A 226827-nucleotide genomic window follows, 5' to 3' on the forward strand; every position below is an offset into this window, starting at 1 on the left:
GGAAACCACAACCAAAGTGGCCAGCATCGTGATGAACCGATACACAGAATATTGCAGGATTAGCATCAGTTAGAAACCTCTGGCGCGAAAAAGAATTCATCCATGCGGTGGATGCCGAAATGCGCGCCCGGGTCCCATGCCCAAAGCCCCACATTGGGTACATTTTTCAACCTGTCAGACACGACCACGGGCTGCGGTGCCTCGGCCAGAATACCGATGGCGTATTTTTCGTCGGCGTGAATTTTCAGCATTTCTTCCCAGATCGCTACACGTTCTGCCTGATTGTCGGATTTTTCCCATTCCAGCGCCAAATGCATCAATCGGGCAGGTTTTGGCATATCCACAGGTTCGCCAGCTTCGCCGTTGGTCTGGTAAAACTGTCCCCATTTTGGCCATGCGAAAAAGTCCTGCGCCCGCGGGGCCAGATATTCAGGCGAAGTGTTGGCCGTCGGGATGCCATTGTCCCAGCCGAACCAAACCGCTGCCATCGTCTGGCCTGAAAACACATGCTGGCGCAAAATATCGCGGTCCAGCGGACGCATCACCAGTTCAATCCCGATGTCGCGCCATGTGTCTGCAATGATCTGCAAGGCGTTTTCAACCTCTTGGCGTTCACCAGCAGTTTCCACCAGAACCCGCATCGGCCGCCCGTCCACCAGAATGCGAATTCCATCGCCCCGCCGTATGGTGAACCCCATGTCATCCAGTATTTTATTGGCCAGATCAGGGTCATATTGGGCGTAGTTTTTCAGATTATCCTCGTTGAAAAACGGGCTGGCGGGCAGTGCCGTCATATTGCCCTCAGAGGCCAGTCCGAAATAAAGCGCGCGGTTGATCATGCGGCGATCAATGCCAAGGGATAAGGCGCGGCGGAATTGCACATCGCGCAGGATTTTCTGCCAGACGGGATCAGCGTGGTTCAGGTTCGGATAAATCGCGATCTGGCTGGCAGTGCCGTTGGGCCACAGATGAACAGTATACCCACCGCCCTCGGACTCCCCTTTTTTCAGCACGGCCACATCGTTAAAATCAAGCCCGCGCGCCTGTAAATCCACCTCTCCGGCGTTGGTTTTTGCAGCCACCAAGCCAGAGCCGACAATGCTCATCTCAACTGTATCAATATAGGGCAGTTGCACCCCGTGTGTGTCAATCCGGTGGTAATAGGCGTTGCGCACAAACAGGCTGCGGCTTTCCATGCCAGTGTCTGCGGGCACCCAAGGCTGCAAAGTCGGCAGGCTGGCATTGTCGAATTTATACATATTATCGCGCTTGTTGTGCAGCGCGGCCCAACTGCGAACCTTCTTTTTGGCCACGGCTTTGGCCAGCTTTTCGGGGTCTGCGTATTTTTCGTGGTACTGCTTCAGGTAGTGCGCGGGACGATAGATGAACGGCGGGCTGGCCTGCGCCAAAAGCGGCAAAAAACCCGGATTCGGCTTGGACCAACGGAAAATCACCGTGGTTTCATTCGGGAATAAAACGCGGGGGTATTCCCCATCCACCTTTAAGAATGACGGCGGACCGCTAGGGGATAGTTCCGCGTTATTGGCCACGTCATTCCACCAATAGCGGAAATCTTCGGACGTAAACGGCGCACCATCTGACCAGCGATGGCCCGGGCGCAGTTTAAACACAAAAATCCGCCCCTCGGCCACTTTGACGGATTTCAGGATATCGGGCACCAGATTGTATTTCCGATCATAGCCCACCAGCCGCGCATAGCCGTAGACCACCATCTGCCGCACATCTTTAGAGCGGGTGATCATGGTGCGCAGGGTGCCGCCCTGCTGTCCAAATTCGCGGCCTTTTTCGGCCAGATCCACCACCAGCGGCACCATTGGCATCCGCTTTTCAATCGGGTCCAATGTGCCCTTGGTGACGTCTGATTGCCAATACGGGGTTTCCACCATCTTTAACGGATCGGCAGTTGCACAAAGCGGCAACAGGGTAAGCAGTACAGCAGATATCAGCGTACGCAGGATCGGTTTCATAGGTTCACCCGCACCAAATGGCCCGGTTCGGATTCCACCAAAGGCGGCAGGGTGGTTCCGTGCATGGCATAAGCCTCGGGCCATGTGTGGGGATCACCGGCCCCCATAGCGACGGCTTGCAGGTTGATCTTTTGGGTCACGTCAGCCTCAAGACAGGCGGCAATCAGCGCCTTGGTGTAAGGGTGTTTGGGGGCGGTAAACAGCACATCAGGCGCGGCCTGTTCGACGATCTGCCCTTGGCGCATCACCGCAACTTCATCCGCGATACGGGCCACAACCGCCAGATCGTGGCTGATGAACAAATAGCTTAGCCCGAAATCGTCGCGAATGTCTTCGAGCAGGTCCAGAACCTGCATTTGCACCGAAAGATCAAGCGCACTGGTGGGTTCGTCACAGACCAGCAGGCTGGGGTTCAGCGCCAAGGCCCGCGCGATGGACAGCCGTTGCCGTTGCCCGCCCGAAAACGCATGGGGAAAACGGCGCAGCATGTTTTTATCCAGCCCGACCTTTTCCAACAGTTCCGCCGCCCGTTCCTTGCGTTGTTTGCGGGTGCCGATGCCGTGGATCACCAAGGGTTCGGTCAGGATATCGACAATCTGCATACGCGGCGAAAGAGAGCTGAACGGGTCTTGAAACACCATCTGCGCCTCGCGCTGAAAGGCGCGTTTTCCGTCAGCAGACAGTGTAGCCACATCCACGGGCAGTGAATCGGCACTGGCCCAATAGCGGATCGCCCCGCCCGCATCCGCAGCAGTTGCGCCCAGCGCGATATTGGCCACGGTGGATTTCCCTGACCCGCTTTCCCCAACGATCGCAAAGGTTTTGCCCCGCTCGACGGTGATATTCACATTGCGCACAGCGGCAATTTCTTCGGTCTTGCCAAAGAATGACCCCGCGCGGGACACAAAGGTTTTATTAATCGCTTCAAGCTGCAAAATCGGGTCCGTCACCGGGCGCGCCTGTGACGGCTGTGCACTGCGCGGCACCGCAGGGGCGGCCGCCAGCAGCTTTTTCGTATAACCATGGGCTGGTGCGCCGATCACAATGTCGGTCGGCCCGCTTTCCATCACACGGCCCTTGCGCAGCACGCAGACCTGATCGGCAATATTGGCCACAACCCCCAGATCATGGGTCACAAAAATCACCGCCATTCCGGTTTCTTCTTGCAGGCCTTTGATCAATTCCAACACCTGCGCCTGTGTGGTCACATCCAGTGCTGTGGTCGGTTCATCGGCAATCAGCAGTTCGGGCTTGGCAATCATCGCCATTGCAATCATGGCCCGCTGCCGCATCCCGCCGGACAGTTCAAACGGATAGGCATTAAAGGCGCGTTCCGGGTCCAGAAACCCGACACGGCGGAATTTTTCGATCACTTCAAGGCGCGCGCTGGCCTTGGAGTGGCCGCGATGCAGGGTCAAAACCTCGGCCACTTGATGACCGATTTTATGCAGTGGCGACAGGCTGTGCATAGGTTCCTGAAAGATCATAGCAATCTGATCACCGCGCACATCGCGCAGGTTTTTCTCGCACATTTTCAGCAAATCTACAGGCTCGTCACCCTGCGTTTCCCCCAAAGGCGAAAACAGCGCCGCACCGGAATGGATCACCGCGCCTTTGGGCAGCACCCGCAAGATCGAGCGGCACATAATCGTCTTGCCAGAGCCGCTTTCCCCCACCAGCGCCAATGTCTCACCCCGATTAATCGAGAAGTTCACGCCGCTGATAATCGGGGGATTGTTTCCAAACCCGATCGACAGGTCACGGACCTGTAAAAGCGGTGTTGTTTCGGCGTTCATTCTGATGTCCCGTCTGACCAAGGCTTTTCCCAAAGCCGCAGGGCCAATTAACGCACAGATGCGTTAAAAAACAAGGACTCGTGATGATTACAGCCGCAAATCGGCCAAAGATTTCGGCAAAATGTGCTTTAGGTCGTAGATGACGCTGGGTGAAGCACAGAGCCCCCCGATGGCCGCAGGATCACTTTTGGCGAAAACATCATGGGCCACGGCCAGAACCACTGCGTCGTAGTGGCCTTGTTCAGGGGTCTCAACCAGATCAATCCCGTAGATCGCCTTGGCTTGCACAGGGTCAGCCCAAGGGTCATGAACCTCTACACTCACGCCGTAATCGCGCAATTCTGCGATCACATCCACCACACGAGTGTTGCGCAGGTCGGGGCAGTTTTCCTTGAACGTCAGTCCCATCACCAGAATTTTAGCGCCCTGTATCGCCACCCCTTTGCGGATCATCGCCTTGATCAGTTCTGACGCCACAACCTTGCCCATCGCATCATTGATCCGCCGCCCCGCAAGGATCACCTCGGGATTATAGCCCACGGCTTGGGCTTTATGGGTCAGGTAATAGGGGTCCACACCAATGCAATGCCCCCCGACCAGACCAGGCTTGAACGGCAGAAAGTTCCACTTGGTGCCAGCGGCGGCAAGCACATCAGCGGTATCAATGCCAAGGCGGTGAAAGATCATCGCCAGTTCGTTCACCAACGCAATGTTCAGATCCCGCTGGGTGTTTTCGATGACCTTCGCCGCCTCTGCCACCGCGATTGAGGGCGCCTTATGGGTGCCCGCCGTCACAATGGTTGAATACAGACTATCAACAAAATCCGCCGCGGCGGGCGTGCTGCCGGATGTAACCTTAACGATACCGGGCAAGCGGCGCTGCATATCGCCGGGGTTGATCCGTTCAGGGCTGTATCCAACAAAGAAATCCGTGTTGAAGGTCAGGGCCGATGCGGCCTCAATTACGGGAACGCAGTCTTCTTCAGTGGCGCCCGGGTAAACCGTGCTTTCAAAGATCACCACATCGCCCTTGTTCAGAAGATGCCCCACCGTGGCGCTGGCCGACAGAAGTGGCCCCAGATCGGGGCGTTTATGGGCATCTACCGGCGTGGGCACCGTCACCACATAAACGTTGCAGTCGCGGATTTCGTCGATGCTTTCGGTAAAACCCAGATGGGGCACTTGTGCCAACTCATCTTTTGAAACCTCGCGCGTGGTGTCATTGCCTGCGCGCAGGGCTGCAATCCGCTTGCTGTTCAGATCATAACCGATGGTTGGGAATATCTTGCCAAATTCCACAGCCAGCGGCAGCCCTACATAGCCAAGCCCAATCACGGCAATTTTGGCGGATTTCAGATCAATCATAGCAAGGGTTCCTTCTGGTGCATCAGACAGAGTAATAGTCCCGATACCAATCCACAAAGGCCCGCACGCCATCGTGAACATTTGTTTCGGGGGCATAACCCACCAACTGTTTCAACAGCTCGCAATCGGCCCATGTCGCGGGCACGTCGCCGGGTTGCATATCCATATAATTCCGTGCAATTTTCTTGCCGATGGCGGCTTCGATTTCCTCAACAAAATCAAGCAAGCGAACCTTATCGGAATTACCGATGTTGATCACCCGAAACGGGGCCGCGGGCGACAGGCTGTCATTGTGCAGCGGGGTCCAGTCTGCACGCGCATCCACGCGGGGGGGCGGTGCATCCACCAACAGGGAAATAGCACGCACCAGATCCACCACATAGGTGAAATCCCGCTCCATATCGCCGTGATTGAACACATCAATCGGATCGCCGTTCAGGCCAGCCTTAACGAATTTGAACAGCGCCATATCAGGCCGCCCCCAAGGGCCATAGACCGTGAAAAAGCGAAACATGGTTGTCGGCATTTTCCACAGATGGGCATAGGAATGGGCCATATTTTCATTGGCCTTTTTCGTCGCCGCATAGAGCGTCATCTGCGTATCGGTCTTTTCCACCTCGGTGAAGGGCATCACCTCATTCGCGCCGTAAACGCTAGAGGTCGAGGCCATCAGCAAGTGATCCACCGCCAGTTCCCGCGCCAGTTCCATGATGTTGAACGTGCCCACCACATTGGTTTCGATATAGGCACGCGGATTTTCGATCGAATAGCGCACCCCGGCCTGTGCGGCCAGATGCACTATCACATCCGGCGCGAAATCCATCACAGGTTTTTGCAAGGCGTCAAATTCGCGGATGTCCACCTCAAGCGTTGAAAACCCTTCGTTTTGGGACAGCATGGCATGGCGGCGGCGCTTTAGATTGACGTCATAATAATCCGTCATCCCGTCCACACCCAGAACCTGCCAGCCCTCTGACAGCATCCGCTGCGCCAAATGAAAGCCAATAAACCCTGCGCTGCCTGTGATCAGAATTTTCCGCATGCTTTATCCCTTACATTAAAACTTCCCCATTCTTAGCGGCCGTTGCCCTATGCCGCAATCGGTCTAATTCGCTTGAACCAAGCCCTGTTTCCGCTAAAACCAGCGTTTATACGGCGGCAAAGTTCTAAAACCAAAGGCTATAAAATGCAGTTAACAATGATCGGCACGGGCTATGTTGGCCTTGTTTCTGGGGTATGTTTTTCCGATTTCGGCCATGATGTAATCTGCGTTGACAAGCTGCCCGCCAAGATCGAGGCACTGGAAAATGGCATCGTCCCTATTTTCGAACCCGGCCTTGATGACCTTATGGCCCGCAATGTGGCGGCTGGGCGGCTGGGCTTTACGCTGGATTTTGCATCTGCCGTGGCCAAGGCAGACGCTGTGTTTATCGGTGTCGGCACCCCTACACGGCGCGGCGATGGTCATGCGGACTTGACCTATGTCTTTGATGCAGCACGGGAAATTGCCCATGCGATGCACGGCTATACAGTTGTTGTAACCAAATCCACCGTCCCTGTTGGCACCAACCGCAAGATCGAACAGATCATCCGTGAAGAAAACCCGAATGCGGAATTTGATGTGGCCTCCAACCCTGAATTCTTGCGCGAAGGTGCCGCGATTGAGGATTTCATGCGCCCCGATCGTGTTGTCGTCGGCGTTGAAACCGACAAAGCCCGCGATGTAATGGCCCGCATTTACCGGCCGCTGGCCCTGCGTGAAGCCCCGATCGTCTATACCGATCTGGAATCCGCCGAGATGATCAAATACGCCGCAAACGCCTTTCTGGCGACCAAGATCACCTTTATCAATGAAATCGCCGCCCTGTGTGAAAAGGTCGGCGCAGATATTAAATCCGTGTCCAAGGGCATGGGTATGGACAATCGCATCGGGTCCAAGTTCCTGAACGCGGGGCCGGGCTATGGCGGGTCTTGCTTCCCCAAAGACACTAAGGCACTGGCCCGCATCGGGCAGGATTATGCCAGCCCGATCCAAATCGTCGAGGCGGTCATCGACATCAACGAATCCACCAAACGGCGTATGATCGACAAGGTGATGGAACTATGTGACGATAAAGTTAACGGCAAGAAAATCGCAGTACTTGGCGTGACCTTCAAACCCAACACAGACGACATGCGCGACAGCCCGTCCCTGACCATCGTTCCTGCCCTTGTGGGCGCGGGCGCAAACATCCATGTGGTTGATCCGCAAGGGTTTAAAGAAGGCAACGACCTGCTGCCCGGTGTCACTTGGGTGGATGATCCCTATACCGCGATCCAAGACGCTGAAGCGGTGATCCTGCTGACCGAGTGGAACGAATTCCGCGCGTTGGACCTGCCCCGTGTGGTTCAGGCCATGAAAGACCCGCGCATGGCGGACCTGCGCAATGTCTATGATCCCAAGGATGCGGCAGAGGCGGGTCTGAAATACGTGAGCGTCGGGCGCTAAAGCAGTCTTGCGCAAAGATTTTACCTGTCACAGGGTCGCAACACGCTTGTTACAGTCCCTCCCTAAGGGGCTGAACGGATAAATCTGCGAACAAGGCGGTCATATGACGGGCAACCCCCCCAACCAAGGCACCCCGAGCGAGGTTTTTGCCGTATTCCTAAAGCTCGGATTAACCTCTTTTGGTGGCCCGATCGCCCACCTTGGATATTTCCGCGACGAACTGGTCAGCCGCCGCCGCTGGCTGGACGATGCAGCCTACGCCGATCTGGTGGCGCTGTGCCAGTTCTTGCCCGGCCCTGCATCCAGTCAGGTGGGCTTTGCACTGGGGTTCATGCGCGCGGGGTGGTTGGGCGCTTTGGCGGCTTTCACCGCCTTCACACTGCCATCCGCCCTTATTCTGATCGTCTTTGCGCTGACCGCCACCTCTCTGTCTGGCCCTGTGGGACATGGCCTGCTGCACGGTCTGAAAATCGTCGCAATCGCCATTGTCGCCCAAGCGGTCTGGGGTATGGCACGGTCCCTTTGCCCTGATAAACAACGGGCCAGCATTGCCTTCGGCGCTGTCGCAATCCTTGCCGCTGCGCCCGGCGCCTTTGGCATGATCAGCGCAATTCTGTTCGGCGCGCTGGGGGGATTGGTTTTATGTCAAAGCCCCAAAACCAGCCCTGTGGCGGGGCACATCACCCTGAACATATCGCGCAAAACGGCAGGATTTTGCCTTACCTTTTTTGCGGGCCTCATGGTCTTGCTGCCCCTGATCGCTTTACAAAATCAAGGGCTTGCCGTTTTTGACAGCTTTTACCGCGCAGGGGCCTTGGTGTTTGGTGGCGGCCATGTGGTGTTGCCGTTATTGCAGGCCGAGGTCGTGCAATCCGGCTGGATCTCTCCCGACCAATTCATCGCAGGCTACGGCGCAACCCAAGCTGTGCCCGGCCCGCTGTTCACCTTTGCCGCCTATTTGGGCGCGACCATAGACGGCATCACAGGGGCCACCATCGCACTTCTGGCGGTGTTTTTACCGGGGTTCCTGATCCTGATCGGCGTCTTGCCATTCTGGGATCAGTTCCGCGCAACCCCGTCAGCCCAAGCCCTGATGCAGGGCGCAAACGCCGCGGTGGTCGGCATTTTGGGCGTGGCATTATACAACCCCGTCTTTACCAGCGCGGTTATCGGCCTGCCGGATTTCGCCTTGGCGCTAGGGTGTTTTGTCTTATTGGTGACATGGAAAGCCCCGCCGTGGACCGTGGTTCTGATCGCGGCTTTAGGCGGTATCTGCCTAGGCGTGCTGGGCTGACCAACACGCCGAAGCCTTATGTTTTGTAGAAATAATACCGATCCGGCGCGATGTGTTCGGGGCCTTGGACCGCTTCAAAACCGACCAAGGGCTGGCCTGAAATCAGCATCCCGCCCGGTGCCATCACTTTGGCAATCAGCGGGCTAAACCGCGCGGCTTCTTCGACGTCTTTTTCTTTTACGCCAAAGCCGAAATCGTAATGGGCAATCACAATCCGCGCACCAATATCGGCCAAACGGGCCAAACCGTCCTCGGCCTCGCCCTGTAAAAAATCCTGTTCAGGCGGCACACAGGACGGGTGGCATTGCAGCACACGGTCCATCACCCAGATGCGCCGATCCGCCATGGTTTCGCGCATGTGATCATAGGTGCGCCCGTTGCCAAGCCCCATATCCAGCCCGTCCCCTTGCAATCCTTCAACAAGCCCAGCGGCCCAGTTCAACCCGTCCCGCTGGGCGGTGAAACGCCGCAACATACTGTCTAATCTGCTCATCTTATTTCCTTTTTCCCATGTCCTCTGCGGACCAAAGATCCACCGGACCCGCCGCAAATCGTGTCAGCAATTCTTCTGAAAACGCCCAAATATTGCCGTCATGGGCTTTGTGATGTGTCAGATAACCATAAGGTTCCGCGTTATCCGCCTTGCCCAAACGGCGATCCACCAGTTGATCAACCATGCGCTGGACAATCGCCCCGCGATCCCCAAGCGAGCGACCGCCCCGCCAGTTGATCGGATCCACATGGGTGTTGATCTGCTCCATCCGCCGACGGGACCATTTGCTGCTGCGCGGTCCATAGGTGGAAAACCCTTTATAACCAATCTCTTGCAGCTTGAACTTATGGGCGTTGCCAAAGCGGTTCCATGGCGGCACAAACATCGGCACGAACTGGTCTGCAAAGGCGGTTTTAAGGGTCTCATACCCCTCAACCAGCTCCGCCTTTACCACGTCGCCATCCCGATCAGCGGCATATTCACATTTCTTAACCCCCGCAGGTGTGTGATCCTTATGAGCATAGCCGTGGGTCACAGGGATCAGGCGCGGATTCTGTGCCACAAAGGGTGGTAAATCGGGCTGTAATTTCGACGGAATCACCGCCAAAAACACATCTACACCCACCCGATTTGCCAGTGCCAGTAGCTGTTCCAGTTCGGGGGTTACGTTAAAGGCATCATCATCGCGCCACCAGAACGGCAGGCGCATATCTGCTTCGCGCCACAGGGCAAATTCGGCATCCAGAGGCGCCCAAATATCTGTCATATGTCACGTTCCTTTAGGGAATTTTCGACAATTTCAACCGTCTGCGCCGCACCGTCGAACTGGGACGGATCAGACTGTTTCGGTCGCATTCCATCTAGCCCGCGCAAGGCGCTGATCAAGCGTTCCGCATTAGCCTGCGCAGCGGGGACAACTGCAAAACCTGTTTGCTTGGCAAGACTCTCCGCACGCAGGGTCTGTTCCACCTCACCGCCTGCATCAAACGGCACAAACACCGCAGGGGTCGCCGATTGCAACAGGTCCATCGCGGTGTTGTAGCCACACATACAAACCGCGGCTTTGGCACCTGACAACATCTGACGAAAGTCGGGCCGTGTGGGTTCTATGCGCAGATTATCCGATGTCACAAGTGTCTTTAAGGTCTTGATATCCCGTTCTTTATCCGCGCCCCCGACCAGTAACCGCCACTGATTATCAGGGTCTAATGCCGCCGCTTGCACTGCCGCCTGAAACAGTGGCATGCCAACAGCACCACCGCCTGCCGTGACCAAAACCTCCCCCAGACCCAGCCCGTCCGGATGCGCGCCCGCCGCAGGCGGCGTCACAAATCCGGTGTAGTACAGCTTGTCGCGCAGAGGTTCACTTACAGGCCAACTGGCCGCGAGGGGTGTGACCGCTTCCGCCGAATGCACCAGAACACCGTCATAATAAGCTGCGATAACCGCCTCTGTTTCCAGCGCTTTTTGCGGTTTGGACGGCGGGGCCAAAATATCGCGGACAGAGCTGAACACCAAAGGCGGGTGCGGCAGGTCTCGGGCTGCATTCAACAGGGCCAGAAACTCACCCTTCAAAATACGCCGCCCGAAAGGGTAGAGTTCCGTTATCACCACATCAGGGGTGATCTGTTTTAACAGGCCAAGCAGCGTGGACTTGCGGTCCGAAAGATAGGTTTCATCCGCTTTTACGCCGCTTTCCGTCAGGAGGGTCGTAAAGTTCACACCATCCGATTTCACCGCAGGAAGCTGGTGTAACGTCACGCCTTCATAGGATAAATTCCCCACAGGCACGCCGCCAGACACCACATGGGCGTCATGCCCCGCCCCAGAAAACGCCCGCGCCAAGGTCAGGGCACGGCTTAGGTGGCCCGTGCCCAAAAGATGCGTCACACAAATCATCACCCGCATGGTTTAACGCGCCACCAATCGCACGGGATCGCCCAAAAGGGTCAGTTTCCCTTTGTCCAACTCCATCACATAAAGCCGGTTGCGTTTAACCTGAAACGGCGCCGCGCCGTCGAAATTCCAACCCGTCGCCTGCGCCAGCAAGACCCGCATAATACCGATGTGACAGACAGCAATAGTGTCTTGGTTTAACGTTTCCAGCCAAGGCTGCAGCCGCGCAGAAACCTCGCGCGGGCTTTCGCCATTTGGCGGGCGATAGTCCCAGCCCCAATCCTCTATATCGCGAAAACCAGAATTTTGGTCGGCTTTCAGATCCAGACCCTTTTTGCCCTCCCAATCACCCCAATCCATTTCGATCAAAGCCGCTGCGGTGGCCGGTTCGCGCCCTGAAATCAGCCGCGCGGTTTGCACGGCCCGTTTCAAAGGGCTGGCCACCAGATCAGCCGTCTGCCAGTCATCAGGCAAGGTTAACGCCGCCAAATCCGCCGCGGCTTGGTCTTCAAGCGCGATGTCTGTGCGGCCTTGAATTTGCCCAGCGCGATTCCACGGTGTGTGGCCATGGCGAATAATTGCCAGTTTTATCATAAAGATGCCTCATTGAATTGAAGTGCATTTTCCAGTGTTTGTTCCGCTGCCCCGCGCAGGTGGTTTTGGGCATAGCTGCGCACATCTTTGGCCACAGATCCACGCGCAATTGCGTTGTCGATTGCGGTGGCAAAGCTGGCGGCGTCGTTTGGCGGGGTTAAGAAACCTTGCGGGCCGACCACATCGCGCAGGCCGATGCGGTTTTCGGCAACTACGGTTAATCCCGCTGCCTGAGCCTCGATAAAGACCATTCCAAAAGCTTCGTTCACGCCGGGCCAAACAAAGACATCTGCGCCTGCCATTTCGGTGGCAACACCATTCGCATCTAACCCGCCGACAAAGGTTACTTGTGATTTGAACGGGGCGAAAAGGGCGCGGATTTCAGCGTCCGCAACGCCAGCACCAACGATGCGCAACGACCAGCCAGCCGTCTGCACCAGCGTAAGTGCAGACGCCAGATTTTGATAAGACGCCAGCTTGTCACCTGTCCGAAACATCCCCACCGCCAGAAGGGTCTTACCGTCATTGCGCACCCCAAGGGGTGGCAGATCAACGCGATCCAGAAACGGGGGCAGATGCACCAGCTTTTGATCCGCTGGGCGGGCATTTTCCAGTTCTGGCAGATCGCGCCCTGTAAAATAGAAGATCACCGCAGCCCGATCGCTGGCCCCATCCGCAAGCTGCGCAAATCGGGACCACGGTCCGGTTAGGCGCTTTGGCGAACGGCTCGATTCAATCAAATGATAAGGAATCCCCAGCGCGGAACAGACCTTTGGCCCGATCAAATCCGGCGCTTTATAATAATTGTGATAGGTAACCCAAGCATCCCAGCGCGCGCCACTGGTGATCAGCCGTGCCGCCTCGGTTTCGGCCTGAGCCATCAAATCCGCCTGCACCTGTGCGTCCCCCGCCCCGTCGCGACTGCGAAATTCAGACACGAGTTCGACGTTACCCACAGACCCCAGCGCGTTCATCAAGCCCCGTGCAATCGTGCGGTCCCCGCTGGGAGTGGCGTGGTGTGGCGATTTCAACGGCGCATAAAACGCGATGTGTCGGGTCATGAAACCAGCGATTTCAGCCGTGCCGAGAGTTCGGAAATACCTGCATCCACGCCAAAATCCGAGACCAGACGAACAAACGCCGCATTGGCAAAGGCCGCACGCTGCACGGGGTTCTTCGCAAGGTCCATAATCGCAAAAGTCATGGTTTCAGGTCGATCATCCACCAGCAACCCATGCACGCCAGAGGTGATGAATTCAGGGATCGCGGATACCGGCGTTGACAGGATTGGCAGCTTTTGTGACGCCGCCTCCATCAGCACGTTGGGCAGCCCGTCACGGTCACCATCCTCTGCCACACGCGACGGCAGCACGAACAAATCGTTGCTGCGCATGGCGGCAACCACTTCGGGCTGGTCACAGGCGCCGCGCCATGTGATGCGGTCGTTGACGTCCAAAGATTTCGCCAGCGCAGTCAATTCGTCCTTTAGCCCGCCACCGCCAATATGGGTCCAGTGCCATTGCAGATCATCGGGCAGCAGGGACAGCGCCCGGATCAGCCGGTCAAAGCCCTTCTTTTCCACCAGTCGCCCGACGGACAGCATTTTGAACACGCCATCGTCGGGGCGGGTTTCAGGGGGCGCAGGAAAACGATCCAGATCAAGCCCGTGGTAAAGCAGTGAAACACGGGTCGGTGGGTCGGCCAAATCTTGTAGGTGCTGCGCGCCAAAACCAGTGCAGGTCACACCAAAGGCAGCACCCGTGCCGTCATTGGCCAGTTTTTCGCGGATTTCCCAATCGGGGGAGGTCCAGATGTCTTTGGCATGGGCAGAAAACGACCAATCCACGCCACGGATCAAGGCCGCGTAGCGGGCCACAGAGGACGGCGTGTGTAAAAAATGCGCATACAGGCCCTTGGTGACAGCGGGCAATTCTGCCGCAAGAACACAGGCTTGGCCAAAGCGGCGAATGCGGTTTCGGGTCAGGTCACGGCGCAGGTCTTGCATCCAGACCTGATGGGCCTGTTTGAACCCCGGCATTTTACGCGCCTTGGCCCAGCCGCGCACAACACGGGCCATTTCAAGGTGCAGATATTCCGGCAAATAGCGCACCCGCGCCTGAGTTTGGTCGTGCAGCGGGTGGCGTTTTTTATCGGTGGGAAAGCGTAAAGACCAGATGTCAAAGCGGTGCCCTGCCCGTTCCAGCGCCACCAGTTCTTGGGCGATAAAGGTCTCTGACAAACGAGGCCAGCCTTTGACGATGACGGCTAATTCCGGCTCTGAATCTGTCATTCCGCAGCCTGTACTTCCTCGGACTCAAGCAGTTCTTTGACGCGGGCGACAATGTGATCCAACCCTTCCAGAAGGTCTGGATATTCGCCGGTAGAGGGCAGGTTTTGATGGGGCAAGGCGCGGATGGCTTTCACCATAACATCCGTTCCCGTACCATCGCGATCAGGGTCCAGCATCCGCACCAGCCCCAATTGTTCCGCCCGTGCTGCGCGGATATATTGTTCCAACCGCGGCTTTTTGCGCGGCATGATGATGGCGCGTTTGTCGAACGACAGGATTTCACAAAACGTATTATAGCCGCCCATTGCGATCACCCCGACCGCATTGTCGATCAGGTTTTCCATCTTGCTGTCAAACCCGAGCGAGATCACCCGACCCTTCAGTTTGGCCACGCGATCCTCAAACTGCACGCGGGTGTCGCCTGACAGAAACGGCCCGTAGATGATGTTGGCTTTGGGCGAAAGATCGGGGTCGGATTCATAGGCACGCAGAACCTGATCCACCAGTTTCGCGCCATCCCCGCCACCGCCCGGAGTGACCAGAATATAAGGGTCTACATCCAGTTCCGGACCGTGATCCCATGTTTCGCGGCGCAGGTAGCCAGTGTAGTGAATCCGCTGGTCTACCGCATCAGGATAGGTCAGCCCTTGCAGTGGTTTATAGATCGACTCCAGCCCGTAAACCCATATGTCATCATAAAATTCAGACATCGCGGCCACTGCGCCTTTGCGATCCCATTCTGCCTCTAGCACTTCGCTTTCGTCCAGAACATCACGCAGACCAAGCACCAGTTTGGCGGATGTATTCTTGCGCAACCAGCGCAGTGTATCCATCAATTCGCCGCGAAACCCGTTAGGTTCTTTATCGACAATCACCAGATCCGGTTCAAACCGTTCCGCAGCGGCGCGGATCAGGCCAGCCCGCAACGAAGTTGTCTCGTCAATATCAAGCCCCAAAGCCTCGGATGCATAAGACCCGTCGGTCAATTTGGTCACACCGGGCAGGCGGATATGGTCCACGCGATCCGGAAAGGTAAACCGCCCCGCAACCGGCGATCCAGTCAGGATCAGCGCCGAAAGATTCGGATCAATCGAGGTCAAAGCCGCCGCAATCGTGCGCGATCTGCGCAAGTGACCCAAACCGAATGTATCATGGCTATACAGCAAAACGCGCGGCGCACGCTGACTAAACCGCATCTTCAGCGACCCATCAGAACTCATATAATACCGACCTTTGTGTTTTTGTGCTGCATGTGGCCCCTGAATTATAGCCTGCGGAATCACATTTACGCCCCTTTTGCTGTTTTCGCCATATTTTTCAACCCGTACCGGATCAGCGCGGTTTTCAGTTGCACGATTATCAGCCACCCCAAAGCAGGCTGGTGGCAAACCTGTCCGTTAAATAGACGCCCAGCACGGAAAAAACAGGGATGAAGCGGGCCAGTCACATTGTCTTGACGACCTGTTACTTTAGATAGACCTTATAGCCGTTGATAATCGCCACGATTTTCGATCCTTTCATTGGCGCTGGAATGCCCTTTCAAGGTAAAACCCGTTTTCAAAAAGGGTCACATATGACCGTTCTGCGTTTTCTTCGTCTGTGCCTGTTTTCCCTGCTGATGGCCTGTCTTGCCAGCTTTGCGCAGGCCCAATCGACCGTGGGTTCGGTTACGGGTTCAACGTCAAGCGCGCCCAAAAACCCGATGGATGAGATCATAAAATCCGCAACCGATTCCGGCATGCAGGTGATTGTGATCAACCCCAACAGCCCTGAACAACAGACCGTTTCTACCCCCGAAGACCGCTTTCAAGGGTCTTTGCTGATGAAAACCCAAGAGCGCGCCTTTGCCTTTCGCACCACCTTGCGCAATCGCGTGGCCCGCGCCCCCGAGGCCTTGGAAGAAATCATATTCATTCTGAACGGACAAAGCCCGACAGGGCATTTTTCGATCTATTTCTTCATTCTACTGACAACCATGGCCAGCTTGCTGTTGTCTGAACTTATTGTACGCGAAACTTTTGGTAAGCGCATGGTCGGGCCGTGGTTTATCGGCCTACAGGTGGAAAATCCCATAGGCTATACGGATAAACTGCCGATCCTGTTGCTGCGCACCTTGATCGCCATGGTCGGACTGGCCCTTGTGGTGTTGATTTCCTACGGCATCGGCATCGCGATTTTTGGTGAATCCGAAGACGGCACCGTGCGCCTGACGGTGGCCTATATTTACCTAACCTATGTGGTGACCCGTTCTGTGGTGTTCTTGTGGCGGATGATCCTGTCCCCCTATCTGGAACAATACCGCATCCCGCAGTTTTCCGACAAAGACGCCCGCAAGCTGTTTTACTGGCTTTTGAACGTGGCCACAATTTCCGCAATTGTGGTTAACTTTTGTGGCTGGATGCAGGAACTGGGACTGAGTTATGACATCCACGCGCTGCTAACCTCTTTCCTGACCCTGCTGGTGGTGTTTTTGAATGTGGCCATGGTGCTGGTAAACCGCAAAGCGGTGTCGCTGGCCATTTTGAACGGCGAACGCTTTGAAGATGCTTCTTTGCCCACACGGCTTGCATCCCAAGCCTGGCCGCCGCTGGTGATCGCCTATTTCTTTATCGCATGGACCGAAATGACCTATCGCCTGATCGAGGCGCAGCCCCTTGGCTTGCCCCTGATTACCGGCTTTTATCTGGTTCTGCTGACCATTCTGGTGGTTTACGGCATCGTTGGCTATCTGATCGAACGGTTCTTCCACCGTCAGCGTTTGCTGGAACAATGGCGCGCCAAAGCAGCCGAGGAGAGCCGCAGCGGGTCATCGGGCGCTGCTGATATTGAAATGGAACAGGTCGAGGCAGACACGACCGAGGATGAAGACGAATTCTCGCCCTTCCTGCACACCCATAAAATGCGCACCTACGAGGATCTGTCCCGCCGCGTTGCCAATATTCTGGCCGTTGTGGCTGCGTTCTGGGCAATTTCGCGGATCTGGCGCATCGACATCGAAATGATGTCCACCACCAATCTGGACCGCAGCTATGACATCATCACGATCCTGTTCATCGGCTATGTGATCTACCATTTTGTCCGTATCTGGATCGACCAGAAAATCGCCGAAGAGGGTGGCGATCTGGTCGAGGTTGCCCCCGGCGATGAAGGCGGCGCGGGCGGGGCGTCTCGCCTTGCCACGCTGCTGCCTTTGTTTCGCAACTTTCTGCTGGCAGTAATTTTTGTAGCCTTTGCGCTGATTGTGCTGACCAATATCGGCATCAACGTATCCGCATTATTCGCGGGTGCTGGTGTTGTCGGTCTGGCCATCGGCTTTGGGGCGCAGGCCTTGGTTCGGGATATATTTTCAGGTGCGTTCTTTCTGTTTGATGACGCCTTTCGCAAGGGCGAATATATCGACATTGGTACGGTCAAAGGCACAGTCGAAAAAATCTCTGTGCGCTCGTTTCAATTGCGCCACCACCTTGGCCCGCTGCACACGGTGCCCTTTGGCGAAATCCAGCATCTGACCAACTTTTCGCGCGACTGGGTGATGATGAAACTGAAACTGCGCGTGACCTATGACACGGATGTGGAAAAGGTGCGTAAACTGGTGAAAAACCTTGGCCTCGAACTGCTCGAAGACGAGGTGGTGGGCCAGCAATTCCTGCAACCTTTGAAATCCCAAGGGGTGATCGAAATGCAGGATAGCGCCATGATTATCCGTGTGAAATTCATGACCAAACCGGGCGATCAATGGGTGCTGCGCAAACGGGTTTATCAGGAAATCCGCGATCTGTTTGAACGGGAAGGCATCCGCTTTGCCCATAAAGAGGTGACGGTACGTCTGGCCGATGTGAACCCCGAAGACCTGACCCAGAAACAAAAAGAGGCCATCGGTGCTGCCGCCCTTGCCGCTGTGGATGAGGACGAAATGCTCGGCGCGCCCGAAGACGATAAAGACGAGGATCGCTAACCCATTCAGCATCCCGCACCCCCACAAAAACACAACGGAGGAAACCATGTCTCGTATCAACAAAACCGCAATCGGTGACATCGAAATTATCGCCCTGACAGATGGCGCGACCCAGTTCGGCACAGAGCTGTTCCCGGGAACCGAAGAAACGGTCATTCAGGATATACTGGCCGCTGCCAAAACCGAAACCATCGACACCAACTTCAACGCCTTTATCGTTAAATCCGGCAGTGACACCATGCTGGTCGATGCAGGCCCGCGCGATCTGTTCGGCCCCACTTGCGGCTTTCTAAAAGACGCTATGGAAGAAGTTGGCATCTACGCGGATGACATCACACATCTGTATTTCACCCACCTGCACCCCGATCACGTGGCAGGGGCTTTGACCCCGGATGGCCAAGCGGTTTTCGCCAAGGCCCAGATGTTTATTTCCGAAGCCGACTACAGCTTTTGGAACACCCAGACCTTTACCGATGACACCCTGCTTCAATGGCAAAAGATAGCGAAAACCACCCTTGCCGCCTATGCAGGGCGCACCGAACAGGTGAAAGGCGGCGATACGTTGATCAAAGAGGTCACCACCCTGAACCTGCCCGGCCATACCCCCGGCCATATGGGGTTCCGTGTGGACAGCGGCGCTGACAGTTTTGCCCATGTAGGGGATATTGCCCATTCCCAAGTGCTGCAATTTGCCGATCCTGAAATCGGTATAGCCTTTGACATTGATATGGACATGGCCCGCACCACCCGCAAACGCACCCTTGATATGGTAACAGCAGACAAAATGACCATTTCAGGCGGACATATGCTGCGGCCCAATATCGGCAGGCTCGAACGGGCTGGCACAGGCTATATCTTTAAAGAGGATCACTAAATTGACCAATATGACTGACAAATCCGTAATCATCACAGGGGCCAGCCGGGGCATTGGTGCCGCCGCCGCCCGTAAATTTGGCGCGCTCGGGGCCAAGGTTCTGCTCTGCGCCCGCTCGGTCACGGAAATCGACACAATCGCGGCTGAAATCAACGCAGCAGGGGGCACGGCCCTTGCGCTGGCCACCGATGTAGCCCAGTTCGATCAGGTTCAAGCTGCCATTGATCTGGCACAGGCCGAATTTGGCGGCGTCGATATTCTGATCAACAACGCAGGCGCTTTGGACCCTGTAGAGCGGCTGGAACACGCCACTGTTTCGGCATGGGACACCATCATTGATGTGAACGTAAAAGGCGTATTTTACGGCATCCGCGCCGCTCTGCCACTGATGAAAGCCGCAGGCGGTGGCACCATCATCACCATCGGGTCAGGGGCAGCTACAGGCGCACTTGAAGGCTGGTCCCACTATTGTTCATCCAAAGCCGCAGTGCATCACCTGAACGCCTGCCTGCACGGCGAAGAGGGTGCAAACGGCGTCCGTGCTTTGGTTCTGTCTCCGGGTACTGTGGCCACGGAAATGCAGCGGGTGATTAAAAAATCAGGCGTCAATCCGGTCAGCACCCTGGACTGGGAAGATCATATTCCGCCTGAATGGGTTGCTGAAACGCTGGTCTGGATGGCTGGCGCAGACAGCGACGCGCACCTTGGCCAAGTGGTTGCCCTTCGTGATGAAGCCATCCGCAAACAGGTGGGCCTGATTTGATCTCCGTCACCCAGGCACAGGGGCGTTGGCACGTAACCCTGAACCGGCCGGACAAGGCAAACGCCTTGTCCCCTGCCATGTTGCAAGATCTGGCAGGGGCCGCCAAAGCCGCCCATGCAGACCCTGAATTGCGCAGTTTTATCCTGACAGGCGCTGGGGATAGGGTGTTTTGCGCCGGTGCGGATGTGGATGGCGGCGAGGACATGTATGACTTCACCCGCAGCCCCTTGTGGGAACAGGCCTCGGGGGCCATCGCGGCCCTGCCCTGCCTGACCATCGCAGCCCTGAACGGCACTTTGGCGGGGGGCGGATTTGCCCCTGCGCTGGCCTGTGATTTGCGGATTTGCACACCCGGCGCGAAATTCTTTTACCCTGTGTTAAAGCGGGGCTTCCTGCCTCAACCTGCCGATGTACGCCGCATGGCGGCCCTGATCGGAACCGCGCAGGCCAAACTGATCCTGATGGGCGGCCAAAAGATCGACGCCGCCGAGGCTTTACGCATCGGTTTGGTGGACCGCGTACTGCCCGCCGCAGAATTCGACGGGTTTCTGGACAGCCTGACCACAGATGCCGCCGCCGCTAAACCCCAAAGCATCGCGGCGATCAAACGGCTGTTTGACGATTTGAACGCCGATGAACTGGCCGAGTGTTACGCCGCGGCCTATTTCGATGAGCCACAGGCGATCGCACGTATTACACGGCGTCCAAAGGCAGGGCCGTCGTCTCTTTGACCTGTTCCATCACGAAACTGGCCGACATATCCGACACCCGCACCTTGGCGATAAACCGTTTATAAAAACTGTCGTAATCGGCCATATCGCCCACCTGTACATGCAACAGATAATCCAGATCACCGGTCATGCGATAAGCACCGGTGATCTGGGGCATCTCGCGCACGGCCCGCGCAAAATCGGCCATCCAGTCAGCATCGTGATTGTCGGTACGCACCTGAATAAACACTGACAGTTTCAGCCCCAGCTTGATTGGGTCCAACAACACCACGCGCCCCTTGATCCAGCCCTCATCCTCCATCATCTTGATCCGCCGCCAACAGGCATTGCGCGACAAGTTGACTTGCGCGCTAAGACTGTCCAACGGCTGGTCGGCATCTTTTTGCAGGATTTCAAGAATTCGGATATTTATGGGATCAAGTTTCATGCCTGAAACCTTATGGGCAATTTTATCCCACAACAAGCCGCTGCAACGCCACAGCCATAGTCAAGCCCGCTGGTTTCTTCTAGACACTGACACACACAAGTTCAGGCAGTCCAATGGCAGATAATTCCGCAGAACCGCATCACGATGCACTGGTGATTGGCGCAGGCCCTGCGGGGCTGATGGCCGCAGAAATGCTGGCCGATGCGGGGCATTCTGTGCTGCTGACCGATGCGAAACCCTCGGTCGGGCGCAAGTTTCTGATGGCGGGAAAGTCAGGTCTGAACCTGACCAAAGACGAACCTGACGCGACGTTCCTGAGCGCCTTTGGCACCGCCGCCGCGCATCTGGCCCCTGCCCTTACCGCCTTTGGCCCGACGCAGGTGCAGGCTTGGGCCAACGATCTGGGCCAAAGCGTTTTCACAGGGTCATCGGGGCGGGTATTTCCAAAGGTGATGAAAGCCTCGCCCCTGTTGCGCGCATGGTTGGCGCGGCTGAACGGCAAAGGCGTGATCCTGCAAACCCGTTGGCGTTGGACGGGATGGCAAGGTAACCGCTTCGAATTTGAAACGCCGGACGGGCCGCAATCCGTCACGCCCAAAGCGGTGGTTCTGGCGCTAGGCGGGGCCAGTTGGGCGCGGCTTGGGTCTGACGGGGCTTGGACAGGATTGCTGGAACAGCGCGGCGCAAAGCTGGTGCCTTTTGCGCCCTCAAACATGGGGATCACTGTGGATTGGTCGCCCCATATGGAACCGCATTTTGGCAGCCCATTGAAAAACATCGCAATATCCTGTGGCGATAAAACCAACACTGGGGAATGTGTTCTATCGCGCAACGGGCTGGAAGGATCGCTGGTCTATCAGTTTTCAAGCGCATTTCGCGCAGGCGCACCGCTGATGATCGACCTGCTGCCCGATCAAACCGCAGCGCAGATCAGCGCCAAAATCACCCGACAAAACAGCAAACTATCCCTGCCAAACCTGCTGCGTAAAACACTGAGGTTGGATACTGCCAAAACCGCCCTGTTTATGGAATACGCCCGCCAAACCCCGCGTGCGAACCTTGCCGAGCGCCTGAAAGCCCTGCCTGTACCCTACAGTGGAACCGCCCCGCTGGACGGCGCAATCTCTGTCGCGGGCGGGCTGAACTGGCAATCACTCACACCCGATTATGCCTTGCGGATCGCCCCGCAGGTATTCTGCGCAGGTGAAATGCTGGACTGGGAGGCCCCGACAGGCGGCTATCTGATTACCGGATGTCTGGCCACGGGACGCGCCGCAGGGCTTGCAGCGGCGCGTAAGCTGTCAGAAACCTAGGCCGGATTGCGGATCGCATCCGCCCGTTTATAGGCTTCCCGCCCGATCAAACGCTTAACGTAAGCCCGCAGACGATCACTTTCCAACGGAAAGCCCGCGCTGCGCATCCAGCCCAAACAATGGGCCAGCAGGATGTCAGGAACCGTTATCCGATCCCCCATCAAAAACTCATCATCCCCAAGCCGTTCTTCAAGCGCTTTGATCGACCGTTCCATTTCCCATTTCAGCACATCCTTGATCGCAGGCACGCGGCGGTCTTCGGGATTGATGAAACTGTTGCGCGCGGCGGTCCACAGGGCACCGTCGATTTCGTCACAGATGAAGTGGGTAAAACTGTCTTGATGTGCCCGCTCGATGGTGCCCGCAGCATAGGTCAGTGATCCGTGTTTATCCGCCAGAAACTGAAGGATCGCCACAGAATCAATAATCGCATCTTCTCCGACCTTCAGGCTGGGAATTTTACCCGTAGGGTTCAGCGCCGCCGCGGTTTCGCCCTTGGGTGGATCGGGGATGATGTCATAGTCCAGCCCCAGTTCTTCCAGCGCCCAAAGCACCCGAAAAGCGCGGGTTTTCGGCGACCCTACCAAAGTGTACATGTCTCTCTCCCTCAGACTTTTTAATATCTTTTTAAGATCGTTTTAACATGGCAATGCGGATAAACGCCCGTTCCACCAAAGCCATTTCCGGAGCTTTTTTAGCCGAGCGCAGGGCCAGATCGGTGTTCATCAACTCTGTCAGGGCCTTTTCCAGATGGGCCGCGCCCAGCCGTTGGGCCTGACGTACCAGCCGATCCTTGCGCGGGCCAAACACAGGCGGGCGGGCGCGGGACAGGGCCGCATCCGGCCCTTGGGGATGGGTCGCGGCGGCGTGTAGGCTGCGAAAATGGCGGGTCGCAGCGATACACAACGCGGTGGGGTTGATCCCCTGCCCTGCCAGCCGCTTCAGGGTTGGCACCACCTCGCCCGCGCGTCCTTCGGCAATGGCGTGGGCGGCGTCATCCAGATTGGCATCTGATGTTGCAGGCATACAGGCATCAATGTCGTCACCCGAAATCGGCGTGTCGTCGCGGAATTTATAAAGACCCAGCTTTTCAATGGTTTGTGACAACTCGCCCGGATCAAGTGTGCGGGCCAGCGTCAGCAGATCATCCATGTTTGATTTGCTCAGCGCAGGCAGGTTTGCCTCGGCTGCCATACGTTCGATATCGGCCCGTGCGGGGGGATCATCGTAAATCCCGATTGCCACAGATTTCCCGTCACCTTCAAACGCTTTGCGCAGTTTGGAACGGGCATTCAGGCTGCCTGCGGTCACAACCAGCGTGGCATCGCCTTTGGACCATTCACGCAGGGCGGTGGTCATAACATCTGCCAGCCCGTCGCCCGCACCTTCGACAAAAACCACCCGTGGACCGGGGAAGAAGCCCTGCGCCTTTAGCCCGTCCAGCACCAAAGCGGGTTCTTTGCGCAAATCCGCGCCGTTCAACCGTTCCAGCCGCATTTCTTCTTCGGCTTTGGGGCCGACCAGTGCTTTGATCAATTGCTGGCGCTTTAGTGAAACGCGCATGGCATCCATGCCATACAGCAGCACTGCCGCGCGGCCCGCATCGGGTTTCGCGATAAACGCCGAGGCCTGAGCGCCTGCCAGTTTCATCCCGCCCAGCCGTTTGAACTGATGGCGATCCGTTGGGCTATCTGGTTGGCCAGTGCCTTGGACAGGCGCACGTTGGCATCCCGTTCCGCCACGCTGGACGGATAGGTTTCCGACGTAGACCCGAAAGCGGTGATATTGCGCACGCTGTCTTCGAAAACGATAGCCTGCGTGTCTTTGCGCCGCACGGTAAATGCGGCTGTGCCGATCAGGTTGGTTCGGGTTGTCCCCTCATCCTCTGTCACGGCCAGACCGCTTTCGGTGATGGTCAACTTGAATGTCAGCACATAGGGCGCGGCGGGTTCGGCGCGGCCAAGGCGGTCTTCAAGCTGCTGGCGCAATTCAAACCCGTTACGGCCCTTGACCAGATCAATGGCGATCTGGCCTTGCAGGTCGGACGCGGTAGAACCTTGTTTATAGACGGGTTCAAACCCGCAGGCCGCCACGCCACCCGACAGGGCCAGCGCCAATACTGTTCGTCTGTTATACAACAACATTCACAATCCGCCCCGGGACAACAATCAGCTTTTTCGGTGTGGCACCGTCCAGCAATTTGATCACAGTCTCGTTGGACAGAACCAGTTTTTCAACCTCTTCTTTTGGCATGGATTTGGGAACGGTGATTTCATCCCGCCGTTTGCCGTTGATCTGGATCGGCAGGGTCACTTCATCATCCACCAGCATGGCAGCGTCCGCTTTGGGCCAATCGGCCTGTGCTACCAGACCGACGCCACCCAAAAACGCCCACAGTTCTTCGGCCAAATGGGGGGTCATTGGCTGCATCAGCTGCGCCATGGTTTTCAAAACGCTGGTGCGCGTGGCTTTATCCGCTTTGGATTTGGCCAGTGTATTGGTCAATTCATACAGTTTGGCCACGGATTTGTTAAAGGCAAAGCCCTCAATCCCTTTGGTCACTTCATCAATGGCACGGTGGCGGGCCTTTTCCAGCGCAAGGTTTTCTGCCGCGCAATCCGCGCTGTCTTCAACGCTGTCCAACTCGTCCGCCAAACGCCAGACCCGTTGCAGGTGTTTCCACGCAGCCTCGGCGCCCGATGCTGTCCATTCCACATCCCGTTCAGGTGGGCTGTCAGACATCACAAACCAACGGGCGGTATCCGCGCCGTATTGATCAATAATATCTTCGGGATCGACCACGTTCTTCTTGGATTTGGACATCTTGATCGACGGCCCGACCGTCACGGCACGCCCGTCCTGCGTTTCATAACCGCCTTTGACGGGTTTGATATCATCAGGGTTCAGCCATTTGCCATCAGGGTCTTTATAGGTTTCGTGACAGACCATGCCTTGGGTGAACAGTGCGTCGAACGGTTCAATGGCGGACTCTGGCATATGACCTGTCAGGTTCATCGCCCGCGCAAAGAAGCGGGCATACAGCAGGTGCAAAATCGCGTGTTCCACGCCGCCGATATATTGATCCACATTCATCCAATAGGACAGATCCGCATCCACAGTGGGTGTTTCAGCACGCGGTGCCGTGAAACGGGCGAAATACCATGAGGAATCCACAAAGGTATCCATCGTGTCGGTTTCGCGCTTTGCCGGTGCGCCACATTCGGGGCAAGGCACATCGCGCCATGTGGGATGCCAGTTCAGCGGGTTGCCGGGCCGATCAAAGCTGGCATCTTTGGGCAGTTCAACGGGCAGGTTTTCCTTCTTTTCAGGCACCACACCACATTTTTCACAATGCACGACGGGAATCGGACAGCCCCAGAACCGTTGACGCGACGCGCCCCAGTCCCGCAGACGATAGTTTGTTGTGCCTGTGCCCCAGCCTGCTTTTTCCGCAAAGGCGATGGTTGCGTCGATGGCTTCCTGTCCCGTGGCCACATCCAAGCCCGCAAAATGGTCAACCCATTTCACTTTTTCGGTCTTGGTCGGCACAAAAGCCTCGTTTGCAACGGGGGTGTCATTATCCAGCGCAAAGAAAGTGTCGATTACTGGCAGGTCATACTTGCGGCAGAAATCCAGATCGCGCTGGTCATGGGCCGGACAGCCGAAAATCGCGCCTGTGCCGTAATCCATCAGAATGAAGTTGGCGATCCAGACGGGCAGTTCACGATCCGCATAAAGCGGGTGTTTGACGCGGATGCCTGTGTCCATGCCCAGTTTCGGCGCGGTTTCAATCGCCTCTTCTGTGGTGCCACCCTTGCGGCACTCTGCCACAAACGCCGCTGTGTCGGGGTTTTCGGCTTCCAATTGTTTGGCAATCGGGTGATCTGGTGAAATCCCCACAAAGGACGCGCCGTTCAGCGTGTCGGGGCGGGTGGTGTAGACCTCGATCCGCTCGCCGCCATCCACGCGGTCAAAGGCAAATTCCAGCCCGCGGGATTTGCCGATCCAGTTTTGCTGCATCAGGCGCACTTTGTCAGGCCAGCCGTCAAGCCGATCAATCGCGCTTAACAAATCCTCAGAAAAGGCGCTGATCTTAAAAAACCACTGGGTCAGTTCCTTGCGCTCTACCAACGCACCCGAACGCCAGCCGCGACCCGCTTCAACCTGTTCATTGGCCAGAACGGTCATATCCACAGGATCCCAGTTCACCACCGCTTTTTTGCGATAGGCCAGACCTTTATCCATCATGTCGATAAACATCGCCTGCTGCTGGCCGTAGTATTCAGGATCACAGGTCGCCAGTTCGCGGGACCAGTCAATGGACAGCCCCATGGGCTTCATCTGGGCCCGCATGTCGGCGATATTCTGATAGGTCCACTCGCCCGGATGCACACCTTTTTCCATCGCGGCATTTTCCGCAGGCAGGCCAAAGGCATCCCAGCCCATCGGGTGCAGCACGTTGAATCCGTTCACCGCCTTATAGCGCGCCACCACATCGCCCATGGTATAGTTGCGCACATGGCCCATATGGATGCGCCCTGACGGGTAGGGGAACATTTCCAGCACGTAATACTTCTCGCGGGATTCGTCGCGCTCGGCCTTAAAGACCAGGGCATCATCCCAAGCCTTTTGCCACTTCGGTTCCACAACGCGGGCATTATAACGAGACATGTTTTCTTCCTTACACAGCAAAACGCCGGACCATCAGCCCGGCGTCAATATCATCAACAGGCGGTCTTACCCGCGTTATAGGTTTTTATCGCGCACACGCAACTGACGTGCGCGGGTCAAAATAGCATCTTCGATCCGGCGCACGGTTTCCGCACTTGCCGTGCCACTGCGGGTCTGGATCGACAATTTCAACGAACGCGCATCAAGGGCAGGGTCCTGCACCAATACAGTGGCGCGGTACTGCTGGCTGCTGCCGGGTGCACGGCCCCAGCCCATCACCAACACACCTGTAAAGGGGTCGGCCGATTCTACAGGCAAGAAACTCAGCGTTTCCAGCGAGGCATTCCAGAGGTATTTGTTCACACGCACGTTGGTATTCTGATCCGGTGCGCGCAGAGCATCAAATAGCGATACATCGCCTGTGCGCCCTTCACCCAAGGCACGCGCCCGTGATCCTGTCAGTGGATCCTGCTTGGCGGCCTCGGCTTGCGCTGTTCCCCCTGTGGGCAACGCGACAGGGCGATTCAGAAAGCCCCCGCTGCTGCGACCGGAATTTCCAAATCCACCACATCCAACAAGTGCCGCACAAATCACTGCGAACAACCCTGTTTTTACGCTTAAATACATCATGCTCTACGCCCCAAGCTTTACAGCTGTTTCTTTCATGTACCGTTACTTGGTTTGACGAACAAGTTCTTATTGCCCCCGTCCTTTAAGGTGCGGCCTGATATTTGCCCAAAAAACGACTGTGGCATCATTGCACCAACTTTCGGCTTATCAATCAGACCACAATACATCTCCTTGATATTCGAGGGCTGTAGAGTGAAAAGCATACACACTCTTTCCGGATACCTCGGATAGAGGTGCACCTTTTAACCTAACGAGGGAAAACTATGAAAAAAGTTCTCTTTGCAACCACAGCACTCATCGCGACAGCCGGCATGGCCGCTGCTGACGTAAATGTTTCCGGTTCTGGCCGTTTCGGCATTGTCTACAACAACCAATCTAACTTCGGCGTTAAAAACACAAACGCTAAAACTAAGATTGAAAAACGTATGTCCATCAACCTTGATGGTTCCGGTTCCACAGACGGTGGCCTGGACTTCGGTGGTCGCATTCGTCTGCGTTCCGATGAAGGCGACGCTGCTGGCGCGACTTCTTCTGCCAACATCTGGATGGGCAACGACATGTTCCGCATCACAGTTGGTAACACTGACGGTGCTATGATCAACCGTATCGGTTACTTCCAAGGTTCCGTAGGCCTGACAGGTCTGCACTGGGCTAACCTTTCTTCCAACATCGGTTCCGTTGCACGTTTCGCAATCAACACATTCAGCTCCCGCGCAAATGCCGGCGACGTTGTTCGTCTTGACTTCAACGTAGGTGGCTTTGGCGTTTCCTTGTCCACAGACACAACTGGCGCATTCAACGCTGCTGGCACTGGTTCTGAAGATGCGATCGCCGTATCTTACAACTTCGGTGACTGGAACGTTGCAGCTGGTTACGCAACAAACGTTCTGAACGTAAACTCTCCTGCAGTTGAAGTTGACATGTTCTCCATCTCCGCAGCTGGCAACATCGGCGACTTCGGCGTTGGCATCCAGTTCTCCGATCTGGAACTGGTTGGTAACAAAGTTACTCTGAACGGTTCATACAACTTCGGCGAAACAACTGTAACTGCGTTTGTTGCTAAAACAAGCGAAGACACTGTTGGTTCTGCTGGTATCGGCGCAGCCGGTTCCGAATCTGAGTACGGCATTGGCTTCACCCACTCCCTGGGCGGCGCTACTTTGGCTGGCGGTATTTCCCGCAACTATGCTGAAAACACAATGGCTGACCTTGGTGTTCGCTTCAACTTCTAAGCTTTCTTAGAAGTCGGTTAAGGAAGAGCAGACCTTCGGGTCTGCTCTTTTTTTTGTCCGATACCGATCTGAAATCCAGTTATCCTGACCGCCAATTTTCGAATTCTAAAACTGATTTTTTGCGTCCATGTTTTTTCATTTTTGCCTAACAAAAAAGCACCTCACAGAAGTGTGAATGAGGCAGGGCTGAAATCCCGACAAAAATACAAATTCGGTGTTTTCCCCCTGAAAGTAGTAGGTTACGTGTTTGCCAAGCTACTGGGCTTACTCACCCGCAGGCGCCTGCGTCTGTCCTTTCACTAACTAAACGAGAAGCAAAATGAAAAAAGTTCTCCTTGTGACAACAGCACTTGTCGCCACTGCATCTGCCGCGGCAGCTGACGTATCCCTGTCCGGTTCCGGCCGGTTCGGTATCGTTTATAACAACCAAAAAGCTTTCGGTGTTTCCGGCACAAACGCCAAAACAAAAATCGAAAAACGCATGACTATCAACATTGATGGTTCCGGCTCCACAGACGGTGGTCTGGACTTCGGTGGTCGCATTCGTTTGCGTTCCGATGAAGGCGATGTTGCTGGCGCGACCTCTTCTGCCAACATCTGGATGGGCAACGACATGTTCCGCATCACAGTTGGTAACACTGACGGTGCGCTTGTGAACCGTATTGCTTATTTTGACGGTTCCGTTGGCCTGACTGGTCTGCACGATGCAGACAACTCTTTCAACATCGGTACATCCCAGTTCGTTCTGAACACATACTCTTCCCGCGGCAACGCAGGTGACGTTGTGCGTCTTGACTTCAACGTTGGTGGCTTTGGCGTATCCTTGTCCACAGACACAACCGGTGCATTCAATGCTTCCGGCGCAACTGGTTCCGAAGACTCAATCGCTGCATCTTATAACTTCGGCGACTGGACTGTTGCTGGTGGTTACGCGAAAAACGCCAACAACTCTGCGGCTTCCGCAGGCGAGCAAGACCTGTGGTCTGCGTCCATCTCCGGTCAAATCGCTGATTTCGGTGTGAACGTGAACTACTCCGATCTGGAAACTGTTGGGACCAAAGCTGTTCTGTCCGGTTCTTACACATTCGACGCCACAACTGTGACTGCGTTTGTTGCAAAAACATCTGAAGACACACTGGGTTCTGCTGGTATCGGCGCTGCCGGTTCTGAAACAGAATACGGCCTGGGCTTCACTCACAACCTGGGTGGCGCAACACTGGCTGGCGGTATCTCCCGCGATTACACAGAAAACACCATGGCTGACCTTGGTGTACGCTTCTCCTTCTAAGTTAGGTTAGAAGGTGCACGGGAAAGGGCAGGTCTTCGGATCTGCCCTTTCTTTTTGGGGTTGCCGAATTTGCCCCGTACAGGCATTCATTTGCCATGTCCCTATCAGATATCACATCCCGCATTCACGCCGCTGAAACCGCTGCCAACCGGCCGGTGGGCAGCACCCGTTTGATCGCTGTCTCAAAAGTGCAGCCCAATCAACGGGTTCACGAAGTCCTGCAAACGGGCCACCGCCTGTTTGGCGAAAACAAGGTGCAGGAAGCGCAGGGCAAATGGCCCGAGTTTCGTGCCGAATTTGGCCCTGTAGATGTACATCTGATCGGCCCGCTGCAAACCAACAAGGTGAAAGCCGCCGTCGAACTGTTCGATGCGATCCACGCCATTGACCGCGAAAAACTGGCCCGCAAAATTGCTTCGGAACTTCAGGCACAGGGCAAATCGCCAGAGCTGTTCATTCAGGTCAACACCGGCGAAGAACCCCAAAAAGCCGGTGTTATCCCAGCCGAGGCTGACGCCTTTATCGCCGATTGCCGCGCAATGGACCTGCCAATTACCGGCCTGATGGTGATTCCCCCCGTTGACGAAGAACCCAGCCTGCATTTCGCCCTGTTGCGCAAAATCGCGAAGCGCAACGGGTTGTCAGGCCTATCTATGGGGATGAGCAGCGATTTTGAGCGGGCTGTTGCCCTAGGCGCAACCCATGTGCGGGTTGGCTCGGCTATTTTCGGGGAACGCAGTTACGACGAACCCGTTTAGCGGATAATCAGCCGTGAACGGGGCGTCCACCCTGCCAGAATCGCTACCAGATCATCCTCGGCAAAGGCAATGCAGCCTTCGGTTGGATGCCGCGGCTTGCGCCATTTATGCAGGAAAATCGCACTGCCTTTGCCCGCCACACTGTCGGGCCAGTTATAATCGACAATGGCAAAAATATCGTACAGCGGATCGGCGCGGCGCAGGCGTTCATGGCTGTACCGATGCCCCCGTGCGGTGATTCCCTGATTGTAATCAGGATCGCGCGGATCATCCGACCAGATGTCACACAGACCAATCGGCCAACAGTCTAATGCGGGGGCGTCAAAGCCGATGCGGTCACTGCGATAGCCAACGCCGCCCAGCCGATAGGTGCCAAGCGGTGTGATCCCGTCGCCCTCTCCCTGCTTCACTCCGATGCCGCCACGCCCGATGGTGCAGGCATAACGGCGGCCCTGAAACCGCGCGCCCCAACGGGTGACAACCAGATCATCAAACTGCGCAATCATAACAAATGCCCGCTCTTTTTGGCTTTGGTATCAAGGTAATCGGTGTTTTGCGCCGTGCGCCCCACCTGCAAGGGAACCCGTTCCGCCACGGCAATTCCCGCTTCTTCCATCCGTGCCACTTTGGCTGGATTATTGGTCATCAAACGGGTGGATTTAAACCCCAGTCCCAGCAGGATTTCCGCGCCCAGACGAAAGTCTCGTTCGTCATCTTCAAAGCCCAGACGGTGATTGGCCTCGACTGTGTCAAACCCTTGATCTTGCAGCGAATAAGCCCGCATCTTATTGGCCAGCCCGATGCCGCGACCCTCTTGGTTCAGGTACAGTAAAACGCCTTCACCCTCGGCCCCGATCTGCGCAAGGGCTGCCTGCAATTGCGGGCCACAGTCGCATTTCAGCGACCCGATAAGATCCCCCGTAAAACAGGCCGAATGCAGCCGTGAAAGCACCGGTTTATCCCGCGCAGGCTTGCCCACTTCGATGGCATAATGCTCCTCGCCGCCATCCCGTTTGCGGTAGACATGGACTTTTGAATGTTGCGACACAGCCAAAGGCACCCGCGCGTTTGAAATCTGGTCCAGCGGCATGCGCAGGGCGTCATTCGCCTCCATTTCGGCCACATCCAGCATCAACAACCCGTCCTGCGGCCCGTCTATCGTCCCCAAAAGCGCACCCGGCAACAGACCCGCGCCCTTGCACAGCCGGATCACATTGCGATCCGCCAAAGAAGATCCTTCGCGCAAATAACGGAACGGGCCTTTCATCGGCACCTGCAAATCCAACGAGGGGTCGGCCATGGCATGGACCCAAGTGGCAGGCGCATCAAGCGGCACAACGATCCGCACCAGATCGCCGTCATAGGCAGGGGCCATCAGGGTTTCCGCCCGACGATTGGTGATTGCAATATGCAAGGCCCCGCCAGCTTCACGCATCTGCGCCAGTCGTTCAGAACTGAGGGTTTCGACGGCCGCCACAGCCCAAAATGCCGCCCCGTCCTGCAAAACCACAGGCACACCCATGCGTAAATCCGCCCGCGCACGCGCAATTTTTTCGGCCAATGTTACGGAAAACGTCATGGCGATCCTGCTTCTTGAAACATTTTATCCGCTTTCTATATCCCCCATGAACCGGAAGTGAAACAATTTAGCGAATTTTGACACGTCCCTGTGATGCGGATTGATAACCCGACCCAAAGAGCGCATTTTCAGTTTGAGAGTAGGAGACAGCCCATGAGCAACGTGAAAAAAATCCTGATGGTAGATGACGACGACGATCTGCGCGAAGCGTTGGCCGATCAACTTGTCCTGACCGAAGATTTCGATGTGTTCGAGGCCGAAGACGGTGCATCTGGGTTGGAAAAAGCCAAAGAGGCTTTGTACGATCTGGTTCTGCTGGACGTGGGCTTGCCCGATATGGATGGCCGTGAATTATGCCGTTTAATGCGCAAACAAGGGGTGAAATGCCCGATTGTGATGCTGACAGGCCATGATACGGACGCCGATACCATTCTGGGTCTGGACGCTGGCGCCAATGATTACGTGTCCAAACCGTTCAAATTCCCCGTTCTGCTGGCCCGTATTCGCGCCCAGTTGCGCCAGCACGAACAGTCCGAAGATGCGGTATTCAATCTTGGGCCTTATACGTTCAAACCCGCCTCTAAGATGTTGATAGACGAGGCAGATAAGAAAGTCCGCCTGACCGAAAAAGAGACAAATATCCTTAAATTTCTTTACCGCGCCCAAGACGGGGTCGTGGCCAGAGAAGTTCTTTTGCACGAGGTTTGGGGATATAATGCCGGTGTGACGACCCATACGCTGGAAACCCATATCTATCGTCTGCGTCAAAAAATCGAACCCGATCCAAGCAATGCACGGCTTTTGGTGACGGAATCAGGTGGGTATCGCCTGAACGCATAACAAAAGACTAAACTCGGAGTTTTTCATAGTTTCTCCCTGGACTGGCCCGCCACTTTGGCGGGTCTTTTTTTACCCATAGCAATGCTCTAAGGTGAAGAAAATTCATCAAAGGTCGAGCCTATGCCCATCAAAGTCTGCACTTGGAATATCAACTCTGTTCGGCTGCGCGAACCTATTGTTTTAAAGCTGTTGCAGGATGAACAACCAGACGTTCTGTGCCTGCAGGAATGCAAAAGCCCAGTGGATTTGATTCCAACCGAAAACTTCGCCGCACTGGGCTATACCCATATGGTTGCACGCGGGCAAAAGGGCTATAACGGGGTTGCGATCCTGTCAAAACGCCCGATCACAGACGCAGGGCACCGTGATTTCTGCGAAAAAGGCGATGCCCGTCACGTGGCAGCAAAGCTGGATAACGGCATGACAATCCACAACTTTTACGTTCCAGCGGGCGGGGATGTTGCCGATCGGGAAGTGAATGAAAAATTCGGTCATAAAATGGATTTCCTGACTGAAATGCGCGACTGGTTTCACGCCGAAGCACCACAGAAATCTGCGATGGTCGGGGATTTGAACATTGCCCCCCGTGAAGATGACGTTTGGGATCACAAAAAGCTGCTCAAAGTCGTATCGCACACCCCGATTGAGGTGGACCAACTGGCTGAAACCCAAGCGGCTGGCAAATGGGTGGATATCACCCGCCAAGACATCCCCGAGGGCCTACTTTATACGTGGTGGTCTTACCGTGCGCGGGACTGGGACACCGCCGACAAGGGCCGCCGTCTGGATCACATCTGGGCCACCCCAGATATTTCCGCCAGCGCCCATTCCAGCCGCGTTTTCCGTGATGCGCGCGGATGGGAAAAACCCAGCGATCACGCGCCCTTATTTGCTACATTTGATTTGGACTAACCACACACGAGGCTATTTTGAACCTTATCACAAAACGGGCATTTCTATTGGGGTCCGGCGCAATTGTCGGGGCCTATCTGGGGGCGAAATACGGTCCTAAAAATCCGGTTCTGGATGGCACAACCTCGCTGCAACCCAGCGGCGCGGCAGGAACGTTGAATGACGCCAGCGGCCTGTCACAAACGCCGATCCACAAACATATCATCGTGAAACAAGACCCTGAAAAGGGTCTTGTTGATATCCTGCGGGACGAATTGCGCGCCGCCAAGGCCGAGGGCCGCCCTGTATCCCTTAGTGCGGCACGTCATTCCATGGGCGGGCAGTCGATACCGCGTGACGGCCATGCGATCACGCTGGATACAGATTTCTTTGAACCAGATACGGCAAACGCCACCTATCGCTGCTCTGCGGGTCTGCGCTGGGACAGTGCGATCCGCCAGATGGATGCCATCGGCTTTGGCCCTAAGGTCATGCAATCCAACAATGATTTCGGCATCGCCAGCACATTTTGCGTCAATGCCCACGGCTGGCCCGTCCCCTATTCCGCCATGGGGTCCACCACGCGCAGTTTCAAAATGCTGTTGCAGGATGGCGATTTGATCACTTGCTCACGGGATGAAAACGCTGACCTGTTTAACCTGACCATGGGGGGCTACGGGTTGACGGGTTTGATCACCGAGATGGAGGTCGAAATGACCGCGAATGCGCGGTTGTCGCCGACTTTTGAAAAAATGGCAGGGCCTGATTTCGGGGTAAAGTTTATGGCGGCGCTGAAAGACCCTAAAGTACAGATGGGCTATGGCCGTTTGAACGTTGATAAAGCAGCGTTTTTCGACAAAGCCTTGATGATCACCTATCGCCCGACGCAGGATCAAAGCGATCTGCCAGCCGCCAGCACTTCGGGGTTCGTTTCGAAGTTAGCAAGACACTTGTTCCGTGCGCAATTGGGAGCCGAGGGCGTGAAACGCCGCCGCTGGTGGGTGGAAACCGACCTTCAGGCCAAACTGACTGCGGGGGATGTGACTCGCAACAGTCTGATCAATGAACCCGTAGTGACGCTGGACGACAAAGACCCGACCCGCACCGATATATTGCACGAATATTTCATTGAACCCGAACGTTTCGCCGAATGGGTTGCCCTGTGTAAGCGTGTGATTCCAGCCTCTTATCAAGAGCTGTTAAACATCACCCTGCGCTATGTGGCCCCTGATAACGAGGCCGTTCTAAGTTATGCGCCCGTGGACCGGATCGCCTGTGTCATGCTGTTTTCCCAAGAAATGACCCTGCGCGGCGAAGCCGATATGCAGCGCATGACACAAGCCTTAATCGCGGGAACAGCCGAATTGGGTGGGACATATTACCTGCCATATCGCCTGCACGCGACACAGGCGCAATTTGAACAATCTTATCCCAGTGCTGGTGAATTTGTGGCGGCAAAGCGGGAAATAGACCCTGATTTACGGTTTAGAAACGGGTTGTGGGATACATACATGGCGGGGCTTTGATATGACCATTTTACGCTACATCTGCTTTGGCTATTTCGTCTCGCTCGCCTTTGCGGCGGCGCTGAATTACATTCCCGGGCTAACCGATGATCAAGGACGGTCCTTCGGGATTTTCGCGCTCGATATTTTTGACGACAGTTTGCACGCGGTGTCTGCCCTTTGGGCGCTGATTGCGGGGCTGGTGTCCCACCGTGCCTCGCGGGTGTTTTTGATCTATTTCGGGGCTGCCTATTTTGGCGATGGCTTGCTGGGATTGATCACTGGTTCGGGGTATCTGGACTTTGGCATCTTTAACAACGGCATCGTCGATTACCCGTTTGTTTTCAAAATCCTGAACAACCTGCCACATCTGTTCCTTGGTGGCTTTGCAGTGGTTTCCGTCTGGCTATGGGATAAACGCTGATGCGTGTCTTCGGGCGGCTTTTGGGGCGGTGGTTGTTACGGGCGGTACTGGCGGTTGTTGTGCTGGCACTGCTGTTGCTGGCTCCGGTGGGGTATAATGAACTCGCCTGTCGCGCTGATATGACCGATGAAAAATACGCCGCATTAATAGACCCTGCGGAGCACCGTGCAGAGGCAGCCAGCTACCTGACCTATCCCGAATGGCACATCGTTTTTGCTTATGATGATTACGCACAGATTTTGCAAAGCGGCGATCCGCAAGATTTCGGGTATTTTAAAGCAATTACAGGGTTCTGGACTGCGATGTGCAGCTTGACGCAAACCGCAGATGCACACGGCGGCGCGCCTGAAACCAAAACGATGGACTATGTAATCGGCGTCAGCTTCACCGCTGAACTGCTGGCCAAAGCGGCTTATGAAGAAACCATAGGGCGCATCACAACCTGGCTGCGCGGGCCAGATCCTGTGGCCAGCGATACTGCCTCGGCCCGAATGGCGCGGGATTATGCGGAATTTTTGCATCAAATCCCGTGGTATAAATATGATTTCCCCAAAGATGTTGCCGCGTTAAAAGCCATCGGTCCGCTAACTTTCCGTGACCGCGAACGGCAATTCGCTTTGGGATTGGAATTCGGCGCAAAAACCGCCTACGCCAAAGCAATCGCCCAAGCGGTAGAGGCGTCTGGACAGGCAAAACTAACCATCCGCAGCGTGGTCAAAGGTGTAGACACGGATGCGCTGCATAAAATCCCCGAAGTAATCGTCATCCGCGCCACCCCCGATGGTATCGAGATTGAAACGCCCCGCTACGCCGCCTTCACCGCCATTTTGAAAACGATTGCTGATCAAAACGGTGAAATTATCGAAATCGCGGGCAATGACGAAATTATGGTCACACTCACAGGCAGCAAACGGCCAGACCCTGTGCAAGACGCCGATGTACTGGCCAGACTGGATCGTCAAGGCTATGGTGATCACCGCTGGCTGGTGAATGTACAACTGGCCGACCTGTCCAATTTGATCCGTGCGCTAAAGGGGCCTGATGCTTCGCTGGAACATATTTTCGATTATTAGCCTGATCGGCGCGGCTTGGGTCGGCCTGTCTGCTGCGGTGATGTATTTTACCGACGCAGCACCGGGTGCTTTGGTGCTGTTTCCACCAAAACAATTTCTGCAAAACCTGCCTGACACCGCCGCGATCACCGCGTCAACGCAGTACTCCATCACCCTTAGCAGCCTTGACCCGCATCTGACCCAACGCCTGTATCACGCGGGCGCATGGCTGGTGCTGCCTGCGGGCCTGACGGGCTGCCTGACACCGCCAAAGCCGTTAACTGCCCGTTAATCCCGCGCCTGCCACGCGGCTAGACCTTGTCCCAAAGCCGCTGTTCGCCTACATCACAAACAACCCAAGTCTAAACCAAGAGAGACATATGTTGGAACTAAACGGCGCTGACGCCTCCGCCCCTGCCGGTGATCTGATCAAAGACGGCTCTGAAATGACCTTTATGCAGGACGTCATAGAGGCATCACAAGACACCCCCGTGATCGTCGATTTCTGGGCACCTTGGTGTGGCCCCTGCAAAACCATGGGCCCCGCATTAGAAGACGCGGTCACGCAGGCCGGTGGTCGTGTGAAAATGATCAAAATCAACGTGGATCAAAACCAAAATCTGGCAGGCCAGTTGCGGGTGCAATCCATCCCGACGGTTTTTGCGTTTTTTGAAGGCAAACCTGTGGACGCCTTTCAAGGCGCCGTTCCGCCAAGCGAAATACAAGCCTTTGTGACCAAAATCGCCGATCTGGGCGGTGAGGAAGACAACGGCTTGGACGATGCCGTGGCTGCTGCACAGGAAATGCTGGACCAAGGCGAGATCGACGATGCGGCCCAAACCTTTGCTGCAATTCTGGGCGAGGCCCCCGCCCATCCGGCTGCTTTTGCAGGGCTGGTGAAATGTCATCTGTTGCTGGGTGAAACAGAAGTTGCGCTGGAATTGCTGGAAAACGTGCCTGCTGAAATTGCGAATGACACGGGTATTCTGGCCGTTAAAGCGCAGGCTGATCTGGCTGCAAATGCGGTGGATGCCGGTGAAACCGCTGAACTGCGGGCCAAGCTGGATGCGGATGAAAACGACCATCAGGCGCGGCTTGATCTGGCCATGGCTTTGCTCGGTGCTGGCGAAACCGGGGCTGCCATTGACGCGCTGCTGGAAATTTTCCGCCGTGACCGCGAATGGAACGACGGCGCGGCCAAAACGCAACTGTTCAAAGTCTTTGACAGCCTTGGGCCGATGGATCCGATTGCCCAAACCGGACGGCGCAAACTGTCGTCGATGATCTTTGCCTAATTCCAATCGGGGGCTATGTCAGAGCTATGTTTAACCTTACTGAATTGCCCCCGAAACTGCCGATCTTTCCGCTGGACGGCGTGCTGTTGTTGCCCCGCACCCGTCTGCCGTTGAATGTGTTTGAACCCCGTTATCTGGCCATGCTGGATGATGTCCTAAAGTCCAGTCATCGGATGATCGGCATGGTTCAGCCCCGTGAAACCCCCAAAGGCACCTCGGAAACCGCGCTGCAACAGATTGGCTGCGCGGGGCGCGTTACTTCTTTTTCCGAAACCGAGGACGGGCGCTATTTGATCACCCTGTCAGGCATCAGCCGGTTTCGTCTGCGCGATCGGGATGACGGGTTTTGCCCCTACATCAGTGCCAATGTGGACTGGTCCAGTTTTACCGCCGATAAAGGGGTTCACGAATTGGACCACGCCTTTGATCGCCCGAAGTTCCTGAAAACCCTGTCGCGGTTTTTCAAGGCGGCCTCTTTGTCCACCGATTGGGACAGTTTAAAAGATGCCGACGAAGAATTGCTGATCAATTCACTGTCCATGTTATGCCCGTTTGAGTCCGCCGAAAAACAAGCCCTGCTTGAAGCGCCAAATCTGGCAAACCGCCGCGAGACCCTAACGACTTTGATGGAATTTGCACTGGCAGGCGACCCCAAAGAGGACCCCATCCAATGAGCGACAGGCCCCAAACCGATCCGAAAATGCTGGAAGCCCTGATCTGCCCTGTCACGCATACGGGGTTGAAATATGACGCCGAGGCGCAAGAGCTGGTGTCGAAAAAAGCACGGCTGGCCTTTCCTATTCGCAACGGGATTCCAGTGATGCTGGTGGATGAGGCCCGTACACTGGAATAGCGCCTGCTAAATCGCGCGGCCTTGCATCAATCGGGGCAATTCCCCCGTCAGGCCGGCCGCCTGACGGATCAGGCTGCGGCGGGCAGATGGCACTGCGTTCACTGCCCCCAGCCCCAGATCCCGCAAGCTGCGTAGCAGCGGATTGTCATTTGAAAACAGCTTGTTAATTCCATCGGTCGCCACCGCAAGGCTGGCGGTGTCAAACCGTCGCCACTGCTGGTAGGGCTGCAAGGCCATCGGGCTGCCGATATCCTGACCGCGACGTGCTGCATCAGCCAGAACCTGTGCCAGCGCGGCCACATCGCGCAGCCCCAGATTCAGCCCCTGCCCCGCCAACGGGTGAATGCCATGGGCCGCATCGCCCACCAGCGCCACACGATCCGCCACAAAGGCCTGCGCCAGTGACAGGCCCAGCGGGTATTTGAACCTTGCGCCAGCCAGTTTGATCTCGCCGAGAAACGACCCGAAACAGGGCCGCAAACAGGCCAGATAATCGGCGTCATCCATGGCTTGGATCGCATCCGCGCGGCCCGTGCTTTCGGTCCAGACAATCGAGCTGCGGTTTTGTGGCAGCGGTAAAATCGCCAACGGGCCTGCGGGCAGGAACAATTGGTGTGCGCAGCCGTTGTGGGGCAGTTCATGTTCCACCGCACAGACCAGCGAGGCCTGTTCATATTGCCAGCCTGTGCGCCGAATACCGCTGCGCTGCGCCACGCCGCTTTGCCGCCCGTCACTGCCGATCAGTAGTAAAGCCCGCAGGGTCTTTCCGTTGTCGAGCGTCACCGTCACACCGCTGGCATCCGCCTTGTGATCCAGCACAGTCTGCCCTGATAGATGGGTGATTACATCGCTCTGCGCCACTTTATCCAGCAGGGCGCGGCGCAGATACCGATCCTCGATCATATGCCCCATCGGGCCTTCTTCGATTTCTGTGTGGTCAAAATGGATATGATAGGGCGAGGCCCCTTCGCTGGGCCGCCCGTCAGACACTTTGATGTCCAGAATTGGCTGGCTGAACCCGCTGATTTCAGCCCACAGCCCAAGTGCCGCCAGCATCCTCTGCGAGGTCAACGCCAGCGCATAACCGCGCCCGTCGAAATCCGCATCGGTTCGATCCGACTCGGGCAGGCTGTCAATGATCGTGCAGGAAAATCCCGCCTGCGCCAGTGCCAAAGCCAAAGCAGAGCCGTTCAGCCCGCCGCCCGCAATCAGAATATCTGTGTCCAGTGTCATGGTCCAAATATGGTGGCTTATACAGGATTGTCCATCGGTCATTCCGCCGCTAGGGTCTGGCGTAAATTGAAGGAGAGACCAGATGTCAGACGCATGGCTTACCGCAACCGCTTCGGATTTGGGGCGCGGCATCAACAAGGGCGAAATCGACCCTGTGGCACTGACAGAAACTTATCTGGACGCCGCCGAATCCCATGAATTCGGCCCGCGCATTTTTACCCATGTCACCCGCGACCGCGCTATGATTGAGGCAACCGCCGCCAAAGCCCGCGCCGATGCAGGGCTGCGCAACAGTCTGCTGGACGGGGTGCCTATTTCATGGAAGGATCTGGTGGATACCGCTGGCATCGAAACCGTGTCAGGCAGTGATCTGCTAAAGGGTCGCGTACCTGTGGCGGATGCCAAATGCCTGCAAAACGCCACCCATGCGGGGCTGGTTTGTCTGGGCAAAACCCACCTGTCGGAACTGGCGTTTTCGGGGCTGGGCTATAACCCCGTCACCCAAACGCCGCCCTGCGTGAACAACCACGACGCAGTGCCGGGCGGGTCTTCGTCCGGAGCGGCGACATCGGTGGCCTTTCATCTGGCAGCGGCAGGAATCGGGTCTGATACGGGCGGATCGGTGCGTATTCCAGCCGCTTGGAATGATCTGGTCGGCTTGAAAACCACATCTACGCTGGTGTCGCTGGCAGGCGTTGTGCCACTGGCCGAAAGCTTTGACACCATCGGCCCACTGTGCCGGTCTGTTGAAGATGCCGCCCAGCTTTTGGGGGCGCTGACAGGAAACGCCGCGATTCCCGATCTGACCAATGCCACGCTGGCGGGGCGTCATTTTGCCATCTGCAAAACCTCGGCCCTAGAAGATTTGGACGACAGTGTTGCCAAAGGGTTTGAAACCGCTGTGGCCAAACTGTCCGCTGGCGGGGCGAAGATCACAGAAATCGAGATCCCTTTCCTGCCTGAACTTCTGTCTTTGTCCCCTGTCTTATTCTCGGTCGAGGCATATGCCCAATGGCAAACAGAAATAGAAGCCAATCCCGATGTGATGTTCCCCGAAATTTTGGAACGCTTTCGCGGCGGTAAAAATTTCAGCGGCGTTGAGTATGTCACTGCGCAGAAACGGATGATGCAATTGCGACAGGACTATCTGGCTGTCGCCGCGCCTTATGATGCGATTCTGCTGCCCAGTTCGCCGATATTGCCGCCGAATCTGGAGCGTTTGAAAACCGACAGCGCCTATTATCAACGGTCCAACCTGCTGACTTTGCGCAATACACGGATCGGGAATTTGCTGGGGCTGTGTGGCCTGACCCTGCCCACAGATATTCCTAGCGCGGGGCTTATGGCCATGGCCGCACCCTTTGCAGAACGCAAGTTACTGCGGGTCGGGGCCGCTATGGAAGCTGCGCTAAACGCCTGAAACCGCTGATTTTCTTTAAGCGTTTTCAGGGCAGCCCTAATTCTGGGCAAAAAAGCCACATATGCTCCGTCATAACCAAAAGAGGTTTGGCGCTGTCAGATTTATTGTCTAATGTAGCCCAAAAGGGGCGCTTAGACCCCATACCCTGAGGCAGATATGCAATTTCCAGAGCGGTTTTCGAACCTGCCAGAATACGCTTTCCCGCGTTTGCGCGCGCTGTTGGACCATCATCCAGCAGGTGGAGACGTGTTACATATGTCCATTGGCGAACCCAAACACGCCTTTCCCGCTTTCGTGGCCGAGGAAATCGCGAGTCATGCCCATGAGTTCGCGAAATACCCGCCAAATGACGGGGCGCCCGAATTGCTGCAAGCGATTGCCAGTTGGATCACCAACCGTTTTGGCGTGCCGATTGATCCGGCCACGCAGGTTTTATCCCTGAACGGCACCCGCGAAGGGTTGTTCAACGCCTGTGTCGCCACCTGCCCTGAAACCAAAAACGGCAAACAGCCCTATGTGCTGATGCCAAACCCGTTCTATCAGGTCTACGCCATCGCCGCTGCCGCTGTCGGGGCCAAACCTGTATTTGTGAACGCCACGGCTGAAACAGGGTTTCTTCCTGATTTTTCCACCGTACCAGACGCGGTTCTGGATGATACGGCCATTGTCTATCTGTGTTCGCCGTCCAACCCGCAAGGGGCTGTGGCCAGCGCCGATTATTGGCGTGATCTTCTGGCTTTGGCTGAAAAACACGATTTCCGCATCTTCGCAGATGAATGCTATTCCGAAATTTACCGTGGCGAGGCCCCCACAGGCGCATTGGAAACAGCCCATAAAATTGGCGCTGATCCAGAACGTGTGGTGATTTTCCATTCCCTGTCAAAGCGATCAAACCTGCCGGGCCTGCGATCCGGTTTTGCCGCAGGCGGGCCAAAAACCATCGCCGCGTTGAAACAATTGCGCAATTACGCAGGGGCGCCTTTGCCCTTGCCGATCCAGCGGGCTGCAACCCGTGTTTGGGCAGATGAAGATCACGTGATCGAAAACCGTGCGCTGTATGGTGCAAAATTCGAACTGGCCGACGACGTGTTTCGCGGCATCAACGGCTATGTGCCCCCACAGGCCGGATTTTTCCTGTGGCTGCCTGTGGAAGATGGCGCAGCGGCTGCATTGAAACTTTGGAAAGCCTCAGGTGTGCGGGTTTTACCCGGCGCATTCTTGGGCAGAGACGTAGACGGCGCCAATCCGGGCCACGGGTATATCCGTGTGGCCATGGTCGCGCCTATTGACGAAATGACCCGTGGATTGCACGAAATCCGCCGTCATTTGTACTGAGAGGTAGGGAAATGGCATATCAGACGCGGACGCGTGATCCATTGTTGGAAACCCATATGCAAGAGGCAATCCGGAAACGGGGCACCGAACTGGTCGGCCTCGCCATGGTCGCCTTTTCAATCCTGCTGGGTGCCATGCTATGGACCTATACGCCCGAAGATCCAAGCTGGCTGTCTGCCACATCTGCCCCTGCGCAGAATATTCTGGGTACGTTCGGCGCGTCGATTTCCTCCCGTCTGATCCTGACAATCGGCTGGGCATCCTGGTGTCTGCCTGTGCTGTTCTTTGTCTGGGGCTCGCGCTTTGTCTTGCACCAAGGCGATACCCGCCTGTTAAGCCGCGCCATCAGCATCCCGGTTTTTGTTGCCTTCACTGCGGTCTTTTTGGCCACCCATGTTCCCCTTGAAAGCTGGGACCACGGCTTTGGTCTGGGCGGCTTGTCTGGCGATGCGGCTTTGGGAATTCTGATGGATCTGGTGCCGATGCATCTGACGATCCGTTTGATTGTACTGTCTTTGGTTCTGGGATTTATCTTCCTGTGTACCGCGCTGTTTTCTCTTGGGTTTTCCAAACTGGAACTGTCCTATATCCGCCATTATTCCATGGTTGCGATCATCCTGACCTATGCCTCTATCGTGTCTTTGCTGGGCTTTGCGGTTCAGGGCGGCGCGCGCGGCGCAGTGGCCGCAAAGGCTGGAATAGACTCTCGTCGGGCCACCCGTAAAGAGGCCGCAGCCCTGCAAGTTGCCCGTGAGGTGCCAACAAAATCCGCAGTCACACCAGTGGAAGCGCCTGTGGAAAAGGTAAAGGCGGGTAAGTCTTTGACTTTGCCAAAACTAAAGTTGCCGACCTTTCGCAAACCAGCACCTGAACCCGATGAAGACCTGATTGATCTGACCGAAGATGACACCCATGTGCATGACGAAGACCGCGTGCGCAACCGGATCAACGATGCGATCAAATCCAAAGTTCTGCGCGCCCGTACTTTGCGTGTTTCGGATCATTATCAAGAGCCTGTTGTCACCGAAAACATCTTCCGCGACTCTGCAGATGACGGGCAACCTGTTGCGCCGCCGCTGGGGGGCGCGTCCCGTCATTACGAAGACGAACCGGCAGAACCCGTGGTCAGCTTTCAATCCCAGCGCGCCCGCGCTGCGGCACCGATCACCCCAGTGGCCCCCATCGCCCCTGTGGCCCCTGCCCCGACTGAACCCAAACATGTGGTGCAGCCCCGCGCGCCGCGTCAGGCTGAAAAGCAAAGCAAACGCGCACAGGCCGAGGCCCAGCCAAGCCTGTTTAAAGGCCCCGAGACCGCCTATGAAACCCCGCCCTTGGATTTGCTGGCGCATCCGTCAAGCATCGTGCGGCATCATCTGTCGGACGAGGCTTTGGAAGAGAACGCGCGGATGCTGGAAAGCGTTCTGGATGACTACGGCGTCAAAGGCGATATCGTATCGGTGCGCCCAGGCCCTGTTGTGACCATGTATGAATTGGAACCCGCACCCGGTTTGAAAGCCAGCCGTGTGATCGGTCTGGCCGACGATATTGCACGCTCTATGTCTGCGCTATCGGCCCGCGTGTCTACGGTTCCGGGCAAATCAGTCATCGGCATCGAGCTGCCCAATGAAAACCGCGAAACCGTGTTGCTGCGTGAATTGCTATCCTCCAGTGATTACGGCGACGGGGAACAAAACCTGCCGCTGGCGCTGGGTAAAGATATCGGCGGCAAGTCGATGATCGCCAACCTTGCCAAGATGCCCCACCTGCTGATCGCAGGGACCACGGGGTCTGGTAAATCAGTGGCGATCAACACCATGATCCTTAGCCTGCTGTACAAACTTTCGCCCGACGAATGCCGGATGATCATGATCGACCCCAAGATGCTGGAACTTAGCGTCTATGACGGTATTCCGCACCTGCTGTCCCCGGTTGTGACCGACCCGAAGAAGGCCGTTGTTGCGCTGAAATGGGTCGTGGGCGAAATGGAAGAACGCTATCGCAAGATGTCTAAAATGGGCGTGCGCAACATCGGCGGCTATAATGCCCGTGTGGACGCTGCCCTGAAAAAAGGCGAGGATTTCACCCGCACGGTTCAGACCGGATTTGACGATGATACGGGCGAACCGGTGTTTGAAACCGAAACATTCACACCCGAAAAAATGCCGTTTATCGTGGTGATTGTGGATGAAATGGCCGACCTGATGATGGTTGCCGGCAAAGAGATCGAGGCCTGCATCCAACGTCTGGCACAAATGGCGCGGGCTTCGGGGATTCACCTGATTATGGCCACGCAGCGCCCGTCGGTGGACGTGATCACCGGTACGATTAAGGCCAACTTCCCAACACGGATTTCGTTTCAGGTGACGTCGAAAATCGACAGCCGCACGATCCTTGGGGAAATGGGTGCGGAACAACTTTTGGGCATGGGCGACATGCTGTACATGGCGGGGGGTGGTAAAATCACCCGCGTCCACGCACCGTTTGCCAGCGATGAAGAGGTGGAAGAGGTGGTCAACCATCTGAAAGCTTACGGTGCGCCGGAATATGTGTCTGGTGTGGTCGAAGGCCCTTCTGATGACAAGGAAAGCGACATCGACATGGTGCTGGGCCTTGGCGGCAACACCACGGGCGAAGACGCGCTGTACGATCAGGCGGTGGCCATTGTGGTTAAGGATCGCAAGTGTTCCACCAGCTATATCCAGCGCAAATTGTCCATCGGCTATAACAAAGCCGCCAAACTGGTGGAACAGATGGAAGACCAAAGCGTGGTCAGCCAAGCCAACCATGTGGGCAAGCGGGAAATTCTGGTGCCAGAACAGCATTAACACCCTGAAAAGGCGGGTTTCCGCCTTTCAGTTTATCTTCACAAATCTTTGTGGCGCGGCGGGCTTTCTATGGCCCAAGGCCCAACCTATATTGAGCCTATGAAACGCAGAACCCTTCTTGGCGCATTGGCCGCCCTTAGCATTGCTTCGCCTGTGATGGCGCAGACAAAGCCGTTGTCCTTGGACCAGCTGTCCAGCTATCTGAACAGCCTGACCAACGCCGAAGGCGCGTTCACGCAGGTGAACCCCGACGGCACCCTGTCCAAAGGGACGTTCTATTTGAAACGGCCAGGGCGGATGCGGTTTGAATACGAACCTCCCAATGACGCGCTGGTTGTGGCAGGCCAAGGCACGCTGGCGATCTTTGACAAGAAATCCAACGCCGGACCACAGCAATACCCGCTGCACCGCACGCCGCTGCATATCATCCTGAAAGACACGGTGAACCTGAACACCAGTGGAATGGTTGTGGCCCATGAACATGACGGCACCGCCACCACCATCACGGCGCAAGACCCCGAACACCCGACCTATGGCAATGTAAAACTGGTGTTTACAGATAACCCCACCGAACTGCGCCAGTGGATCGTCACCGATGAAAGCGGTCAGAAAACCACCGTGGTTTTAGGAAAACTGGTCAAAGACAAACGCTTGCAGGCCCGCCTGTTCGACGTGGCCAAGATCATCAAAGAAGGCGATATCAAGCGCTAACGGGGCCTACCCCCGCCTGACCTGCCGCGCCTGTTAACGGCGGCAGGTTTCCAGTTGCGCAGAATACAGGATCGCGCGCGCCTGCACTTTGGCGGCCACATTCATCAACCACTGCTGACTGCGATAGCTGCCCCGATTATACCCCGTATGCCCTTGATGATACGCCAGATATTGGTTGTAGGCATCGGTCTTTGCCACGCCGGTCCGTTTCTGGGTCTCGGTCATGTACCAGCCCATAAAATCCACTGAATCATCGAAATTATGCCGCTTGGCCCGAGAATTTCCGGTGGCGCGTTTGTACCAATCCCATGTGCCATCAATCGCCTGCGAGAACCCGTAGGCTGACGACCGCCGACCCATTGGAATGACCCCCAAGGTAAACTGCCGCGGGGTTTTGGCATGAGAAACAAAATGGCTCTCGTGATAAATCGTTGCCATGATCACTTCGCGTGGAACGCCGTATTTGCGCTCTACGTTATTAAGATCACGGGCCCAATGCCGCTTTTCTTTCAGAATCGAACAGGCGTTGTCCAGGTTTCTGGGGGGATCGGATCGACCGCCCGAGCAGGCGGCAAGGATCAAGACCGCAATAAGGATCGTGCTGTATTTCATATCTGCCTCGATGCCGGTCTTTTGCCGGATTTTCAGTGATCCTACACCAAAGCAGATGTGAAAAAAAGGGTTTGGATGCGTCCGTTACAGCAAAAACGCCAGCGTAAGCGGAATTGTGGCCACAGACAAAAGCGTCGAAACAACCACCAGCCCTGCCACCTCGCCCGAGTCAGCGCCGTATTTTTCCGCCAGCAGGTAGGATGTGACGGCCACGGGCGTGGAAACCTGCAACACCAGAACCGCCAAAGCGATTGGCGACAGTTCGAAAAACCGCCCCACACCGTAAGCGATTCCGACACAGACGACCACTTTCACCACCGCCAGAACCACACCGCGCAGAATGTTTTCAGGGGTCAGTCGCGCCAGCGCCACCCCGAGGGTGATCAGCATCAGGGGAATGGCCATCTGCCCGACCAAAGTCAGCGTATTGGTTAACCAAATCGGCGTGCTCCAGCCTTGCAACATGAATAAACCGCCAAGCAGGGTCGCGCCGACCATCGGCTCTTTGATCACCTTAAGCGGAGACCCGCCGCCCGACACCAACCAGATGCCAAAGGTGAAGGAATAGATCCCCATAAGCGCGAAAACCACGACCGCATAGCCCATCCCCACTTCGCCAAAGGCAAACAAGGCCAGTGGCAGACCTAGATTGCCAGTGTTGCCGAAAATCAACGGTGCAAGGTAGGTTTGCACGTCCAGTTTTGCGACTTTGACCAGCACAAAGAACACTATCGTAACAAGCAGATAGGCCGAACATGTGGCCCAAATTGTATCAAATAATGTGGTGCGGTCGATCTGGGTTTTCATCAAGGATACAAAGATCAAAGCGGGCACGCCGATGGTCATTGAAAGCCGTGTTACGAACTGAACGCGGTACTCGTATCCAAGCCGAACCCAGATCACGCCGATCAGCGCCAAAATGAATACCGGGGCCACGACTTGTAAAACTGTTATTAAAACTGCCACCAACTGTTTCCCTAAAATTCCTTGCATTCAATCCCTCAATATCGGACAGAATGTCAATGGAATCGTAAGATTCTTGTTACGCGGGTTGTGGGGAATCAGAGGTAACCATGTTTCAGGCGCAAGCTAAATTTACTATCGGACAAGTGGTCCGCCATCGCAAACACCCTTTTCGGGGGGTGATTTTTGACGTTGATGCAATGTTCTCGAATACCGATGAATGGTGGGAGAGCATTCCAGAGGACACACGTCCGAAAAAAGAACAACCGTTCTACCACTTACTGGCGGAAAACGATTCTTCCTATTATGTGGCTTACGTTTCCGAGCAAAATCTGGAAACAGACCCAACAGGCGCACCCGTGGATCATCCCGAAGTGATCGCCATGTTCGGAGAGTTGAACGACGGCCAGTACCGGCTTGATGTTCAAATGAACTAAGGTCATCGGGCTGCGGCCCGTGCCGGTTCAAAACTGTTTCAAAACACAATGTCCTGTCAGGCTGCCGCGCAGCTTGGCCGGAGTATTGCGTTGCTTTCACAGGGCCGCGAAAGCAACACCAAGGGTTTGGAACCGCGCGTTAATACCCCAACGCACAGCCGTCTTTACGCGGATCGGACCCGCCTTCCAGAACGCCTGTTTCATGGTTAATCACGATGCCTTGCGCGCCGCCGATTGCCACATCGGGAACAATAATCTGGTGACCCATTGTCAGCAGATCATTGTGAACATTCGGCCCGTAGCCCCGTTCCAGTTGCAGTTTCCCATCAGCGGCAAAGCTGCGCGGCGCGTCGATGGCCTCTTGTACGGGCATATCGAAATCCACCATATTTGATACCAACCGAGCGTGGCCCGTAGACTGATACTGCCCGCCCATCACCCCGAACGGCATGATTACGCGGCCCTTTTTGCGCAGCATCGCGGGGATGATTGTGTGCATCGGACGCTTGCCGCCGCCTGCCTCATTCGGGTGGCCTTCTTCCAGCGAGAATCCCGCGCCGCGGTTCTGAAAATTGATCCCGAATTTGTCGGACGCCAGACCAGAGCCAAAGGAATGGAAGATCGAATAAATCAGCGACACCGCCATGCGATCCCGATCCACCACGGTTAGATAAACCGTTTCTTTATGCACACTTTCGCTGATGGTCGTGGCTGAAGGCATCGCCTTATGCGGATCAATCAAACCAGCCAGCCGCGCCGCAGTTTCAGCAGATAACATATAGTCCAGACGGGACATGTAATCAGGGTCAGACATGAACCGGTTGCGCGTGTCATAGGCCAGTTTTGTGGCCTCTGCTTCGATATGAACCCGCTGTGAACTGCGCGCGCCATAAGCCGCCACATCAAAATGGGACAGGATATTCGCCAGCAAAATTGCCGTGGCACCTTGCCCGTTGGGGCGGTGTTCGATCAGTTCTACATCTTTATAAGTGCCAGTAATCGGATCGGTATAATCACACGCTGTGTTGGCAAAATCATCCAGCGTATGAACCCCGCCCAGCGCATTCAGTGAAGACACCATATCCTCGGCCACTTCGCCTTCATAAAACCCGCGACGGCCTTCCAGTGCCACACGTTCCAGCACATCCGCTTGTTTTGGCGCACGGAACATCTGGCCCGGTGTCGGGGCCGCCCCGTCCAAAAGGTAGAAATCCCGCGCAGCCCCTTGCAGTGCATCCGTGGCACGCGCCCAGTCAAAACAAGTGCGCGGCGCCATGGGAATCCCTGCGCGGGCATAATGGATCGCCGGCGCAAGCGAGGCTTTCAGCCCGATTTTCCCTAAATCACCCGACAAGCGGCAAAACGCATCAATTGCACCCGGCACCGTCACAGAAGACACATCGCGGACCGGCATTTCCGAATGCCCCGCCGCCCGCAACTGTGCTGCATCAAGGGCTGCTGGTGCACGCCCTGACCCGTTCAGCCCGACCACATCCTCACTGTCCCCGGCTTTCACCAAAACAAAGCAATCGCCGCCAATCCCTGTCATTTGGGGTTCGCACAATCCCAACAGAACGCCTGCCGCAATGGCCGCATCCACAGCATTTCCGCCGCTTTCCAGTATTTGCACCGCCACTTTCGCCGCCAAAGGCGAAGACGTGGCACACATTCCGTTCGTGGCAAAAACCGGAGAGCGGCCGGGCAGATGAAAATCGCGCATGTCAGAGAGTTCCTTTTTTGTTTGGCACAAAGAACTACAGCCAAGCGGAAAGGGCAAACTTAAAATACAAAATCAGCGTAAGGGGGAGGGAAGTTAGAGCCCCGACGCGGCACCCAAGGGTGGGGGCTGTTATGGATACCGCGTCAGAGGCAAGCAATGTTTCAGCTATGAAAAAGTTTATGGCGCCCGATCTGGGCGAAGAAAGGGAAGGAATGCGGCAATATTAAGATTGTGTGACTTTTTTCATGAATTCCGCAAACAAGGCCAAGAACATCCAAAAACTTTCCCCTTCCCACACCCAACGTCAGACAGAAAAAAGCCCCGTCAGATAAACCATTACACGGTTTTCCGATCGGGGCTGTTACTCGTTACTCACATTACGCGTAGGCTTTGTATGCCCCTCCAAGGCGACGATTCTGTGCTCCAAATGGGGCGATTTGGCGGTGATTTAGCGCCCCATTTTCGGCGACGAATTAACTTGCCATTCACACATTGGCGGACCAAACTAATTTTATGAACATGCATACAGTAACAAACCTTCCGCCTTCTCGCGCCGCGCAGGATGTTATTCATTTTCACCGAACCGAGCTCGGGCCGATCATGTCGCTTTACGGGCGTATGGTGGCCGCAGGGGAATGGCGCGATTACGGGATTTCCGCCCTGAAAGACGTGGCTGTGTTCTGCGTTTTTCGCCGCACTGCAGAACATGCGCTGTACCGAATTGAAAAACGACCCAAACTGGCCAGCAAACAAGGCATGTATGCGATCATCGGTATGGATGGCCGTGTTTTGAAACGGGGGCAGGATTTAAAGGCGGTCTTGCGTGTGCTGGAACGCAAATTGATCCGCTCGGTCGATTAAACCCGCGCTTGTTTGCTGACGGATTTACCTTCAGCCGCCTGAATTCTGTCGACAACGTCATCGAGTTTTTCAATGCTCACCGCCATATGATGGCCGTTTGCATGCACAATTGTTTCCGCATCCAGCATCATCGCCACATGCCCAGCCCAAAACACCAAATCACCACGTTGCAGCTTGGAACCCTCTGGAATCCCGTTAAAAAACGCCGCCTGCTGATCGCTGTCGCGGGGGCACTGCTGCCCCGCAGCCCGCAGCGCGGCGTGGATCAGGCCGGAACAATCAATACCATAGTTGCTGTCCCCGCCCCACAAATAAGGCACATCCAAAAAACGCAGGGCGGTTTTGGCTGTATCGGTTTCCAAGGTGTCGATGGGCGCAAGCTGCTGCTCTGACACAAAACCCTGCGCGGTCTGCCAAAACCCGTCGGCAGGCTTGGAACAGGCTATAAAACTGTCAAAAGGCAGGGTCATTGCAGGCACGGTTTTGATCGACCGCTTAGGATAGATATGCGCGCCAAAGCTGGTCACGCGGTGGGTCGGTTCGGGCAATTCCGCCAATTCTGCGGCCAGAACATAGCCCACATATCCGCTGTGTTCCGCAAACCCAAAGGCATAGCCGTTGCAGGTTTCCAGCACTGTAAAGCCATCGCCATAGATCAACTGACGGTCCAACGCTCCGCTTGGTGCCACTAAAACATTTGCCACAGGTACAGAAATCCGCAGCGAAACGCCGTCGGTAAACGCCACATCCTGCACCTGCCCTTGCAAACTGCTATGGGCCACCCGCCCGTTGCCCCGCCAAAGCCGCCGATCGGTCATTTTGCAGCGCGGCCCTCGATGACTTCCAGCATGGCGCGGGCCGATTGGCAGGCACCGCCCAGCGAACGACCCGGTTTCGGGCTTGGCGTCCAGCCATAGATGTCCAGATGCACAAAGCGGTCTTTATGTTCCACAAACCGCCGTAAAAACAGCGCAGCAGTAATGGAACCGCCAAACCCGCCTTTGGGTGCATTGTCCAGATCGGCCACATCAGGCTCGATCATCGGCTCGTACGGGTCCCAAAACGGCATCCGCCACAGAGGATCGGCCACCGCCGTGCCAGCCGCGCTGATGTCACCTGCCAGCCCGTCATTATCCGTATAAAACGGCATCAAATCCGGCCCAAGCGCCACCCGCGCCGCGCCGGTCAGCGTGGCTTTACAGATCAGCAGATCAGGCTCTTCTTCATCCGCAAGGGTCAGCGCATCAGCCAGAACCAACCGCCCCTCGGCATCAGTATTGTTGATCTCAACCGTCAATCCCTTACGCGAGGTTAGAATATCTTGCGGGCGATACGCCCCCGCCGAGATCGAATTTTCAACCGCAGGCACCAGCACCCGCAGCCGCACCTTTAGCCCCAGCGTCATAATCATCTGTGCCAGCCCCAAAACCGTGGCAGACCCGCCCATGTCTTTCTTCATCAACCCCATGGAAGAGGCTGGCTTGATGTTCAGCCCGCCCGTATCAAAACAGACGCCTTTCCCCACAAGGGTAATTTTCGGATCAGACTCATTACCCCAAATCATATCCAACAAACGCGGCGCCTGATCGGATGCGCGGCCAACCGCATGGATCATCGGCAGGTTTTGCGCCAACAGATCATCGCCGCGAATCACAGCCGTTTTTGCGCCAAAAGCCAGTGCCAGCTTCACAAACGCCGCCTCCAACCCGTCTGGCCCCATGTCAGACGCGGGAATATTGATCAGATCACGGGTCAGATAATCCCCTGCCGCAATCGCTTCTAGACGTGCCGCATTCACACCGACAGGGGCCACAAGTTGCGCTTTGGGCGCGGGTTTTTCCTTGTATCGGTCAAACACATAGCCGCCCAACAACCACCCCAATGCCGCCTGTTCTAAGGCCGGCCCGTTCAGACCTGATGCAATTGTATAAACCCCTTCTGGCAGTTGCGCCGCCGCAGTTGCCATAAACAACCGATCCCGCTGGCGCTGCGGCTCTGTCCCCCAGCCCACCAACACGCGGGCAATTCCGTCAGGTCCGGGAACCGTCAAAACCTGCCCCAATTTTCCAGCGAACCCGTTGGCCTTGGCCCAAGCCGCGGTCTGCGCAGGGGCATGTTTCAGGAAATGGTCAAAAGACCCTGCCTCTATCACATCAATCGGGATTGCGGATTCAGTGGCGGCGGCGAAATGGGGTGTCATGATGGCTCCTGCAGATTCCCGCGCAGCCTACACCCAATCCCCGCCGCTTTGAAATGGCTTAATCATCCCAAATCCATCCCGCCCCCCTGCCTTCTTAAGAGCCTAAATACCTCAGCGCGGAGCGCTTTTAATCTTCGGGCAGGGGATTGCTGGGCAAGGGGCTGGTTGGGGCCGCGCCGGACAAAATCGTCACATCGCGGCGTGGGAAGGGGATTTCAATGTTGTTTTCGGCCAGCACATCCCACAGCGCCAGAAACACATCGCCGCGCACATTGGTCAGGCCCGCCGTGCTGTCCCGAATCCAGAACCGCAGGGTAAAATCAATCGAACTGTCGCCGAAATTCACAATATGGCAGACAGGTTTGGGAATACCCACCACCCGCGACACCGATAATGGCGCGTCTGACGCAAGGCGTTTCACCTCATGGGGGTTGCTATCATAAGACACGCCGAAATTGATTTCCAACCGCACCAGATCAGAGGAATGGGACCAGTTGATCACCTGACTGGTGATAAAATCCTCGTTCGGAATCAAATACTCACGACCGTCGCGGGTCAGAACACTGGCATAACGCGCGCCCAGTTGAGTGATCCAGCCAAAGGTGCCATCAAGGGAAATCACATCACCGGGTTTGATCGACTTATCCAGCAGGATAATTACCCCTGACACCAGATTGGACACGATTTTTTGCAAGCCGAACCCGATGCCCAAACCAATCGCCCCTGACAACAGCGCCAGATTGCCAATGTCAAAACCGATCACCCGCAGCCCGATCATAAAGGCGATGGTGTATAGGGTCAGTTGCAGGGCCTTGTTCAGCAAAACACGGATCGAGGGCGACATATCCTCAACCGTATTGATCCGCTTGGATCCTGCTTTGGACAGGAAACTGGCCACCACAAACAGGGTCGCCAAAGACACCACCGCAATCAGAACGGTCAACAGGGACACCCGCGTCCCGCCCATATCCAATGCCACTGTATCCAGCGCATTGGCTGCTGTTTCGCGCAGGCCAAACAGCGTCAACACCACAAAGATACCCGCCGCCCAGCGCACCAACTGTCGCACGGGCCGCGAGCGGATCAGCCGCGTGGTCACAACCACAATCAGCCACCACAGCGCCAGCGTCGCGGCAAGAGCCACAAAGTAAGACCGACTGGGCCATGTGGCTTCGCGCATGACAAAGACCGTGGCCCAGGACAGCACCACAAACAGCAGCAGCCACAGCCGCTGGTTCAGAACGGCGCAAATCCGCAGGAACCATTTGGGCAAGCCATGCGATCCGCCCAGAAATTCACGCACACGGGGGCGATAAAACCGGTACAACCCGTAAGACACGGCAATCAGCACAAGGATGATGCCAACCTGATAGGCGCTCCAGGGTTGGGTCACCCGATTACTGAACCGCGTGAACATATCTATAAACACGGCCGATTGTTCTGCCACGGTGGGCAGCGCCTTGACAGTTTCGGTTATGGCAGCCACTGGTTCTGTGACGGTTTCATCGGCCAAAGAGATATTCCCTTACAGTTTACAATTCCTTGCAGGATAACCGTTTTTCGGATTTTTATAAAAGAAATTGATAAACTTTTCTTTACCGATACTGCCGCCGACAAAAACCATTGCACTCAAATTGCCGAAACGGGTCCGCATAAAGGAGTCACCATGTTTCCCCTTCTTCGCTTTCTTATTCTGTTCACCCTGCTGGCCCCTACTGTCACCGCACAAGAGGTAGGGCAAACCATGCGGCAGTGGTGGGTGGAATGTGACAGGCTTGGCTTTTGTGTGTCAGACATCAACGGCTTCACCGCTGATTACGAACCCCTTACGGTTCGCCTGCAACGCAGCGAAGAACCAAACAGCCCGGTTCTGATTTTGCTGACCCCTGAAACCCTGATCACCAGCGGCGATGCGGTGATCTTTGATTTTCTGGATGGCTCGGAACCGATTTTGCGCAAAACCGATACGGCTTTGTACAATACCATCACGCTAAGCGAACCCGTAGACAGCCCTTTGCTGGCCGCCCTTATGGCAGGCAGCACGCTGGACATCACCATCGGTTTTCAAGGCACGCGGGGGGCGCAAACCTTCAAAGTCTCGCTCGACGGGGCGATTGATACGCTGACCATTATGGATGTGGCGCAACAAAGGTTAGGGCGCGTGGATGCCATTGTCGCCCGTGGCGCTGCGCCCGCCGACAGCCCGTCAGACATATACCCCAGCCTTGGCGCGGAAACCGGCGGCGAGGATATGGGCGCTGACGAAGGGGGGGAAATCATCCAAGACAGCGGTGATGGCCACATGGAGGAGGGGCCGAACGGGTCTTATCTGGACTTGATCTATAGCCAGGACGAACTGCCCCCCGAAGTGGTGCGCTATGCCGCCGAGGACGCCGATTGCGGTGATCTGACCGCGCCACTGAACGAAATGGGCGCTGTGGTGCACAGGGATCAGACCGCGCGGATCACTTATCTGGTTCCCTGTGTTATCGGACAGGTCAATGTGGCCTATTACGTGGTGACCCATGATCCCGCCAAAGGGTCGGACTACGCCTTACAACGCTTTGAATTGCCCCCAGCCCAGAATAAACCCGATCGCGTGACGATCCTTAATCCCCAATGGCAGGCGGATCAGAACCAGCTGATTGCCACACGATTTGGCGACGTCAACCTGAACTGCGGCGCCTATGAGATCCACAATTGGATCGTCGCGGAACAGCGCTTTGAACTGGTGTCCTACCAGCATAAGAAAAACTGCGACGGGCCGCAGATGATGCCAAGCGACTTTCCGATGGAATGGAGCATCGGAGAAATGGGTGATTAAAGCCTAACCACACCCCGATCCTCTCCCGAACCTCGCTGGGCCCCTTGCGCACAGTTCGCCAGAGACAGCACTCCGCCCTTGCTCGGACGGGCGGATCGGTCTATTTCAACGGATTATGAAACACAGATTCACAATGGATGACCGCTCCCGCCTGCCGTGGCGTTTCCACGGGCAGGTCGTTTTGCGTATTCAGGGGCTATCTGCGTAATTCCATACGCTTGCCAACTCCAATAGCCAATCTACATAGCGGGAGGTTCAAATGTCCGCACCAAAAACACTCTATGATAAAATCTGGGATGCCCACGTCGCCCATGAAGCCGAAGACGGCACATGCTTGCTGTATATCGACCGTCATCTGGTCCATGAAGTGACCTCACCCCAAGCCTTTGAAGGCTTGCGGATGACCGGACGCAAAGTACGCGCACCGGAAAAAACCATTGCCGTGCCGGATCACAACGTCCCCACCACGCTGGACCGCGCCAATGCGGCCACCATGACCGAAGACAGCCGCATTCAGGTCGAGGCTTTAGACACAAACGCCAAAGAATTCGGCCTGCATTACTATCCTGTGTCCGACGTGCGCCAAGGCATCGTACATATCGTTGGCCCCGAACAGGGCTGGACCCTGCCCGGCATGACCGTTGTCTGCGGTGACAGCCACACCGCCACACACGGTGCTTTCGGGTCACTGGCCCACGGCATCGGCACATCCGAAGTTGAACATGTTCTGGCCACGCAAACGCTGATCCAGAAGAAATCGAAAAACATGAAGGTGGAAATCACCGGATCGTTGAAACCGGGTGTGACCGCCAAAGACATCACCATGTCTGTGATTGGTGTGACCGGTACGGCGGGCGGCACCGGCTATGTGATCGAATATTGCGGCCAAGCGATCCGCGAACTGTCTATGGAGGGTCGCATGACCGTCTGTAACATGGCCATTGAGGGCGGCGCCCGCGCTGGCCTGATCGCACCGGATGAAAAGACCTTTGAATATTGCAAAGGCCGCCCCCACGCCCCGAAAGGCACAAATTGGGAAATGGCTTTGACCGCATGGAAAGAATTGTACACCGACGAGGATGCGCATTTCGACAAGGTCATCACCATCAAAGGCGAAGACATCGCGCCAAGCGTCACTTGGGGCACCTCCCCCGAAGACGTTCTGCCGATCACAGCCACCATCCCGAACCCCGAGGATTTCACCGGCGGCAAAGTAGACGCCGTGCGCCGTGCGCTGGCCTATATGGGCCTGACACCGGGCAGCAAACTGTCGGATGTTGAAATCGACACTGTGTTCATCGGGTCCTGCACCAACGGGCGCATCGAAGACCTGCGCGCCGCGGCTGCGGTTCTGAAGGGCAAAAAGGTCAAAGACGGCATGCGGGCTATGGTTGTGCCCGGCTCCGGTCTGGTGCGCGCCCAAGCCGAAGAAGAAGGCCTTGCGCAAATCTTCATCGACGCAGGTTTTGAATGGCGTATGGCAGGGTGTTCCATGTGTCTGGCGATGAACCCCGACCAATTGGCCGAGGGCGAACGCTGTGCATCCACGTCCAACCGCAACTTTGAAGGTCGTCAGGGCTTCAAGGGCCGCACCCACCTGTTGTCCCCCGCCATGGCCGCCGCTGCTGCCGTGACAGGGAAACTGACAGACATCCGCGACTTCGCGTAAGGAGAGATCACAATGGAAAAATTTCAAAACGTATCGGGCGTCGCTGCCCCTATGCCATTGGTCAATATCGACACCGATATGATCATCCCCAAGCAGTTCCTGAAAACCATCAAACGCACCGGCCTTGGGGCCAACCTGTTTGACGAAATGCGCTTTAACCGCGATGGCTCCGAGGTGACGGATTTTGTGCTGAACAAACCCGCCTACCGCGAAGCGCAAATCATCGTGGCAGGTGACAATTTCGGCTGCGGGTCTTCACGCGAACACGCCCCTTGGGCGCTAGGCGATTTCGGGGTTAAGGTTGTAATCTCTACGTCATTTGCAGACATTTTTTATAATAACTGCTTTAAAAATGGCATCCTTCCCGTGGTCCTTCCCAAAGAAGCCGTCGATGTTTTGATGGAAGATGCGGAACGTGGGTCAAATGCACGGATCACCATCGACCTAGAGAATCAGACCGTGTCTGCGACTGATGGAACCGAGTATTCGTTTGAAGTTGATGAGTTCAAGAAACATTGCCTTATCAATGGCTTGGATGACATTGGCCTGACCCTGCAAAAGGCCGCGTCCATCGACAGTTTCGAGTCAGATTACGCCGCCAAAGCCCCTTGGGTCTAATCGGTCCGACTACAAGATATAGATATGGCCACGGTAAAATGTGGCCATATTGTGGTGGTGCAATTCTACACCAGGTACGGCCTGAAAACCGCTGTTTCCCAACAATTTAATGCTCTTGCGCTTGATCAATTTTTTGAATTGGGCTTCATTAAGGCATAAATAAGGCTTCGACCTTAATACAAAAAGTCCGGCACGAACTGGACGAGAGGATGAGAGCAGTGATAACGAGGCTTGCAGGCGCATCTGTGAGGGCCGCTTTAGTTGCAGCAATGATTGTATTGCCTGTGATTGTGCTACCCGAACTATCCCCGAATTCCGCAGATCTGGCGATTCTGGCGGCGGCAATTGCCGCAGCTTTCGTGATCTTCGAATATGGATTCACCACACCCAGTTTAATCGAATTCCGCTTTGCGGCGCCTTATAACAGGTTCCGCTTTGCCATCCTGGCCTTGCTGCTGACCGGCATCGCCTTTGCCTTTAGCGAACCCGTCAGTTCCACAGGCACCAGCCTTGCAGTGTCGGATTTCGCCCTAAAAAGCGCGGCATTTTGGGATTTCAGTGGCAGTCCCCTGACCTTTTTCGAAGGCCTGACCCAGAATATGGGCAGCGTCAGCCAAACCCTGATCACCAATGCCGCAGCCCTCGCGCTCAGCCTGACGGCCATCGCGCTATTGGTGTCCAGTTGTGTCATCTGGGCCTTTTCATGGCCGCTACACGCAGAGAATTTCAATCTCTGGGTTAACATGCCGAACTTTGATGTGGCCGTTGATGAACAGACCCAGCAAACCCTGCGCCAGTCGGGTTTGGTCTCGCTGGTGATCGGCTTCACCCTACCCTACCTTATCCCCCAAGCGGCCTATGCCTTTGTCGGCCCGTTGGAACCCATCAACAGTGGCAACAGCCTGTTGTTGCTGTGGATGATCGTGATCTGGTGCTTTGTTCCTGCTGCGTCTGTGCTACGGGCGGTGGCGCTGTATAAAGTGGCAAATCTGATGTCGGCCCGCAGTCTTGACGTGGCTGAACCCGAAGACTCCTGATGCGTATTCTGCTGGCCGCAATTCTTTGCCTGGCCAGTTTCGCCGCGACGGCTGATCCCGTCTTTCGCGTGGCCAGTTTCAACGCCGCGTTGACCCGCAAGGGGCCGGGGTTGCTGTTGCGGGATATTCTGAACGGCAAAGACAAACAGATCGCCGCCGTTGCCGCCATAATCCAGACCCTGCGCCCCGATATCCTGCTGATAAACGAGCTGGATCACGATTTTGAAAACCGTGCCTTGCGTGCCTTTCTGGATGTTTTGGCCACAGACACAGACGGGCGCGACGGGCTGCGTTATCCCTATTTCTACGCACCTCCGCAAAACACAGGCGTACAAAGCGGGCAGGATCTGAACGGCGACGGGCGGTTGGGCGGGCCTGCGGATGCCTATGGGTTTGGCTATTTTCGCGGCCAATATGCCATGGCGCTGGTGTCGCGCTTTCCAATCAAAACGGATCAGGCCCGCGATTTTTCCGAATTGTTGTGGAAACAAATCCCCAACGCAGAAATGCCCAAAGCCGCCGATGGCAGCGCCTTTCCCAGTTATGACGCGCTGCATGTGATGCGCCTGTCGTCCAAGGCCCATTGGGACGTGCCTGTCAGCTTGCCCGACGGGCGCGAGCTGCATCTGCTGACCTCGCACCCGACACCGCCGGTGTTTGACGGGCCAGAAGATATGAACGGCAAACGCAATCGGGCCGAAATCCTGTTCTGGGACAGCTACATCCGCGACGCGCTGCTGCCTGAATCCGCAGAATTTGTGTTGCTGGGCGATCTGAACGCCGATCCAGTGGATGGTGAAGGCAGCCACGCAGCCATTAACACGCTGTTAAGCAGCGGATACCTAACAGACCCTAAACAGGCCTCTGGCGGGGCTGTGGCGGCCAGCGCGGCGCAACAGGGTGCTAATCTGGATCACACCGGCCCTGCGGCAACCGACACTGCCGACTGGCGCGACGATCCTGCACCGGGAAATCTGCGGGTAGACTATGTGTTGCCCGCAAAAACGCTGACTGTGATCGGTGGGGGTGTGTTCTGGCCCACCCCCGAAGAACCCGGCTTTGACTGGATCGGATCAGACGGTCGCGCCAGTTCCGATCATCGACTGGTCTGGGTCGATCTGGAATGACACCGCCCGTTGCAAGGCAATATGCACGGGCGTTTCCCTGAAATCGGGCAAAACCGCGCGAAAGGCGCTGCCATCCATCTGATGGGGCTTGTTCCAAAGATAGCGCATTTGCAAAAAGCAGCGGCCCATTTTCCAGAAAGGTGCGATCAGAAAAATCGGCAACCAGTTCATTTGCTCTGCCCGAACCCCCAGAATATCGGCCATCTGCTGCCCGCTTAGGGTATACCCTTCATAGTTCAGACTGGTGTAGCGCGGCAGGGTTTTACGAGTCTCGGCCAGCGCGACAAAGGCACGGCAATAATCCGGCAGAAAAGCCCACGCGTGGGGAATATGACGCTTGCCCGGATAGGAAAACCGCCCCTTGGCAAGACTCTTGACGATGATCTTGTCAAACCAGTTTCCGCTTGCTTCAGTGTCTATAAAATCACCAGCGCGCAACAAAATGACCCGCACCCCGCTGTTTTCAAACGCCTGTTCCATCGTGATGCGGATTTGCCCCATGGGATTGGTCGCGCCAAAGGGTGTGTCGCTGCGCCAGACCGCAGGGGCATCTTTACCGTAGACATAAACATTGCCCGGTATAAGCACCGTTGCTCCCGTTGCACGCGCCGCCTTGATGACTTTTTGGGTCAGCGCAGGCACATCTGTTTCCCACTTGTCATAGGTCGGGTTCCAGCCGTGAACGATTATATCCACCCCCTGTGCGGCCTGTTCCAGATCGTCCCGTGAACGGTCAAACCTGCGCACCTCCCAGCCAGCCGCATCAAAAGCCGTCGCCATATTGCGCCCGAACCGTCCTGTGGCGCCAAGGATTAAAACACTCTGTTCCATTGTCTTTCCTTTCAAGATTTCTTGTGTCTGGCCCAAAGGTATCTATGCTGGATATGAATGAAAATTGGCCGATTTAGTATTACGACTATTCACAGATGAATGGATTGATATGCAAAACTTCGACTGGACCCTGATCCAAAGTTTCCTGTCCGTGGCGCAAACAGGGTCTTATTCTGCGGCTGCGCGGGCATCGGGGCGCAGCCAACCCACTATCGGACGCCATATTGACCAGTTACAAACCCAACTGGGCGCGACCTTGTTTCAGCGGATTACGGGGGGCTATGCCCTGACCCAAACGGGCACCGCGCTGATGGACCATGCGCAAACCATGCAGAAAGCCGCCGCGCAAATGTCGATGATCACAGCGGGTCGGGCCGCAGACATTCGCGGCACCGTGCGCATCACGGCATCCGAAATTGTCGCGACTTATATTCTGCCGGAACTGATCGCCGATCTGCTGGCCCAAGAACCCGAATTGCAGATCGAACTGGTCGCCACCAACAGCACTGAAAACCTGCTGCTGCGCGAAGCGGACATCGCGCTGCGTATGGTGGAACCGAACCAGCTGGACCTGATCACCCGCAAACTGGGTGCAATTCCCGTGGGTCTTTATGCGGCGCAAAGCTATCTGGATCGCGCAGGCACGCCGCAGGGATTTGGCGATCTTTCCCGCCACACATTGCTGGGCTATGACAAGTCAGACCTGATGATCCGTGGCATGGCCGCTTTTGGTATCACGATGCAGCGTACGGATTTTGCCTTTCGGGTCGATGATCAGGTCACCTATCTGGAAGCCGTCCGTGCGGGTGTCGGGCTGGGGGCGTCCCAGCAGCGGCAGGCGGAAATCTATGGGCTGGTGCGGGTCTTGCCCGATCTGGAAATCCCGCCGCTGCCGGTCTGGCTGACAGCCCACAGCGCCTTGCGCACCTCGGCGCGGGTGCGGCGGGTGTTTGATTTTCTATCCGAAACCCTGCCAAAGCGCCTGTAGATTCTGTGTGTTTCACACCCCCAAATCAATCGCAACCTTGACCCTTTTGAACCCGCGCAATAGTGAAGTGCGTGAATTATTACGAAAAGGACGCGGCCCCATGAACACCCCCTCTTTGTTGATCTTGCCCGGCGACGGTATCGGCCAAGAAGTTATGACCGAAGTACAGCGCGTTATCGGCTGGCTTGGTGATAAACGCGATGTGCAATTCGACGTGTCCGAGGACGTGGTCGGCGGCGCAGCCTATGACGCCCACGGCACCCCGTTGACCGATGCGACAATGGCCAAGGCCCAAGAAGTAGATGCAGTTCTGCTGGGCGCTGTTGGCGGCCCGAAATACGACGATCTGGATTTTTCGGTAAAACCCGAACGGGGCCTGCTGCGCCTGCGCAAGGAAATGGACCTGTTCGCCAACCTGCGCCCTGCACAATGCTTTGACGCGCTGGCAGATTTTTCCTCGCTCAAGCGGGAAATCGTGTCTGGTCTGGACATTATGATCGTGCGCGAACTGACGTCGGGGTCCTACTTTGGCGAACCGCGCGGCATCTTTGAAGAAGACGGCCAGCGCGTGGGCATCAACACCCAACGCTATACCGAGGCGGAAATCGACCGCGTGGCCCGCGCCGCATTCGAACTGGCGCGTAAGCGGAACAACAAAGTCTGTTCCATGGAAAAAGCCAACGTGATGGAAAGCGGCATCCTGTGGCGTGAAGTTGTCACCGCCGTGCACAAAGCCGATTACGCCGATGTGGAACTTTCCCACATGTACGCCGACAACGGCGCGATGCAATTGGTGCGCGCGCCCAAGCAATTCGACGTGATCGTCACCGACAATCTGTTCGGCGATATCCTGTCCGATTGTGCGGCGATGTTGACCGGCTCGCTGGGCATGTTGCCCTCTGCATCGCTGGGTGCGCCGATGGAAAACGGCCGTCCAAAGGCGATGTACGAACCGGTACATGGTTCTGCGCCTGACATTATGGGCCAAAGCAAGGCCAACCCTTGTGCCTGTATCCTGTCACTGGCCATGGCCCTGCGCTATTCCTTTGATCAAGGCGAAGAGGCCACACGTCTGGAAAAAGCCGTTGAAACCGTTCTGGCAAAAGGCATCCGCACCGGCGATCTGATGCAGGCGGACGGCGGCAAAGCGGTCAGCACATCCGAAATGACCGACGCGATCATCGCGGAACTGCAAGAGACCCTGTAAACACACCCTTGCGCGGGCCGGTGTAACCCGCCCGCGCAGATCCCCCAAACGCGCCGCTGCTTTGGGGTTTTACTCTGCCGTTTTATTGGTCAATGATGTCAGGGACTGATCCTAGCATATAGAATTTCTGAAATGGCACTGCGCGGCATCCTCCTTGCCCTTCTGGCATTTGCAATTTTTGCCACCCATGATGTGATCATCAAGTTTCTGGGCGGCACGTTTTCCCCGTTCCAGCTGATCTTTTTCTCATCTTTGATGTCCTTTCCGCTGGCCACCTTCATGCTGATGCGCGACCCGACCGAGGGCAACCTGCGCCCCGTAAACCCGTGGTGGGTGATTTCCCGCACCATCGGCACCACAGTGGGCACGCTCTGTGCGTTTTATGCTTTTACAGTTCTGCCCCTGTCACAGGTCTATTCCCTGCTGTTTGCCATGCCGCTGATCATCACCGTGCTGTCCGTTCCGATCCTTGGGGAAAAGGTCGGCCTTCACCGCTGGGCCGCTGTGGTCTTTGGTCTGGCAGGTGTATTGATCGTGTTGCGCCCCGGATCGGCGGATCTGGAACTGGGGCATCTGGCGGCGCTGACCTCGGCCATGTGCTCGTCTTACGGGTCTGTTGTGGTGCGCCGTATCGGGCGGCAAGAGCGATCTGTGGTGCTGATGCTTTACCCGCTGGCAGCGAATTTTATCCTGATGGGGCTGGCGCTGCCCTTTGTCTATCAGCCCATGACCATTGAACAACTGGGCCTGATCGGGCTGATCGCCATCTTCGCCTTTAGCGCGGGCTTGTTCCTGATTGCCGCCTATAAAGCCAGCGAGGCCGCAGTGGTCGCACCGATGCAATATTCACAGATCCTCTGGGCCACGGTGTTTGGCTATGTGCTGTTCGGCGAGACGATGGATATGCCCACCATGATCGGGGCCACGCTGATTATTGCCAGTGGTATTTATATTGTGTTGCGCGAAAGTCGGGGGCGGTCCCAAAACACACCCGTTCTGCGCACCCGCCAACGTAGCAACACACCAGGGGCTATGCGGGTCGCACCGTTTTTGCGCCGTGGCACACAGCCAGTCAGCCAGCCAGAAAGCGGTTCTTGATCCGTTGGGCAATCTGGTCGCGCACCGCGCGGTAGCGGTTCAACTTGGCATCCCGACTGTCCCCAAAGCCGCTGGGGTCCATGGTCTGCCAATATTCAACCTCTAGCGAATAGTAACGGGTGTATTCCAAAGCACGGCGCTGTGCGGCGGGGGACAGGGCCACGATCAGGTCATAGCTGTCCAGATCATCGCCCCATTCCATCAGGTCATCAAAGGATCGCGTGCGGTGGCGTGAAAGTTCCACCCCCAATTCGCGGCAGACCGTAATGGCAAAGCCGTCGATTTCCATATCGCCTTTGACGCCTGCGGATTGCACAAAAATCGACGTCCCCACGCTTTGCTTCAACAATCCTTCGGCCATAGGCGAGCGGATTGAATTGTGGTCACAACAAAACAGGACCGAAGTGGGGAGTGTCGTAAGCGCCATATCCGGGTCAGCCGCGCATGTGCAGGACACAAATTAGGGTAAACAAGCGCCTTGCGGTGGGCATGTCCGTCAGGATTTTACCTTCCAGCCGATCCATCAACTGACGCGAGCCTTCGTCGTGAATGCCGCGCCGCCCCATATCAATCGCCTCTATCTGAGCGGGGGGGAGTTTTTTCACCGCCTCAAAATAGCTTTCGCAAATCTGGAAATAGTCTTTGATCACCTGCTTTAGCGGCGACACAGACAGGTGAAATTCCGATGCGGGTGATCCGTCCTCGGTGCGGACATCACAGACCACACGGCGGTCTTTGATCGACAGGAACAACTGATAAGGACCATCCGGCAAAGGTTTGTCTGCCCGTGGGATCAGACCGAAAACATTCTCTTCCATCAGATCGAACAGGGCCACTTTACGTTCGCGCTCTACCTCGGCGGTGGGGGCGGGCAGGCCGCTGTCGTCCAGTTCAATGTGGATCAGTTTAGACAGTTCAGCCATTGTCGTCCTCGTTCAATTGATCCAGCCGTGCGCGCACTGACAGACCGTGGGCTTGCAGGCTTTCGGAACGCGCCAGCGTTTCCGCCGCAGGGCCGATGGCGCGCAAGGCAGCCGGTGTCATTTGTGCCAGCGTTGTCCGCTTCATGAAATCGAGAACCGAAAGACCGCTGGAAAACCGTGCCGAGCGTGCTGTGGGCAACACATGGTTCGGCCCCCCGACATAATCACCGATTGCCTCGGGCGTCCATGCCCCGATGAAAATTGCACCCGCATGGCGGATTTTGCGGCTGTAATCCTGTGCATCCGCCACACAAAGTTCCAGATGTTCCGGCGCAATCCGATCCGACAGGGCCGCCGCTTGATCCAGATCAGAGGTGACAATCACCGCGCCGTAATCCAACCAGCTTTTCGCCGCGATTTTACGCCGTTCCAGCGTTTCCAGTGCCTTTTCCACCGATTGCGTCACCGCACGGCCAAAATCCGCATCATCGGTGATCAGGATCGACTGTGCGCTTTCGTCATGTTCCGCCTGTGACAGCAGATCCATCGCGATCCAGTCGGGGTTGTTGTCCTTATCGGCAATCACCAGAATTTCGGACGGCCCCGCGATCATATCAATGCCCACAGTGCCAAAAACCCGCCGCTTGGCCGCTGCCACAAAGGCATTCCCCGGCCCGGTGATTTTATCCACCTTTGCAATGGTTTGCGTGCCATAGGCCATCGCGCCCACCGCCTGCGCCCCGCCAATGCGATAGACCGTTTCAACCCCCGCCAGACGCGCCGCCAGCAGCACCAGCGGGTTCACCACACCGTTCGGGGTCGGTGCACAAATCACCAGATTATCCACCCCCGCAACCGCCGCTGGAATTGCATTCATCAAGACACTGGACGGATAGCTTGCCAACCCGCCCGGAACATACAGTCCAGCGGCCTCAACCGCGTTCCACCGCCATCCAAGATGCGCGCCGCTGTCATCCTGCCACCACGCATCTTGGGGCAGTTGTTTTTCGTGATAGGCGCGGATGCGGGCGGCTGCCAGTTCCAACGCCGCACGTTCTGCTGCGGGAACAGTTTCAATCGCCGCGTCAATTTCTGCTTTGGAAAACGCCAGCGTTTCTGGCGTCAAATCCAGCTTGTCGAACTTTGCCGTCAGTTCAATCACCGCCGCATCGCCGCGGGCCTGCACATCAGCCAGAATATCGGCTACGACCGCATCCACCTGCACGTCAGAGTCACGTTTCAGATGCAGCAGATTGTCAAAATCGGCGGTAAAGGTCGGGGATGTAGTGTCTAAAAACAGTGGCATGGGCAAATTCTCCTGCCGCGCTCATACCCTTATGGGCGCAAAGGCTCAAGACGGATGCGTCGGGGCTTTACCCGAAGGGGCCACATAGGGGCGCGTCACGTCTTTGAGCGTCACATCAACACATTCCACATCCAGCGCAATCGCCCCGTCCCCTGCAAGGGTCAGAACCAGCGTGCCAGCCCCGTCTTCGCCCGCATCAAAACTGATGGACAGCAGGGAAATCACCTGATCCTTATCAGCCAGATCCAAGCCGGATGTGCGCACCTTCAGCACGCTATCTACCACCAGAACCGCCTGAACCCGTTCATATTCGCGCTTGGCTGTGCTGGCCGCATCGGCATCTTCCCAGCGGAACCGGTTCGCCAGCAGGCCAAAGCGCCGCTGATCGGGGTGCCATTTCATTTCGGACACAGGCAGAACCGCATCCTGCAACATGGCCGACACAGCCACCAGATCGGCACTGTCCTCGGCTTTTAGGCGCAGGGGCTTTTCCGCGCCGTCTTCAAATTTGGCATCCTGCGTCATCAGGCTTTGATCCGTTCGATTTTCGCACCAATGGCGCTGAACTTGCGCACCACTTTTTCATAACCGCGATCCAAATGATACACACGGCTGACAACGGTTTCCCCTTCCGCCGCCAAACCTGCCAGAATCATCGAAACCGAAGCGCGCAAATCCGTCGCCATCACAGGCGCCCCTTTCAGGCGGTCCACACCTTTGACCGTGGCCACACCGCCGTGGACTTCGATATCCGCGCCCATGCGCATCAACTCGGGCGCGTGCATGAAGCGGTTTTCGAAAATGGTTTCTTCCAACACAGATGTCCCCTCAGCCGTGCATAACAGCGCCATCATCTGCGCTTGCAAATCGGTCGGGAAGCCGGGGAAAATTTCGGTTTTGACGTTCACCGCTTTAACCCGCGCGCCATTATTCTTAACCAGCAGTCCCTTGTCCGTTTCAGTGACGGAAATATCCGCCTCTTCCAACTTGTCACAAAACGCTTCCAACAAATCGCGCCGACCACCCAGCAATTCGACCTCTCCGCCGGCAATGGCGGGGGCCAACATATAGGTGCCCAGTTCGATCCGGTCGGTCACAACGGGGTGCGTTGCGCCGTGCAGACGATCCACGCCCTGAATTTCGATTCGACTGGTGCCTTCTCCGTCAATCTGCGCGCCCATTTTGCGCAGGCAGCGGGCCAGATCGACGATCTCGGGTTCTTTGGCGGCGTTTTCAATCACCGTCGTGCCTTTGGCCAAAGTGGCCGCCATCAGAATATTTTCCGTCGCCCCGACCGAGGCAAACCGCAGGGGAATCACCGCGCCTTTAAGCCCGCCATTGGTCTTGGCGTGCAAATATCCCTCTTTCAATTCGATCTGCGCGCCCATCAATTCCAGCGCATGAATGTGAATATCCATCGGCCGCGCGCCAATGGCACAGCCCCCCGGCAGGGATACAACCGCATGGCCCAACCGCGCCAGCATCGGCCCCAGCACAAGGTTCGAGGCCCGCATTTTGCGCACGATGTCATAATGCGCTACGTGATTTGTGATCTCTTTGGTGCCGAGCGCCTGAACCGTGCCTTCCTGCAAACCAGCGACTTCCGTCCCCAGCGAAGCAAGCAATTCCGCCATCGTCTTAATATCCGACAGGCGCGGCGCATTGGTCAGTGTCAGCGGTTCGTCCGACAACAAAGTCGCTGGCATCAAGGCCAGACAGGCATTTTTCGCCCCTGCAATGGGAATCTGCCCGTTTACCGGACCGTTGCCCGTTACAATAATGCTGTCCATAATACGCTGCCCTTTGCGCTGCTATTTTTTGTCTGGTTCCGCGTCCGACTTGCGCGCACGGCTTTGTTCCTTACGCCGTTGCAGGTTGCCACGCAATTGTTTGCGCAACCGTTCTGCCCGCTCTGCGGCGGCGCGTTCTTTGGGGGAAAGCGGTTCCCCGTCGTCTGTCTGTGTCTTGCCCATGCCCACTCTGTACAACAGACAAACAAACCCGTCTAGTTTGCGCTTGCGTTCGTGTGATATTCCGCTAAAACCCCGCAAATCACAGCAGGCTGCTGTAGCTCAGAGGTAGAGCACTCCCTTGGTAAGGGAGAGGTCGAGAGTTCGATTCTCTCCAGCAGCACCACCACCCTACAATTGTTAGAAATCCGTGGATTCGGGTTCAAAGGCGGCGGCTTCGAAGGCTACGGTCATTTTGTAGGTGTCTTCGGTTTCCTCGATATCTACCTTTGCGCCCAGTTGAATCGCGAAAGCAGAAATCAGTTTTGCGCCAAGGCCGGTGCTTTCCACATCCCGTGTTGGACCAATGGAGTTTACCATTTCAAGGCGGCACATTTTATTTTCAGCGTCGGTTTTGAAGCTGAGAGAAATCCAAGGCTTTTCAACCCCAAGTGTTCCAACGTATTTCATCGCGTTGGTGGCAGCTTCGGCGACCAAAAGCGACATTGGGACGGCCTGATCGGGGTAAAGCATCACGTTATCCACATCCAGCTTCAGGCTGATCTCACGCTCGGTCTCTGACCCGATATGAACTGTTTTTTCAATAACTTCGCGGACTAGCTCACCCACATTGACCTGACCGGCAGTGCCTGTTTGATACAGGTCACGATGGATGGTTGCCAGACTTAGAACGCGGTCCTGAATGCGGCGCAGCATCAACTTGGTTTCAGCGTGTTTGGCCGAACGGATCTGCATATTCAGAATTGATGAAATCAACTGTAGGTTATTTTTAACCCTGTGATGGACCTCTTTCGTCAGCACAGACTGATGACGCATGGCGTCTTCCATCTTGGCCTCTTCGCGCAGGATAGAATCCGCCATGGACAGAAAGGAATCCTGAATAGTTTGCAGTTCCGTGGGCATGTCCGCCGACAGGCTTTCCGTCACAGCCGTGCGATCCTGTCCGAATTGCAACATCTGCTTGCCAATCGACTGGATTTGCCGCGTTATCAGGCGGTGAATGGCAAATAGTGCCACGCCCAGACTGAACAGCCACATCAGAATCGGGAAAATAGAGGTGGTCAAAAGCCGGAGAAACCGTTGCGAAAGTCCAGCGTCCGAGGCCCAGATACCCAGCACAAAAATCTGCCCGTTTTCCACCGGTACAGCGGTGTAAGTACGCGACACCCCGTTTTCGCTGCGCCCTGCAAACACACGAGAGCTGTAAGGTGACAGCCACTTTATCGTGAACCCCATGGGCAGGGCCTGACGGGAAATTTCCGCATCATTTTGCGAGGACAGGATCTCGCCATTCCGGTTTAAAGCCAGAATATCGAAAAACAGCCCGCTGGCGATGGTATCGTCTTCAATACCAAGGGGTTGGTGGGGGATGGTGATGGAAATAAAACCCGAAAGCGTGTCCCGGCTGTAAAACGGTTGCAGCACAAAAACCGCCGATCCACCGTTTACTTGCAGGCTGCGCTTGGTGATGACAGCGGGTTTGCCTGCGGCCGCGATTTCGGTGATGTCGGGAAAGGCGATGGCGCGTTTTGATTGATCGTCAGACGCACAGGTGTGTTCGCCCGAGAGTAAAATCACATCGGCAAAACTGTAGCGGTCATTGGTGCGCACCAGCTTTGACAAAGCCCGCGAGCAGCGGAGAGTGTCATCCACATTATCGGACAACATTGCCGCAAATCCCCGCGCGGCCCCAAAGGCGCTTTGGATGATCAACCGCTCTTTCAGAGCCGCCTGTTCAGTAAGCGCCAGCAAAGCCATTTCTTCGTTTTGGCGGCCTTTGGTGGTAACAGTGTTGGTCTGCACCAGCGCAATTAACCCGATTGGCAACAACGCCAAAGACATCATCAAAATCAGACGAACCCGCAGGCTTTGATACCATTTCGGCTTGTTTTCGGGTTCAAAGCTCACCGCTGAACGGGGCCAGCATTGGTGATCACCGCCATGGTGGCAGAATCTGTCAGCTCCATCGGGTCTCCTTCGGCCAGTTGCAACAATTCGGACAGACGTTCGCGGCCACGGTTAACACGGCTTTTCACAGTCCCAACAGCAACGCCTGTCATATTGGCGGTTTCTTCATAGGTAAAACCCGATGCACCCACCAGCACCAACGCCTCGCGTTGTTCATCGGGCAGGGTTTCGAAGGCCTTTTTGAAATCACCCAACTGCATGCGCCCGTCATGATCGGGTTTGACAGACAGGGTTTCGGTGAACACCCCGTCCACATCCGCCACTTCGCGATTGGTTTTGCGCAGGCTTGAATAATAGGTGTTGCGCAGAATGGTAAACAACCACGCCCGCATCTTGGTGCCCGCTTCAAATTTGTCGATATTTGTCCAGGCTTTGACAACAGCGTCCTGCACCATATCGTCTGCTGTCGCTGAATTGCGCGTCAAACTCAAGGCAAACGCCCTCAGTGCCGGAAGATGATCAACCAGCTCGGATCTTGGATCTGTGGACATTATTTTGTGTCCTTGCTACCAGCGTCTTGTGCCTTGAGTACTGCCAGAAGATCCTTGAATCTGTCCGGAAGCTCCTCTTTGGCCAAATCCGAGTATATCATTTTCAGATTTTGATCTATCAAGGTGGCGACCCGCTCTTTTTCTTTTTCGTTGCTCTTGTCCATATGGCCCATAGCTTCAGTTACTCAAAAATATTATCACATTACGGAACCAAACGCGCAAGCAATGCGTTTGGTTCCATAGAATAACAAAAAAAGGCTAAAAAAATGTCGACCACGCACTCGAACGAAGATTTTTCTGATCAGATAGCCCGCGAACTGCCGTTTTTACGCCGCTATGCCCGTGCGCTGACCGGAGCACAGAACAGCGGTGATAAATATGCAGTCGCGACCCTAGAGGCGATTTTGCAGGATCGGTCGATCTTTGATGACACGCTTTCGGTGAAAGGCGGCTTGTTCAAATGCTTTCATGCGATCTGGTCCAGCACGGGTGCGCCGATAACGCAGGATGATGCCGGGGACTTGGGTCACGCCTATAAACACCTCGCCGCCCTTGGGGCCAACACACGCGAGGCATTGCTTTTGTCCACGGTTGAAGATTTCTCAATTCAGGAAATCGCGCTGATCATGGAAATTTCCCGCGATGACGTGCGCCATTTGGTCAGCACCGCGCGCAAGGATATGGAAAACAGCATTTCCGGCCGGATCATGATCATCGAGGACGAGCCGATCATCGCCGCCGACATCAGCGCGATTGTCACCGATTTGGGCCACACGGTCACAGGCATCGCCCGCACCCGCAGTTCTGCTGTGCAAATCGGCAACAGCACAAAACCTGATTTGATTCTGGCCGACATCCAACTGGCCGATAATTCATCTGGCATTGATGCGGTTAACGATCTGCTCAAAGACTTGGGCGATACACCGGTTATTTTCATCACCGCTTTCCCCGAACGCCTGCTGACAGGCGAACGCCCCGAACCCGCGTTCCTGATCGCCAAACCCTATAAAGAAGAACAAATCCAGTCGGCCGTAAGCCAAGCGATGTTCTTTGCGTCAACAGCCTCGCTTAAAGGGTAATAAGTTCAACCGGACATGAAAAAGCCGCCCCGCTGTTATCGCAGCGGGGCGGCTTTTCTTTTTTTGTGGCAAGCTTATTTCGCGGAAATCGCTGTTAGCATCCACACGGCTTGTTCGTGAAACGCGGAACGGGCCGTTGCTAGGTCTTCGGTCACAACGTCACCGTGTTTTCCTGCCAAACGTACCAACGCGTGCATCCGGTGGGCGACGGCCTCATGGTCTTTCGCCAGATCCGCCACCATATCCCCGGCAGAAGGTTGGTCATCCAGATCCGCAATCACCGAATCCGCCAGAATTCCCGCCATTTTCGACGGCGCCATTTGCCCCAACGCGCGAATACGCTCGGCCAGAACATCGGCCGCTTCGAACAGGTTCTGGTATTGCTCCTCGGTCAGCTTGTGCAGCGAAAAGAACAGCGGACCTTCCACATTCCAGTGATAGGCGTGGGTCTTGAACATCAAGCGATAGGTATCCGCCAGCACATCGCGCAAGCCTTGCGCCAAACCATCGGGGTTTTGCACCCCGGATTTCACATCATGTTCAGACGGAACTACATTCAAAGGAGAGGTCATAAAATAATCCTTTCGTTAGTTAAAACGGCCCCGGCACAAAGTACCAAGGCCGCTTTTTCAGGGGGGAGGGTTGGTGACAGGCCGCTTAGCGCGAGGCGCCGCGTACAGCCCGAACAACCAGTGTCAGCACAAACAAGGCGACAAAGATAAAGAACAACAGTTGTGCTATCCCGACAGAGGCAGAGGCTATGCCGCCAAACCCGAAAATCGCCGCAACGATTGCCACAACAAAGAAAATTACAGCCCAATACAACATAACACTTCCTTCCGTTCTAAATGTCTTGCGCCAGAGTCGACGCTCTCATGCAGAACCAACACGCAGGTCGCCGGAAAAGTTCCAAAATAATTTTTACGCCCGGTTTGGAACCAATCCGCAGAAGGCGCGTTAGTCAGGTACAAACGCAACGAATAACCAAAGGAGTTCCGACATGGCACGCACAGCAACAAATGGATCAGCAAAAGAGACCACCGTTGCAGATCTGAGCGATCAGATCGAAACCCTGCGCAAGGATTTAAGTGATCTGACAGGCACCATCAGCGATTTGGGCAAATCCAAACGCGCCAATCTGACAGATGCCGCCGCCCATAAGATCGAAGCTGCCCGTGAAAAAAGCATCCATGCCGCCGAGGCCGTGACCTCCCGCGCCAAAGATGCCCATGAACACGCAAACGACTTTGTCAAAGCGCAGCCGGCAACGGCCCTTGGCATTGCTGCGGGTCTTGGCTTTCTGGTCGGCATGATGAACGCGCGCCGCTGATATGCTGACGCATCTAAAACACGCCACTGCACGGGCGGCCCGCAAGGCGGGCATCCTGTGTGGAGGCGTGATCTGTATCCTTGTGGGTGCGGGTTTCTTGACGGTCAGCCTGTGGATTTACCTGTCCACCGCCTATGATACGGCCTTTGCCGCATCGGTCTTGGGCTGTGGGTATATGGGCATCGGCCTGTTGGTGATCGGCCTTATCGGCTTTGGCGGCAAAGACCCCGAGCCCCCCCGCGCGCATGCTGCAACTGCGCCCCCAGCGGATGGCCCCGCCATGATGCAGGCCTTTCTATATGGAATGCAGGCAGGGTCGGACACGCAGAAACCCAAACCCCAATAGCCCCTATCAATCGCCTGTCCCCCCGTCGGGGCAGGGCATACCAGCCGCCCCCCAAATCAGAATATCCTGCATGTGTTCCTCTAGGGAATAAGGCGCAGGCTCGCGGTTGCCGCCAGGCGTCCAAGCCCAGTGCAAGATCACATCATGACCCAGATGATCCGCAATTTCCTGATAACTGCGCCCGCCGTTCAACTCTGGATCGCGCAATTGCGCGCAGATCACAGGGGCGGACTGGCCGAACCAATTTGCCTCAACCGGGGCCAAACGCCAATCGTCATCTACCGCAGGCGGGGTGTGGGGTACATCGGAAGTAGACCCTAAATGACAGGTGGAACAGACCAGCGTTTCCGCCCCGATCCGGCTGTCACCCGCAAGAATATTCATCCCGTGCGGGCGGGTTTTCCCATAACTTGGACCAGACCACATCGGCCGATCACTTGGCCCCACATGACAGTTGGAACAGCGCGGATGCGAGACCACTTCGAACATGCGACCCCAAGCCTCAAGACCCTCTTCCTGTGAGATAGAGCCTAATTCTGGTTGCTGAGCAACATTTTCCTCGGCGCGGATCGGACTGGATAAAGTCAGTACCGCAGCCAGACCCAAAAGACCCTTTTTCAAAATCAGGTTCATACAAAATCCACAAATTTGTTAAACGGCATTTCGCGCAACCGCGTGCCTGTTGCATCAAAAATCGCTGCCGCCAAAGCGGGCGCGGCAGGGGGTACAGGGGGCTCACCGATGCCGCGAATATGGGTGCCGTTTTCCAAAGCCCGCACCTCAATCCTCGGGCATTGGTACATGCGCATCGCCTCGTATTCATGATAATTCGACTGCTCGATTCCGCCATCACCAATGGTGATTTCGCAGTTCATCGCATGACCCAGCCCAAAGACCACGCCGCCTTTCACCAGATTGTCAAAGTTCACCGGATCAATCACCCGCCCCACATCGGTGGCCACCCAGACGTTATCAATTTTGATCCCATCAGGGGTGTTGGTCACCTCAACCACCTCGGCCACGGGGGTGCCAAAGGACATGCAAAACGCCACGCCGCGCCCGCGGTTCGGTCCCAAATCACTGCCCCAGTTTGACATTTCAGCCACGGTTTCCAGCACTTTGCGCGATACATCATGGCTGCACAGGGCAAGACGTTGTTCCATCGGATCGCCGCCTGCGGCGTGGATCAACTCGTTCAGAAAACCCTCTTGGAAAAACGCATTTTGCGACGCCCCGACCGAGCGCCAAGAGCTGACAGGTGCCATATTTTTTGCGCGGTGCGCCGTAATCCGATAGTTCGCAATGGCATAAGGCTGATCCCAAAGCGCCTGCGAAATGGAGGAATCAGGACCGGGCATGAAAATCCCCTGCCGATCGCCCATCTGCGAGTCCATAACCGAAGGTGCGCTAACCGCCAAATCCAAAGCTTTCACTTGCCCGTTTTCAACCGCCCCCGCCATCCGCGCAATCGCAGCGGGACGCAGGTAATCATGGGCGAAATCCTGTTCTCGGGTAAAGGTCAACTTAACCGGCGTGCCCTTCACCGCCAGGGCCAGTTCAGTGCAGCGCCGCGCCACCTCGTCTTCAAGGCGATGACCGAAACTGCCGCCCATCATCATGGCGTGCACATGCACCTGATCCGCATCAACCCCCGCAATTTTCGCCACATTATTCTGGGTAAACCGCGGTACTTGCGTGCCTGTCCAAACATCCACCCGCTCGTCGCCAACCAGCACAACCGCGTTGATCGGTTCCAGTGGCGCATGGGCCAGATAAGGCGCGCGGTATTCGGCCCGCAACGGCGCATCCCCTAGCGCGGTTTCAACATCTCCGTCATCGCGGCCCTGACTGTCAGGATCGGTGTCAAAAGCATTGGACAATTCTGCCCAATGATCCGCCATTTCAGGTGCAAAAACCGCTGGTCCCCAATCACACTCAATCGCCGCCACCGCCTGAAATGCCCGCCATGTGTTATCGGCAATCACCCCGACACCCCCCGTCACAGGCACGATCTTTTGCACCCCGCGCATGGCTTTTGCGGCACTGGCATCATAGCCGTTGATCGCCCCACCCTGCCGTGGGTTCAACACAATCGCTGCATGCAGCATTCCGTCGATTTTGGTGTCTATACCATAGGTTAGCGTGCCCGTAGATTTGGCCACCGTATCGACCCTTAGCATGGGTTTTCCGATCAAACGCCACTGATCGGGCTTGCGCAATTCAACCTGCGTTACAGGGTCTATTTTCCCTGCAATTTCAGCCAGTTCAGTATAGGGGATCGCCGTTCCATCCGGCAAAATCACTGCCCCGCCAAGAGTCTTAAGATCCGCAACTGCCAGACCCGTTTTCTGCGCCGCCGCTGCCTTTAAGGTTTCCCGCGCGACAGCCCCAGCAATGCGCAGTTTTTCATAACCGTCGGCCACCGTGCTGGACCCGCCCGTCACCTGCATGCCCATGATTTTCATCACCGCGCCCATTGTGCCGCGCACCGCCGTGGCCATTGCCCCTTGGTCAGTCGACGGAAAGGGCACCGCCTCATCTGCCAAGGCGGTATTCCAATAGGCCGCACTGGGCACGCCCGGATCAACCGTGATCTGGTCCAGTTCCACATCCAGTTCTTCTGCGATCATCGCCGCCTGAACCGAATAGGCGCCCTGACCTTTATCGGCACGCGGTGTGATCAGCGTGATCCCGTTCGCGTCGATTTTCACATAGGGTGTCAGGGCCGCCTCGCCATCCGCCAGATCATCCAGAAGCGGGTTTTCCAAAGGTTTTTTATACAGATAAAACCCGAAGGCCACGCCGCCCACCATAGCCACCGATCCCGCCAGAAAAGCACGCCGTCCAATTGTTCGCAAACGTCCCATTCTTATGCTCCGTTCAATTTGGCGGCGGCGGTTTTTACCGCCTCGCGGATACGGGGATAGGTGCCACAGCGACACAGATTGGCGGACATGGCGTTGTCAATATCGTCGTCTGTCGGTTCGCTGTTCATATCCAGAAATGACGCTGCCGCCATGATCTGACCCGACTGGCAATAGCCACATTGCGCCACTTGATGTTCTATCCAAGCGGCCTGAACCGCGTGCAAACTGTCGGGTGTTCCAAGACCCTCAATGGTGGTCACATCTCCCTCGACCTCTCCGACCTGCACCGAACAGGATCGCACTGCCATCCCGTCAATATGCACAGTACAGGCCCCACATTGCGCAATACCGCAGCCGTATTTCGGCCCCGTTATGCCCAGTTCATCGCGCAAGACCCACAGCAGCGGCATCTCTGGCTCAACATCTACCGAATGCTCGGTTCCATTCACGGTCAGTTTCAACGTGATATCCTTTGCGGTTTGGATTTAACCGAATATAGGGCGTCCACACCGTATTGTTACTTGCAAACCGCGCCATTTTACTAACAAACTGTGCCAAATAGACTCTGCACCGTTCCAGAGCCCAAACCGCGCCTCTATAAAATGATGATGAACAAACGAACCCGCTATCACGTTGCACAGGACATGCAGACCATGTGTGCCCTGCTGAAAATCGAGCCGAAGAACGTGCTGCGCCGTGCAGGTCTGCCGCCCGATTACTTTGACCACGATGATCGCGGCCTGCTGCCCCACCAGATTTTTGCGCTGTGGGATGCCGCCACCGATGAATATAAAAAGCCCGATCTTGCGGTATTTCTGGGCAAATCCCTGGCCCATGGGATTTTCGGGTCGGTGGTTCTGGCCTTTACCTGTTCCCAATCGGTGCAGGCGGGGCTGAACCGCATCGCCATTTTTAAACCACTGATCGGGCCGATCCAACTGGCCATCAGCACCGATGAAACCCGCCTGACCCTGACGATCAAATCTACCGAACCCGATCTGGACCTGCCGGTTGTTTTGGGTGCCATGGATCTGGTGTTTTTTGTCGAGCTGATTCGCACAACCACGGCGGAACATGTGGTGCCACTTTCTGCCAGCCTGCCGCTGCTGCCACCGGACGCCAAAGAAATCGAACAACATCTGGGCATCCGCATCACACGGGGGGAAACCGTGTCTCTGACCATTTCGCGCGATGATGCCGAACGCCGTCTTGTGACTGAAAACCCCAACCTGTGGGCCTATTTCGAAACTGATCTCCAACGCAAACTAGAGGCCCAAACCGGCAAAACCCCGACCTGCGACCGCCTACGCGATGCGCTGTATGAAATGCTGCCAAGCGGGCAATCCTCGGTCGAAGCCGCCTGCCAGAAACTGTATCTGTCCAAACGATCCCTGCAACGGCATCTTCAGGCCGAGGGCAGCAGCTTCCAGATCGTCCTCGACGCCACCCGTTCGGAATTATCCATGCATTACCTGCGGATGGACAATATCAGCATCGAAGAAATTTCCTACCTGTTGGCATTTCGCGACCCCAACAGCTTTTACCGCGCCTTCCACAACTGGACGGGAATGACCCCCGCACAGGCACGCCATTTCGCGGTCTAATTAGCCGTATAAAAGGCTTTAAAACGCTTTGAACGTCAGGATGGTATGGGTGCGCTCAATCCCGACAATATCCAGAATATAATCGTTGATGAACCGCCCCGTGTCTTCACCCTCGGGGATGTACAGCTTTAGCAGCAAGTCCCAATCGCCACTGGTGGAATGCAGCTCGGCATAGTTTTCACGCAGGGCAATTTCATCCGCAACAGCATAGGTCGAGCCGGGTTTGCACCGGATTTGGATAAAAACAGTGTTCATGACATGGCCCTTTTGCTGACTCGCATTCCGCTGGAATCTCCCCTGAAACAGAGGCGGCGTCAATGACACGGTTTTCATTTTGCCAGAACCATGCTCAAACTTCCCAAACTGGAGAGTATTATGATCGACTGGAACGACGCTTTCGCGAATGGCGCTTATATCGACAACGCCGCAAGCTATATCGAAAAATGGACAAACAGCGCTGCGGCCTTTCGCAAAGCCCATAAAAACGCGGCGCTTGACCAAACCTATGGCCCCGCCCCGCGCAACTGGTTCGACCTGTTCCACCCTGAAGGCACCCCGAAAGGCCCCCCGAAAGGCACAGTGATCTTTGTACACGGCGGCTATTGGCTGCAATTCGACAAAAGCTACTGGTCCCATCTGGCCGCAGGACCACTGGCGCAGGGCTGGTCGGTCGCCTTCCCCAGTTACACTTTGGCACCGGATGTGCGGATTTCCAAAATCACCACAGAAATCGCCGCCGCCGTCAGCGCAATTGCAGCCCGAACCACCGGCCCCTTGCGCCTGACAGGCCATTCCGCAGGCGGCCATCTGGTGTCTCGGATGAATTGCATCGACAGCGGCCTGCCCCCCGAAGTCACCAACCGCATCGACCACACAGTGTCTATTTCAGGCGTCCACGACCTGCGCCCGCTGGTCCACACCGATATGAACACCTCCCTGCAACTGGATAGCGAAGAGGCCAGCGCCGAAAGCCCCGCCCTGAACACCGCAAGACCCGACACCTCCGTCACCTTCTGGGTCGGCGCGGGCGAGCGGCCTGAATTCCTGCGCCAGAACCGGATCATCGCTGAAACATGGTCCCGCGCAGGCATCAAGGCCTCTGACGTTTACGCCCCGAAACAACACCATTTTTCCGTCATCGAAGCCCTGACAGACCCTCAATCTCCCCTCACCAAAGAGCTGCTGAAATAACAAAACAAAGTGCCCCCAAACTCCATTTTCTTCAAATATCCACGGGGGAGCCCGCATGGCGGGCGGGGGCGGCAGGCCCCTTATTTACAACGCCCATATGTAACAAATAGTGATTTGAACAGCGCCCCCGAATCCCGTATTAAGTTCATTGCCCGCAGGTCATATTCCTGACCCTGCGCAAGCGATCTTTCTTATCTGAGAGTTTGCCATGAACATTCGCGTTCAGTCCACTTTGGCGACGTTGTTTGCCGCTCTGACATTCGCCACAACAGCATCTGCGGGGGATCCCGCTGTCGGTCTGTGGAGAACGCAACCGGATCGTAAGAACCTGACCTCCCACATCGAAGTGCGCCAATGCGGCGCCAATCTTTGCGGCAAAGTGGTCAAAGCCTTTGATCCCTCCGGCAATGAAGTGAAAACCAAAAACGTCGGCAAAGAGCTGTTTTGGGGGGTCGAGCCGAAAGGCAATGGCGTCTATGAAAACGGCACTGTGGTTGTGCCGCTTTTGAACGTCAAAGCCAAAGCTGGCATGGTTCTGAAAGGCAGTTCATTGCATGTTTCCGGCTGCAAAGGCCGTGTGTGCGACGGGCAGGTTTGGTCGCGGATTTAGAATTGAGTTTCACCGAAGCGTCCCGCTGACCACTCTGGGAGGGGAAAGGTCCATGTGGAGGATCACGGTGGAAGGCCTTTAAGGCCACCCAGCAGGGGAGACTGACGGGATGGCCCAAAACCATCCCGTCAACTCTGTTTAGGGCCTAAATTACGGGGTAATCATGATTTTGCCGTCTTTGATTTGTGTTGCCGCAGCCAAGCCACTAACAACATCGCGCAGGGGCAGATAGGTGGCCACATCGGTGGACCAGCGACCATCGGCAAAACGGGTCTGAACCTCTTTCGCCAGTTCCGCCATCAGATTGCCGTTCTCTTGCATCCAACGGGTCAGCCAAAAGCCTTCAATCACTTTGGACTGGAAAATCAACTGGCCCATTTGGGTCATAGGAAACAGTTCGGGGTTCAGCTTGCCATAAGTCACCCAACGGGCGTTGTTTGGCATGGCCACAAACACCCGCTCTGACACAGAATCCGTAACCGCATCCAGAAACACGCGCGGCTTTAGGGCACGGCTGGCGGCGGCAAAAGCCGCGTCAAAATCAGGGGCCGTGACATCCAGAACCTCGGTCGCGCCCAGCGCGCGCAGGGCATCGGCACTGTCCATGCGCCGCACCAGACAGATGGTTTTTAGACCCTTATCCCGCGCCAAACCGATCATCAGCTTGCCCAATTGGCTGGCCGCTGCGGAAATTACAAAGGCGTCCCCGTGTTTTTGCGCGATGTCCACCATGGCAATTGCGGTCAGCGGGTTCACGATTTGCGCCGCGCCGTCCTCGTCTTTAACGGCGGGGTGCAGCGGAATGCACATGGCGGCTTGCGTCACGCAAAATTCCGACCACGCGCCAGATCCGGCCGCCACAAAGGCGACCCGTTTGCCGACCAGACCTTCGGCACCTGCCCCAGCCGCCACAACATCGCCGCAGCCTTCAAAGCCTGCCGCCGCCCCTTTGACACAGGGTTGGCCGTATTCGCCTTTGATGAAATGCAAATCCGATGGATTGACCGAGGCCATGCGCAGTTTGATTAGAACCTGACCTGCCGCGGGGTTGGGCATCGGCAAAAAACCATCCTCAATATACGCACGCGCATCGTCAATGGCCGGGCCTTCGGATCGGCCGGAATAGCCCTCTAGCTTTTGAATGACGGAAAACGTTTGCTCTGGCAGGTCGCTCATGGGGTGCTCCTAAATGTGACGCCGCGTCCAAGCGGCAATTTGCTTGGCATCACAATAGCCCACCGCGTAAGCTGTCAACAACCACGCTACGGCACCCAAGGGAGAGACAAACTTATGCTTAACGAACTTTTCGGCCTTTCAGGCAAAACAGCCCTTATCACTGGCGGCGGATCGGGCATTGGCGCGATGATGGCACAGGGCTTTGCCCATGCCGGCGCACGCGTGATCATCTGTTCGCGCAAATTGCACCAAGTCGAAGAAATGGCCGCCACCATCAACGGCACCAACCCCGCCGGCAGCGTCGAGGCTTTTTCCGGCGATGTTTCCTCTGAAGAGGGTATCAACGCCATCGTGGCCGAGGTCACATCGCGCACCGACAAGCTGAATATTCTGGTGAATAATGCGGGCATCAGTTGGGGCGCACCCTTGGGTCAGTTCCCCCATTCCGCTTGGGAAAAGGTGATGAATGTGAATGTGGCGGGGCTGTTTCATCTGACCCAACAATTACTGCCATTGCTGATTGAAACCGCCAGCGACGATGATCCGGCCCGCGTGTTGAACCTTGGGTCTGTTATGGGCAAACATCCGATGGCGGACGGAGCTTACAGCTATTCCGCGTCGAAATCTGCGGTGCATCACCTGACAGCAATTCTGGGCAAAGAGTTGGCGGGCCAACGGGTCACAATCAATGCTTTGGCACCAGGGCCGTTCCAATCCAAAATGACCGCTTTTGCCACCGCCAAGGAAGAGCAAGCCAAAGCCGTTGGTGGTGATGTTCCCCTTGGGCGGATCGGGAAGCCATCCGATATTCAGGGCGCATCGCTATTTTTATGCTCGCCCGCAGGGGCCTATGTGACGGGTGCGATCCTGCCCTTGGATGGCGGCGTTCATCTGATGACAGGGCCGAACCTGTTCGGCTCCGCAATGTCCTGACCAACGAAAAAGCACCTGCCGTGTTTTAAAGCGTGGCGGGTGCCTGATCATGTCTTTGTAAGTTTATCACAGAAAACAGACTGCGAATTTTGGCGTTTCGGCACTGTCGGCAGACAGCCCCCTAGCCATAAAATGCGAGCATCAATGCGAGTAGAACAAAGCCAGCTATCAACCCCATCACGAATACACTTGCGAATAACACTGCCATAACAACCCCTACTAACAGTTACCAATTCTACTGGTGGTTTATTTTACACTCTACCCAGCTTCAAAGCCCATCCTCGGGCCAATTTTGAGAGCCTTAGTGTTAGACCGCAAGGGTTAAATCCACGTTATCTTCGCCAGAATCCGCTTTTCTCTACGTCAACAAAACAAGTTCAATTTGAATAATTCATTCCTAAATAGAGTCGACCAAAGCGGCTCCACCCTTGATGGTTAAAGCCCCTGCGAATCATCACGTGCCTAAAACCTGACTTATCGCAGTTTGACGCTGAAACCTTCGCCCGTTCCATGTACCGAGTCTTTGGGAATGATCACTACAGAGTCGGTCCCTTGGGGAATAACCACACCGCTTAAAGATCGCGTGAAAGGTTGTTCTTCTACATGCGGGTGGGTGAGAATGCGGTAGCCAAGTTCGGTTCCATCCGGCAGGTAAACACCCCAACCATCCGCATAGTGATCCCATCCCGTATCGGCGTGACGAAGGGTGACTGAAAAGGTCCAAGTCTGGCCCGATTTCTGGGCCTGTACCTGCTCCACCACCGCAGTGTCCGCAGCGCTCGACACAGCTGAAAAGCAAAGCACTGGAAGGACCGTTCGGGCAAGATGCAAAATCTGTTTCATCCCCGCACCCTAAAGTCTTAACAACCGCGCACCAAGGGTCTTGGTGCGCGGTTCACGAAATCGGGAAGTTCTGTCAGAAAAGGAAATTGGACTCTGACAGGTCATCCAATGTGACATCGGGCATGACGATTCTGTCACCGCCAACCCCGCCGTCAAAAGCGTAGAGGTCGATCACCGTAGCCCAGCCTTTATCTTCGGCGTATTCCAGCAATTTCGTGTAATTGATACGGAAAGCCGACAGGTCGATCTTATCCGTTCCAGCATCGAAGTCGTGGATATAATCCTTGCCGCTTTGCCCCTTAAAGACAAACACATCTGTGACCCCATCGTCGGTGAAATTGCCACCCCACAGATTGTCATTTCCCGCGCCGCCGTCGATCGTATCTGATCCTGCACCGCCGACCAGTTTATCAACACCTGCGCCGCCATAGATCTGGTCATCGCCAACACCGCCGTGGACATAATCCCTGCCATCGCCGCCGTAAAACCGGTCGTTGCCTTCGCCGTCAATAGTCTTGTCGTTGCCGTCGCCTCCATAGATCACATCATCGCCTTTGGCCCCTTGAATGCGGTCATCACCTTCGTCACCATAAAGCCGGTCTGCACCCACCCCGCCATTCAACCGGTCATTGCCCGCGCCGCCATAGATCAGGTCTGCCCCAGTCCCGCCGCGCAACACGTCATCTTCGCCTTCGCGGCTGACAAGGGTTGGTTCCCGCAGAAAGAACGGGGCGTCGGTTTCGCGGATTTCAAATGGATCGCCAGAACGGGGGTCTACGGCACCGTCATTGTTGCCGGTTCTTTCCGCCTCGGCCATGAATTGCACATAGGCCGCCCCGCCATCCCAATCGGCATGGACCTGATAGATCGCGCCTTTGGCGCCTGTTGTGCCATCCAGATCATGATCGCCGGAATTCAGCCCGAAGTACAGGTTGCCATCCCCATCCATAAAGACCGCGCCGAATGCGCCTCTGGGCATGCCATCTTTGAAATCCGCGCCAAACAGCGTGCGGTTGATTTCAAGGCTTTCAAACGTCGGATTCCCGCCTTTGTCCAAGTCTGAAAGATCAATCCGCATGATCTGACCGTTGCCGCCGTTTTTCTTGGGCGTCACAATCGCGTAAAATACGTTTTCATCGCTGCTATAGGTAATATCGTAGATCGGGCCGGAAAACAGGTCGTGAGGTACAAAATACCGTGTGACCACAGGGTTGCCGAAGGCGTCGAAATTATCCACGTCAATCTTGGAAATCGCATTCAAGCGGTGGTCAAAAGCCCATAAATTGCCGCTATCGTCAAAGTCACCGACAAAATAGGCCGCCCCTGTGGTCCCCAGCGTATAGGCGTTGCCCTTGGCGTCGAACATGACCAGATCCCCGACCGCAACGGCCCTGCCCAAATGATCCACACCCACGCCTTTGGCATGGCCATAGATCAGGTCGTCCTGTTGGTTATAACCGATGGCATTGATGCTGAACCCTGCCGCATCCCCAATATCACTGTAGGTATTGGTGGCCGTGTCAAAAGCCTTCAGATGGCCGCTGATCACCTGATATAAAAGCGCCTGTCCGGGCGCGAAGGCGGACACATCTACCGCCCTACCGTTAATCTCGACAGACTTTTCATAATAAAGCACCGGCCCATCCGTCAGAATTTCAGGACCATCCGGTGTGCCAGAGGCAATCTCGCGAAAGGTAATGACGCCGGATGCGCCAGAGCCGACCACATCGACACTATGGGCAGAATACAACCCCGAGGATGTTTCAAAACTGCCCACAACCGTCCCGTTCCAAAGCACCTCTACCGCGGCGGCAGAGCTGCCTTTTTCTATGTTTGCAGCCAGATCGAATGATATTTGATAGCTGACGCCTTTTTCCGTGCTCAGGCTTTGGGACATGGAGGATTTGCCATCCGCCACCAGAATGTCCCAGTTCCCGCTGGCGCCAAACTGGGAAAAGCTGGTGGCCACCGCATCGTCAATAGAGGCTGCCAAAAGGTTCTTGCGCGATCCGTCACCGTAGACCACGTCATCGCCCTTGCCCGCGTTAATAGTATCCGCGCCTTCGCCGCCTTCGGCATAGTCGTCACCGTCTTCAAGGTTCAGTATGTCTTTGCCCCGCCCCCCGTAAACCTGATCGTTGCCCGTGCCGCCGTTGATCAGATCATTGCCTGCGTTTCCCGACAAACGGTCATTGCCGCCATTGCCCAGCACCACATCATTGCCGCCGCCCGCAGTGATCACATCATCATAGTTGCGTTCAATAACCCCGTCCCAATTGATCCGCGACGGATCATAGACCCAGACGCCGTCTACAAAAGACCATTCATCCCCCAGCAGATCACCCGCAACCAGATCATTGCCGTCTTCGGTGATCAGGACATCGTCACCTACGCCGCCATTCACCGTATCCACAAAATCCGTACCTTCGATGGTGTCATTCTTGCGCGTACCATTGGTTACGACACCATCTTCGCCATCTGCCCGAGCGGGGCCAAAATTTTTCATAGCAGAGTCCCTTTGCTGACCTTAGTTCAGCGCTGGGATACGACTCAAAGATGAATCCAAAGGTAAAACCCGAATTCCAAATACCGCGCATTTGAGACATGTTTTCACGGTATTTTGTTCGATAACGTCGCGAATTGTCGGCAAATGGGTGCCACAGGCCCGCCGCAAGGCCGCGCCCCCTTCCCCTTGGTCCAAATCCCCGTTATGAGGCCTCGTCCCGTAAGGGATTTCGTCCAAATCATCCCGCAAGGGATTTGACCAAACAAACTCTAGGAGAACCTACATGGGCTACCGTGTTGTTGTCGTAGGCGCCACTGGTAATGTGGGCCGCGAAATGCTGAATATTCTGGCTGAACGCCAGTTCCCAATCGACGAAATTGCAGCGCTTGCATCGCGCAAAAGCAAGGGAACGGAAGTTGGCTATGGCGACAAGACACTGAAGACCGGGGATTTGGACACCTTCGACTTCACGGGTTGGGACATGGCCCTGTTCGCTGTCGGCTCTGAGGCGACGAAACAATACGCCCCCATCGCGGCCAAAGCAGGCTGTGTGGTGATCGACAACTCGTCGCTGTACCGCTATGATGCGGAAGTGCCGTTGATCGTGCCGGAATGTAACCCGGATGCGATCATGGAATATTCCAAAAAGAACATTATCGCCAACCCCAACTGTTCCACTGCACAGATGGTTGTTGCGCTGAAACCCCTGCATGACCGCGCGAAAATCAAGCGGGTTGTGGTGAGCACCTATCAATCCGTTTCCGGCGCTGGCAAGCAGGGCATGGATGAATTGTGGCGTCAGACCAAAGGCATGTATGTCCCGGGCCAAGAACTGCCCGCTGGCATCTTTACCAAAGACATCGCCTTTAACGTGATCCCCCATATCGACGTGTTCATGGAAGACGGGTCCACCAAAGAAGAGTGGAAAATGGTCGCCGAGACCAAAAAGATCGTCGACAAGTCGATCAAGGTCACCGCAACCTGTGTGCGCGTACCTGTGATGGTCGGCCATGCCGAAGCCATCAACATCGAATTTGAAGATTTCCTTGATGAAGAAGAAGCCCGCGAAATCCTGCGCGAAGCACCGGGCATCATGGTTGTGGATAAACGGGAAAACGGCGGCTATGTTACGCCGCGCGAATGTGTGGGCGAATACGCCACCTATATTTCGCGCATCCGCCAGGACAGCACCATCGAAAACGGCATCAACCTGTGGTGCGTGTCTGACAACCTGCGTAAGGGGGCTGCCCTGAACGCGGTACAGATCGCAGAACTGCTGGGCCGTCGGGTTCTGAAAAAGGGCTAACCCGCCCTTTCACCGACACTGTTAAAGAAACCCCCGCACCAATCTGGCGCGGGGGTTTTTCAATTCTTCGGGGCCCTAATATCGCGGGCCGGTCGGGTTAATTCTTTTTGCTGCGAATGTCTTCTAGTAAATAGGTCATGAAATCTTTGATGGATTGCAGGCTCAACTCGGCCGATTTGAAGTGATGCTCCAAGTGGGACACATCGTCATGCTGCTGGGATTCAACGCGGCGCTCCACCTCTCCCTTTAACTCCGCCAGCGTGGCTTCGGTTTCGGCAACCAGCTTGCTAAGGTTCTCTGTGGAAATCAGTTTGATGTTTTTCATCGTAAACTCCTGTCTTACAACATTGCCGTCAGACCCAGCGCGAGGCCCGGTATGATAAAGAACACGCCCAATATATAGGCCAGCGCCGCCAGCTTGTTTTCAGCCGCCGTGGCACCTAGCCATTCTGCCGCGCGCACCGGCAGAAACCGCAGGAACGGCAGGCCGTAAATCACCAGCACCCCCAGCACATTATAAGCCAGATGGATAAAGGCGATCTGCAAGGCCGCATTGGCATTGCCAGACACCGCCGTAGCCGCCAGCAGCGCGGTGATACAGGTGCCGATATTCGCCCCCAGCGTGAAGGGATAGATCTGGCGCAGCCCGAACGACCCAGAGCCCGCCAGCGGCACCATCAGCGACGTTGTGGTGGACGAGGACTGCACCAGAACCGTCACCACAGTACCCGACATAATCCCCGAAACCGGCCCGCGCCCAATCGCCGTGTGCATGATTTGCTTGGCCCGCCCGACCATCAACTGTTTCAGCAGCTTGCCAACATAAGCAATCGCCAGAAAGATCAGCGCAATGCCGAACAGGATCAGGAACACGCCGCCTGTCACATCGCCGAAATTGCCGATGAACATATGTTTGGACGCATCCACCACCGGCGCTGTTGCGGCTTTGACAAAGTTCAGCCCGCTCATCGACGCCTCGCCCGAGCCGACAAAAAGCCCCGCAAGTGCGCTGCCGGTTTTTTGTAGCAGACCAAAGGCCATTTCCAGCGGCAGGAAAATCACCACAGACATCAGGTTGAAAAAGTCATGCACCGTGGCGGCCGCAAATGCGCGGCGGAATTCGTCTTTGGCCCGCACATGGCCCAGTGACACAATTGTATTGGTAATAGAGGTGCCGATGTTGGCCCCCATCACCATAGGCACCGCAACTTCTACCGGCAGACCGCCCGCAACCAACCCCACAATGATCGAAGTCACCGTGGATGAGGACTGGATCAGAGCCGTTGCCACCGTCCCGACCACCAGCCCCGCAAAGGGGTTTGTGGCAAAAGCGAACAGCTCTTTGGCTTGGCCGCCCGCCGCCGCTTTAAAGCCGCCGCCGATCATGCCGACAGCGCAAATCAATAAATAGACCAACGCGGCAACGGCCACCCATTGCAACACCGAGCCCCCGTTTTTTGCGTCATCCTCGACGCTAATATTTTCATTCGAATAGGTCAAAATAGCCTCCGTAAACCACAATTTGGTTGCACAGATCGCTAAGCGGTATTTGTAACGGGCTGATATAAATGAGGTGAAATTATTTCTGGGTCAAACACGCGGGGAAAACGACCCAAAATCGCGAATCAAAGCTTCGAGAAAACCACCTGTAACCCCTTTGTTACAAGGGCGATCACGGCTTATTTGGAACAAAAACATGGCCTTCTAAAATAGTTTGGCAAGTTGAAAAAATATGTTGTTTTGCAAGGCATTTAACCCTAATTCCAGCCAATCGGAAGCGACAAGAATTAACGGATTGCTCTCCGACTTATCTCAGGAAAAACCAAAATGAACGTTTATCGTTTCACAGCTTTCGCAGCCGTGGCTGCGTCCGTTCTCGCTATGCCAATTTCAGGCGTACAAGCCGCAGCTCGCGACAAAATTACATTGGTAGTGCCTAAAGGTCTGTGCGCGAATGCGATCCAGCAAATGGCGACCGAATCCGTTAACAAACCGGCGTTCACCGTCTATGCAGCCCCACGCGTTCACAATGCGAAAAAGCTGAGCTGTGACCAACCCGGCCCCGAAGTCACCGTTGCCGCTTCTTCTTCCTCCAATATGGAAGTCGCACGTAAATCTGCGCTGAAAGCCTGTAACGATGCACGTGGTAAAAATGGCGCTTGTTTCGTCGTTGGCACACTGCGCAACTAATCCAGCGCAGCTGTTAAATTTCAAAGCCCGCCTGCTCCCACAGGCGGGCTTTTTTGTGGGTCGGGCGCCGGTTTTCCAAAATATTTTAGCCCTGCGCCAAGAACCGCCGACCCGCACCCGTCACAGACTGTGCATGGGTTGAGTTTCACCGCCCAGCGCCTAATCTGTGATCCAACGACTTCGAAAGACTGGAATTGAACATGAAACCGCTTTTGGCCGCCCTTCTTGCCACCACCGCCCTGCCGGCATTTGCAGAAACCTTTACCCTAGACACCAAAGTCACCGAGGCTTTGATCACAGGACAAGGCGGTGTGGTGACCTATGCCGCCCCGCTAAGCCTGACGCCGGGTTTGCATACATTGGTCGCGACCCTGCCTTTTGACGGCTATTCCAACGCGGTGCTGGATGTGCGGTTTGGCGAAGCCACAGGGGTGCGGGTTGTGTCACAAGCCGCGACCACCAGCCATGCCACACCGATCCGTCATCTGGCCTCGGCCAAGCTGCAAGCCGCGCAGGATGCACTGGATGCAACCCTTGCTGCCCAACGCGCCTTTGAGCAAAGTTATGAAACCAAACAAGCTGCCATTGCCGCCGCTGAATTGCAGGTAGAACTGGCCCATAGCACCGCCAAAGCCGGCTTTGGCAAACAAACCGAATCCTTGCAGGCAGATCAGGTCGCATCCGTTGCGGCAGCGTTGGCTGAAATCACCCGCAGCGCCCAGCAGACCATCGCCCAAACCCGCACCGAATTGGCCGCGATGGACCCAAAGCGCAAGGATCTGCGCGAGGATGTGGCCCATGCAGCAGAGGTGGTCAAAGCGCTGGAACCTGCTTCATTTGAACAGGTCCAGCAGATCACCACCCAGATCGAAGTCGCGCAGGCGCAGGATGTGACGGTGGAATTCGACAATCTGCAAGCCGCCTATTGGCAGCCAAGCTATTCTGCCGATCTGACCCAAACAGGCGCCACCGGCACGTTGCAATTGCACCGCACCGCCGTTGTGTCCCTGTCCCGCGAAGGGGAAAAGCCGCTGCATGACTGGACTGATGTGGCCATCACCCTGTCGACTGCCAACCTGCAAGATCGCACCAACACCAATATTCCCTATCCCCAGCTGAAACGGCTGGAGGATGAAGTCGCAATGCGCAAAAACGCCTCTGCGCGCAGCGATTACGGCAGCTCTGTTACCATGCGCGTGGCCGAACCCATGCCCGCCCCGATGGTCGAAGTTGCCGACCAGAACACTGGCCCGAATTTCGCTGGCCAGACCCTGTTGTTTGACCTTGGCGGCGGGCACAGCATTGACTGGACCACCGACTCTACCACGTTCAATATTGATACGCTGACCTTCCCCGTTGACCTTTATGCCATGGCCAATGCCGCGCAGGACACCAATGCGTTTCTGTACACCGACCTGAAAAACAACACGGGCGGTATCTTGTTGGAAGGACAGGTAAAACTGACGCGGGATGGCACCACCATCGGCACCACATATTTGCCGCGGCTTAGCCCGAACCAGACCGAACCCATCGGTCTTGGCCCGCTGTATGGCATCCGCCTGCAACGGGATACGCTGAACGTCGCGCAAGGGGACAGCGGGTTTATCACCTCAAAGTCCGAAGTGGAGCAATCTTATAATACCACGCTGTTTTCCGCGCTGGATTATGACATGCCGGTTCAGCTGCTGGACGTGATCCCCACATCCGAGGATGACGATCTGATCGTACGCCTGCAAGCCCGCCCCAGCCCTGACGAAACCAACCGCAAAGGTCAACGCGGCGTGCTGGTCTGGAACCTAGATCTGGCGGCAGGCACCACCCAAGAGGTTACATTCGGCTATCAGATGAAATGGCCTTCGGGCAAAATCCCCGTGCCGAACTGATCACCCCTTAGAACATAAAAATGGCGGCCTCTGGATGCAGGGACCGCCATTTATTTAAACAATTTTATATGAATTTCCGCCTGATCCTCGTTCGGATCAAGCTGGGATCACACGTCGATGAACTGGTTTTGAACCGGATCAAACTGCGACATCCGCCCAGTTTTAATATCCACCGAAACCCCGTGAAGCGCCAGATCCTCGGCCTCTACACGTTCGCGCACGAAGGGGAAGGTCATCAGGTTTTCCAACGAAACCATCACGCTTTGACGTTCCAGTTCTTTGATCTGGGCCGCCTCGTCGCTGGACACAGCAACGGCGCGTTCATAGCCCGGACGCAGAATATCCATCCAGCGCCCCACAAAACTGGTGTCTTCTTCCATTTCCGGCGCCTGACCCGAACACATGGCATGGCACCCTGCCACGCCGCCACATTGGGTATGCCCCATCACCACCAAATTCACCACACGCAGTGTGTTCACCGCAAATTCGATGGTCGCAGAGGTGCCGTGGTAATCCCTATCCGGTTCATACGGGGGCACCAGATTGGCGATGTTGCGATGAATGAAAAACTCGCCCGTGTCCGCCCCAAACAGCGACGTGGCATTCACACGGCTATCACAACACGAAATGATCATGGCGCGCGGGTGTTGGCCCTCGTCAGCCAGCTTCATATACCACGCTTTGTTTTCGGTATAAGTTGTAGCGTGCCAGCCTTGATATCTTTTGACGAGAGAGCTGGGTAAGGGTTTGGCAAAATGCATCGCACGTAACTCCAGAAGTTTGAGCACCTTTTCCTAAACTTTCTGGAAAATTACAACCTCTTCAATTTTAACAGGTAAGAATTTGGAAACCCGGGAACCTTAGGTTCAAAACGGGGACATCAAATTGAAAGTGGGTTGGTTATGACTTTTATCTTCCAGAAAAAACAAAAAATCTCGACTCTGCGCTTGCGTGAAGACCCTGTGCTGGAAACCACGGCACTGAACACCTTAAAGACGACTTTGGGTCAGGGGCAAAGCCGCGACATCGTTGAACGGGCGGCCTGTGAAGTGTCTGACAGGCTGTGTCGACTGGATTCGGCCCTGTCCAACGGCGATCTGGCACGGGCTGCGAAAATTGCAGGCGGGTTGATCGGGATCAGCGAACAAATCGGTCTACGCTCTTTTGCGGTTGTGGCACGGGATCTGGTGGGCGCCATCCACGCGAATGATTATGTGGCCATTGCCGCCATCAGCAGACGTTTGATCCGCCAGGGGGACGCGAACCTGTTTCATGCCATCGACTATGTCAGCAACCAGTCGTGAAGCGGCTCTGCTTGAAACGTTACCCTTTCACCCTTTGCTGTATCGACACTGCCGTTAACCTAAAGGCTACCAGCCGAATCTTAACAAACCGTAAGCAAGGGGCCGCTTAAACCTGCGCCCCGCCTGCATAAAGTGCCTCTGCGGGGGCGATGCGGCCCGTTTCCAGCCCGGCGAAATTATACTGTGTGGGGCACAGACGTTTCATCACGCTGGGATGGTTCGGATCCGCCACACCCAGACGCACCAAAAGCGCGGCCATGGCGCATTCTGACGCCCGTGTGGCCCCGTCCTGCACCTTAAGCGCCACGCCTAGCCCCCGTTCGGGCAGGATAGCGATAAAGACACCCTCGGCACCGGTTTTTACCACAGTGCGCCCGTCCATTGCCTGCATCAACTCGGTGCAGGCCCGCCCGCTGCCAGCCACCAGATCGGGATGGGCCTTCATCGCTGCAACCAAATCCGTTGCCGCCTGTGCCCGCACAGCCCCAAGTCGCGACGGATCTGCCATCCGCGCCATAGACGTGGCCAACCCGCGCAGGGTGCAGGCGTGATTTGGGGCGGAACAGCCGTCGATCCCATAGCCGGGAGAAGTCTCTCCGGTCATTTCCTCAAAGGCAGTCAAAATCGCCTGTTGCACCGGATGGTCAGGGTCCACATATTCCGCATCACCGCCCAAGTGCTTGTTCAGGGTCAAAAATCCGCTGTGTTTGCCTGAACAATTATTGTGCCTGCGATCATGTTTCTGGCCAAAGCGGATCAGCTCTTCCTGCTCTTCCTTGCCACGGGGGAATTGCGGCCCGCAGCGCAAATCGGTTTCGCCCAGACCCAGATCGCCCAGCCAAGTGGTCACACGATCCGTATGGATATGCGCCCCCTCATGGGACGCACAGGCCAGCGCCAGTTGTTCCGAATTCAGCCCGAACCGCGCGGCAGCACCGCTTTCCAGCAATGGCAGGGCTTGCAGCATCTTGCAGGACGACCGGGGATAGGTCACGCCATCAATCGCACCCCAGCTGGCAATCACATCCCCCGCCGAGTCGCAAACCACTGCGCGACCACGGTGAACGCTCTCTAGGATCGACCCACGCCACACTTCCGCCACATTTATCCAAGAATTCATCTTAATGCTCCATTTTCCGCCGAAACCTGCGACGTTTTAGCCAGCCTACTGGTCAAATAACTGCCATTTCGGTTAGGTAAAGGCCACAAGAAAACCACATTTTTTCCGTAGAAAAGGGCCATCGCAATGATGAGACAACACCCGATACTTGTTTCAGCACTAACTAGAGCGCGGAGGCTGAGATCCAAAATGATCCGTTCAATGGCATATACTTGTGGGTTTATGGCTGTATGTCTGGCAGCAGCCAGCGTTGCCTACGCACAGGAATCCACCAACCGTGTGGATGCAAAGACCGATTGGTCCGTGTTTGTTGAAGATCAACCCACCAAAGAGTGCTGGGTTGTCTCCAAGCCGACCAAAGTTGTGAACACGCGCGGCGGCAAGGTTGTATCGGCGCGCCGTGGTGACATTCTGCTATGGGTGACCTATCGCCCGTCCAATGGCATCAACGGTCAGGTTTCCTTTTCCGGTGGCTACCCGTTTGACCCCGATCAGCCAGTGAATATGCTGGTGGGCGACGCCAATTTTGACCTGTTTGTAGACGGCGAATTCGCTTGGCCGGCAACAGCAAACGATGACCAGAAAATCCGCGAAGCTTTGAAGCGTGGTTCTTCGGCCATCATGACCGCAAAATCAAAGCGCGGCACCCAAACCAAAGACACTTTTTCGCTGAACGGATTCACGGCTGCCTTGGCAGAAGCTGAAAAACGCTGCGGATAAAAATCGGTACACTGCGTTGAATACGGCCTGAATCACGGGCTGTTTATCTATTTCAACACTACGGGTCTACCAAAAGTACGAAACATGCTATATCAGCCCTCAATCCCTGCGATTGGGGGTTTTTTCAATGAGAGTCTCAAAATGTCCGCATCCGCACCAGCCGCTCCGATCACCCAAGACGTCCTGACGATCCCGCGCAAGCAGGATGGTGACGCCTTGCCAAACCTGATCGGTATGACACGCGACCAGCTGACAGAGGCGCTGACGAATGTTGGCATCGCTGAAAAACAGGTCAAAATGCGCCACGGCCAAATCTGGCAGTGGCTATACGTTAAAGGCGTGAAATCCTTTGACCATATGACCAACCTGTCCAAAGACATCCGCAACAAACTGGCGGAGAACTTTGTAATTCTGCGCCCTGAAATCGTGACCAAACAGGTCTCGACCGATGGCACCCGCAAATACCTGCTGCGCATCCAAGGTGGCCACGAGGTCGAAGCCGTCTACATCCCTGAAACTGATCGCGGCACCCTGTGTATTTCTTCGCAAGTGGGCTGCACGCTGACCTGTTCCTTTTGCCATACGGGCACACAAAAACTGGTGCGCAATCTAACGGTTGCGGAAATCGTCGGCCAAATTCTGGTAGCCCGTGACGATCTGGAAGAATGGGACATCGCGCCGGGGGAAAAGCGGCTGGTGTCCAACATCGTGCTGATGGGCATGGGCGAACCGCTGTACAACACTGACAATGTGCGCGATGCGATGAAAATCGCCATGGATGACAGCGGTATCGCCCTGTCACGCCGCCGCATCACCCTGTCCACATCGGGGATCGTGCCGGAAATCTACCGCGTCGGCGAAGAAATCGGCTGCATGCTGGCAATTTCATTTCACGCCACCACAGATGACGTGCGCGACACGCTGGTGCCCATCAACCGCAAACACAAAATCGCCGAGCTGTTGCAGGCCTGTCGCGACTACCCGCGCCTGTCCAATGCGGAACGCATCACCTTTGAATATGTCATGTTGAAAGACGTCAACGACAGCGACGAAGACGCCCGCCGTTTGGTCAAATTGATCGAAGGCATCCCAGCCAAGATTAACCTGATCCCCTTCAATCCATGGCCGGGCGCCCCTTATGAACGGTCTTCAAACAACCGCATCCATAAATTCGCCGATATCGTAAACGAAGCAGGCTACTCCAGCCCCATTCGCAGACCCCGCGGCGAAGACATCATGGCCGCCTGTGGCCAGTTGAAAAGCGCAACCGAACGGGCGCGCAAATCACGGGCACAAATGGAACGCGGCATAGAAGGGCTGTAACATGCGTTTTGGTATTCTTATTTTGGCGGCTGCATTTGCGTTAAGTTCTTGTTCTTCTTCAAAATTCAAACGGTACAACGGGCCACAAGTCACCCAAATTCTGGTGGATAAATCCGACCGGAAAATGTGGTTGTTGCACGGATCACGGTCCTTGGCAGAGTTCGACTTTGATCTGGGTTTTGCCCCAAGGGGCCACAAGGAATTTGAAGGCGACGGAAAGACCCCTGAAGGGGTTTACTTCATCGACCGTCGCAATCCCAACAGCGCTTATCACCTGTCCATCGGTATTTCCTACCCCAACGACGCAGACCGCGCGCGGGCGGCTGAAATGGGGAAATCACCGGGCGGGGATATTTTCATCCACGGCGGGCCGACCTTACTGGGGGACCGAAACAAGGCGGATTGGACGGCGGGTTGTATTTCTGTAACCAATAAGGAAATGGAACAGATTTACGCGATGGTGCAAGACGGCACCCCGATCTACATCAAGGAATAGCCCAAGCCCCAGAAACACAAAACGCGCCAAAGGGCGCGTTTTTTCTTTATCCAGCGAAAGCCCCGGCTCGATTAAGAGCCGAGAACCTCAACCCACCAGATCTTGCCGTTGCTTTCCTGATGCCAGCTTAGCCCCAGATTGCGGGCTTGCGGATGCAAGATGCCAGCCCGTGTCACCGGATCACGCATCCAGGCTTCCAATGTTTCGATATCATTCTCGAAAGTCTCGGAAATATTCTCGGCCAGCATTTTGCCAGCATAGCCTGTGCGTTCAACCCGCTGGATCGGGTTCGACCCGTCTGATCCGAAATGCCAGGGGCGGTTCTGGCGGGAAATATCCCGAGCATGGGTTTTCGCCGCGGCGGTCAGTTCAGACGACAACCCAACCGGATTAAGCCCCTGTGCCTGACGCACAGCATTTACCGCATCAAGGTGGCGGTATTGGATTTTTGAAACATCTCCGGCCGAGATCCGGAAAACTTGACGCTGATTCGGGTCAACCTCGGTACAAGCGGAAACAACGAACAACAGCGACAAAATAGCGATAGCAACGCGAAACATGGCAGTATTCCCCAAAATTCAAGGCTCTAATAAAGAGTCAAACCCTGCCTTACTGCGGTTTTAAAGGATATTCAAATGCACATTGGCAAGTTTATACCAGTTCTGTGTGGTTTGAATTGAATCTGTGCTCTCAAAACACTAATTTGGCCCCATAACGCAAAAGAACGGAATTTTTCAAATGTCAGATCACCTCAAATTTACCCGCCGAGCATTTTCTGGCTCTGTTCTTGCATCAGCCACCCTGGGCAGCAGCGCCATCGCGCAGCAAACCAATGATCCGGTGCTGTATCAGCAGTTGAAAAAGGAAAACCTGTCGAACCCTGAAACCGGTGCGGTAAAGCGGAACATCTCTGGCTTTACGGTGAAAGACTGGCGCCCCTATTTTTCCACCACCCGCAACGGGGTGATTCTGGTAGATACCCTAAGCCGCGCCTTGCATTTCTGGTCCGAAGACCTGTCGATTTACAAACTTTACCCCACCTCTGTGCCTGAAACACCCGAATTGACCCGCACAGGGCGCACTTCCGTCACCCGCAAGCGGGTTGGTCCCGATTGGCGCCCGACCCCGAACATGTTGAAACGGAATCCCGACTGGCCGAAATACATTCCGCCCGGTCCTGAAAACCCGCTCGGAACCCACGCCATGTATCTGGGATGGAAGTATTATCGCATCCATGGTACACAGGACACACGCAAAATCGGACGCCGTTCTTCCAACGGATGCATCGGTTTATTCAACGAACACATCGAAGAACTGTTCGGCCTATCCAAGGTCGGAACGCAAGTGTTGCTAATTTGACGACATTTGCATTTCGCGTGCCTAGAATTGGCCATGTTCCAGTTGCAATGCCCAATTTTTGCTGATTAAACCAGATCACGAGGTACAGTCTTGGGTGCGTGTCGTGGGGTCATACTACCTTCTCCCCATAAGCGATGCGCAGAACTTTGGAGAAATATTATGAAAAAAATCGCACTGGCAGTAGCCATGTCCGTAGCAGCCTCAGCTGCTTTCGCTGGTAACGTAGAACCAGTAGTTGCACCAGTTGTTGAAGTTGTTGAAGAAACATCTTCTTCTTCCTCTTCCGGCGCTCTGCTGCCAATCCTGGCACTGCTGGTTGTTGGCGCAGCTGTAGCTGCTTCCGACTAAGCAATTCAAATCTGGCAGCTATAGGCCGCCAGTGAGAATTCAAAAGGGATAGGTTTCGGCCTATCCCTTTTTTCGTGCCTGATTGCGAAAGGCGCGACTGGATACGGATACAGAATTCCCCGACGGGTCTTTGGCGTTGGCAAACACATAGCCATCACCCCGATGAATCGCGCCAAATGCGGGATGGGCGGCGACAAAACCTGCCACATCGGCCACATCAAACACCAGTTTCACCAGAACCTGCCCCATCTTTTGCGAACGCGCCGCCGGATGCAGGTTAATTCCCGCCCCACCGTCTGGATGGTTCATTTCCACAATCCGGTCTTTGGGATCATGCAGGGCTTCATAGCCGAAGTGTTCAGAATAAAAGGCCACCATCGCATCGATATCTTTGGCATAGATCACCACCCGCCCCAGAACGGCGGTCATGCCTCCGTACCTTCGGCGTTTAACAAAGCCTGAAGCCCGACGCGGTAATTCGGGTATTTCAACACGACCCCCAAATCCCGTTTGATCCGGTCATTGCGAACCCGCTTGCTTTCCGCGTAAAAACTGCGGGCCATAGGGGTCATATCTGCGTCTTCATAGGCGACAGCTTCTGGCACCGGCACCCCCAACAATTCGGCGGCATAGCCGATCACATCCTCGGGCGGGGCGGCTTCGTCGTCGCATAGATTAAAGATCGCACCCGCATCAGGGCGCGCAATACTGGCTGCCAGAACCTGCGCAATGTCTTCGACGTGAATGCGGGAAAACAGTTGGTTTTCCTTGATAATACGCCGCGCCGTACCAGCCCGCACTTTGGCAAAAGGCCCCCGTCCCGGCCCATAGATCCCTGCAAGGCGGAAAATATGCAGCGGCAAGCCCATAGCCTGCCACTCAGCCTCGGCATTGACCCGCAGGCGACCACGGCGGGTGGATGGGGTTAACGGTGTGGTCTCATCCACCCAGCCGCCCTGATGGTCGCCGTACACCCCTGTGGTGGACAGATACCCGACCCAGTCGAACGACCGCGCCGCGATTTCAGGTTTCAGCCCACGTAAAACCGGATCACCATCGCCGTCCGGACCAGCAGAAATCAGCAAATGGGTTGCCGCATCCAAATATGCCGTCATATCCGTGCCGGGCCAGATCACTGTGTCCACCCCCGCTTGGGAGCGTTCACCGGATCGCGTGGTGCCGATCACCCGCCACCCCTGCGGCATCAAAACTTCGGCCAGTGCCTGCGCCGAATACCCGTGACCAAAACTTAACAAAACACCTGACATTACACACTCCTAAGCGCGGGTTTCAGCCCGCCAATTCCCCGCACGCCCAACGGGCCGCATCCGCTACCGCTGGATCATCATCTGCGCAAAGACCCTGAACGATGGGCCGCAGGGATAAATCATCTGAATTCCCAATGGCATAACAGACGTTGCGCACAAAACGGTTGCGCCCAATCCGCTTGACCGGCGACCCTGAAAACAGGGCACGAAATGCGGGGTCATCCAGAACAGCCAGTTCCGCCAGACGGGGCGCGCGCAGATCTTCGCGCGCATGGTATTTCACCTCTGCCGCGCGGCTGGCGAATTTGTTCCACGGACACACCGCCAGACAATCATCACAGCCATAAATGCGGTTGCCCAGCCCTTTGCGCAGCGCTTCATCCACTGGGCCGTGATGTTCGATGGTCAGATAGGAAATGCACCGCCGCGCATCTAATTGATAAGGCGCGGGAAAAGCCTGCGTCGGGCAAATATCAAGACACTTGCGACAGGTGCCACAGTGGTCGACCTCGGCATTTGAAGGGTCCAGATCCAGCGTGGTAAAAATCGACCCCAGAAAGAACCAACTGCCCAGATTCCGCGACACCACATTGGTGTGTTTGCCCTGCCAGCCCAAGCCCGCAGCCTGCGCCAGCGGTTTTTCCATCACGGGGGCGGTATCAACAAACACTTTGATTTCAGCCCCGTCGGCCTGTTCAATCAACCAGCGCCCGACCCGTTTCAGCCGCTTTTTCAGCACATCATGATAGTCTTTATTCTGCGCATAGACACTGATTGCTGCGCGATCCCGCTGGTCCAGCACGTCCAGCGGATCATGGTCGGGCCCATAATTTTCGGCCAGCATCACCACCGATTTCGCCTCTGGCCACAGGACAGCAGGCGCGCCGCGCCAGTGCATGCGTTCGGCCATCCAACCCATCTGACCATGGCGCCCCGCATCGACAAATTCAGCCAAACGCGCCGCTGTGTGGGGGGCCGCATCGGGGCGGCAGACGCCAAAATCGGTAAAACCTTCGGCCAGCGCTTTTTCGCGCAATCGCTCGCTCAGCGGTGCCGACACTAAAAATCCAGATCGGAATAATGGGGCGGTTGCGGGAATCCGGGCAATTGATCCGCCAGCAAAGATCGGAAAGCCGGGCGCGATTTGATCTTGGAATACCATTCCTTAACCAACTCGTTACGATTCCAATCCACGTCGGAAATGTAATCAAGGCAAGACAATTGCGCCGCTGCGGAAAAATCAGCCAGCGACATCCGATCCCCCGCCAGCCAGCGCCGACGATCCAGCAGCCAGCCCATATAATCAATATGGAACTTGATCTTGGCAGAGCCGGTTTTCACGTTCTTACTGTCAGGATAGCCGCGCCCCATGACCTTTTTGCTGACCCGTTCACCCAGCAGGTTCAGCGTGACTTCGCGATAGAATTTATCATCAAACCAAGCATTTAGACGGCGAACTTCAGCCCGCCTCTCTGCGCCTTGGGGCATCAAAGGCGGCTCTGGGCGTTTCTCTTCCAGATATTCACAAATGGCGGTGCTATCGGACAGGATGATCTTATCCGTACGCAAAACAGGCACTTGCCCGCCGGGGTTCATTCGCAGGAAATCGGCCCGCTCCTCCCAATAGCGTTCCTCGACGAGTTCCACTTCGAACTTCTTTTCTGCCATGACCAGACGGACTTTGCGGCAAAACGGGGAGAGGGGATAGTGATAGAGCTTGTACATAACTGCCAGACGTCAGAGTTGGGGGTGGGTCTATTTGAACCTAAGCGTAACAATTTTCAACCGCCCTTGAAACAATCAGCCCGACCATCGGCGTCAATTGTTTGGGCACCGGCCATTATTTGCCGCGTTCGTTTTTTCAAAAAAGAGGTCGGGTTGCTGGCAGAGCGCTTTTTCGGTGATGGCAGCACCGCTGCGATACGTGCAGCCTGTAAAAGTGATAATTTATCCGGTTCCACTTTGAAATAATGCCGCCCCGCCGCGGCCACGCCAAAGACACCTTCGTCCATTTCAGCGATGTTCAAATACACCTCGACAATGCGCTGCTTGGGCCAGATCAATTCGATCAACAAGGTGAACCACGCCTCCATCCCTTTGCGAACCCACGTGCGTCCCTGCCACAAAAACACGTTTTTCGCCACTTGCTGGCTGATCGTGCTGCCCCCGCGCAGGCGTTCATCATCGGCAAAAGCGGCTTTTATGCCTTCTATGTCAAAGCCGAAATGGGTGCAGAAATTGGCATCCTCTGCCGCCACAAATGCGGGCGCGACAAAAGGGGAGAACTCTTCGATCGGGGTCCAATCGCGGTTCACTTCGCCCAGACGCATCCGTTCGGCAACAAAATAATAGGTCAGATAGGGATTCGCGAACCGCAGCAGGACCACCATCAGAACGCTCAGAACCACCGCTGCGGCACTGATCAAAAACAGTTTTTTCAACACCCAGCGAATCCAGTAGCGCCACGCGCCACTGAATGTATCGGCTGCCTTGCCGACCTTCCCCTTGCTGCGCGGGGTTTTCAGCTTTTTGCGCAACTTTGCGGCGTCATCTTCGGCCATTCAAATTCCCTCTGGCCGCAGTTTCCGCCAAGGCATCGCCCAAATCAACAGCTACAAATGAAAAGAAGGCCGAAACTGCGGCCTTCTTTTTGAGTATGGGCTGGGGTTCAGCCCAGATCAGGCAGATTTTACGCCATCTTCTTCGCTTAATGGCGCAGGCATCCGGTTCAGCATCTCTTTCGGGCAAACCTGCACGAAATGCGCCAGTTCTTCGTCCCAACGCCGCAAAATATCGGCGGCTTTGGCGGAGCGGGTTTCTGCCAGATGCTCTTTCAGCAGGTCTTCAAGCTGGCTCACCCAATGATCCACAGTAACAGGCGCTGTCACCAAGGTTTCGCGGTTGATCAGATAATCCAACTGACCCTCTGGGTCATAGATATAGGCCATCCCGCCTGTCATCCCCGCCCCGAAGTTCGCACCAACTGACCCAAGGATCACGGCAACACCGCCAGTCATATATTCACAACCGTTGGTGCCGCAGCCCTCAATCACCACACTGGCACCCGAGTTGCGCACCGCAAACCGTTCTCCCGCACGGCCATTGGCAAACAGCCGCCCCGCAGTGGCACCGTATAGAACCGTGTTGCCGATAATGGTGTTTTCCGCCGCGACAATCGGTGAACCTAGCGGTGGACGCACAACAATCGTGCCCCCCGACAGACCCTTACCAACATAATCGTTGGCATCGCCCGACACTTCCAGCTTCAACCCCGGTGCCGCAAAGGCACCCAGTGACTGCCCCGCGCTGCCGGTCAATTTCACTGTCAAATGATCCGCTTGCAGGCTGTTATTCATCCCGAAACGTTTCACAATATGCGAAGACACCCGCGTGCCGATGGTCCGATGGGTGTTTTGCACCGCATAAGACAGCTGCATCTTTTCACCGTCTTTAAAGAACGGCTGCGCATCTTTCACAATCGACGCATCCAGCGTGTCAGGCACAACCTGACGGGGCTTGTCGCGGTTGTAAACGATGGTATGGGCGTTATCGATGCTGATCAGCAGCGGGTTCAGGTCAAGATCGTCCAGATGGGCGGACCCACGGGACACCTGCGCCAGCATATCGGCGCGACCGATCACCTCGTCCAAGGACCGCATGCCAAGTGATGCCAGAATCTCGCGCACTTCCTGCGCGTAGAAAGTGATCAGATTCACCACCTTATCGGCAGTTCCAGTGAACTTCTTGCGCAGGTCTTCGTCCTGAACACAAACCCCGACAGGGCAGGTATTGCTTTGGCACTGACGCACCATGATACAGCCCATAGCGATCAGTGCAGCCGTGCCGATGCCGTATTCTTCGGCCCCGAGCATCGCCGCGATCACAATGTCACGCCCTGTGCGCAAACCACCGTCGGTGCGCAGGGTCACACGTTCGCGCAGCTTGTTCATCGACAGAACCTGATGCGCCTCGCTTAGACCCATTTCCCACGGCAAACCCGCATATTTGATCGACGTCGCAGGAGAGGCCCCCGTGCCGCCGTTATGCCCTGAAATCAGGATCACATCGGCTTTGGCCTTGGCCACACCTGCCGCAATTGTCCCGACACCGCTGCTAGCAACCAGTTTCACGGTCACTTTAGCAATCGGGTTGATCTGCTTGAGATCATAGATCAATTGCGCCAGATCTTCGATCGAATAGATGTCATGGTGGGGCGGTGGGGAAATCAGCGTGACCCCTTGTGTTGAATGGCGCAAACGCGCGATCAGTTCCGTCACTTTGATGCCGGGCAACTGGCCACCTTCACCGGGTTTTGCACCCTGTGCGACCTTGATTTCCAGCTCTTCACATTGGTTCAGATATTCCGCAGTCACCCCGAAACGGCCTGACGCCACCTGTTTGATCTTGGCCGACGGGTTATCGCCGTTGGGTTCAGGCACAAAATGCGCCGGATCTTCGCCGCCTTCACCACTGTCGGATTTTGCACCGATGCGGTTCATGGCCACGTTCAGGGTTTTATGCGCCTCTGGCGACAGCGCGCCAAGGGACATGCCGGGAGTCACAAACCGCTTGCGGATGGATGTGATACTTTCCACCTCATCCACTGAAATCGGCTTAGCGGTAGAGTTGAAATCCAGCAAATCCCGCAGATGAATCGGCGGATTTGACTGCATTTTGCGGGAATACTGCTTCCACAGATCAAAGCTCGCCCGATCACAGGCCGCTTGTAGCATGTGCATGCTTTGCGCTTCCCAAGCGTGTTTTTCACCGCTGCGGCGCTCTTTGTAAAAGCCGCCGATGGGCAGAACATCCTGTTCACCCAGCCAGCCACGGGCGTGGACTTCGCGGATTTTCTTTTGAATGCCGAACAGGCCAATGCCCGAAATACGGCTGTGCATGCCTGGAAAGAATTCCGCAACCATAGCACGCGACAGGCCCACAGCTTCAAAGTTCAGACCACCGCGATAGCTGGAAATCACCGAGATCCCCATCTTCGCCATGATTTTAAGCAATCCCTGATTGATCGCCTCGCGGTAGCGTTCCATCGCCACATCAAGGGTGCAATCCAGCAGGCCGCGATCAATCCGGTCCGCCAGACTGTCTTGGGCCAGATAGGCGTTCACTGTGGTTGCGCCACAGCCCACCAGAACCGCAAAATAATGCGGGTCCATACATTCAGCCGACCGCACGTTGATCGAGCAAAAGGTCCGCAATCCCGCAGCCGTCAACCATGCATGCACGGCCGAGGTCGCCAGAATCATCGGAACCGGAATACGATCCGCATCCTGATGGCGATCAGTCAGAACCAGATGGCCCGCACCGGATCGAACGGCTTCTTCTGCTTCGGATCGCACACGGTGGATCGCATCGCGCAGGCCGTTGGGGTTGCTGCGTTCAAAGGTACAGTCGATCGCCGTCACATTCGCGCCCAGCATTTCCACCAAAGCTTCGAATTTGGCGTTGCTGACGAAGGGGCTTTCCTTCACCAGAATTTCCGTCTGCTCGTTGCTTTCATCCAGCACGTTGCCAAGGTTGCCGAACCGCGTTTTCAGGCTCATCACGCGGAATTCGCGCAAGGAATCGATCGGCGGGTTGGTCACCTGACTAAAGTTCTGGCGGAAAAAATGGCTCAGCGGGCGGTATTTATCGGACAAAACCGCGCTTGGTGTGTCATCCCCCATGGATGCGATGGATTCCTTACCGTCTTCGGCCATGGGATGCAAAATCACCTCAAGATCTTCGACGCTGAACCCTGCCGCGATCTGGCGTTTGCGCAAGTCAGACCCGCTGTACAGCGCCCGTTCCTTGATGGATTTGGTCGCCTCTTCCAGATCGGTGATAGAACCAACCCATTTGTTGAAAGGTTGGGCTGCTGCCAGTGAATCCTTCAGTTCAGCGTCATGCCAAACCTTGTTTTCCTGCATATCCACGCCCAGCATTTGCCCAGGGCCAAGCGCGCCTTTACGCACAATGATGGATTCATCCACGGGAACCATGCCCGCTTCAGAACCTGCAATCACCAGACCGTCATTTGTGATCACATAGCGCATAGGCCGCAATCCGTTGCGATCCAGTCCCGCCACAACCCAGCGCCCGTCGGTCATCGCCAGCGCCGCTGGGCCGTCCCACGGCTCCATCACCGAGTTGCAATAGGCGTACATGTCTTTCCACGCATCAGGCATTTCGTGGCTCAGATTGCTCCAGCTTTCGGGCACCAACATGGTTTTGGCCATCGGGGCAGAGCGCCCCGCACGGACCATTACCTCGAACACGGAATCAAGCGCGGCTGAATCCGAAGATCCGCCTGCGATGATCGGTTTGATGTCTTCAGCATGTTCGCCAAAGTTCTTGGATGCCATGCGAATTTCATGGGATTTCATCCAGTTGACGTTGCCTTTTAACGTGTTGATCTCACCGTTATGGGCCAACATACGGAACGGCTGTGCCAGCCACCACTGCGGGAAAGTGTTGGTCGAATACCGCTGGTGATAGATCGCAAAGGCACTTTCAAACCGTTCGTCTTGCAAATCGGGGTAGAACACTGCAACCTGTTCGGCCAGCATCATGCCTTTGTAAATCACAGAGCGGCAGGACAGGCTACAGATGTAGAAATCCCGCACGGCAGCTTTGGCCACAGCTTTTTCGATGCGGCGGCGGATCACGTACAGTTCCCGCTCGAACTGTTCTTCATCCACGCCTTTGTTGTTGGAAATCAGGATTTGTTCGATTTCAGGCCGCGTTGCGTTGGCTTTTTCCCCCAGACAGGCCACATCCACCGGCACATGGCGCCAGCCGTAGATGTAATAGCCCATCTTCAGGACTTCGCTTTCAACAATTGTACGGCAGGTTTCCTGCGCGCCAAAATCAGTGCGCGGCAAAAACACCTGCCCCACAGCCATCAGTTGATCCATGTTCGGTTCATGGCCTGTGCGGCGGATCTGGTCATAGAAAAACGGTTTCGGGATTTGCACATGGATGCCCGCGCCATCGCCGGTTTTACCATCCGCATCCACAGCGCCGCGGTGCCAGATCGCCTGCAACGCGGTGATCCCTGCAACAACCACGCGGCGGTTCGGCTTCCCGTCAACCGCCACAACCAAACCAACCCCGCAGGACGAGTGTTCATCGTCTTCGCGGTACAAACCCTTTTCGGCCATCATGGCCCGTTTTGCTTCTTCTTCGGCTACCCATTTTGCATCATACTGAGTCATGGTGGCTTTTCCTTTCAAAACCCCGAACTGTGTCAGGGCTGGATCGTATATCGTATTATTCGGATGCCAGCGGGTTTGACCGCGGCGTTCCAGTTTTACTCGGCAGCAATCACTGTTTTGGCGTTCAAATCCGACAGGATGCTTTGCGCCGCATCACGCCCGTCTGCGATGGCCCAAACGACCAAAGACGCCCCGCGCACAATGTCGCCTGCTGCATAAACACCGCTTAACGCTGTGCGTTTGCTAACGAAATCAGCCTTGACCGTACCCCAGCGGGTGACTTCCAATTCGGGCGTATCCCAAAGAGTCGGCAGGTCTTCAGGCTCAAACCCCAACGCCTTGATCACCAGATCGGCAGGCTCCAGATAATCGGCACCCGGAATTTCTTCGGGGGCTTGGCGGCCTGTAACATCAGGTGCGCCAAGGCGCATTTGTTGCACGTAGACGCCAGAAACAGTGTCTTCCCCTGCAAACCCTTTGGGGGCAGAGAGCCAGACAAACTCTACGCCTTCTTCTTCGGCATTCGCGGTCTCACGCAGGGAACCCGGCATGTTTTCACGGTCCCGACGGTACAGACATTTGACCGATGTGGCGCCCTGACGGATAGCTGTGCGGACACAGTCCATCGCGGTATCCCCGCCCCCGATGACAACTACATTCTTTCCCTCAGCCCACAATTCTCCGCTGTCAATTTCAGCGACTGTATCGCCAAAGTTTTCGCGGTTAGAGGCCGTAAGATAGTCTATAGCCTTAACAATTCCGTTCAGCCCGGCACCCGGCCCGCCCAGATCGCGGGACTTATAGACGCCCGTGCCGATCAGGATTGCATCATGGGTTTTCTGCAACTCGGCAAAGGAAATATCCTCACCTACATTGCAGTTTAACTTAAAGGTCACGCCGCCCTCGGCCAGTTGGGCATTGCGGCGTTGCACAATCTCTTTTTCCAGTTTGAAACCGGGGATGCCATAGGTCATCAACCCGCCAGAACGATCGTAGCGGTCGTAAATGGTCACCTGAACACCCGCACGGCGCAGCACATCTGCCGCCGCCAGCCCAGCTGGCCCCGCGCCGATGATGCCCACAGATTCAGTCCGTTCAGCATGAGGCTTGATCGGCTTCACCCAGCCGTTTTCCCAAGCCGTATCAGTGATGTATTTTTCCACCGATCCGATGGTGACCGTTCCGTGACCCGATTGCTCGATCACGCAATTTCCTTCGCACAGGCGGTCTTGCGGGCAGATACGGCCACAGATTTCAGGGAACTGGTTGGTCGCCTGACTGATTTCATAAGCTTCCTGCAAACGCCCCTCGGCGGTCAGTTTTAGCCAATCTGGTATATTATTGTGCAGCGGGCAGTGATCCTGACAGAAGGGCACGCCACATTGGGAACAGCGGCTTGACTGTTCAGCCGCTTTATCCGCAGCATACTGGCGATAGATCTCATCGAAATCCGAAGTCCGCAGGTTCGGCACACGCTTTTCGGGCATATCCCGTCCAACGGTTACAAATTTTAACATCTTTTGTTCGGCCATGGTCATACACCTGCAGTAACTACTCTTCAGAGCCTGCTTTCTAACCAATAAAATCGCACAGGCAAAGGGAAAATGTGAATATAGGTAAAACGCACTGACCTAATATCCGCACTTTCAGCACGTCGGGTAATTTCTCGCCCTAATTTGCGCCCAATAGGTCAGTATATATTACCTAAACTGTAATTTCACATTCCACACAACCGCGCCTACTGTCGCCCCAAAACGAATCACAAAGGCCGCGACATGCCCCTGCTTCACCTTCTTATCCTCGCGATTATCCAAGGCATAACCGAGTTTTTGCCCGTTTCCAGCTCGGGTCATCTGATCCTGTTGCCCAAATTGATGGGCGTCGCGGATCAGGGGCAGTTAATAGATGTCTCGGTCCACATCGGCACCCTTGGCGCGGTGATCCTGTTCTTCTGGGCTGATGCAAAATCCGCCTTCACAGGTCTGGCGCATCTGGTGGTCGGGCAGTTCAAAACACCCTCGGCGCGATTGGCCTTGCTGCTGATTATCGCAACCATTCCAGCGGTGCTGGTGGGGCTGGTGCTGAAACTGACCGGCCTGTCAGACATGATGCGCAATATTACCGTTATTGGCTGGACCATGCTGATCTTTGGGATCGTGCTGTATATCGCCGATCAAAAAGGCGCAGAGGTTAAGACACAATCAGATTGGTCCATGGGTGATGCGATTCAACTGGGGCTGTGGCAGGCTATCGCCTTGATCCCCGGCACATCGCGGTCCGGCATCGCGATCACTGGCGCACGCGCTATGGGGTATACCCGCCAAGACGGCACCAAAATTGCCATGTTGATGTCAATTCCCGTAATCATATCTTCGGCAATCTTGCTGGGCGTGGAAGCGGTATCCGAAGCAAATGCCGCTGGCCTGCGCGACGGCGCAATCGCCGCCGTCTTCAGCTTTCTTACGGCCCTGCTGGCCCTGTCGCTGATGATGCGCCTGTTGCGCAGCGTCAGCTTCACACCCTATGTGATATACCGCATCGCATTGGGCGTTATCCTGCTGGCAATCGCCTACAGTTAAAACCTGCTACGGTTAAAATTCGCTGCTGGTGGGCGCACCGCGCATGTGGCGCGCGCTTTCGGTCAATTCCGCATATTGGCCCGACGGGCGATAGCGATACAGGTATTGATCCACAACCGATGCCAAAGACGTGGCGGAAATCCCCAGATCAGCCAGTGTTTTCGCCCCGTCCGATACAACATTATCATGCCGCAGTTGTTTTACCTGATCCGCAGTTAAGATAGTGTTGGTAAAGATCCCCAGCGAAAGCGCCTGCGCCATATCCAGAGTTTTCCCCAGAATAGTACCTGCGAAAAACGGCTTGTTCACCACCAACCGACGCCGGCGGATAATCCCCAGAAGCCGTTTCACGAAACTGTTCAGGCTGCCCACCTCTGGCCCGCCAAGTTCATAGATCCCGCCTGCAGCCTGACCCAGAACCCCCTTACAAGCCGCCTGCGCCACATCATCTACATAGACGGGCTGGAACCGTGTATTGCCGCCAAACAATGGCAGCACGGGGGTAAATTGCGCCATCTGCGCAAAGCGGTTGAAGAACTGGTCTTCATTGCCGAAAATAACCGAAGGACGCAGAATCATCGCTGTGGGGAAAGCCGCCAAAACCGCTGCCTCGCCTTCGCCTTTGCTGCGCGCCGAATCACTGTCTGCATCCACATCCGCGCCCAAAGCGGAAATATGCACCAACCGCGCCACGCCAGCCGCAGCACAGGCCTGCGCAATCCGCGCCGCGCCGTCCACATTCAACGCCTCAAACGTCTGTTTGCCCTGCTCTTGCAGCGTAGACACACAGTTCACCACAGCATCAGACCCTGCCACAGCCGCGGCAACCGATGAGTCGTTGCGAATATTGGCTAAAATTGGTTCGACCTGCCCGACAACCCCGTAAGGACGCACAAAAACCGCCTCATTCGGACGCCGTACAGCCACCTGCACACGCCACCCCTCTTTCGCCATCCGCCGCGCGATATAACGACCGACGAATCCTGATCCACCAAAAATGGTGACGACTTTGGGCGATTGAGACATTTTTTTGCTCCGTAAAACATGCGTTTGCCCTGAAATAATGCGATGTTGCCCCACTCACAAGCACAATTCCTGCATTTAGATGTGAAACAGCCGTTGACACCCCCCCAACCCATCTTTAAATCGCCTCCTTACGTAATCTGTTGCCCAGATGGCGGAATTGGTAGACGCGCCAGCTTCAGGTGCTGGTGTCTGTATGGACGTGGAGGTTCGAGTCCTCTTCTGGGCACCATTACATCCCAACACCCCCCTAAAATCAAAGCATTAGGCGATATCGCGCGATGCGGTGTTCCGTTTAGAAATCTACCGCGCCCAAGGCCATGGCGGCAGCAGCCTTAACAGGGTCAACGACTCTGATTCCCAAGGCGTTTTGTAATTGTTCGCGGCGGGGGGAAAATCCGGCGCAGCCCAGAATCAAAGCGGTGGCGCCCATCTCGCGCAGCTCTTTGCCGCGCGACAGGGTTTGTTGGTATGCAGCATCGCAACTGCCAGCGTCTTCGGCTGATACGTTGTCCAGCGGCAACTCCCCTGCCAGTCGCGACTCGACCCCCATTTGACGGATGCGCAGGCGGTGGCGCGCTACGGACGCCGGTCCAAGCGCGATGATGCCGAACATGTCTGCTTGGGCCATGGCGGTCAGGATGCCCGCCTCCTGGATGCCGAACACGGGTTGGGATACCAATGTGCGGCACAGATCAACTCCGGGGTCGGAAAAACACGCCACCACAAAGGCCGAGGCATCGGGGCGGGCTTTCACCAGCTCTGCCACATTCAACGCGGCTTGGGCAGCGTGTTCCATTGTAGCGATTGTGGCGGGGCCGTGGCGGATATCGACGGTTTCAAAAACAGGGCCATTCGGGATTTGTAACGGGGCCACGGCTTTGGCGATTTCGGCAGTCACAGCGCCAGATGAATTGGGGTTTATCACCACAATCGGGCCCACTGCGGCGGGGTTTGGTCCTGTCATATCTTTGCTCCGAAATTCACCGTCACGTCCCGTTCCTTGACCAGATGACCCGCACCGCGCAAGTCCATCGGAGCGCGGGCGACGAACCTGCCTTGCCCCTTTTGGGCGTGTAACTGGCCCTTGTGTACGATCACAGCGCCACGGTTCAAAACCGTTTCAGGAACGCCGGTCAACTCCATGCCTTCGAACGGGGTGTAATCCATGTTGTCATGCTGGTCTGCAAGCGTGATCTTGCGGGTGGTTTCAGGGTCCCAAATGGCGATATCCGCATCCAGCCCGACCGCGATACTGCCCTTTTGGGTCATACCAAAAGTACGCGCGGCATTGCTGGCAGACAGGCCGACAAACTGCTGCAAACTGATGCGGCCTTTTACGACGCCTTCGGAAAACAGATAGGGCAGACGCGCGCCGATGCCGGGCATGCCGTTGCTGATTTTTGGATAGGCCACATCGCGGCCATTCAGGAATTTCCCTGTATCATCATAGCGATACGGCGCATGATCGGAACTGACGGATGTAAACGTACCCGATTGAACATGCCGCCACAGCGCATCCTGCGTGGCCGTATCGCGCAACGGTGGGGAACAAATATACTTTGCCCCCTCCATCCCCGGACGATCCAGATCATCCCGCGTCAGCGCCAGATATTGCGGGCAGGTTTCCGCAAACAGACGTGTGCCTGCCAGAATTTCCCGCTGCACAATGGCCGCCCCGCCTGCGGTGGACACATGCACGATGAACAGCGGCGCATCCACCAGTTTGGCCAGTGAAATGGCGCGGTTGATCGCCTCTTCCTCGGCCAGTTCGGGGCGGGAAATCGCGTGGTATTTGGGCGCAGTCAGCCCCGCATTAGCCAGCCGTTTGTTCATCCATTTGATCATGTCGTTGTTTTCGGCATGCACCATAGTGATGGCCCCATGCGCACGGGCCACGGTCAGGATATCCAGCATCCCGCCATCACCGATATTCATCATATCATAGGTCATAAACACCTTGAATGACGTAATCCCCCGCGCAAAGGCCCGTGGCAGTTGGTCGTTCAGAACCTCGGGGGTGGGGTCGGATATAATCAGGTGGTAGCTGTAATCCAGAACCGACTCTGCGGCGCGGGCGTCATAGGTGGAAATCACTTCGTCAATGGATTGACCACGGTGCTGCGCGGCAAAGGGAATGAACGAAGAATTCCCACCGAAAGCCGCAGAAATTGACCCGCTCAGATAGCCATCCGCCCCCATAACACCCGAGGAGCTTTCTTGGGCAATATGGGCGTGGGCTTCGATCCCGCCGGGCAAAACCAGCCTCCCGCCCGCGTCGATGCGCTGTGCCCCGCCTGCCAGCCGTTCGGCAATGGCGGTAATGCGGCCATCCGTGATGCCGATGTCTGCTTTGACGGTGTCGCTGGTTGTCACAACGGTGCCATCGTGAATAACTGTGTCAAACTGCATCGGGGTGTCCTTGTGTTTGGTCAGATAGGGCGCGGCCAGCGGATCAGGGCTGTTTCAGGTCTCGGGCGTCTTGGTAAGCGTACCATTTTGTCATCCAGCCCGCCACGCTGCGCGAAAATGGTTTGAACGGCACGCGGGCAAAGGGCAAATCGTCAAACGCGGTATCCGCATCCTTTTGCTGCAATATTTTGCGCGCCAGTTTCATGCCGAAATACAGGCTGCGCGTGACGCCAGACCCACAATAGCCCCCCGCCAGCCAGACCCCGTCTTCAAATCCGATATGGGGGCTGTGATCGGTGGTATAAGCCACATCGCCCGACCAGATATGGCTAAAGGCGACGCTTTCCAACTGGGGAAACACCCGATTAACAGAGGCGCTAAAGGCGCGGTGCTGGGTCGCAAGATCGCCGCCCGGTTTGCCGATCCGCCCGCCAAAGATGAACCTTTTGCCATCAGGGGTGGGACGGAACCACATGAATATGCGCCCCGATTCCCCCAGCGTGCGCCCTTTGGGGGACAGGCTGGCCATCACTTCGGCAGGCAGGGGTTCTGTGGCCACAGCGGCGGTGCGGATTTGCACAACACGGCGGTGCATGGCGGGGGTGCGGCCATCGGAATAGGCGTTGGTGGCCACGACCACTTCTTTGGCGTGGATATTGCCTTTGGGCGTTTCGAGTTCGGTACCGCTCACGTTCTGGCGCAGACCCGTGACAGGGCAATCTGTGACGATCTGAACGCCAGCGGCGATGGCCAGACGCGCCAGCGACAAGACCAGTTTGCGCGGATGAATGCCGCCATCCCGGTGATAAACCGCGCCGCCTTTATAAAAGTCGCTGCCAATTTCAGACCGTTGTTCAACCTGTGACACCATGTGATAGGGCAGCCCCAGATTGGTGTTCAACCACTGACATTCCCGCGCGGTACTTTCGTAATCCGCCGCCGTGCGTGCGCCGCGAAACCGTCCTGACATTTGCAAATCACAGTCGATGTTTTCCTGCTTCACAAAATCCTCAAAGTAATCCAGCGCCAACAGTCCTTCGCGCAGGATACCCAGTGTTTTTTCTTCGCCGTAGCGGGCCATCAGCCCTGCCGATCCCAGTTTGTGAAAGCTGGGGCCAGCCATACCGCCGTTGCGCGAGGAACAGCCCGCGCCGATCCCGCCTGCGTCAAACACAACCACCTGACGCCCCGCACGGGCAAGGTGCAGCGCCACCGACAGCCCCGTATACCCCGCCCCGATGACCGCAATATCCGTTCGTTTGGGCAGGGCAGCCTGTTCGGGTTCAAATGTCGGGATGGTTTCCCAATAAACTTGGTTCGAGGGCATGAAATCAGTCTCTTAAGGTCCAGTTGTCCCGCAGCCGTGCAGTGGGGAAACGTTCTTCTAATCCCAGTTCGCTGATCCGTTCAATGCTGGCATCAAACAGACTGCGCATGACGGGGATGCCGTCAGGGGCCAGCGCAACACCGCGCAGAATTTCGGCGCGGTTGGCGTAAGAATTAACCAGCTCGCGCAGGTCTTCGACAGCGGTTTTTTCAGAAATATCAACCCGCAGGTCCAGCGCGTCAATGCCGTGTTCGCCTGTGACCCGCACAGCGGCCGATCGCAGCGGGCCCTGGATTTCGCCGCCTGCATCACGGCCCGCTTCGAGCGCGCGCATCAGCCGTTCGCCAAGGGGCAGTTCGGGGTCTTTGACAAAAGCATCCGCCATGCTGCGGGTGACCTGATCGTTGGCCAGAATATTGCCCAGCGCTAGGCAATCCAGATCGCTGCTATGGGTGTAAATCGAATACATCCGCCGCCCGTGATACGCCGAGGCGCGGCCCTTGGCATCCAGCGCCCCAATCTGGCGCCATTCAATATCGGCAGAGGAGTTGCACACCGCCGAAACCGTATCCTGCGCGGTCTTACCCTCGGCCAACAGGGCAATGCCCAGATCGCCCAAGCGGCTGTCGGTGCGGTGTTGGGACAGCATCGCACCCTTGCCATGGGCCAGCCTGACACAACGCGCCCCCACGGCCAGATCAGAAGTGGTGATCGCGGCCCCAAAGGCGCCAGTGCGGGCACAGCGCCCAATAATCGAAAAAGTCACGGAAGGTCTCCAGTCGGGGTCAGCTAATGTCAGTTGCAGGAAGCGGGACGCCACGGTCCTCTTGGCCAAAGCGCTGCCACATGGCGTCGGTTGCTGCTTGTGCTTCCAGAACGGCGGCACGTTCGTCTATGGTGGTTAACTTGCGGTCCCGCATCAGGAATTTGCCATCAACCATCGTGTCGGTGACGGTTCCGGGGTGGCCGTAATGCACAAGGTTTGACACCGCCGAAACCCGTGGGGACAGCGCAGGGCTGAGCAGGTCAAACATGGCGAGATCGGCTTTCATTCCCACGGCGATACTGCCGATCCCTGAATGATCCAGCGCGCGCGCAGCGTTCAGTGTAGCATAGTTGAACACCTGTTGCGGTGTCGGGCTGACGGATCGTTGATAGGCCCCGCGGTGCAGGGTAAGACCCATTTTCATCGCGTGGAACATGTCTTCGGTCATATTATCGGTGCCCAGAACGATCTTGACCTTGTGATCGAGGATCGCTTTCATCGGCAGCGGATGTGGCCCCTTGGCCGACATGGACGACGGGCAATGGGCCAGCCATGTGCCGGTTTCCGCCAGTCGCGCTACATCGCTTTCGTTACAAAAGGTCCAATGCACCGCCAGCAGATCATCCCCAAGAAAGTTATTCCGGTCCAGATATTCGGTCGAGGTGCAACCGTGCAGGCTTTCGACCTGTTCCTTTTCGCTGATGATCTGGCTTAGATGCACCGTGCGGCGCAGACCATGCTGGCGGGCCAGATCAGTTAGCTGGCCCAGCATCCACGGGCTGCAATTATCTGGCGCATGGGCGGCGATCATCACACGGACACGGTCGTTTTCACTGCCATGAAAGCGGTCGATCAGGTCGCGGGTTCGGGTCAGGAAGGTTTCGCCAAAGTCGCGGTCAAAACGGTATTTGCCACTGCCGACCTCGGTGGTGACCGCATCAGCGCAGCTTTCGGCCAGCCACAGACGCATACCCGTTTCAATCATCGCAGGGGCATAATCCGCCACATGGCGCAGGGGGTCGACCATGGTAGTGGTGCCAGAGCGGATCGCCTCGGCGCAGGCAAGGCGGGCGATGGCGGCACGTTCTTTGGGTTCTAGCAGATAGGATGCTGGCACCATGTATTGATAGACTAGGTTGCCCTCAATGTCTTCGACTGTGCCGCGCAGCACCAGCAGAACCGCATGGGTGTGGGAATTTATCAGCCCCGGTGACACCAGCTTATCCGCCATGTCAATCGGTTCAAACCCATCAAAGTCGGTTCCCGACAGGGTTTCTGGCAGGGCAACGATTTTATCACCGTCGATTGCGATATGGCCAGCGCGGACCTCTGGCAGACCTGTTTCATGGGAAAAATAGCGGGTGTTTTTCAGCAGCTTGCGGGTCATGATCTGCGAAGGGCTCCGATAGCGGTGGCGACTAGGGTGATGACAACCAGCACGGTGGCAACGGCGGCGATGGTGGGATCGATGTTGTCTTGGATGCCCTCCCAGATCATTTTTGGCAGGGTGCTGACGCGCCGCACCGTGATGAACAACACGCCGACGATTTCATCAAAGCTGACGATAAAGGCAAAGATAAACCCTGTGGCGATACCGGGTTTGGCGGCGGGAACCACAACCGCCCAAACGGTTTGCAACACAGACGCCCCAAGGCTGCGGGCCGCGCGGGGGATGTTGCGATCCAGATTGGTCAGCGCGGCAAAGACCGAAATTGAAACATAGGGCAGCGCCAGCAGCGTATGGGCCAAAATCACCCCGAAATGCGTATCAATCAGACCCAACACCACCCAAAAGCGGTAAAAGCCCAAAGATTGCACCACTGGGGGCACCAGAATAGGCGTGATCAACACCCAGCGGGCAACGGATGACGCCCGATCCGACAGGAACCAGCAGCCGATGGCAAAGGCCGTGCCCAGAACCGTGGCACAGGTGGCCACAACCACACCGACCCAAACACTGGTCCATGTGGCGCCCAGCCATTTGGCATCGGTGAAATAATTCACGTAATGCTGGGTGGACAGCCCGTCTTTGGGCAGGCCGATATAGCTGGTATCGGTGAAGGAAATCGGGATCACCACCAGCAAAGGCAGGACCAGAAAGGCGATGATCAACCACGCACCTGTCTGAAAAAAGATTTGAAACGCGGAACGGGGCATTATTTACGCTCCAACAGGGCAGCACGCAGATTGACGAAGCGCGCGGCGATTAACAGGACAAGGGCAGTGGCGACCAACAAGCCGACCGATAGGGCAGACCCCAGCCCCCAGTTCAGGAACTCCTGAATTTGATAGGTGATGTATTCGGAAATCATCAACACGCGACCACCGCCCAGCAAGGCAGGCGTCACAAAGAACCCCAGCGACAGCACAAACACCAACAACGCGCCAGACATCACACCGGGCAGGGTTTGCGGGAAATAAACCTGCCGAAACGCGGTCCATTCACCCGCCCCCAGACTGCGGGCCGCCTGAACATAAGCCCCTGAAATACCGCGCATATTGGTCAGCATCGGAAGAATGGCAAAGGGCAGCATGACGTGGATCATCGCGATCAGCACGCCCAGTTCATTATGCATCAAACGCAGGGGCGAATCTATCACACCTGCCCCGCGCAATGCGTCATTCACGATCCCAGACCGGCCCAGCAAAACGATCCAGCTGAACGAGCGGATCAAAACCGAAACCCAAAACGGCAGGATCACCAGAACCACCATCAATGGGGTCAGGCGGGATGCGTAATTGCTGATGGCATAGGCCACAATATAGCCAAGGGTCAGACAGCCGATTGTGGTAATGGCAGCGACCCGAAAGGTGATGACAAAACTGGTTTTCACCGCACTTGAATTGGCCATAGCCACAAAATTATCGACGCCGGTTTGCGGCTCGGTAAAGGCGATCTTCCAGATGCCCAGAACGGGCACAATATAAAAGACCACCATGATCGCCAGAGCTGGAACAACCAGCATCCAATAGCTGACCTTTTCGTTGATACGTGGCATTGCGGCTCCCGAATAATCAAAAGGCGGGCCAGCATGGTGCAGGCCCGCCGTGGGTAGAATTAGTTGATCAAAGCATCAACATAGAGTTCTTCTGCGGCGATCTGGTTTTTGGCGTACCATTCATCGTTATACAGAATTTGGGTTGCCAGATTTTCAGGGCTGGACGGGTTCCAAGGGGCCAGTTCGGCCGGAACAAGGGCCGCCGCCGCAGGGTTGATCGGACCCGATCCGATCATTTCCAGCCATTTCACCTGCAGTTCGGGTTTTTGACCATGGGCAATGAATTTCATAGTCTCTTCGGTGCCTGCCGGATTGTTTTTCGGAACAACCCAGATGCCAGGGGCGATCACGCCGCCGTTAAAGCTGACGTTGAACGACTCTGCGTCCATTTGATCTTTCAGCAGATGGGCGCGGGTGGACCAGATGTTGCCGATGGCAACCTCTTCCTGCAAGAACAGGTTCTGGCTGTCACTGCCGGACCCCCAAACGATGATATTCTCGCGCAGTTCGCGGAATTTGGCGATTGCAGCTTTGATGCCGTCTTCGGTGCTCAGGGCGTCATAAACTTCGGCCAGCGGAACGCCGCGGGCTTGTGTGGCGCTTTCCAGCTGACCACGAACCGATTTGCGGAAGGTGCGCATGCCGGGGAAATCTTTGACGTTCCAGACATCTTCCCAAGATTGGGGCACATTTCCGCCCAACATTTTGGGGTTGGTTGCCAGAACATAGGAATAAACATAGTTGCCCACCCCGTTGTTATAGGCGGTGCCTTCCAGAACCTTGGCTTTATCGACGATGGAATAGTCGATGGGCTGGGTCATGCCCTGTTGTTCCAGAATGATCGCCGACCCTGCGCCACTGTCACACAGGTCCCAAACAACCGCGCCGCTTTCGACCATCGCGCGGATTTTCCCTGCGGACGGGCCAGAGCCGTCCACAATCACCGGAATGCCTGTTTCAGCCGTGTAAGTATCGCACAGAACCTCTTGCAGCACATCTTTGGCTGTGCCGCCCCAGTTCACGACGATGATCTCTTTTGCCTGTGCTGTCGCCTTGGATCCAAGCGCTGGCAGAACGCCCAAAGCGCCCATGGCCATAACAAAACCGCGCCGTGTCAGGCGGCCTTGTTTGTACCGTTCCACTGCAATTTCAGCAATGTCGCGTTTGGCTTCAAAATCTGTAGTATCAGTCATGATATATCTCCTTGTTGGTTGATGAGAGAGAGGATCTTCGCCCTCTTATTCGGGGGAAAGGATGACCGGTGCGTCCGGCTCCCAGCCGATACTGACGGCCAATCCTGCGACGGGGGTAATATCTGTTTTCCATGTGGGGCGGGACACCAGCATCTCGCCCAATGTAGGGTGGGTGACGATCACCTGACAGCGTTCACCCAGATAACTGACCTGCTTCACCGTGGCGGGCAGGAATTCCTGATCGGGCGCCCCAATGCGCAGCCGTTCAGGGCGTAAGGCCACTTTTATGCCCGACCCAGCCGAAGCGGGGGTTTCGGAAGTAATGTCAAAACTAACGTCTTTGGCGGCACAATGCAGCGTGTTGCCTGTCTGGCCATTCACGGTCAGGTCGATGAAATTCGACTTGCCCAGAAAATCCGCCACAAATGTATTGCGCGGGCTGTTATACAGCGTGTTCGGGTCGCCCTCTTGCTGGATACCGCCGTCTTTCAGAATGACAATCCGGTCCGACATGGACAGGGCTTCATCCTGATCGTGGGTCACGTAAATAAAGGTCACGCCAAGCTGTTGATGCAGGGCTTTCAATTCCCACTGCAAATCGGCCCGCAGTTTTTTATCGAGCGCAGACAGCGGTTCGTCCAGCAACAGAACCTGCGGGTTGAACGACATGGCCCGCGCCAGTGCGATCCGCTGCTGTTGCCCACCGGAAAGCTGCGAGGGCATGCGATCCGCAAACGCCCCCATCTGCACCATTTCCAAGGATTCGTTGACGCGCTTTTTGATATCATTCGCAGAATGCTTGCGGATTTTCAGGGGAAAACCGACGTTTTCACGCACTGTCATAGTGGGAAACAAGGCGTAGCCCTGGAACACCATGCCAAAATTACGATGCTCTGGCGGGTGGCGGGTAATATCCTCGGATCGCAATGTCAGGCTGCCAGTGTCCAGCCGGATAAATCCCGCAATCGCACTAAGCAGCGTGGTTTTACCGGACCCTGACGGGCCAAGCAAAGTCAGGAACTCACCTTCGGCAACATCAAGGTTCACTTGGTTCAACGCCCGTACGTCGCCATAGCTTTTGATTGCATTTTTAATCGAGAGGATAGGGTGACTCATCAGAAACAGGTGTCCATCTAGGAGAGGATGAAGACCGGATTTCTGGCCTCATTTCACATTTAAGGGAACATGAATGACCGCAATAATGAAATAAAAAAGACACCCTTATGTATATCTTGAGGTTATAGGCAAAACCCTAACTCTCGGCAGGTGGGCCATCGTTCTTCAGAAAGTCTGCCAGATACTTTTGGAACTGTATGGTCAGGTTGGATGTGGGGAACAACTTCGATGTAATGCCGTGCATTTTAAGCGGCAAAGACGGGTGCGTCGGGCGAATCGCAATGGTATCGGCCTGTGGTCCCATCAGGGCGAAACTATCTACCAACGCCACCCCCAGACCGTTGCGCACCATCTCCAAAGCGGTGGCTGTATGGCGGACTTCGCAAAAGAACTGACGCTCTAGACCATGTTCGGAAAAGACATTGTCGATGGCCTGCCCAAGCGGTGTGTTCGCCGCATAAGAGATGTGTTTGACGTGGTTCAGATCGGTGACGGAAATACGGTCCATCAGCGCCAATTCATGATCGGCGGGGCAGACACACATAAGCCGCCCTTCCCCCACTTCCCGAACATTTACCGCAGAATGCCGTGGTAAAGTGATGGAAAGCCCTAAATCCGCCCGCCCGCTGCCCAGCCGCCGGGTGATTTCATCGACGCTGCCAAGTTCAATCGACAACTGCAATTTCGGGCGTCTTTTGATGAAATGCCCCAGCACACGGGGCAGGATGCTGTGGCCGATCGACGGGGTGGCAACGATGCTAAGCCGGCCAATGGTTCCGCCGCGCAGCTCGTCTATGATATTGTCGATCCGCTTTTGCTGCATGAAAAGGTGCTGGGCTTCCTGCGCAATATGGATCGCTTCTTTGGTCGGGACCAGACGGCCATGTTTGCGCTTGAACAGAGCGAATCCCACGGTGTCTTCGGTGTGACGGATCATGTTGCTGACAGCCGGTTGACTGACGGCCAGCAACTCTGCGGCGCGGGCGGTTGTGCCCACTTCGATCACAGTGGACAAGACTTCTAGCTGGCGCGCGCTGATCATGACTATAAGTTCCGATTATTCTTGGGGGTCATTATTTTATTTCACACTGATGCGGTGGAAGTCTAGCAAAGATACCAAAGCAGGTCTCAGGAGGATTGTATGAGTAGAAAAGAGGTTTTTGCGGTCGCGCAAATGGGGCCGGTACATCTGGCGGACACGCGGGCGCAGGTTGTGGCCCGTCTGATCGAGATGTTGAAAGAAGCGCATGGGCGCGGTGCCAAATGGGTGACCTTCCCCGAACTGGCGCTGACCACCTTTTTTCCGCGCTACATTTACGACACCCCAGAAGACTACGATGTGTTCTTCGAAGAGGGCCTGCCCTCCCCCGCCATGGTGCCGCTGTTTGATCTGGCGAAAACGTTGGGGGTCGGATTTTACCTTGGCTATGCTGAAAAGATCACCGAAAACGGCGTGGTGCGACGGTTCAACACCTCGGTTCTGGTGGGTCCGGACGGGGCGATTTTAGGGAAATACCGTAAAATCCACCTGCCGGGCACCAAAGACCCGATTGGCGATCTGGAATTTGAACATCTGGAAAAACGTTATTTCGAAGTGGGCGATCTGGGCTTTCCAACGTTCGCAACACCGTCAGGCCGGTTCGGGATGTGCATCTGTAATGACAGACGCTGGCCGGAAACCTTTCGCGTGATGGCCCTGCGCGGGGCCGAGGTTTTCATGCTGGGCTACAACACCCCCACCCGCAACATTCACCACCCCGAAGCCGCCCATCTGCGGGAATTCCACAACCGCCTAAGCCTTGAAGCCGCCGCGTATCAGAACGGCGCTTGGGTTATGGCCGCAGCCAAAGGCGGGTCCGAAGACGGGTTCGCCATGATCGGCGGCTCTGCCATTGTCGCCCCAACAGGTGAGGTGGTTGCCCGTGCGATTTCCGAAGACGACGAAGTGATTTCCCACAATTGCGACCTTGATTTGGGCGCTTACATCCGCCGCTCTGTGTTTGATTTTGCACGGCACAGACGGATTGAACATTACGGGCCGATCACGGAACAAACAGGTGTGGAGATTCCAGAATGACCTTTTCACTGGCAGGACGCGACCCTGAAACCGGCGATATCGGCTTTGCGGTCACCACGTCATCTGTCTGCGTTGGCGCGCGCGTTGGCGCAGTGACGCAAGGCTGCGTTGTATTTTCCCAAGCCCGCACCGACCCGCGCCTGCACCAAGTAGGCCTGCGCACATGGGACGCCACCAACGACGCGGAAAAGGCCCTTGCCGCGATGAAAGACGCAGCAACCGCAGTCCATTGGCGTCAGTTGGGCGTGTTCCCTGCAACAGGGCCAGCTTTGCACCACACGGGCGCATCCTGCATGGATGTGGCGGGCGGATTGGCAGGCGCAGACTGCCTAGCGCTGGGGAATTTTCTGGGCTCTGAACAGGTTTTACCGTCGATGGTTCATGGCTTTGAAACCGCAACAGGTGATCTTGCCTCCCGACTGATGGCAGGTCTGCTGGCCGGAGAAGCCGCAGGCAGCGAGCGTGATCCCCTGCAATCTGCGTCAATCGTGGTTCTGGGCGCTGAAAACCTGAAAGACGTGGACCTGCGGATAGACGCCTCTGCCCAGCCATTGCAAGATTTGCAGGCCATGCTGGTGGCCTGGCTGCCAAAAGCCGCCGCCTACCGCGTCCGCGCGCTGGACCCTGATGCGGCTGTATCCTCCAGCGGGATTGAACACACCTAGCCAATGGATCCGCGCTGGCCCTGAAATGATAATCCAGCGCGGCATTCCTAATAAGGGCCGTTGGTCCTTGGCTTGAATACCGCCGTTTCATCCAGAGACGCCCTTTTGGTGGGCTGCTTTTGGCCGATGGTCAGGTCAGGAAACGACCGTTGGCATTGTCGCTTCTGGAATAATCCTCTAACACTCCCCCCTGAACGCAGCATTGAAATTCAGGACGCATTTTGGCTATTTTTTTAATTGGCGGCTCTAACTCGTTGTTTAGCGATGGATGGGTCAACTACCTAAAGGGTCACATCGACTCTGAAATTCAAAACCTCTCTATTGGTGCGTCGACCTCGCTTGTGGCGATCTTTCGGTTCTTGTCCGAGGACGGCCCCGCCGCAGGGGATACTGTTATCTGGGAATACGCTCTGAATGAGGTAACCCACGAAACCAAAGGCTATCCAACAGAAACACTGCTGCGCAATCTGGAACGCCTGCTGCGGTTGTGCCGAGAACGCGGCTGCAAATTTGCCCCCGTAATCATGTGCCCAAAGGTGCAGGAACTGGCCGAGGTTAGAAGTGAATATTTCACACTGATACACCAGCTCTTTGACAGCTATGGCATTGAATATTTTGATGTTTCGTCAGAATACAGGGCATTGCACAATATTGAAAACATGCCTGCTGACCACTATTCCGACCGCGCGCATTACAATAAAGAAAACGTGGATTTGATGGAATTTTGCGCGGCTGGTTGTGGTCGTATCGTAAAAACTGCGCGGGTTCCCAAAGACATCCCCCCGCTGCGCACAGCCCAGACCACAATGCGCGTTGTGAACGATTTTTGCGATGAAACTTTTGGCAACAGACTTTTGCAGCTACCCGTTGCGACCTTACCCGTTGAGTTCAAAGCGGGGATTGCCGGTAAGCTGATTGGTGCCATTACACTGTGCTTCCCCGATGAAGACAGCGGCGTCTTGATGCGGGTAAAAAACCCCGATCAAGACAATCAACGGCTTAGATTTTCAACAATGCGGCGGCCTGATGTCAACAAGCCGATGGTGAAGGCCATTTGCCTTGAAAACATCCGCCACGGCGACTGGCAGGTCAGCGTGAACAGCGAGATCAACATGACCGCCGCCGAACGCCCCGGCTATTATTATGCAGAACCAGCCTTAAAGGCGAAGTTGAAAAATCCCAAAAAAGCCCCGAACACCAAAATCGCGGGATTGGTTGTCGAGGTGCCGATCGAATCGGTGGCTTAATCATGGGCTTCAGCACACCCCGTTAGGGCCACCTGATTTATCCACCCGTTTTATCAGACGGGTGGGTCCGGTGAATTTCGCCCATATCCAACAGGGGCGATGCGTCCAGATCAGAGGCGTTCAGCAGGCCCGCAACCCGTTCCAGCGCGGCGACGATCATGGCTTGCTCCCAGTCCTCTAGCGCCTCGAACTCTTTGACGTATTTCTGTTGCAGCGGGTCGGGCGCGCCTTCAACCGCTTTGCGGCCTTCCTCGGTCAGTACAATATTGGTCTGGCGCCGGTCTACGTCGGATCGTTGACGCTCAATCATCGACTTGGCCACCATGCGATCCAGCAAAGTCGAGATCGTGGCCGGACTAACCCCCATCTGCACTGAAATCTGCTTTGGCGTGACACTGCCCTGCCCCAAAACGATCTGTAGCAATCGGATTTGCACCGGCGTGAGCCCTGCAGTTTGGGCCAGTGTGCGGCCATAAAGCTCTGTGGCGCGCAAAATGCGGCGCAGGGCGATGAGGGAGGTGTCCGTTCTATCCACGCGCGCTCCTACGTCAGATACAGGCGCGAAACGTAACGGTTTGAAAACGGCTCTGCAAGGCAATCGACGCCAATATATAGTTAGCATAACTAATTTAGAGGCTGACTAAATGATCAAAAAATGGGAATTTTTACCGTATAAATCACCTAACTTACTGATTTTACAAACTATAATCACATAATAATTTAATTACCGAAGCTAATTGATTTCTCACATAAACTTCGTATATCTAACAACTTGAATGAAGCAGTAACCGAGGTACCCCGTCGTGGTCGATATCCATCAGATCAAGTCCCGTCGCAAAGACGTCCAGTTTCGCAAACCAGAGGCCGAAGACGGTGCCTCTATCTGGGAACTGATCGGTGCGTGCAAACCGCTCGACGAGAATTCCATGTATTGCAACCTGATCCAGTGCGATCATTTCCGCGATACCTGCATTCTGGCCGAATTGGACGGCGCACCTGTGGGGTGGATTTCCGGCTATGTCCTGCCCAGCGATGCAGAGTCCTTCTTTGTGTGGCAGGTCGCCGTGTCTGAAAAGGCGCGTGGGCTGGGGCTGGCAAAACGGATGCTGGAACAACTGCTGAAACGGGACGAATGCCAGGGTGTAACGCGGATGCAAACCACCATCACCAAAGACAATGATGCAAGTTGGGCGCTGTTCCGCAGCTTTGCCGATGCCCAAGACGCCGAACTGGACCATGAGGCCCATTTCGAGAGCGACACGCATTTTCAGGGCGAGCATGACACCGAACATATGGTGACTATCAGCTTGCCTGACTCCAGCGCTTTGGACGCCGCAGCCTAAATAGCCGCGCCCACGCTGGAATAAACCAGACCAAAAGGAAAATGATATGACGACTGATCTTTCAGCCGACACGACCATCTTTGAACGCCGCGAATCTCAGGTTCGCAGCTATTGCCGCTCTTTTGATGCGGTGTTTACACGGGCTACAGGTTCAACCCTGCAAGATGCAAAAGGCAACAGCTATACGGATTTTCTGTCCGGCTGTTCCTCGTTGAATTATGGTCATAACGACCCTGATATGAAGGCCGCGCTGATGGCGCATATTGCCGACGATGGCATTGCCCATGCGCTGGATATGTACACAGGTCCCAAGGCTGCGTTCCTTGAAACCTTTGAACGTCTGGTGCTGGCCCCGCGCGGCATGGACCATAAAATCATGATGACAGGCCCAACGGGGGCCAACGCGGTGGAAGCTGCGATCAAACTGGCACGTAAAGTAACAGGCCGCACCAATGTGATCGCCTTTACCAACGGCTTTCACGGCATGACTCTGGGCGCGCTGTCGCTGACTGGCAATGCAGGTAAACGCAATGGCGCGGGCGTGCCGCTGAACGGCGTGACCCATCTGCCGTTTGAAGGATCGCTTGGCAAAGACGTAGACACATTGGCGATGATCGAGACCCTACTAGACAATGACAGCAGCGGCATCGACGCCCCTGCGGCCTTTATCCTTGAACTGGTACAGGGCGAGGGTGGCTTGAACGCCGCTTCCCCTGCATGGGTCGAAGGCATCGCGCGGCTGGCGAAAAAGCACGGCGCAAAGCTGATTGTAGATGACATTCAGGCGGGCATCGGCCGCTCTGGCAGTTTCTTCAGCTTTGATGACATGGACGTGGAACCCGACATGATCACCATGGCGAAATCCCTGTCGGGCTTTGGCCTGCCGTTCGCGCTGACCCTGATCCGTCCCGAACTGGACGTGTGGAAACCTGCCGAGCATAATGGCACCTTCCGTGGCAACACCCATGCCTTTATCACCGCCAAAGTTGCATTGGAAAAATTCTGGGCCGATGACGGGTTTAAAACCGAAATCGCGGAAAAAGCCGCTGTGCTGAACGAACAATTGCAGCGCATTGCTGATATGGTTTCAGGCGCAAAGCTGAAAGGCCGTGGCATGATGCAGGGCGTTGACGTGGTCAGCGGTGATCTGGCCGCCGCAATCTGCGCCGAGGCATTCACCCGTGGCCTGATCATCGAAACATCGGGCGCCAAGGACGAGGTGGTCAAAGTTCTGGCCCCCCTGACCACGCCTATGGACCAATTCAAATCCGGACTACAGACCCTTGTAGACGCCGCCCGCGTCTGTCTTCAATCCGGAACCGAAACAAAATTTGCAGCGGAGTAAATCCAAATGATCGTACGCGACATTCAAGACCTGAAAAACACCGACAAAGACGTCAAAGATGCACAGTGGACTTCTGTGCGTCTGTTGCTGGCAGATGATAACATGGGATTTTCGTTCCATATCACCAACTTGGAAGCGGGTTCGGAACACACGTTCCACTATAAGAACCACTTTGAAAGTGTCTATTGCATGTCTGGCAAAGGCTCGATCACCGATCTGGCCACAGGCGAAACCCACGCGATCCGCCCGGGCGTGATGTATGCGCTCGACAAGCACGACAAACACACCCTGCGCGCCGAAGAAGAGCTGGTGATGGCATGCTGCTTTAACCCGCCCGTAACCGGCACCGAGGTTCACCGCGAAGACGGGTCTTACGCCCCAGCGGATTAACACGCGCCACGGGTGCCACACAGCCTGTTGCAAAGGGTCGCGCAATCAGCGCGGCCTTTTAGCGGGCAAAACACCAAATCAAAAAGGCGTTCCCGATGACAAGGGGGCGAAGTCTATGACACACCAAACCCATACCGTTGAAAAAATCGGCGGCACATCCATGTCCCGCTCTGCCGAACTGTTGAACTCTTTGTTTTTGCGGGACGGCAAAGACCCTTATAACCGGATTTTTGTTGTCTCGGCCTATGCTGGCATCACCAATCTGCTGTTAGAGCATAAGAAAACCGGCGATCCTGGTGTCTATGCGCGGTTTGCAAATGCCAGCACCGATCTGGGTTGGTCTGACGCTTTGAACAGTGTGTCTGACGCCATGACCACAGCTCACCGCAAAGTTCTGGACTCCAGCGGCGATCTGCGCGAGGCGGATGACTTTGTGCGCGACCGTATTGAGGGCGCACGATCCTGCCTGATCGACCTGCAACGCCTGTGTTCCTATGGCCATTTCCGGCTGAGCCAGCACATGGGGATCATCCGCGAATTGCTGTCGGGCTTGGGCGAAAGCCATTCTGCCTTTGTGACCACATTGCTGCTGCGCCGTGCAGGCGTAAACGCACGATTTGTGGATCTGGGCGGTTGGCGCGATGAACGGGTGCTGACACTGGAAGAGCGCATTTCAGAAGGCATGCGCGATGTGGATGTCACCACTGAACTGCCCATCGTCACCGGCTATGCACAATGTTCCGAAGGTTTGATGTCGCTTTATGATCGCGGCTATTCCGAAGTCACCTTCAGCCGTATCGCCGCACAAACAGGCGCAGCCGAAGCGATTATCCACAAGGAATTCCATCTGTCCTCGGCGGATCCGAAACGGGTCGGGCTGGAAAATGTGCGCAAGCTGGGTCACACCAACTATGACGTGGCCGATCAACTGTCGAATATGGGGATGGAGGCGATCCACCCCTCGGCGGCAAAGACCCTGCGCCAGTCGTCCATTCCGCTGCGGGTGACGAATGCGTTTGAACCGGCTGATCCTGGTACGTTGATTGATGATTCCACATCGCAAACTCCGCGGGTGGAAATCGTCACCGCTCTGGATGTGTTCGCCCTAGAGGTTTTCGAGCAGGATATGGTTGGGGTCAAAGGCTATGACGCCACCATCCTGCAAGCCCTGACACGGCACCGCGTCAGTATCGTTGCCAAATCATCCAATGCCAATGCGATCACCCATTACGTGGATTCATCCCTGAAACACGTCAAACGGGTCGAAAACGATCTGGTGGCCGAATACCCCACCGCCGCAATTACCGCGCGCGCCCTGTCTGTTGTGGCCGCCATTGGCCGCGATCTTGGCGGGCTTAGCGCCTTGGGCCGTGGGCTGGCGGCACTGGATGCAGCAGGCATCACCCCTGTGGCCGTGCAACAAGGCCCGCGCAACGTGGACATTCAATTTGTCACCACCCGCGAAGACGCGGATGCCGCCGTCAAGGTTCTGCACGAAAGCCTGATCGAACAGGACAGCGTGGCAAAAACCAAAACCAGCAGTGATGCCAAGTCATCAGAACCCCGACTGGTGGCCTAATCCCAAACACCGCAGCGTTTTTCAGGCGCTGCGGCCTTGGCCTGTTGAATAACACAGTTGGCCCGCAAAAAAGCCCCACTCTGCCGCAGGTTCAAGTTAGCGCTTGATCTCTGCAACGATCATTTCCCATTATGGCCAAAGCTTTCGTTCTGGAATGGCTGAAATAGTGTTCAAATGGCAGAATAAATATGATTGAAAAACTGGTCTTTCACATCGGCGATCCGAAAAACGGATCAAGTTCCATTCAAAGTGTCTTAGCCGAAAGATTATGGACCTGTGAAAGCCGTACGCTGGCACCGCCCCCCCAAAAAAACGCCGTGTCTTTGGCCAATTCCCTGAAAGCAGACAGCACAGAACAGCTTCGCGCGAATTTATTTGGCGAGGTGGCACAATGGGCCGCCCAATCAGACGCAAATTACGGGGTAATTTCATCAGAGTTCTTTTCCCGAATGGACCCGTCAAAGCTGCAAAAGGCGCTAAAGGAATATCTGCCCGACCACGTCGAAACCGCGCGGACTATCGTTTATGTCCGTCCCTACGCCGAACGGTTTGTGTCCACCTATGCCCAAAGGGTGAAAGCCGGTGCTTTTAACGAGGGGCTGCCGCAACTTTTGCAGCTGATGAAAAAAGGTAAAACCTTGAAATATTACCCGCTGTTTTCCGAATGGCGGGCAGTGTTTGGTGATAATTTCACCCTGCGCCCGTTTCTGCGCAGCGCCATGAAAAACGAAGACGTTGTGGCAGATTTTTTCCATCACGTTCTGGAAGGCGCGCCTTTCACCCTGCAAAAGCCCGAACTGGCCAATCAGGCGCTTTACGTCAAAGAACTGGCGGGGATGCGGGCGTTTCAATCGGTTCTGATCAAACAGGACATCCCGCGCAACCTGCGGGCTGTAGTGGGGGGGATCATCGGTCGCGCCATCGCGCAAAGACCGGACCGCAGCGGCACCAAACTGGCGTTGGACAGGGCAACAGCCCAGGATTTGGCAGACAGCTTTGCCAAAGACGCCGCCAAGATTGACGCTGCATTTTTTGACGACCCCTTGTTTCAACCGGCCTTGGATGCAGCCGTTGAAAACGCCTTAGCTGATCCGCAATCCACCCAGCCCAAAGACCACTTTCCCCCCGACACCATCAAAGAAATCCGCGCCTTGGCGCAGCAGGTTTCTGCGCAGATCAAGGAAAACCCGAAGATGTGGCGCACCACCAGTAAGATGATGCGAGGCACAATCGACCAGGAAACCTTTGCCGCAGAGCAGGACGCCAGCCCCCCCACAGACAAAACCGCCGCAGACTATGCCGCAGAGGTGGCCCGCCTGATCGCATAGTCTTTAGGTCATCTGACAAAGACACCTAAGCACGCAAGGGACCACCTGTCCCCTGCGCGCTTAGGCAAAATCAAATCCGCTTAGCGCCCCAGCCCAAGGGATTTCAGATAGGCCACAGACGGCAGGATGCCCGTCTTGTCGCGCAGTTCCAAAATCAGCCGCGGGTTGCTGGTGAATTCGCCCAGCGCACGGAACACGGCAGCCCAGCGGATGGTTCCTTCGCCAATCGCCCAGTGACGATCCGCATAGCCGTCAGCATCTTGCAGGTGGATATGTTCCAACTGGTTGGCCGCGCGGCGTACATAGTAATCCACAGGCGGCGCGCCATTGGTGCCATGGGCGTAATGGGCGTGACCTGTATCAATCGACACTGCCATGGCGGAGGAATTGAAACTTGTCGCCAATGCACAGCGGATATCGGGGTCCATGTCTTCGATGTTTTCGATCACCATGGTGACGCCGCAATCCTCGGCCCGTTTTACCACATCATCCATCGTGTCATGGCAGTTTTCCAACAGACGGTCATAGTCCATCCGCTTCGGGCCATTGTCCAGATTGTTATAGCTCCATGTGGAATAGGGGCTGTGGATCACCATCTGGGTCGCACCCAGATATTCAGCTACTTCAATGCCTTGCAGGTGTTTACGCTTGTTCATTTCGCGCATTTCCGTGTCAGGACTGGCGATATTCAACCCCCAGAACGGGCCATGAATGCCCAGCCGCCCTGTGTAGCCCGTCAACAGGCTGCGGGTTTTATCGGCCACCGATTTCCAATCGCCATTCAGCAGATCGCAATCGAAAAAATCCTGCACCTCAAGATCGCGGTTTTCTTCGAGGATAAAATCCTGAAGGGTTTCCAGTGTGGCGGTCGTCATTGCTGCGCCCAAAAGCGGGAGATCAGTCATTGTCTTTTCCTTGGTTGTAGAGGGAGTGGAACGGGTTACTGTGCGGCCTCGGCCGGAACAGGGTTTTGGCTTAATTCGGTAAGCAACTGGCGCAGTTCATCGGTGCCGTGGACTACATGATCAGCCCCAGCACGGCGCAATGTTCCAGCGTGATCCGCGCGGTGATCGGACGGGCCTACAAAACCGATAGACAAAACCCCCGCCGCACGGGCACAACCGATGCCGTGGATATTGTCATCCACAAACACCGCTCGATCCGCCGAAACGCCCATCTGCGCCAGACAATGTAGCGCCAGATCGGGGGCGGGTTTGGCCTTAATCACATGATCGGCGCTGTAAATATGCGGTCCGAACAAGGCTGCCAGAGGGGTGCGGCCAAGGCTTGCCTCCAGCCGCAGCAAGCTACTGTTTGATGCAACGCAGATTTTTGTAGTAAGGTTTTTCAACAGCGGTTCGATCCCCGCAACGGGCTGCACGCCTTTGGCGAAAAGTGCCCCAAGACGTTGATCCGCATCGGCCAGAACAGCGTCAACCGCCAGACCAAGCGCCTTGATCAAGGCACCGGTCTGCACCCGACCAGACCCTGAAAACATTTCTTCTGCCGTCTGCTGGGTCATCGGATGACCCGCCGCTGAAATCGCCTCTGCCAAAGCTTGCGCGCCTAGGGGTTCACTGTCGATCAACACGCCGTCGCAGTCAAAGATCACCAGATCAATACGTGTCATGCCGCCACCTGCCCTGCCTGAAGTTCTTGGGCCAGTTTCGGGTTGTCACTGGTCATAAAACCCGGTCCACGGGATAGCCAACGGGTGATTAAATCTTGGTCGTTCACCGTCCAGACACATAGCTGTTCCAACGGCAACAACTGCGTGATGCGATCATACTCGGCTTCAAACAATTCATGCTGCACCGAAACAAAGCTAACCAAATCACGCACCGTTTCAAAGAACGCCTCAATACCACCCTGCCGGTCTACCCAGACCCTGTTAACAGAAACCATAAGATCAAATTCAGGCGCTGCCGCTTTAAGTTTGCGCAAAACATTCACGTCGAAACTGTGCAAGGTTGTGCGGGATGCCAGCCCCTTTTCGCGCAGCAGCTCAACGGTTTTTTCAATCATTTCAGGATCGTAAAGCCCGTTTTCATCCGCCTTGAATTCCGGCAGCAGTTGCAACCCTGACACGGGGGCAAGGATGTCCAGAACCTCTGACAATACAGGCACGCCTTCGTCTATCTCCCCATCGGGGCCGATCAAACGTACATCATGGCGGCTGGTATCATTCAATACGCACGCGGGGCCTGTGCCTGTTGTGGTGCGGTCGAGCGTGGCGTCGTGGATCACCAGCAATTCACCATTCGCGCCCAGATGCAGGTCAAATTCCACCGCGCCCACATTTAGATCCCGCGTATTGCGAAACCCCTGAAGTGAATTTTCAGCCCAGAGATTTCGCGCCCCCCGATGGGCGATTATTTTAGTCATATCAGTTGTCCTAGTTTAACGGATTGTCGGGTCTAACTTGTCGCGCAGCCAGTCCCCGACCAGCGAAATCGACAGGGTTGTCATCATGATTACAAAGGCAGGGGCCAGCATGATCCATGGCGCACGGGTCAGATATTCACGGCCAAACCCCACCATATTCCCCAATGAACTTTCAGGCGGTTGCACCCCAAGCCCCAGAAACGACAGCCCGCTTTCCATCAGGATGATTTCGGGAAAGGTCAGCGTCATAGACACGATCAGGGTTGAGGCCACATTGGGCAGGATATGGCGCAGATAAACCCGTGACGGTTTCGCCCCCAGCTGCACCACAGCCGAGGCATAGCCCTGCGCACCTGCTGAAATCGCCAACCCGCGTGAAATACGCGCGTAGCGTTCCCAGCCGTAAAACCCCATCAACCCGACCAGCAGAGTCAGCGAAGACCCGAAAAACGCCAACACCGCCAAGGACAGGATCAGAAACGGCAGCGCCGCCTGAAAATCTGCCAGCACAAGGATCAGATGTTCCAGCGTGCCGCGAAACTGCGCCGCCAGAAACCCAAGCGTGGTGCCAAACACCGCCGACAAAAGCGTCGCGCCAAAGGCGATCACCAGCGACACGCGGATCGACTGGATCAGGCGGGACAGCACATCGCGGCCCAACTCGTCCGTGCCCAGCAGATGGCCTTGGGTCAGTGGGCCGGACAGGCGGGCAGACAGGTCCATCTGGGTGATCTCATAGGGGCGGATCACATCGGCAAACAGCGCCGTCAGCGCCATTAAAGCCAGCCATGCCAGCCCGAAGGTCACCAAAAGCGGCGCTTTAAACCTGATCCGGCTGATAAACCGCGGCGCCATTTGGGTATTGGTTGCTTGAACAGTCATAATCTTTCCTTAATGGGCAGCAGCTTTGGACCGCAGGCGTGGGTCCAGCAGGCCATAGGCAAAATCAACGCATAGATTGGCCACCACCATGGCCGTTGCGATCACCAGCAGCAGGCATTGCACCACCGCCAGATCGCGGTTCGACACAGACACAATCAACAGCCGCCCGATGCCGGGCCATGAAAAGATACTTTCCACCACAACCGCCCCTGCAATAAGCGATCCGACCATAAAGCCAACGATGGTCACAATCGGAACCGAGGCATTGGGCAGCGCATGTTTCCACACCACATCGCGCCAGCTAAGACCCTTGGCCATGGCAGTGCGGATATAGGGCTGGCCTAGAACCTCGATCATGGCGGAACGGGAAAACCGCGCCAGAATACCAATGCCACCCACAGACATAGTGGCAATCGGCAGGATCGCGTGACGCCAACTGTCTTGGCCTCCCGATGGCAACCAGCCCAACGTCACCGCAAAGACCAACACCAGCAGCAGCCCCATCACAAAGGACGGAATGGTAAAGCCGAAAATCGACAGCATAATCACCCCGCGATCCGCAATGGACTGGCGGTGTAGCGCGGCAAAAACCCCCGCAGGAATGCCAATACCAAGCTGGATCAACAGCGTTGGAACTGTCAGCGCCAGCGTGGCGGGAATACGTTCCAGCACCAGATTGATCGCGGATGACCGATCCCGCATAGAAATCCCAAAATCCAGTTGCGCGATGGATTTTAGATAGGCGAAATACTGTTTCCAGATCGGGTCATCCAAACCCCATTCAGCGCGAAAAGCCGCCACACTATCGGTAGGCGCATCCGGCCCCAGCATGATTGATGCAGGGTCGCCCGAAAGGCGCAGCACAATAAAGGCGAATGTCATCACCAGCACAATCGTCAGCGCCGCGCGGAACAGGCGGGTAACAAGGAAACTTAACATAGGCTGGCCTTTTTGGTCTTAACGATCGGCGTCATGCGGCCAATCCTTTTGAAACAGAGGACAAATGACAGGCAGAACTGCGCCCCGCAGCGACGGGTTCCAACAGGGGAACCGCGCTTGCACAGGCCGCCACAGCAGACCCGCAGCGAGGATGAAAGGCACAGCCTGTTGGGCGCAGCGCCGGATTTGGCGGCTCCCCTTTTAGCAGGATACGTCCCTCTAGCGCCTTGCCTGGCACGGGAACCGAAGACACCAGCGCTTGGCTATAGGGATGCTGGGGGCTGGCGAAAATCTGATCGGAGCTGGCCTCTTCGACGATCCGTCCCAGATACATCACCGCCACGCGGTCACAGATATTGCGCACCACTTTCAGATCATGGCTGATGAACACCATGGCAATGCCGTGGCTGTCTTGAAGATCACGCAGCAGGTTCACCACTTGGGCCTGAATGGATACATCCAGCGCCGACACAGGTTCATCACAGACCAGCAATCGGGGCGATGTGGCAAGCGCACGTGCGATCACCACCCGCTGACGCTGCCCGCCGGACAATTCATGGGGATAACGATCCCCCTGATCCCGCCGCAACCCGACCTGTACCATCAAATCTGCAACCCGTTCCTTCAGTTCTGCGCCTTTGGCAAGGCCATGAATTTCCAAGGGTTCTCCGATCTGATCGGCAATGGTCAGGCGGCGATCAAGGGCGGCCAAAGGGTCTTGGTAGATCAGTTGCATCTGTGCGCGAAGGGTGCGCCAAGAAGGGCTTTGTAGGGGCGGCATTGGTTGGCTGTCAAAAGTAACATGGCCTTCTGTCGGGGGATCAATCCCCAGCAGCATCCGCCCAAGAGTAGACTTTCCCGACCCGCTTTCCCCAACGATTCCAAGGGTCTCTCCCGGGGCGACGGTCAGGTCAACACCGTCCACCGCCCGCACGGGTGTAGCGCGTTTGAACAGGCTTTTCTGCCCTTCGTAACAGCGCACAAGACCCTTTGCATTGATCAGCGCGGTCATGCCGGAACCATTTCAGGGGATACATCCGCCACATCGCCGCTGCCAATCACAGGATAGCAACAAGCCAGTTGGCGCCCGTCTTTTTGCGGCTTTAAGGGCGGGCGGGCACTGTTGCAAAAGGCGCTTGCTTTGGCGCAGCGCGGGGCAAAAGCGCAACCCGTTGGCATATGGCGTGGGTCAGGCACGGTGCCGTTAATCGGGATCAACCGATTGCGCGCCCCGTCCAGTCGCGGGATCGCATCAAACAGGCCGCGGGTATAGGGATGGCGCGGATGGGCGAACATCTGGTCGATGCCGCCGCTTTCCACAATATTGCCTGCATACATCACGTGTATATCGTCGCAAATCGCGCCCACAGCGCCCAGATCATGACTGATGAACACCATCGCCATGCCGGTTTCCCGCCGCAACATACCCAGCAGGTCCAGAATTTGCGCCTGAATGGTGGCATCCAGCGCCGTGGTCGGTTCATCCGCGATCAACAGATCGGGTTCGCCCGCCAGTGCCATGGCAATCATCACCCGCTGGCATTGACCGCCTGAAAATTCATGGGGGTAAAGATCCACCCGCCGCCCTGCATCGGGAATACCAACCATATCCAGCAAGCGAATAGCCTCTGCCCGCCCCGCACGACGATCCAAACCACGGTGCAAAGCAAGACTTTCGCCGATCTGGCGTCCCACAGTGCGCACAGGATTAAGCGACGACGAAGGGTCTTGGAAAATCATTGCGATCTTCCCGCCGCGCACAGATTCAACCGATGCGCGTTGGGTGCCGATCAACTGCTGGCCATCAACAACCACAGACCCTGATACGCTGGCTTTCCCCGGCAACAGGCCAAGGGCTGCCAGCCATGTGACGGATTTTCCGCAACCGGATTCCCCCACAAGACCCACAGCTGCACCACGGTCCACATCAAGATCAATGCCGTGCAAAACCTGCACGCCGTCAAACGAGACTTTCAAGTCTCGGATAGAAACAAAAGTCATATCAGGCTCCAACAAAAACAGATGGCGCAGCGAATGGACCGCTGCGCCTTTGGGTTTGGATCGGGATTAGGACGCGCGCCAGTTTTCAGCGCGGAAGTCCATGGCAAAGGCAGGGGCTGCCTTCCAGTTCAACTCGGATTTCATGCCGGTGAACACACAGTTCTGGTGCAGCACTTGGAAAGCCGGATCTTCACGCTCGGAGATTTCCAACATGCGGGCAAAGGCCTTTTTGCGGGCCGGACGATCCACCGACTTTTGCATAAAGTTGGACAGTTCGTTCATTTCAGTGTTCGACCATTCGCCGCGCTGTTGTTGCAGACCGTTCGGGCCGTGCTGCGCAACAATCGAAGACACCGGATCGTTGAATGTGGCCGAGTTGGACCAATCACGGATACCGCGTGTTTCATTGTCTTCCAGCACCTGGCCCCAGTTTTCGACCATCTGGATTTCAACGTTCAGGCCCGCCTGTTTCCACATTTCAACCATGATCTGCGCATTGGAGACCTGATTGATGTAATAGTTGTTCAGCACACGGAACGGGATCGCATCGCCTTTGTAGCCGGACTGTTTCACCAGATCGCGGGCCATGGCCAGATCAAATTCAGGGGCCGTCCAGCCCTTGATGAACATATCGTCGTAGAATTCAAATTGCAGACCGGCAGGAACCTTGGTTTGGCCGTCCCACAGGGCTTTGACGATCAGGTCGCGGTCGATGGAATGGGTCATGGCGCGGCGGATCATCGGGTTTTCCAGCACGGGGTGAACCTTGTCGAACACCTGAATGCGGTGGTTCAAAATGGTCGAACCCTGCACTTCCAGACCCGCAGTATTGCGCACGGCGTCCAGTTGATCCGGTGGCAGGTCACAGGCGAAATCATATTCGCCAGACATCAGACCGTTCACGCGGCTGGCCACCTCGGGTACTTCGAGGAAGCGGATTTTGGCAAGCGGTGGACGGCCACCCCAATATTCATCATGGGCCACCAGAGTCAGCGATACATCGGGGCGATATTCTTCGACGCGGTAAGCACCGGTGGTCACAGGCGCATTGGCCCATTCAGCGTAATTCGCGGATTCATCCCACGCACGACGGCTGGCGATTTGGGACCCGAAAGCGATCAGGCGGCCTTCCAAAGTCACATCAGGCGATGCGTTGTGGAACCGCACTGTGTACTTATCAACCGCTTCAACACCGCGCAGGGCTGGCCACAAACGACGACCCACACCCGGAACGCCCGCTGGCAGTTCTTTGTCGGTCTTAGGCTGGAAGTTTTCAGCATAAAGCGTTGCGCCACCATCTGGCTGCGTGCCTGCAAACACCCGCTCGTCCGAGAATGAGAACACAACATCGTCGGCGGTCATTTCATCGCCGTTGTGGAACTTCACGCCCTGACGCAGTTTCAGTTCAAGGGTCTTGTCGTCCAGACGTTTCCATTCTGTCGCCAAGCCCGGAACACCGCCTTGATCGCCCATCCAGTTGCGGTTGATCAGACCTTCCCACAGGTTCGGAAAGAACACCCGCTCGCCCACGTTGGACTGTTCATTCCAAACATCCAGCGTGTTGTTATTGGTGATCTTTTGAACAGCCACAGTGATGGTGCGGCGGTTGGTCTGGGCAGACCCCATGCGTGGCAGGATCAGGGAACCAGCAGCGGCCCCCATTAGGCCTAGCGCGTGACGGCGTTGAATGAGCATTGACGTTTTCCTTCTGAAGAATGTGGCACATCACGATTGAGTGCGTCGGTTTTCAAAAGGGGTATCGTCCGGGGATGTGACAACTGTGCGAAGCTAAGGTGAAGTTTTGATTTCACAGTCGCAGGACGACGAGGGCGCCGTTTTTAGTGTCTTTGCGCCCTTGTAATAGGTGTCGAAACAGGCACGCCCGTGCCTAGGGAAGCTTGCTCATCCGCACATGGCGCAGGAATGCGGTTGCCGCTGGCGATAAAGTACGGCCTGATCGACGGACCAGACCAATCCGCCGCCGCGCGCCGAAATCCCCAATGGTGCGGATCACCAGATGATCACAGCGCAACACCGCCAGCGTCAGCTTTGGCAGCGCCGTAATACCCAGCCCCGCTGATACCAGCGCCCCTGCCGTGGCCAGATGGGCCACCTCAAAACGGGGGCTTAACACATGGCCGAACCGCAGACAGGTGCCGTCGATCAATTCGCGTACACTGGTGCCGGGGGCCATGGCGATAAACGGCATCGACACAAGTTCAGCCCAGCCATAATCGCGATCCTGTGCCAAGGGCCCATCAGGCAGGCCCAGCGCCACGAACTCATCCTCCATCAACGGCTGAAACGCCAGTCGCGACCGCACTGACACCGTGCCAGCGGTAAAACCGATGTCTGCCTCGCCGGTTTCCACCGCATCCAGCACGCTGCCCGATAAGGCGTCGATGATCCGCAGGTCGATGTCAGGATGTTCGGAGGTAAAGCTGCGCAGAATTTCAGGCAGCAGGCTTGCGGTGATCGACGGCAGACCCGCAATGGTTAACAGACCCCGGCGCGCCGATTGATGGGCGTCGAATTCGATCATGCCGTCATCCACAGTGTTGATCATCCGCTGGGCAATACGGGCAAACGCACGGCCAGAGTCGGTGATTTCCATATTACGGGTATCGCGATCAAACAGCCGCGTCTGCAATCGCGATTCCAGCGCGGTGATCTGGCGGGACAAGGCGGATGGTGACAGGCCCAGCGCATCCGCGGCGGCGCGAAAAGACGCCTCTTTGGTCAGCGCCAGCACCGCCTGAAAATCGGCAATCGTGGGTTTGTTGCGTTTCATGCACTAATTATCGCAATATTTGCACTTCTTGCAATAGACAGCTTTTGCCATATTAAACGCAGAGGACCTGACAGCAATTCACAGGTGTGTTTTGCGCAGGACGACATTGGGAGGATACCATGAAACATACATTCCGCGCTCTTTTGGGCGCTACCATTCTGGCAAGCACAGCCTTTAACGCACAGGCCCAAGACCTGCTGATCGGGTCAACATCGGCCTCGTCCAGCCACTACGGTTATTTCGTGGCTGTGGGCCAGTTGATCAACGAAAACGCCGAAGGCGTGAAAGCCACCGTGGTGGAAACCGGCGCAACGATGGACAACATCCGCCGCATGTCGCGCAACCAGATCGACCTTGGCCTTGTGACCACAAACGTTGCACAGCACGCCAATGCAGGCAGCAATGAATTTGAAGGCAACGCCCAAGACCTGCGCCTGTTGTGGGTCTATACAGGTGCGCCGCAAAACGTGGTTCTGCGCAATGATGCGAATGTAGACAGCCTGGAAGGGCTGGCATCGGTGAAGTTCAATCCCGGCATCAAAGGCTCGGCCACAGAATCCACCACAGAAGCCGTGTTCAAGACCCTTGGTCTGACGGCGGATTATGTGCGCGGGTCCACCACGGACATCGTAAATTCCATCAAAGACAACCGCGTTGCGGGCTATGTGAAATCAGGTTCCGGCAACAAGCTGGACGGGTCCACAATGGATATCGCAACCGCGACAGACATCGGGATTTTGGGCCTAAGCGCCGAGCAAGCCGATAAACTGCGCGCTGAAATGCCCGATATTTCCGTCGTGGATATCCCCGCAGGCGCGGCAGACGGCATCCCCGCCTATACCACATGGAGCTTTGGCGTCGGCGTTGCGGCCCCAGCATCAATGGATGACGAAACCGCCTATAAAATCGTCAGCGCCATCATGGCAGACACATCCGCCCAAGCCAACGCAATGGCCAGCCTGAAAGGCGCAAGCCTTGCCGATATGACCCTGCAATTTGGCACCATCCCGCTGCACCCCGGTGCCGTGCGCTGGTTCGAAGAACAAGGCATAGAGCTGCCTGCAAAACTTCTTCCGGCTGCGAAATAAGCCGATGACACTGGAACGCGTACAAAAAGGGCTGGCCATTCTTGTCGGGATGTTCGTCTTTTACACCGCCGCAAGCGGCCCCTTCGAAGGCCTGATCCAAAGAGCCTTGTTTCTGGCGCTGGTTGCTGCCCTTGGATATGCGCTGTTCCCCTTGGGCGCCGGGAAACCCTGGCGTCCGGTCGGGCTGATCGTTGATCTGGCCCTGACGGCAACCACCCTTGCCGCCTGTGGCTATGTGGTCTGGAACTATGACCAGATCATGACCACCCTGCCTTGGGCCACCACATTGGATAAGGCGCTGACCGCTGGTCTGGTGCTGGCTGTTCTGGAACTGGGCCGCCGCACGGTCGGGCTGATCTTTCCGCTGCTGGTGATGATCGGCGTTGGCTATGCGCTGTTTGGCAATATGCTGCCCGGCCCGTTGCATCACCGCGGTTTTGACAGTGCGTTTGTCACTGAAACCATCTTTCTGGGCGACCTTGGCATCTGGGGCATGTTGACGGGCGTCGCCGCCACCGTCATCGCCGCTTTCGTGCTGTTCGGCGCGCTGTTGCTGCACACAGGCGGCGGGCAGGCGTTTATGGATCTGGCCATGCGCCTTGGCGGTCGCCAACCGGGTGGAGCCGCAAAAATCGCCACAATCGCCAGCGGTCTGTTTGGCATGATTTCAGGCTCGGCTGTGGCCAATGTGGCCACCACGGGCAACTTTACCATCCCGATGATGATCCGTCTGGGCTATCCCCGCCCCTTTGCCGCCGCGGTTGAAGCCGTTGCCTCTACGGGCGGGCAAATTGCGCCGCCGATCATGGGGGCGGCTGCCTTTGTGATGGCTGAAATCCTTGGCATTCCTTACATGACCATCATCCTTGGCGCAATTATTCCCGCCGTTCTGTTCTATCTGTCGGTCTTTATGACGGTGCATTTCGTCGCCGTGCGCCGCAATCTGGCCGTTGTCCCCGAAGCAGACTTGCCTGCGTGGAAAACCATCATCGCCCCCCGCCGTACCCTGCCGATCCTTGCCGCCCTTACGGGGCTTGGCATCGGCATCTGGCTGGGGCGTTCTATTTCTACGGCGGCATTTTACGGCGTCGTCGGCCTGTTGATCGCTTTTGTCGCCACCCAATTTGGCCAACTGTCACCGCGCAAAATGATCGGTAAAATCATCGACGGGCTAGAGGACGCAGGCAAAGGCATGGTCATCATCGGTGTCCTTTTGGCTGGCGCACAAGTGCTGGTGTCGATGATCAACCTGACAGGGATCGGCGTCACCTTGTCCTCCTTGATCGTGACCATGGCAGGGGATTCCGTGCCGTTTGTCGCGCTGATTGTGGGCGGTGTTTGCCTGATCATGGGCATGGGCCTGCCCACCACCGCTGCCTATGTTCTGGTCGCCGCAGTGCTGGCCCCCGCCATGACCGCCGTGGGTGTAGACCCGCTGGCCGCCCATTTGTTCGTGTTTTACTTTGCCACCATCTCCGTCATCACGCCGCCCGTCTGCGTCGCTGTATTTGTCGGGGCGGGCATCGCCAAAACCAACTGGCTGCCCGCCGCCGGAGAGGCCGTGCGTCTGGGCGCTGTCACCTATGTGGTGCCCTTCCTGTTCCTGCTGAACCCGGGCATGACCCTGCAAGGCAGTTGGTTTGACGCAGTCGAGGCTATCGCCGCAGGCTTTGCCCTTGTGATCGCCATTCCCGCGCTGCTGGCAGGCGTGCAACTGACCCGCTCTCGGATGCTGGATGTCGGGATATTATTTGCAGTCATCGCCATCGCAATCTGGCCCCACCCCGCAACGCCCTTTATCGCTTTGGCCATCCTGGCAGGGGTCTATGTTCTGGGCGCGGCCCAGCGAAAGGAACTGGCATGACCTGTCTTCGTATCGGCGCGGGTGCCGGATTTTCAGGCGATCGCATCGCCCCCGCTATTGAACTGGCAGAACACGGCAATCTGGATTTTCTGGTGTTTGAATGTCTGGCTGAACGCACCATCGCACTGGCCCAACAAGCGCGCCTGAAAGACCCTACCGCTGGGTTTGACCCCATGCTGGAGCGCCGCATGCGGGCGGTGCTGCCGATCACCGCAAAAAACGGCACGCGGATTGTGTCAAACATGGGCGCTGCCAATCCACAGGCCGCCGCAAGGCTGGTCCGCAAGATTTGCAGCGAACTGGGGCTGGGCCACCTGAAAATCGCCGCTGTCACTGGTGATGATGTTCTGGCTGGCATCGGCCCTTTTCACTTGGATGAAACAGGCGGCACTGCGACAGCCCTAGGGGATCAACTGGTTTCGGCCAACGCCTATATCGGCATTACCCCGATTGTGGCCGCGCTAGACGCGGGGGCGGATGTTGTCATCTGCGGACGCGCATCTGATCCGGCGCTGTTTCTTGCACCTTTGGTGCATCATTTCGGCTGGGCGATGGATGACTGGACCCGTTTGGGCCGTGGCACGCTGGTGGGCCATTTGCTGGAATGTTCAGCCCAGATCACCGGCGGATATTTCGCTGATCCGGGCTTGAAAGATGTCCCAAACCTGCCCCGCATCGGCTTCCCCTTGGCCGAGGTTTCAGCCGATGGAAACGCAGTGATTACTAAAGTAGAAGGCAGCGGCGGGTGCGTCACACGGGCCACCTGTATCGAACAAATGCTCTATGAAATCCACAACCCAGCCGAATACATTCAGCCCGATGTGGTTGCGGATTTTTCCAAAGTTACCCTGACAGAAACCGCCCCAAATCGTGTAGCCGTTTCAGGCGCAGACGGACATGCGGCAACGGGTTTTCTAAAAATTTCAGTAGGATACCGCGATGGCTGGAAGGCTGATGGCCAAATAACCTATGCAGGCAAAAACTGTGTAGCACGGGCTGAACTTGCCGCAAAACTGGTACAAGACCGCCTGATGGATGCGGGCATCCCCCTGCTGGAAAGCCGCCATGATCTGATCGGATACAACTCTGTCCCCCGCGCAGCGACAGCCAGCGAACCGGCATCCCCTCATGAGGTCCGATTGCGTTTCGCCGCCCGCTGCAAAACAGCCGCCATCGCCCAAAGCGTCACCGAAGAAGTGGAAAGCCTGTACCTGTGCGGCCCCGCAGGCGGCGGCGGCGTTACCCGATCCGTCACCGAGGTGATCGCCATCGCCTCAACCCTTTTGCCCGCCAAAAACGTCAAAACCGGCTTTGAAATTCTGGAGACACAAAATGCAATTGCATGACATCGCCCATGGCCGTACGGGCGATAAAGGCGACACATCCAACATCTCTGTCATCGCCTACAAACCCGAGCATTGGGCGCGTTTGGAGCGGGATCTAACCGCCGAAAAAGTCGCCGCTCATTTCGGCCCCGCTTTTGCAGGCGAAATCACCCGCTATGTTCTGCCCCAGCTTCAGGCGCTGAATTTCGTGCTGAAAGGCGCGCTGAAAGGCGGGGTTACACGGTCGCTGGTGCTGGATGCCCACGGAAAATGTCTGGCCTCTGTCCTGCTGGAAATGGACCTATAATCCGCCGCTAATCCGCGGCTGTGCCAATATCGTCGCGGGCCACGGCCACAGATTTTGTGATGCCGTAGCAGGTCATGCCTTGATGCAGGCCCAGCGCGTCGCAAGAACGCCGCGTGATGCGGGCCAGCATGTTTTGACCACCCACATTGATCGACACCATAACCCCCGGCCCGTCGCCCATACGCAGTTCGGTGATCGTGCCTTCCAAAATATTCAGCGCGGAAATATGGTCGGGTTTGCGGGTCGCCAGCACCACATCCTGCGCCGCAATCCTGACCCTGATATGCGCGCCAACAGCGGCGTGGATACGGGGCAGGTACAAACGGCCCTCGCCAATGGCCAGTTCGGTTAAACCATCATCGTGATGGGCCAGCACCTCTGTGCGCAGCAGCGCCCCCGCCCCGCGCACCCCAAGTGTTGAAGACACAGACGGGTCGCCCAAAACATCGGGCGCGGGACCACTGCGGATCAGTTTGCCGTCGTTCAGAACCACAATCGTGGTGGCCAGCCGCGCGATTTCGGCAATGTTATGGCTGACATAGATGATCGGGATGTCCGTTTCGTCGCGCAGGCGTTCCAGATAGGGCAGGATTTCCAGTTTGCGCGGCTCATCCAGCGCGGCAAGAGGTTCATCCATCAACAACAGATCCGGCGCAGACAGCAAAGCCCGCCCGATGGCAACGCGCTGCTTTTCGCCCCCTGACAGATCAGCAGGACGGCGCGGCAACAAAGGCGCAATGCCCAGCAGATCCACCACATGATCGAAATCCGCCCCCGCCCGCTGTTTGCCCGAAAACCACGCCCCGTAGCGCAGGTTTTGCTGCACGTTCAGATGGGGAAACAGGCGGCCTTCTTGAAAAACATAACCGATGCGCCGCTTGCTAGGGGGCACCCAATGGCGCGTCGCACTGTCAAACAGAACCTGCCCGTTGACTGAAACCCGCCCCGCCTGCGGGCGCAACAGCCCCGCAATGGCATTCACCAGCGTGGTCTTGCCCGAACCAGAGCGCCCGAACAGCGCCGTCACACCCGACGGCGCATCAAAATCCACGTCCAGATCAAACGCGGGGAAGCGGTGTTTTATGGCGACAGACAGGCTCATGCGCCTTTGATCCTGCGTGAAACACGGGCCGCCAGAATTTCTGACAGCACCAACGCGGACATGGCCACAATGATCGAAACGACGACCAACCGCAGGGCCGAGCCTTCGCCGTCCGGCACTTGCAAAAACGCATAAATCGCCGAGGGCAGTGTCTGTGTTTGCCCCGGAATATTGGACACAAAGGTTATCGTCGCCCCGAATTCCCCCATTGCCTTGGCAAAAGCAAGGATCGTGCCCACGATAATCCCGGGCAGGATCAACGGCAGGGTGACGGTGGCAAAAATCCACACAGGGGACGCCCCAAGGGTGGCCGCCGCCTGTTCCAGTTTCGGGTCCACCGCTTCAATCGACAGACGAATGGCGCGCACCATCAGCGGAAACCCCATCACCGCCGCCGCCAGTGCAGCCCCCGTCCAGCGAAAGGCGAATATGATACCAAGATCAGCCAGAAACCCGCCGAGCGGGGCTTTGGTGCCAAGGGTCAACAGCAGCAGATAACCCGTCACCACAGGGGGCAGGATCAGCGGCAGATGCACCACACCGTTCAGCAACTGCTTACCCGCAAACTGCCAGCGGGCCAGCGCATAGGCCACAAACACCCCAAACGGCAGGCTGAACAGCGTCGCCCAAAAAGACACCCGCAGCGACAGGGCGACCGCGCTCCATTCTTGGGGGCTTAACCACTCCATGTGGATGCTCTATTTTCCAAGGACAACGAACCCTTGTTGTTCAAACGCAGACCGTGCGGGGGCGCTGCGCAAAAAGGTCAGGAATGACGCTGTCAGCGGGTTGGTGCTGTCAGCAATCGCTGCGGCGGGATAGATGATCGGCGGGTGGCTGTCGGCGGGGAAGGTGCCAATCACCGATACCCGCTGGTCCGCCACCGCATCCGTGGCATAGACGATGCCAAAGGGGGCCTCACCTGTGGAAACAAAGGCCAGCGCCGCGCGCACATTATCGCCCTGCGCAACCTGATCCGCGACCCCCTCCCACAGGCCAAGATGGGTCAGCGCCGCCTTGCCGTAAATCCCCGCAGGCACCGCATCCACCAGCGCCATGGCCAGATGACCGCCCCCCAACAGACCCGCCAGATCAAGGTTCGGGGTGATTTCAACTGCGGGCGCATCCGCGCCATGCGCGATAAGGACAATCGCGTTTCCAAGCAAATCAAACCGCGTATCCGCCGCGATCAACCCGTCTGTATCAAGGCGATCCATCCAATTGGTATTGGCCGAAATAAACACATCCGCAGGCGCGCCCTGCTGGATTTGTCGCGCCAAGGCCGAACTGCCCGCAAGCGACACCAAAGCCCTGTGGCCAGTTTCTTTAGCCCATTCTTCAGCAACTACATCCATAGCGTTTTTCATGCTGGCAGCGGCAAACACCGTGATGTCATCCGCAGTCGCCTGCACCGGCGCCAGAACAGGGACCAAAGCCAGAACGCAGGCTATTGTCTTGGGGACAATGCCACGTGACAAACCGCAGGAAAACCGGTGGAACATCTGGAGCAGCGCCATGTGGTGTCCTTTATTTGCCATACGCACAGATAGAATTATCCCACGGCGTTGGGGGGTTCAACCGCTTCATTCACCCCCCATCATCACGAAATACGTGTCCTTTCGCAACACAAACACCCCCCGCAAGCCTGCGAAATTATTTGCATAGATCGGAAATACCCACATACTGGGCTGCAATTCAGATCAGGCCCATTTCAGGACCGCAAAAGACTATTTTAGGCACACCGTTTTTTAGGGAGGAACGCAGATGACCGGCTTTAGCAATAGCACCAAACGGATTTTCGCCAGCGGGTCTGATTTTGTCGATGGAATTCTAACAACCGCCGCTTGGGCCGATGCCACGATTTATTACGCGTTTTCAGTGTCTGCGGCGGCCTATAACTACTCCCAACTGGGGGATTTACCCGCAAATTTCAACACCATGACGGATAAGATGAAAACCGCCGCCCATGCAGTTTTAAGCGCCGATATCGGGCCAAAAGCCAGCGCCGGTTTTTCATTTGAGGGACTGACCCTGCAAGACGTGGAATCGCGCGGCGACCAGAACAGCCAGTTTGCCGAAATCCGCTTGGCCGAGACCAGCTCAAGCGACTCCCCGACTGCCCGCGTTGCGGATTTTCCGCAGAACAACGGCACGTTTGATATCGACGACAATGGGGATGTCTGGTTTGGAACCGTCGAAAATTACCGAGATGCACAGGCGGGGAATTTCGGCTGGATTAACTTTTACCACGAGATCGGCCACGCCTTGGGGCTGGCCCACGGGCACACAACTTTTGATGACGGGTTGACGCGCAAGTTGCCGGACGATTTTGATTCCATGGAATATTCCGTGATGACCTATCGTTCCTATGTGGGCCATGATGGAAACAACTATCAGAATGAACAATGGGGCTATGCGCAGTCCTTTATGATGGCGGATATTGCGGCTTTGCAATATGTATACGGCGCTGATTTCACAACGAACTCTGGAAATACCACCTATAAATGGGATCCCACGACGGGCGAAACCTTGGTGAATGGTGCAGCAGGGATTTCACCGGGCGCGAACCGGATTTTTGCGACGATCTGGGACGGAAACGGCAATGATACCTACGACCTTAGCGCCTATCGCGACGATGTGACGGTTGACCTGACACCGGGCAGTTATTCGGTTTTTGGTGACGCCCAATTGGCAAAGCTGGGAAATGACACTTTCGCCCGTGGTAATATATTTAACGCCCTTTTGTATTTTGAAGACACACGATCCCTGATTGAAAACGCTATAGGCGGCACGGGCGACGATTGGCTGATCGGCAACAGCGCCCGCAACAAACTGACGGGAAATGGCGGCCATGACACGCTGCAATCCTCGGATGGGAATGACCAGTTGTTCGGCGGATTTGGCAATGACACCCTATTTGGTGAATCCGGCAATGACGGGCTGTTTGGTGGCGCCGGTAAAGACGTCATGATCGGCGGCTTTGGCAATGACGCCATGCGCGGCGCTGATGGCAACGACAAACTTTACGGCAACAGCGGCAATGACGTGCTGAACGGCGGTAAAAACGCCGATAAAATATTCGGCGCGGTCGGCAAAGACACGCTGTTTGGCGGCGATGGCACCGATAAACTGCTGGGTGGGGGCGGCGTCGACAGGCTTGACGGAGGCAAAGGCAACGACATCCTGACTGGCGGCAAAGGCGCGGATGTTTTTGTCTATAACGGAAACCAGAACCAAGGCCACGACACCATCAAAGGCTTTCAGAACGGCAAGGATATAATTGAAATATCAGGGAAAATTCAATTCCGTGACTTGGATATTTCCCGCAAAGGTGGCGATACAATCATCACATGGCAGGACAGCAGGATTGATCTGGACGGGATCACGGGCCAGATAGACAGGGGGGACTTTGATTTCGTCTGACTTAAAAATCCGCTCACAGGCGTGTTCCCGCTACACATCTTTAATCCTTTGTAGATTATCCCTATTATCTGTAAGGGGCGTCATGCGCTGCACTTGGGATAAGGGAAACCTATGACAAATTATCTGCACCAAGGCGATTTGCCTGACGATCTGGATCTGGGTCCGGTTGTGGCAATCGACTGCGAAACGATGGGGCTGCACCCGCATCGAGACAGACTGTGTCTGGTGCAATTGTCAGCGGGTGACGGAAACGCCCATCTGGTGCAAATCGCACAAGACCAGACCGAGGCGCCGAACCTCTGCCGCCTTCTGGCCAATCCCGACCAGCTAAAGCTGTTCCACTATGGCCGCTTTGACATTGCTGCGATGGAAAACCGCTTTGGCACCCGTGCGGCCCCCGTCTATTGCACCAAAATCGCGTCCAAACTGATCCGCACATACACTGATCGCCACGGGTTGCGGAACCTGACGCAGGAATTGCTGGGCGTGGATATTTCCAAGCAACAACAAAGCTCTGACTGGGGCGCGGAAAAGCTGACCAAGGCGCAGATCGACTATGCCGCGTCTGATGTGTTGTACCTGCACCGCATCAAATCCGCGTTGGATATTCGTCTGGCCCGCGAAGGCCGCACAGAAATCGCGCAGGCTTGCTTTGATTTCCTGCCTCACCGCGGTGCGCTCGACCTGATGGGTTGGCCCGAAACCGATATATTTGCGCATTAAAGTGGACAGTCAGGAACCCACAGTTGGCATTGCAGAACGGGACGGCTACTCGCGGCTGATCACCATTCTGAAATGGGCCTTTCCCATCGTCGCGATCCTGCTGACGGCCAGTATTTTTGTGCTGTCCAACACCAGCAAGCTGCGCGAAGGGCTGATTATTGCGGATGCCACGCTGGCGGAATTGGCCATCGGGCAAAAAATCACCAATCCACATTTTTCAGGTGTCACAAAATCAGGCGATGCCTTTTCGATTTCGGCGGAATGGGCGCTGCCCGATGGCCCCAAACCCGACAATATCGAACTCAGCAAACCCCACACCACCATCAGTTTCAAAAACGGCAACACCATGCGCACCAACGCAGGCACCGGCGCGCTGAACCTGATGACCTCTGAGGCAGAACTGTCCGGCAACGTGGATTTGCACACAACAAACGGCTATCAGGCCAGCAGTTCGAACGTGCAGATCAACTTTGAAACCGGCAATGTGTTCAGCGCAGGCCCCGTGCGTGCAGAAGGCCCGTTCGGGTCGATTCAATCAGGCACTATGACGCTGAAACAGGATCTGGATGTGAATCCGGCGGGCAATGCTGTTCTTATGTTTAACAACGGCGTTAAACTGCTATATAAACCGGACGATGGATAGGATTGGGGGCTTTATGCGACAACTGAATATGTGCCTTTTGGCGGTTACCCTGATCCTGAATACAGCACCCGCTTTGGCGCAGGGAACGGGCATCGCCCTAAGCCCTATAACCATTGACGCCAGCCAACCCGTTGAAATCACTGCCGATAACCTGACGGTTGAGCAAAATTCAAACTCTGCCACCTTTGAAGGCAACGCCCGCGCGGTACAGGGAAACCTGATCTTTTCCGCCCAAAAAATCCTTGTTCTTTACAATGCCGCCCAAAGCGCGATTGAACGGATTGAGGCCACCAAAGACGTGATGTTCACCAACGGCACCGAAATCGCCGAAGCGCAGAACGGCACCTATAATGTGGGCAGCAGCACGGTCAATCTGGCGGGTGATGTGGTGCTGGTGCAAGGCTCCAACGCGATTTCAGGCGATGCGCTGAAACTGGATTTGAAATCCAATCGCGGCACCATGAGCGGCAACGTAAAATCTGTGTTTGTGCCCAAGTCCGATCAATGACCCAATCCCCATTGCAAGATCCGCAGCCCAAGGGCCTGTCTGTTGTTGGCCTGAGCAAAGCCTTTAAAAAGCGCAAAGTCCTGACGGATGTATCCATGCGCCTGAACCGCGGCGAAGTGGTTGCCCTGTTGGGACCGAACGGCGCGGGCAAGACCACCAGTTTTTATTCTATCGCGGGCCTGATCGCAGCGGATGCCGGCACCGTTACCATCGACGGGCGCGACGTGACCAACCTGCCCATGTACCGCCGCGCCCGCATGGGCCTGGGCTACTTACCGCAGGAAGCCAGCATCTTTCGCGGCATGACGGTGGAACAAAACATCGCCTCGGTGGTGGAATTATGGGAACCAGAAAAGGCCACACGCCGCCAGCGCACCGAACAGTTGATGGAAGAGTTTTCCATCACCCACCTGCGCGACAGCCCCGCCGTGGCCCTGTCAGGTGGCGAACGCCGCCGCGTTGAAATAGCCCGCTGTCTGGCAGGTAATCCCAATTACGTGCTGCTGGACGAACCCTTTGCCGGCGTTGATCCAATTGCTGTGGGCGACATCCGAACCTTGGTTGCCCAGTTGAAAAACCGCGACATCGGCGTGCTGATCACCGACCACAATGTGCGTGAAACGCTCGAAATTATCGACCGCGCTTATATTTTGTACAGCGGTTCGGTTCTGATGTCGGGCACCCCCGACGAAGTGGTACAAAGCAAAGAAGTGCGCCGCGTTTATCTGGGTGAAGAGTTTCGAATCTAAACTGCGCCTTCAGCACAGCAAACATCCCATTCGCCCGCACTTGCCCGAATAAGTGGTTAAGACAGCGTTAAGCATTCCCCAGAATTCCACCTGCTTTAATCCGCTTATTGCAAAACTTCTTACAATTTTGTGACGCATAAAAGTTGCAAGACGCCTCGGTTCACACTACCTTTAACCTATGATCGTCCCACCAATTCTGGCGCATATCCCTCAGTACCGCAGCTTTGCCGCAGTCTGACCCGTTGTGCTGTGCGCATTGCACAGGTCGATCAACCGGGTGGCCGTCACCCGGCCAGAGCATTGCTCTGTAATCTCTTGAAAGGAACTTTTCATGCGGTATCAAATCAGCGGAAAACAAATCGATATTGGTGATTCACTACAGGTGCACGTCAAACAAGAACTAAGTGCAATTGTAGATAAATACGCCGAGCGTCCCACCGAGGCGATTATCACGTTTTCCAAAGACAGACATGAATTTGTCTGCGAATCATCTGTCCATCTGTCAACTGGCCTCACTGTGAATGCCAAGGCACATGCGACCGAAATCTACGATTCTTTCGATGCCTGTGGCGAAAAAATGGAAAAACAGCTGCGAAGATACAAGCGAAGGCTGAAAGACCACCACTCCCACCGCGCGACACCGGTTGAAACATTTGGCGCGCCGTCGTATATCCTCGCGCAGGAAGACATCGGAGATGATGCCGCTGAACCGGAAACGCTTCAGCCAATTATCGTTGCCGAAACACAGACCAAGATCAAATCCTTGTCCGTCGGCGAGGCCGTCATGCAGATGGAACTGGCCGGCGAAAACGTTTTGGTATTCCAGAACGAAGGGCAAAAACGGGTGAACGTGGTCTACAAGCGTGCCGATGGTAACATTGGCTGGATAGACCCGGACTAACATCCGACAAAGCAGAGCAGGGCATAAGATGAAAATGGCGGAAATATTGGACGTGAAGGCTGTGCGCTATGCAGCTGGCGCTTCCAGTAAAAAACGACTTCTTCAAGATATCTCGGAACAGGCTGAAACCGTTTACAAGGTGAAAGCGGATGAGGTGTTTTCTGCTCTGCAAGCCCGCGAGAACCTGGGCACAACCGGCGTGGGGCGTGGCGTGGCCATTCCGCACGCCCGCTTTGAAACGCTGGATAAAATCGTCGGGCTGTTTTTCCGTCTGGAAAAGCCGGTGAACTTTGACAGTCTTGACCGTCAGCCCGTGGATCTGATCTTTACGCTTCTGGCGCCATCCAATGACAGCCCTGAACACCTAAAGGCGCTGGCTTTGGTGTCGCGTACGCTGCGCAGTCAGGAAAACTGCACCAAGCTGCGGGCCAATAATGAACAGCAAACGATCTATTCGATCCTGACAGAGCTGACCACGTCCAAAGCCGCCTAGCAGGTTTGATCCCCGCCAATGGCAGGGATCAGCCCCAATCCCCAAACCCGAACATCTGATAGTCCCGCGCATAGACGTCCCGCGCGCGGGTCTCCATTTCTTCGGTGTAGATTTCGGCCAGATCATAACAATAGGCGGTCTGCGCCGATTTGGGCAGAGGCTGCGGGTCCAATCCCATATCCTGCTCAATCCGCGCCAATTCCTCGGCCAGTGTTTCATACCGGATCAACACATCCGCAAAGGCCAGACGATTGTAGCCCTGCAAAATAGAATTCTGCGAGGCCCAAGACTGATCCACCCGCGCCCGCGTCTGCCCCTGCAAGTTGCCTTTCAGAAACTGCAAAAACCCCAAAAATGCGCGGCCGTGGGCCTCGGCGGAATAACCGGAGTTTTCCAGCACCGTGCGGTTCGGCTCTTTGGTGGATCGCTTGTCGGGCAGACTGACGCCGTAGTGGTTTTCCAGCGCGGTACGAATCCACGGGAACATCTTGTCGTCAGAACAGAAAATATGGTCATAAAACGCCTGATACGCCCGTTCCAGCGGGTGACGGATCACGGTGAAAGACCGCCGCACAGGGGTTTCAGCCAGCCAGGCGTTCAGGGTCTTTTGGGTCATTTCACGCTGCACCGCTTTGGCGCTGGTTTGATGGGCGGTCAACCAATCGGCCACCTCTGGCAACTCGCCCCGCTCCATCGGCATGAACAGCAAAGGCACATCAGACCCCGCTACAAAGTTCTTTGACCCAGGGTTGCGCACAGGTTCCAGCACCGGAACCGCATCGGTGTCCAGCAGATCCAGCTGGCGCAATTGGTCAATCATCTCGGCGTAGTTTTCGACCTTGTCTTTCAGCCCTTCCGGGTTCTGACGCACGATCTTGTCGCCCAGCTGCTTTAGCTGCTCATCGGCCCCCAAAAACCGCGCCAAACCATTGTAGATATCCACGTCATTCAGATCATCAAAACCCAGCTGATAAGCCGTCTGTCCGGTCTTTTGCAGGGTTGCTTTAATCTGTGACAGATAGGTCTGAAGCCGCGTCAGATAGGCTTTGAATTCCAGAAAATCGAACCGCACCTTGGCCAGTTTACGCTTGCTGACATCGGTCAATTTCCACTGATCGGTGGCCTTGGCGATGGCATGAGAAACGAAACTGTCCAGCGGATTGCGCGTCAGAACGATCTTGGCACAGTGCGGGTCATTCAACACGTGATCCAGCGCGCGGTGATCGTGATCGGAAAACAGACGGAACCCCGGCAGTGTGTCGGTTTCCTTGGCCACCATCCGGTTGATCAGCTTTTGCGGCTTCACTTCCCGTTCCGTCATACTCACCCCAAAAGCATCCGAGACATTGGGAAAGCCGATAAAATGCGGATTAAAAAGTTCTCCGTGACAGGAAAACCCGTCGTACAACTGGATATTCTGCTCAAACAGGTTCGACCCCGTGCGCATATTCGCCAGCAACACAAAATATTTGAAAGAACCTGCCATCTATTTCACCACATACGGCTTTTCATAGGCCGTGTCTTGTTTTTTACTTTTGGGTCGCGCCTGATATTCATATTCAATCTTCAAGCCGTGATTGCGCAGCTTTCGGGCCAGATTATCCAGCCCTTCTACATTTTCCCGCTCTGGCATAAGTTTCAATGAATGATTTTCGCCCCGTGGAATATGAGCGATTGCCTGCTCTAGCGCTTTGGCAGGTTCGCGCACCGCAAATTCCAGCGCGATGGTCTGCAAGTGCGCCACAGCCTTTGGCTTGGCAAACTCTTGCAAGAACTTCTGCTCAATCCGATGAAACCGTTTTGCATTCACCACCTGATTTTCAAAACTGGCGGGGCGATTCAACAGGTTCAGCAACCACGCATGGCGGATCAAAACGATATGCGCCATCGGATCATGGGCCAGCGTATTCAAGATTTTAGGGCTGTCTCTGAAATCATATAAGAGACACTGATGCTGATCCCGGTGGGGCCACAAAAGATTGGCCAGATAGCCCTTGGGGTTGCGATTGCGGATCACCGGTTCGGCTGGCAGATTCCCTGCAAATTCATCGGCTTGCTGGCGGTTGGCTACATGACTACGGGCAAAAACACTGTCATAGGCCAGCGCATCTGTTGATTCATGAACCCACTGGGGGAAGTGTTGGTAAAGCCCCTTAAACCCCACAAAAACCGTGTAAGGTGTCTGCGAAACGCCCGTCCGTTCGGCGCGATCATAGGGGAAACGTCCCTGAAAAAACCGTCCCGTGCCCCCCTCACAGCGCTGCTTGTCAGCCGCCTCAAACTTGGCATCAAACTCCTTCGGTTTGGCCTGCGACATGGATTGATTGGCGCGCTTCGGGTCCAGCAGCGTGTCATACAGCCGATCCGCACCGACCCACATTTTGCGTGCCCAAAAACAATCGGATTGGGTTAATTCTTTCAGGTGGTCATCGTAAAACACAAAGGGTTTTCCAAGGTAGTCAAACTTGGAAAACGTCAGGGACCGCGACGCGATCGACTTGGAATGCAGCCGTGCAAGGGTCTGGAAATAGCTTTCATCCGGTATCCACGACCAGTTGAAATAGGCGTCATAATAGGGCCGTTTCGGGTCATTAATGATCGCACGGAGGGTCTTGGCCGTCAGGCACCACCACTGCGACCCGATATGAGGCACAAGCGGGTCAGGAATTTTTCGTTTAATCCGCAATCGCCGCTGTAACGCCACCAGCCGGTCAAAGGACCGGCGCTGCCTGCGCCATGAAAACGGGAAATAAAGCGTAAACCGTTCCTCGTTCAAACCGTCCTTTACCCAGAAATTATTTTCAACCGACACGGATTCAATATAATCGGTCTTGCTGTTCCGCTCTAGAAAGCGGCGCAATTGTTTCACGGGGCGGATCGGCAGGCAGGATCCGCTGATCAGCAAGACGTTGGTCACATCCTCAAATGTTTTCAGCAGCCTTTCTGAGGTATCCAATGTGGCTTGCACCAACGAAAACTCCCCCCACTCGCAAGCGGTCCGCTTTGAAAACACAATATTTTCAACACCTTCCAGATCATTTTGAAAGGCTTCAAATTCAGACGGCTCGACCTTTTTGTCGATATGGATCGCCACGGCACAGTCCTGCTGGGACAAATGACGCACCATTTGGGCGACGCGGTACAGGTCGGTATGGGCAAGAATAACGAATCCGATGCGCATGATCAGACCCAATTCCCACGAGACATCAGCCCCAAATTTTCCAACTGTTGCCAGTTTTCATAGGCGCTGGAATGTTCGGTCCACAGCTTCAAATCACCGTCCATTTGCTTCAAATAGGTCCGGTATTCCCGACTGGCCGCATAATGCTGTTTGCGCTTCATTTCTTCTTCGGCTTTTTCCGAAAACGTGTTCATAAACTTGGTATGCAGCAGCACGCCGCAGGGTTTCTGCCCGCCCCATTCATCATAAACCAGATTCAAACCGCGCGGCAAAAGCGTATGGGTTGAGCTGACAAAAACATAACCTTTGGACCATTTCACCAAAGGCGTTTTGTTCAATGCAGGGGCAAAAGCGGGCTTATCACGGAAAAAACTGCGCATCCGTGGCCCGCCTTGTATCCACAAATTCCCGTATTTTTTGTTCCGTTCGGTGAAGTAATTGGACGCATCGAAATATGGTGCTGTTTTCACCGGATCACGCCCCTCGCGGATGCGGGCATGCTGAATTTTGCCCTGCGGGTACATGTCTAACAGCATGGTTCCAAAAGATTTAATCGAACTGGCATCCAGCCAATCCGTCAAAGCCCGCAATGACCGCGTATCGCAAAACGGATAGACCAGCAGTTCGTCCACATCCACCACCAGAACCCAGTGGCCATTGGCATATTTGCTTTTCAGCCCGTTCAGCCAGTCCACCCCGAATTTGGACCGTTTGTAAGAGGCCGTGGTTGTCCAAATCGACACATCAGGCTGATCCGCCAGATACTCCCGCCCGCCGTCTGTGCTGTCATTATCTACGAAGAAAAAGTGGTTAACGCCTAGATCGCGATAGTATTTCAGGAAGTATGCCAGCCGCGGTTTTTCGTTGCGCAGGGTGGAAAAAATCAGAATGTCGCGCGGACTAATTTGCCCGGTTCGATCAAACACACAAGTCAATTCGCGGCGTTTCCGCAAAGCGCGAATACGTCTGCGCCGACGCTCTACGCGCAATCTGTAGCGGCTCCACAAGCCCATTGAATTACTACTCGTTTACATTCTGCCTATCTTCAGTATGCCCGAAAACGTGGCAAAAGTGTGAATGCCATCTTGGGATTTCTACTGGAAAATCAGTTATTTCGCGTGTAAACGGCGATTCCATCGTCCTATTTGCAACACTCTGGACAGATTGTGCCCAGCGCGCAGGATCGTCATTCGGCAGATAGGTTGCCGCACCGCCAAGAATTTCGTGAAACACTGGCAGGTCGGAACAGATCACCGGAACGCCCAATTGCGCCGCTTCCAGCGCGGGCAAACCAAAACCTTCGGCAAAACTCGGGAACAAAAGGGCGGCGCTGTTGGCGATCAGGCTGGCCAGCGCTTCATCGCCAAGATCTGCGTGTTCAAAAATGTGTTTTCCCATCAAAGGCGATGTGTCCAGAAAGTCAAAAACCTGTTGATTGTTCCAACCGCGCTTGCCCACAACATGCAGTTTTGGCATCTGCTCGGCTGGCAGACCAACGGCCAGTTTTTCCCATGCCTGAAACAGGGTTTCGTGGTTTTTTCTAGGCTCGATTGTGCCCAGAACCACAAAGGATTTTAGATCAATTTCAGGGGGCGATTTCGGGGCCATGGGTTCCACGCCCAGATGGGCCACGATGGTTTGCGCAGTCGATTCCCATTCTGAAAAATACACCCGCACACGTGCCTGCGTGTCTGCGGAATTGCAGATCACCCGATCCGCATTTTTTGCCACCGCCATCATACGGCGGCGGAACTGATCGGGGATGCCTGCTTTGGTAAATTGCGGGTAATCCAGCGGGATCATATCGTGAATCATAACGCTGATTTTTGTACAACCCGCAGCGCGAAGGGCGCTAAGCACCGGCTCTGTCAGATTACTGTGACCCACATTCACATATTCGGTTTGCGACAGATCCATTTGCGCCAAAAGCAGCAGCATATCCTTGTTGGAATGCACCGCCGCAGACCGAAAATACTGACGGGCCATACGTTGCGCGCGGGGCAGTTTCAGGCGAAAGAAATCCGCCCGCCCCAAGCGCCCCAATACCTGCCCCTGCTCAAGCTGGTTGATCGCCGCCACAACACTACGAACCGGAAGCAGAATGAAATCCTGCCCCAGTTTCGCCAGCGCAAGACTGCTTGAATCAAGCCGCGCGACCTCTGTAATGTATTCGATTTCCACACGGTCTATGCCCGTAGGGTGCCCACGCCCAATCCGAGAGATAAACCGTGTAATATCAATAAGAAACCGCCCCACGTTCAAGGCCCAGATACAGCAAAGCCGAGGCGGTTCAGGCCCCGGCTTTGACGCATTTCAATGCAGGTTCTTATTGTGCAGCGCGGCGGCATTCGACCGTCTCTATCAGGTATTCAAGGAACTCTGTTCCCAAATCACCACGGGCTAGACCAAAGGCGACAGTTGCTTGCAGGAAGCCAGCTTTGGAACCGCAATCATAACGAGTGCCTTCAAAGCGGAAGCCAAAGACGTTGTCGGAATTGCTAATCTCTTTAGCAATCGCGTCAGTGAGCTGGATTTCACCCCCCGCGCCCCGTTCCTGCGTTTCCAGATTCCGCATAATTTCCGGCGTCAGAATATAGCGCCCAATCACAGCCAGGTTAGACGGCGCATCTTCGGGTTCCGGCTTTTCAACCATACCTTTGACCGACACTAGCGCACCCATATCCTCTTTAATATCCAGCAACCCGTAGGCCGAGGCTTTGCTTGGTGCCACTTCCATAGCCGCAACGATATTGCCGCCGGTCTGTTGGTAGGCATCGACCATTTGCGCCAAAACGGGGCGTTCTGAAGCGATCACATCATCGGTCAGGATCACGGCAAAAGGTTCGTCACCGATCAAACGACGGGCACACCACACCGCATGGCCCAGGCCCAATGCCTCGCGTTGGCGGATATAGGCGATTTCACCGCTGTCCATGGTGGATTTCATCAGCGTATCAAGCAGTTTGACTTTGTTCTTGGCCCGCAATGCCTGTTCCAGCTGCGGCGCACTGTCAAAGTAATCCTCAAGCGCGCCTTTACCGCGCGAGGTCACAAAAATAAACTCTTCAATACCCGCCTCTCGGGCCTCGTCGATGGCGTATTGGATCAGCGGCTTATCGACCAAACACAAGATTTCTTTTGGAATACTTTTTGTGGCTGGCAGGAACCGTGTCCCGAGACCAGCAACCGGAAAAATCGCTTTTGTTATCTTTTTAGTCACAGTCTGTCCCTTTTGACTTATCTGCTGTACGTTTAGCATCACTAGCTACTTTGAGTAAATCTTGGTTAATTTTTGCTTGGCCATTTTGGTTTTAATATGGCCAAATTTCGAAACAATTTAAGCATTAAAATTTCCGTTAACCTAAAATTCCCATAGAATCTGCCCATCTCTCTATGGGTCCGGCGGGCGAAAGTCCAGTTTTGAACAGGCGAATCCCTGCGGCTTGATTTGCCAAACACCCCGCCAGTTTGCACCCAAAACCCCCGCCCGTCAAAAAAGCGCTTGTGAAAAAGCGCGCTGTGGGAAAACCGAAACAGAACCACGGGCCGGTCATCGCGGGACAATTCGATTGCCTTGCGAAGCATTTTGCGGCCAAGCAGCAGGCTTCCTACGATTGCTGTACCCGTTGGTAATGGGTTATGTTTCAAAGGGTTAAAGCCCCGTTTGATCGGGGTGGCTGGTTCAGCCACCCCCTTCAGTGGCGCGGTATCAAACCCGTCGTGAAGGGTCTTCATCAGTGCGGAAACCTGATTTGGCTCAATGCGCCCTTCGACCATCAGGCGGATCAGGCGGTGTTTTTGATCGGCAAAAAAACGCCGCTTTACAGGCTTGAAAGATTGCCCAGCGCAGTGTTTTTCCAAAAACCGCCGCTTGCTGGCGCCGATTTCAAAAAGGGACTTGGGCACGCGAGATGCCGACCGCAAGGCGCTTTGTTCAAACCCGTGATGGACCTGTGCCGCGGGCACAAAAGCCGCCGCATACCCCGCTTGGGCGAGCCTGAGGCACACATCGGTTTCATCCAGAAAGAACCGGAACCCCGCATCAAACCCGCCGATTTCAGTCAGGCACGACCGGCGAAAGGCGCAATTTGTGCCCTGAAGTTTGGCGAATTTTGACCCGTCGTAAGCGATCTTCGTAAAAGGTGCTTTTTCATCAACAGCCAGCGGAAAATCTTCGCCCGAACTGTCACACAACAGCGCTTTCCATTGAAAGCTAAAGCCATTTCGCCCGCGCACAAAACCACCCGCACTTGCCACTGTTGGGTCTGCGAAAGGCGGGACCAAATCGGTCAGCCAATTCGGATCAGGCACCGCATCATCATCACAAAAAGCAACGATTTCGCCCTGCGCATGGGCCAAACCGATGTTGCGGGCGGCTGAAATATTCGGCTCGTCAAAAGACAGGTGCAGCATGTTCTGCGCATAGGGAATATCCGCCAGAAACGCCCCGTCCGGCGCGTCTGACACGATTATGACTTCAAAGTTTTGATAGGATTGAAACCGCAGCGATGCCGCGACCCGCAAAAGCGCTGTTTGCCGCTGTCGGCTGACGATGATCAGACTGACAGAGGGCAGATCGGTCATTCCAGACCCAAATGCACCAGAATTTTTTCAACGCGGGGGACGTCCTCGGGGTTGTTCAATTCCCAGAACTCTTGGCCAGGGTTTTCAACCTCTACGCACTGCACGGTCAAACCGTTTTCCATAAAGCGCAATTGTTCCAAACCTTCCAGTTTTTCCAGCGGGCCTTCGGGCAGGGCCGCATAGTCGCGCAAGGATGCGGGGCGATAGGCGTAGACCCCCACATGGTGATAGACAGGCACATCAAGTGTTGGGGCGAAGGGGATGACTTCTTTGGAAAAATAAAGCGCCCGTTTGTTTTTGTCGAAGACGACCGTGGTCCCGCCAACGCGGTCATTCTTGCGGTCTTCTTTGAAGCTGGCCAAAGCATCGGTGGAACAGCGCAGGATCGGGGTGGCCACATGGGCGGTGGGCGCGGATTGCAGGCCCTCGACCAGTTTTTCCACGAACCACGGCGGGGTCAGCGGGGCGTCGCCTTGCAGGTTGGCAACGATGTCAAAGCCATCCCCCAATTGCGCAATCACCTCGGCACAGCGTTCAGTGCCGTTTCGTGCGGCGGATGAGGTCATTACCACTTCGGCACCAAAGGCTTGCGCGGCGTCTTTGATGCGGTCGTCGTCGGTGGCAACCACCACGCGGTCCACGCCCTGTACCTTCATCGCGGCATCCCAACTGCGCCGGATCAGGCTTTTGGCCACGCCCGTCGCCCCGCGCAATTCTACCAGCGGTTTCCCGGGATAGCGGGTCGAGGCATATCGGGCGGGAATGACGATCAGCGTGGACATGGATCAGGCCTTTTGCAGCGTTATTCCAGGAGCATAGGCGATAAAATACGGGTTTTCAAAGATTGGTTTGCCGTAGGTCAGCGGTTCATGAGTGTCAAAACGCACAACATGCCCACCGGCCCCCATCAGAACAGCCTGACCGGCAGCAGTGTCCCATTCCATGGTGCGGCCAACGCGGGGATACAGATCGGCTTCGCCTGTGGCCACCAGACAGAACTTCAGCGAGGACCCCGCACTGCGGCTGTCAGCAACGTTGTATTTCGCGATGTAATCTTTGGTTTCTTCTGTCAGGTGTGATTTCGAGGCCACAACAATCAACGCGGATTCATCGGGTTTTGACACGGACATCGGTTTCATTTCGCCCACAACATCTGCTTTGTGATCACCCATTTCTTCAAACGAGACACCCTCCGCATCGGTCAGAAACAACCGCTTTTTGGCAGGGGCATAGACAACGCCCATGGTCGGGATGCCTTTTTCCACATAGGCGATGTTCACAGTGAAATCGCCGCGACGCTTGATGAATTCTTTGGTGCCATCCAGCGGATCAACGATAAAAAACGTGTCTGACGATTCCGAATGGGTGTCAGATTGTTCTTCGGTCACAATCGCCGCATCCGGGAATGCAGCGCGCAGACCCGCAAAAATATGGGCATCAGCGGTTTCATCTGCCAGCGTTACAGGGCTTTCGTCAGACTTGGATTTCACCTGAAAATCGTCGGTGCCATAAATCTCCATGATTTTTTCACCTGCTTCGATTGCAAGTTTACGAATGACTGAAGAAATTTCCGATTTGTTCATGATAATGCCCCTATGATGCCGCCAATACAGCGATTTCTTGCGAATTTAATTCCGAAGCCTTATGGTCCGATCAACGAAAAACAGCAAGCAGTGTTTAAAACTCGCAACTCTTAGGCAGTCTGAATGAGCGTCGTTCAAAATTCTTCGTTTTCACGGGTCGCCATGGGTGGCTTTGAGTTTTTTACTCTGGTGTATCACACCACAGTGCGTGAAGTGCGTAAATCCAACGGCAATGCTGTTCAGGCCCTGCTGATGGAGGTTTTGCAGGCCGCGATGGTCGTGATCTTCTTTTATGTGATGATCACTTTTCTGGGCCTGCGCGGCGTCGCTGTGCGCGGCAGTTTTATCTTATACGTGCTGACGGGTGTGTTTTTATACATGACCCACAACAAAGCGATCAGCGCGGTTAGTGGCGGCGGGCCGGTAAACCCGATGCTGCAACATGCGCCTGTGACCACCTTTATGATGATCGTATCTGGGGCTCTGGCCTCGCTCTACGTTCAGATTCTGGCGGTTCTGGTGATCACTTTTGTGGCCAATGTGCTGATCGAACCCTTCACGGTTTACAATCTCAGACGGGTTGCCCTGTGCTTTTTCGTAGCTTGGTTTTCGGGCGTTGCCATTGGTATTATCTTCCTGTCGCTGCGCCCTTTTGCGCCCTCTACCATTAAAATTATCGAACAAATTTACAAACGGGCCAATATGATTTTCAGTGGCAAGATGTTTCTGGCCAACAAACTGCCCAGCAGCACGCTGGTGTTTTTCACGTGGAACCCGCTGTTTCACACCATCGACCAATCCCGTGGGGCGGCATTTGTGAATTACACTGCCCATCACACAACATTGGATTACGCGATTTACCTGTCTTTGGTGCTGATCTGTGTGGGCATGATGCTGGAACACTTTAGCCGGAATACCGTGTCCGAAAGCTGGAGTAGGCGGCAGTAGTTAATCCACAACCCGCAAAGTCAGGTTGATCCGACCGTTGTTGCGCAGCAAAGCCGAACTGCCAAACCGGATGCGGTCAATCCCGTGATACGCCAGCCGCGCAGAACCGCCCATCACACAAACATCCCCCGAGGACAGCCAGATGCTTTCGGTTTTATCCTTGCGCTCCGTGCCGCCAATGCGAAACAGACCTTCATCCCCCAGCGAAACAGACACCACCGGAAAGCTGAAATCCTGCTCGTCATTATCCTGATGCAGCCCCATCCGCGCTTTTTCGGTGTAATGGTTAATCAGACAGCAATCCGGCGCGCGGGCACAATCGGTAACAGCCGACCAGATACGCATCACGGATTGGGGGATCGCAGGCCAGGGCGTGCCATTGGGATGTTTGCGTTCATACCGATAGCCCGAGCGATCGGAATACCAGCCATACCGCCCCGCCGAAGACATGCCCACCGACATGGGTTTTCCCCAAGCTGTAATGGGCGAAAATAGCGGGGCTTGCTTGATGACCCCACGAATATCATCCAGAATCACACCCTGTTCAGCAGGCGATAAAAGGGATTTATAAATCAAAAATCCCCGCAGATTGAGCGGTTTCACAGGGTCCATACCCGCTTTCTATTATGCACAGCAGCCACAGCCAAGAAAACAAACGGGACTTGACCAATTTTCCGCACCGACACGCTTGCAGACAGGCTTTCACACACCTATATACCGTCAATGCTAAGCCGCCCCTGCTGTTAGGGGCCGACAAAATGGGATGGAACCAAGGCGCCGAATGCGGGCCAGGTTCCATAATCGCCGCAAGAAAGGAAGTCTGATGGCTAAAGTAATTGGTATTGATTTGGGGACCACAAACTCCTGCGTTGCAATCATGGATGGTTCGCAACCGAAAGTCGTGGAAAACGCCGAAGGCGCACGCACCACTCCTTCGATCGTCGGTTTCACCGATGACGAACGTCTGGTCGGTCAGGCCGCCAAACGGCAGGCCGTAACAAACCCGGAAAACACTCTGTTCGCGATCAAACGTCTGATCGGTCGTTCCGTAAACGATCCTGCGATCAAAAAAGATGCAAAACACCTGCCCTACAGCATTGTAGACGGCGGTAATGGCGACGCATGGGTCGAAGTGAAGGGTGAAAAATACTCTCCTTCCCAAGTGTCCGCCTTTATCCTTGGTAAAATGAAAGAAACCGCCGAGAGCTATCTTGGTGAATCCGTAACCGAAGCGGTTATCACGGTTCCGGCCTACTTTAACGATGCCCAACGTCAGGCCACCAAAGACGCTGGTAAAATCGCCGGTCTGGATGTTCTGCGGATCATCAACGAACCTACAGCGGCTGCGCTGGCTTACGGTCTGGACAAAGAGGGTGGCAAAACCATCGCTGTTTATGACCTTGGCGGCGGTACATTCGACGTTTCTGTTCTGGAAATCGACGAAGGCCTGTTCGAAGTGAAATCCACAAACGGCGACACAGCCCTTGGTGGTGAAGACTTTGACATGCGCATCGTTGAATACCTTGCGGCTGAGTTCAAAAAAGAAAACGGCGTTGATCTGACCAAAGACAAAATGGCGCTGCAACGGCTGAAAGAAGCTGCTGAAAAAGCCAAGATCGAACTGTCGTCTTCTTCGCAAACCGAAATCAACCAACCGTTTATTTCGATGGACAGCAAATCCGGCCAGCCTTTGCACATGGTTATGAAACTGACCCGTGCGAAACTGGAATCACTGGTTGCCGATCTGATCAAACGTACAATGAAACCCTGTCAGGACGCGTTGAAAGATGCTGGCCTGTCCAAAGACGACATTGACGAAATCGTTCTGGTTGGCGGTATGTCCCGTATGCCAAAAGTAATCGAAGAAGTGACTAAATTCTTCGGTAAAGAGCCTCATAAAGGTGTGAACCCTGACGAAGTTGTGGCGCTTGGCGCGGCAATTCAGGCGGGTGTTCTGCAAGGCGACGTGAAAGACGTTGTTCTGCTGGACGTGACGCCTCTGTCGTTGGGGATCGAAACTTTGGGCGGCGTGTTCACCCGTTTGATCGACCGCAACACAACGATCCCGACGAAAAAGTCGCAAATCTTCTCAACTGCTGAGGATAACCAGAACGCTGTAACCATCCGCGTGTTCCAAGGGGAACGCGAAATGGCCGCAGACAATAAAATTCTGGGCCAGTTCAATCTGGAAAACATCCCGCCAGCGCCACGGGGTCTGCCACAGATCGAAGTGACCTTTGATATTGATGCCAACGGTATCGTGTCCGTGTCTGCCAAAGACAAAGGCACCAACAAAGAGCATAAGATCACCATTCAGGCATCCGGTGGTCTGTCTGATGACGACATCGAAAAAATGGTTCGTGACGCGGAAGAAAACGCCGAAGCGGATAAAGAGCGTAAAGAACTGGTCGAAGCGAAGAACCAAGCTGAAAGCTTGATTCACAGCACTGAAAAATCGGTAGAAGAGCACGGCGATAAAGTGGATCCATCCACCATCGAAGTGATCGAACTGTCGATCAAAGCGCTGAAAGAAACGCTGGAAACCGAGAATGCCTCCTCTATTCAGGCGCGTGCGCAGGATCTGACCGAAGCAGCCATGAAACTCGGCGAAGCTATCTACAAGGCGCAAGCCGAAGAGAACGGCCCGTCCGGTGATTCAGATGGCGGTTACGGCAACGAAGACGAACCAAAGCCGGTAGATGATGACATTGTCGACGCAGATTTCGAAGATCTGGGTAAAAAAGACCGTTAATTCATAAACCGAAAGCCAAACGTGCGGCTGAGGGCAATCGCCCTCGGCCCTCGTTAACGCGGAGGCGACATGGCAAAGCGTGATTACTACGACCTGCTGGGTGTTTCCAAAGGCGCGTCCGAACAAGAATTGAAAAAGGCCTATCGTAAAAAAGCGATGGAGCTGCACCCGGACCGCAATAAAGACGACCCCGACGCAGAAGCACAATTCAAAGAAGTTAACGAAGCCTATGACGTTCTGAAAGACGGCGATAAAAAAGCCGCCTACGATCGCTACGGCCACGCCGCTTTTGAAGGTGGCATGGGGGCCAGCGCAGGACGCGGTGGTGGTTTCCATCCGGGCGGCGGCGCTGATTTCGGCTCGGCCTTTTCCGATGTGTTCGACGATCTTTTCGGCGATTTCATGGGCGGCGGTGGACGACGCGGCGGTGGACAGCGGGCAACCCGCGGGTCTGACCTGCGCTACAACCTGAACATCTCTCTCGAAGAAGCCTTCACCGGCAAGCAGCAAAACGTTTCTGTAACCAGTTCGGTTGCCTGTGACACCTGCGAAGGGTCCGGCGCCGAAGGCGGTGCAGAACCATCCACCTGCCCAACCTGTTCGGGCATGGGCAAAGTCCGCGCGCAACAAGGGTTCTTTACCGTTGAACGCACCTGCCCGACCTGTTCGGGACGGGGCCAGATCATAACCAACCCGTGCAATTCCTGTTCCGGCTCTGGCCGTCAACAACGGGAACGTTCGCTTGGGGTGAATATTCCGGCTGGCGTTGAAACCGGCACCCGCATTCGCCTAGCTGGCGAGGGTGAAGCCGGGATGCGCGGTGGACCAACCGGCGATCTCTACATCTTTATCGAAGTGTCGGATCACCCGATCTTTGAGCGGGAAGGATCAAACCTGTTCTGTCGCGTCCCCGTCAGCATGACGACCGCGACCTTGGGCGGTGAAATCGAAGTGCCAACCATCGACGGCGGCAAATCGCGGGTCAAAGTACCTGCGGGGTCGCAATCGTCCAAACAGATGCGGCTGAAAGGCAAAGGCATGCCTGCGCTGCGCTCTAACCTGTCGGGCGATCTGTTTTTGGAACTGGCTGTGGAAACTCCGGTGAATCTGACATCAAAACAGAAAGAATTGCTGCGGGAATTTGAAAAACTGTCCGAAGACAACAGCCCAGAGAGCACTAATTTCTTTGGCAAAGTCAAAACGTTTTGGGATGGAATGAAGGGCTAACACCCTAATATAAAACGATAAAATAATATTTAAGCGGTCCAAATCATCCATTTGGGCCGCTTTTTTTATGCTCTCTCGTCGCGCTGAGCCTTTCTGGTCGACCTACGGGGCACTGATCGACACCACAGCGCACCCCCAAGGCTGCCCATTTCCCCTTTTCCTTATTCGCCCCCTTCGGTATCTTCGCCAAAATCGAAGTGGGAGAGCAGGACCGTGGCAACGGAAGCTGGCGCAGTTACGCCGATGATGGCGCAATTTCTGGAAATTAAATCTGAATATCCAGATGCCCTGCTGTTCTATCGCATGGGCGATTTCTATGAGATGTTTTTTGACGATGCGGTGATGGCATCCGAAGCGCTGGACATTGCCCTGACCAAACGGGGCAAACATCAGGGGCAGGACATCCCCATGTGCGGCGTTCCGGTGCATGCTTCTGAAAACTATCTGTTAACCCTGATCCGCAAAGGGTTTCGGGTTGGCGTTTGTGAACAACTTGAAAATCCCGCCGAAGCGAAAAAGCGCGGCAATAAATCTGTGGTGAAACGGGGTGTGGTCCGGCTGGTCACGCCGGGCACGTTGACCGAAGACAGTTTGTTGAACGCCCGCCAGCATAATTATCTATGCGCCTTTGCCAGCATCCGCGATGCTTCGGCTGTGGCATGGGTGGATGTTTCAACCGGTGACTTTCACGTGCAATCCTGCCCGAGTGTTGGTCTATCGCCCTTACTCGCCCGTCTTGCCCCGCGCGAGGTTTTGGTGGGCGACAGTCCTGACAGTTGGTTGCGTGAAACAATTGAAGAAACCGGCGCGGCGGTGACGGAATTATCGCGGGCCAGTTTTGACAGCACTGCTGCGGTGGATCGGCTGCAAGCCCTGTTTGCCGTGAAATCACTGGATGCTTTTGGCACATTCGCCCGCGCCGAACTGGCTGCAATGGGTGCAATTGTGGATTACTTGCACATCACGCAAAAGGGTAAACTGCCCCTGCTAAAGCCGCCCGTTGCTGAATCCTCTGACACTTCCATGCGGATTGATGCGGCCACGCGGCGCAATCTGGAACTGACCCGCACTATCAGCGGTGATCGTGCTGGGGCGTTACTGTCGGTGATTGATCGCACGATCACAGGCTCTGGCGCGCGGCTGCTGGAAACGCGGCTGAACAACCCTTCACGGCATTTGGCAACAGTCCGCAAGCGGCTGGATGCTGTTTCATATTTCGTTGAAAACCAACAGGTTAAGAACGATCTACGCAGCACATTACGCAAAACCCCTGACATGGATCGCGCCTTAACACGGTTATCCTTGGACCGCGCAGGCCCCCGCGATGTGGCTGCCATTCGCGATGGTTTGACCGCAGCGCAGACGATTTTTGCGCTGATTGAGGGGCAGGATAGCCCCGAGTTGATCAGCGAAGCACGGCATTCCTTGGCGGGCCATGAGGATATCATCACATATCTGAATGATCGCTTGGTCGCAGAGCCCCCCCTGCAAGCGCGGGACGGTGGGTTCACGGCGCAAGGCTATCGCACTGATCTGGATGAGGCCCGCACCCTGCGCGATGAGGGGCGCAAAGTGGTGCTGGGATTGCAAAAAAACTATGCCGATCAGGCAGAGGTTTCAGCATTAAAGATCAAACATAACAACGTCTTGGGGTATTTCATAGAAACCCCTGCAACCCATGCTGCCAAGATGCTCGCCGCGCCCCTGTCGGACACGTTTATCCACCGTCAAACCACGGCAAATGCGGTGCGGTTTACCACGCTGGAACTTTCGGAACTGGAAACCAAAATCCTGAACGCTGGTGGGCGGGCGCTGGAAATCGAACAGGAAGTCTACGCCGAGTTGTCATCGACAATTGTTTCACGTGGCGCAGAAATCGGACAGGCAGCCAAAGCAATTGCCGAATTGGACTTGCAATCCGCCCTGGCGGAGCTGTCCATAACCGAGGATTGGACCCGTCCAGCGGTATCGGACGATCGCAGCTTTAAAATTCTGGGTGGACGCCATCCTGTGGTCGATGCCGCCCTGCGTAAACAGGCCAGCGGCAGTTTTGTGGCCAATGATTGTGACCTGACCGACGGGCAAGATACCAAACGTCTGTGGCTTCTGACAGGCCCGAACATGGCGGGTAAATCCACGTTTCTACGACAAAACGCGCTGATCGCTATTCTGGCGCAAATGGGGTCTTTTGTTCCGGCAACATCAGCGCAAATCGGGCTTGTTTCACAGTTGTTTTCCCGTGTGGGCGCGTCAGATGATCTGGCGCGGGGGCGTTCTACGTTTATGGTCGAAATGGTTGAAACCGCAGCAATTCTGAACCAGGCGGATCAAAATGCACTGGTTATTCTGGATGAAATCGGGCGCGGCACGGCCACCTATGACGGCCTGTCCATTGCTTGGGCCACGCTGGAACATCTGCACGAAGGCAACCAGTGTCGTGCACTGTTTGCCACGCATTATCATGAACTTACCCAGCTGTCTTCAAAGCTGGATCACCTGTTGAATGCCACCATTGCCGTGCGCGAATGGGAAGGCGACATCATCTTTCTGCATGAGGTCAAACAAGGCGCCGCAGATCGCAGCTACGGGGTGCAGGTGGCCCAACTGGCTGGGCTACCTGCCAGTGTGGTTGAACGGGCCCGTGTGGTGCTTGAGGCGCTTGAAAAGGGCGACCGCGAGGACGGGAATAAAGCCAAAACCCTGTTCGAGGATCTACCGTTGTTTGCAATCACCCCGCAAGCACCGCCGCCCCCCGTGAAACAGTCAAAGGTCGAGGATTTACTGGCAGAGGTTTTGCCAGATGACCTGTCCCCGAAACAGGCGCTTGCCCTGATTTACCAGCTTAAAGAAACGCTTGGGTCATAGACCCGGGCCATCCGCCCCCGGCTTCAGGTCTTGTGCAAAACACAGGCGGTTGCCGTGAGGGTCAGCAGTTTCCAGCTCTTTGCAGTGGTAAAAGCTGTCTTCGGGGCCGCGCAGAACCTTAACCCCGCGCCCGAGGATTTGATCGGTAAAAGCGTCAATATCTTCGACATAGACATAGGCCGCCCAGTCATCGCCCGACCCAACCCGATCAGAAGCTGCCAGCCCGAGGGTCACGCCCCCAAGCTGAACAATTGCAAAATTCGGTGTGCCGTCGTCGTTTTTCCACTGACCTGCCAGTTCAAACCCCAGCTTGGCTGTGTAAAACGCCACGGCTGCCGCCAAATCACTGGCAGGCAGAATTGGCATCGCGCGCACACCTTGTTTCATGGGATCAGTTCCCGCCGCCAGAAGACACGCCCACCTGTGCAGGGCGCAGCAGACGATCTGCGATCATAAAGCCTTCGTTCATGACTTGCAGGATGTGACCTGCCTGAACGTCGGGGAACGGGGCTTCGAACATGGCTTGGTGCAGGTTCGGATCGAACTTATCGCCCACGGCAGGGGAAATAGGCACGATTTTGTGGCTGGCAAAGGCCGACAACAATTCGCGCTGGGTCAATTCGATCCCGTCGATCAGACCTTTGTTAGCCTCACGCTGTTCTTCGGTGATGGTTTCCAACGCCCGTTTCATATTGTCATTCACCGACAACAAATCCCGCGCCAGTTTTTGCCCGCCATATTGTTCCGCGTCGCGGCGATCCCGTTCGGCACGTTTGCGCATGTTTTCGGTATCCGCAAGCGAGCGCATCAAACGGTCTTTCAACTGCGCAATTTCGGCCTGCAGCAGTTCAATCGGATCAACCTCTTCTGGTTCTTCGGTCAGGTCGATCTCTTCGATTTCTTCCTCGTCGATTTTGTCCAGCGGAAACTCGTCCTCATCCAGGAAGCGATCCAACGATACATTTAAATCTTCGTGTTTTTTAGCCATGCTCTTCGCCATTCAGTTTCTGTTCGACATCATGCGGCTGACAAGTTGTGCCGTGTAGTCAACGATTGGGACAATCTTACCATAATTTAGCCGCGTTGGCCCGATCACACCGACCGCACCAATGACCTTTCGATCAGCGTTCATATAGGGTGAAACCACAAGACTCGACCCCGAAAGTGAAAAAAGTTTGTTCTCTGAGCCAATAAAAATGCGGACACCTTCGCCTTGTTCGGTCAGGTCCAGAAATTGGGCGATATCTTGCTTGCGTTCCAGATCATCGAACAGGCTTTTGATCCGATCAAGGTCGCCCTCGTTTGATGTATCGCCCAGCAGATTCGAACGCCCGCGCACGATCAGGCGATCCGGCCCGCCGTTGCTTTCATCAGCCCAAACCGCAACCCCCGCCTGAATCAGCTTTTGCGCCAATGTGTCCAACTCTTGACGGCGGTGGGTTATTTCCTTCTCTACCACGGATTTCAAATCGCTAACCGTGTGCCCTGCCAAAACCGCATTCAGGAAATTTGCCGCCTCGCGCATGGCCGACGGGGTTTGACCCAGAGGCGGGGTAAAGATGCGGTTTTCCACCTGACCGTCGGCCATCACCAGAACCACCAACGCCTTATCCGGTGACAGGGACACGAATTCGATATGTTTGATCGGCGCTTCGGTTTTGGGGGCCAAAACGACACTTGCGCTGTGGGTTAGACCCGAAAGCAAAGACCCTGCCCGATCGAGCGCAGTGGTCAAATCCTCGGACTCGCGGTGCATCGAAGCATCAATGGTACGCCGCTCATCCGTGGACAGATCGCCCACCTCCAGCAGCCCATCCACAAACAGGCGCAGCCCCACATGGGTGGGAATACGACCCGCAGACACATGCGGGCTGTTCAACAGACCCAGAAATTCCAGATCCTGCATCACGTTGCGGATCGTTGCAGCAGACACAGGTTCGGCCATACTGCGGGTTAAGGTGCGCGACCCCACAGGCTCGCCCGTTTCCAGATAGGATTCAACAAGCAAGCGGAACACTTCGCGGCTGCGCGCGTTCAGGATATCAAGGGGATGCGAAACAGGGTTTGTCACGGTACAGGTCCAGTTTATCGGAGCAGACTATAGGTAGGAACTCTGTCCCGCTTGGTCAATCGGGGTTTGCGCCCTATGTCTGAAACAGATATTACCGCGCCAAACGCAAAAGGACTATAGACATGCGCCCATCCGGCAGAACCACAGACACAATGCGCGATATCGTCATTGAAACCAACGTCACAAAACACGCCGAGGGCTCTTGCCTGATCAAATGCGGCGACACCCATGTGCTGTGCACAGCGTCCCTTGAAGGGCGCGTGCCGCCTTGGATCAAAGGTTCTGGCTTGGGCTGGGTCACTGCGGAATACGGCATGCTGCCCCGCGCCACAACAACCCGCAACCGTCGCGAAGCCACCGCTGGCAAGCAATCAGGCCGCACACAGGAAATTCAACGATTGATCGGGCGTTCCTTGCGCGCAGGCGTCGACCGTGTTGCCTTGGGTGAACGCCAAATCACCATCGACTGTGACGTTATCCAAGCCGATGGTGGCACCCGTTGCGCATCCATCACTGGCGGCTGGATCGCACTGCGTCTGGCTGTAAACAAGCTGCTGAAAGCAGGCGACATCAAAGAAGACCCGCTGACAGACCACGTTGCCGCGATTTCCTGTGGCATCTACGCTGGCCAGCCCGTGCTTGATCTGGACTACGCCGAAGACAGCGAAGCCGGAACAGACGCCAATTTTGTCATGACCGGCGCAGGTGGTTTGATCGAAATCCAAAGCTCTGCCGAAGGCGCAACCTTCAGCCGCGATGAATTCAATTCCCTGCTGGATCTGGCGGAAAAAGGCGTTGGTGAATTGGTTGCCGCGCAAAAAGCCGCGATTGCCTGATCTGATGCGCAAACTGGTAGAAAAGAAAATTGTCCTCGCGTCTCATAACGCGGGGAAATTGCGCGAAATCGCGGTAATGCTGGAACCTTACGGCATTGAGGTGGTTTCTGCTGGCGATCTGGGGCTGACCGAACCCGAAGAAACCGAAACCACATTCGCTGGCAACGCGCGGATCAAAGCACATTTTGCTGCGCAAGCCGCTGGCCTACCTGCCCTATCGGATGACAGCGGCATTCAGGTGGATGCTTTGGATAAGCAACCAGGCGTGTACACCGCGGATTGGGCCGAAACCCCGAACGGTCGTGATTTCCCCATGGCGATGACAAAAGTCTGGACCCTGCTGGAAGAAAAGCAAGCTGCCGAGCCCCGCACCGCCCGCTTTTGCGCAACGCTGTGCATCGCCTGGCCTGACGGTCACGACGAGGTGGTAGAAGGCACCGTTGAGGGCTGCATTTCATGGCCCATGCGCGGCGATCAGGGCTTCGGGTTTGACCCGATTTTTGTCCCCGATGGCCACACTGAAACTTTTGGCGAAATGGATCCGGCGCAAAAACACGCCATGAGCCACCGCGCCGTTGCTTTTAAAAAGCTGAAAGCAGGATGCCTTGACGGCTGAAGACTGGAAAACTGCCGGCTTCGGCGTCTATGTCCACTGGCCGTTTTGCGCCGCAAAATGCCCCTACTGCGATTTCAATTCCCATGTGCGCCAAGCGGTTGATCAAGCCGCTTGGGCCAAAGCCTTTGTGGCTGAAATTGAAAGCACAGCGGCAAGAACCCCAACCCGCACCGTAGACACAATTTTCTTTGGCGGCGGCACACCGAGCCTTATGTTGCCTGAAACAGTAGACACTATTTTGCAGGCTATTGCGCAGAATTGGACTCTTTCCCCGAATGCAGAAATTACCCTAGAAGCAAACCCTACCTCGGTTGAGGCGGGTCGGTTTAGGGGCTTTGCAGAGGCAGGCGTCAATCGAATCTCTATGGGGATTCAAGCGATGAACGATACAGACCTGCGTGCCTTGGGTCGGATGCACAGCGTTGCAGAAGCCAGACAAGCGTTTGATATCGCCAAGAAAAACTTTAACAACGTCAGCTTTGACCTGATCTATGCCCGTCAGAACCAAACGCTGGAGGATTGGCGTGCGGAATTGACCCAAGCCATCGACATGGCCGTCGATCACCTATCACTGTACCAACTAACAATCGAACAAGGCACCCGCTTTGGCGATCTTTTCGCCCGCAATCGTTTACGTGGGTTGCCGAACGATGATCTATCCGCTGACCTCTACGATCTGACCCAAGACATCTGTGGGCAAAAAGGTTTGAGCGCCTACGAGGTGTCAAATCACGCCCGCGCGGGTTCAGAATGTAAACACAATCTTATCTATTGGCGCTACGGCGATTACGCTGGTATTGGCCCCGGCGCCCATGGTCGCCTTACACTGGATGGACACCGCGTTGCAACGGACACGCCACTACAACCCGAAGGCTGGTTGGCAGCAGTTCAGACCGAAGGTTCCGCCAGCCGCGATGCAGAAAGAATTTCCGCAACAGATCAAGCCGCAGAATATGTGATGATGTCACTACGTTTGGCTGAAGGATGCGATTTGGAGCGTGCAGATAGGATTTCAAAGAATCGCGTTGATTTGGGCGCGATGAATTCCTTGATAGCAGACGGCTTCTTAATCCAAACAGGACCGAACCTACAAACAACCACACGCGGTAAGATGGTTCTGAACGCCATTCTCGGAAAACTTCTCGCGCAAGGACACAACTGATGCGCAGCCTATGGTTTGTATTTGGTCTCCTAAGCGTCGCCGCAGGACTTATCGGCGTGGTGCTTCCCCTATTGCCGACAGTTCCATTTCTGCTGCTCGCCGCATTCTGCTTTGCCCGCTCTTCCGATCGCGCGTACAAATGGCTGGTTAATCATCCCCGCTTCGGCCCACCGATTAAAGACTGGCAAGAAAACGGGGCAATTCGGATGCCTGCAAAGATCGCTGCGACCGCCTGCATTCTGGCCAGCCCTGTTGTGACTTACCTGTTGGACGTCCCAACTTGGGCTTTTGCCGCCCAAATTGTTGTTCTTTTCTGCGTGTTGATTTTTATCTGGAGCCGGCCGAGCGCGTAGCCGACAGCAACTGGCACAGCGCATCCAGATCATCAAAGGATTTGTATTTGATCGTAAGCGCGCCGCCTTCTGTACCCGCCTTATGGTCAATACTAACCGCCATCCCGATATTTGCTGTAAGATCGGCTTCTAACGAAATGGTATCACTGTCTTTATCAACTTTAGGGGCCCGTGGTTTTGGCGGATTTTCACCCTTTTTCAGCAAGGCTTCTGTCTGGCGAACAGAAAGCCCTTTTTCAACAACCTGACGGGCCAAAGCCAAAGCATTTTCCGCTGGAACAAGTGCCCGCGCGTGCCCAGCCGTCAACCGACCATCCACCAGCATGTCTTGAACACCACTTGGCAAATTCAACAAACGCATAGAGTTCGCCAGATAACTGCGGCTTTTACCCAATGCCTCTGACAGTTTTTCCTGCGTGTGGCCAAATTTTTCCATCAGTTGATGATAGCCATAAGCCTCGTCCACTGGATTAAGGTCGGCCCGTTGGATGTTCTCAATAATAGCAATTTCCAGAACTTCCAGATCATCCATCTCGCGGATGACAACAGGAACCTCGTCAACTTTGGCAGTCTGAGCGGCGCGCCAACGGCGTTCACCGGCGACAATTTGAAATTCCCCATCCAAATTCGGATCAGGGCGCACAATCAACGGCTGGATAATACCTTTGGCCAAAATAGATTTGGCCAGATCTCGCAGCTCTACGTGATCAAAAGTACGGCGCGGCTGGTCGGGGTTGGCGTGAACTTTGGTAATCGGAACCATCCGCTCGCTGCTGCGCGGTCCATCCGGAGTGACTTCTTGCACAGCGGTTGGTTCATTAATATCCGCCATAAGGGCTGAAAGCCCGCGGCCCAATCCCCGTTTTTCGTTTTTCTTAACCATTTTTCGTCTCCCACCCTTTAAGTCGCTTCAGCAACACGTCGGTTTTCCCGCCGCAGAAATTCTGCTGCAAGCTTCTGATAGGCAATGCTGCCTCTGCTTTTGTGATCGTATAGAATTGCCGGCATACCGAAAGACGGCGCCTCAGAAAGCCGCACATTGCGGGGGACCACGGTTTTGTAAACCAAATCCCCCAGATTTTCCCGAACGTCCTGTTCAACTTGCAATGACAAATTATTACGCCCGTCGAACATGGTAAGAACAATGCCTTCAATTTTCAGGATAGCGTTCAGGCTTTGACGGACCTCACGAATGGTCAGCATCAACTGCGAAAGCCCTTCCAAAGCAAAAAACTCAGCTTGCAACGGAACAATAACCGATTGGCTGGCAGCCAGAGCATTCAACGTCAACAGGTTTAGCGAAGGGGGGCAATCTATTAGAACGTAATCAAATTCATCCTCGAAGGTACTTAACTCTTCCAACGCACCACGCAAGCGCAATACACGACGTTGATCATCCACCAGTTCAACATCAGCCGAACTTAGATCAACAGAGGACGGCATCAAAAACAGATTTGGAACGTTCGTTCGGATGATTGCTTCGTTAATCGGGGTCTGATCCACCAAAACGTCATACATCGTCATGCTACGCTTCGACGGATCAATACCCAAACCGGTGGAGGCATTCCCCTGCGGATCAAGATCCATCAAAAGCACACGTTTTCCAACGGCAGCCAGTGCTGTGCCTAGATTGATCGCGGTGGTCGTTTTGCCTACGCCGCCTTTTTGGTTGGCGATGGAGAGAATTTTTGCTGGCTTTAAACCACTGTTATCCGACACGCTCGATATCCCTGACCCGTAAAACTGTTCCGTTTCCATCGGTTTCGCTGGCGAATTGCTCCGCTTCGAATTTCCAAAACCGACTCGCCTCTGCAAGTTCACTTTGGCAATTTTGGCCTTTCAAATAAAGGCATATTCCTCCTTTTTTCAGTAAGGGGGCGGAAAATGACAAAAGCTCCGTCGTCGATGCCAATGCGCGTGCGGAAATTATATCCGCTTGCAAATCAGCGGCGTCTTCGATGCGTTTGGTGTGAACTACCGTATTTGCCTGTGTTTCACGTGAAACATTCCTAAGGAAAGCAGACTTACGCGCATCACTTTCAACAAAATGGAACTTCGCATCAGGGTATTCAGCTGACGCAATTATCGCTAAAACCATACCAGGAAATCCAGCACCTGATCCAAGGTCAATCCAGCTTTTGAACTCAGTCCGGTATTTCCACAATTGTAGGCTATCTGCGAAATGTCGAACAGGCGCGCTCTTCAAAGTTGATTTACTTACCAAATTAATGGCTGGATTCCACTTTTTCAGCAAAGCTTCGTAAATCGCCAATTTCTCGGTTGTTTCACGTGAAACATCAAATTGTTTGCATACCCCAGCCAGGGTGATATCTGAGGCAATCATGCTGATATTACGGATTTAAACTGCTTAATCCGCCCTAACAACAGTGTTAGTGCCGCCGGAGTCATTCCGTCGATACGCCCCGCCTGCCCCAAAGTTTCCGGGCGCGTTGCATTCAACTTATTCTGCAACTCCTTTGAAAGTCCCGAGATTCCCTCAAAACTGAACTCTACGGGAATTTTCAAATTTTCATCTTTCCGAACCGCTGTAACATCCGAAGCCTGTCGCTGAATATAGTTTGCGTACATCGCGTCATTTTCAACTTGTTGGGCAATTGCGGGTTCAAACGAGGGTAAATCCGACCAAAGGGTGGAAAGCGTTGATAGCGTGACGTCTTTGTAGGAAAGCAGCTCTAAACCATTCCGGCGCACACCATCTTGGTTAATTTTAACACCGGCTTTTGCGACCTCATTCGGTGTAGCCGTGCGGGCCGCCAATCCATTACGTGCAGCAGACAACGCGTTCATTTTCTTATCAAATGCCACAGAACGCTCGGTTCCGACACAGCCAAACTCTCGCCCCTTTTCTGTCAGGCGCTGATCAGCATTATCCGCCCGCAAAGACAGGCGATATTCAGCCCGTGACGTGAACATCCGATACGGTTCGGTTACTCCGCGCGTTGTGAGGTCATCAATCATAACGCCGATATAGCTGTCAGATCGGCTAAACAGAATTGCATCACCCCCGTTCGATGCACGAGCCGCATTCAAGCCTGCAACGAGCCCCTGAGCAGCGGCTTCCTCATACCCTGTTGTTCCGTTAATCTGTCCTGCAAGATACAGCCCCGGAACATCACGCAACTGCAAGCTGCTGTCGAGCGCACGGGGATCCACGTAATCATATTCAATTGCATACCCGGGTTGAAGAATTTTCACATTCTCAAGCCCGGCGATTGACGTCACATAGGCTTCCTGGACATCCACAGGCAGAGAGGTCGAAATCCCGTTCGGATAGATTGTCGGATCGTTCAGGCCTTCTGGCTCCAGAAAAATCTGGTGGCTGTCTTTTTCCCCGAACCGGACAATTTTATCTTCGATAGAGGGGCAATAGCGCGGCCCTACCCCATCAATATGACCACCATACATTGCTGATCTTGAAAGGTTTTTCTCAATAATCTCATGCGTGCGGGTATTGGTATGTGTAATACCGCAAGAAACTTGGCGCGCCACAGCACGATCAGACAAAAAGGAAAACAGGCTTGGCACATCGTCAGCGGGTTGGGATTCTAGCCCTTCCCAATTGATTGTGCGGCCGTCCAACCGTGGAGGTGTACCAGTTTTCAGGCGACCCATCGGAAGACTAAAGCTGTCCATGCGATCAGCCAGCGCGATAGAAGGTTTATCCCCCATTCGCCCGCCTGGTTTGGATACATCGCCAATGTGGATGACCCCACGCAGGAAAGTTCCAGTTGTCAGAATAACAGCGGCGGCAGAAACATGTGCGCCATCGGCTAAAACAACACCCGAGACCGTATTTCCAGCCATTAAAAAATCGGTCACTTCCGATTCGATTACGCTTAACCCATTCCGATCTACAAATTCACGTTGCATTGCTTGACGATAGAGCGCGCGGTCGGCTTGGGCTCGGGGCCCTTGAACGGCGGGGCCTTTACGGCGATTAAGCAAACGGAATTGAATTCCGGCCTGATCTGCAACCCGTCCCATCACTCCGTCAAGCGCGTCTATTTCGCGAACCAGATGACCTTTTCCAAGTCCGCCAATGGCCGGATTACAAGACATTTCGCCAATCTTATCAAAGCTGTGCGTTACCAGTGCGGTGCGCGCACCCATGCGCCACGCAGCCTGGGCTGCCTCTGCTCCTGCATGGCCGCCTCCAATAACTACAACGTCGAAGTCGTTATGTTTCACGTGAAACATTCCTGCTGCTAGCGCCTATTTCCCTAAACAGAAACTGGCGAAAATTTCATCTAATAGGTCTTCTACACCAACGCGGCCAATAATGGAATTCATCGCGTGTAATGCTGCGTGTAATTCCATGGCGATTAATTCGCTTTCACCGCCGATCTGGATCAGCTGTTCCGCTGCATCCATATAGCCTGTCGCCGCCTGCATCGCAATACGGTGGCGTTGTCGCACTGCCGATTGTGTGATGGCTACACGGGCATCCAGAACAGTGGTGACATGCTGAATCATCATATCCATCCCTGCTCCGGTTTTTCCGGATACACCCCCAACTTGCGCCGTATCGGACTTTCCGCGGAGCACCAGATCTTCGGCTTTCACGTCAATTCCAAAGCCGTCTGTTTCCCCGTCCTCTGTCAGGAAAATACGAATATCAGCCATATCTGCCCGCCGCCTTGCGAGGTCAACGCCCATCGCTTCAATTGTGTCACTGGTTTCGCGAAGCCCCGCAGTATCCAGAATTGTCACGGGAATTCCGTCCAGGTTCATCCGCACTTCGATCACATCGCGGGTTGTTCCTGCGATTTCTGATGTGATCGCTGCTTGTCGCCCAGCCAGTGCGTTGAGCAAAGTGGATTTGCCTATGTTCGGTGGGCCGACAATAGCGACCTCGAATCCATCACGTACCCGTTCGGCGACGAAACTGCCGGCGATTTCTTTTTCCAGATCAGCGAAAACCCCGGCGATCAACTCCGATACTTCAGGGGTGACATCAACGGGAATATCTTCGTCAGCGAAGTCGATTGTAGCCTCTACCAATGCTGCCGCACGAATCAGGTCGGCGCGCCAACCTTCTACCTTTTGGGTTAACCCCCCATCCATCAGTGCAAAGGCTTGGCGTCTTTGGGCTTCTGTTTCCGCCTCGATCAGATCGCTCAGGCCTTCAACCTGACTAAGATCCAGACATTCATTTTCAAGGGCGCGGCGGGTGAATTCGCCGGGGTCTGCCAGTCGCGCACCAGCATCGGCCAATGCCTCTTGAACTGCTTCAACAACGGCAGGGCTGCCGTGGCATTGAAATTCAACAACGGATTCACCAGTAAAGCTGGCACCGTGATCAAAAGTTACGACAAAGGCCTGATCCAGTACCACGCCTTCGCTGTTACGTAACAGACGCAAACCGCGACTAGGGGGTAAATCCCGGCAGAGTATTCGTGCGACGTCAAAAGCTGTATCGCCAGAAATGCGGAAAACAGAAACGCCTGCTTTTCCCCGCGCAGTGGCGAGCGCAAATATTGTGTCTGACATAAGTAACCTATTGATTGAAAAGGCTAATTGATCTGATTTAGCCAACTGTATCAAAAAATCCCGCCTTCAACCAGAAAGATGCTGGTCAAGGACGGGATTTCTAAACAGAAACGCCTAAATGAAGGTCAACGACCTTAGGTGTTCATAGAATCAAAGAATTCCGCGTTCGATTTGGTTTGGCGCATTTTACCAAGCAGGAACTCGATCGCATCTGTGGTCCCCATCGGATTCAGAATGCGGCGCAGAACGAAGGTTTTTGTAAGGTCGGCTTTTTCCACCAACAATTCCTCTTTCCGCGTGCCGGATTTTTGAATGTCGATGGCCGGATAAACCCGCTTGTCAGAGATTTTGCGATCCAGAACCAGCTCACTATTACCGGTGCCTTTAAACTCTTCAAAGATCACCTCATCCATGCGCGAACCTGTGTCGATCAGCGCCGTTGCGATGATGGTCAAAGAACCACCCTCTTCGATGTTACGGGCAGCCCCGAAGAAGCGCTTGGGGCGCTGCAGGGCGTTGGCATCCACACCACCGGTCAGAACCTTACCAGAGGAGGGTACAACCGTGTTAAAGGCCCGTCCAAGGCGTGTGATGCTGTCCAGCAGGATCACAACGTCGCGTTTGTGCTCGACCAGACGCTTTGCCTTTTCAATCACCATTTCAGACACGGCAACGTGGCGTGTTGCGGGTTCGTCAAAGGTAGAGGATACAACCTCACCCTTAACAGAACGTTGCATGTCGGTCACCTCTTCCGGACGTTCGTCGATCAGCAGAACGATCAGATAACATTCCGGGTGATTTTTTTCGATACTTGCAGCTATATTCTGCAAAATCATAGTCTTACCAGTACGCGGCGGGGCTACGATCAAGGACCGTTGACCCTTACCGATCGGCGCAACCAGATCAATCACCCGTGAGGTTTTGTCTTTCATCGTCGGGTCCGACATTTCCAAATTCAGCCGCTCATCAGGATAAAGCGGCGTCAGGTTGTCAAAGTGAACCTTATGTTTCGCGTTTTCTGGATCGCTAAAGTTGATCGTGCTCACTTTGGTCAGCGCGAAATAGCGTTCGGATTCATCTGGCGCTTTGATCACGCCTTCAACGGTATCGCCTGTGCGCAGCGAGTGTTTGCGGATCTGGTCGGGGCTGACATAGATGTCTTCCGGACCAGGCAGGTAGTTGGATTCTGGCGAGCGTAGAAAGCCAAAGCCGTCTTGCATCAGTTCCAGAACACCATCGCCTGAAATCTCGGCGCCGTCTTCGGCCATTTCTTTAAGAATGGCGAACATCATGTCGCCCTTACGCATGGTGGATGCGTTTTCGATTTCCAACTCTTCCGCTTGTTTCAGCAGATTGGCCGGGCTCATGGCTTTCAATTCTGCCAGCGAAAGTTTTTCTTCTTCTTCCATCGGAAATATCCTTTTACGCAAGCCGATCCGGCACGCGTCTATTTTTTCAGTCTATGGGGTTGCAGCCTATCAGTGGTTGGGGAAACCAGGCTGTTTTTTTGCCTTCTATGGTAAAACCCCTACCCTGTCAATTTCGCTTAGAAGGGGCGAACCACGATCATCGTTACAATTATAATCATTAGCACCGTGGGCAGTTCATTCATTAACCGATACGATCTGGCACTGCGGGTGTTTGCATCAGCGGCAAAATCCTTGCGCCGTTTTCCCAGCCAGTGATGATACTGTGTCATTCCCAAAACCATAGCGGCTTTGACCCAAGGATAAAACGAACTCCAATCCACAATTCCGGGTGTAAAGGCCAGCATCAGCCCGAAAACCCAAGTCGCAATCATCGCGGGGTTCATAATCATCCGCAAAAGCCGCACTTCCATGCCTTTGAAGACCTCACTGGTTTCAGACCCAACCGGCCCGTGTTCCACGTGATTTACAAACAACCGAGGTAAATACAGCAGGCCCGCCATCCAGCTGATTACAGACAGAATATGCAATGTTTTGACCCATGGGTAAAGCGTGGCGAGCAGATCGGACATATTCTTTCCTTAACCGGTTTTTAGGATTTTCTTGGCAAACTGGTTTTACACACGGGTTCAATACACACTCAATAAATATAAAAGATTAAAAGAAGTTGATTGAGTAGTAGGGAGCGGCAAAATCTGTGGATTATTTTCTTATGAACATATTTGCGTCTTATTTCCGACACATTTAAAACTCTGGCTAAAAGCGGTAACAGCATGTGGGTAGCCGTCTGAAATCGCTGTTTTATAGGGGTTAAACGCAAAACCTGCCTGTGGATAAAACTGTGCACGAAAAACGCCCGCTTGGTTCTATTCACAAATTAGACGCGTTCATGTTGTTCTTTTACCCCTGTTCACAACTCGTGTATCTTTGGGGATAAATCCGTGGAATATCCACCGGCTGTGATCTGATGGGGATAACTGTGGGTAACTTTTACAAACTGAGGATAGTTTAACCCGATTCGCCCACAGGCTCTGGTTCAAGGTTATATTCTGCGATAGGCACAGAAATATGACAGTCACTTCGGTAAATTTCTTATGACACAGATTATCCTTGCCTCGGGTTCACAGATTCGCGCGCAGATGTTGCGGGATGCGGGGGTGGATTTCACCGTTCAGATCCCCCGCGTGGATGAACAAACGATTCTTCAGTCTTTATTGGCCGAAGGCGCGAAGCCCGGTGATATTGCCGACACATTGGCGGAATATAAGGCCCGGCGGATTGCGGATAAAAACCCGTCGGCTTTGGTGATTGCAGCGGATCAGGTTCTGACCTGCAATGGCATAGTCTATAGTAAGCCAAATTCCATGGCCGAAGCGCGGGATCATTTGAACGGGCTCAAAGGCCAAGGCCACCAGCTGCTGTCTGCGGTGGTTGTCTATGAAAACGCCAAGCCGGTCTGGCGGCATATCGGGCGTGCACAACTGACCATGCGGGATTTTTCGGACGGGTTTCTGGATGATTATCTGGCCAAATCCGGTGAGTCTATTCTGTCGAGCGTTGGATGCTATCAGTTGGAAAATACAGGCGTGACCTTGTTTTCCCGCGTTCAGGGCGATTATTTCACCATTCTGGGCTTGCCCCTGCTGGATGTTCTTGCCTTTCTGCGCACCAGAGGAGCCATCGCATCATGAAAAACCCCCGCATTCCCTTGGCCGCCGTGATCGGCTGGCCGATTGCCCACAGCAAATCTCCGCGTATTCACGGCTATTGGCTGTCGCAATTGGGGATTGCGGGTCATTATGTGCCGCTCGGCATTCCTGCGGATGATTTCGCGGATGCGATGGTCCAATTGCCGAAGCTGGGGTTTGTCGGGGCGAATGTAACGATTCCCCACAAAGAGCAGGCGCTGGAGCTGGCGACAGAAGTAACAGAGCGCGCGCAGATGATTGGCGCAGCCAACACGCTGACATTCCTACCAGAAGGCGGGTTTCTGGCGGATAACACGGACGGTATCGGCTTTATCAATAACCTGCGCCAAAAGGCACCTGATTGGCAGCCGAACGCAGGCGCTGCATTGGTTCTGGGCGCTGGCGGGGCCAGCCGTGCGGTGCTATGGTCTTTGCTGGATGCGGGGGTGCCGCAGATCCTGCTGGCCAATCGCACAAAGGCCCGTGCTGAACAGCTCTCGAATGAATTTGGCAATAAGATCAGTGTGATAGACTGGTCTGATATATCAGAGGCCACCAAACAAGTGTCTACAATCGTCAACACAACCTCGCTTGGGATGGACGGGCAACCGCCGTTGAACATCACCCTGACGTGTGCTGCTGGTACGTTGGTGACTGATCTGGTCTATGCCCCGATGATCACGCCGCTGCTGCAACAAGCCATCGACAAGGGTCTGCCTACAGTGGACGGTCTGGGCATGTTGCTGCATCAGGCGGCACCAGGGTTTCAATCGTGGTTTGGCAGCTGCCCTACTGTCGATGACGCCCTGCGACAGGTGGTACTGGCATGACAAAACGCCCCTTTATCCTTGGCCTGACCGGATCAATCGGAATGGGAAAATCCACCACGGCGAAATTGTTTGCGGATCAGGGCATTCCTGTCTGGGATGCGGATGCGACCGTGCACCAGCTTTATTCCGGTGACACCCCCGCCGTGCGCCAGATTGCAGCGATGATCCCAGCGGCGGTGGAAAACAACACCGTAAACCGCGACACGCTAAAGGCGGCAATCGCGGCGGATCAAAGCATTTTGCAAAAGCTGGAACAGATCGTGCAGCCGTTGATTGCCCAAAGCCGTGCGGATTTTGTGGATCAGGCCGCACAGAACGGCGATGACATTGTGATTATCGACCACCCTTTGTTGCTGGAAAGCCGGTCGGAGCGTTATTGTGATGCGGTTCTGGTGGTCAGCGTTGATGCCGCCGAACAACGCCGCCGCGTGTTGGAACGGGGCACGATGGATGAAAAAACGCTGGATATCATCCTTGCCAAACAAATGCCCGACGCCGAAAAACGCAAACGGGCGGATTATATTGTCGAAACGACAACGCTGGACGCGGCGCGTGTGCAAGTCCAGACTATAATAGACCAGATTAAGGACAGCTTTCATGCGTGAAATCGTGATGGATACGGAAACCACCGGACTCGACCCTAACACGGGCGACCGGATCGTTGAAATTGGCGGTGTGGAGCTGTGGAACCATCTGCCTACGGGCAAGACCTATCACCAGTATATCAACCCCCAGCGCGATATGCCCCAAGAGGCGTTTGATGTGCACGGGCTGTCCATTGATTTTCTGCGCGACAAACCTGTGTTTGCCAAAATTGCCCAGCAGTTTCTGGATTTTGTCGGGGATGCCAAACTGGTAATCCACAACGCTGCTTTTGATATGAAGTTCCTGAACGCAGAACTGGGCTGGCTGGATATGCCAAAACTGCCCTACTCCCAAGCGATTGACACGTTGGATATTGCGCGGCGTAAATTTCCGGGTGCGCAAAACTCGCTTGATGCGCTGTGTCGCCGGTTTGGGTTCACCACAGAACGGGAATTGCACGGCGCTTTGCTGGACAGTGAAATTCTGGCCGAAGTCTATCTGGAACTGATCGGCGGGCGTCAGCCCGATTTTGCACTGGGTGTGGTTGGCGGAACAGATTCTGAGCAGACCAATACAGGCAGCGGCTGGACGGTTCCGCCAAGGCCCAAAACGCTTCCGCCCCGGATAACCGAGGCGGAAAAAGACAACCATGATGCGTTTATCAAGACCCTTGGTCCTGATGCGAAATGGCTTAATTAGTCGGCGCTTCAGCCGCGGCCGCTTGCTGACGACGGGTCAGTTCAGCGCGATAAAGCTGCATGAAATCAATGTTGTCGATGTTCAGCGGCGGGAAACCACCGTCTGCTGTCACGTCCCGTGCGATGCGACGCACAAAGGGGAACATCATGCGCGGGCATTCGATCATCAGGAACGGATGAATCTGGTCTTCGGGGATGTTTTCGATGTGAAACAGACCCGCATAGTCGATTTCCAGCATAAACACGGCCTGTTCGCCTGATTTTGCACTGACGTTCAGTTTCAGCGCGACCTCATAGCCGTTTTCGCTTTTCTTGGCGGCATCCAGATTGACCTGAACATTCACTTCAGGTTTCAGATCCCCGCCCAGATTTTTCTGTGCTGCGATGTTTTCAAAAGAAAGATCGCGAATGTACTGGTTTACAATCTTCATTGCGACGGGCTTTGCTTCTTGTGCCGCGCCGTTGGTTTCTTCGGCCATGCCTTAACTCCCTATTCATAAATCCGGGTGGTGGTAGCAATTCTACCGCCTGACGACAACGGCAATACGCGCCTAATCGGGCTTTGTCCAACCAGAGTTTCCCCGTGTTTCAGGCTCGTCTTCGTCCAAAACCACAAAATCACCCTCAACCGCATCTGTATCGCGGGGACGTGTGTTGGTGGCATTGGTAAAGACTACGGTGCTGCTGTTCACAAACCGCGCTGCACCCCATTTGATCACAATCGCGCGCACAGGCGGAATCAGCAGCAACAGCCCCATGCTGTCGGTGAAGAACCCCGGCGTCAGCAGCAACATGCCCGCCACCAGAATCAGCGCACCATTCACAATCGGGTCCATCGGGCTTTGCCCCGTTTGCAGGTTATTTTGCAGCCGCGCCAAGGCAGCCATCCCCTGCAAACGCAAAAGATAGGTGCCGATCAACGCGGTCAAAACCACAATTAAAAGCGTCGGCCACAACCCCAGCCAGCCGCCGACCTTGATAAACAGGCCGATTTCGATAATCGGGATGGCAATAAACAGGATTAAAAGCGGCATCTGGCCTCACATTCTCTCTTTTCGCATTCGGTGGACTTGAACCCCACTGTGCCCTAAATAAGTGTGGCATGCGGTGAATTCCACCGTCTATGTAAAAATATGAAAGAGGTTCCATGAACTCCGCCCTAATTCAGTTGCTTGTTCTTGCGGCAATCGCCGTTTTCCTCGTGTTGCGATTGCGTAATGTTCTTGGAACACGTGACGGATACGAGCCTCCGGCAGAGCGGACGGGTCCAACCACAAAACCTGCCCGCGACTTTGAAGTGATCGAAGGCGGGCCAGATCCCGATATTGCCGATCACGTTGATCCCGATGGTCGCGCCGGTCAGGCCTTTGCTGCGATGAAACGGATTGAACCGGATTTTTCCGTGTCCGAATTCCAATCTGGTGCCCGCCAAGCCTATGAAATGATCCTGATGGCCTTTGAAGGCGACGATCTGGAAACGCTAAAGGGCTTCCTGTCTGCGGATGTCTACGAAAGTTTTGCCGAGGTCGTGACCGAACGCCAGGCTAAAGGTTTGAAAGTGCATGCTAATTTCATCGGTGTGCGCGATATGAAGCTGATGGATGCAATGTTTGATCCCGCCAATAACGAAGCCGAAATCACCATGAAATTCGTCGGTGAAATCACGTCTTGCGTGAAAGATTCCAGCGGCGAGGTGATTGAAGGCGATCCAAAGGTGATCAAACGTCAAAAAGAGGTTTGGACTTTCGGGCGAATTATGGGAAGTGACGATCCGAACTGGCAATTGGTTGCAACCGGAGAGTAACGATAAAACGGACGGCAGAATTTTTACGGGCTGCCGTTCTTGCAATCGGTGCGCTGACACAGACAGCACAGGCAGATACGATGACCGTTAAGGCCGTTTCCTTCGCAGATTTACCAGGCTGGGAAACGGACGACCACGCCGCCGCTTTGGCGGTGTTTGTGCAATCCTGCGACAAGATTCGCGAAAATTCACAAACGCGTGTGCAGGATTGGACCCAGCTTTGCGCATTTGCGCGAACCGCCGCTGAAACAAAAAATGACGCCCGCGCCTTTTTCGAGCTGTTTTTTCAACCCGTCCTGATCGAAGACGGCAGCCCGACCCTGTTTACAGGCTATTATGAACCCGAAATCATCGGCTCGCGGTTTCGCGCGGGCAAGTTTCAGCACCCTTTGTACAAACGTCCCCGCGAAATGAAGCTGGGCACGCCTTGGAAAACCCGCGCGGAAATTGAATCGGGCGCTTTGGCGGGACGCGGGTTGGAACTGGCGTGGCTGGCCGATCCGGTGGAGAATTTTTTCCTGCATGTTCAGGGCTCGGGTCGTATCAAGCTGAACGAAGGCGGATCCATGCGGGTGGGATTTGATGGCAAGAATGGCCAGCCTTATCGTTCTATCGGTAAAGAAATGGTACGCCTTGGGATTTTATCGGCCCATCGGGCATCAGCAGGGCGGATAAAGGCATGGGTGCGTAAAAACCCCAACGACGGGCGGCGGATATTGCAGCACAATCCGTCATTTGTGTTCTTTCGCGAACTGGCAGGGCTGGACCCCGACGCAGGCCCGCCTGGGGCCATGGGGGTTTCGGTAAGTACAGGGCGCACCATTGCGGTGGATGACGATTATACCCCCCTTGGCGCGCCTGTCTGGATCGACAAGAAAGGCCGCGATCCGATCCAACGCCTGATGGTGGCCCAAGACGTTGGTTCTGCGATTAAAGGCGCGCAACGGGCGGATGTTTATTATGGCTCTGGCGCAGAAGCGGGTCGCACCGCAGGCCGGATCAAGGACGCGGGGCGCATGTATACATTGCTGCCCCACGCCTCGGTCAAACGCCTTTTGCCAGAGGGTTAAGCCATGGCCCGAAAAAGACGCCGCGCCCTGACAGAAGATGAACAATCTTTGTGGAATAAAGTGATCACGCAGGTGGAATCCATCGAATCCATGCCACCACTTATCCTAAGCCCGCAAGCCAAACCAGCGAAGCGGCAGAAGCTGGACTCTTCATACGAAATCAAACCCTTCAAGCTGGGTGCGAAAGTCAAAGTCAAGCCGACAGCATCGCCCAAACCACCCTCTTTTGTGGATCGGCCGAACCAGACCTCGCCCAATATGGACAAGCGGAATTTCCAGCGGTTGTTAAAGGGACAGTTGGCCATTGATGCCACGCTGGATTTGCATGGTCTGACCGCAGAACAAGCAAGGATGCAGCTGCAAATCTTTGTGCAAAACGCCAATCGTCTGGGCAATCGGCTGATCCTTGTGATTACCGGCAAGGGCAATAAGAAATCGGTGGATGAATTCAACCGCCCGCGCAGTGGTATACTGCGCAGCGGGGTTCCGGAATGGCTAAAAACCGGCCCGCTGTCCGATATGGTGCTGCAAGTGACCCAAGCCCACGTGAAACACGGCGGTGGCGGGGCCTATTACGTCTATCTTAGGCGGCAACGGGGGCGGTAATATCCGCATAGACCCGTGATGTGACGAACCACGTCCAGCCGCAAACCGCAAACATATAGACTGCATAGGCGATCATCTGGTCGGGGAAGTTGATGCCGTAATCAATACCCCAGCCAGTAAACGCAGGCCCGATCGCCGATCCGAATACCATTAGTGCTGTGGCCAGCGCCTTGATCGACCCGATGCTGCGGGTGCCATAGATTTCGGGCCATAAAGACGCGCCAACTGTTGCATAAGCGCCGTTGCCCAAGCCAATGATCCCAAAGGCGAAAGCGGCGACGAACAGGCTGTCGCTAACGCCGAGAAGGACAAAACCCACTGCCATGGGGACAGGGGTGATTGCCAACAGGCGCACGCTGCCCCATCGGTCCACCGCCCAGCCGCCAAACAGCCCTGCGGTGATCAAAGTGGCGGTGAAAATCGGAAATAAGGCGACCAGTTCTACATGGCTCCAGCCTTTGACCTCGGCCAGATGGACCTGTTGGAAAAACAAAGCGGTGCCAAAGGTGCTGGACAGTGTGGCGATGGGAACCAAACCCCAAAACCGCCAGTCGCGCAGAACCTCGGCGCGGGTCCAATGGCGGGCAGACATGCCCGCAGCATGGGATTTTGCCGCGGCCTCTGAGGGTGTACGCTCATACCGCAGCAGCCATAGCAAGACAGGGATGCAAAGCACCAAAAACACCGCTGCTAACAACCATAAGGTCTGCCAGTTATACCGCAACATCAGTGCCACAAATACGACGGGCAGAACCGCCTGCCCCAGCGCAAATCCGATCCCAGCATAAGAAATTGCCTTGCCACGGGTGCGCACAAACCACCGCGCCATGGCCACAACCGCGATGTGTGACAACATCCCCTGCCCCGTAAAGCGCAGGCCAAACACCAGAAATGGCAGCAACCAAACGGCGGAAATCCGGCTCATCACTACGCTAAGGCACGCCAGCGCCAGAATGACCCCAACGGCCAGCGCCCTCACGCGGAAATGATCGGCAGAACTGCCCGCCCAGATCATCAGCATCCCCGAGGCCATGGTCCCCAGAAAGTAAATCCCGCCCCAATCCCCGTGGGACAGACCAAACGTCGCCTGAATTTCCCCCGCAAAAATCGAGATGAAATAGGTCTGGCCGAAACTGGACAAAAAGGTCAGCAAAACACCCGCCGCAAGCCAGCGGATATTGTCGCGTATGAATTGGAATGTGTTCATACGCGATCAAAATCAGGAATTTAACGAAAGGTCACGCGCTAAAGCACATACCTGCTGACATCTGAGCTGCGAGACAGCTCGCCCAAGTGCTCTTCGACATAGTCCGCATCAATCACGACTTTGCTGCCGCCTTGATCCGGTGCGGTGAAGCCCAGATCGTCGAACACCCGTTCAATGATCGTGTATAGCCGCCGCGCGCCGATGTTTTCCAACGAGGAATTCACCTCGGCTGCGATCTGTGCAATGGCTGCAATACCGCTTTCGTCAAAGGTGACTTCCACGTTTTCGGTTGCCATCAGGGCTGCATATTGCAGCGTCAGCGCATTGTCGGTTTCGGTCAGAATCCGCACAAAATCGGCTTCGGTAAGCGGGCGTAATTCCACGCGAATGGGCAAACGACCCTGCAATTCGGGCAGCAGATCGCTGGGTTTGGCGATGTGAAATGCACCCGAAGCGATGAACAGAATGTGGTCTGTTTTCACGGGGCCATGTTTGGTTGAAACCGTGGTGCCTTCGATCAAAGGCAGCAGATCGCGTTGCACACCTTCGCGGGATACATCGCCACCACGGGCATCGGCGCGGGCGCAGACTTTGTCGATCTCATCCAGAAACACGATGCCGTTTTCTTCAACAGCGGTCACTGCCTCGCGGGTGACGGATTCCTGATCTACCAACTTGTCGGCCTCTTCGTCGATCAGCACTTTATAGCTGTCAGACACGGTCATTTTCCGGCGCTGCGTGCGGCCGGAAAAGGCTTTGCCGAAAATATCGCCCAAATTCATCATGCCCATGTTGCCCCCGGGTTGCCCCGGAATATCCATCATTTGCATAGGGTTAGATGTGTCTGCCACATCCAGTTCGATTTCTTTATCGTCCAAAATGCCATCGCGCAGTTTCTTGCGAAACAACTCGCGGGTTTGTTCACGGCTGTCGGTTCCGGTCAGCGCATCCAGCACCCGTTCTTCTGCGGCGCTATGGGCGTTTGCTTTGACTTCTTCGCGTTTCAATTCGCGGATCATCACAATGGCGCTGTCCACCAGATCGCGCACGATCTGTTCCACATCGCGGCCCACATAGCCGACTTCGGTGAACTTTGTCGCCTCAACCTTTAGAAACGGTGCTTTCGCCAGCTTCGCCAAACGACGCGAGATTTCGGTTTTGCCGACGCCAGTGGGGCCGATCATCAGGATGTTTTTGGGATACACCTCGTCGCGCAGATCATCCGACAGGTGTTTGCGCCGCCAGCGGTTACGCAGCGCCACAGCCACAGCGCGTTTTGCATCTTTCTGCCCGATGATAAACCGGTCCAGTTCGCTTACGATTTCGCGAGGGGTCAAATCAGTCATTTACACGTCACCTTTTTTAATCTGCCACGGGGGCAATCTGTCCTTGCCCTTGAAATGGGGCAATATGTTCAGCAGCCAACACCGCAGTTTTTCCCAATTCGCGCCAAGCAATACCAGCCCCAATCCGATCAGCAGCACAACCAGCCCGAACTCGCCGTCCAGAACGGTAAACACCAGCGCAATCATGTAGCCGATGCCGGAAATCAGGAAGGACCGGCGGTCGATAATGATGGCAATGGCCGCCATAAAGACCAGAAACAGGAACAGCAACAGCGTAGCCCCGATGCCGCCATTGTCATAAAGCGTCAGCGCCACTGAATTGACGATCGCAGGGGCTGCCAGCACGTGCAGCCAGAACCCGTTGGCGGCACGGCGCGTTACACGGTGTGGGTCGCTCATGTCAAAGCGCAGGGCGACGAAAAAGGCGATCAAGCCAAGCGTGATGGTGATCAGGCTTTCTGTGGAACCTGTTGATAACAAAAAGATATCAAAAGGGGAATCCAGTGCGCTTCCGTTGCTTTGCGAAAGGGAAATCGCAGCACCGAAAAAGCCAAGACCAGTAAGGCACAAGGAAAACGGGATACGAAAGGCGAACCAATAAACGGCTGTAACCACAGCCGAGGCCCAGCAGGCCATAGACAGCGCTCCTGATGCCTCAAGCCTCAGTCCATTCGCAAGGCCATAGCCCATCTGAAAACCGCCCAAGGCGATGAAAATGCTCAGCAGGATGGACGGTGCAATCATCCGCCGCTCCACTGTAAAATACATCGTTAACGGCACAAGGACGACGATTTGCAAAAGGGCCAACAGTACAGCAGAAAATGAACCGTTATCCGCGTCAAAGATGCTTAATCCTGCAACTGTTGACCACCCTGCGTAGAGCACAGACAGACCAACAACGATGAATATCTCGTTGAATCCTTTGAACAATTCAAACGGTTCATCAATCTGCGCCCGCGCTTCGCGGTAGCCTTGGCGTTCATCCGAAAGCCGCGCGATGCTGGCGGCTTGTGCCTCGGTGATGACACCGGCACCAACCGCAGCGCGCAGGTCGTCGTCATTCACGCTCATTTGGAAATCTTTTCTACCGTCATGTTTCCATTGGTATAAACGCAAATTTCCGCAGCAATTTCCAAAGCCCGCCGTGCGATGTCTTCGGCGGTTTTATCACTGTCTGCCATGGCCCGCGCTGCCGCCAGTGCGAAATTCCCGCCAGACCCGATCGCAGCCACGTCATTTTCAGGTTCCAGCACATCGCCAGCCCCCGTAATCACAAACAAATCCGCGCCATCTGTTACAATCAACATGGCCTCCAGATTGCGCAGATACTTATCCATGCGCCAATCCTTCGCCAGTTCTACAGATGCCTTGGCCAACTGACCCGGCGAAGCCTCTAGTTTGGCCTCCAACCGCTCTAGCAGGGTAAAAGCATCCGCCGTAGACCCTGCAAAGCCACAGACCACGTCATGGCCACCGGGCGAAATCCGCCGCACCTTGCGTGCTGTGCCTTTGATAACTGTCTGTCCCAGCGAAACCTGTCCGTCACCTGCCAGAACAACCTCATTACCCTTACGCACGCCAACAATCGTTGTGCCGTGCCAGCCTGGAAATCTATCGTCGCTCATCTGTGTCTCCACCATCCTGCTTTTTGTTTGCCAAATATCCCCGCCGGAGGCATGGAACGCCAGCCAAAACGAAAAAGGGCGCAACTTTCGCGCGCCCTTTTCAAAAATCTTGTCCGGATCAATCCAGTTTGCGTTCGATCTCTTCGGTTTCAAAGATCTCGATCACATCGCCTTCGCGGATGTCTTCGTAGTTTTCAAAGGCCATACCGCATTCCTGACCACCCTGAACCTCTTTCACTTCGTCTTTGAAGCGTTTGAGAGTTTTCAGTTTTCCTTCGTGGATCACAACGTTGTCGCGCAGCAGGCGAACCCCTGCGGAGCGGCGTGCAACACCTTCGGTGACTTCACAACCAGCGATTTTGCCGGTGCCGGAAATCTTGAACACCTCTTTGATCGAGGCATACCCGATGAAGGTTTCCTTGATCTCGGCAGACAACAGACCGGATGCAGCGGCTTTCACGTCGTCAACCAGATCGTAGATGATGGAATAATAGCGGATTTCCACACCTTTCTGGTTGGCGCTGCTGCGTGCTGGCGCGTTGGCCCGCACGTTAAAGCCGATGATCGGAGCGCCGGATGCTTCGGCCAGTGTCACGTCGCTTTCGGTGATGGCGCCAACGCCCGAGTGCAAGACCCGTACGCGAACTTCGTCGTTGCCGACTTTTTCCATCGCCTGAACAATCGCTTCGGCAGAACCCTGAACGTCCGCTTTGACCAGAATTGGCAGTTCGGAAACATTTTCGTCTGCTTTGGCTTTGGCCAGCAACTGGTCCAGCGTGGCCCCCGCACCTGCGGCTGCTTTTTTGTCTTTGGCAGCTTTGCTCCGGTAGGTGGCAATTTCCCGTGCTTCTGATTCGCTGGAAACCACGTTCAGAACATCGCCCGCTTCCGGTGCGCCATTCAAACCCAGAACCTCAACAGGAACGGATGGGCCAGCTTCTTCGACGCGGTCGCCCTTGTCGTTGATCAAGGCACGCACCTTGCCCCATTGTTCGCCCACAACAAAGATGTCGCCGCGACGCAATGTGCCGTTTTGAACCAGAACAGTCGCAACAGGGCCGCGACCCACGTCCAGTTTCGCCTCGATCACAGCGCCTTCTGCGTTGCGGTTCGGGTTGGCTTTCAGTTCCAGCAATTCGGATTGCAGCGCAATCGCTTCGAGCAGTTTATCAAGCCCCTGTCCTTTCAGCGCAGACATTTCAACGTCCTGAACTTCACCGGACATGGCTTCAACCACAACTTCGTGGCGCAGCAATTCAGCACGTACCGCATCAGGGTCAGCGCCCGGTTTGTCCATCTTGTTGATGGCCACGATCATCGGCACTTTGGCCGCATGGGCGTGGTGGATCGCCTCGATGGTTTGGGGCATGACGCTGTCATCTGCGGCCACAACCAACACAACAATGTCGGTCACTTGCGCACCCCGTGCCCGCATCGACGTAAACGCCGCGTGGCCCGGTGTATCTAGGAAGGACAGCAACGTGCCGTCATCCGTAGTGATCTGATACGCACCAATGTGCTGGGTGATGCCGCCGGCTTCGCCAGACACAACGTTGGTTTTGCGGATCGCATCCAGAACCGAGGTTTTCCCGTGGTCAACGTGGCCCATGATGGTGATCACAGGCGCGCGTGGTTCGAGATCTTCTTCTTTGTCCTCGATAGTGACAATCGCTTCTTCAACGTCTGCATCAGACACGCGAACGATCTTGTGGCCAAATTCCTCGATGATCAGTTCCGCAGTATCCGCGTCGATCGTCTGGTTTTGCGTGGCCATAATACCGTTAGTCATCAAGGCCTTAACCACAGTAGCGGTTTTTTCCGCCATACGGTTTGCCAGTTCCTGAACGGTGATTGCTTCGGGCACCTGAACGTCGCGAATGATTTTTTCGCGTTCCTGGCTGCCGCCCATAGTTTTACGGCGTTCCCGTTCCTGGGCACGTTTCATCGCCGCCATGGAACGCTGACGTCCGCCTTCGCGGCCGGACAACGCCTGACTGATTGTCAGTTTGCCAGAGCTGCGGCGATCATCGCCACCTTTGCCACGGGCTGGTTTTTTCTCTTCTGCGCGGGCGGGCTGTTTGTCATCCCGTTTCACACCACCTTTGGCGGGTGTTTTTGCGGCGGCAGCTTCTACAGCTGCTGGATCAACCGCTGCGGGTTCCTGTTCAGCTTGTGCCGGTTTTTTGGCTTTAACTTCTGGCTTGGCCGGAGGATTCTTCGCGGCTTCTTCCGCTTCTTCCTTGGCGCGCAGCCGTTCAGCGCGCTCTTCTTCTTCGCGCTCTTTTTCTTCTTTTTCACGACGACGTTCGTCCCGCTCTGCCTCACGGCGTGCGGTTTCTTCGGCCTCTTTTGCAGCGCGTTCGGTTTCTTGCGCAGCGGCTGCCATCAGCGCCTTTTTGCGGCGCTCCATTTCCACGTCGGAAATGCCAGGTGCGTTGATACCGCCACCCGCTTTACCGCCGCCTGCACCGCCAGCCGCGCCCGATTTGGGCACAACAACGCGTTTGCGCTTCTTTTCGACCACAACCGATTTTGTTCGCCCATGGGAAAAACTCTGCCGAACCCGGCTTGTTGATGGCCGGCTACCGCCCAACCCCAATGGCTTTTTATCGTCGTCGCTCATTCGTCTTTAACCTTTCACCGCCGGATTATCCGGCTGCTTTGCCTCTGTTATGGCATCCCTGCCGCGTAGTCCGGCAAGCCTTGCAGCTTCGCGTTTGACCGATTTGGTCAAACCCCCGCCCACAAGCGCCGCATGTATCACATAGTCACGCCCAAAAGCCAAACCCAATTCGGAGGCTGTCAGGCAGGAAATATAGGTATTCTGGCCGCTTGGCGGGCGAAGCTTGCTCTTTTGAGGATCCGAGCCGTCTTTTGACTGCAGCAGAACCAAGGCAGCTTCGGAAATCAACGCGCCTTTGGTCTTTTCAAACCCACAAATAGCATTCCCACCCCTGCGGGCAAGGGAAATCAGGTCAATCAAACGTCGAACCATCAGCTGTTCCAGCATTTCCAACAGGCCATCCGGTATGGTGGCCTGGGTTTTTGCTGCCCGAGAGAACAGTTTCTTTTTAATCGCAAGGTCCAGTGCCGCGCGGTCCGCGCTGACCCAAATGCCCCGTCCAGGAAGGCGTTCCGCCAGATCAGGTGTGACCACCCCATCTGGCGAGAGGACAAACCGAAACATCCCTGTGCAGGGCTGAACCTCTCCCGTCGCTATACAGCGGCGGGTGGTTTCATCGGTTTGTGTCTTTCGTCCAGCGCGACCCAATGGCATATCCCGAAATCTGACGCATCAGACTTCGGACTCCTCGGTGGTTTCGGCGTCTTCACCGGTTTCTTCTTCGTCGCCAGCGGCATCCTCGGCCAATTGTTCTTCGGTGACCCAACCCAGCATCAGGCGGGCAGTCATGACCAATTCCTGTGCTTCCAACAGGCTGACGCCAAAGCTTTCAAGCAGACCGTCGTCTTTGACGCGCTTGCCATCAACAGTGGTATATCCACCGGCCAGTTCCCAGTCAGCGCAGGTTGCAAAATCTTCCAGCGTTTTCACGCCATCTTTGGCCAAAGCGACCATCATTTGCGGTGTCAGACCTTCAAAGTCGATCAGGGACTGTTCAACACCCAGTTCCTTGGCTTCTTCCAGCGCTTTTGCGTTCATCTCATCCAAGGATTCCCGCGCCCGTGCTTGCAATTCTTCGGCTGTGTCCTGATCGAAGCCTTCGATCGACAGCAGTTCGTCGATTTCGATGTAAGCGACTTCTTCCAGTGTGGCGAAACCTTCGGAGACCAGCAATTGGGCCACAACTTCGTCCACGTTCATGGTGTCCATGAACAGTTTGGAGCGCTCTTCGAACTCTTTCTGACGACGTTCTGATTCTTCGGCTTCGGTCATGATGTCGATGTCCAGACCGGTCAACTGGCTGGCAAGACGTACGTTTTGACCACGGCGGCCAATGGCCAATGACAGTTGATCGTCAGGAACAACAACTTCGATGCGTTCGGCTTCGTCGTCCAGAACAACTTTGGAAACTTCGGCAGGTTGCAGTGCGTTCACAAGGAAGGTCGGCGCATCGTCATTCCACGGAATGATGTCGATTTTTTCGCCTTGCAGTTCGTTCACAACGGCCTGAACACGGCTGCCGCGCATACCCACACAGGCACCAACCGGATCAATCGAATTGTCATAGGAAATGACACCGATTTTGGCGCGGGAACCCGGATCACGGGCAACTGCCTTGATCTCGATGATGCCGTCATAAATTTCGGGAACTTCCATTTTGAACAGTTCGGCCATGAATTCAGGGCAAGTGCGGCTCAGGAAGATTTGCGGGCCGCGCATTTCAGAGCGGACTTCTTTGATGAAGGCACGGATGCGGTCGCCGTTGCGGAACAATTCGCGGTTGATCAGTTGATCGCGCCGCAAAACAGCCTCGCCACGGCCCACATCGACGATGACGTTGCCGTATTCCACACGTTTGACCAGACCGTTGATGATTGTGCCTTCGCGGTCTTTGAATTCTTCGTACTGGCGTTCCCGTTCCGCTTCGCGGACTTTTTGCAGGATCACCTGTTTCGCGGACTGCGCGGCGATCCGACCAAAATCCATTGGCGGCAGATCGTCGATCACCCAGTCGCCCACTTCGGGGTTGTCCAGATGTGCGCCAGCTTCTTCGACGGTCATTTCGATGAAGTGGTTTTCCACTTCGGCCACGACTTCGCGCACGCGGGTCATTTCCAGTTCGCCGGTCTTACGATCGATCTTGGCGCGGATATCCAGTTCCGGACCATATTTCGACTTGGCGGCTTTGGCGTAGGATTCCTCCATCGCTTGCAGCACCAGATCGGGGTCGATCATCTTTTCGCGGGCAACCGCATCAGCGATTTGCAACAACTCCAAACGGTTCGCACTGGTAATGCTCATGACGCGTCCTCTTCGGTTTCAATATCGTCAAACTTGCTTTCGTCCAACCCACCGTCTTTGCGGGCTTTCAAACTTTCTGCAATCAGGGCGTCGCTGAGCACCAATTTGGCGTCAGACAGCCAATCGAATTGCAAACCGATGATGCCCTGCGGGATCTCGATCAACACTTCGCCGTCCTGTGTGCCGCGCAATTCGCCCTTAAAGCGGCGCTGGCCTTCGATCAATTCGTTGGTTTCGATTTTGGCTTCATAGCCGTCCCAAGCGTCGAAATCTTTCAGACGGGTCAGCGGGCGGTCGATGCCGGGGCTTGACACTTCAAGCGCGTAATCCCCGTCTATCGGGTCTTCTACGTCCAGAATGGCCGAGACTTCGGTGGAAATCTTGGCGCAATCATCAACCTCGATGCCGCCTTCAGGGCGATCCGCCATGATTTGCAGGATGGTCTGTTTGCCAGACATCAGGCGCAGGCGCACCAATTCATAGCCCAGATCTTCGATCACGGGCTGTACGATTTCTGCCAGTCGTTTGTCGATGGCCGCTTTCGCGATCAGATCAGACATGGGTTAGATCCCTTGGGCTAGAATGTTAGGCACAAAAAAACGGGCGCGCGGCCCGTCGAGAATTCCGATGGAAGTCTGGGGGTGGAGGCCAGTCTTACCGCTGTTGAGGTGGATATACGCTTGCGAATCACAAAAGGCAAGCCACGGATTCAGAAACTGCTGCGTCGGCGTGGGGGTGCTGGTTTCAGATGCATTCATGATCAGCCCCCGACGGATGGGTTCAGGGCCAAAAGCGATCCGTTCAGAACGGAGGCAAAAGCCACCCAAGCTGCATAAGGTACAAACAACAGCGCCGCAGGGCGGTCTGTGCGCCAAGTGCCGTATATAAAGGTGACGATCAGCGCCAGCATCAACAGGATTACCCCAAGTGCGAGATCCATCCGATGGGCCACAAAGAACAGGGGCGACCAGATAAAGTTCAGCAGCATCTGCGCGAACCATGCTTTCATCGGCAGGCCTGCGGGTTCAATCTGCCAGATGCGCCAGCCCGCAATGGCGATACACAGATACAGCAGGGTCCAGACAGGGGCGAAAATCCAGTTGGGCGGATTAAACGCGGGTTTCACCAGATCCGCATACCACGGGCCGGGGGCGGTCAGGATGCCGATGGCAATTCCGCCCGCCATAACGGCCAGCACAAACAGAATTAGGGATGTGGTGTTTTTGCGGATCGAAATCATCTGGCCCTCTGATGTCAGCGCCCCGAAGGGCGTCTGACGGATCAGATAGGCGCTTTCAGGTTTTCGTCAAACCGCATCTACATAGGTGCGCATTTCAAAGGCGCTGACCTCGGCTGCGAATTTGGCCATTTCCTGACGTTTTGCCAGTGCAAAGGACGTGATTAAAAGCGGGTCAAAGATTTCTGCGATCAGCGGGCTTTCCTCAAAGGCCTCAACCGCGCTTTCCCAGACTTTGGGCAATTGCGGCAGGTCCGGATCATAGCCATCGCCAGCGGTCGGGGCAGGGGGCATAACACCGCGATCCATCCCGCGCAGGGCTGCCCCCAGAATGGTGGCCAGCACCAGATAGGGGTTCGCATCCGCGCCGGACACCCGATGTTCAATCCGCCGCGCCGCATCTGGCCCGCCCGGAATACGCACCGCAACCGTGCGGTTTTCATAGCCCCAAGCCACCGCACCCGGTGCGTGGCTGTTCATGGCAAAGCGGCGAAAGGAATTCAGGTGCGGCGCAAAAATCGCCATGCTTTCGGGCATGGTGTCCAGCAGTCCTGCCACAGCATGCAGCAGCGTGTCAGAGCCTTCCTCGGTGCCATTGGCAAAGATATTGTTGCCGTCTTTGTCCAGAATGGAAAAATGCACATGCAGCCCGCTGCCAGAGCGATCGCCAAAAGGTTTCGCCATAAAGGTAGCCGAGCGTTCATGCCGACGGGCCACCGCCCGCACGATCCGTTTGAACATCATCGCATCATCTGCCGCGCGCAACGGGTCAGGCACATGGTTTAGGTTGATTTCAAACTGCCCTGTGCCGTTTTCCGAAATCGCCGCATCCGCAGGGACGCCTTGTTCCAGACATTGACGGTACACTTCGTTCAGGAAGGGTTCAAAATGATCCAGCTCATCCAGCGACACGGTAGCATAGCTTTCGGACACGCGGTCTGACATCTGGCTTGTGGCGAAATCGGATCCGGGGTCTGTGACGTAGAATTCAAGTTCTGTGGCCACAACAACCGTTAACCCGCGATCGGCGTATTCCTGAACCACCTGTGCGAGCGCCTGACGGGGATCGGCCAGAAACGGCGTGCCGTCTTCGTTTGCGAACATCAACTGCACAAAGGCGCTGGGCTCTTCGCCAAGGCTGGACAGGGTAACACCCCGTTCGGTGGGCAGGCACAGCCCGTCGCCATCGCCTGATTCAAACACCAGTTCATTGTCCAGAACATCATTGCCCCAGACATCTACCACGGCCAGTGAAACGGGCATCCGCAGGCTGCCGTCCAACACTTTTTCCAAACTGGAAATCGGCATCCGCTTGCCGCGTAGCTGACCGTTCAGGTCATAAGCTCCCGCCTGAACAGAGGTAATCTCGGGGTTGGCTGCAATCCAGTCAGACGCTGTTTTTGCCACACTCATTTTGCACTTTTAATCCTTTGGCTCTGGCATTTGCCCAGCTTTCAACCGGCGCAATCTGCAAATAGGTCAGGCGGTATACTATACGTTAAACTATAGACGTATAGCTGTGCGGCGCCTTGGACCTGTAAAAAACTCCTGAAAGGCGTGCTGTATGCGCCCGTTGGCGTCAACCGAAATATTGCGATCCCGACCGCTGCGGCATTTGCCTTTGCGTCAAGGGTTTCGCCCAATTGAGATAGGTTTTGCGGCAGAGCGATTTTTACGGCAATCCGCAAAGTTGAAATAATTTGACTAAAAAACAATTAGATAACATGGTGTTTCCCACCACAGGTTGATTGTTTCTTTGTGTCCATTGCCCCAACAATACCCAAATATGACCGTGGAATGTCCTTTTGTTTCCAAATTAGTGACGTAATTCACCGCCATACACAGCGACGTTGGGCAGTAATAATATTGAGGTAATGAGTAATGGACCGTTTAACTGAAATGGAAGCCTTTGCCAGTGTTGTTGATCTGGGTGGTTTCACCGATGCAGCCCGTAAGATGGGTTTGTCGAAATCAGCGATTTCCAAACATGTTTCCTCATTGGAAGCACGCCTTGGGGCGCGCCTGCTAAATCGAACCACACGCCGGGTCAGCCCGACGGAAATCGGGCTGGCTTACTATGATAAGGCCCGTCAGGTTCTGGATGACGCAGGTGAAGCCGATGCCATGGTGACCTCCATGCAATCCACGCCGCGCGGTTCTTTGCGGCTGTCTGCAACGACGGATTTCGGGGTGAACCATATTTCCAAAGCACTGGGCGCCTTCCTGAACCGCTATCCTGAAATCAACGTGAATATGGTTCTGTCCAACCGGAACGTAGATCTGTTGTCCGAAGGATTTGATCTGGCGATCCGCATCGGGGAAATGCAGGACAGTTCGCTGCGGGCCCGCAAACTTGCGGAAACCAATATGCGGGTGATCGGGTCTCCGAAATATTTCTATGATCATGGCATCCCGAAACGGATTGACGATCTGGCCCAGCATAAACTGCTGCATTTTTCCAACCAGTCGTCTGGGAATTCGTGGAAAATTACATCCGCATCGGGTGAAAAACGTTTGATCCGTGCGGGTGGCAGCCTGACCGTGAACGACGGGCAATCCCTGTTACAAGCAGCCGAGGCTGGACTTGGCATCGCCTATCTGCCCAGCTTTTTGTATCATGACGCTGTCGAAGACGGCCGTCTAAAGGCGGTTCTGCCGGAATTACCTGTGGAACAGCTTGGCATTCATGTGGTCTACCCCCCGGGTCTGTACACACAACCAAAACTGCGCGCCTTTATCGACTTTCTGGTCGAACACTTTAAGGGCAAGGGGCCTGAAAACTGGTAGGGTCGCAAACGGCCTGATCAGACCTGAATGATTATACGCTCAACGCGAAAAGACCGCCTCTACACGGCGGTTTTTTTGTCTGCCTTCTTCGGTTGCGTTATCTGCGCGGGGCGACAGAAAGCCTACGCCATGGGCGGACAACCGGTCGGGGTCAATATTGTGGTCACGGATCAAGGCGCGGCGCACTGCATCCGCCCGTTGGGTCGAAATCGTGATATTTCCCTGCAACGACCCTGACATATCCGAATGGCCGACCAGCAGAACTTTTAAGTCCGGCTCTGCGGTCAGTTTAACAGCCAATGCGGCCAGTGATTCTTGGGGGTCGGACCCGAGTTCGGTGCTGCCAGTGTCAAATTCCAACCCCTCCAGCACCATGGAAACGTCATTGGGGGCGGCGGTATTTCCGGTTTGACCCAAAGAGGCTTGTCCGGTTGTGGTTTGCGGATCGGGCGTGCCCAGTTCAGCGGCTCCCAAGCCCAGATCATCGGGGCTGTATTCGGTCATCTGCACATAGACCGACACCGGAGAGCGGCTGAGCAGGAAGGTTACATAGGCCGGGTTTTCCGAAACCGTCTGTTTGGCGCTGATAAACCGGTAATTGCGCAGGTCCACGCGCATCATCGGTTCATCCACCACATCAATGTTAAAGCGGAAATCAAAACCGCCGCATTCCTTGGCGACACAGAACATCAACGCGTCATAGCCTGCCCGTTCCAACTGGGTCAGGATGCCTGCCTGCACTTGGGCCACCGTGCTTTCGCCGCCCATCACCCAAACCGTGCGGCGGATGTTTTCGGGGGTTTCGACCTTGGGCACCACGCCGGATTCAAACGGGCCGACAGGCACCAAAGCGGGCAGGGTGTTTTCCACCCGTGAATAGGTGGCCTTGGCCCCCAGTGGTAATTGCAGCACAAATTCTGCCGCGCCACCCTGTTGGGGCAGCGTGCAGGTTAAGACAGACAAAAGAAAGGCGGCTGCTTTCATCGGAACGCGCTGTGATACTCCGCATTGGGTTCCATCGCCACGGCGGATGAAAACCGGTTGGACATGTTATAAAACGACGCAACCGCCGCCACATCCCAGATATCCGCATCCGACAACCCGGCATCGCGCAGGATCTGGCGGTCGGGTTCTTCGATTTTGGCGCTGGCCTCGGTCATTTTATAGGCGAAATCCAGCATGGCCCGTTCGCGCACAGACAGGGATGCGACGCGGTAATTCATCACCAAAGCCTCGCCCAGTTCGGGTTTGCCGCTCAGTTGCCGCACAGCCGCCCCGTGGGACACCAGACAATAGAAACATTTGTTATAAGAACTGACCACTACGGCGATCATTTCCCGTTCCAGCTTGCTCAGCCCGCTGTCGCCCAGCATCAGGTCGTTGTACATGCCGGTAAAGGCGTTCAGCTTATCCACGTTATGGGCATAGGATTGCAAAACATTGGGAATAAACCCCAGTTTTTCCACACAAATATCGAAATACCGTTGGGTTTCTGGCGGCAGGGGATCCATCTGCGGCAGGTTCAGGGCGGTCACAAGAGGTTTGGTCAAAGGCTTTACTCCGTCTAGGCTGTCAGAACACGATAGTGATACTGGCTGACTGTTTCCATGCCCATTTTACGATAGAGCGATTGCGCGCCACTATTGGCCTGTGTGGCCAGAACGCTGAACAGATCAGCGCCTTGGTGCAGCCCCCACCACGCGGCGGCCTGCATCATGCGCTGGGCCACACCGCGGCGGCGGGCGCTGGTCAGAACCTCTACGGCGTGGGCCATGCAGATGTTATGGGACGCGCCCGCGTAGGCCACCGCCGCAGGATGGGCATCAAGCCGCCCCATGATGTAGGTCTTGTCACAGGCCGCCCGTTCCATCACGTCGATCCGCCCTTGGCCGATGCCGCCTTCCGCCCAGATTTCCGCCAGAATGGGCATCGGGATCGTGGTAAAAATCGCGTCCAGCTTCGGGGCAAACCCGTCGGACATTGCCGCCGCATCCCCGACCAGCAAATCAACGGGGTCTTTGATCTGATAACCCCGATCCGCCAGTTCGGCGTCCAGGTCCGTCTGATCGGGGCGGATCATGAACAGCTTATCCTGCCCCATAGCCAGCATCGCGGCTTCGGCTTGGGCGATATCGCCCTGGCCGGATGCGGCTGAAACCCGCTGCCCGCCGCCGCGACCTTCGCGTAGGGTCCAGCCGTCCAGTTCGGTTTTAGCATGTGCTGGCCAAGTGGCGTCTACTGCGGCAAACAGGTCTTGTTCTGTGGGTATCCGCATTATTCCACCCCAAAAGTCTGACGAATTTTCGCAGCCGCCTGCGCCACCAGCGCCGCATCCGCGCCGCGCACCACAAGGTTAGTGCCAAACCCCTGCGGCGTGTTAAACGGGTAAGACCCGATCGACAGCGTGGCAAATTCCGCTGCAATATCCCCAAGCGGCCCTGCGACCGCGCCTTCGGGTTGATCCACGCGGGTTGTTTCAGACACCACTGGCGTGCCGCTTTTCAGACTGGGCAGCAGGCTGTCCAACATTGCCTCAAATATCTTGGGCACCCCTGCCATCACATGTACGTTTTCCACTGAAAACCCCGGCGCTTTGGAAATCGAGTTGTCGATCAGGCGGGCCCCGTCCGGTATCCGCGCCATCCGCATCCGTGCTGCATTGATCGAGGCGCGCCCGTCGGGGTAATTGGTGGCCAGCGCATCCATCGCGTCTTCGCGCACATCAATGCCAATACCAAAGGCCGCCGCCACATTGTCAGCGGTAATATCATCATGGGTCGGCCCGATGCCGCCGCTGGTGAAAACATGGTCGAACTTGCCCCGCAACCCGTTCACCGCCGCAACGATTTCAGCAGCATCGTCAGACACCACGCGGACTTCTTTCAGGTCGATCCCCAGATCGGTCAGCCGCCCTGCAAGGTGATACATATTCGCATCCCGCGTGCGCCCTGACAGTATTTCATCACCAATCACCAACATTGCCGCAGTGGGGTTCGCCATATCGCTTGTCCTTGTGTTTTCATAGTTCTAGGCTTGGGCGATGAAGTTTTCCACCCCACTTTTACGCGCAACCCTGATCCGCCGCTACAAACGCTTTCTGGCGGATTGTGTGCTGGAGGACGGGCGCGAAATCACCGCCCATTGCGCCAATACGGGGGCGATGACGGGGCTGAACCACGCGGGCCAGATGATCTGGCTGGAACCCAATGATGACCCCAAACGCAAGCTGAACTACAGCTGGAAGTTTGTCGAACTACAGGGCGGTCATTTCGCTGGCATCGACACCAGCATCGCCAACAAACTGGTGGCTGAGGCGCTGCACGCCAAACGCATCGCCCCCGTGGCCGCCTATTCAGGTATCAAACCCGAGGCAAAATACGGCCAGAATTCCCGCATCGACTTTCTGCTGACAGGCGACGGCCTGCCAGACGCCTATATAGAGGTGAAGAACGTCACCCTGAAAGGGCCGGATGACTGGGCAGAATTCCCTGATACTGTCACAGCGCGGGGTACCAAACATTTGGGGGAATTGACGGAAATGGTCGCCCAAGGCCACCGCGCGATTATGCTGTACCTTGTGCAACGCACCGATTGCGCGCGGTTTCGTCTGGCCCATGAACTGGACCCTGCCTATGCCGCCGCCTATGCGACTGCGCGGGCGGCGGGCGTGGAAATGCTGTGCTATACTTGCGAAATTGCGCCGACAGGCATAAGCCTGACCAGCGCACTGCCTGTTTTACAAAAATAAACACGACCACTGGCAAAACGGCCCTAAATATCCTATCACGCCAGCCATTCACAGATCGGAGGTCCCCGTGGAAGGACGCCAAGCCCCAAGGCTCAATAAAGACGGTATCACCATTCATTCGAGCGAGGAATTCGAAGGAATGCGCCGCGCTGGCCGACTGGCCGCAGAAATCCTCGACATGATTGCGCCCCATGTGGTGCCGGGTGTGAAACTGGACGAGTTGGACCAGATTTGCCATGATTTCATGATCGCCAACGATTCAATTCCGGCGACGCTGGATTACAAAGGCTATCCGAAATCATCCTGTATTTCGGTGAACCATGTGGTCTGTCACGGTATTCCGGGGGGCAAGATCCCCATGTGGAAGAACGACAAACACAAACGCACCGATGATACGTTGTTTGACGGGGATATCCTGAACATTGACGTGACCTGCATTCTGGATGGCTGGTTTGGCGATAACTCACGAATGTATGTGGCAGGCACGGCGAAACCCTATGCGGATCGCCTGATCCAGGTCACCCATGACGCGCTGATGATCGGCATTGAGCAGGTCAAACCCGGCAATACCTTCGGGGATATTGGCGCTGCGATCCAACGCTACGTTGAAGCACAGGGTTGTTCCGTGGTGCGCGATTTCTGCGGTCACGGTCTGGGCCGTGTGTTCCATTCGCCACCAAACGTGCTGCATTATGGCCGCTGGGGCAGTGGCCCCGTGCTGGAAGAAGGCATGTTCTTTACCATCGAACCGATGGTCAATCTGGGCCGCCCCGAAACCAAGGTTCTGGCCGATGACTGGACCGCGATCACGCGGGATAAGAAACTGTCAGCGCAATTCGAACATTCGCTAGGGGTTACAGCCGACGGGGTGGAAATTTTCACCGAATCTCCCGCAGGTTTATTCTACCCGACCCAGCCCTGATTCATCACTGATTAACCATTCGCGTTCAGATTGGGCCTATGTCCCAGTCTAAACGCGCCTTTGGTGAACAGCCCCAATTAGATTTCACAGTGGTTGACCCCGCCGCCCCGTTTGACCGCGCCAGCCCCGAATTCAGCAAAGACCACCGCAAACGCCTGCGCGAAAGATTCATGCGCGCAGGGGCTGTGGGGTTAAATGAATACGAACTCCTCGAACTGATCCTGTTCCGCGCCATACCACGGCGCGATGTGAAACCATTGGCCAAACGGCTGATGGCACGGTTTGGCGATATCAACCGCGTGATCTCTGCCCGCCCCGCGCTACTGTTGGAAATTGACGGCGTGGGCGAAACCGTGGTGCAAGAGCTAAAGATTATTGAAGCTGCGGCCCATTCCTTGGCCCAGGCCAAGGTGCTGAACACCGATGTTCTGTCCAGTTGGTCTGCGCTGATGACCTATTGCAAAACCGCAATGGCGCACCGCGAAACCGAACAATTCCGCATCCTGTTTCTGGATCGTAAAAACGTGCTGATCGCCGATGAACCGCAACAACAAGGCACCGTCGATCACGTCCCCGTCTACCCGCGTGAGGTTGCAAAACGCGCGCTGGAACTGAATGCCAGTGCGCTGATCCTTGTGCATAATCACCCTTCGGGCAATCCCGAACCCTCACAAGCGGATATCGACATGACGCTTCTGGTGGAACAGGCATTGCAAGCTATTGGCGTCACTGTTCATGACCATGTGATTATCGGCGCTGAAACCGACAGCAGCTTTCGCGCTTTGGGATTGCTTTGATCCCCTCAGCGCTTCTTTTGAGCAGAAATACCTCGGGGGTACGGGGGCAGCGCCCCCGTTATTCAGATGATGTTATTCAGCAGGCGTTTGTGTCGGCGTTTCCGCCTGATCCTTCACCCAAACCTCGACACGCCGGTTGATCTGCGCATCCGCTGCAGTGTCTTCACAAACCAATGGTGACGCCTCGCCATAGCCGAGAATGCGGAAATCCACGTCCGCAAGCGATCCATCCGGTGCCGCCTTGATCAAAGCCGCTTTCACCGCATCCGCACGTTTTTCCGACAGGGATTTATTCTGCCGCGCGCGTCCATCCCCATCCGAAAACCCCATCAAATACACGATCTTATCCGCGTAATTTCCAAGGATCAGCCCCGCGGCCAAAGACTCGGCATTTTCACGGGATTGGGCATCAAGGCGGGTTGATCCTGCCTGAAACCGAAAGGTTGCTGACAGCCGTTTTGCGCCAGACATGATAGAGGTCATTTCACGCACATCGGCCAAAGGCACTTCTTTGCCGATGATCATCATGGAATTGGCCAGCCGCTGCCCTTGGGAATCCAGCCCGCGTGTGGCGATGCCCATATCGGCATAGCCCAGATCCGCGACCACAGCTTGGGCCTGCTCGCTGCGCAGGAATTCCAGAAACTCGCGTGCGAACAAAGGCAGGCGTTTGGCGGGGCGCGCCACAGACAACGCATAGGTCATCGGGTAAGACCCTGATTGCAGTGTGAAAACTTGCGCCGTGTTGTGCATTCCACAAGATCCGCGCAACCCCATGGCGTGGGCTGTGCGCAGGCTGGAAAACGGCAGAACCGCAATTCCGAAAGGATCATTCGCCACCACATCTGCCATATCTTTCATCCGCGCATGCTCTTGCACCATAACCCCTGCCGCAGGGGCCAGACCAAGCGCTGCCACATGGGCCTGAAAACCGCTATCGCCTGTGGACACATGCAGCGTAATGGTAGAATCCCCCGCGCCCAACTCTTTCCAGTTGGTGATTGTGCCAGCCAAAACCCCGCGCAACTGATCCATGGTGATGGCATCCACGGGATTTACATCGGATGTGGCAATCACGACGGCATCCAGCCCGATCACCTGCGTGTGGGACGGATCAGGGGAATCAAGGGTCGAAAACACCAGCGTATCCGTGCCATCCTTTAGCGCTGCATAGGGCGTATGGGTTGCGGGTGTGATCAATTGCACCTCGGCCAGGGGGCCAGCCGCTTCAGAGCTTACGATCATGGTTTGCGCCCCTTGTGCGCCAGTGGCAATTTCCACGTCACCACCTTGATAAAGCGCGAAGGCTTCGATCAGGGCTTGGGCTGCGGGGCCATCGCTGACCACGCTGAATGTTGCGGTTGTATCTTGGGCGGTGGGGCAGCCCGCGCCAGCACAGCTTACGGTGCGGGCATCCACAGTCAGAGGGCCGAATTGGGTATCGACCTTGTAAAACTCTCCGTCAAATTCCAGCAGCTTGCCTTCGACGGTCAAATCGCCTGATTTGGCGGATAAGATAACCTCTTGCGCCGCCAGCACTGTCGGACTCGCCAGAAAAAATGCCGCTAGAATCCATCGGCATAGCTGTGAACTGCTCATGAAGGCCCCCGTTGTTTACTTGCGGGCTACCTTCATGTCTTTCAGCGCGTTTTTCAACAGAAGACTGGATTGAAGCGTGCCACATTCGGGCAAACGCAGGGATAAGGTGTTGGTCGCAGCGCCGCTGTTCACCTGATGGGTGGCCGTTTTCACGTTCAGGGTTTTGCCACAGGCGGACTCGCCGCGCAGGGTTTCGATGCCAAAACTGACGATCTGGGCCTGTTCTGTGGCGCGCAAAGGCAGGGTATAGACTTGGGCCAATTCGGCATCTTTCAGGTCCGGGTTGCCCAGCACCGTCAAATACCCGCCACCATCCATACGCGAGGCAGCAAAATCGCGGGCGTTCAGGCGCCAGATGTGGCCCGTGTCACCGATCCGCGCACCGTTTTGAAAAGCGTGCAGGAAGGTGTCATTTTCGCCGTCCCAAGAAATACCAACCCGCTCCAGCGTGGACAGACCCGCAATATAGGCGCCCACAGTGGATTGTGTGCCATCTGCCAGTTCCACGTCAAACCGCGAAAATTCAGCAAATACCGGAACTTTCAGTTCCAGATGGCCAGTGGCGTCCAGTTGCTCTTTGAATTGCAGACCACCGTGGCGGATGGTGACGGCCACATTGGGATGGCAGGGCGCTGTCAGCTTCAGCTTGACCCGAGCGCCAAAAATCGGTGTCGCCCGCAGGTCAAGCGCGCAGCTGACCTGTGGTGTAAGCGGGATGCGCATGAAATCAGTGGTATCCGACGCGGTGGCAGGCACGCCGCGAGCGATTTTGGAAACCTCCGGGGCGGGGACCGTTGCAATGGCCCGCGTCAGAACGATGTCACGAAAATCGGCAGGTGTGGCCAGTTCAGGAGCACCGTCCAGCACCGCAATGGTGATCACGTCAGCACCCGCATCCGATTGTGTGCTGCGGGTAGCAGGCTCTACCGAAGCGAAAATCATCTGATCGACGGCGGGCGTTTGCGTCGCCTCGCGTGGCAGGATTTCTGGGGTGATGCGCGGCGGGGCGTCATAGGTCACAAGGGACGGGAAAATGTCGCTGGCGGTGGGAATTTGCGGCGCGGCCATGTTGGCGGCCACGGTCAGATTGGGCTGGTAGCCTGTGTCACCGTGATCGCCCAGCAGTAAACTTGCAGCGGCACCACCAATGGCCAGAACTGCGCCTGTCGCCAATGTAAGAAGTCTGTCGTTTAAAGCCATGATCGCCTCGATAAGTTTTGAACTTATCTAAAATTAGCGAACAATCTGGGCGGCTTTGAGCGATCAAAAGGGTAGTTTACGGGCTATTTTGCCCCATTCGATTCGCGGTTTCTGGTTTGGAATCTGGCGAATCTTTGGCGTTTGGCGGGATTCAGGGGGGTGGCGGGGCAAAATGACATTGTCCCGCCACAAACTGTCATATTCAGAGTTTTCCGTGACATTGTTTGAACTTGTTTCCGCTTCCACAAGGGCAAAGCGAATTGCGTCCGGGATTACCCCAGGTTGATTGATCGTTCTCATCAAACGCCACGGCGGACGCTGCTGATTCGATTTCCGCTTGGGGCGCAGCCGCTGCATCCGCCGGATGAGAGGCCATCGCCGCAGCTTGGGCAGCTTGCGCCGCCTGTGCTTCGGCCTGCATCTGGGCGATGATTTCGTTACGCTCTTCCTCGGTCATCATCCGCACATGGCCCAACTGGCTGGTGACACCCGCCCGCAGGCTTTCCAGCATGCCTTCGAACAGGGTGAAGGATTCTGTTTTATATTCATTCAACGGATCGCGCTGGGCATAGCCACGGAACCCGACGACAGAGCGCAGGTGTTCCAGTGTGACCAGATGTTCACGCCAGTTCTTGTCGATGGTTTGCAGCAGGATTTGCTTTTCGATGTTGCGGAATTGTTCGGCCCCGAAATCCACAACCTTTTTGGCCATGAATTTGTCGGCTTCCTTGCTGATCCGTTCCCGCAGGTCGGCATCATCAATGCCTTCCTCATTCGCCCATTCGATGATCGGCACGTCGATGCCAACATGTTCGATCACCTTGCCATACAGGCCCTCGGTGTCCCATTGATCGGGATAGGATTTGGCGGGAATACATTCGTCCACCAGATCGTCAATCACCTGATCGCGCATGTCTTTGACGGTTTCCGACAGATCGTCGGCTTCCATGATTTCAAAGCGTTGGCCAAAGATGGCCTTACGCTGGTCGTTCATCACATCGTCAAACTTCAGCAGTTGTTTGCGGATGTCAAAGTTGCGGCCTTCGACCTTGGCTTGGGCTTTCTCCAGCGATTTGTTCACCCAAGGGTGGATGATCGCCTCACCCTCGGACATGCCCAATGTGCCGAGCACTTTGTCCAGACGTTCAGAGCCGAAAATCCGCATCAGGTCGTCCTCAAGGGACAGGAAGAAGCTGGATTTGCCCGGATCACCCTGACGGCCAGAGCGCCCGCGCAGCTGGTTATCAATGCGGCGGCTTTCGTGCCGTTCGGTGGCCAGAACAAACAACCCGCCCGCGTCGAGCGCGGCTTGTTTGTCGGTGACGACCTCGGCTTCGATGCGGGTGCGGATTGCGACGGGATCAGCGTCGTCGCCAGCGGCTTCGATTGCTTGAAGGACGCGCATATCCACGTTGCCGCCCAGTTGGATGTCTGTGCCGCGGCCCGCCATATTGGTCGCAATTGTCACAGCGCCCGGTTTCCCCGCATCCGCCACAATTCCAGCTTCCTGTTCGTGGAAACGGGCGTTCAGCACGTTGTGGGGGATGCCCTCTGGCAGGTCCGCCAGTTTATCAATGGCATCCGCATCGGCGTTGAACTTGATCTTGTTTTCTTCTTTTTTCATCTCACCCGCGCGGGCGCGCAGATGGGCGGCGATCTGTTTCAGCAGCGCGTTGTCTTTCAGCAGGCTGGACAGATATTCGGATTTTTCGATGGAAGTCGTCCCCACCAGCGTGGGCTGGCCTTTGACATAGGCTTTGGCGATTTCCTCGACGATGGCCGTGTATTTTTCTTTGGCCGTGCGATAGATCGCATCGTGTTCGTCGATCCGCGCGATGGGTTTGTTGGTGGGAATTTCCACCACACCCAAGCCGTAGATTTCAGCGAATTCTTCAGCCTCGGTCAGGGCTGTACCGGTCATGCCAGCCAGTTTGTCATACAGGCGGAAATAGTTTTGAAAGGTGACAGAGGCCAGCGTGACGTTTTCAGGCTGGATACTTACGCCCTCTTTCGCTTCAATCGCCTGATGCAGGCCGTCGGACAGGCGACGGCCTTGCATCATGCGGCCGGTGAATTCGTCAATCAGCATCACATCGCCGTCTTTGACGATGTAATCTTTTTCCCGCTTGAACAGCACATGGGCGCGCAGGGCGTTGTTGACGTGGTGCACCAAAGTTGTGCTTTCCGGATCATAAAGGGACGTGCCCTCTTCCATCAGCCCTTGGGCGAGGAACTGTTGTTCCACGTATTCATTGCCCTCTTCGGTCAGAACAGCCGTGCGGGCTTTTTCGTCGATGGTGTAATGTTCTTCCACCAGGGACGGAATCAGTTGGTTCACTTTGATGTATAGATCAGAGCGGTCCTCTGAGGGACCAGAGATAATCAGCGGTGTCCGTGCTTCGTCGATCAGGATCGAGTCTACCTCATCCACAATCGCGAAAAAGTGATCGCGTTGGGCGATCTGGGACAGTTCCGATTTCATATTATCGCGCAGATAATCAAAGCCCAATTCATTATTGGTGGCATAGGTGACATCGGCGTTATAGGCGGCGATTTTTTCTGCTTCGGGCATGTTGGGAACAACAATCCCGGTGGTCATGCCTAGGAAGGAATAGACCTGATCCATCCATTCCGCATCGCGCCGCGCCAGATAATCATTCACAGTCACAACATGAACACCGCGCCCTGCCAGCGCGTTCAGATACACAGGCAGGGTGGCCATCAGCGTTTTACCTTCACCGGTTTTCATTTCTGAAATATTGCCCCGGTGCAGGAAAATACCGCCGATCAGCTGAACATCAAAGGGTCGCAGCCCCAAAGTGCGCTTTGCGGCCTCGCGTGCGTTGGCAAAAGCCTCTGGCAGCAGCGAATCCAGCGTTTCACCGCCTTTGAACCGTTCCTTGAATTCTTCGGTCTTTGCCTTGATCCCGTCATCACTGAGAGCAACGAAATCGGGCTCCAGTTCATTGATCTTGGCGACAATCGATTTCAGCGATTTGATCTTGCGATCATTCGGTGAACCGATGATTTTCTTCGTAATTGTGCCCAAGCCCAGCATACCTGCTCCGTATATTTTATACGCCGCACCCGTGGCGGCAAAAAACTGACGTGACTGTGAAAGAACGTGTCAAAGCCTGCCTTGTGGCGGGATCGCTGTCAGCGTAAAGGTGCTGCCACGCCGGAACGTCCTTGCATTCATGCCAGATTGGCATCTAAGCGGGTCTGTTGGCACTGTCAACGTTGCCCCCCAAATCAGGCAACACAATTACATTACGTGCCTGATGGAAAACAGGCCACTACAGGAGCAAGATCATGAAACTTTCACGTCTATTTGCCGCCTCATCCATTGCTGTGATGATGGCAACCGTAGCCCCTGCACAAGATGCGCCGACAGCTGACACCGTTCTGGCGACCGTCAACGGACAAGACATTACTGTGGGCCATGTGATCGCCCTGACCAAACGTCTGCCCGAGCAATACCAGCAATTGGACGACGAAAACCTGTACAAAGGCGTGTTGGACCAGTTGATCCAGCAAACAGCCCTGTCCACTGGTGTTGATGTGACGAAAAAGGCGATTGCGGTTGCCATTGAAAACGAAACACGCGCGCTGCTGGCCTCGGAAACGCTGACACAGATTGAAAACGATGCTGTGACAGATGAACTGGTTCAGGCCGAGTACGACGCAACAATCGGTGAAGCCCCTGCGACCACGGAATACAAAGCCTCGCACATCTTGGTAGAAACCGAAGAAGAAGCCAAAGAACTGGTTCAGCTTTTGAAAGATGGCGCAGATTTTGCGGAAACTGCGAAAGAGAAATCCACAGGCCCATCCGGTCCAAACGGTGGCGATCTGGGCTGGATGGCCAAGGGTCGCACGGTTCCTGAATTCGAAAACGCTATGATTGCGCTGGAAGCGGGTGAAATTTCCGACCCAGTGCAATCACAATTCGGCTGGCACATCATCAATCTGGTGGAAACCCGCGAGGCGCCGAAGCCTACATTGGATGAAGTCCGCGCTGAAATCGAAGACCAACTGAAAACCAAAGCGGTTGCCGCCTATATGGAAAACATCGAGTCCGAGGCAGATATCAAACGGGTTGAAATTGAAATTGATCCGTCCATTATCCGCAGCACAGACCTGTTGGATTAATTAACGCACCAAGGTGACACATGGCGAAATCTACGGCAAAGCTGAAACGTAAAGTCAGTAAGTTAAAGAAGAAAATCAAGGGATTGAAGGCAGATCTGCAAGACGGATCAACCACGTCATCAATCTCTCCTCTTGCGCCTGTTGGCGGGTTTCCGGCTTTGCCTGACATCGGCGGCGTGACCTTCGCCGCCGGTGCTGCGGGGGTAAAATACAAAAACCGCACCGATGTGATGCTGGCCCATATTGCGGCTGGCAGCGCGGTTGCTGGGGTGTTTACCCGCTCTTCTACACGATCCGCGCCTGTGCTGGATTGTCAGGCGAAACTGGCGGATTTGCAGAAAACCGATCTGGTTGCGGATGCGTTGGGGGTTGTTGTTAACTCTGGCAACTCCAATGCCTTTACCGGCCAAGTGGGGGCAAAATCGGTTGATTTTGTCTGCGCGGCGGCGGCTTCTGTTTTGAAAACAGACGCTAAAAATATTCTGACATCTTCAACCGGTGTGATCGGGCAACCGCTGCCCCACGACCGGATCGCCGATATTCTGGGTGAATTGTCGCAAAACCTGTCCCCGTCCAAAGGGGCAGATGCAGCAGCGGCGATTATGACCACGGATACCTTCCCCAAAGGCGTTGTGGCCTCGGTTGAACTGGACGGTAAGACGGTGAATATTTCCGGCTTTGCCAAAGGGTCTGGCATGATTGCGCCGGATATGGCGACTATGCTGGTCTATCTGTTCACCGATGCAGCGGTAACGTCATCGGCGTTTCAGGCGATGATTTCAGCCCATAACAAGACCACTTTCAACGCAATTACAGTGGACAGTGACACATCCACATCTGACACGCTGCTGGCTTTTGCCACAGGCGCGGCAGGCAATGTGCAGATCACCGATGCAGACAGTGTGCAGGGTCAAAAACTGGGCGCAGCGCTGCATGGTGTCATGCGTGATCTGGCCCATCTGGTGGTGAAAGACGGCGAAGGGGCTACAAAATTCATCGAGGTCGCGGTCACCGGGGCCGCTGACGATGCTTCGGCGCAGATCGTGGCGCTGGCCATCGCCAATTCCCCGCTGGTGAAAACCGCTGTGGCAGGCGAAGACCCGAACTGGGGCCGCGTTGTCATGGCGGTTGGCAAATCAGGTGAACCCGCCGACCGCGATAAAATTGCCATCCATTTTGGCGATATTCTGGTGGCGGAAAACGGCTGGGTGTCCCCTGCCTATACCGAACAACAAGGCGTGGATTACATGAAGCAGCAAGACCTGCGGATTGCCACGGATTTGGGCATCGGGTCGGGGTCTGCTACGGTTTGGACCTGCGACCTGACCCACGGATATATCACAATTAACGCTGATTACCGGTCATGAAGACCCTTTTGGTAAGTGCGGTCGCCCTGATCGACAAGGACGGCCGCGTGTTGCTGGCCCAACGCCCCGAAGGCAAATCGCTGGCAGGGTTGTGGGAATTTCCGGGCGGTAAGGTCGAAGCGGGGGAAACCCCCGAACTGGCCCTGATCCGAGAGTTAGAGGAAGAACTGGGCATCAACACATGGGCCAGTTGTCTGGCCCCGCTGACCTTTGCCAGCCACAGTTATGATGATTTTCACCTGCTGATGCCCCTGTTTGCCTGCCGCAAATGGGAAGGCATTCCTACGCCGCAGGAAAATCAGGTGCTGAAATGGGTTAAGCCCAACCACATGGGGGAATACCCTATGCCGCCCGCTGACATTCCCCTGATCGCCACGCTGCGCGACCTGTTATAACCAACCGCTGGTTTCCCGCTTGATGATTTCCGCCATCATTTCAATGTGATCGGGGCGGTCGTTCAGACAGGGAATATAAGTAAAGGTTTCGCCGCCAGCTTCGATAAAGGCGTCTTTGATTTCCTCGTTGATCTCTTCCAGTGTTTCCACACAGTCCGATGAAAACGCAGGCGCCATGATGGCGATGTTCTTTTTACCTTCGCGGGCCAGCCGCGCCACGTCTTCAACCGTGTAGGGCTGCAACCAGTCTTCGGGTCCAAATTTTGATTGAAAGGTCAGTTGGATTTTATCCGTGGACCAGCCCAATTCCTCGCGTAGCAGGCGCGTGGTTTTCTGGCAGTGGCAATGATAGGGGTCGCCCTCGGTCAGGTAACGCACAGGAACGCCGTGATAGGATGTGACCAGCACATCGGGTTCCACATCCAAGTTGGCGTAGGTTTCTTTCACGGTGGCGGCCAATGCTTTAATATAAAGCGGGTTTTCAAAATACGCTGGCACTGTACGAACCGAAGGCTGCCATTTGATTTTCATCAAAGCGCGGAAGGCGTGGTCGTTTGCGGTGGCTGTGGTAGGGGCGGAATACTGTGGATAAAGCGGGAAAAACACGATCCGGTCACAGCCTTTGGCCTGCATGTTTTCAATCACCGATTGGGTGGACGGATTACCGTACCGCATACAAAAATCCACCTCAACCTTATCGCCGTAAGTGTCTTTCAGGGTCTTTTCCAACGCCAGATACTGATCCCGCGTTGTGGTCAGCAGCGGGCTTTCGTTGCGTTCGTTGTTCCAGATGCTGCGATACGCCTCGCCTGATGAAAAGGGGCGTTTGGTCAGGATAATCAATTGCAACAAAGGCTGCCATTTCCACGGCGCATAGTCGATGACGCGGCGATCCGACAGGAATTCGCCCAGATAGCGGCGCATGGACCAGTAATCGGTGCCGTCCGGCGTGCCGAGGTTTGAAATAATCACCCCAACCTTTCCGAAACTTACGGGCGGATGATCGGCGGCGGCGTTGGCTGGCTTTTGTGCGGTCATGATGTCTCTTTCTAATCCTGTGCGCAGGTAACGCAAAGGCGGATGCGATCAAGTCTTTTTCGGCAGAGCGGGCAGTTCTGTCACACCCAGCGCATCGGCCAGACGGGTCTGTGCCGATCCGGGCCGCAAGGGTTTCTGCTGGGTTTCAGAGGGCGACCAGCCCGTTAGAAACGCCAGTTCGAAGGTGGCCATCATCCGACCGTCCTGTTGATAGTCTTGGGCGTAAATCTGCGCCATTCGGGTAAATATATCCCGACGCGACAGGGATTTTTCGCGGGCATTCATCACGTTGGTTTCCCCCATCGCCCGCAATTCGCGCATCAGGTGCCACGGGGTTTCATAAGCAACGCGCAGAGGTTCAATATCAGCAACGGGCAGCCCATAGCCCGCCCGTTGCAGCAGTGCCCCCAAAGCCCGCAGTTCCGCCATTGGTGCCACACGCGGGCTGATGCCGCCGCGCAGTTCGGATTCAGCCTTGGTCAGGGCGTGGCGCAATTCGTTCAGGGTTTCGCCCGCAAACATCACCGCAATCATCAGCCCGTCGGGGCGCAAGGCGCGGCGCATCTGGATCAACTGCCCCACGGGATCAGAGGCCCAGTGCAGCGACAGGCAATGCACGATCAGATCACAGCTTTCCGGTTCCAGATCGAGCACATCCGTATCGGGGATCAAACGGGCCTGTACACCGGTTTGTTGCGCCCAGTAATCGCCTTGCCAGCCAATAAAAACGGGGTCGGTAAACGTTCTGTTAACGTCTTTCAGCCTTTCTGAAACTTCAAAGGCTGCGAACTCATGCAGGAACAGCGCATCCTGTCCGCGCACACGGGCGCGGTGCTGGTGTAATGCTTGGGGATCGAACAAGGCAGGGGTGGGGTCCATCGGGCAATTCTCCTGTGGCAGACCTAACGCCGACGCCCCGAAAGGAAAAGCCCATCCTGCAGTTTGCACAGAAAATCACCCGTTTTGCCTATCCCGCGCGGTGTCTGGCCTGCGGGGAGGAAACGGGGGAGGATAATATGTTGTGCCAAACCTGCTGGCCCGAGGCGTATTTCATCGCGGGTAGCCTGTGCTACACTTGCGGCGTGCCCTTGCATGGCCCTGCCGAGGAAACGGATTTATGCGAATCCTGTTATGCCCACCCCGCGATCTGGGGGCGGGGCCGCGCGGTTGGCCTGTACGAAGGCCCGCTGCGGCGGATGGTTTTGTCGCTGAAACACGCAGATCGTCAGGACATCGCCCATCATATGGCCCGCTGGATGCTGGGGGTCGAGGATGGGATGATCACGTCGCAGACCTGTCTGATCCCCGTGCCGCTGCACTGGAGCAGGATGTTAAAGCGGCGGTTCAACCAATCGGTTCTGCTGGCCAATGCCATCGCGCGGGAACGACCAGTCAGGGTGATTCCAGACGGGTTGCAACGGGTGCGCGCCACCAAACAGCAAAAAGATATGACCCGCGCAGACCGGTTTGAAAACCAGCGGGCCGCGATCCGGCCCCATCCCAACCGCACCAAAATGATCAGGGGCAAGCCGATCCTGCTGATTGACGATGTGATGACCACGGGCGCGACCCTGTCCGCCTGCGCCGAGGCATGTTTTGCCGCAGGTGCCGCCTCTGTGAACGTTCTTGTTTTTGCGCGCGTTGCAAGGCTGGATTAACAGGCTATATATTGTGGCAAACAATATGGAATGCCATGATGCAAAAAGTTGAACTTTATACCACCCCGATCTGCGGATATTGCGCGGCGGCCAAGCGGCTGTTGAAATCCAAATCCGTGTCTTTCGCCGAAATTGACGTGATGTCGAACCCTGCCAAAAAGCCCGAAATGATCAAACGTGCCAATGGCGGGCGGACCGTGCCGCAAATCTTTATTGGCGGCAAACACATCGGCGGGTTTGATGATCTGAACCTGCTGAACCAACAGGGCAAGTTAGACGCGCTGCTGGCCGGATGACCCTGCGCGTTGGTCTGACCCAGCTGAATTGCGGCGATGATTCCGCTGCCAATCTGCCCCGAACACAGGGGCTGATTGCGCAGGCGGCAGATCAGGGCGCAACACTGGTCGCCACGCCAGAGGTTACAAATATCGTTTCGACCAGCCGCAGCCATCAAATCGACGTGTTGCACCACGAAACGGATGACCCGACCCTGCAGGCCCTGCGCGAGCAAGCCAAAGAACTGGGTATATGGCTGCTGATCGGGTCTCTTGCGCTGAAAACCGATGATCCCGACGGGCGCTTTGCTAACCGCAGCTTTCTGATTGATCCTAATGGTGCGATCACCGCCCGTTACGATAAAATCCATATGTTTGATGTGGTTGTCAGCGAAACTGAATCCTACCGCGAAAGTGCGGGCTATCGCCCCGGGCAAGCGGCTTGCCTTGCGCAGACGCCCTTTGGCGCGCTCGGCATGACCATCTGTTACGACATGCGGTTTCCCGCGCTTTATCGGGATTTGGCGCAGGCGGGGGCAGGGATTTTGACTGCTCCTTCGGCCTTTTCCCCTGTCACAGGGGCGGCCCATTGGCACAGCCTGCTGCGGGCACGGGCGATTGAAACCGGCAGTTTTGTCATTGCGCCCGCCCAGACCGGCGACCACGCCATTTCGCAGGGCAGAGCCAGATCCACCTATGGTCATTCGGTGGTCATAGACCCTTGGGGCACGGTTTTGCTGGACGCAGGCACGGACGTTGGCGCCTTTGTGGTTGATCTGGACCTGTCTTTGATCGAAACCACGCGCGGCAAAATCGCCTCCCTGACCCACGACCGCGCCTATGAAAAACCGCAGGCATGAGCGAGACACCTGACATCTCGCTTGCGATCGGGCTGCTATCCGAGGTTGTGGCCGCCGATCAACTGATCAAAGGCACCCTGTCGCGCAAACTGCCCAAAGGGATGGAAATGTCCCATTTTTCCGTGCTGAACCATCTTAGCAATTCGGGCGAAAAGACCCCCGCGCAACTGGCGCGAAATTTTCATCTGACCAAGGGCGCCATGACCAATACCCTGAAAAAGCTGGAGCTGGCGGGTTATATTCACATCCGCCCCGATTGGGACGATGCGCGGCGCAAACAAGTGTCGATCAGTAACGCAGGTCGCGTGGCGCGGGAACTAGCGCTGGAACAACTGGTGCCGGAATTTGAAAAAATCATCACCGCATTGGGTGACCAGAACATCCGTCAGACTCTGCCTGTGCTGCGGGCTTTCCGGCTTGCGCTTAGTTCTTAAGGCTGGCGGTCACATAGTTCACACTAAGATCCCGATCAGAAATCGACCAGTTCCACAGTAAGGGATTGAACACAAAACCCTTGCGATCCACAGGGGTCAAACCAGCGTTTTCGATCAGCTTGTACAGTTCATCAGGTGTGATGAATTTGGCCCAATCGTGCGTGCCTTTGGGCAGCCAGCGCATGATATGCTCTGCCCCGATAATCGCCATCATATAGCTTTTGGGATTCCGGTTCAGGGTCGAGCAAATCATGATCCCACCCGGTTTTAGCAACTGATGACAGGCGGTCAGATAGGCCAGCGGATCGGCTACATGCTCGACCACTTCCATGTTCAGAACCGCATCAAATTGTTCGCCCGCAGCGGCCAAATCCTCGGCTGTTGTGTGGCGATAGTCGATATCAAGCCCCATCTGCGCGGCATGGACCTGCGCCACCGGAATATTCCCCGCAGCAGCATCCGCCCCCACAACTGTTGCGCCAAGCCGTGCCATCGGTTCTGACAGCAATCCGCCACCACAACCGATATCCAGAATCCGCAACCCCTTCAGACTGTCGAGCGCCGCGCGATCCCGCCCGTATTCCGCCGTGATCTGATCCACAATATACCCCAGCCGACAGGGATTCAGCATATGCAGCGGTTTGAACTTGCCGTTTTCATCCCACCACTCTGCGGCCATTGCCTCAAATTTAGCAACTTCTGCGGTGTCGATTGTTGTTGCTGCTGCCATTGCGCTCGGGTCCTTGAACTGCCAAGGTTGGGGGGTCCAACCACCAGGTAATATAGACCAACCATGCGAAATTCCGAGAGCCAAATTGGCGCATCCCGCACGCTTTACCCTGTGATCCAGCCGTTTAACCATTTCGTGCTTAATGTGCCGGGGGATCACACGCTTTACGTCGAAGAATGTGGCAACCCCAATGGCATTCCTGTGGTGGTGCTGCATGGTGGTCCGGGCGGTGGATGCAGCCCGGGAATGCGGCGGTTTTTCCATCCTGATATCTACCGCGTTATCCTGTTTGATCAACGTGGCTGTGGGCGGTCTCGTCCCCATGCCAGCGTCGAACATAACACCACCTGGGATCTGGTCGCGGATATCGAACTGATCCGCGAAAAACTGGGCATCGAAAACTGGATTGTGTTTGGCGGATCATGGGGGGCGACGCTGGCGCTGCTGTATGCTGAAACCCACCCAACCCGTGTGAACCATCTGGTGTTGCGCGGTGTGTTCACCATGACACAGGCCGAATTACAGTGGTTCTATGGCGGCGGCGCCGCGGCGTTCTTCCCCGATGAATGGGATCACTTTGCAGGTCTGTTGCCGTATAATGAACGGGACGATGTGATCGGAAACTACGCCAAGCGCCTGTTTTCAAACAACGAAGACATCCAAGTCCGTTTTGCCCGCGCCTGGACCGAATGGGAAAGCGCGCTGGCCGCCCTTGAACAATCCCCCAATCGGGGCGTGGTGCCAGCCGCCTATGCGCTGGCCTTTGCCAAGATCGAAAACCATTATTTCAAAAACGCAGGCTTTCTGCGCGAAGATGACCAGATCATCAAAGACATCCACAAGATTGAACATATTCCGGGGTCTATTGTGCAGGGGCGCTATGATATGATCTGCCCGCCCCAAACCGCCTATCGCCTTCGGGATCACTGGCCTGCTGCGCGGCTGATCACTGTGCCCTCGGCTGGGCATTCCTTATCTGAACCGGGCATCACATCCGCGCTGATTACCATCATGGATGAACTGTCGTAATCAGCGTTTCAGGCGTTCTAACCCCAAGGCCAGCAATCCTGCTACCAGCCCCCAAAAGGCCGCGCCAATGCCAAAGGCGCTGACTCCTGATGCCGTAACCACAAAGGTTAACGCAGCGGCAAAACGATAGCGTTCCTCGGCAAATCCGGCAGTGGCGGCACCGATAAATGGCCCCAACAAAGCAACCCCCGCAACGGTGGCAATCAACGCGGGCGGGAAGCTGGCGAACATGCCAACCAATGACGCACCAAACAGCGCTAGAACCCCGTAACAGGCGGCATAAATCGGCCCCGTTAACCACCTTTTGTCGGGATCGGGATGGGTATCCGGCCCCGTACAAATCGACGCTGTAATCGCCGCAAGGTTGGACGTATGTGCGCCGAAAAATGCTGTCACCACTGATGCGATACCTGTTACGCCAAGGATCGAGCGGGACGGCGCGTGATAGCCAGCCGCCCGCAAAACCGCAAAGCCCGGCAGGTTCTGCGATGCCATCGTCACCAGATACAACGGCACCCCGACCCCCAACATCACGGCAAAATCAAACTCTGGCGTGACCCAAACCAGCCGCGAAACCTGTAAAGCGTCTACGGGTTGTAACAAGTCCAACCCAAACGCCAAGCCAATGCCCAAGGCCAAAACACCTAGCACCGCCCACATGGCCGAAAACAAGCGTAACACCAAAAAGGCAAAAATTAACGGTAACACCAACAGTGGAGTCACGGTGGCAAAATCAAAGATCGCAACCACAAATTGAAATAAAACGCCCGCCAGCATAGCGGACGCAATGGCCGCAGGAATCCGCTCGATCATATCCCCAACAACCCGAAACGCTGCGGTGATCAGGATCAAAACCGCTGCAACCAAAAACGCGCCGACGGCTGCTTCAAAATGAACCCCGCTGGTGGCCGCAATCAGCGCCGCACCCGGGGTGGACCATGCCGTAATCACCGGCATCTTATGACGCAAACTTAGAATCGCCGTCGTCGCCATCATGGAAATACACAGCGCCGCCACCCAAGACGCTGTCTGCGCCTGCGTCGCGCCAACCGCCTCTGTTGCGGCCAAAATCACGGCGAGCGAGCCACCAAATCCGACCAAAGCCGCAACTATTGCTGAAATGATAACCGAAGACCGCATACTGCCCCGCAAACTGGTTTTTCAGACAGCTTTAAGCGTTCGGGCAAGGCAGGAAAACCCCGCCTCGCTTCAATGTTTCTCAAATACTCAAATCAAAGCGCCGCCGCCAAACGAGACCCCTGATGGATCGCCCGTTTCGCATCCAGTTCCGCTGCAACATCCGCGCCGCCGATTACATGGCACGCAATGCCCTTGGCTTCCAAATCATCTGCTAGGGATCGGTTTGAAACCTGCCCCGCGCACATCACGATTGTATCCACTTCGATCAGTTTTGGTTTTTCTCGCGCCTCACCAAAACTGACGTGCAGCCCTTGATCGCTGATCCGCTCGTAATTCACACCAGCCAGCATTTCCACATTCTTCATGGCTAGCGCGGATCGGTGAATCCACCCTGTCGTCTTGCCTAACCCCTTACCAAGTTTGGATGATTTCCGCTGCAACAGGGTCACCTGACGGGCGGGGGCTTCGGGCTGTGCGCCTTCGGGGGCCAGTCCGCCGCGGGTGTCTTCGGGATCGCCCACACCCCATTCCCGCTTCCACAGGTCCAGATCCTCGGTCGGGCTGGTGCCTTGGTGGACCAGATATTCTGCCACATCAAAACCGATACCGCCCGCTCCGATCACGGCCACGCGCGGCCCGACGGCAACCTTGTTGCGCAGCACGTCGATATAGCTGACCACATTAGGCCCGTCCTGCCCGTCGATCTGGGGATCGCGCGGGGTGACGCCTGTGGCGATGATCACGTCATCAAAACCTTGCAGATCGTCGGCAGTGACAAATTTTCCCAAGTGAATCGAAATTTCCGCGTCAGAAACCGCTTGGGTGTAATAGTCTACCAGACCGAAAAATTCTTCTTTGCCAGGGACTTGTTTGGCCATGTTCAATTGCCCGCCCAGTGTGTCTGCGCTATCAAACAAAGACACTTTGTGCCCGCGCTGGGCGGCGACCAAGGCGGTGGACAATCCCGCAGGCCCGGCCCCGACAATTGCAATATTCTTGGCCTTGGCAGCGGGAGAATAGACCAGTTCCGTTTCCGAACAGGCCCGTGGATTCACCAGACAAGAGGTTAGTTTCATGGAAAACGTGTGATCCAGACAGGCCTGATTGCAGGCAATACAGGGCGCGATACTGGCGGCTTTGCCTGTGGCCGCTTTGTTCACAAAATCCGCATCTGCCAGAAACGGGCGGGCCATGCTGACCATGTCAGCGCAGCCTTCGGCCAGAACGGATTCAGCCACATCTGGGGTGTTGATGCGGTTGGATGTGATGATCGGGATGGAAACCGATCCCATCAGCTTTTTCGTCACCCAACTGAACGCACGGCGCGGCACGCTGGTGGCGATGGTGGGGATGCGGGCCTCGTGCCAGCCGATGCCGGTATTGATGATGGTGGCGCCTGCGGATTCAACCGCTTTGGCCAGTTGCACCACTTCTTCCCAAGTGGATCCGTTCGGGATCAGGTCGATCATCGACAGGCGGTAGATCAGGATGAAATCGCGCCCCACGGCTTCGCGGGTACGGCGCACCACCTCGACTGGCAGGCGCATGCGGTTTTCATAGCTGCCGCCCCATTCATCGGTGCGTTTGTTGGTGTGGGTGACCAAAAACTGGTTCAGGAAATAGCCCTCGGACCCCATGATTTCCACGCCGTCATAGCCCGCGGTTTGCGCATTTACCGCGCAGGCGACGATGTCGGCGATTTGTTTTTCAATGCCAGCGGCGTCCAGTTCGGCCGGTGGAAACGGCGAAATTGGTGATTTCACAGGCGACGGTGCCACAGCTTTCGGGGTGTAAGCATAGCGCCCCGCGTGCAGGATTTGCATGGCGATTTTTCCGCCTGCTTCATGGACGCGGTCCGTCACAACCTTATGATGTGCAATGTCTTTTTCAGAATACAGCCCCGATGCACCCGGCATCACGCCGCCTTCAACATTGGGCGCAATGCCGCCCGTGACCATCAGGGCAACGCCGCCCCGCGCCCGTTCTGCGTAATATTCCGCAACGCGGTTCCAATCGCCGGTTTCTTCCAGTCCTGTGTGCATTGACCCCATAAGGACGCGGTTGGGTAGGGTGGTGAAACCCAAGTCCAGAGGTGCGAGTAAATTCGGGTAGAGAGCCTGTGCCATTTGCCGTGAATCCATCTGTAGAATGTCGTTGGCACAGCTTAGCTTACGTGAACGTCAATTGTCACGTAAAACGCCACGTTAACAGGTAGAGGGGTTAGCCCATGGTTTCGATGCAATGGCGCCGGAAGGCCCGTTTTAACATGTCCAATTCGCCGCGCAGCAATTCAATTTCCGCCCGCAGGTCTTCTTCCAAGGGTTCGCCAGTGATTACCGAAAACCGGTCCAGGATTTCGGAATCCCCTGCCAGCACCAGCAGGAAAGTCTGCACGCCATCGGTCAGGAATTGTTTCGGGATTTCCGCCGTGACCTGCCAGTTATCGCCGTCATTGCCCACAGCTTCTACCTGAACAGCGCCGACGACCTCTCCTAAGTGGAGCATTTCCAGCGCGGGGGTCGGGTTGCCCTTACCGCGGGCGCGCATCAGGCCAATGTATTTGCCGCCGATGATTTGCTTTTTGTTCAGCAGGAATTTCTTTGCCATAAGGCCCCCTAGACCGCTAGATCGACGCGCGTGGACGGCGGATCATCGTCACATCACGGATGGTTACTTGGTTCATAGAGGGGCCTTCAAAAATCAGATCGACCCACATGCTGTCGCCCCGTTCTTCATTAAACTGGGTATAATACAGATCAAATTCCACCCAGAAACTACGTGCGCCGATGTCCAACTCGCGTACGATCTGTTCGGTGTTTGGCCCGTGACGGATGTTCAGACGGGCAAACATTTCCTGTGCCCGCTCGCTTTCCACAATCATATCAAGGCGCAACAAGTGGCTGCGTTTCAATCCTTGCAGGGATTCGGGGGGCATTTCGATGGCCAGTGACAGGAAAGAGCCGTCGAAATTGAAAACATCCATGCGCAATCCAAAAGGCGAAAAGTCTTCTTCATGGGTGTTGCGGACCTGACGAAAGGCCAGTTCGGACTGGGTGCAATCGTGAAAAATCGTCACCTCGTCGCCGATTTTCTGTTTGCTGGTCACGGCGGCCAGACCGGATGGGTACACTGGCCCCGCCCAGGCCTGCGGGCGATAGGCCCATTCCGTGCGCGGCGGTTTGCGGATCGCGTTGGACCCGATCACAGGCAGGGTCAGACGGGATACGGCCACATGGTTAATCGTATCCACCACACGCCGGATCTGGTTGGCCTTGCGCCGCAGATTGCGCAGTTCGGACAAGGGCATGTTGCGCGCATCTTCGCGTCCCCCGCTCCAGAAACGCAAGATTTGACGATGCCGGAATTCGGCCAGAATGTTACGCAATCTATCAAACATGCCGTTGTGTTACACTTCACCCGTGAGAGTTTAAAGGAGGTCACCTGTGGTGTTACCTAGATTAGTGCCAATTTGGAAACAATAAGTTGACGGCTGTGAAATTGGGCAAAAAAGCCGTCCCAGGCCGCTAATTCAAGGATTGAATGCGACGGGCGATTTCTTCCATTTGGGCGAAAATCAGACCGTCTGGCATCAGGCTGTCCACAAAGTTGATCACCGAAACTGTGACCAGCCGATCCGACACCACAAAGAAAACCCGCCATTGTTCGGCGGTGGTGTCAGGGATTACCGGCCCGTCGGCATCCCGCGTGTGGACAAAATAGATGCCTTTTTCTTCCATTGTGCCCAGCACTTTGACCCGATCCGCCTTGCCTTTGC

Annotated in this window: 224 protein-coding genes and 2 tRNA genes (2 of these 226 running past the window's edge); 98 read left to right on the forward strand and 128 right to left on the reverse strand. The window is 55.5% G+C overall.

Annotated elements, in window-relative coordinates:
* The 5 genes from GGE09_RS00565 to GGE09_RS00585 form a co-directional block, all read right to left on the reverse strand.
* Positions 1-66, reverse strand: the beginning of a protein-coding gene (locus GGE09_RS00565; RefSeq protein ID WP_309742784.1) for an ABC transporter permease. It extends 963 nt beyond the left edge of the window; 66 of the gene's 1029 nt are visible here — the first part of the coding sequence; the start codon lies at positions 64-66; its stop codon lies beyond the left edge, outside the window.
* Positions 66-1988 carry an ABC transporter substrate-binding protein gene (locus GGE09_RS00570; protein WP_309742786.1) on the reverse strand — a complete coding sequence of 641 codons (1923 nt, stop codon included), beginning with the start codon at positions 1986-1988 and terminating at the stop codon, positions 66-68. Before GGE09_RS00570 ends, GGE09_RS00565 begins: the two co-directional genes overlap by 1 nt.
* Positions 1985-3784: an ABC transporter ATP-binding protein gene (locus GGE09_RS00575; protein WP_309742788.1), complete on the reverse strand. Its 1800-nt coding sequence runs from the start codon at positions 3782-3784 to the stop codon at positions 1985-1987. Before GGE09_RS00575 ends, GGE09_RS00570 begins: the two co-directional genes overlap by 4 nt.
* An 87-nt stretch (positions 3785-3871) precedes the next feature.
* On the reverse strand, positions 3872-5149 hold the full coding sequence (locus tag GGE09_RS00580; RefSeq protein ID WP_309742790.1) for a nucleotide sugar dehydrogenase: 1278 nt from the start codon (positions 5147-5149) through the stop codon (positions 3872-3874).
* A gap of 22 nt (positions 5150-5171) precedes the next feature.
* Positions 5172-6191 carry an SDR family NAD(P)-dependent oxidoreductase gene (locus tag GGE09_RS00585; protein WP_309742793.1) on the reverse strand — a complete coding sequence of 340 codons (1020 nt, stop codon included), beginning with the start codon at positions 6189-6191 and terminating at the stop codon, positions 5172-5174.
* A gap of 144 nt (positions 6192-6335) precedes the next feature.
* On the opposite strand from GGE09_RS00585, the gene GGE09_RS00590 reads away from it, so the two are divergent.
* Positions 6336-7637: a UDP-glucose/GDP-mannose dehydrogenase family protein gene (locus tag GGE09_RS00590; RefSeq protein ID WP_309742795.1), complete on the forward strand. Its 1302-nt coding sequence runs from the start codon at positions 6336-6338 to the stop codon at positions 7635-7637.
* A 103-nt stretch (positions 7638-7740) separates the two neighbouring features.
* A complete protein-coding gene (gene chrA / locus GGE09_RS00595; RefSeq protein ID WP_309742797.1) occupies positions 7741-8931 on the forward strand; it encodes a chromate efflux transporter in 1191 nt (396 codons plus the stop codon).
* Positions 8932-8947: 16 nt separating this feature from the next.
* Here chrA and GGE09_RS00600 read toward each other — a convergent pair whose 3' ends face one another.
* Genes GGE09_RS00600 through GGE09_RS00630 form a run of 7 tightly spaced genes read right to left on the reverse strand, consistent with a single transcriptional unit; the run spans position 8948 to position 15424 of the window.
* Positions 8948-9424, reverse strand: a complete 477-nt coding sequence (locus tag GGE09_RS00600) for a class I SAM-dependent methyltransferase (protein ID WP_309742799.1) — start codon at positions 9422-9424, stop codon at positions 8948-8950.
* Position 9425: 1 nt separating this feature from the next.
* On the reverse strand, positions 9426-10190 hold the full coding sequence (locus GGE09_RS00605; protein ID WP_309742801.1) for a polysaccharide deacetylase family protein: 765 nt from the start codon (positions 10188-10190) through the stop codon (positions 9426-9428).
* Positions 10187-11332, reverse strand: coding sequence for a glycosyltransferase (locus GGE09_RS00610; protein WP_309742803.1), 1146 nt, complete (start codon positions 11330-11332; stop codon positions 10187-10189). The genes GGE09_RS00605 and GGE09_RS00610 overlap by 4 nt, the downstream gene beginning before the upstream one ends.
* Before the next feature lie 3 nt (positions 11333-11335).
* On the reverse strand, positions 11336-11914 hold the full coding sequence (locus tag GGE09_RS00615) for a histidine phosphatase family protein (RefSeq protein WP_309742805.1): 579 nt from the start codon (positions 11912-11914) through the stop codon (positions 11336-11338).
* Entirely contained in the window at positions 11911-12975 is a 1065-nt protein-coding gene (locus GGE09_RS00620; protein ID WP_309742807.1) for a glycosyltransferase family 4 protein, read from the reverse strand. Before GGE09_RS00620 ends, GGE09_RS00615 begins: the two co-directional genes overlap by 4 nt.
* Complete coding sequence (locus GGE09_RS00625; protein WP_309742809.1) at positions 12972-14204, reverse strand: glycosyltransferase; 1233 nt, start codon at positions 14202-14204, stop codon at positions 12972-12974. The genes GGE09_RS00620 and GGE09_RS00625 overlap by 4 nt, the downstream gene beginning before the upstream one ends.
* Positions 14201-15424, reverse strand: coding sequence for a glycosyltransferase (locus tag GGE09_RS00630; protein WP_309742811.1), 1224 nt, complete (start codon positions 15422-15424; stop codon positions 14201-14203). The genes GGE09_RS00625 and GGE09_RS00630 overlap by 4 nt, the downstream gene beginning before the upstream one ends.
* A gap of 353 nt (positions 15425-15777) precedes the next feature.
* On the opposite strand from GGE09_RS00630, the gene GGE09_RS00635 reads away from it, so the two are divergent.
* From GGE09_RS00635 to GGE09_RS00650, 4 genes are read left to right on the forward strand one after another with little or no spacing between them, the layout of a single operon-like run.
* The gene (locus GGE09_RS00635; protein WP_309742813.1) at positions 15778-18159 is read left to right on the forward strand and encodes a mechanosensitive ion channel family protein; all 2382 of its coding nucleotides are present in this window, start codon (positions 15778-15780) and stop codon (positions 18157-18159) included.
* Positions 18160-18205: 46 nt separating this feature from the next.
* Positions 18206-19033, forward strand: coding sequence for an MBL fold metallo-hydrolase (locus GGE09_RS00640; protein ID WP_309742815.1), 828 nt, complete (start codon positions 18206-18208; stop codon positions 19031-19033).
* A 10-nt stretch (positions 19034-19043) separates the two neighbouring features.
* Entirely contained in the window at positions 19044-19796 is a 753-nt protein-coding gene (locus tag GGE09_RS00645; protein WP_309744795.1) for an SDR family oxidoreductase, read from the forward strand.
* Positions 19793-20527, forward strand: coding sequence for an enoyl-CoA hydratase/isomerase family protein (locus GGE09_RS00650; RefSeq protein ID WP_309742817.1), 735 nt, complete (start codon positions 19793-19795; stop codon positions 20525-20527). The genes GGE09_RS00645 and GGE09_RS00650 overlap by 4 nt, the downstream gene beginning before the upstream one ends.
* Here the strand turns inward: GGE09_RS00650 and GGE09_RS00655 are convergent.
* A complete protein-coding gene (locus tag GGE09_RS00655) occupies positions 20490-20954 on the reverse strand; it encodes an Lrp/AsnC family transcriptional regulator (RefSeq protein ID WP_309742819.1) in 465 nt (154 codons plus the stop codon). The genes GGE09_RS00650 and GGE09_RS00655 overlap by 38 nt on opposite strands.
* Positions 20955-21067: 113 nt before the next feature.
* Between GGE09_RS00655 and GGE09_RS00660 the strand changes: the two genes are divergently transcribed.
* Complete coding sequence (locus GGE09_RS00660) at positions 21068-22267, forward strand: TIGR03862 family flavoprotein (RefSeq protein ID WP_309742821.1); 1200 nt, start codon at positions 21068-21070, stop codon at positions 22265-22267.
* Here the strand turns inward: GGE09_RS00660 and GGE09_RS00665 are convergent.
* From GGE09_RS00665 to GGE09_RS00685, 5 genes are all read right to left on the reverse strand, one after another.
* Positions 22264-22863: a glutathione S-transferase family protein gene (locus tag GGE09_RS00665; protein WP_309742824.1), complete on the reverse strand. Its 600-nt coding sequence runs from the start codon at positions 22861-22863 to the stop codon at positions 22264-22266. The two genes, GGE09_RS00660 and GGE09_RS00665, sit on opposite strands and share 4 nt — an antisense overlap.
* A gap of 31 nt (positions 22864-22894) precedes the next feature.
* Positions 22895-23917 carry a DNA polymerase III subunit delta gene (gene holA, locus GGE09_RS00670; protein ID WP_309742826.1) on the reverse strand — a complete coding sequence of 341 codons (1023 nt, stop codon included), beginning with the start codon at positions 23915-23917 and terminating at the stop codon, positions 22895-22897.
* Positions 23914-24405 (reverse strand): LPS assembly lipoprotein LptE, encoded by a 492-nt coding sequence (gene lptE / locus GGE09_RS00675; RefSeq protein WP_309742829.1) that lies wholly within the window; start codon positions 24403-24405, stop codon positions 23914-23916. The genes holA and lptE overlap by 4 nt, the downstream gene beginning before the upstream one ends.
* Positions 24398-26938 (reverse strand): leucine--tRNA ligase, encoded by a 2541-nt coding sequence (gene leuS / locus GGE09_RS00680; RefSeq protein ID WP_309742832.1) that lies wholly within the window; start codon positions 26936-26938, stop codon positions 24398-24400. The genes lptE and leuS overlap by 8 nt, the downstream gene beginning before the upstream one ends.
* Positions 26939-27013: 75 nt before the next feature.
* Positions 27014-27568 (reverse strand): DUF3576 domain-containing protein, encoded by a 555-nt coding sequence (locus GGE09_RS00685; protein ID WP_309742834.1) that lies wholly within the window; start codon positions 27566-27568, stop codon positions 27014-27016.
* A gap of 263 nt (positions 27569-27831) precedes the next feature.
* On the opposite strand from GGE09_RS00685, the gene GGE09_RS00690 reads away from it, so the two are divergent.
* The 3 genes from GGE09_RS00690 (at position 27832) to GGE09_RS00700 (ending at position 30846) form a co-directional block, all read left to right on the forward strand.
* Positions 27832-28800 (forward strand): porin, encoded by a 969-nt coding sequence (locus GGE09_RS00690; protein ID WP_309742835.1) that lies wholly within the window; start codon positions 27832-27834, stop codon positions 28798-28800.
* Between the two features lie 319 nt (positions 28801-29119).
* Entirely contained in the window at positions 29120-30088 is a 969-nt protein-coding gene (locus GGE09_RS00695) for a porin (RefSeq protein WP_309742836.1), read from the forward strand.
* A gap of 95 nt (positions 30089-30183) precedes the next feature.
* Positions 30184-30846 carry a YggS family pyridoxal phosphate-dependent enzyme gene (locus GGE09_RS00700; RefSeq protein WP_309742839.1) on the forward strand — a complete coding sequence of 221 codons (663 nt, stop codon included), beginning with the start codon at positions 30184-30186 and terminating at the stop codon, positions 30844-30846.
* Here the strand turns inward: GGE09_RS00700 and GGE09_RS00705 are convergent.
* Both GGE09_RS00705 and ribA read right to left on the reverse strand, forming a co-directional pair.
* Complete coding sequence (locus GGE09_RS00705; RefSeq protein ID WP_309742841.1) at positions 30843-31352, reverse strand: L,D-transpeptidase family protein; 510 nt, start codon at positions 31350-31352, stop codon at positions 30843-30845. The two genes, GGE09_RS00700 and GGE09_RS00705, sit on opposite strands and share 4 nt — an antisense overlap.
* Positions 31349-32425, reverse strand: a complete 1077-nt coding sequence (ribA, locus tag GGE09_RS00710; RefSeq protein WP_309742843.1) for a GTP cyclohydrolase II — start codon at positions 32423-32425, stop codon at positions 31349-31351. The genes GGE09_RS00705 and ribA overlap by 4 nt, the downstream gene beginning before the upstream one ends.
* Before the next feature lie 153 nt (positions 32426-32578).
* Between ribA and GGE09_RS00715 the strand changes: the two genes are divergently transcribed.
* From GGE09_RS00715 to GGE09_RS00755, 9 genes are all read left to right on the forward strand, one after another.
* Complete coding sequence (locus GGE09_RS00715; protein WP_309742845.1) at positions 32579-33265, forward strand: response regulator transcription factor; 687 nt, start codon at positions 32579-32581, stop codon at positions 33263-33265.
* A 120-nt stretch (positions 33266-33385) separates the two neighbouring features.
* On the forward strand, positions 33386-34177 hold the full coding sequence (locus GGE09_RS00720; protein ID WP_309742847.1) for an exodeoxyribonuclease III: 792 nt from the start codon (positions 33386-33388) through the stop codon (positions 34175-34177).
* A 17-nt stretch (positions 34178-34194) separates the two neighbouring features.
* On the forward strand, positions 34195-35682 hold the full coding sequence (locus GGE09_RS00725; protein WP_309742849.1) for an FAD-binding oxidoreductase: 1488 nt from the start codon (positions 34195-34197) through the stop codon (positions 35680-35682).
* Between the two features lies 1 nt (position 35683).
* A complete protein-coding gene (locus GGE09_RS00730; protein ID WP_309742852.1) occupies positions 35684-36085 on the forward strand; it encodes a hypothetical protein in 402 nt (133 codons plus the stop codon).
* Entirely contained in the window at positions 36085-37158 is a 1074-nt protein-coding gene (locus GGE09_RS00735; RefSeq protein ID WP_309742854.1) for a hypothetical protein, read from the forward strand. Before GGE09_RS00730 ends, GGE09_RS00735 begins: the two co-directional genes overlap by 1 nt.
* Positions 37127-37429 carry a hypothetical protein gene (locus GGE09_RS00740; protein ID WP_309742856.1) on the forward strand — a complete coding sequence of 101 codons (303 nt, stop codon included), beginning with the start codon at positions 37127-37129 and terminating at the stop codon, positions 37427-37429. The genes GGE09_RS00735 and GGE09_RS00740 overlap by 32 nt, the downstream gene beginning before the upstream one ends.
* Positions 37430-37517: 88 nt before the next feature.
* Positions 37518-38432: a thioredoxin gene (trxA, locus tag GGE09_RS00745; protein WP_309742857.1), complete on the forward strand. Its 915-nt coding sequence runs from the start codon at positions 37518-37520 to the stop codon at positions 38430-38432.
* Between the two features lie 26 nt (positions 38433-38458).
* The gene (locus tag GGE09_RS00750; protein WP_309742859.1) at positions 38459-39106 is read left to right on the forward strand and encodes an LON peptidase substrate-binding domain-containing protein; all 648 of its coding nucleotides are present in this window, start codon (positions 38459-38461) and stop codon (positions 39104-39106) included.
* Positions 39103-39285, forward strand: a complete 183-nt coding sequence (locus GGE09_RS00755) for a Trm112 family protein (protein ID WP_309742861.1) — start codon at positions 39103-39105, stop codon at positions 39283-39285. Before GGE09_RS00750 ends, GGE09_RS00755 begins: the two co-directional genes overlap by 4 nt.
* Positions 39286-39291: 6 nt before the next feature.
* On the opposite strand, the gene GGE09_RS00760 is transcribed toward GGE09_RS00755, so the two are convergent.
* Positions 39292-40518 (reverse strand): FAD-dependent monooxygenase, encoded by a 1227-nt coding sequence (locus tag GGE09_RS00760; RefSeq protein ID WP_309742863.1) that lies wholly within the window; start codon positions 40516-40518, stop codon positions 39292-39294.
* Positions 40519-40600: 82 nt separating this feature from the next.
* Here GGE09_RS00760 and GGE09_RS00765 point away from each other — a divergent pair, with 82 nt between their 5' ends.
* The 4 genes from GGE09_RS00765 (at position 40601) to GGE09_RS00780 (ending at position 46809) form a co-directional block, all read left to right on the forward strand.
* On the forward strand, positions 40601-41938 hold the full coding sequence (locus tag GGE09_RS00765) for an amidase family protein (protein ID WP_309742865.1): 1338 nt from the start codon (positions 40601-40603) through the stop codon (positions 41936-41938).
* 156 nt (positions 41939-42094) lie between these two features.
* On the forward strand, positions 42095-43273 hold the full coding sequence (locus GGE09_RS00770; protein WP_309742867.1) for an aminotransferase class I/II-fold pyridoxal phosphate-dependent enzyme: 1179 nt from the start codon (positions 42095-42097) through the stop codon (positions 43271-43273).
* 11 nt (positions 43274-43284) lie between these two features.
* Entirely contained in the window at positions 43285-46098 is a 2814-nt protein-coding gene (locus GGE09_RS00775; protein ID WP_309742869.1) for a DNA translocase FtsK 4TM domain-containing protein, read from the forward strand.
* A 69-nt stretch (positions 46099-46167) separates the two neighbouring features.
* The gene (locus GGE09_RS00780; protein ID WP_309742871.1) at positions 46168-46809 is read left to right on the forward strand and encodes an outer membrane lipoprotein carrier protein LolA; all 642 of its coding nucleotides are present in this window, start codon (positions 46168-46170) and stop codon (positions 46807-46809) included.
* A gap of 33 nt (positions 46810-46842) precedes the next feature.
* Here GGE09_RS00780 and GGE09_RS00785 read toward each other — a convergent pair whose 3' ends face one another.
* Together GGE09_RS00785 and GGE09_RS00790 are read right to left on the reverse strand one after the other, a co-directional pair.
* Positions 46843-47421 (reverse strand): transglycosylase SLT domain-containing protein, encoded by a 579-nt coding sequence (locus tag GGE09_RS00785; protein ID WP_309742872.1) that lies wholly within the window; start codon positions 47419-47421, stop codon positions 46843-46845.
* 84 nt (positions 47422-47505) lie between these two features.
* Positions 47506-48387, reverse strand: coding sequence for an AEC family transporter (locus GGE09_RS00790; RefSeq protein ID WP_309742874.1), 882 nt, complete (start codon positions 48385-48387; stop codon positions 47506-47508).
* 107 nt (positions 48388-48494) lie between these two features.
* On the opposite strand from GGE09_RS00790, the gene hspQ reads away from it, so the two are divergent.
* Entirely contained in the window at positions 48495-48821 is a 327-nt protein-coding gene (gene hspQ, locus GGE09_RS00795) for a heat shock protein HspQ (protein ID WP_309742876.1), read from the forward strand.
* Between the two features lie 139 nt (positions 48822-48960).
* Here the strand turns inward: hspQ and GGE09_RS00800 are convergent, their stop codons facing one another.
* Positions 48961-50541: a gamma-glutamyltransferase family protein gene (locus tag GGE09_RS00800; protein ID WP_309742878.1), complete on the reverse strand. Its 1581-nt coding sequence runs from the start codon at positions 50539-50541 to the stop codon at positions 48961-48963.
* A gap of 513 nt (positions 50542-51054) precedes the next feature.
* Here GGE09_RS00800 and GGE09_RS00805 point away from each other — a divergent pair.
* A complete protein-coding gene (locus GGE09_RS00805) occupies positions 51055-51402 on the forward strand; it encodes a DUF2794 domain-containing protein (RefSeq protein WP_309742880.1) in 348 nt (115 codons plus the stop codon).
* On the opposite strand, the gene GGE09_RS00810 is transcribed toward GGE09_RS00805, so the two are convergent.
* The 3 genes from GGE09_RS00810 to GGE09_RS00820 all read right to left on the reverse strand — a co-directional run bounded on the left by GGE09_RS00810 (position 51399) and on the right by GGE09_RS00820 (position 55115).
* Positions 51399-52220, reverse strand: a complete 822-nt coding sequence (locus tag GGE09_RS00810) for an NlpC/P60 family protein (RefSeq protein ID WP_309742881.1) — start codon at positions 52218-52220, stop codon at positions 51399-51401. The genes GGE09_RS00805 and GGE09_RS00810 overlap by 4 nt on opposite strands.
* The gene (locus tag GGE09_RS00815; protein ID WP_309742884.1) at positions 52217-53602 is read right to left on the reverse strand and encodes a leucyl aminopeptidase family protein; all 1386 of its coding nucleotides are present in this window, start codon (positions 53600-53602) and stop codon (positions 52217-52219) included. The genes GGE09_RS00810 and GGE09_RS00815 overlap by 4 nt, the downstream gene beginning before the upstream one ends.
* Positions 53603-53729: 127 nt before the next feature.
* Positions 53730-55115, reverse strand: coding sequence for a mechanosensitive ion channel domain-containing protein (locus GGE09_RS00820; protein WP_309742886.1), 1386 nt, complete (start codon positions 55113-55115; stop codon positions 53730-53732).
* 153 nt (positions 55116-55268) lie between these two features.
* On the opposite strand from GGE09_RS00820, the gene GGE09_RS00825 reads away from it, so the two are divergent.
* The 5 genes from GGE09_RS00825 to GGE09_RS00845 all read left to right on the forward strand — a co-directional run bounded on the left by GGE09_RS00825 (position 55269) and on the right by GGE09_RS00845 (position 60877).
* On the forward strand, positions 55269-56426 hold the full coding sequence (locus GGE09_RS00825; RefSeq protein WP_309742888.1) for a DUF1176 domain-containing protein: 1158 nt from the start codon (positions 55269-55271) through the stop codon (positions 56424-56426).
* Between the two features lie 259 nt (positions 56427-56685).
* Complete coding sequence (gene leuC / locus GGE09_RS00830; protein ID WP_309742890.1) at positions 56686-58095, forward strand: 3-isopropylmalate dehydratase large subunit; 1410 nt, start codon at positions 56686-56688, stop codon at positions 58093-58095.
* A gap of 12 nt (positions 58096-58107) precedes the next feature.
* On the forward strand, positions 58108-58713 hold the full coding sequence (gene leuD / locus GGE09_RS00835) for a 3-isopropylmalate dehydratase small subunit (protein WP_309742892.1): 606 nt from the start codon (positions 58108-58110) through the stop codon (positions 58711-58713).
* Between the two features lie 245 nt (positions 58714-58958).
* Positions 58959-59750 carry a hypothetical protein gene (locus GGE09_RS00840; RefSeq protein WP_309742894.1) on the forward strand — a complete coding sequence of 264 codons (792 nt, stop codon included), beginning with the start codon at positions 58959-58961 and terminating at the stop codon, positions 59748-59750.
* The gene (locus GGE09_RS00845; RefSeq protein WP_309742896.1) at positions 59750-60877 is read left to right on the forward strand and encodes an endonuclease/exonuclease/phosphatase family protein; all 1128 of its coding nucleotides are present in this window, start codon (positions 59750-59752) and stop codon (positions 60875-60877) included. The genes GGE09_RS00840 and GGE09_RS00845 overlap by 1 nt, the downstream gene beginning before the upstream one ends.
* Here the strand turns inward: GGE09_RS00845 and GGE09_RS00850 are convergent.
* Complete coding sequence (locus GGE09_RS00850) at positions 60824-61708, reverse strand: NAD-dependent epimerase/dehydratase family protein (protein WP_309742898.1); 885 nt, start codon at positions 61706-61708, stop codon at positions 60824-60826. The genes GGE09_RS00845 and GGE09_RS00850 overlap by 54 nt on opposite strands.
* 109 nt (positions 61709-61817) lie before the next feature.
* Here GGE09_RS00850 and GGE09_RS00855 point away from each other — a divergent pair, with 109 nt between their 5' ends.
* The 3 genes from GGE09_RS00855 (at position 61818) to GGE09_RS00865 (ending at position 65001) form a co-directional block, all read left to right on the forward strand.
* Complete coding sequence (locus tag GGE09_RS00855) at positions 61818-62696, forward strand: LysR family transcriptional regulator (RefSeq protein WP_309742899.1); 879 nt, start codon at positions 61818-61820, stop codon at positions 62694-62696.
* A gap of 100 nt (positions 62697-62796) precedes the next feature.
* A complete protein-coding gene (gene leuB, locus GGE09_RS00860) occupies positions 62797-63903 on the forward strand; it encodes a 3-isopropylmalate dehydrogenase (RefSeq protein WP_309742901.1) in 1107 nt (368 codons plus the stop codon).
* Positions 63904-64035: 132 nt separating this feature from the next.
* Positions 64036-65001 carry a DMT family transporter gene (locus GGE09_RS00865; protein WP_309742903.1) on the forward strand — a complete coding sequence of 322 codons (966 nt, stop codon included), beginning with the start codon at positions 64036-64038 and terminating at the stop codon, positions 64999-65001.
* Here the strand turns inward: GGE09_RS00865 and GGE09_RS00870 are convergent.
* The 6 genes from GGE09_RS00870 to GGE09_RS00895 are packed head-to-tail and all read right to left on the reverse strand — an operon-like array spanning position 64976 to position 69203.
* The gene (locus tag GGE09_RS00870) at positions 64976-65428 is read right to left on the reverse strand and encodes a low molecular weight phosphatase family protein (RefSeq protein WP_309742905.1); all 453 of its coding nucleotides are present in this window, start codon (positions 65426-65428) and stop codon (positions 64976-64978) included. The genes GGE09_RS00865 and GGE09_RS00870 overlap by 26 nt on opposite strands.
* Before the next feature lie 7 nt (positions 65429-65435).
* A complete protein-coding gene (locus tag GGE09_RS00875) occupies positions 65436-65924 on the reverse strand; it encodes a UPF0262 family protein (protein ID WP_405048517.1) in 489 nt (162 codons plus the stop codon).
* Positions 65917-67230 carry a histidinol dehydrogenase gene (gene hisD, locus GGE09_RS00880; RefSeq protein ID WP_309742907.1) on the reverse strand — a complete coding sequence of 438 codons (1314 nt, stop codon included), beginning with the start codon at positions 67228-67230 and terminating at the stop codon, positions 65917-65919. Before hisD ends, GGE09_RS00875 begins: the two co-directional genes overlap by 8 nt.
* Before the next feature lie 45 nt (positions 67231-67275).
* Positions 67276-67755 carry a DUF2948 family protein gene (locus tag GGE09_RS00885; protein ID WP_309742909.1) on the reverse strand — a complete coding sequence of 160 codons (480 nt, stop codon included), beginning with the start codon at positions 67753-67755 and terminating at the stop codon, positions 67276-67278.
* Positions 67755-69020 (reverse strand): UDP-N-acetylglucosamine 1-carboxyvinyltransferase, encoded by a 1266-nt coding sequence (murA, locus tag GGE09_RS00890; protein ID WP_309742911.1) that lies wholly within the window; start codon positions 69018-69020, stop codon positions 67755-67757. The genes GGE09_RS00885 and murA overlap by 1 nt, the downstream gene beginning before the upstream one ends.
* Positions 69021-69041: 21 nt before the next feature.
* On the reverse strand, positions 69042-69203 hold the full coding sequence (locus tag GGE09_RS00895) for a hypothetical protein (RefSeq protein ID WP_309742913.1): 162 nt from the start codon (positions 69201-69203) through the stop codon (positions 69042-69044).
* Positions 69204-69291: 88 nt separating this feature from the next.
* Here GGE09_RS00895 and GGE09_RS00900 point away from each other — a divergent pair.
* Positions 69292-69366 (forward strand) — tRNA-Thr (locus GGE09_RS00900).
* A 14-nt stretch (positions 69367-69380) separates the two neighbouring features.
* On the opposite strand, the gene GGE09_RS00905 is transcribed toward GGE09_RS00900, so the two are convergent.
* Genes GGE09_RS00905 through GGE09_RS00915 form a run of 3 tightly spaced genes read right to left on the reverse strand, consistent with a single transcriptional unit; the run spans position 69381 to position 71832 of the window.
* Complete coding sequence (locus tag GGE09_RS00905; RefSeq protein WP_309742915.1) at positions 69381-71108, reverse strand: sensor histidine kinase; 1728 nt, start codon at positions 71106-71108, stop codon at positions 69381-69383.
* Entirely contained in the window at positions 71105-71659 is a 555-nt protein-coding gene (locus GGE09_RS00910; protein WP_309742916.1) for an RNA polymerase sigma factor, read from the reverse strand. The genes GGE09_RS00905 and GGE09_RS00910 overlap by 4 nt, the downstream gene beginning before the upstream one ends.
* Positions 71659-71832 carry a NepR family anti-sigma factor gene (locus tag GGE09_RS00915; RefSeq protein WP_309742918.1) on the reverse strand — a complete coding sequence of 58 codons (174 nt, stop codon included), beginning with the start codon at positions 71830-71832 and terminating at the stop codon, positions 71659-71661. Before GGE09_RS00915 ends, GGE09_RS00910 begins: the two co-directional genes overlap by 1 nt.
* A gap of 93 nt (positions 71833-71925) precedes the next feature.
* On the opposite strand from GGE09_RS00915, the gene GGE09_RS00920 reads away from it, so the two are divergent.
* A complete protein-coding gene (locus GGE09_RS00920; protein ID WP_309742920.1) occupies positions 71926-72738 on the forward strand; it encodes a response regulator in 813 nt (270 codons plus the stop codon).
* A 74-nt stretch (positions 72739-72812) separates the two neighbouring features.
* Here the strand turns inward: GGE09_RS00920 and GGE09_RS00925 are convergent, their stop codons facing one another.
* Positions 72813-73310, reverse strand: coding sequence for a DNA starvation/stationary phase protection protein (locus tag GGE09_RS00925; protein WP_309742922.1), 498 nt, complete (start codon positions 73308-73310; stop codon positions 72813-72815).
* An 85-nt stretch (positions 73311-73395) separates the two neighbouring features.
* Positions 73396-73566, reverse strand: a complete 171-nt coding sequence (locus GGE09_RS00930) for a DUF1328 domain-containing protein (protein WP_309742924.1) — start codon at positions 73564-73566, stop codon at positions 73396-73398.
* A gap of 172 nt (positions 73567-73738) precedes the next feature.
* Between GGE09_RS00930 and GGE09_RS00935 the strand changes: the two genes are divergently transcribed.
* Together GGE09_RS00935 and GGE09_RS00940 are read left to right on the forward strand one after the other, a co-directional pair.
* Positions 73739-74068 (forward strand): glycine zipper domain-containing protein, encoded by a 330-nt coding sequence (locus tag GGE09_RS00935; protein WP_309742926.1) that lies wholly within the window; start codon positions 73739-73741, stop codon positions 74066-74068.
* 1 nt (position 74069) lies between these two features.
* On the forward strand, positions 74070-74414 hold the full coding sequence (locus GGE09_RS00940) for a hypothetical protein (RefSeq protein WP_309742928.1): 345 nt from the start codon (positions 74070-74072) through the stop codon (positions 74412-74414).
* 6 nt (positions 74415-74420) lie between these two features.
* Here the strand turns inward: GGE09_RS00940 and GGE09_RS00945 are convergent, their stop codons facing one another.
* From GGE09_RS00945 to GGE09_RS00955, 3 genes are read right to left on the reverse strand one after another with little or no spacing between them, the layout of a single operon-like run.
* On the reverse strand, positions 74421-75047 hold the full coding sequence (locus GGE09_RS00945) for a hypothetical protein (protein ID WP_309742930.1): 627 nt from the start codon (positions 75045-75047) through the stop codon (positions 74421-74423).
* On the reverse strand, positions 75044-77281 hold the full coding sequence (locus GGE09_RS00950) for a molybdopterin cofactor-binding domain-containing protein (RefSeq protein ID WP_309742931.1): 2238 nt from the start codon (positions 77279-77281) through the stop codon (positions 75044-75046). Before GGE09_RS00950 ends, GGE09_RS00945 begins: the two co-directional genes overlap by 4 nt.
* 2 nt (positions 77282-77283) lie before the next feature.
* The gene (locus tag GGE09_RS00955) at positions 77284-77742 is read right to left on the reverse strand and encodes a 2Fe-2S iron-sulfur cluster-binding protein (protein ID WP_309742933.1); all 459 of its coding nucleotides are present in this window, start codon (positions 77740-77742) and stop codon (positions 77284-77286) included.
* Positions 77743-77889: 147 nt separating this feature from the next.
* Between GGE09_RS00955 and GGE09_RS00960 the strand changes: the two genes are divergently transcribed.
* Complete coding sequence (locus GGE09_RS00960) at positions 77890-78885, forward strand: AraC family transcriptional regulator ligand-binding domain-containing protein (protein WP_309742935.1); 996 nt, start codon at positions 77890-77892, stop codon at positions 78883-78885.
* Between the two features lie 18 nt (positions 78886-78903).
* On the opposite strand, the gene GGE09_RS00965 is transcribed toward GGE09_RS00960, so the two are convergent.
* Complete coding sequence (locus tag GGE09_RS00965; RefSeq protein WP_309742937.1) at positions 78904-79140, reverse strand: Lrp/AsnC ligand binding domain-containing protein; 237 nt, start codon at positions 79138-79140, stop codon at positions 78904-78906.
* 120 nt (positions 79141-79260) lie between these two features.
* Here GGE09_RS00965 and GGE09_RS00970 point away from each other — a divergent pair, with 120 nt between their 5' ends.
* Complete coding sequence (locus GGE09_RS00970; RefSeq protein WP_309742939.1) at positions 79261-80076, forward strand: alpha/beta hydrolase; 816 nt, start codon at positions 79261-79263, stop codon at positions 80074-80076.
* A gap of 208 nt (positions 80077-80284) precedes the next feature.
* Entirely contained in the window at positions 80285-80686 is a 402-nt protein-coding gene (locus tag GGE09_RS00975) for a DUF2147 domain-containing protein (RefSeq protein WP_309742941.1), read from the forward strand.
* 150 nt (positions 80687-80836) lie between these two features.
* Here GGE09_RS00975 and GGE09_RS00980 read toward each other — a convergent pair whose 3' ends face one another.
* Positions 80837-81862, reverse strand: a complete 1026-nt coding sequence (locus GGE09_RS00980) for an alcohol dehydrogenase catalytic domain-containing protein (protein WP_309742944.1) — start codon at positions 81860-81862, stop codon at positions 80837-80839.
* A gap of 114 nt (positions 81863-81976) precedes the next feature.
* Here GGE09_RS00980 and GGE09_RS00985 point away from each other — a divergent pair, with 114 nt between their 5' ends.
* The gene (locus GGE09_RS00985; RefSeq protein ID WP_309742946.1) at positions 81977-82795 is read left to right on the forward strand and encodes an SDR family NAD(P)-dependent oxidoreductase; all 819 of its coding nucleotides are present in this window, start codon (positions 81977-81979) and stop codon (positions 82793-82795) included.
* Positions 82796-83269: 474 nt separating this feature from the next.
* On the opposite strand, the gene GGE09_RS00990 is transcribed toward GGE09_RS00985, so the two are convergent.
* Together GGE09_RS00990 and GGE09_RS00995 are read right to left on the reverse strand one after the other, a co-directional pair.
* Entirely contained in the window at positions 83270-83638 is a 369-nt protein-coding gene (locus GGE09_RS00990) for a hypothetical protein (protein ID WP_309742948.1), read from the reverse strand.
* Positions 83639-83711: 73 nt separating this feature from the next.
* Positions 83712-86144: a DUF6923 family protein gene (locus tag GGE09_RS00995; RefSeq protein ID WP_309742951.1), complete on the reverse strand. Its 2433-nt coding sequence runs from the start codon at positions 86142-86144 to the stop codon at positions 83712-83714.
* A 283-nt stretch (positions 86145-86427) separates the two neighbouring features.
* On the opposite strand from GGE09_RS00995, the gene GGE09_RS01000 reads away from it, so the two are divergent.
* Complete coding sequence (locus GGE09_RS01000) at positions 86428-87450, forward strand: aspartate-semialdehyde dehydrogenase (protein ID WP_309742953.1); 1023 nt, start codon at positions 86428-86430, stop codon at positions 87448-87450.
* A gap of 97 nt (positions 87451-87547) precedes the next feature.
* Here GGE09_RS01000 and GGE09_RS01005 read toward each other — a convergent pair whose 3' ends face one another.
* Both GGE09_RS01005 and GGE09_RS01010 read right to left on the reverse strand, forming a co-directional pair.
* The gene (locus tag GGE09_RS01005) at positions 87548-87775 is read right to left on the reverse strand and encodes a hypothetical protein (RefSeq protein ID WP_309742955.1); all 228 of its coding nucleotides are present in this window, start codon (positions 87773-87775) and stop codon (positions 87548-87550) included.
* A 14-nt stretch (positions 87776-87789) separates the two neighbouring features.
* Positions 87790-88950, reverse strand: a complete 1161-nt coding sequence (locus tag GGE09_RS01010; protein WP_309742957.1) for a Na/Pi symporter — start codon at positions 88948-88950, stop codon at positions 87790-87792.
* 327 nt (positions 88951-89277) lie between these two features.
* Between GGE09_RS01010 and GGE09_RS01015 the strand changes: the two genes are divergently transcribed.
* Positions 89278-89640, forward strand: coding sequence for a hypothetical protein (locus GGE09_RS01015; RefSeq protein WP_309742961.1), 363 nt, complete (start codon positions 89278-89280; stop codon positions 89638-89640).
* A 200-nt stretch (positions 89641-89840) separates the two neighbouring features.
* Positions 89841-91523, forward strand: coding sequence for a mucoidy inhibitor MuiA family protein (locus tag GGE09_RS01020; protein WP_309742963.1), 1683 nt, complete (start codon positions 89841-89843; stop codon positions 91521-91523).
* A gap of 107 nt (positions 91524-91630) precedes the next feature.
* Here GGE09_RS01020 and GGE09_RS01025 read toward each other — a convergent pair whose 3' ends face one another.
* A complete protein-coding gene (locus GGE09_RS01025) occupies positions 91631-92284 on the reverse strand; it encodes a carbonic anhydrase (RefSeq protein ID WP_309744799.1) in 654 nt (217 codons plus the stop codon).
* A 141-nt stretch (positions 92285-92425) separates the two neighbouring features.
* Here GGE09_RS01025 and GGE09_RS01030 point away from each other — a divergent pair, with 141 nt between their 5' ends.
* Positions 92426-92827, forward strand: a complete 402-nt coding sequence (locus GGE09_RS01030; RefSeq protein ID WP_309742965.1) for a hypothetical protein — start codon at positions 92426-92428, stop codon at positions 92825-92827.
* 106 nt (positions 92828-92933) lie between these two features.
* Here the strand turns inward: GGE09_RS01030 and GGE09_RS01035 are convergent, their stop codons facing one another.
* Complete coding sequence (locus GGE09_RS01035; RefSeq protein WP_309742968.1) at positions 92934-93947, reverse strand: asparaginase; 1014 nt, start codon at positions 93945-93947, stop codon at positions 92934-92936.
* A gap of 201 nt (positions 93948-94148) precedes the next feature.
* Here GGE09_RS01035 and GGE09_RS01040 point away from each other — a divergent pair, with 201 nt between their 5' ends.
* The 3 genes from GGE09_RS01040 (at position 94149) to GGE09_RS01050 (ending at position 96486) form a co-directional block, all read left to right on the forward strand.
* Complete coding sequence (locus GGE09_RS01040) at positions 94149-94667, forward strand: invasion associated locus B family protein (protein WP_309742970.1); 519 nt, start codon at positions 94149-94151, stop codon at positions 94665-94667.
* Between the two features lie 141 nt (positions 94668-94808).
* Complete coding sequence (gene rlmN, locus GGE09_RS01045; RefSeq protein WP_309742972.1) at positions 94809-95990, forward strand: 23S rRNA (adenine(2503)-C(2))-methyltransferase RlmN; 1182 nt, start codon at positions 94809-94811, stop codon at positions 95988-95990.
* Position 95991: 1 nt separating this feature from the next.
* Positions 95992-96486: a L,D-transpeptidase family protein gene (locus GGE09_RS01050; RefSeq protein ID WP_309742974.1), complete on the forward strand. Its 495-nt coding sequence runs from the start codon at positions 95992-95994 to the stop codon at positions 96484-96486.
* A gap of 71 nt (positions 96487-96557) precedes the next feature.
* Here GGE09_RS01050 and GGE09_RS01055 read toward each other — a convergent pair whose 3' ends face one another.
* Positions 96558-97046 (reverse strand): CAP domain-containing protein, encoded by a 489-nt coding sequence (locus GGE09_RS01055; RefSeq protein ID WP_309742977.1) that lies wholly within the window; start codon positions 97044-97046, stop codon positions 96558-96560.
* A gap of 178 nt (positions 97047-97224) precedes the next feature.
* On the opposite strand from GGE09_RS01055, the gene GGE09_RS01060 reads away from it, so the two are divergent.
* Both GGE09_RS01060 and GGE09_RS01065 read left to right on the forward strand, forming a co-directional pair.
* On the forward strand, positions 97225-97845 hold the full coding sequence (locus GGE09_RS01060) for a L,D-transpeptidase (RefSeq protein ID WP_309742979.1): 621 nt from the start codon (positions 97225-97227) through the stop codon (positions 97843-97845).
* A 159-nt stretch (positions 97846-98004) separates the two neighbouring features.
* Entirely contained in the window at positions 98005-98193 is a 189-nt protein-coding gene (locus tag GGE09_RS01065) for a hypothetical protein (protein ID WP_309742981.1), read from the forward strand.
* A 60-nt stretch (positions 98194-98253) separates the two neighbouring features.
* On the opposite strand, the gene GGE09_RS01070 is transcribed toward GGE09_RS01065, so the two are convergent.
* From GGE09_RS01070 to GGE09_RS01100, 7 genes are all read right to left on the reverse strand, one after another.
* On the reverse strand, positions 98254-98622 hold the full coding sequence (locus GGE09_RS01070; RefSeq protein ID WP_309742983.1) for a VOC family protein: 369 nt from the start codon (positions 98620-98622) through the stop codon (positions 98254-98256).
* Entirely contained in the window at positions 98619-99461 is an 843-nt protein-coding gene (locus GGE09_RS01075) for an SDR family oxidoreductase (RefSeq protein ID WP_309742985.1), read from the reverse strand. Before GGE09_RS01075 ends, GGE09_RS01070 begins: the two co-directional genes overlap by 4 nt.
* Positions 99462-99483: 22 nt before the next feature.
* Positions 99484-100521: a tRNA epoxyqueuosine(34) reductase QueG gene (gene queG, locus GGE09_RS01080; RefSeq protein ID WP_309742987.1), complete on the reverse strand. Its 1038-nt coding sequence runs from the start codon at positions 100519-100521 to the stop codon at positions 99484-99486.
* A complete protein-coding gene (locus GGE09_RS01085; RefSeq protein WP_309742989.1) occupies positions 100521-101186 on the reverse strand; it encodes a glutathione S-transferase family protein in 666 nt (221 codons plus the stop codon). Before GGE09_RS01085 ends, queG begins: the two co-directional genes overlap by 1 nt.
* Positions 101187-101242: 56 nt before the next feature.
* Entirely contained in the window at positions 101243-102022 is a 780-nt protein-coding gene (mtgA, locus tag GGE09_RS01090) for a monofunctional biosynthetic peptidoglycan transglycosylase (protein ID WP_309742991.1), read from the reverse strand.
* A 117-nt stretch (positions 102023-102139) separates the two neighbouring features.
* Positions 102140-106672, reverse strand: a complete 4533-nt coding sequence (gene gltB / locus GGE09_RS01095; RefSeq protein ID WP_309742993.1) for a glutamate synthase large subunit — start codon at positions 106670-106672, stop codon at positions 102140-102142.
* Between the two features lie 95 nt (positions 106673-106767).
* On the reverse strand, positions 106768-108204 hold the full coding sequence (locus tag GGE09_RS01100; protein WP_309742995.1) for an NAD(P)-dependent oxidoreductase: 1437 nt from the start codon (positions 108202-108204) through the stop codon (positions 106768-106770).
* A gap of 243 nt (positions 108205-108447) precedes the next feature.
* Here GGE09_RS01100 and GGE09_RS01105 point away from each other — a divergent pair, with 243 nt between their 5' ends.
* Positions 108448-109251 (forward strand): undecaprenyl-diphosphate phosphatase, encoded by an 804-nt coding sequence (locus GGE09_RS01105; protein ID WP_309742997.1) that lies wholly within the window; start codon positions 108448-108450, stop codon positions 109249-109251.
* Between the two features lie 12 nt (positions 109252-109263).
* On the opposite strand, the gene GGE09_RS01110 is transcribed toward GGE09_RS01105, so the two are convergent.
* Entirely contained in the window at positions 109264-110277 is a 1014-nt protein-coding gene (locus tag GGE09_RS01110; RefSeq protein ID WP_309742999.1) for a complex I NDUFA9 subunit family protein, read from the reverse strand.
* Positions 110278-110419: 142 nt separating this feature from the next.
* On the opposite strand from GGE09_RS01110, the gene GGE09_RS01115 reads away from it, so the two are divergent.
* Positions 110420-110506 (forward strand) — tRNA-Leu (locus GGE09_RS01115).
* Positions 110507-110569: 63 nt separating this feature from the next.
* On the opposite strand, the gene GGE09_RS01120 is transcribed toward GGE09_RS01115, so the two are convergent.
* The 10 genes from GGE09_RS01120 to GGE09_RS01165 form a co-directional block, all read right to left on the reverse strand.
* Positions 110570-111241: an aspartate/glutamate racemase family protein gene (locus GGE09_RS01120; protein ID WP_309743001.1), complete on the reverse strand. Its 672-nt coding sequence runs from the start codon at positions 111239-111241 to the stop codon at positions 110570-110572.
* Positions 111238-112686, reverse strand: a complete 1449-nt coding sequence (hydA, locus tag GGE09_RS01125) for a dihydropyrimidinase (protein ID WP_309743003.1) — start codon at positions 112684-112686, stop codon at positions 111238-111240. Before hydA ends, GGE09_RS01120 begins: the two co-directional genes overlap by 4 nt.
* 43 nt (positions 112687-112729) lie before the next feature.
* Complete coding sequence (locus GGE09_RS01130) at positions 112730-114013, reverse strand: FAD-binding oxidoreductase (protein ID WP_309743005.1); 1284 nt, start codon at positions 114011-114013, stop codon at positions 112730-112732.
* A gap of 4 nt (positions 114014-114017) precedes the next feature.
* Positions 114018-114779 (reverse strand): DUF1028 domain-containing protein, encoded by a 762-nt coding sequence (locus GGE09_RS01135; protein ID WP_309743006.1) that lies wholly within the window; start codon positions 114777-114779, stop codon positions 114018-114020.
* Positions 114780-114798: 19 nt separating this feature from the next.
* Positions 114799-116166 carry an amidohydrolase family protein gene (locus GGE09_RS01140; protein ID WP_309743008.1) on the reverse strand — a complete coding sequence of 456 codons (1368 nt, stop codon included), beginning with the start codon at positions 116164-116166 and terminating at the stop codon, positions 114799-114801.
* Positions 116163-116936, reverse strand: a complete 774-nt coding sequence (locus tag GGE09_RS01145) for an ABC transporter permease (RefSeq protein WP_309743010.1) — start codon at positions 116934-116936, stop codon at positions 116163-116165. The genes GGE09_RS01140 and GGE09_RS01145 overlap by 4 nt, the downstream gene beginning before the upstream one ends.
* Positions 116936-117778, reverse strand: coding sequence for an ABC transporter permease (locus GGE09_RS01150; RefSeq protein WP_309743012.1), 843 nt, complete (start codon positions 117776-117778; stop codon positions 116936-116938). The genes GGE09_RS01145 and GGE09_RS01150 overlap by 1 nt, the downstream gene beginning before the upstream one ends.
* A 59-nt stretch (positions 117779-117837) precedes the next feature.
* Complete coding sequence (locus GGE09_RS01155; RefSeq protein WP_309743014.1) at positions 117838-118971, reverse strand: extracellular solute-binding protein; 1134 nt, start codon at positions 118969-118971, stop codon at positions 117838-117840.
* A gap of 45 nt (positions 118972-119016) precedes the next feature.
* Positions 119017-120087, reverse strand: a complete 1071-nt coding sequence (locus GGE09_RS01160) for an ABC transporter ATP-binding protein (protein WP_309743018.1) — start codon at positions 120085-120087, stop codon at positions 119017-119019.
* Positions 120088-120223: 136 nt separating this feature from the next.
* Positions 120224-121129 carry a LysR substrate-binding domain-containing protein gene (locus tag GGE09_RS01165; RefSeq protein WP_309743020.1) on the reverse strand — a complete coding sequence of 302 codons (906 nt, stop codon included), beginning with the start codon at positions 121127-121129 and terminating at the stop codon, positions 120224-120226.
* Positions 121130-121228: 99 nt separating this feature from the next.
* On the opposite strand from GGE09_RS01165, the gene GGE09_RS01170 reads away from it, so the two are divergent.
* From GGE09_RS01170 to GGE09_RS01180, 3 genes are all read left to right on the forward strand, one after another.
* Entirely contained in the window at positions 121229-122164 is a 936-nt protein-coding gene (locus GGE09_RS01170; RefSeq protein WP_309743022.1) for an N-carbamoyl-D-amino-acid hydrolase, read from the forward strand.
* The gene (locus GGE09_RS01175) at positions 122161-122829 is read left to right on the forward strand and encodes a DUF1028 domain-containing protein (protein WP_309743024.1); all 669 of its coding nucleotides are present in this window, start codon (positions 122161-122163) and stop codon (positions 122827-122829) included. Before GGE09_RS01170 ends, GGE09_RS01175 begins: the two co-directional genes overlap by 4 nt.
* Before the next feature lie 221 nt (positions 122830-123050).
* Positions 123051-124076: a hypothetical protein gene (locus tag GGE09_RS01180; RefSeq protein WP_309743026.1), complete on the forward strand. Its 1026-nt coding sequence runs from the start codon at positions 123051-123053 to the stop codon at positions 124074-124076.
* Positions 124077-124113: 37 nt separating this feature from the next.
* Here the strand turns inward: GGE09_RS01180 and GGE09_RS01185 are convergent, their stop codons facing one another.
* Positions 124114-124611 (reverse strand): MarR family transcriptional regulator, encoded by a 498-nt coding sequence (locus tag GGE09_RS01185; protein ID WP_309743028.1) that lies wholly within the window; start codon positions 124609-124611, stop codon positions 124114-124116.
* A gap of 277 nt (positions 124612-124888) precedes the next feature.
* Between GGE09_RS01185 and ectA the strand changes: the two genes are divergently transcribed.
* The 5 genes from ectA to GGE09_RS01210 all read left to right on the forward strand — a co-directional run bounded on the left by ectA (position 124889) and on the right by GGE09_RS01210 (position 130061).
* Positions 124889-125419: a diaminobutyrate acetyltransferase gene (gene ectA, locus GGE09_RS01190; RefSeq protein WP_309744801.1), complete on the forward strand. Its 531-nt coding sequence runs from the start codon at positions 124889-124891 to the stop codon at positions 125417-125419.
* Positions 125420-125465: 46 nt separating this feature from the next.
* On the forward strand, positions 125466-126764 hold the full coding sequence (ectB, locus tag GGE09_RS01195) for a diaminobutyrate--2-oxoglutarate transaminase (RefSeq protein ID WP_309743030.1): 1299 nt from the start codon (positions 125466-125468) through the stop codon (positions 126762-126764).
* A gap of 6 nt (positions 126765-126770) precedes the next feature.
* A complete protein-coding gene (locus tag GGE09_RS01200; protein WP_309743032.1) occupies positions 126771-127154 on the forward strand; it encodes an ectoine synthase in 384 nt (127 codons plus the stop codon).
* A gap of 115 nt (positions 127155-127269) precedes the next feature.
* Positions 127270-128733 (forward strand): aspartate kinase, encoded by a 1464-nt coding sequence (locus tag GGE09_RS01205; RefSeq protein ID WP_309743034.1) that lies wholly within the window; start codon positions 127270-127272, stop codon positions 128731-128733.
* Between the two features lie 188 nt (positions 128734-128921).
* Positions 128922-130061 (forward strand): hypothetical protein, encoded by a 1140-nt coding sequence (locus GGE09_RS01210; protein WP_309743036.1) that lies wholly within the window; start codon positions 128922-128924, stop codon positions 130059-130061.
* 80 nt (positions 130062-130141) lie between these two features.
* Here the strand turns inward: GGE09_RS01210 and GGE09_RS01215 are convergent, their stop codons facing one another.
* The 9 genes from GGE09_RS01215 to GGE09_RS01255 all read right to left on the reverse strand — a co-directional run bounded on the left by GGE09_RS01215 (position 130142) and on the right by GGE09_RS01255 (position 139059).
* Positions 130142-130966 carry a sugar phosphate isomerase/epimerase family protein gene (locus GGE09_RS01215; protein ID WP_309743038.1) on the reverse strand — a complete coding sequence of 275 codons (825 nt, stop codon included), beginning with the start codon at positions 130964-130966 and terminating at the stop codon, positions 130142-130144.
* A 35-nt stretch (positions 130967-131001) separates the two neighbouring features.
* Positions 131002-131691, reverse strand: coding sequence for an HAD-IA family hydrolase (locus tag GGE09_RS01220; RefSeq protein WP_309743040.1), 690 nt, complete (start codon positions 131689-131691; stop codon positions 131002-131004).
* Positions 131688-132446, reverse strand: coding sequence for a glycerophosphodiester phosphodiesterase family protein (locus GGE09_RS01225; RefSeq protein ID WP_309743042.1), 759 nt, complete (start codon positions 132444-132446; stop codon positions 131688-131690). The genes GGE09_RS01220 and GGE09_RS01225 overlap by 4 nt, the downstream gene beginning before the upstream one ends.
* Positions 132447-132461: 15 nt before the next feature.
* Positions 132462-133328, reverse strand: coding sequence for an ABC transporter permease (locus GGE09_RS01230; RefSeq protein ID WP_309743045.1), 867 nt, complete (start codon positions 133326-133328; stop codon positions 132462-132464).
* 9 nt (positions 133329-133337) lie between these two features.
* On the reverse strand, positions 133338-134267 hold the full coding sequence (locus tag GGE09_RS01235; RefSeq protein WP_309743047.1) for an ABC transporter permease: 930 nt from the start codon (positions 134265-134267) through the stop codon (positions 133338-133340).
* Positions 134268-134298: 31 nt separating this feature from the next.
* Positions 134299-135279, reverse strand: coding sequence for an oligopeptide/dipeptide ABC transporter ATP-binding protein (locus GGE09_RS01240; protein ID WP_309743049.1), 981 nt, complete (start codon positions 135277-135279; stop codon positions 134299-134301).
* Positions 135276-136268, reverse strand: a complete 993-nt coding sequence (locus GGE09_RS01245) for an ABC transporter ATP-binding protein (RefSeq protein ID WP_309743051.1) — start codon at positions 136266-136268, stop codon at positions 135276-135278. The genes GGE09_RS01240 and GGE09_RS01245 overlap by 4 nt, the downstream gene beginning before the upstream one ends.
* A 66-nt stretch (positions 136269-136334) precedes the next feature.
* Complete coding sequence (locus GGE09_RS01250; protein ID WP_309743053.1) at positions 136335-137963, reverse strand: ABC transporter substrate-binding protein; 1629 nt, start codon at positions 137961-137963, stop codon at positions 136335-136337.
* A 193-nt stretch (positions 137964-138156) separates the two neighbouring features.
* Positions 138157-139059 (reverse strand): LysR family transcriptional regulator, encoded by a 903-nt coding sequence (locus GGE09_RS01255; RefSeq protein WP_309743055.1) that lies wholly within the window; start codon positions 139057-139059, stop codon positions 138157-138159.
* Positions 139060-139178: 119 nt separating this feature from the next.
* Here GGE09_RS01255 and GGE09_RS01260 point away from each other — a divergent pair, with 119 nt between their 5' ends.
* The 4 genes from GGE09_RS01260 to GGE09_RS01275 are packed head-to-tail and all read left to right on the forward strand — an operon-like array spanning position 139179 to position 143643.
* Positions 139179-140147 (forward strand): TAXI family TRAP transporter solute-binding subunit, encoded by a 969-nt coding sequence (locus GGE09_RS01260; RefSeq protein WP_309743057.1) that lies wholly within the window; start codon positions 139179-139181, stop codon positions 140145-140147.
* A 4-nt stretch (positions 140148-140151) separates the two neighbouring features.
* The gene (locus GGE09_RS01265) at positions 140152-142011 is read left to right on the forward strand and encodes a TRAP transporter fused permease subunit (protein WP_309743060.1); all 1860 of its coding nucleotides are present in this window, start codon (positions 140152-140154) and stop codon (positions 142009-142011) included.
* On the forward strand, positions 142008-143357 hold the full coding sequence (locus GGE09_RS01270; RefSeq protein ID WP_309743062.1) for an acyclic terpene utilization AtuA family protein: 1350 nt from the start codon (positions 142008-142010) through the stop codon (positions 143355-143357). The genes GGE09_RS01265 and GGE09_RS01270 overlap by 4 nt, the downstream gene beginning before the upstream one ends.
* Positions 143344-143643, forward strand: coding sequence for a hypothetical protein (locus tag GGE09_RS01275; RefSeq protein ID WP_309743063.1), 300 nt, complete (start codon positions 143344-143346; stop codon positions 143641-143643). Before GGE09_RS01270 ends, GGE09_RS01275 begins: the two co-directional genes overlap by 14 nt.
* 7 nt (positions 143644-143650) lie before the next feature.
* Here GGE09_RS01275 and modC read toward each other — a convergent pair whose 3' ends face one another.
* The 3 genes from modC to modA are packed head-to-tail and all read right to left on the reverse strand — an operon-like array spanning position 143651 to position 146262.
* Positions 143651-144745 (reverse strand): molybdenum ABC transporter ATP-binding protein, encoded by a 1095-nt coding sequence (modC, locus tag GGE09_RS01280; protein ID WP_309743066.1) that lies wholly within the window; start codon positions 144743-144745, stop codon positions 143651-143653.
* A complete protein-coding gene (gene modB / locus GGE09_RS01285; protein ID WP_309743068.1) occupies positions 144742-145434 on the reverse strand; it encodes a molybdate ABC transporter permease subunit in 693 nt (230 codons plus the stop codon). Before modB ends, modC begins: the two co-directional genes overlap by 4 nt.
* A 9-nt stretch (positions 145435-145443) precedes the next feature.
* The gene (gene modA / locus GGE09_RS01290) at positions 145444-146262 is read right to left on the reverse strand and encodes a molybdate ABC transporter substrate-binding protein (RefSeq protein WP_309743070.1); all 819 of its coding nucleotides are present in this window, start codon (positions 146260-146262) and stop codon (positions 145444-145446) included.
* Between the two features lie 247 nt (positions 146263-146509).
* Between modA and GGE09_RS01295 the strand changes: the two genes are divergently transcribed.
* The 7 genes from GGE09_RS01295 (at position 146510) to GGE09_RS01325 (ending at position 152185) form a co-directional block, all read left to right on the forward strand.
* Complete coding sequence (locus GGE09_RS01295) at positions 146510-148168, forward strand: M10 family metallopeptidase (protein WP_309743072.1); 1659 nt, start codon at positions 146510-146512, stop codon at positions 148166-148168.
* Positions 148169-148279: 111 nt separating this feature from the next.
* Entirely contained in the window at positions 148280-148891 is a 612-nt protein-coding gene (locus GGE09_RS01300) for a ribonuclease H-like domain-containing protein (protein ID WP_309743074.1), read from the forward strand.
* Positions 148881-149534 (forward strand): LPS export ABC transporter periplasmic protein LptC, encoded by a 654-nt coding sequence (gene lptC / locus GGE09_RS01305; protein ID WP_309743076.1) that lies wholly within the window; start codon positions 148881-148883, stop codon positions 149532-149534. Before GGE09_RS01300 ends, lptC begins: the two co-directional genes overlap by 11 nt.
* Before the next feature lie 13 nt (positions 149535-149547).
* A complete protein-coding gene (locus GGE09_RS01310) occupies positions 149548-150042 on the forward strand; it encodes an LptA/OstA family protein (protein ID WP_309743078.1) in 495 nt (164 codons plus the stop codon).
* Complete coding sequence (gene lptB, locus GGE09_RS01315) at positions 150039-150791, forward strand: LPS export ABC transporter ATP-binding protein (RefSeq protein WP_309743080.1); 753 nt, start codon at positions 150039-150041, stop codon at positions 150789-150791. Before GGE09_RS01310 ends, lptB begins: the two co-directional genes overlap by 4 nt.
* Before the next feature lie 331 nt (positions 150792-151122).
* On the forward strand, positions 151123-151692 hold the full coding sequence (gene hpf / locus GGE09_RS01320) for a ribosome hibernation-promoting factor, HPF/YfiA family (protein WP_309743082.1): 570 nt from the start codon (positions 151123-151125) through the stop codon (positions 151690-151692).
* A gap of 28 nt (positions 151693-151720) precedes the next feature.
* Complete coding sequence (locus tag GGE09_RS01325; protein ID WP_309743084.1) at positions 151721-152185, forward strand: PTS sugar transporter subunit IIA; 465 nt, start codon at positions 151721-151723, stop codon at positions 152183-152185.
* 28 nt (positions 152186-152213) lie between these two features.
* Here the strand turns inward: GGE09_RS01325 and GGE09_RS01330 are convergent, their stop codons facing one another.
* The 8 genes from GGE09_RS01330 to cysQ all read right to left on the reverse strand — a co-directional run bounded on the left by GGE09_RS01330 (position 152214) and on the right by cysQ (position 161533).
* Entirely contained in the window at positions 152214-153671 is a 1458-nt protein-coding gene (locus tag GGE09_RS01330) for a sulfotransferase family 2 domain-containing protein (RefSeq protein WP_309743086.1), read from the reverse strand.
* Positions 153672-155366 carry a beta-1,6-N-acetylglucosaminyltransferase gene (locus GGE09_RS01335; protein WP_309743089.1) on the reverse strand — a complete coding sequence of 565 codons (1695 nt, stop codon included), beginning with the start codon at positions 155364-155366 and terminating at the stop codon, positions 153672-153674.
* A 2-nt stretch (positions 155367-155368) separates the two neighbouring features.
* The gene (locus GGE09_RS01340; RefSeq protein WP_309743091.1) at positions 155369-156379 is read right to left on the reverse strand and encodes a glycosyltransferase family 2 protein; all 1011 of its coding nucleotides are present in this window, start codon (positions 156377-156379) and stop codon (positions 155369-155371) included.
* 7 nt (positions 156380-156386) lie between these two features.
* A complete protein-coding gene (locus GGE09_RS01345) occupies positions 156387-157622 on the reverse strand; it encodes a glycosyltransferase family 1 protein (protein ID WP_309743093.1) in 1236 nt (411 codons plus the stop codon).
* 70 nt (positions 157623-157692) lie between these two features.
* Positions 157693-158586 carry a UTP--glucose-1-phosphate uridylyltransferase GalU gene (gene galU, locus GGE09_RS01350; RefSeq protein ID WP_309743096.1) on the reverse strand — a complete coding sequence of 298 codons (894 nt, stop codon included), beginning with the start codon at positions 158584-158586 and terminating at the stop codon, positions 157693-157695.
* Positions 158587-158651: 65 nt separating this feature from the next.
* Positions 158652-159950, reverse strand: coding sequence for a glycosyltransferase (locus tag GGE09_RS01355; protein WP_309743097.1), 1299 nt, complete (start codon positions 159948-159950; stop codon positions 158652-158654).
* Positions 159947-160732 (reverse strand): manno-octulosonate cytidylyltransferase, encoded by a 786-nt coding sequence (locus tag GGE09_RS01360; protein WP_309743099.1) that lies wholly within the window; start codon positions 160730-160732, stop codon positions 159947-159949. The genes GGE09_RS01355 and GGE09_RS01360 overlap by 4 nt, the downstream gene beginning before the upstream one ends.
* Before the next feature lie 3 nt (positions 160733-160735).
* Positions 160736-161533: a 3'(2'),5'-bisphosphate nucleotidase CysQ gene (gene cysQ / locus GGE09_RS01365; protein WP_309743101.1), complete on the reverse strand. Its 798-nt coding sequence runs from the start codon at positions 161531-161533 to the stop codon at positions 160736-160738.
* A gap of 123 nt (positions 161534-161656) precedes the next feature.
* Between cysQ and GGE09_RS01370 the strand changes: the two genes are divergently transcribed.
* Positions 161657-162481, forward strand: a complete 825-nt coding sequence (locus GGE09_RS01370; protein WP_309743103.1) for an ABC transporter permease — start codon at positions 161657-161659, stop codon at positions 162479-162481.
* On the opposite strand, the gene GGE09_RS01375 is transcribed toward GGE09_RS01370, so the two are convergent.
* Positions 162482-163093 carry an alpha-ketoglutarate-dependent dioxygenase AlkB gene (locus GGE09_RS01375; RefSeq protein ID WP_309743105.1) on the reverse strand — a complete coding sequence of 204 codons (612 nt, stop codon included), beginning with the start codon at positions 163091-163093 and terminating at the stop codon, positions 162482-162484.
* 211 nt (positions 163094-163304) lie between these two features.
* Here GGE09_RS01375 and dnaK point away from each other — a divergent pair, with 211 nt between their 5' ends.
* The 3 genes from dnaK (at position 163305) to mutS (ending at position 169325) form a co-directional block, all read left to right on the forward strand.
* Positions 163305-165233, forward strand: a complete 1929-nt coding sequence (gene dnaK / locus GGE09_RS01380; RefSeq protein ID WP_309743107.1) for a molecular chaperone DnaK — start codon at positions 163305-163307, stop codon at positions 165231-165233.
* Positions 165234-165302: 69 nt separating this feature from the next.
* Positions 165303-166460, forward strand: coding sequence for a molecular chaperone DnaJ (dnaJ, locus tag GGE09_RS01385; protein WP_309743109.1), 1158 nt, complete (start codon positions 165303-165305; stop codon positions 166458-166460).
* A 243-nt stretch (positions 166461-166703) separates the two neighbouring features.
* Positions 166704-169325 (forward strand): DNA mismatch repair protein MutS, encoded by a 2622-nt coding sequence (mutS, locus tag GGE09_RS01390; RefSeq protein WP_309744803.1) that lies wholly within the window; start codon positions 166704-166706, stop codon positions 169323-169325.
* Here the strand turns inward: mutS and GGE09_RS01395 are convergent.
* The 3 genes from GGE09_RS01395 to hrcA are packed head-to-tail and all read right to left on the reverse strand — an operon-like array spanning position 169320 to position 171396.
* Complete coding sequence (locus GGE09_RS01395) at positions 169320-169712, reverse strand: glyoxalase superfamily protein (RefSeq protein ID WP_309743111.1); 393 nt, start codon at positions 169710-169712, stop codon at positions 169320-169322. The two genes, mutS and GGE09_RS01395, sit on opposite strands and share 6 nt — an antisense overlap.
* Before the next feature lie 4 nt (positions 169713-169716).
* The gene (gene grpE, locus GGE09_RS01400; protein WP_309743113.1) at positions 169717-170313 is read right to left on the reverse strand and encodes a nucleotide exchange factor GrpE; all 597 of its coding nucleotides are present in this window, start codon (positions 170311-170313) and stop codon (positions 169717-169719) included.
* Positions 170314-170325: 12 nt separating this feature from the next.
* The gene (hrcA, locus tag GGE09_RS01405; RefSeq protein ID WP_309743115.1) at positions 170326-171396 is read right to left on the reverse strand and encodes a heat-inducible transcriptional repressor HrcA; all 1071 of its coding nucleotides are present in this window, start codon (positions 171394-171396) and stop codon (positions 170326-170328) included.
* A 122-nt stretch (positions 171397-171518) separates the two neighbouring features.
* Here hrcA and rph point away from each other — a divergent pair, with 122 nt between their 5' ends.
* From rph to GGE09_RS01425, 4 genes are read left to right on the forward strand one after another with little or no spacing between them, the layout of a single operon-like run.
* Positions 171519-172232, forward strand: coding sequence for a ribonuclease PH (rph, locus tag GGE09_RS01410; RefSeq protein WP_309743117.1), 714 nt, complete (start codon positions 171519-171521; stop codon positions 172230-172232).
* A 4-nt stretch (positions 172233-172236) separates the two neighbouring features.
* Complete coding sequence (gene rdgB, locus GGE09_RS01415; RefSeq protein WP_309744805.1) at positions 172237-172848, forward strand: RdgB/HAM1 family non-canonical purine NTP pyrophosphatase; 612 nt, start codon at positions 172237-172239, stop codon at positions 172846-172848.
* Complete coding sequence (gene hemW, locus GGE09_RS01420) at positions 172838-174010, forward strand: radical SAM family heme chaperone HemW (protein ID WP_309743119.1); 1173 nt, start codon at positions 172838-172840, stop codon at positions 174008-174010. Before rdgB ends, hemW begins: the two co-directional genes overlap by 11 nt.
* The gene (locus GGE09_RS01425) at positions 174010-174363 is read left to right on the forward strand and encodes a YbaN family protein (protein WP_309743121.1); all 354 of its coding nucleotides are present in this window, start codon (positions 174010-174012) and stop codon (positions 174361-174363) included. Before hemW ends, GGE09_RS01425 begins: the two co-directional genes overlap by 1 nt.
* Here the strand turns inward: GGE09_RS01425 and GGE09_RS01430 are convergent.
* The 7 genes from GGE09_RS01430 to hemJ all read right to left on the reverse strand — a co-directional run bounded on the left by GGE09_RS01430 (position 174338) and on the right by hemJ (position 181873).
* Positions 174338-175246, reverse strand: a complete 909-nt coding sequence (locus GGE09_RS01430; RefSeq protein ID WP_309743123.1) for a ParB/RepB/Spo0J family partition protein — start codon at positions 175244-175246, stop codon at positions 174338-174340. The genes GGE09_RS01425 and GGE09_RS01430 overlap by 26 nt on opposite strands.
* Positions 175247-175263: 17 nt before the next feature.
* The gene (locus tag GGE09_RS01435; RefSeq protein ID WP_309743125.1) at positions 175264-176082 is read right to left on the reverse strand and encodes a ParA family protein; all 819 of its coding nucleotides are present in this window, start codon (positions 176080-176082) and stop codon (positions 175264-175266) included.
* A complete protein-coding gene (rsmG, locus tag GGE09_RS01440) occupies positions 176072-176707 on the reverse strand; it encodes a 16S rRNA (guanine(527)-N(7))-methyltransferase RsmG (protein ID WP_309743127.1) in 636 nt (211 codons plus the stop codon). Before rsmG ends, GGE09_RS01435 begins: the two co-directional genes overlap by 11 nt.
* Positions 176704-178581, reverse strand: a complete 1878-nt coding sequence (gene mnmG, locus GGE09_RS01445; RefSeq protein WP_309743129.1) for a tRNA uridine-5-carboxymethylaminomethyl(34) synthesis enzyme MnmG — start codon at positions 178579-178581, stop codon at positions 176704-176706. The genes rsmG and mnmG overlap by 4 nt, the downstream gene beginning before the upstream one ends.
* Positions 178582-178596: 15 nt before the next feature.
* Positions 178597-179874 carry a tRNA uridine-5-carboxymethylaminomethyl(34) synthesis GTPase MnmE gene (gene mnmE, locus GGE09_RS01450; RefSeq protein WP_309743131.1) on the reverse strand — a complete coding sequence of 426 codons (1278 nt, stop codon included), beginning with the start codon at positions 179872-179874 and terminating at the stop codon, positions 178597-178599.
* A gap of 134 nt (positions 179875-180008) precedes the next feature.
* On the reverse strand, positions 180009-181283 hold the full coding sequence (gene rho / locus GGE09_RS01455; protein WP_309743133.1) for a transcription termination factor Rho: 1275 nt from the start codon (positions 181281-181283) through the stop codon (positions 180009-180011).
* 137 nt (positions 181284-181420) lie between these two features.
* Positions 181421-181873 carry a protoporphyrinogen oxidase HemJ gene (gene hemJ / locus GGE09_RS01460; RefSeq protein ID WP_309743135.1) on the reverse strand — a complete coding sequence of 151 codons (453 nt, stop codon included), beginning with the start codon at positions 181871-181873 and terminating at the stop codon, positions 181421-181423.
* Positions 181874-182395: 522 nt separating this feature from the next.
* Here hemJ and GGE09_RS01465 point away from each other — a divergent pair.
* Genes GGE09_RS01465 through dnaQ form a run of 4 tightly spaced genes read left to right on the forward strand, consistent with a single transcriptional unit; the run spans position 182396 to position 185103 of the window.
* Positions 182396-182992, forward strand: a complete 597-nt coding sequence (locus tag GGE09_RS01465; RefSeq protein ID WP_309743137.1) for a Maf family protein — start codon at positions 182396-182398, stop codon at positions 182990-182992.
* Positions 182989-183819: a shikimate dehydrogenase gene (locus GGE09_RS01470; protein ID WP_309743138.1), complete on the forward strand. Its 831-nt coding sequence runs from the start codon at positions 182989-182991 to the stop codon at positions 183817-183819. Before GGE09_RS01465 ends, GGE09_RS01470 begins: the two co-directional genes overlap by 4 nt.
* Positions 183816-184424 (forward strand): dephospho-CoA kinase, encoded by a 609-nt coding sequence (gene coaE, locus GGE09_RS01475; RefSeq protein WP_309743140.1) that lies wholly within the window; start codon positions 183816-183818, stop codon positions 184422-184424. Before GGE09_RS01470 ends, coaE begins: the two co-directional genes overlap by 4 nt.
* Positions 184417-185103 (forward strand): DNA polymerase III subunit epsilon, encoded by a 687-nt coding sequence (gene dnaQ / locus GGE09_RS01480; RefSeq protein ID WP_309743142.1) that lies wholly within the window; start codon positions 184417-184419, stop codon positions 185101-185103. The genes coaE and dnaQ overlap by 8 nt, the downstream gene beginning before the upstream one ends.
* Here dnaQ and secB read toward each other — a convergent pair.
* Positions 185096-185581 (reverse strand): protein-export chaperone SecB, encoded by a 486-nt coding sequence (gene secB, locus GGE09_RS01485; protein ID WP_309743144.1) that lies wholly within the window; start codon positions 185579-185581, stop codon positions 185096-185098. The genes dnaQ and secB overlap by 8 nt on opposite strands.
* 72 nt (positions 185582-185653) lie before the next feature.
* Positions 185654-186136, reverse strand: a complete 483-nt coding sequence (locus GGE09_RS01490) for an FxsA family protein (protein ID WP_309743146.1) — start codon at positions 186134-186136, stop codon at positions 185654-185656.
* 113 nt (positions 186137-186249) lie between these two features.
* Here GGE09_RS01490 and GGE09_RS01495 point away from each other — a divergent pair, with 113 nt between their 5' ends.
* From GGE09_RS01495 to GGE09_RS01505, 3 genes are all read left to right on the forward strand, one after another.
* A complete protein-coding gene (locus tag GGE09_RS01495; RefSeq protein WP_309743148.1) occupies positions 186250-186906 on the forward strand; it encodes a Tim44/TimA family putative adaptor protein in 657 nt (218 codons plus the stop codon).
* An 80-nt stretch (positions 186907-186986) separates the two neighbouring features.
* Positions 186987-187976, forward strand: a complete 990-nt coding sequence (locus GGE09_RS01500) for an MltA domain-containing protein (RefSeq protein ID WP_309743150.1) — start codon at positions 186987-186989, stop codon at positions 187974-187976.
* A gap of 3 nt (positions 187977-187979) precedes the next feature.
* Positions 187980-188582, forward strand: a complete 603-nt coding sequence (locus GGE09_RS01505) for a Smr/MutS family protein (RefSeq protein WP_309743152.1) — start codon at positions 187980-187982, stop codon at positions 188580-188582.
* Here GGE09_RS01505 and GGE09_RS01510 read toward each other — a convergent pair.
* The 10 genes from GGE09_RS01510 to GGE09_RS01555 all read right to left on the reverse strand — a co-directional run bounded on the left by GGE09_RS01510 (position 188560) and on the right by GGE09_RS01555 (position 200334).
* Entirely contained in the window at positions 188560-189789 is a 1230-nt protein-coding gene (locus GGE09_RS01510; RefSeq protein WP_309743154.1) for an MFS transporter, read from the reverse strand. The two genes, GGE09_RS01505 and GGE09_RS01510, sit on opposite strands and share 23 nt — an antisense overlap.
* Before the next feature lie 38 nt (positions 189790-189827).
* The gene (hslU, locus tag GGE09_RS01515) at positions 189828-191135 is read right to left on the reverse strand and encodes an ATP-dependent protease ATPase subunit HslU (protein WP_309743156.1); all 1308 of its coding nucleotides are present in this window, start codon (positions 191133-191135) and stop codon (positions 189828-189830) included.
* Complete coding sequence (locus GGE09_RS01520; protein WP_309743158.1) at positions 191136-192206, reverse strand: hypothetical protein; 1071 nt, start codon at positions 192204-192206, stop codon at positions 191136-191138.
* A complete protein-coding gene (gene hslV, locus GGE09_RS01525) occupies positions 192203-192760 on the reverse strand; it encodes an ATP-dependent protease subunit HslV (protein WP_309743160.1) in 558 nt (185 codons plus the stop codon). Before hslV ends, GGE09_RS01520 begins: the two co-directional genes overlap by 4 nt.
* Before the next feature lie 118 nt (positions 192761-192878).
* Positions 192879-195383, reverse strand: coding sequence for a translation initiation factor IF-2 (infB, locus tag GGE09_RS01530; RefSeq protein ID WP_309743162.1), 2505 nt, complete (start codon positions 195381-195383; stop codon positions 192879-192881).
* Between the two features lie 6 nt (positions 195384-195389).
* On the reverse strand, positions 195390-196031 hold the full coding sequence (locus GGE09_RS01535; RefSeq protein ID WP_405048527.1) for an RNA-binding protein: 642 nt from the start codon (positions 196029-196031) through the stop codon (positions 195390-195392).
* Positions 196032-196055: 24 nt separating this feature from the next.
* The gene (gene nusA / locus GGE09_RS01540; protein WP_309743166.1) at positions 196056-197684 is read right to left on the reverse strand and encodes a transcription termination factor NusA; all 1629 of its coding nucleotides are present in this window, start codon (positions 197682-197684) and stop codon (positions 196056-196058) included.
* Positions 197681-198244, reverse strand: coding sequence for a ribosome maturation factor RimP (gene rimP, locus GGE09_RS01545; protein ID WP_309743168.1), 564 nt, complete (start codon positions 198242-198244; stop codon positions 197681-197683). Before rimP ends, nusA begins: the two co-directional genes overlap by 4 nt.
* 200 nt (positions 198245-198444) lie before the next feature.
* A complete protein-coding gene (locus tag GGE09_RS01550; RefSeq protein ID WP_309743170.1) occupies positions 198445-198924 on the reverse strand; it encodes a TspO/MBR family protein in 480 nt (159 codons plus the stop codon).
* Between the two features lie 66 nt (positions 198925-198990).
* Positions 198991-200334, reverse strand: a complete 1344-nt coding sequence (locus tag GGE09_RS01555) for a glutamine synthetase family protein (RefSeq protein WP_309743172.1) — start codon at positions 200332-200334, stop codon at positions 198991-198993.
* A gap of 468 nt (positions 200335-200802) precedes the next feature.
* Here GGE09_RS01555 and GGE09_RS01560 point away from each other — a divergent pair, with 468 nt between their 5' ends.
* Entirely contained in the window at positions 200803-201708 is a 906-nt protein-coding gene (locus tag GGE09_RS01560) for a LysR family transcriptional regulator (RefSeq protein ID WP_309743174.1), read from the forward strand.
* 39 nt (positions 201709-201747) lie between these two features.
* Here the strand turns inward: GGE09_RS01560 and GGE09_RS01565 are convergent, their stop codons facing one another.
* The 4 genes from GGE09_RS01565 to GGE09_RS01580 are packed head-to-tail and all read right to left on the reverse strand — an operon-like array spanning position 201748 to position 204708.
* A complete protein-coding gene (locus GGE09_RS01565; protein ID WP_309743176.1) occupies positions 201748-202692 on the reverse strand; it encodes an OmpA family protein in 945 nt (314 codons plus the stop codon).
* Positions 202689-203258 (reverse strand): peroxidase-related enzyme, encoded by a 570-nt coding sequence (locus tag GGE09_RS01570; protein WP_309743178.1) that lies wholly within the window; start codon positions 203256-203258, stop codon positions 202689-202691. Before GGE09_RS01570 ends, GGE09_RS01565 begins: the two co-directional genes overlap by 4 nt.
* A 14-nt stretch (positions 203259-203272) precedes the next feature.
* Positions 203273-203983, reverse strand: coding sequence for a GNAT family N-acetyltransferase (locus GGE09_RS01575; RefSeq protein ID WP_309743180.1), 711 nt, complete (start codon positions 203981-203983; stop codon positions 203273-203275).
* The gene (locus tag GGE09_RS01580; protein WP_309743182.1) at positions 203983-204708 is read right to left on the reverse strand and encodes a molybdopterin-binding protein; all 726 of its coding nucleotides are present in this window, start codon (positions 204706-204708) and stop codon (positions 203983-203985) included. The genes GGE09_RS01575 and GGE09_RS01580 overlap by 1 nt, the downstream gene beginning before the upstream one ends.
* Positions 204709-204748: 40 nt before the next feature.
* Between GGE09_RS01580 and sfsA the strand changes: the two genes are divergently transcribed.
* From sfsA to radC, 3 genes are all read left to right on the forward strand, one after another.
* Complete coding sequence (gene sfsA / locus GGE09_RS01585; RefSeq protein ID WP_309743184.1) at positions 204749-205456, forward strand: DNA/RNA nuclease SfsA; 708 nt, start codon at positions 204749-204751, stop codon at positions 205454-205456.
* Positions 205457-205523: 67 nt separating this feature from the next.
* Complete coding sequence (gene map / locus GGE09_RS01590; protein ID WP_309743186.1) at positions 205524-206378, forward strand: type I methionyl aminopeptidase; 855 nt, start codon at positions 205524-205526, stop codon at positions 206376-206378.
* Positions 206379-206416: 38 nt separating this feature from the next.
* On the forward strand, positions 206417-207175 hold the full coding sequence (radC, locus tag GGE09_RS01595; RefSeq protein ID WP_309743188.1) for a DNA repair protein RadC: 759 nt from the start codon (positions 206417-206419) through the stop codon (positions 207173-207175).
* A 72-nt stretch (positions 207176-207247) separates the two neighbouring features.
* On the opposite strand, the gene GGE09_RS01600 is transcribed toward radC, so the two are convergent.
* From GGE09_RS01600 to secA, 3 genes are all read right to left on the reverse strand, one after another.
* Positions 207248-208774 carry a phosphate ABC transporter substrate-binding/OmpA family protein gene (locus GGE09_RS01600; RefSeq protein ID WP_309743190.1) on the reverse strand — a complete coding sequence of 509 codons (1527 nt, stop codon included), beginning with the start codon at positions 208772-208774 and terminating at the stop codon, positions 207248-207250.
* 15 nt (positions 208775-208789) lie between these two features.
* A complete protein-coding gene (locus GGE09_RS01605; RefSeq protein ID WP_309743192.1) occupies positions 208790-209974 on the reverse strand; it encodes a hypothetical protein in 1185 nt (394 codons plus the stop codon).
* A gap of 202 nt (positions 209975-210176) precedes the next feature.
* Entirely contained in the window at positions 210177-213032 is a 2856-nt protein-coding gene (gene secA / locus GGE09_RS01610; protein WP_309743194.1) for a preprotein translocase subunit SecA, read from the reverse strand.
* Positions 213033-213286: 254 nt separating this feature from the next.
* Between secA and GGE09_RS01615 the strand changes: the two genes are divergently transcribed.
* Genes GGE09_RS01615 through GGE09_RS01625 form a run of 3 tightly spaced genes read left to right on the forward strand, consistent with a single transcriptional unit; the run spans position 213287 to position 215888 of the window.
* Entirely contained in the window at positions 213287-214126 is an 840-nt protein-coding gene (locus GGE09_RS01615; RefSeq protein WP_309743196.1) for a peptidylprolyl isomerase, read from the forward strand.
* Positions 214127-214146: 20 nt separating this feature from the next.
* Positions 214147-215493 (forward strand): bifunctional glutamate N-acetyltransferase/amino-acid acetyltransferase ArgJ, encoded by a 1347-nt coding sequence (argJ, locus tag GGE09_RS01620; RefSeq protein ID WP_309743198.1) that lies wholly within the window; start codon positions 214147-214149, stop codon positions 215491-215493.
* Positions 215490-215888: a (deoxy)nucleoside triphosphate pyrophosphohydrolase gene (locus GGE09_RS01625; RefSeq protein ID WP_309743199.1), complete on the forward strand. Its 399-nt coding sequence runs from the start codon at positions 215490-215492 to the stop codon at positions 215886-215888. The genes argJ and GGE09_RS01625 overlap by 4 nt, the downstream gene beginning before the upstream one ends.
* Here the strand turns inward: GGE09_RS01625 and hemH are convergent.
* Positions 215883-216926: a ferrochelatase gene (hemH, locus tag GGE09_RS01630; RefSeq protein WP_309743201.1), complete on the reverse strand. Its 1044-nt coding sequence runs from the start codon at positions 216924-216926 to the stop codon at positions 215883-215885. The genes GGE09_RS01625 and hemH overlap by 6 nt on opposite strands.
* Positions 216927-216974: 48 nt before the next feature.
* A complete protein-coding gene (locus GGE09_RS01635) occupies positions 216975-217805 on the reverse strand; it encodes a methyltransferase domain-containing protein (protein ID WP_309743203.1) in 831 nt (276 codons plus the stop codon).
* 14 nt (positions 217806-217819) lie between these two features.
* Here GGE09_RS01635 and GGE09_RS01640 point away from each other — a divergent pair, with 14 nt between their 5' ends.
* The 4 genes from GGE09_RS01640 to GGE09_RS01655 are packed head-to-tail and all read left to right on the forward strand — an operon-like array spanning position 217820 to position 220153.
* Positions 217820-218584 (forward strand): ComF family protein, encoded by a 765-nt coding sequence (locus GGE09_RS01640; RefSeq protein WP_309743205.1) that lies wholly within the window; start codon positions 217820-217822, stop codon positions 218582-218584.
* A gap of 38 nt (positions 218585-218622) precedes the next feature.
* Entirely contained in the window at positions 218623-218880 is a 258-nt protein-coding gene (gene grxC / locus GGE09_RS01645) for a glutaredoxin 3 (protein ID WP_309743207.1), read from the forward strand.
* 2 nt (positions 218881-218882) lie between these two features.
* Entirely contained in the window at positions 218883-219719 is an 837-nt protein-coding gene (locus GGE09_RS01650; RefSeq protein ID WP_309744807.1) for a carbon-nitrogen hydrolase family protein, read from the forward strand.
* Positions 219716-220153 carry a MarR family transcriptional regulator gene (locus tag GGE09_RS01655; protein ID WP_309743209.1) on the forward strand — a complete coding sequence of 146 codons (438 nt, stop codon included), beginning with the start codon at positions 219716-219718 and terminating at the stop codon, positions 220151-220153. Before GGE09_RS01650 ends, GGE09_RS01655 begins: the two co-directional genes overlap by 4 nt.
* Here the strand turns inward: GGE09_RS01655 and ubiG are convergent.
* A complete protein-coding gene (ubiG, locus tag GGE09_RS01660; protein ID WP_309743212.1) occupies positions 220143-220883 on the reverse strand; it encodes a bifunctional 2-polyprenyl-6-hydroxyphenol methylase/3-demethylubiquinol 3-O-methyltransferase UbiG in 741 nt (246 codons plus the stop codon). The two genes, GGE09_RS01655 and ubiG, sit on opposite strands and share 11 nt — an antisense overlap.
* Positions 220884-220946: 63 nt before the next feature.
* Between ubiG and pip the strand changes: the two genes are divergently transcribed.
* Positions 220947-221912 (forward strand): prolyl aminopeptidase, encoded by a 966-nt coding sequence (pip, locus tag GGE09_RS01665; RefSeq protein WP_309743214.1) that lies wholly within the window; start codon positions 220947-220949, stop codon positions 221910-221912.
* Here pip and GGE09_RS01670 read toward each other — a convergent pair whose 3' ends face one another.
* The 5 genes from GGE09_RS01670 to GGE09_RS01690 form a co-directional block, all read right to left on the reverse strand.
* A complete protein-coding gene (locus tag GGE09_RS01670) occupies positions 221913-223052 on the reverse strand; it encodes a benzoate/H(+) symporter BenE family transporter (protein WP_309743216.1) in 1140 nt (379 codons plus the stop codon).
* A 92-nt stretch (positions 223053-223144) separates the two neighbouring features.
* A complete protein-coding gene (locus tag GGE09_RS01675; protein ID WP_309743218.1) occupies positions 223145-225178 on the reverse strand; it encodes an NADPH-dependent 2,4-dienoyl-CoA reductase in 2034 nt (677 codons plus the stop codon).
* Positions 225179-225272: 94 nt separating this feature from the next.
* Positions 225273-225659: a hypothetical protein gene (locus GGE09_RS01680; RefSeq protein ID WP_309743220.1), complete on the reverse strand. Its 387-nt coding sequence runs from the start codon at positions 225657-225659 to the stop codon at positions 225273-225275.
* 16 nt (positions 225660-225675) lie between these two features.
* Complete coding sequence (locus GGE09_RS01685) at positions 225676-226449, reverse strand: DUF6478 family protein (protein ID WP_309743222.1); 774 nt, start codon at positions 226447-226449, stop codon at positions 225676-225678.
* Positions 226450-226576: 127 nt separating this feature from the next.
* Positions 226577-226827: the 3' end of a hypothetical protein gene (locus GGE09_RS01690; RefSeq protein WP_309743224.1), read on the reverse strand. It continues 385 nt past the right edge of the window; 251 of the gene's 636 nt are visible here — the last part of the coding sequence; its start codon lies off the right edge, out of view; its stop codon occupies positions 226577-226579.

This window comes from Roseobacter sp. N2S (genome assembly GCF_031454055.1).
GTDB lineage: Bacteria > Pseudomonadota > Alphaproteobacteria > Rhodobacterales > Rhodobacteraceae > Amylibacter.

Bases quoted from the DNA above. Each gene is read 5' to 3' on its own strand.
- GGE09_RS00570 (WP_309742786.1), bottom strand. From the start codon at position 1,988: ATGAAACCGATCCTGCGTACGCTGATATCTGCTGTACTGCTTACCCTG.
- GGE09_RS00575 (WP_309742788.1), bottom strand. From the start codon at position 3,784: ATGAACGCCGAAACAACACCGCTTTTACAGGTCCGTGACCTGTCGATC.
- GGE09_RS00580 (WP_309742790.1), bottom strand. From the start codon at position 5,149: ATGATTGATCTGAAATCCGCCAAAATTGCCGTGATTGGGCTTGGCTAT.
- GGE09_RS00585 (WP_309742793.1), bottom strand. From the start codon at position 6,191: ATGCGGAAAATTCTGATCACAGGCAGCGCAGGGTTTATTGGCTTTCAT.
- GGE09_RS00590 (WP_309742795.1), top strand. From the start codon at position 6,336: ATGCAGTTAACAATGATCGGCACGGGCTATGTTGGCCTTGTTTCTGGG.
- chrA (WP_309742797.1), top strand. From the start codon at position 7,741: ATGACGGGCAACCCCCCCAACCAAGGCACCCCGAGCGAGGTTTTTGCC.
- GGE09_RS00600 (WP_309742799.1), bottom strand. From the start codon at position 9,424: ATGAGCAGATTAGACAGTATGTTGCGGCGTTTCACCGCCCAGCGGGAC.
- GGE09_RS00605 (WP_309742801.1), bottom strand. From the start codon at position 10,190: ATGACAGATATTTGGGCGCCTCTGGATGCCGAATTTGCCCTGTGGCGC.
- GGE09_RS00610 (WP_309742803.1), bottom strand. From the start codon at position 11,332: ATGCGGGTGATGATTTGTGTGACGCATCTTTTGGGCACGGGCCACCTA.
- GGE09_RS00615 (WP_309742805.1), bottom strand. From the start codon at position 11,914: ATGATAAAACTGGCAATTATTCGCCATGGCCACACACCGTGGAATCGC.
- GGE09_RS00620 (WP_309742807.1), bottom strand. From the start codon at position 12,975: ATGACCCGACACATCGCGTTTTATGCGCCGTTGAAATCGCCACACCAC.
- GGE09_RS00625 (WP_309742809.1), bottom strand. From the start codon at position 14,204: ATGACAGATTCAGAGCCGGAATTAGCCGTCATCGTCAAAGGCTGGCCT.
- GGE09_RS00630 (WP_309742811.1), bottom strand. From the start codon at position 15,424: ATGAGTTCTGATGGGTCGCTGAAGATGCGGTTTAGTCAGCGTGCGCCG.
- GGE09_RS00635 (WP_309742813.1), top strand. From the start codon at position 15,778: ATGACCGTTCTGCGTTTTCTTCGTCTGTGCCTGTTTTCCCTGCTGATG.
- GGE09_RS00640 (WP_309742815.1), top strand. From the start codon at position 18,206: ATGTCTCGTATCAACAAAACCGCAATCGGTGACATCGAAATTATCGCC.
- GGE09_RS00645 (WP_309744795.1), top strand. From the start codon at position 19,044: ATGACTGACAAATCCGTAATCATCACAGGGGCCAGCCGGGGCATTGGT.
- GGE09_RS00655 (WP_309742819.1), bottom strand. From the start codon at position 20,954: ATGAAACTTGATCCCATAAATATCCGAATTCTTGAAATCCTGCAAAAA.
- GGE09_RS00660 (WP_309742821.1), top strand. From the start codon at position 21,068: ATGGCAGATAATTCCGCAGAACCGCATCACGATGCACTGGTGATTGGC.
- GGE09_RS00665 (WP_309742824.1), bottom strand. From the start codon at position 22,863: ATGTACACTTTGGTAGGGTCGCCGAAAACCCGCGCTTTTCGGGTGCTT.
- holA (WP_309742826.1), bottom strand. From the start codon at position 23,917: ATGAAACTGGCAGGCGCTCAGGCCTCGGCGTTTATCGCGAAACCCGAT.
- leuS (WP_309742832.1), bottom strand. From the start codon at position 26,938: ATGTCTCGTTATAATGCCCGCGTTGTGGAACCGAAGTGGCAAAAGGCT.
- GGE09_RS00685 (WP_309742834.1), bottom strand. From the start codon at position 27,568: ATGATGTATTTAAGCGTAAAAACAGGGTTGTTCGCAGTGATTTGTGCG.
- GGE09_RS00690 (WP_309742835.1), top strand. From the start codon at position 27,832: ATGAAAAAAGTTCTCTTTGCAACCACAGCACTCATCGCGACAGCCGGC.
- GGE09_RS00695 (WP_309742836.1), top strand. From the start codon at position 29,120: ATGAAAAAAGTTCTCCTTGTGACAACAGCACTTGTCGCCACTGCATCT.
- GGE09_RS00700 (WP_309742839.1), top strand. From the start codon at position 30,184: ATGTCCCTATCAGATATCACATCCCGCATTCACGCCGCTGAAACCGCT.
- GGE09_RS00705 (WP_309742841.1), bottom strand. From the start codon at position 31,352: ATGATTGCGCAGTTTGATGATCTGGTTGTCACCCGTTGGGGCGCGCGG.
- ribA (WP_309742843.1), bottom strand. From the start codon at position 32,425: ATGACGTTTTCCGTAACATTGGCCGAAAAAATTGCGCGTGCGCGGGCG.
- GGE09_RS00715 (WP_309742845.1), top strand. From the start codon at position 32,579: ATGAGCAACGTGAAAAAAATCCTGATGGTAGATGACGACGACGATCTG.
- GGE09_RS00720 (WP_309742847.1), top strand. From the start codon at position 33,386: ATGCCCATCAAAGTCTGCACTTGGAATATCAACTCTGTTCGGCTGCGC.
- GGE09_RS00730 (WP_309742852.1), top strand. From the start codon at position 35,684: ATGACCATTTTACGCTACATCTGCTTTGGCTATTTCGTCTCGCTCGCC.
- GGE09_RS00735 (WP_309742854.1), top strand. From the start codon at position 36,085: ATGCGTGTCTTCGGGCGGCTTTTGGGGCGGTGGTTGTTACGGGCGGTA.
- GGE09_RS00740 (WP_309742856.1), top strand. From the start codon at position 37,127: ATGCTTCGCTGGAACATATTTTCGATTATTAGCCTGATCGGCGCGGCT.
- trxA (WP_309742857.1), top strand. From the start codon at position 37,518: ATGTTGGAACTAAACGGCGCTGACGCCTCCGCCCCTGCCGGTGATCTG.
- GGE09_RS00750 (WP_309742859.1), top strand. From the start codon at position 38,459: ATGTTTAACCTTACTGAATTGCCCCCGAAACTGCCGATCTTTCCGCTG.
- GGE09_RS00755 (WP_309742861.1), top strand. From the start codon at position 39,103: ATGAGCGACAGGCCCCAAACCGATCCGAAAATGCTGGAAGCCCTGATC.
- GGE09_RS00760 (WP_309742863.1), bottom strand. From the start codon at position 40,518: ATGACACTGGACACAGATATTCTGATTGCGGGCGGCGGGCTGAACGGC.
- GGE09_RS00765 (WP_309742865.1), top strand. From the start codon at position 40,601: ATGTCAGACGCATGGCTTACCGCAACCGCTTCGGATTTGGGGCGCGGC.
- GGE09_RS00770 (WP_309742867.1), top strand. From the start codon at position 42,095: ATGCAATTTCCAGAGCGGTTTTCGAACCTGCCAGAATACGCTTTCCCG.
- GGE09_RS00775 (WP_309742869.1), top strand. From the start codon at position 43,285: ATGGCATATCAGACGCGGACGCGTGATCCATTGTTGGAAACCCATATG.
- GGE09_RS00780 (WP_309742871.1), top strand. From the start codon at position 46,168: ATGGCCCAAGGCCCAACCTATATTGAGCCTATGAAACGCAGAACCCTT.
- GGE09_RS00785 (WP_309742872.1), bottom strand. From the start codon at position 47,421: ATGAAATACAGCACGATCCTTATTGCGGTCTTGATCCTTGCCGCCTGC.
- hspQ (WP_309742876.1), top strand. From the start codon at position 48,495: ATGTTTCAGGCGCAAGCTAAATTTACTATCGGACAAGTGGTCCGCCAT.
- GGE09_RS00800 (WP_309742878.1), bottom strand. From the start codon at position 50,541: ATGCGCGATTTTCATCTGCCCGGCCGCTCTCCGGTTTTTGCCACGAAC.
- GGE09_RS00805 (WP_309742880.1), top strand. From the start codon at position 51,055: ATGAACATGCATACAGTAACAAACCTTCCGCCTTCTCGCGCCGCGCAG.
- GGE09_RS00810 (WP_309742881.1), bottom strand. From the start codon at position 52,220: ATGACCGATCGGCGGCTTTGGCGGGGCAACGGGCGGGTGGCCCATAGC.
- GGE09_RS00815 (WP_309742884.1), bottom strand. From the start codon at position 53,602: ATGACACCCCATTTCGCCGCCGCCACTGAATCCGCAATCCCGATTGAT.
- GGE09_RS00825 (WP_309742888.1), top strand. From the start codon at position 55,269: ATGTTTCCCCTTCTTCGCTTTCTTATTCTGTTCACCCTGCTGGCCCCT.
- leuC (WP_309742890.1), top strand. From the start codon at position 56,686: ATGTCCGCACCAAAAACACTCTATGATAAAATCTGGGATGCCCACGTC.
- leuD (WP_309742892.1), top strand. From the start codon at position 58,108: ATGGAAAAATTTCAAAACGTATCGGGCGTCGCTGCCCCTATGCCATTG.
- GGE09_RS00845 (WP_309742896.1), top strand. From the start codon at position 59,750: ATGCGTATTCTGCTGGCCGCAATTCTTTGCCTGGCCAGTTTCGCCGCG.
- GGE09_RS00850 (WP_309742898.1), bottom strand. From the start codon at position 61,708: ATGGAACAGAGTGTTTTAATCCTTGGCGCCACAGGACGGTTCGGGCGC.
- GGE09_RS00855 (WP_309742899.1), top strand. From the start codon at position 61,818: ATGCAAAACTTCGACTGGACCCTGATCCAAAGTTTCCTGTCCGTGGCG.
- leuB (WP_309742901.1), top strand. From the start codon at position 62,797: ATGAACACCCCCTCTTTGTTGATCTTGCCCGGCGACGGTATCGGCCAA.
- GGE09_RS00865 (WP_309742903.1), top strand. From the start codon at position 64,036: ATGGCACTGCGCGGCATCCTCCTTGCCCTTCTGGCATTTGCAATTTTT.
- GGE09_RS00870 (WP_309742905.1), bottom strand. From the start codon at position 65,428: ATGGCGCTTACGACACTCCCCACTTCGGTCCTGTTTTGTTGTGACCAC.
- GGE09_RS00875 (WP_405048517.1), bottom strand. From the start codon at position 65,924: ATGGCTGAACTGTCTAAACTGATCCACATTGAACTGGACGACAGCGGC.
- hisD (WP_309742907.1), bottom strand. From the start codon at position 67,230: ATGCCACTGTTTTTAGACACTACATCCCCGACCTTTACCGCCGATTTT.
- GGE09_RS00885 (WP_309742909.1), bottom strand. From the start codon at position 67,755: ATGACGCAGGATGCCAAATTTGAAGACGGCGCGGAAAAGCCCCTGCGC.
- murA (WP_309742911.1), bottom strand. From the start codon at position 69,020: ATGGACAGCATTATTGTAACGGGCAACGGTCCGGTAAACGGGCAGATT.
- GGE09_RS00895 (WP_309742913.1), bottom strand. From the start codon at position 69,203: ATGGGCAAGACACAGACAGACGACGGGGAACCGCTTTCCCCCAAAGAA.
- GGE09_RS00910 (WP_309742916.1), bottom strand. From the start codon at position 71,659: ATGTCCACAGATCCAAGATCCGAGCTGGTTGATCATCTTCCGGCACTG.
- GGE09_RS00915 (WP_309742918.1), bottom strand. From the start codon at position 71,832: ATGGGCCATATGGACAAGAGCAACGAAAAAGAAAAAGAGCGGGTCGCC.
- GGE09_RS00920 (WP_309742920.1), top strand. From the start codon at position 71,926: ATGTCGACCACGCACTCGAACGAAGATTTTTCTGATCAGATAGCCCGC.
- GGE09_RS00925 (WP_309742922.1), bottom strand. From the start codon at position 73,310: ATGACCTCTCCTTTGAATGTAGTTCCGTCTGAACATGATGTGAAATCC.
- GGE09_RS00930 (WP_309742924.1), bottom strand. From the start codon at position 73,566: ATGTTGTATTGGGCTGTAATTTTCTTTGTTGTGGCAATCGTTGCGGCG.
- GGE09_RS00935 (WP_309742926.1), top strand. From the start codon at position 73,739: ATGGCACGCACAGCAACAAATGGATCAGCAAAAGAGACCACCGTTGCA.
- GGE09_RS00940 (WP_309742928.1), top strand. From the start codon at position 74,070: ATGCTGACGCATCTAAAACACGCCACTGCACGGGCGGCCCGCAAGGCG.
- GGE09_RS00945 (WP_309742930.1), bottom strand. From the start codon at position 75,047: ATGAACCTGATTTTGAAAAAGGGTCTTTTGGGTCTGGCTGCGGTACTG.
- GGE09_RS00950 (WP_309742931.1), bottom strand. From the start codon at position 77,281: ATGGGACGTTTGCGAACAATTGGACGGCGTGCTTTTCTGGCGGGATCG.
- GGE09_RS00960 (WP_309742935.1), top strand. From the start codon at position 77,890: ATGAACAAACGAACCCGCTATCACGTTGCACAGGACATGCAGACCATG.
- GGE09_RS00965 (WP_309742937.1), bottom strand. From the start codon at position 79,140: ATGAACACTGTTTTTATCCAAATCCGGTGCAAACCCGGCTCGACCTAT.
- GGE09_RS00970 (WP_309742939.1), top strand. From the start codon at position 79,261: ATGATCGACTGGAACGACGCTTTCGCGAATGGCGCTTATATCGACAAC.
- GGE09_RS00975 (WP_309742941.1), top strand. From the start codon at position 80,285: ATGAACATTCGCGTTCAGTCCACTTTGGCGACGTTGTTTGCCGCTCTG.
- GGE09_RS00980 (WP_309742944.1), bottom strand. From the start codon at position 81,862: ATGAGCGACCTGCCAGAGCAAACGTTTTCCGTCATTCAAAAGCTAGAG.
- GGE09_RS00985 (WP_309742946.1), top strand. From the start codon at position 81,977: ATGCTTAACGAACTTTTCGGCCTTTCAGGCAAAACAGCCCTTATCACT.
- GGE09_RS00990 (WP_309742948.1), bottom strand. From the start codon at position 83,638: ATGAAACAGATTTTGCATCTTGCCCGAACGGTCCTTCCAGTGCTTTGC.
- GGE09_RS00995 (WP_309742951.1), bottom strand. From the start codon at position 86,144: ATGAAAAATTTTGGCCCCGCTCGGGCAGATGGCGAAGATGGTGTCGTA.
- GGE09_RS01000 (WP_309742953.1), top strand. From the start codon at position 86,428: ATGGGCTACCGTGTTGTTGTCGTAGGCGCCACTGGTAATGTGGGCCGC.
- GGE09_RS01005 (WP_309742955.1), bottom strand. From the start codon at position 87,775: ATGAAAAACATCAAACTGATTTCCACAGAGAACCTTAGCAAGCTGGTT.
- GGE09_RS01015 (WP_309742961.1), top strand. From the start codon at position 89,278: ATGAACGTTTATCGTTTCACAGCTTTCGCAGCCGTGGCTGCGTCCGTT.
- GGE09_RS01020 (WP_309742963.1), top strand. From the start codon at position 89,841: ATGAAACCGCTTTTGGCCGCCCTTCTTGCCACCACCGCCCTGCCGGCA.
- GGE09_RS01025 (WP_309744799.1), bottom strand. From the start codon at position 92,284: ATGCATTTTGCCAAACCCTTACCCAGCTCTCTCGTCAAAAGATATCAA.
- GGE09_RS01030 (WP_309742965.1), top strand. From the start codon at position 92,426: ATGACTTTTATCTTCCAGAAAAAACAAAAAATCTCGACTCTGCGCTTG.
- GGE09_RS01035 (WP_309742968.1), bottom strand. From the start codon at position 93,947: ATGAATTCTTGGATAAATGTGGCGGAAGTGTGGCGTGGGTCGATCCTA.
- GGE09_RS01040 (WP_309742970.1), top strand. From the start codon at position 94,149: ATGGCATATACTTGTGGGTTTATGGCTGTATGTCTGGCAGCAGCCAGC.
- rlmN (WP_309742972.1), top strand. From the start codon at position 94,809: ATGTCCGCATCCGCACCAGCCGCTCCGATCACCCAAGACGTCCTGACG.
- GGE09_RS01050 (WP_309742974.1), top strand. From the start codon at position 95,992: ATGCGTTTTGGTATTCTTATTTTGGCGGCTGCATTTGCGTTAAGTTCT.
- GGE09_RS01055 (WP_309742977.1), bottom strand. From the start codon at position 97,046: ATGTTTCGCGTTGCTATCGCTATTTTGTCGCTGTTGTTCGTTGTTTCC.
- GGE09_RS01060 (WP_309742979.1), top strand. From the start codon at position 97,225: ATGTCAGATCACCTCAAATTTACCCGCCGAGCATTTTCTGGCTCTGTT.
- GGE09_RS01065 (WP_309742981.1), top strand. From the start codon at position 98,005: ATGAAAAAAATCGCACTGGCAGTAGCCATGTCCGTAGCAGCCTCAGCT.
- GGE09_RS01070 (WP_309742983.1), bottom strand. From the start codon at position 98,622: ATGACCGCCGTTCTGGGGCGGGTGGTGATCTATGCCAAAGATATCGAT.
- GGE09_RS01075 (WP_309742985.1), bottom strand. From the start codon at position 99,461: ATGTCAGGTGTTTTGTTAAGTTTTGGTCACGGGTATTCGGCGCAGGCA.
- GGE09_RS01085 (WP_309742989.1), bottom strand. From the start codon at position 101,186: ATGTACAAGCTCTATCACTATCCCCTCTCCCCGTTTTGCCGCAAAGTC.
- mtgA (WP_309742991.1), bottom strand. From the start codon at position 102,022: ATGGCCGAAGATGACGCCGCAAAGTTGCGCAAAAAGCTGAAAACCCCG.
- gltB (WP_309742993.1), bottom strand. From the start codon at position 106,672: ATGACTCAGTATGATGCAAAATGGGTAGCCGAAGAAGAAGCAAAACGG.
- GGE09_RS01100 (WP_309742995.1), bottom strand. From the start codon at position 108,204: ATGGCCGAACAAAAGATGTTAAAATTTGTAACCGTTGGACGGGATATG.
- GGE09_RS01105 (WP_309742997.1), top strand. From the start codon at position 108,448: ATGCCCCTGCTTCACCTTCTTATCCTCGCGATTATCCAAGGCATAACC.
- GGE09_RS01110 (WP_309742999.1), bottom strand. From the start codon at position 110,277: ATGTCTCAATCGCCCAAAGTCGTCACCATTTTTGGTGGATCAGGATTC.
- GGE09_RS01120 (WP_309743001.1), bottom strand. From the start codon at position 111,241: ATGACAGGACCAAACCCCGCCGCAGTGGGCCCGATTGTGGTGATAAAC.
- hydA (WP_309743003.1), bottom strand. From the start codon at position 112,686: ATGCAGTTTGACACAGTTATTCACGATGGCACCGTTGTGACAACCAGC.
- GGE09_RS01130 (WP_309743005.1), bottom strand. From the start codon at position 114,013: ATGCCCTCGAACCAAGTTTATTGGGAAACCATCCCGACATTTGAACCC.
- GGE09_RS01140 (WP_309743008.1), bottom strand. From the start codon at position 116,166: ATGACCCGCAAGCTGCTGAAAAACACCCGCTATTTTTCCCATGAAACA.
- GGE09_RS01145 (WP_309743010.1), bottom strand. From the start codon at position 116,936: ATGCCCCGTTCCGCGTTTCAAATCTTTTTTCAGACAGGTGCGTGGTTG.
- GGE09_RS01150 (WP_309743012.1), bottom strand. From the start codon at position 117,778: ATGCCACGTATCAACGAAAAGGTCAGCTATTGGATGCTGGTTGTTCCA.
- GGE09_RS01155 (WP_309743014.1), bottom strand. From the start codon at position 118,971: ATGACTGATACTACAGATTTTGAAGCCAAACGCGACATTGCTGAAATT.
- GGE09_RS01160 (WP_309743018.1), bottom strand. From the start codon at position 120,087: ATGAGTCACCCTATCCTCTCGATTAAAAATGCAATCAAAAGCTATGGC.
- GGE09_RS01165 (WP_309743020.1), bottom strand. From the start codon at position 121,129: ATGATCAGCGCGCGCCAGCTAGAAGTCTTGTCCACTGTGATCGAAGTG.
- GGE09_RS01170 (WP_309743022.1), top strand. From the start codon at position 121,229: ATGAGTAGAAAAGAGGTTTTTGCGGTCGCGCAAATGGGGCCGGTACAT.
- GGE09_RS01175 (WP_309743024.1), top strand. From the start codon at position 122,161: ATGACCTTTTCACTGGCAGGACGCGACCCTGAAACCGGCGATATCGGC.
- ectB (WP_309743030.1), top strand. From the start codon at position 125,466: ATGACGACTGATCTTTCAGCCGACACGACCATCTTTGAACGCCGCGAA.
- GGE09_RS01200 (WP_309743032.1), top strand. From the start codon at position 126,771: ATGATCGTACGCGACATTCAAGACCTGAAAAACACCGACAAAGACGTC.
- GGE09_RS01205 (WP_309743034.1), top strand. From the start codon at position 127,270: ATGACACACCAAACCCATACCGTTGAAAAAATCGGCGGCACATCCATG.
- GGE09_RS01210 (WP_309743036.1), top strand. From the start codon at position 128,922: ATGATTGAAAAACTGGTCTTTCACATCGGCGATCCGAAAAACGGATCA.
- GGE09_RS01215 (WP_309743038.1), bottom strand. From the start codon at position 130,966: ATGACTGATCTCCCGCTTTTGGGCGCAGCAATGACGACCGCCACACTG.
- GGE09_RS01220 (WP_309743040.1), bottom strand. From the start codon at position 131,691: ATGACACGTATTGATCTGGTGATCTTTGACTGCGACGGCGTGTTGATC.
- GGE09_RS01225 (WP_309743042.1), bottom strand. From the start codon at position 132,446: ATGACTAAAATAATCGCCCATCGGGGGGCGCGAAATCTCTGGGCTGAA.
- GGE09_RS01230 (WP_309743045.1), bottom strand. From the start codon at position 133,328: ATGACTGTTCAAGCAACCAATACCCAAATGGCGCCGCGGTTTATCAGC.
- GGE09_RS01235 (WP_309743047.1), bottom strand. From the start codon at position 134,267: ATGTTAAGTTTCCTTGTTACCCGCCTGTTCCGCGCGGCGCTGACGATT.
- GGE09_RS01240 (WP_309743049.1), bottom strand. From the start codon at position 135,279: ATGACCGCGCTGATCAATGCAAAGGGTCTTGTGCGCTGTTACGAAGGG.
- GGE09_RS01245 (WP_309743051.1), bottom strand. From the start codon at position 136,268: ATGACTTTTGTTTCTATCCGAGACTTGAAAGTCTCGTTTGACGGCGTG.
- GGE09_RS01250 (WP_309743053.1), bottom strand. From the start codon at position 137,963: ATGCTCATTCAACGCCGTCACGCGCTAGGCCTAATGGGGGCCGCTGCT.
- GGE09_RS01255 (WP_309743055.1), bottom strand. From the start codon at position 139,059: ATGAAACGCAACAAACCCACGATTGCCGATTTTCAGGCGGTGCTGGCG.
- GGE09_RS01260 (WP_309743057.1), top strand. From the start codon at position 139,179: ATGAAACATACATTCCGCGCTCTTTTGGGCGCTACCATTCTGGCAAGC.
- GGE09_RS01265 (WP_309743060.1), top strand. From the start codon at position 140,152: ATGACACTGGAACGCGTACAAAAAGGGCTGGCCATTCTTGTCGGGATG.
- GGE09_RS01270 (WP_309743062.1), top strand. From the start codon at position 142,008: ATGACCTGTCTTCGTATCGGCGCGGGTGCCGGATTTTCAGGCGATCGC.
- GGE09_RS01275 (WP_309743063.1), top strand. From the start codon at position 143,344: ATGCAATTGCATGACATCGCCCATGGCCGTACGGGCGATAAAGGCGAC.
- modC (WP_309743066.1), bottom strand. From the start codon at position 144,745: ATGAGCCTGTCTGTCGCCATAAAACACCGCTTCCCCGCGTTTGATCTG.
- modB (WP_309743068.1), bottom strand. From the start codon at position 145,434: ATGGAGTGGTTAAGCCCCCAAGAATGGAGCGCGGTCGCCCTGTCGCTG.
- modA (WP_309743070.1), bottom strand. From the start codon at position 146,262: ATGGCGCTGCTCCAGATGTTCCACCGGTTTTCCTGCGGTTTGTCACGT.
- GGE09_RS01295 (WP_309743072.1), top strand. From the start codon at position 146,510: ATGACCGGCTTTAGCAATAGCACCAAACGGATTTTCGCCAGCGGGTCT.
- GGE09_RS01300 (WP_309743074.1), top strand. From the start codon at position 148,280: ATGACAAATTATCTGCACCAAGGCGATTTGCCTGACGATCTGGATCTG.
- GGE09_RS01310 (WP_309743078.1), top strand. From the start codon at position 149,548: ATGCGACAACTGAATATGTGCCTTTTGGCGGTTACCCTGATCCTGAAT.
- lptB (WP_309743080.1), top strand. From the start codon at position 150,039: ATGACCCAATCCCCATTGCAAGATCCGCAGCCCAAGGGCCTGTCTGTT.
- hpf (WP_309743082.1), top strand. From the start codon at position 151,123: ATGCGGTATCAAATCAGCGGAAAACAAATCGATATTGGTGATTCACTA.
- GGE09_RS01325 (WP_309743084.1), top strand. From the start codon at position 151,721: ATGAAAATGGCGGAAATATTGGACGTGAAGGCTGTGCGCTATGCAGCT.
- GGE09_RS01330 (WP_309743086.1), bottom strand. From the start codon at position 153,671: ATGGCAGGTTCTTTCAAATATTTTGTGTTGCTGGCGAATATGCGCACG.
- GGE09_RS01335 (WP_309743089.1), bottom strand. From the start codon at position 155,366: ATGCGCATCGGATTCGTTATTCTTGCCCATACCGACCTGTACCGCGTC.
- GGE09_RS01340 (WP_309743091.1), bottom strand. From the start codon at position 156,379: ATGGGCTTGTGGAGCCGCTACAGATTGCGCGTAGAGCGTCGGCGCAGA.
- GGE09_RS01355 (WP_309743097.1), bottom strand. From the start codon at position 159,950: ATGACCGATCTGCCCTCTGTCAGTCTGATCATCGTCAGCCGACAGCGG.
- GGE09_RS01360 (WP_309743099.1), bottom strand. From the start codon at position 160,732: ATGTCCACGCTGATCGTCATTCCCGCCCGATATGCCTCGACCCGCTAT.
- cysQ (WP_309743101.1), bottom strand. From the start codon at position 161,533: ATGAACAAATCGGAAATTTCTTCAGTCATTCGTAAACTTGCAATCGAA.
- GGE09_RS01370 (WP_309743103.1), top strand. From the start codon at position 161,657: ATGAGCGTCGTTCAAAATTCTTCGTTTTCACGGGTCGCCATGGGTGGC.
- GGE09_RS01375 (WP_309743105.1), bottom strand. From the start codon at position 163,093: ATGGACCCTGTGAAACCGCTCAATCTGCGGGGATTTTTGATTTATAAA.
- dnaK (WP_309743107.1), top strand. From the start codon at position 163,305: ATGGCTAAAGTAATTGGTATTGATTTGGGGACCACAAACTCCTGCGTT.
- dnaJ (WP_309743109.1), top strand. From the start codon at position 165,303: ATGGCAAAGCGTGATTACTACGACCTGCTGGGTGTTTCCAAAGGCGCG.
- mutS (WP_309744803.1), top strand. From the start codon at position 166,704: ATGATGGCGCAATTTCTGGAAATTAAATCTGAATATCCAGATGCCCTG.
- GGE09_RS01395 (WP_309743111.1), bottom strand. From the start codon at position 169,712: ATGAAACAAGGTGTGCGCGCGATGCCAATTCTGCCTGCCAGTGATTTG.
- grpE (WP_309743113.1), bottom strand. From the start codon at position 170,313: ATGGCTAAAAAACACGAAGATTTAAATGTATCGTTGGATCGCTTCCTG.
- rph (WP_309743117.1), top strand. From the start codon at position 171,519: ATGCGCCCATCCGGCAGAACCACAGACACAATGCGCGATATCGTCATT.
- rdgB (WP_309744805.1), top strand. From the start codon at position 172,237: ATGCGCAAACTGGTAGAAAAGAAAATTGTCCTCGCGTCTCATAACGCG.
- GGE09_RS01425 (WP_309743121.1), top strand. From the start codon at position 174,010: ATGCGCAGCCTATGGTTTGTATTTGGTCTCCTAAGCGTCGCCGCAGGA.
- GGE09_RS01430 (WP_309743123.1), bottom strand. From the start codon at position 175,246: ATGGTTAAGAAAAACGAAAAACGGGGATTGGGCCGCGGGCTTTCAGCC.
- rsmG (WP_309743127.1), bottom strand. From the start codon at position 176,707: ATGATTGCCTCAGATATCACCCTGGCTGGGGTATGCAAACAATTTGAT.
- mnmG (WP_309743129.1), bottom strand. From the start codon at position 178,581: ATGTTTCACGTGAAACATAACGACTTCGACGTTGTAGTTATTGGAGGC.
- mnmE (WP_309743131.1), bottom strand. From the start codon at position 179,874: ATGTCAGACACAATATTTGCGCTCGCCACTGCGCGGGGAAAAGCAGGC.
- rho (WP_309743133.1), bottom strand. From the start codon at position 181,283: ATGGAAGAAGAAGAAAAACTTTCGCTGGCAGAATTGAAAGCCATGAGC.
- hemJ (WP_309743135.1), bottom strand. From the start codon at position 181,873: ATGTCCGATCTGCTCGCCACGCTTTACCCATGGGTCAAAACATTGCAT.
- GGE09_RS01465 (WP_309743137.1), top strand. From the start codon at position 182,396: ATGACACAGATTATCCTTGCCTCGGGTTCACAGATTCGCGCGCAGATG.
- GGE09_RS01470 (WP_309743138.1), top strand. From the start codon at position 182,989: ATGAAAAACCCCCGCATTCCCTTGGCCGCCGTGATCGGCTGGCCGATT.
- coaE (WP_309743140.1), top strand. From the start codon at position 183,816: ATGACAAAACGCCCCTTTATCCTTGGCCTGACCGGATCAATCGGAATG.
- dnaQ (WP_309743142.1), top strand. From the start codon at position 184,417: ATGCGTGAAATCGTGATGGATACGGAAACCACCGGACTCGACCCTAAC.
- secB (WP_309743144.1), bottom strand. From the start codon at position 185,581: ATGGCCGAAGAAACCAACGGCGCGGCACAAGAAGCAAAGCCCGTCGCA.
- GGE09_RS01490 (WP_309743146.1), bottom strand. From the start codon at position 186,136: ATGCCGCTTTTAATCCTGTTTATTGCCATCCCGATTATCGAAATCGGC.
- GGE09_RS01495 (WP_309743148.1), top strand. From the start codon at position 186,250: ATGAACTCCGCCCTAATTCAGTTGCTTGTTCTTGCGGCAATCGCCGTT.
- GGE09_RS01500 (WP_309743150.1), top strand. From the start codon at position 186,987: ATGACCGTTAAGGCCGTTTCCTTCGCAGATTTACCAGGCTGGGAAACG.
- GGE09_RS01505 (WP_309743152.1), top strand. From the start codon at position 187,980: ATGGCCCGAAAAAGACGCCGCGCCCTGACAGAAGATGAACAATCTTTG.
- GGE09_RS01510 (WP_309743154.1), bottom strand. From the start codon at position 189,789: ATGAACACATTCCAATTCATACGCGACAATATCCGCTGGCTTGCGGCG.
- hslU (WP_309743156.1), bottom strand. From the start codon at position 191,135: ATGACTGATTTGACCCCTCGCGAAATCGTAAGCGAACTGGACCGGTTT.
- GGE09_RS01520 (WP_309743158.1), bottom strand. From the start codon at position 192,206: ATGAGCGTGAATGACGACGACCTGCGCGCTGCGGTTGGTGCCGGTGTC.
- hslV (WP_309743160.1), bottom strand. From the start codon at position 192,760: ATGAGCGACGATAGATTTCCAGGCTGGCACGGCACAACGATTGTTGGC.
- infB (WP_309743162.1), bottom strand. From the start codon at position 195,383: ATGAGCGACGACGATAAAAAGCCATTGGGGTTGGGCGGTAGCCGGCCA.
- nusA (WP_309743166.1), bottom strand. From the start codon at position 197,684: ATGAGCATTACCAGTGCGAACCGTTTGGAGTTGTTGCAAATCGCTGAT.
- rimP (WP_309743168.1), bottom strand. From the start codon at position 198,244: ATGTCTGATCTGATCGCGAAAGCGGCCATCGACAAACGACTGGCAGAA.
- GGE09_RS01550 (WP_309743170.1), bottom strand. From the start codon at position 198,924: ATGATTTCGATCCGCAAAAACACCACATCCCTAATTCTGTTTGTGCTG.
- GGE09_RS01555 (WP_309743172.1), bottom strand. From the start codon at position 200,334: ATGAGTGTGGCAAAAACAGCGTCTGACTGGATTGCAGCCAACCCCGAG.
- GGE09_RS01560 (WP_309743174.1), top strand. From the start codon at position 200,803: ATGGACCGTTTAACTGAAATGGAAGCCTTTGCCAGTGTTGTTGATCTG.
- GGE09_RS01565 (WP_309743176.1), bottom strand. From the start codon at position 202,692: ATGAAAGCAGCCGCCTTTCTTTTGTCTGTCTTAACCTGCACGCTGCCC.
- GGE09_RS01575 (WP_309743180.1), bottom strand. From the start codon at position 203,983: ATGCGGATACCCACAGAACAAGACCTGTTTGCCGCAGTAGACGCCACT.
- GGE09_RS01580 (WP_309743182.1), bottom strand. From the start codon at position 204,708: ATGGCGAACCCCACTGCGGCAATGTTGGTGATTGGTGATGAAATACTG.
- sfsA (WP_309743184.1), top strand. From the start codon at position 204,749: ATGAAGTTTTCCACCCCACTTTTACGCGCAACCCTGATCCGCCGCTAC.
- radC (WP_309743188.1), top strand. From the start codon at position 206,417: ATGTCCCAGTCTAAACGCGCCTTTGGTGAACAGCCCCAATTAGATTTC.
- GGE09_RS01600 (WP_309743190.1), bottom strand. From the start codon at position 208,774: ATGAGCAGTTCACAGCTATGCCGATGGATTCTAGCGGCATTTTTTCTG.
- GGE09_RS01605 (WP_309743192.1), bottom strand. From the start codon at position 209,974: ATGGCTTTAAACGACAGACTTCTTACATTGGCGACAGGCGCAGTTCTG.
- secA (WP_309743194.1), bottom strand. From the start codon at position 213,032: ATGCTGGGCTTGGGCACAATTACGAAGAAAATCATCGGTTCACCGAAT.
- GGE09_RS01615 (WP_309743196.1), top strand. From the start codon at position 213,287: ATGAAACTTTCACGTCTATTTGCCGCCTCATCCATTGCTGTGATGATG.
- argJ (WP_309743198.1), top strand. From the start codon at position 214,147: ATGGCGAAATCTACGGCAAAGCTGAAACGTAAAGTCAGTAAGTTAAAG.
- GGE09_RS01625 (WP_309743199.1), top strand. From the start codon at position 215,490: ATGAAGACCCTTTTGGTAAGTGCGGTCGCCCTGATCGACAAGGACGGC.
- hemH (WP_309743201.1), bottom strand. From the start codon at position 216,926: ATGACCGCACAAAAGCCAGCCAACGCCGCCGCCGATCATCCGCCCGTA.
- GGE09_RS01635 (WP_309743203.1), bottom strand. From the start codon at position 217,805: ATGGACCCCACCCCTGCCTTGTTCGATCCCCAAGCATTACACCAGCAC.
- grxC (WP_309743207.1), top strand. From the start codon at position 218,623: ATGCAAAAAGTTGAACTTTATACCACCCCGATCTGCGGATATTGCGCG.
- GGE09_RS01655 (WP_309743209.1), top strand. From the start codon at position 219,716: ATGAGCGAGACACCTGACATCTCGCTTGCGATCGGGCTGCTATCCGAG.
- ubiG (WP_309743212.1), bottom strand. From the start codon at position 220,883: ATGGCAGCAGCAACAACAATCGACACCGCAGAAGTTGCTAAATTTGAG.
- pip (WP_309743214.1), top strand. From the start codon at position 220,947: ATGCGAAATTCCGAGAGCCAAATTGGCGCATCCCGCACGCTTTACCCT.
- GGE09_RS01670 (WP_309743216.1), bottom strand. From the start codon at position 223,052: ATGCGGTCTTCGGTTATCATTTCAGCAATAGTTGCGGCTTTGGTCGGA.
- GGE09_RS01675 (WP_309743218.1), bottom strand. From the start codon at position 225,178: ATGGCACAGGCTCTCTACCCGAATTTACTCGCACCTCTGGACTTGGGT.
- GGE09_RS01680 (WP_309743220.1), bottom strand. From the start codon at position 225,659: ATGGCAAAGAAATTCCTGCTGAACAAAAAGCAAATCATCGGCGGCAAA.
- GGE09_RS01685 (WP_309743222.1), bottom strand. From the start codon at position 226,449: ATGTTTGATAGATTGCGTAACATTCTGGCCGAATTCCGGCATCGTCAA.